The sequence below is a fragment of the Thalassovita mangrovi genome (assembly GCF_009857745.1).
Lineage (GTDB): Bacteria > Pseudomonadota > Alphaproteobacteria > Rhodobacterales > Rhodobacteraceae > Thalassobius > Thalassobius mangrovi.
Genome location: NZ_WWEN01000004.1, coordinates 56,721 through 287,406 on the forward strand (window position 1 = coordinate 56,721; position 230,686 = coordinate 287,406).

Genomic DNA, 230,686 nt, shown 5'->3' on the forward strand with positions numbered 1-230,686 from the left:
TCGTCGGCGTCCTGGTTGTGGTGGCCAATATCGACCGGGTCGAATCCGACTGGCGCGGTGCCCGCCCGACGGTGTTCTTCACCGATGACCGCGACGAGGTGTTCATTTCCAACCGCAGCGAATTGCTGTTCTGGCAGCAGCGCGCAGATGGCGGGCTGGCCCCGGCGGGCGGCCCCGACCCGGGGTTCGAGACCCAAAGCGTCGGCGGCTACGATTTGTGGCTGACCGACTGGTCGCCTTACGTGCCGGTGCGGGCGCTGCATTTGCAGAAGGAGCTGCCGATCATCGGCATGCGGGCAGAAGCGCTGATCGATGTCGATCCGGCGCGGCGGTTGGCGGCGTTGCAGGCGGCGGCGGTGGCGGGCGTGTTCCTGGCCTTCGGGGCCTTCCTGTTCCTGGCCACCGAACGCCGCCGCACCCTGGCCGAGGCCAATGCGCGGCTGGAAAGCCGGGTGCAGCACCGCACCCGCGAACTGTCCGAGGCCAATACCGCCCTGCGCCACGAGGTGGCCGAACGCATCGCCGCCGAAGCGGCGCTGAAGAAGGCGCAGGCCGATCTGGTGCAGGCCGGCAAGCTCAGCGCCCTGGGGCAGATGAGCGCGGGGATCAGCCACGAACTGAACCAGCCCTTGATGGCGATCCAGCAATATGCGGAAAACGGATCGGCCTTCATCGAACGCGGCAAGACGGACAAGGCGGCGGACAACCTGCGCCGGATTTCCGACATGGCGGTGCGGATGTCGCGCATCATCAAGAACCTGCGCGCCTTCGTGCGCAACGAAAGCGAACCGGTGGCGCGGGTCGACCTGGTGCAGGTGATCGATACGGCGGTGGAACTGACCGCGGCGCGGCTGAAATCCGATCAGGTGACGCTGGACTGGGACGCCGGGGGCAACGGCGGCCCGGTCTGGGCGCGCGGCGGCGAGGTGCGGCTGACGCAAGTGTTCGTCAACCTGATCAACAACGCCGCCGACGCGATGCTGGGCCAGGCCGACCGTCATATCCGCATCGCTATTGAGCGGGGCGCGAAACTGTCCGTCACGGTGCGCGATATCGGCCCCGGCATCGAAGACCCCGACAAGATGTTCGAACCCTTCTATACCACCAAGACCGTCGGGTCGTCCGAGGGCATGGGGCTGGGGCTTTCCATTTCCTACGGTCTGGTGCAGAGCTTCGGCGGCAATATCCGCGGCTCCAACACGCCCAGCGGGGCGGAGTTCACGGTGGAACTGGACCATTGGCAGGAGGACAAGGCCGCATGATCGGGAAGGTGTTGCTGGTCGATGACGACGCGGCGGTGCGCGAGGCATTGGCCCAGACGCTGGAACTGGCCGATCTGACCCCGATCCCGGTCGGGTCCTTCATCGAGGCCAAGGATCACATTTCCGACCGCTTTGGTGGGGTGATCTTGTCCGACATCCGGATGCCCGGGCGCGACGGGTTTCACCTGCTGGATTACACCCAGGGGGTCGATGCCGAATTGCCGGTGGTTCTGCTGACCGGCGAAGGCGACATCCCGATGGCGGTGGAGGCGATGCGCAAGGGGGCCTTCGGCTTCCTGGAAAAGCCCTGTGCGCCGGCCGACCTTCTGGCGGTGATCGAGAGGGCGATGAAGACCCGCGCGATGGTGCTGGAAAACCGCCGGCTCAAGGCGCAGCTGGAAACCGGCGATCCGGCGGCGCGGATGCTTTACGGCCAGTCGGCGCTGTCCGAAGGCTTGCGCGACCGGGTGCGGGCGGCGGCGCGGGCAGGGACCGACGTGTTGGTGACCGGCGCGCCTGGATCGGGGATCTACAAGGTGGCCGAGGTGGTGCATCTGTGTTCGCCCTCGGACAAGGGGCCCTTCGTCAAACGCGCCGCCCCCGGGCTGGGCCGGGCCGAGATGGAGGAAATGGTCGGTGCCGCGCAGGGCGGGTCGCTGTTTCTGGACGATATCGGCGGGCTGCAGCCCGATGCGCAGATGGCGCTGATCGACGCGCTGGAAGAGGGCGGGTTCCGCCTGATCGCGGGCAGCACCCAGGACCTGTCCAGCGCGGTGGAGGAGGGGCGGCTGCAGGCCGATCTCTATTACCGGCTGGAAGTCATGGTGGTGCGCATCCCGTCGCTGTCTGAGCGGCCCGAGGACATTCCGGTGATGTTCCGCCAATACGTGGCGCAGGCGGCGGAACAATCGGGGCTTCCCGCGCCCGAGGTGACGCCCGAAGTGGTGTCGCGGCTGATGGCGCGCGACTGGCCCGGCAACGCCCGCGCGCTGATGAGCGAGGCGATGCGCTTCGTTCTGGGTCATGGCGAGACGGAAAACGGCGGCGGCGAGCTGGGGCTGGCCGAACAGCTGGCGCAGGTCGAGCGCAGCCTGCTGATCACCGCCCTGCGCCGCGCCGAGGGCCGCGCCAGCGCCGCCGCGCAAAGCCTGAAACTGCCGCGCAAGACCTTCTACGACAAGCTGGCGCGCTACGGCATCAAGCCCGAGGAATTCCGCTGAGCTAGCGACCGGACCACTTTCGGGGATTCGCATCTGAACTTCGCCCGCGGCTGTGCGGAAATCCGCACAAATGCCTCTGTCCTCTGTGCGGGTTCCCGCACAAAGCTGCATCGCAGCATGTTTCGATGCATCAGGTTGTGTGGATAACGCGTTCATTTTGATCGATAATTTTATCTGTGATCAAAATATTCGGTTTTTCTTGAGACGCCTTCCCGGAATGGAAAGAGTTGCGCATGCAGCGCCGGAGGGGCGCAAGCACACGACAAATGATCTCTTGGGAGGAGACAGACATGAAAGTCCTGACCACCGCCGCCGCAGCGCTGGCGTTGAGCGTTTCCGCATCCGCCGTCATGGCCTCCGCCGGTTGCGACGATGGCGAAATCGTCATCAAGTTCAGCCATGTGACCAACACCGACAAGCACCCCAAGGGGATCGCCGCCACGATGCTGGAAAAGCGCGTGAACGAGGAAATGGACGGCAAGGCCTGCATGGAGGTCTTCCCGAACTCGACGCTGTATAATGACAACCAGGTGCTGGAAGCGATGCTGCAGGGCGACGTGCAGATGGCTGCCCCCTCGCTGTCCAAGTTCGAACAGTTCACCAAGCAGTTCCGCATCTTCGACCTGCCCTTCATGTTCAAGAACATCGACGCGGTCGATGAATTCCAGAACTCCGAAACCGGCCAGGCGATGAAGGAATCGATGACCCGCCGCGGTCTGCTGGGCCTGGCCTTCTGGCACAACGGCATGAAGCAGATGTCGGCCAACAAGGCGCTGAATTCGCCGAGCGACGCCAACGGTCTGAAATTCCGCGTCCAGAGCTCGGACGTGCTGAAGGCGCAGATGGCGGCCCTGGGCGGCAGCCCGCAGCCGATGGCGTTCTCGGAAGTCTACGGCGCGCTGCAGACCGGTGTTGTCGACGGTCAGGAAAACACCTGGTCGAACATCTATGGTCAGAAGTTCTTCGAAGTGCAGGACGGCGTGACCGAAACCAACCACGGCATTATCGATTACCTGGTGGTGACCTCGACCGATTTCTGGGACAGCCTGCCCGATGACGTGCGCGACCAGCTGTCCACCATCATCGACGAAGTGACCGCGGCGCGGAACTCGGAATCGACCAAGGTGAACGAAGACGCCAAGCAGGCGATCATCGCCGCCGGCGGCACCGTGCGCCAGCTGAGCCCGGAACAGCGTGAAGAATGGGTCGCCACGATGAAACCGGTCTGGGAAGAGTTCAAAGGGGACGTCGGCGAAGACAACATCGCCGCCGCACAGGCGATCAACGCCAAACACTGAGCCTGGGTAACAGGCCAACTTTCCCGGCCCCGATCATGGGGCCGGGTTTTTCACATCCACTCGGGGGACGGGGGCTTGGATGTCTCATCACACTGAACCGAAATCGGCCCTGGGCCGTCTGGTCAACGAGGTCGAGGAAACCGCAATCGCGATCATCCTCGGGCTGATGACCCTTATTACCTTCATCAATGTCGTGCTGCGCTATGGCTTCAACACCGGGCTGATCTGGGGGCTGGAAATGACCTCCTTCCTGTTCGCCTGGCTGGTGCTGTTCGGCATGAGCTATGCGGTCAAGGTCACCGCGCATCTGGGCGTGGACGCCGTCATCAACCTGTTTGATCTGCGCATCCGCCGGGTGCTGGGCGTGATCGCGGGGCTGCTGTGCATCGCCTATGCCTTCTTGCTGTTCAAGGGCGCCTGGGATTACTGGGCGAATTTCGCCAACCTGCCGCAGACCGACGGGCGCTGGTTCCCGCTGGGCTTCGAGGAAATGAAACGCTCCTCCTACCGGTCCTGGTACGAGGTGATCGACATCCCGATGCCCGACTGGCTGCGCTGGATCGAACCGATGATCAACGAGGGCGAAGCCTATGAAAAGATCCCGCGCTTCATCCCCTACGCGATGCTGCCCTTCGGGGCCGGGCTGCTGTTGTTTCGCTTCGTGCAGGCGACCTGGCGCGTCCTGACGGGCGAATCCGAAAGCCTGATCGTCAGCCACGAAGCCGAGGACGCCGTCGAAGACGTCCGCAGCCTGAACGCCGAGGAGTAAGCAAATGGAAGTCGCAATTCTCTTTGCCATGGTGATCGGGCTGATGCTGCTGGGCGTGCCGATCGCGGTGTCCCTCGGCCTGTCCTCGGTGGTGTTCCTGCTGGTGCTCAGCGACACCTCGCTGGCCTCGGTCGCGCAGAGCTTTTTCCAGGCGATGGCAGGGCATTACACGCTGCTGGCGATCCCGTTCTTCATCCTGGCCTCGTCGTTCATGTCGACCGGCGGGGTGGCGCGGCGGATCATCCGGTTTTCCATCGCGCTGGTGGGGCATTTCCCCGGCGGCCTGGCCATCGCGGGCGTGTTCGCCTGTATGCTGTTCGCCGCCCTGTCCGGGTCCAGCCCGGCCACCGTGGTCGCCATCGGGTCGATCGTGATCGCCGGGATGCGCCAGGTCGGCTATTCCAAGGATTTCGCGGCCGGTGTCATCGCCAACGCGGGCACCCTGGGCATCCTGATCCCGCCCTCCATCGTGATGGTGGTCTATGCCAGCGCCACCGACGTGTCGGTGGGGCGGATGTTCCTGGCGGGCGTGATCCCGGGGCTGATGGCGGGCACCATGCTGATGACCACGATCTACATCATCGCGCGGCTGCGCGACCTGCCCAAGGGCGACTGGCTGGGCTGGGGCGAGGTGTTCACGGCCGGGCGCGATGCGGGCTGGGGCCTGTTCCTGATCGTGATCATCCTGGGCGGCATCTATGGCGGCATCTTCACGCCGACCGAAGCGGCGGCGGTGGCGGCGGTCTATGCCTTCCTGATCGCCTGTTTCGTCTATCGCGACATGGGCCCGCTGGCGCGCCCCGAGGGCGAACGTAACCTGTCGCTGATCGAGAAGCCGATCGCGCTGGTGACGGCGTTTTTCCACCGCGACACCCGCGATACGCTGTTCGAGGCGGGCAAGCTGACCGTGACCTTGATGTTCATCATCGCCAACGCGCTGATCCTCAAACACGTTCTGACCGACGAACAGATCCCGCAGCAGATCGCGGGGGCGATGATCTCGGCCGGTTTCGGCGCGGTGATGTTCCTGGTGATCGTCAACGTGATCCTGCTGATCGGCGGTCAGTTCATGGAACCCTCTGGCCTGATCGTGATCGTGGCGCCGCTGGTGTTCCCGATCGCCATCGAGCTCGGGATCGACCCGATCCATCTGGGCATCATCATGGTGGTGAACATGGAAATCGGCATGATCACCCCGCCGGTCGGTCTGAACCTCTTCGTCACGAGCGGAGTGGCGGGGATGCCGATGATGCGGGTGGTGCGCGCCGCGCTGCCCTTCCTGGCGGTGCTGTTCGTGTTCCTGATCATGGTGACCTATATCCCGGCGCTCAGCACCTGGTTGCCGACCACCTTCATGGGGCCGGAAATCATCACTAAGTGATCGGTGGAAGAAACGGAAAACGGCGCCCTGCGGGGCGCCGTTTTTTCATGTCCGGGGGCAAAATTCTTGAAAAGAATTTTGGGCGGAAAATGGTCATTTTCCGCGCCTCCGGCGGAGGTATTTTTGCCAAGATGAAAAGGCGTCAGTTGGCCGCTTCGAGCGCCTTGATGATGGGGGAGAAATCTGCCGCCTTCAGGCTGGCGCCGCCGACCAGCGCGCCGTCGACATTGGAGACGGCGAAGATGTCGGACGCATTGTCGGGTTTCACCGAACCGCCATAGAGCAGCCGGATCGCGCTGGCCTGTTCTGTGCCGAAACGGTCCTCGAGCCGGGCGCGGATGAAATCGTGCACCTCGGCGATCTGTTCCAGCGTCGGCACCTTGCCGGTGCCGATGGCCCAGATCGGTTCATAGGCGATGACGAGGGTGTCGCTGGTGGCCGCGTCGGGCACCGAGGCCGCAAGCTGCGCGCCGATGATGTCGAGCGTCTGGCCTGCCTCGCGCTGGTCCAGGGATTCGCCGAGGCAGACCACCGCGATCAGCCCGGCGCGATGCGCGGCTTCGGCCTTGGCGCGGACCATCTCGTCGCTTTCCTCATGCGCGTCGCGGCGTTCGGAATGGCCCAGGATCACCGCGCCCGCCCCGGCATCGGCCAGCATCGGTGCCGAAACGTCACCGGTATAGGCGCCGCTGTCTTCCATGTGGCAATCCTGGCCGCCGATCATCATCGGGTGGGAACCGACCCGCGCCGCCGCAGCCGCCACCAGCGTAGCGGGCGGGCAAAGCAGCAGGTCGACGGACGGGGTGGCGTGGCTGGCTGTCAGGGCGTCGATCTGGTCGAGCTCCGCGCTCAGACCGTTCATTTTCCAATTTCCCGCTGCCAGCTTGCGACGCATACTTCGTTCCTCATCCTGTTATGATGTTATGATTATGGGTGATCCCGCATCATTGCCAGTTGCACCCGCAGGTCAAGGGGCGCAGGGCGCGCGAAGCGCCGCAGGGGCAATGAGGGGGAGGGTTATTTCAGCCGGGGGGCGCCGTTTGCCGCCTGTTCGGCGGTCAGCTCCTCGACATCCTTGAACTTGATCGATTCACCGCAGCCGCAGGCCTCGGTGACGTTGGGGTTGTTGAACTTGAACCCCGATTCCAGCAGCGACACCTCGTAGTCGATCTCGGTGCCGAACAGGAACATCTGCGCCATCGGCGCGATCATCACCCGGGCGCCATCCTGTTCGACCACCTCGTCGTTGGGGTCGATTTCGTCGGCGTAATCCATGGTGTATTCCATGCCCGCGCAACCGCCCTTCTTGACGCCGATCCGCAAGCCCTTGTGGCCCTTCTGGGCCATCAGCTTGGAAATCTGCGCCGACGCGCGGTCGGTCATGGTGACGGCTTGTTTGCCGGGTATGCCGAACATGGATGGATCCTGTGTGTTGTTCGTTATTAATCTAGGGCCGGGGGGCGGATATCTCAAGCGGGGGCAGCGCCGCAAGCAGAGATTGCGTGGCCAAGGCGATCAGCAGCGCCCAGCCGAAGCTGAACAAGGTGCCGATGATGACATATTCGGTGGCCTTTCGGTCGCCCGAAATGGTGCCGAAGCGCAGGATGGATTTCGCCGCCACCAGGAACCCGATGCCTGCGATCTGACCGGCCAGGACCAGCAGGAAGATCAGCGCCCGTTCCAGATAACCGATCGTGGCGCCGCCGCCGGGCAGGCCGTCGTCGCCGGGATTATCGGAAAGCGCATGACCCTGCATCAGAAGCTGAATCGCGAAGGCCCCGGCGCGGATCGCCAGGATCGCGCCGGCAGCGACGGCGAAGATGTGGGGCAGGGCGGTCGCTACCGGTTCGGGCAGCAGCGCGGGCCACAGCCCGGTGGCCCATAGATCCGGCGCCCAGAAGGCGATCGCGGCCAGGGCGGCCAGATGCGCCGCTTGATCGGCCAGGAAGGCGGCCAGCCCGGTGAAGCGGCCATAGGTTTTCACGCAATCGATCAGCAGGTGCAGCAGCGCGAGGATCAACAGCGGCAGGGCGGCGACCTGGCCGGTGGCGGCCTGCGCGGTCAGCAGCACCAGCGCGCCGTGCAGCAGCATCACGCCAAGGTGACGCTTGCGGGCGACCATCCAGCCGGTCTGCAATACGAAATCCGCCATCGCATGGGCGCAGAGAAGGGCGGCGAGGGTTTCAATCATCGGCGGCCTCCTCGATGCTGTGCAGGGCGCGTTGAAGCGCCGGATAGCCTGCCGCGTCGAGCGCCTTGGTCACGGCCTGCCGGGATTTTCCGAGGGCTTTCGCCACTTCTGTGTAGGAAGGTTCAGCGTCGGGGGCGAGAAAGGGCAGGATGGCGGCGGCCTGCGCCGGGGTCCATCCCTGCGAGATATGATCGGCCAATACGGTGGCGGCGTTGAGCGGGCCGCCGTCGCCATAAAACATGCGTTCCGACTTGCTTAGCAATTTCAGCATGTCCAGCCCGTCGCCCGAAGCGACGAAAACATCGGTGGTCTCGGCGTTGAGGTCCGAGCCGAGTTTGCCTGCCACCTCGCCTTCGGCAATGGATATATAGCTGTCGAATTCGCTGCCCTCGCTGCGCAGGGCGGCACGGAAAGCGAGCGCGGAGCGCAGCGCAAGGGCGGGACGGGCCAGTGCCACCTGCCAGCCATCGCCGCGCTGGCGGGTGAAATGCAGCAGCGCGCCGTGCCAATCTGCCTGCATCGCGGCGCAATCGGCCAGCGCATCGAAGGCTTGGGCAACCTGAGCCGGGCTCAAGCTGGTGGAGCCGACCAGATCTCCTGTCAGAACTGCGATATGTGAAACTATGGAAGTCATGCGCACCCATTATAGGGTGCGATATGAAAAATGCAACCGATATTGGTTGCGTTTCGAATTTCGCACCCAAAATAGGGTGCTTATATGAAAACGCACCCTCAAAGGGGTGCGTTGCCATCTCGCTTACATGAAGCCCAGTTCCAGCCGCGCTTCGTCGCTCATCATCTCCATGCCCCAGGGCGGATCCCAGGTCAGGTCGACCTCGACATGCTGCACACCGTCCAGCGGTTCGACCGCGTCGACCACCCAGCCGGGCATGTCACCCGCCACCGGGCAGCCCGGCGCGGTCAGGGTCATGATGATGCTGACCTTGTTATCGGGGCTGATCTTGATCGTGTAGATCAGGCCCAGGTCGTAGATATTCACCGGGATTTCAGGGTCATAGACCGTGCGGCAGGCTTCGACCACCTTTTCGTACAAGGGATGGTCGATGCTTGAGGGCGCGATCAGGGGTTCCCCTTCGAGCGGTTCAACATTTTCGTTCATGGGTCGGTCCGTCATTTCCTGACCGAAGATATAGGGTTTGGGATCGCAAAGGTCTAGGGGCCAAGCTCAACCCATTGCCGCGGCCGGGGCAGGGCGGCGGATCAGGGGGCTTTTTCCTGCGCGATCCGCACCGGATCCATGAAATGGCCGATCATCACCTCGGTCGCTTCCGCATAGGCCTGATCGAGTGGCAGGTCTAGCTGGCGGTAGAGCATCCGCTTGCCGTCGGCGATGGCCTTGGGATGGCGGGTGGCCAGGGTGCGGGCGAAGGCCATCGTTTCATCGAGCAGCTGTTCGGGCGGATAGACGCGGTTCACCAGTCCCGCGTTCAGCGCCCAGGCGGCATCGAAGGCTTCGCCCGACAGGGTCATTTCCATCACCTGCTTGCGCGACAGGTTGCGCGACACGGCGACGGCGGGGGTGGTGCAGAACCCGCCATTGCGGACCCCGGGCAGGCAGAACGTGGCCCGGTCGGAGGCGAAGATCAGATCGCAGGAGGCCGCCAGTTGCAGCCCCCCCGCGGTGGCGATGCCTTCGACCACGGCGATGGTGGGCTTGGGGCAAAGAGCGAGGTCGAGCATCATCGCACCGCATTCGGTGAAGAGCGCCCTGAGATAGTCCAGCCCCTGATCGGGATCGTCGCGGTGGCGGGCGATTTCCTTCAGGTCGTGCCCGGCGCAGAAGATATGGCCGGGGCCTTCCAACACGATCACGTTGGCCTGTGGGTCGGCCGCGGCCTGACGGATATGGGCGTGCAGATCGCGGATCATCGCCCGCGACAGCGGGTGCGCCGGGGCCTTGCCAAGGCGCAGGAACCGCACGTTGCTATCGTCGCGCGCCTCGATCAGCGGCAAATCTGGTTTGTTCATGTCTGTTTCCTCCCGCGCCGACTATGGCAGCGCGGGCGGAGAAATCAAAACCCTGCGCCGCCGGGGGTTGCGGTTTTGCGGCGCCGCGCCGGGCTGGGGCGGGCGCGGCGTTCGATTTCTTCATACAGCAGCGCGGCGATATTCTTGCCCGAAATCGTTTCGATCCCTTCCAGCCCGGGGGAGGAATTGACCTCCAAAACCTTGGGCCCGCTTTCCGAACGCAGCAGGTCGACGCCCGCCATGTTTAGCCCGAAGGCCTTCGCCGCGCGCTGCGCGGTTTCGCGTTCTTCCTTGCTGATCCGCACCTTGCTGGCCGATCCGCCCTGATGCAGGTTGGAGCGGAAATCGCCCTCGGCGCCGGAACGCTTCATCGCCGCCACCACCTTGGATCCGATCACCATGCAGCGGATGTCTTCGCCCGCCGCTTCCTTGACGAAATGCTGCACCAGGAAATTGGCCTTGAGCCCGCGGAAGGCGGAAATCACCGACTCGGCAGCCTTTTTCGTCTCCGCCAGCACCACGCCCTTGCCCTGCGTGCTTTCCAGCAGCTTCACGATCAGGGGCGCGCCGCCCACCAGCCCGATCAGGTTGCCGGTATCCTTGGGCGAGGCGGCGAAGGCGGTGGTCGGCATGCCGATCTTGTGCCGGGCGAGGATCTGGTGCGCATGCAGCTTGTCGCGGCTGGCGGTGATGCCTTCGCTGCCATTGACGCAGAAGGTGCCGATGGTTTCGAATTGGCGCACCACGGCGCTGCCGTAACTGGTGATCGAGGCCCCGACGCGCGGGATCACCGCGTCGTAGCGCGGCAGGCGCTTGCCGTCGTAATGGACCTCGGGCATCAGCGCGTTGATGGCGATGTAGCAGCGGGTGGTGTCGATCACCTCGACCGTGTGACCGCGCGCCTGGCCTTCCTCGACCAGGCGGCGGGTGGAATAGTTGTCTTCCCGGCTCAGCACCGCGATGCGCAGCGCCCGCTTGGGCGCGGCTTCGCGCATTTCCTTGCTGTGATAGACGTCATAATCGAGCTGCGGCTGGAAGAACCGTTCGGTCGCGATGATGGTGATGTGATCCAGCAAAGCCTGCCGCCCCAGCAGCATATGCGAGGCCATGCCGCGCCGGTCGGTCAGGGTCAGCTCGATCGGCCAGCTCTGGCCGCCGACCGACATGGTGGTGCCGATGACATAGCGCATTTCGGTTTCGCCGTTGGACGAGGTCACTTCGCGCCGGTCGACGATCGGGGCCGAGCAGGGGATCACCAGGTCTTCGCGCCCGGGGATCGGGTGCACCATGAAGCGCACCTGCGGCGAATCCGAGCGCCCGAAGCTTTCGATATCGGTGGCATGCAGCGCCGAGGTGCGCGCGCCGGTATCGACCTTGGCCTTCATCGCCGGCAGGCCGAGATCGGGCAGCGACACCCATTCTTCCCATCCGAATTGCAGTTGCGGGGCGGGCTTGGTCATCGGCGGGCTCCTTCTTCGGGGGGAATCACGCCTGTCAGTCTAGCGCGTTTGCGCCAATGAAAGCAGTTCGGCGGCCAAATCAACCGCTCTTTGTGCCGGGGCGGGAAATTGCCGCCCCGTGCAGGGTTTTGCGCCGGGCGTCAGTTGTCGTTGATATCCGTGTCGAATACCTTGCGTTTCTCATTCGGCAGTTTGAACAGCCGCCGCATGACCAGCCAGGCAACCAGCGACAGGATGGCGAAGATGGCGCAGAGAACCGGATAAGTGAGGGATGAGACCGCCACCACCAGCGCAGTCAGCGCCGCGCCGACGGCAAAGCCGAGAAAGATGAAGCCGGGGGCGAAAATTTCTGCCACCGCCAGAACCAATGCTGCGGCCAGCCAGACCCACCAGATTTCCAGTATGGCCGCCATCACTTGTTTCCTTTCAGCATCTTGAAAGCGTCGCCGAAGGCTTCCAGTGCGCTGGCGGGCACCACGATGGTCTGACTGCCACTGCCCGCGCCGAGGGCGTTCAGCGCCTCGACCTGCTTCAGCGCGACCTGGTATTGCGCCGCTTCGATGCCGTTTTCCTTGATCGCCTTTGCCACCACCTCGGTGGCATAGGCTTCGGCTTCGGCCTGAATGCGGCGCGCCTTGGCGATCTGTTCGGCGGAATAGAGCTGCGCATCGGCCTGCAACTCGACCGCGCGTTTCTGGCCCTCGGCCTCGGTCACTTGGGCGCGGCGGGCGCGTTCGGCGTTCAGCTGCTGCAGCATCGCGTTGCGGGTGGCCTGATCGAGGTTCACGTCGAGGATTTCGGCCCGCGTCACTTCGATCCCCCAATCGTCGACCGCATCTTCGACCGACGCCTTGATGGTCGAGATCAGCCGCGCCCGGTTGGCCTGAACATCGTCAAGGTCCATCTTGCCGATCTCGGCGCGCACGATACCCGCCACGGTGGTGGCGATGGCGGCGTCGACGTCGCGGATGCGGTAGACGGTCTTTTCCGGCTCGATGATACGGTAGAACACCGAGGTATCGACCTGCACCAAGACGTTATCCTTGGTGATGGCATCCTGGCTGGCGGTGGGCAATTGCCGTTCGAGGATCGAGATTTTGTGTTTCACCACGTCGAGGAAGGGCACGATGAAATTGATCCCCGGTCCCAGCACCGCGTGCAGCCGGCCGAACCGTTCCACCACGTGTTTGTCCGATTGCGGCACGATGCGGACGCCGCGATAGATGACGGCGATGATGAACAGCGCGATCAGCAGCCAGATCACGGTTCCGGGCTGAACGTCGGCAATGAGTTGGGCCATAAATCTTTCCTTCAATGCAATTTGTAGTTTCCAAATATGCCCAGCCCCCTTGGACTTCCAGAGGTTTCGGGATTAAAGGACCCCAAAAGCAGAAGGTGCAGCATGACACGCCGTTTCGAATTCGAAAAACTGGGACAGGATGGCAAGGCGCGGCTGGGCGTGATCCATACGCCGCGCGGCGATATCCGTACCCCGGCCTTCATGCCCGTGGGCACCGCGGCGACCGTCAAGGCGATGATGCCCGAAAGCGTGGCCGCCACAGGCGCCGACATCCTGCTGGGCAACACCTATCACCTGATGCTGCGCCCCACCGCCGAACGGATCGATCGGCTCGGGGGCTTGCACAAGTTCATGAACTGGCAAAAGCCGATCCTGACCGACAGCGGCGGGTTCCAGGTGATGAGCCTGGCGCAACTGCGCAAGCTGACCGAGGAAGGCGTCACCTTCAAATCCCATATCGACGGGTCGCGCCACACGCTGACGCCCGAACGCAGCATGGAAATCCAGCGGCTGCTGGGCAGCGACATCGTGATGTGTTTCGACGAATGCCCGGCGCTGCCGGCGGATCGCGACCGGATCGCGGACTCGATGCGGCTGTCGATGCGGTGGGCGCAGCGGTCGCGTGACGCCTTTGGCGATCGTCCGGGCCACGCGCTGTTCGGGATTCAGCAGGGCGGGTTGGAACGCGATTTCCGCGAAGAAAGCGCCGAGGCGCTGAAAGGGATCGGTTTCGACGGTTACGCGGTCGGCGGTCTGGCCGTGGGCGAGGGGCAGGAGGCGATGTTCGATTGCCTGGATTACGCCCCCGACATGCTGCCCGAGGACAAGCCGCGCTACCTGATGGGGGTGGGCAAGCCCGACGATATCGTCGGCGCCGTGGCGCGCGGCATCGACATGATGGATTGCGTGCTGCCGACCCGGTCGGGCCGCACCGGCCAGGTGTTCACCCGCAACGGCGTGGTCAATATCAAGAACGCCCGCCATGCCGACGATCCCCGGCCGCTGGACGAAAACTGTTCCTGCCCGGCCTGCCGCAATTACAGCCGCGCCTATCTGCATCACGTGTTCCGGGCCCAGGAAATGATCAGCGGCATGCTGCTGACCTGGCATAACCTGCAATATTACCAGGACCTCATGCAGGGGATGCGCGACGCGATCGCCGCCGGCACCTTCGACGACTTCCAGCGCGATTTCCACGCGCAGCGGGCGCAGGGCGATATCGAACCGCTCTAAGGGTTTGATCATATATTCCATTTTTTGATAAAACCGCAGGCTGCCTTGCCGTTAGGTAATTAGAAGTCAATAAAAAACTACACAAAGCAACTATTTCGCAACCGATCGACCGTCTGAGGGCGCCTTTCGGCCGCGTTTTAATAAGTGTCTTTCCGCCTGCACCGCATGCGGTGAGGTGTAATTTAACAAGTTATAGACCGCCAAGGAGACCCCCTGTGAATATGCAGCCTTTGGAGGTATTGAAACCCATGACCGGGACAATACCCGTTCCTTCGCCATCCTTTTCTTCCTCCGGGGCAGAAATGCCCTTCGGTATCGAGGAAATGTTCTTTTCCAAGACCGACAAACGCGGCGTGATCGACGATTTCAACGATGTCTTCGTGCGCGTGTCGGGCTTCAGCGGTGAGGACCTGTGCGGCGCGCCGCACAAGATCCTGCGCCACCCCGACATGCCCAAGGCGGTGTTCTGGCTGCTCTGGAACGGGCTGCAGAACGACAAGGCCGTCGGCGCCTATGTCAAGAACAAGACCAAGGACGGGAAGTATTACTGGGTCTTCGCCCTCGCCGCGCCGGTGTCTGACGGGTATTTTTCGGTCCGCATCAAGCCGTCGAGCGAGATGCACGAGCAGGTGATCGCGCTCTACAAGGAAATCCGCGCCGCCGAATTGGCGGAAAAGCTGACCGCCGAGCAAAGCGCGCAGCGCCTGCTGGCGCGGCTGCAGGATATGGGATTCCCCAATTACGGCTGGTTCCAATCCGCCGCCTTCGGCCTGGAATACGAGGCCCGGCAAACCGCGCTGAAGGCGCCGCCGATGCTGGACGTGGCCAATACCCAAACGGCCTCGAAACTGACCGAGGATTTGCAGCGCGAACTGGCCGATCTGGCCGGCGAATTCGACGGGGCGGAAATCCTGACCGCCAACATGAAGATCTTCGCCGCCAAGCTGAACCAGGGCCGCGCGGTGATCAACGAGGTCGCGAAGAATTACGACCTGATGCTGCGCGATATCCAAAGCCATCTGAAAACGCTGCTGGTGCCGCCGAAATCGGACGGCATCTGGAACATGCCCGAAGGCCAGCGGGCGGGGTTCATGCTGTGCGGCTATCACCTGCTGAACGAGGTGGTGCACGGCTATGAGGCCGAAAAGGCGGCGAGCGGTGAGGCGGTGACGCCCGAGGACATGCACCAGCTGCATATGCTGCGCAGTGCCTACAAGGGGCAGTCGGACAAGTCGGTGGACGATTGTGTGAAATCGGCGCTGACCGTCCAGCGGCGGATCGAATTCCTGCTGCGGATGGTGCTGGGCCTGTCGACGATCCGCATCGCCTGCCGGGTCGAAGCAGGCAGCCTGCGCCAGACCGCGCATGGGCTGGATACGATCGTCGGGCGGCTGGATGAATTCCAGGACCGGATCGAAACCCGGATGGTCAGGATTCAGCAGCTGGCGACGGACATCCTGATGTCCATCGGCACGCGGTAGGGCCGCGGGCAATAGCGCCGCCGCAACTGGCGGGCGCTTCACGAGGTTGGCCGCCACGCGCGGCCAGTTCCTTGAATCGCGGGGAAAAACGCAGCCGCCGATCCGCATCGCGCGAGAAACCTCGGACGCGGTGCTTTGCCTGCCTAAAATTCGATTTTTTCAGGACGTTTGATTGTCTGTAACGGGTGATCGTGGCGCGCCGGGGGTGGCATGGGAAAGACCCCATGCCCCGCGCGCGAACGGGCCGCGATCGCAAAGACAAGAGGACAGCCCCGAACGGTCCCGGGGCGGCACGGGTAAACGGTCAGGAAGGGTAGACCTCATGAATACCATGACAATGAAGGAATTCGACAGCGTCCAGCGCGAACCCAGAGCGCGCGCCGCCGCCGAAGTGAATGTTGAAGAACCCTTCAATGTCGAGGAGATGTTTTTTTCGCGCACCGATACCCGTGGGGTGATCGAAGCCTATAACAACATCTTCATCCGGGTCTCGGGGTTCAGTTCCGAGGAACTCAAAGGCGCCCCGCACAAGCTGATCCGCCACAGCGACATGCCCAAGGGCGTGTTCTGGCTGTTGTGGAACGGGCTGGAAAACGGCCACCCGGTCGGCGCCTATGTGAAGAACAAGAACAAGGAAGGCCACTATTACTGGGTGTTCGCGCTGGTGACCCCGGTCGAGGGCGGCTACCTGTCGATGCGGATCAAGCCGACCAGCCCGCAACTGGCGCTGGTCGAAGGGCTGTACAAGGAAATCCGCAAGCTCGAACTGGAACAGAAACTGTCGGCCGAGGAAAGCGCCAAGCTGATCCTGGAACGGCTGGCCGGGCTGGGAATTCACAGCTACGGCGCCTTCCAGGCCCACGCGCTGCACCAGGAATTCGAAGCGCGGCGCAAGGCGCTGCAGATGCCCGCCTTCAGCGATCTGAGCAACACCGAAACCATTGCGGTCACCTCGGAACTGCTGCGCCAGGAACTCGATCAGCTGGCCGACAAGTTCAAGAGCGCCGAGATCCTGACTGCCAACATGAAGATCTTCGCCGCCAAGCTGGCGGTGGGCCGCGCGACGATCAACGAGATCGCCAAGAATTACGACCTGATGCTGAACGACATCCGCAACCACCTCAATACGCTGGTGGTGCCGCCGGTGGGCACCGGCATCTGGGACGTGCCCGAGGAACTGGGCGCCTATTTCATGATCTGCGCTTCGCATCTGATGACCGAGATGTGCGACACTTTCGAGGCCCATAAATGCGATGTCGACGGGGTCGACAGCGATTATGAGAACCGCGTCCTGATCAAGCTGCAGAAGGAATACGACAAGAAGTCCGAAAGGGCGGTGGCCTATGGGGTGCAATCGGCGGCCTCGATCCAGCGGCGCGCCGAATTCCTGCGCCGCATGGTGTTGGGCCTGTCCACCATCCGCATCGCCTGCCGCGTCGAGGCGGGGATGCTGCGCGGCAAGGCCAAGGGGCTGGAAACCATCGTGTCGCGGCTGGACGTTTTCCACGACGAAATCGAGGCGCATCTGGAAAAGATCCAGCATCACGTCACCACGATCCTGCTGGCGGCGGACGAACACGCCTGAGCCGAAACGCGTGAATGTTGTCCGGATCTGGCGGGAATTCCCGGCCCGGGCCGATCGCGCCTTGCTCATTCCGGTTGGCCGGGGCATTCTGGGCCCCGGTTTTGCCGAATGTGGTTGAAATCGGCGGGGGCGACCCCAGATAAAACCACAGGAAACGGAAAGGGCCGGGGGTTGCCATATCGGGACCAGCGCCTTTTTGCCAAGAACAAGGAAAACGCATGCAAGAGCCATTGAACGCATCCTATCCAGTTCTGCCGCTGCGCGACATCGTGGTCTTCCCGCATATGATCGTGCCGCTGTTCGTCGGACGCGAAAAATCGGTCCGCGCGCTGGAAGAAGTGATGCAGGACGACAAGCAGATTCTGCTGTCCAGCCAGATCGACCCGGCCGAGGACGATCCGAGCGCCGAAGGGATTTACGATACCGGGGTGTTGGCCAATGTGCTGCAGCTGCTGAAGCTGCCCGATGGCACCGTCAAGGTGCTGGTCGAGGGCCAGGCCCGTGTGAAGATCACCGAATACCTGGAAAACGACGATTTCTTCGAAGCCCGCGCCGAATACCTGAACGAGATTCCGGGCGACGCCGCCACGATCGAGGCGCTGCTGCGCACCGTCGGCAGCGAATTCGAACGCTATGCCAAGGTGAAGAAGAACATCCCCGAGGAAGCTCTGGTCACCGTGTCGGAAGCCACCAACCCGGCCAAGCTGGCCGACCTGGTGTCGGGCCATCTGGGCATCGAGGTGGATCAGAAACAGGACCTGCTGGAAACGCTGTCCGTGTCCGAGCGGCTGGAAAAGGTCTATGGCCTGATGCAGGGCGAAATGTCCGTGCTGCAGGTCGAAAAGAAGATCAAGACCCGCGTCAAATCCCAGATGGAGCGCACGCAGCGCGAATATTACCTGAATGAGCAGATGAAGGCCATTCAGAAGGAGCTGGGCGACGGCGAGGAGGGCGGCAACGAGATTGCCGAACTGGAAGAAAAGATCGCCAACACCAAGCTGTCCAAGGAAGCCAAGGAAAAGGCTGAGGGCGAGCTGAAGAAGCTGAAGTCGATGAGCCCGATGAGCGCCGAGGCGACCGTCGTGCGCAATTACCTCGACTGGATGCTGTCGATCCCGTGGGGCGTTCGTTCCCGCGTGAAGAAGGACCTGAACCGCGCCCAGGAAGTCCTGGATACGGATCATTACGGTCTGGAGAAGGTCAAGGAACGCATCGTCGAATACCTGGCCGTGCAGCAGCGTTCGAAGAAGCTGAAGGGCCCGATCATGTGCCTCGTCGGCCCGCCGGGCGTGGGTAAGACCTCGCTTGGCAAATCGGTCGCCAAGGCGACGGGCCGCGAATTCATCCGCATCAGCCTCGGCGGCGTGCGCGACGAATCAGAAATCCGCGGTCACCGACGGACCTATATCGGCTCGATGCCCGGCAAGATCATCCAGGCGCTGAAGAAGGCCAAGACCACCAACCCGCTGATCTTGCTCGATGAAATCGACAAGATGGGCCAGGATTTCCGCGGCGACCCGGCCTCGGCGATGCTGGAGGTGCTGGACCCCGAACAGAATGCCACCTTCGTCGACCATTACATGGAGGTCGAATACGACCTGTCCGACGTGATGTTCCTGACCACGGCGAACTCCTACAACATGCCGGGGCCGCTGCTGGACCGGATGGAGATCATCCCGCTGGCCGGCTACACCGAGGAAGAAAAGGTCGAGATCGCCAAGCAGCACCTGCTGCCCAAGCAGACCAAGAACCACGGGTTGAAGAAGGGCGAATTCGAGGTTTCCGAGGACGCGCTGACCGAAATGGTGCGCCGTTACACCCGCGAAGCGGGGGTGCGGAACCTGGAGCGTGAAATCGGCAAGCTGGCGCGGAAAGCCGTGACCAAGATCGTCAAGGGCGAGGCTGAGCATATCACGGTCACCGCCGACAATATCGACGACTTCCTGGGCGTGAAGAAATACCGCTACGGCCTGGCCGAGAAGGAAGATCAGGTCGGTGTCGTCACCGGTCTGGCCTATACCAGCGTCGGCGGCGACCTGCTGTCGATCGAAGCGCTGCGCCTGCCCGGTAAGGGCCGGATGAAGACCACCGGCAAACTGGGCGACGTGATGAAGGAATCGATCGAGGCGGCGTCGAGCTATGTCCGCTCCATCGCGCCGCAGATCGGCATCAAGCCAACCAAGTTCGACAAGTGGGACATCCACGTCCACGTGCCCGAAGGCGCCACCCCCAAGGACGGCCCGTCGGCCGGCCTGGCGATGGTGACCTCGATCGTGTCGGTGCTGACCGGCATCCCGGTGCGCAAGGATATCGCCATGACCGGCGAGGTGACCCTGCGCGGCAACGCGCTGGCCATCGGCGGGCTGAAGGAAAAGCTGCTGGCGGCACTGCGGGGCGGGGTGAAAACCGTGCTGATCCCGGAAGAGAACGAAAAGGACCTGGCCGATATTCCGGACAACGTGAAGGAAGGGCTGGAAATCATCCCGGTCAGCCACGTCCGCGATGTCCTGAAACTGGCGCTGGTCCGCGAACCCGAAGCGATCGAATGGGACGAGGAGGCGGAAGAAGCCGCCGCCGCCGCTGCCCTGGCATCGAAATCGGAGCAGGGGGCCACCGCCCACTGATCGGTTCGGACCGGTTATAAAAAAAGGAATGGCGCTTCCCGCTTCGGGAGGCGCCATTTTTTATTGCACGGCGTTATGGAGTGTTAACTTTTTGACGCTCGGGCTAGATTTTTCGCGGATTCCCGCATAGTGTAGGTCGCAATATCGAGCAAATAAAAACACATAGAGGCATAGATATAGACATGGCACGCGCCACGACGAAAAGCACGGCTGCCAAGCCGCGCGCCCGCACGACCACCCCGAAAACCACCACTGCCAAGACGCCCGCGGTGCGCCGCGCCAGCGCCAACCCCGCGGCCGAGGCGCCGAAACATGTGGTGATCAGCGAAACCACCCCGGTGTCGGACGAATTGGAACTGCGCAAGGCGGAACTGATCGAAATGGTGGTGGAACGCAGCGACGTGAAGAAACGCTACGCCAAGCCGGTGGTCGAAGCGGCGCTGGAAATCCTGGCCGAAGCCCTGGCCGATGGCCGCGAACTGAACCTCAAGCCGCTGGGCAAGGTCAAGGTGAACCGCCTCAAGCAGCTGTCCAACGCGCGCATCCTGACCTGCCGGGTGCGGCAGACGCCGATGGGGGAAAATGATGCAAATGACCCTCTTGCAGAAGCGGCGGAGTGAGGTTAAAAGCCGCGCTACCGGGTGATTAGCTCAGTGGTAGAGCGCTTCGTTCACATCGAAGATGTCAGGGGTTCAAATCCCTTATCACCCACCATCATTTCGTAAGTCCGGTTGACTGCCGCTTACAGCAAAGGGCGCTCCCCGAACGGGTCGAGCGCCCTTTTACTTTGGGTGTTTGCCCAATGGGGGCAGGCAAGGGCAGGGGGCGAATTCCGCCTCTCTCCCCGCTCGCCGCAACCTGTTAACCTGTTCCCATGTGTGGAAGATTCGTAGCGGCAGAAGGGCTGACCTGGGCGCAGATTTATGCGATCCAGCGCGGGTTCCTGGATGCCGGCGGCGCGCTGAAGATCGATGATGCCCCCGCCGCGGCCCAAGGCTTCAACATCAAGCCGACGCAGCAGGTCGCCATCGCCTTTGCGCAGGGAAACGACCTGGTGGCCTCCTCGGCGCGCTGGTGGTTCGTGCCGCATTGGCACAAGGGCGATGTGGCCGACTGGAAGGCTACCACCTTCAACGCCAAGATCGAGACCGCTGCGGAAAAGCCGACCTTCCGCGACGCCTGGAAAACCGGCCGCTGCCTGATCCCGGCGCGGGGCTATTACGAATGGACCGGCAAGAAGGGCGACAAGCAGCCCTGGTTCATCGCGCCGCTGAGCAACGAACCGGCGTTTTTCTTCGCCGGGCTGGCCTCGACGCTGCAAAATGGCTTGCGGACCTGCACGCTGCTGACCCGCCCCGCAGCGCCGGAGATCGCGCATATCCACAGCCGGATGCCGGTGATGCTGCGCGACGATCAGGTCGTGCCCTGGCTGCGCCAAGAGATGGGCGAGGAGGAGGCGCGCGATACCCTCGGCATCGGCTGGAATTTTCGCGCCCATACGGTGCGGCGGTTCGGCCTGCAAGACGACGGGCCGGAGCTGATCGAACCGGACGGGCTGGCGCTGTGAGACCGGCGGCAAATGCGGTGTGCACATTTCTTCACCGCAAGATGAAATAAGCGCCTAACCGCCGTCGGGAAACCGACGCCGGGCTTGCGGCGCTCCTTGGACTGATGGACAAAGGGACGATCAAATCCCTCGAACGGCATGACCAAAGACAAAAATCCGACATTCAGCCTCAAGCTGGCCGAGCTGCTGGTGCAGATCTATCCCGATCTGGACAGCGATATCCTGGCATCCCAGGTGATCGATGCGTTTTTCCCCGAACACACCCACCGGCGCAAACGCGGCCGGGTGCCGGGCAACAGCCAGTGGAGCGAACACGACAGCCTGTTGATCACCTATGGCAACACCTTCGTCGATGGGCTGCACAAGCCTTTGGATTTGCTGCACGATTTTCTGCATCGTCACCTCAAGGGGGTGATCGGCGGCGTCCATATCCTGCCGTTTTTCCCCTACACCTCGGATGATGGGTTTTCGGTCACCGATTACCGCGCGGTCAATCCGCTGCTGGGCAGCTGGGCCGATATCAACCGGATCGGGGCGGAATTCAATCTGATGTCGGACCTGGTGCTGAACCATGTCAGCAGCCAGTCGAAATGGTTCAACGATTACCTGCAGGGGCATGAGCCCTATGACCGGTTCTTCTTCGAGGCCGAACCGACAGACGATCTGGGATCGGTGGTGCGCCCGCGCACCCAGCCCTTGCTGCGCGAAGTGGAAACCGCCAACGGCATCCGCCATGTCTGGTGCACCTTCAGCCACGATCAGGTCGATCTGAACTTCGCCAATCCCGAGGTGCTGCTGGAATTCCTGCGCATCATGCGGCTGCATGTCGATCATGGCGTGCGGATCATCCGGCTCGACGCGGTGGCGTTCCTGTGGAAGGAGGTCGGAACCTCCTGCATCCACCTTCCGCAGACCCACGCCATCGTGCGGCTGATGCGGCTCTTGGCGGATTACGCGGTGGAACCGGTGATCCTGCTGACCGAAACCAACGTGCCCAACGCGGAAAACCTGACCTATTTCGGCAACCGCAACGAGGCGCATTCGGTCTACAACTTCTCGCTGCCGCCCTTGGTGCTGCACGCGATGATGGCGGGCACGGCGCGGGTGCTGAACCGCTGGCAGGGAACCATGCCGCCGGCGCAGCTGGGCTGCGCCTATCTGAACTTCACCGCCAGCCATGACGGCATCGGCATGCGCCCGGCCGAAGGATTGCTGACCGCCGAGGAACAGGAGCAGGTGATCGAGAAGGTGCATGATTTCGGCGGGCTGGTGTCGATGCGGGCGCTGCCGGGCGGCGGCGAGGCGCCTTATGAGCTCAACATCACCTGGTACGAGGCGATGAAGGGCACCTTCGCGGGCGAGGACCAGTGGCAGTTCGACCGCTTCATGACCAGCCAGACCCTGATCATGGCGCTCGAAGGCATCCCGGCGATCTATGTCCATGCGCTGCTGGGCACCCCGAACGATCACGAGGCGGTGGAAAAACGCGGCAGCAAACGCGCGATCAACCGCCATCACTGGGATTACGCGCAGCTGAACCACCTGCTGGAAGATCCCGAAAGCACCCAGTCGCGGGTGATGAGCGAATTGCTGCGGCGGATGTTGGTGCGGCGCAAGCAGAAGGCGTTCCATCCCAACGCCACCCAGTTCACCCTGCAGATCGATGAGCGGCTGTTCGGGCTGTGGCGGCAAAGCCTGGACCGCGACCAGTCGATTTTCGCGCTGCACAATGTCAGCGCCGATGCGCTGACCATTTCGCCGATGTCGATCAACCTGATCGACGGCGAAAACTGGGTGGATTTGCTGAGCGGGCAGAAGATCGATCCCGGCAGCGCCGAAATCAGCTTCGCGCCCTATCAGTGCCGCTGGATCTCCAACCGGAGCTAGAAAGCGGCCGCGTGCTCCGCTGTCCTGGCGGGGCGGGGACTATTCCTCGAAATCCAGGTGAGCGGCCTTGCGCCGGTCTTCCATTAGGTCGGGATCGGCGGATTGCACCCGGCTCCAGGTCGGGATGAACGGGGTTTCGTGCGGGTTTTCCAGGAAACTGTGCCCGGCCTCGACGATGTTTTCGGCGAACAGTTCGGCGGCGCGTTCTTCCATGTGCCGGTCGATCGACAGCCCGTTCATCCGCGCGTCGTTGTAATAGCATTCCAGCAGGTCCAGCGCAGACCGGTAATAGGTCGCCTTCAGCGTGCGGAAGATTTCCTCGGTGAACACGGTGCCGTCGGCGGCGAGCTTGCGGAAGATCGATTTGCAGATATCGATCGACATGCGCGACAGGCCCTTGGTCTTGTCCTCGAGGCTCAGGTTCTGGTGCTTGTGGTCATAGGCATCGGCGATTTCGACCTGGCAGACCGATTTCGGGGCGAAGTTGCGCCAGGCTTCGGACAGCACGCCGATTTCCAGCCCCCAGTCCGACGGCATCCGCAGGTCGGGCAGTATATTGGTCCGCATGGCGAATTCGCCCGACAGCGGATAGCGGAACGAGCGCAGGAAATCGATGTAGTCGCGATCCCCGATCACCCGTTTCAGCGCGATCAGGATCGGCGCCACCAGCATCCGGCTGACCCGGCCGTTCAGCTTGCCGTCGCCGATCCGGGGATAGAACCCCTTGGCCATCTGATAGGGGAAGCTGGGATTGGCGACCGGATAGACCAGCCGGGCTAGCATTTCCTTGTCGTAAGTCAGGATATCGCAGTCATGGATCGCCATCACCGCGCTGTCCTGGCAGGCCATCATGTAGCCCATGCAGGACCACACGTTCTTGCCCTTGCCCGATTCCGAGGGGGCCAGATCCATCTGCGCCAGCCGGTCGTCGATCGCCTTCATCCGCGGGCTGTCGTTCCAGATCACGATATGCTGCTGCGGCAAGCGGGAAAAATACTGCTTGGCATAGCGGTATTGTTCCGCATTGGCCTGATCCAGCCCGATGATGATCCGGTGCAGATAGGGCACCTCGCTCAGCTCATCGAGGATATGGGGCAGCGCGTCGCCTTCGAGTTCGGAAAACAGCGATGGCAGTACCAGGGAAATCTTTCGCGTGTCTTTTATCGCCACCAATTCGCGGGTCAGGTAATTCGTATCGCTGCTGCGCAGGTTGTGCAGGGTTGCGATATTGCCGTTCTGGTGAAAATCAGCCACGCGTGTCAGGCTCCTATTTGTCTGCTCTGTGCTTTCGAGAGTAGAGAGTGGATCATCTCGTTCCAACCGGAGGGCCCGGTCTTTGTGCTTTTGAGAATGCGGCCTGCCTGTTTTTCGGGCAGCGGGGGCAGGGGCTTGGCATGGGGGTTGCGGATCAGCACCGGCATGTCCGCCGCCAGCAACATTTCCAGATCGTTCGGCGCGTCGCCCAGGGCGATCCGGGGCGGGTTGCCGTAGGCAGCGGCGATTTCATCCATCCGGTCGGCCTTGGTACCGCCGAGGCTGAGCGTCAGGTAACGCCCGCCATACCGCGCCGTGATCCCCTCATCGGCCAGGCATTTTTCGAACGCTGCGCGCTCCGTATCGCTGCCCGCCCATTCGCCCGGTTCGGAATAGCTGCGCTGCCGGGCAAGCCGCGCCTGATCCAGTGGCAGCCCGGTCGAGTGTGCCACCCCGGCATCGGTCATGTCGCCGAAGCCGGTGAAGTGGCGCCGCAGTTCCGGCGGCACCCGGTCCAGCGCCGCGCGGATGCGGGCATAGTCGGGGGCGGCCCCGGCTGAATCGGCATGCGCGGGCAGGATACCGGCGCCGTTTTCGACGATGGCAGGGTAGGCCGACAGCCCGATTTCCGCCCGCAGAGCCGCGATTTCGGCGGCGGTTTTGGAACTGGCCAGGATCACCGGAATGCCGCGGTCGCGCAGCCGCTGCAAAGCCGGGGCGGCGGCGGCATGGCTGTAGGTTTCGTGATCCAGAAGAGTCCCGTCCAGATCGGTGAAAACGATTAGTTCAGCTTTCCTCATCTGGCCCCTTGCACGTTTTGGCGCCATTCGCTATGACAGCCCGCACGGGTGATTAGCTCAGTTGGTAGAGCGCTTCGTTTACACCGAAGATGTCGGGAGTTCGAGCCTCTCATCACCCACCATTTTCCTTCCGTATCAAATACTTGCAGGCAAGTACTGAAGTTCAGAGCGAACGGTTCCTGCACAGGTTAGGCCGGTTTGGCCGTTTTGTAAAATGACCGTATTGTCACAACGCGATTGCAGCGGCTTCCCCCGGCTGTGCATTTGCGCTCCTTCCCGGAGTTGCGGCGGGGATCGCGACAGAATCGAAAACGCCGTTTCATCGCGCCTGTCCGCCCGTGACGCCGCGAACGCCTTCTTTCCCGCTGAAAATCCTCCTGAAAAAGCGCCCGGAAATCCATTCGACGCGCAGGTTTATCCGGTGATTTCTTACTGTCAGATTAAGCGTCACGATTTTGTCCGGAATATTTGTGATTTTTCCGACATGATCCGCTTGACGGCACACGGCGGGGCGCATAAACAGCCTCTCACGCTCGGGACGCCCTGAGCGGGCAGTGAGCGGTTGTAGCTCAGTTGGTTAGAGTACCGGCCTGTCACGCCGGGGGTCGCGGGTTCGAGCCCCGTCAACCGCGCCACCGCTGCCCGATCAGATGGACCGAGAGAAAAGCGCGGTTGTAGCTCAGTTGGTTAGAGTACCGGCCTGTCACGCCGGGGGTCGCGGGTTCGAGCCCCGTCAACCGCGCCATTTTCTCCCCCTCATCAGGAAAATGGCCCTTCCCATGCGCTTCCTCGATTCTCTGACCTGGCCGGTGCTGATCATGGCGTCGCTGACGCTGGGCCTGGCGCCGTTCACCCCTGAGCCGCATATCTGGGAAAAGCTGAAAATGCTGGCGGCGGGGGAACTTGCCCGCCCGATCGACATTTTCGACCTGTGCCTGCACGGGCTGCCTTGGCTGCTGCTGCTGGCCAAGGGCATCCGCACCCTGACCGCGCGCGATCAGGGCGATCAGGGGTAGGTGTAGCCGATCGCTTCTTCCAGCTTCAGGTCCAGCGCCTGACGCATGAAGCTGCGGTCTTCTGCGCTCATTTCCTTCGGCGTCTCGCCGCGCGCTGTGGCATCCACCGACAGTTTGAACCGATTGCCCAGCCGGCGCGTCACGCCGCGGAAGCTGTCGCCCTTCACCGGCCGCTCCAGCAGTTGAGATACCCGGCCGACGAAGGCCTCGGGATCGTCCTGAACCGTTTCGGCCTTCACCAGCATCAGGTTGCAGCCCCGGTTCAGCATCCCCAGATGCGCCGCCAGCTTGACGTTGCGCATCTGGAACAGGCTGTCGAAGGGCAGGCCGGTGATCGGGTGGCGGTCATATTGCAGGATCTGCCCCTTGGCAGTGTCGCGGACATCCGGGTGCAGGTCGCCGAAATCGCTGATCCGATCGACCACCCCGTGCCAGGGGCTGCGGATGAAGGTGGAAAAATCGTTCTGCTGCAGCGCAGGGGCCAGGTGCCAGGGGCGTTTATGCATCGACAGCGCCCAGCTTTCGGCGTTGCGCACCGCCACCACGACCAGGAAATCGGCCGAGATCACGCCCATGCGCGGCGCCGCGTGTTTCCACCCCATCGCGCCGGAATGGCGCAGCGCGAGGTTCTTCTCGATCAGCTTGCGCACAAGGTTGGTACCCGAGGCGCGTTCGCCCAGCACCTGGAATTGCGTCACCGGCGCATCGCTCACCCGCCGCAGCGCCAGCCCGGTGTCGCGGAACTCTTCCAGAATATTGGGGCGGCTTGGCTCGGTCACTGCTCTCATCCTCGCTTGGCCTTTACCATATTTTAATTCTCAAACCCCTTCAAACCCGTTAGGACGGATCAGTGCAATCTTGGGGCAATCCCGGCAAACCGGGCGGGATCGGAGCGAGCGAGGCAATGCAAACCACAGCGGCCGCCGTCACCATGGTGCGGGACGACCTGTTTTTCCTCGATATCTGGCTGCGCCATTACGGGGCCGAATTCGGCCGCGAAAACCTCTATGTGATCAATCACGGTCGTGGCGAAGCGGTGGCGGAACTGGCAAAGGGCTGCAACATCATCGGCTTGCCCGGCGATCCGCATCGCAATTTCGACATGAAGCGCTGGCGGCTGCTGAACAACGTCGTCGGCGGGCTGAAGAGCTATTATAAACATGTCATCGTGGGCGACGTCGACGAAATCCTGGCGATGGACCCCGAAAAGGGCCGCACGCTGCTGGAATTCCTCGAAGTGCGCCGTGCCGGGCGGGTGCTGACGCCGCTGGGGCTGGAGGTGCTGCACCGGATCGACCTGGAACCCGACCCGATAAAGGATCGCGTGCTGGGGCCGCGCCGCCATGTCCGCGTCGCGCCGCATTATTCGAAACCTTGCGTGATCTCCACCGGCACCAAGATCGCCCGGGGTGGCCATTTCGCCCAGTTCCCCGAACTGATCACGCCGGAAAGCCTGTACCTCTTCCACCTGAAATTCTGCGATTTCGGCGAATATTCGGCGGCGATGAACCGGCGCAACGCGGTCACCGCCGAAATCGGCGGCGGCATCGACGACACCGCGATCGGGCGGCACTGGTTTGCCTCGGAACGCGGCGAGGACCGGGCGATGTTCGACGGTTTCGCGGATATGAAGATGGTCGAGGGCTTCGACATGCGGCGCTATCGGCAGCACATGCACGACACGTTCAAACTGCGCGGCGAAACCGGGTTCTATGAATTCGACCGGCCCGATTACGACGCGCAATACCTGCTGCCGGATCGGTTCAGCGGGCTGTTCTAACGCAGGAAGTCCAGCAGCGCCTTTGCGGTTTCCCCCGGCGCGGTGTCGGGGAAGAAATGCCCGCCAGGAATTCCTTTCGCCCGCAGATCGCCGCAGCGCTCCGCCCAGGTCGCGGGCACGTCATAGGCCTGCGCCATCGCCCCGTCCGCGCCATAAAGCACCAGGGTGGGGCAGGCGACGCGCCGGTCCAGGTCTGACTCGTCCAGCGCGAAATCGACCTCGAGCGCAGCGCGGTAATCGTTGCACATGCCGCGGATCGTGTCCGCATCGCGCCAGGCCGCGCGATAGGCGGCCAGTTGCGCGGGGGCGAAATCCTCGATCTTCGACGCCCCCCATCCCAGCAGGCAGGATTCAAAATAGTAATCCGGATCGGCGCCGATCAGCCGCTCGGGGAACGGTTCCGGCTGGGCCAGGAAGAACCAGTGGTAATAGGCCCGTGCCACATCCTGGGTCAGCTCGTCCAGCAGCAGGTGGGTCGGCACGATATCCATCAGGGTGAGCGTCTTCACCCGCTCCGGCGCATCCAGCGCCATCCGGTGCGCCATGCGCGCGCCGCGGTCATGGCCGACAAGGTGGAACGTCTCAAATCCAAGCGCCGCCATCAGCCCCAGCTGATCGCGCCCCATCTCGCGAAAGGAATAGTCGGCCACCGCCGGCGGCTTCGTCGATCCGCCATAACCGCGCAGATCGGCGCAAACCACGGTGAAACGCTGCGCCAAAACCGGCGCAATCTCCGTCCACATCGCCCGCGTCTGCGGAAACCCGTGCAGCAGCAACACCGGCGGCCCCGATCCGCCGACCTCGTAAGCGATCTCGACCTTGCCGATCCGCAAGCATCCCTCCTCGAACCCTTGCACCGCCAATCCCCTTCTCCTGTTTCAAAATATCCCGGGGGAGTCGTTGAAAATCGGACAGATTTTCAACGGCGGGGGCAGCGCCCCCACCGGCGTCGCCGTTCAGGCGACGCCACCCTCACGGATCAGCCCCGTTTCGTCAGGGCGTCCAGGATACGCGCCCAGCTGCGCACACCGTGGTGGAAGCTCGACAGGTCGTATTTTTCGTTCGGCGAATGGATCTGGTCGTCATCCTTGCCGAACCCGATCAGCATCGCGTCAGTGCCCAAGATATCCTTGAAATAGCCCGCAATCGGGATCGACCCGCCGCAGCCCACGTAAGCCGCCGGGTTGGGCCATTCGTCGCTCAGCGCCAGGCGCGCCTGCTCGAACATCGGGTTGTCGATCGACATCTGCGATCCGGGCGATCCCTTGTCGCTGCGGTATTCGATGCTGAAACCTTCGGGCAGCCGGCTTTCGACGTATTCGCGGAACGCTTTGCGGATCGCGTTCGGGTCCTGCTTGCTGACCAGACGGAAACTGACCTTGGCGGAGGCCTGGCTCGGCAGCACGGTCTTGAACCCGGCGCCGGTATAGCCGCCCCAGATGCCGTTCACGTCGCAGGTCGGGCGCGACCAGATCATTTCGATCGGCATCCGGTCCTGTTCGCCGGCCGGGTCCTTCAGCCCAACCTCGCCGAGGAAGGATTCGTGGTCGAAATTCAGCCCCTGCCATTGCGCCAGCACGTCCTCGGGCAGTTCCTCGACCCCGTCGTAGAAGCCGGGCAGGGTGATCCGGCCGGTGTCGTCATGCAGGTCGGCCAGGATGCGGGTCAGCACCCGGATCGGGTTCATCGCTATGCCGCCATACATGCCCGAATGCAGGTCGCGGTCGGGGCCGGTGATGGTGAAATCCTCGCCCAGCAGGCCGCGCAGCATGGTCACGATGGTGGGCGTGCTGTCGCCGAACAACCCGGTGTCGCAGATCAGCGCGATGTCTGATTTCAGCTCCTCGGAGTTGTCCTGCATGAACGGGATGAGCGAGGGCGAACCTGATTCTTCCTCGCCCTCGAAGAAGAAGGTGATCTTGCACGGCAGCGACCCGTTTACCGCTTTCCAGGCGCGGCAGGCCTCGACGAAGGTCATCAGCTGGCCCTTGTCGTCCGACGACCCGCGGCCGCGGATCACCTTGTGGCCATCCACTTCTTCCAGCGCCGGGTCGAACGGGTCGCGGTCCCACAGCTCCAGTGGGTCCACCGGTTGCACGTCGTAATGGCCGTAGAACAGGATATGCGGCCCCGGCCCGTCGATATGCCCCACCACCATCGGGTGACCCGGTGTCTGGCGCTTTTGTGCATCGATTCCAATGCTTTGCAGGTCGGCGACCAACCAGTCCGCAGCGGTCTGGCAATCGTCCTTATAGGCCGGATCGGTCGAAATCGACGGGATGCGCAGCAGTTCCATCAGCCGGTCGATGGAGCTGGGCAAATCCTGATCGATGCGGGACAGAACGGTTTCTAGCGACATGGGGGCTCCTGTAGGTTATTGCGTGCCTTGACCCGGGATTTCGCGGCCCGGATTTTTCCAGCGGCATGGTTGATGCAAGTCAAGGAATTCACAAGCGTCAATTTGTTACCTGTTGCTGGAAGGACGCTCGGACTATAACTATTTCTTGAATATGTTCGAACAGGACAAGCCCGGCAGAATTGTGCGATAAAAACAGGCACAACGCCGAGCCAGGAAGGAAGGACCAATATCGTGGATTACACGGCCAAGCTGGATGAAGCCCTGAACAAGTTGCACGAAGAGGGGCGCTATCGGACCTTCATCGATATCGAACGCGAAAACGGCAACTACCCCCACGCGATCTGGACCCGCCCCGATGGCAGCAAGAAGCCGATCACCGTGTGGTGCGGCAACGATTATCTGGGCATGGGTCAGCACCCGGTCGTCCTGGCCGCGATGCACGAAGCGCTCGACGCGACCGGCGCAGGCTCGGGCGGCACCCGCAACATTTCCGGCACCACCGTTTATCACAAGCGGCTGGAGGCCGAACTGGCCGACCTGCACGGCAAGGAAGCGGCGCTGCTGTTCACCTCGGCCTATATCGCCAATGACGCGACGCTTTCGACCCTGCCGAAACTGTTCCCCGGCCTGATCATCTATTCGGACGAACTGAACCACGCCTCGATGATCGAGGGTGTGCGCCGCAACGGCGGCGCCAAGCGCGTGTTCCGTCACAACGACGTCGAACACCTGCGCGAACTGCTGGCCGCCGATGACCCGGACGCGCCGAAGCTGATTGCCTTCGAATCGGTCTATTCGATGGATGGCGATTTCGGCCCGATCGAGGCGATCTGCGACCTGGCCGACGAATTCAACGCGCTGACCTATATCGACGAGGTGCATGCGGTCGGCATGTACGGCCCGCGCGGCGGCGGCGTCACCGAACGCGACCGGCTGGCCCATCGCATCGACATCATCAACGGCACCCTGGCCAAGGCCTATGGCGTGATGGGCGGCTATATCGCCGCTTCGGCGAAAATGTGCGACGCGGTGCGCTCCTATGCGCCGGGCTTCATCTTCACCACCTCGCTGCCGCCGGCGGTGGCCGCGGGGGCGGCAGCCTCGGTCGCGCATCTGAAGAAAGACCAGGAACGGCGCGACCAGCACCAGACCCAGGCCAAGATCCTGAAAACCCGCCTGAAGGGGCTGGGCCTGCCGATCATCGATCACGGGTCGCATATCGTGCCGGTGATCGTCGGCGATCCGGTCCATACCAAGCAGCTGTCGGACATGTTGCTGGAACAGTTCGGCATCTACGTGCAGCCGATCAACTTCCCCACCGTGCCGCGCGGGACCGAGCGTCTGCGCTTCACCCCGTCGCCGGTGCACGGCCCCGACGAGATGGATACTTTAGTACGGGCCCTGGACGAACTTTGGTCGCAATGTGCGCTGAATCGTGCCGAAATGAGCGCCTAAGACTACATCTAGTTTAAAAATACTTGCCATATGCTACGCTGAGCGAAACAAAAGATCGTGTTCGAATCGTGTTGTTCGGTATGCGAATCAGCAAGTAGGGCAGTGGGGATGATCAGGCGAAAAGCACCGAAGGTGTCAGGCGAGGTGAATGTTGGGCCCAAGGGGTTTGACGATTTCGAAATGCGCCTGGGCGATGTCATGCGTGGCGAACGGGCCACGATGGGCAAATCCCTTCTCGATGTGCAGCGCGAGTTGCGCATCAAGGCCGCCTATATCGCCGCCATCGAAAATGCAGACCCTTCGGCCTTCGACACGCCCGGTTTCATCGCCGGGTATGTCCGTTCTTATGCCCGCTATCTGAACATGGACCCGGAAGAGGCGTTCGCGCGCTTCTGCGAGGAAAGCGGTTTCACCACCGCCCACGGTATGTCCGCCGAAGCTTCGGGCCAGAAGAAGGCAAAGGAAGTGCCGGTCGCCTCGCTGGGCGATCGCGATCCCTTCAGCGCGCCGACCACCCCCTTCGCGCCGGAAAAGGACGGGTTCTTCGCCAGCGTCGAACCCGGTGCAATCGGATCGGCCCTGGTGCTGATGGCGCTGATCGGCGGCATCGGTTTCGGCGGCTGGACCGTTCTGAACGAAATTCAGCGGGTGCAGTTCGCCCCGGTGGAAAACACCCCCGACGTGCTGGCCGATCTCGATCCGCTGGCGACCGGGGCAGGGGCATCGACCGCGCAAAGCGGCAGCTTCACCCCGCCGCAGGAAGCGCTGGACCGGCTGTACCGGCCGCAGGCGCTGGACGTGCCGGTGCTGGTGGCGCGCGACGCGCCGATTTCCACCCTCGATCCGTCCACCGTCGGCAGCTTCGTGCCCGAAAGCCCGGATCGCTTCGCCGCCGTCTTCTCCGATCCCGAACCGGCGCTGCAGCCGGAAGCGGAACCGGAACAGGCCTTGCCGCAGGTTGTCGAAACCCTGGGCGAAGGTGTCACCATCGTCGCCGCGCGGCCGTCTTGGGTACGGGTGCGCTCCGCCGACGGCACATCGGTGTTCGAAGGGATCATGGAACCCTGCCAGACCTACACCGTGGCGCAGACCGAACAGCCGCACACGATCCGCGTCGGCGACAGCGGCGCGGTCTATTTCGCGGTCGACGGCCAGACGCTGGGCCCGGCCGGTGCACGCGGCGAGGTGACGTCGAACCTGACGCTGTCGGCCGATCATCTGAGCGCGACCTACCAGGTGGCCGATTTCACCGCCGACGGCGATTTGGCCAAGATCGTTGCCGATCTGCGCGGCGAAGCGCCCGAACCGTTCTGTCAAAACCTCAACTGAGGCCATGTGACCCTGTTGAAGCGGGCAGGGCGATGGCCTATGTCCATTCTGCAATTGCAGAGGGTTTGCTTCCATGTCGCTGAACCACGTCCGCCCGTGGCGCAATATCTACCGCCGCGAAAGCCGCAAGATCCATGTCGGCAATGTGCCGGTCGGGGGCGATGCGCCGATTTCGGTGCAGACCATGACCAACACGATCACCTCGGACGTCAAGGCCACCGTGGAACAGGTGCAGCGCGCCGCCGAGGCGGGCGCGGATATCGTGCGGGTGTCGGTGCCCGATGAGGCCAGTTCCAAGGCGCTGAAGGAAATCGTGCGCGAAAGCCCGGTGCCGATCGTCGCCGACATCCATTTCCATTACAAACGCGGGATCGAGAGCGCCGAGGCGGGCGCGGCCTGCCTGCGGATCAACCCGGGCAATATCGGCGACGAGAAGCGCGTCAAGGAAGTCATCAACGCGGCGCGCGATCACGGCTGTTCGATCCGCATCGGCGTCAATGCGGGCAGCCTCGAAAAGCACCTGCTGGAAAAATACGGCGAACCCTGCCCCGACGCGATGGTCGAAAGCGGCATGGATCATATCCGCATCCTGCAGGATCATGATTTCCACGAATTCAAGATCAGCGTGAAGGCCTCGGACGTCTTCATGGCCGCCGCCGCCTATCAGCAGCTGGCCGAACAGACCGATGCGCCGATCCATTTGGGCATCACCGAAGCGGGTGGTCTGATGTCGGGCACGATCAAGTCGGCCATTGGTCTGGGCAACCTGCTGTGGATGGGGATCGGCGACACGATCCGGGTGTCGCTGTCGGCGGACCCGGTGGAAGAGGTCAAGGTCGGTTACGAGATCCTGAAATCGCTGGGCCTGCGCCATCGCGGCGTCAACATCATTTCCTGCCCCAGTTGCGCCCGGCAGGGCTTCGACGTGATCAAGACGGTCGAGACGCTGGAAAAGCGGCTGGAACACATCAAGACCCCGATGAGCCTGTCGATTATCGGCTGTGTGGTGAACGGCCCCGGAGAGGCGCTGATGACCGATGTCGGCTTCACCGGCGGCGGTGCGGGGTCGGGCATGGTGTATCTGGCGGGCAAGGCCAGCCACAAGATGTCCAACGACCAGATGATCGATCATATCGTCGAAGAGGTCGAAAAGCGCGCCGAGGCGATCGAGGCGGAACAGACCCCCGACGCGGCGGAGTAAGCCGGGCCCGGAACAAGGCCGCCGGGCCGCCGGGCCAGCGCCAGTCCGCCCGGACGGGCTGGCGCTTTGGTGAGGCTTGATCCGATCCTGAAAGAGCGCAAGGTTTTGGCGAGATAAACTGCCATGCCGAGATGCGTGTAGCGCCACCTCGCGGACTGGCGCCGGCCCGGCTTACCGCGACAGGTATTTCTCGATCACCGCCGCCGGTACATGATCGCGCACGATCATCCGGGGCAGGACATAGCTCGGTGCCATGTCGACCCCGATCCGCTCCGCCAGTTCCGCGTTCTGGTCCAGGTCGAACACCGTCACCCGCAAATCGAGCCGCTCTGCAAGCGCGGCGAGATCCTCGCGCGCCCGCTCGCAATTCGCGCAATCCGCCCGCACGAAAAGCGCCAGCACCTTCTCCGCCTCGGGCGATCCGATCTGGGTGGCGGCGGGGTCGAACAATTCCCCGGCGGCGGCGCTGAGCCGCGCCAGATCGCGGTCGATATCGTCCTGATAGGGCGAGGGCGGCGGCGCATGGAATGCCTGCCAGACCGGTTCGGGATCGGCGATCAGCGCGTCGCGCAATTCGCGCCCCAGGGCGGCACGTTCCCGGTCGTCGAAAAGCGCTCCGCCCTCAGCAAAAGACGGCCCCGCAAGCAGGGCCGCCCATGTCAGTATCAGCGCTGTTCGGATCACTTCTGCACGCGGGTGGCGGCGACCAGTTCCATCATGTTGGCCAGCGGCACGTAACCGCGCAGCATCTGGTCCTGCAGGATGAAGGTGGGGGTGCCGCTGATGCTCAGCTTCTGCGCCAGAACGTGGTTGTCGCCGATCAGCTGGTCGATTTCCGGGTCGCTCATCCGGGCCGCGATCGCGCCGCCGTCCAGCCCCATCGTGTCGGCCAGCTTCACCAGCGACTTCTCGCTGATCTTGCCGCGGAACTTGATCAGGGCGTCCTTCATCTTGCCGTAAGCGTCGTCGCCCGCGACCATCTTGGTGGCGATGGCGAAACGCGAGGTCAGCACCGAATCGTCGCCCAGGATCGGGAATTCCTTGACGATGAAGCGGATATTGCCGTCGGTTTCCAGCAGCTGCGCCACTTCGTCATGCGCCTTGCGGCAGTAGCCGCAGCGGTAATCCATGAATTCGACCAGGGTGATGTCGCCCTCGGGATTGCCGCCGACCCAGGCCCGGGGATCGTTGTAGATCGCGTCGGCGTTGTCCTTCAGGATCTGCTGATCGCGCTGCGCCTCGGCGACGGCCTGGCGCTGTTCATAGACCTGGTAGGCTTCGAGGATCACTTCCGGGTTGTCCATCAGATAGGCCCGTACCTCGGCGCGGAATTCCGCGCGTTCCTGGTCGGTCATGTCGCTGATGTCAAAGGCCTGCGCCGGAAGGGCGAGGGCCGAAAAAGCGACGGCGGCGAGGAATTTCTTCATGATTACTTCCTTTTACTGGCGTGGGCCTCGGCAGCAGAGAGCACATCCTGCGAACGAAGCCAAGGGGCCGACCCGCGCGGCAAAAGGTCCGCCGCGCGTTTGGCATGTATCTGTGAATCTTTCAGGCGCCCGGTCAGCGCATAGCGTTCGGCGGTGACCAGCGAGGCCATTCCGGTATTGCCGGTCTTGGCATAGGCGGTGGCCAGGTCGCGCAACACCCGCGCGTCCGAAAAATCGCGCGCCCGGGCCTGTTCCAGCACTTGCAGGGCACGTTTCGGCTGACCGGCGGCCAGCAGGGCGCGGCCCTGTCCCCCGAGGATCAGCGCGTTCCTGGGCGCCAGAGCGGCGGCGCGGCCATAGGCGGCGACGGCGGCCTCGGCCCGGCGGCTTTCCAGCAGAATCTGCCCGTGCAGGTCGTGCAGGTAGGGATCGTCGGGGCGCATCGCCAGCAGCTTGTCCATCGTGGCCAGCGCCTTGGCGGTGTCGGGCTGGCGGTGATAGGCGACGGCCTGGCGCAGCAGCGCGATGTCCTTGGTCGGGCTGGCATCGGCGCGGCGCAGCGTCCAGCTGGGCGCGCGCAGGAAGGCCGACAGCTTGCCCTGGGCGCGGGCGAACCAGTAATCGGCCTCGTCGGTCTTGCCCGGTTTGGCCTGCGCCGCCGTCACCTGCGCCTGCACCGCGCGCAGCCGGTCGCGGGTCAGGGGGTGGGTGCGGGCATACGGGTCCTGGCGGCTCTGGTTCAGCAATTCCTGGCCGCGGAAGATGTTGAGAAGATCGACCATCGCCTGCGGGTCGGCCCCGGCCGACAGCATGTAGCGGATCGCCGAATTGTCGGCCGAGCTTTCCTCGGCCCTGGTATGGGACATGAACACGCGGCTGGCGGAACTGCCGACGCCCAGGCTCAGCGCCCCGGCGGCGCGCGGATCGGCCCCCGAGGCCGCCGCCGCCGCCGCAAGAGCGACGCCCAAGCCGCTGATCGTATTGGAAAAGCGCGCATTGGCGTAGCGCTGTGCGATATGCCCGTTGGCCATATGCGCCGCCTCATGCGCCAGCACCGCCTGCAATTCATCCGCCGTCTGCATCTTCAGCAGCAGCCCGGAATGGATGAAGATATGTTGGTGATCGATCACGAAGGCGTTCAGGCTGCTGTCGCGGATCACCACCACCTTGACCGACCCCGACGGCAGCCCGGCGGCGTTCAGGATCGGCTGGGCGAGACGGCCAAGCGCATATTCGACATCCGCGTCGCGCAGCAGCGTCACCGCGCGCGCCGGCAGTGAATGCGACAGCATGACCGCACAAACGGCAAGAAGTCGAAGAAGGGGATGCATTGACGCCGCGCCTGTTTCCGGATGAATTGGCAATTCACTTTCGCCCCAGCATAGGAAGGAACCGATGCGGAACTCAAGACGATCACAGGTCGATCCCTTTATTGTGATGGACGTGATGGAAGCCGCCCGCGCCGCCGAGGAATCCGGCCGCGACATCATCCATATGGAGGTCGGCCAGCCCGGCACCGGCGCCCCCGAAGGCGCGCGCCAGGCGCTGGCGCGGGGAATGCAGGGCGATCCGATGGGGTACACCGTGGCGCTTGGCCTGCCCGCACTGCGCAAGCGCATCGCGCGGCTTTACGGCGACTGGTACGATGTCGATCTGGATTGGAACCGGGTGGTGGTCACGCCGGGATCGTCCGGCGGTTTCCTGCTGGCCTTTACGGCCCTGTTCGACGCGGGCGACCGGATCGGGATCGGCGAACCGGGCTACCCGTCCTATCGCCAGATCGCCAAGGCGCTGGACCTGGTGCCGGTGGGATTGCAGGCGGCGGCGGAAAATCGGCTGCAGCCGGTGGCGTCGGACCTGGCCGGGATGGACCTGCAGGGGCTGATGGTGGCCTCGCCCGCCAACCCGTCGGGGACCATGCTGGACAAATCGGCGATGCAGGCGCTGGTCGGGGCCTGCCGCGACAGCGATACAGCCTTCATCAGCGACGAGATTTACCACGGCATCGAATACGAGGCCAAGGCGGTGACGGCGCTGGAAGTCACCGACGATTGCTATGTGATCAATAGTTTTTCCAAGTATTTCAGCATGACCGGCTGGCGCGTCGGCTGGATGGTGGTGCCCGAAGATCATGTGCGGGTGATCGAACGCTTGGCGCAGAACATGTTCATCTGCCCCAGCCATGCCAGCCAGCTTGCCGCGTTGGCGGCGATGGATTGCGGCGAGGAGCTGGAGGCCAACATGGCCGTCTACCGCGAAAACCGCCGGCTGATGCTGGAAGGGCTGCCGAAAGCGGGCTTCGACAAGATCGCGCCGCCGGACGGGGCGTTTTACGTCTATGCCGATGTCAGCGAGCTGACCGATGACAGCCGCGCCTTTGCCGCCGAGATCCTGGAAAAGGCCGGGGTGGCGGTGACGCCGGGGCTGGATTTCGATCCCGTGCGCGGGGCGGGGACGCTGCGGTTTTCCTATGCGCGGGCGACGGCGGATATCGTCGAGGGGCTGAAACGGCTGGAACGGTTCATGGCCGAGCGGGGTTAGGACCACTGTGAGGCAGGGTTAGGCGCGACCGCGCGGTCGCGCCTCCGCCCGGCGAACGCCGGGCGGCGCGGATGTCAGGCACAATTCCCGGAACAAGGCCGAAGGCCGCCGGGTCAGCGCCAGTCCGCCCGGTCGCACCGGAGGTGCGCCCTTTGTTGTCGGCTCGCCTCTGGCGAGACGGGCTGACGCTTTCGAGGGGCATGTTCCGATGCCGACAGGGCGCAAGGGTTTGGCGGGGATAAACTGCCATGCCCAAAGGTCGCACAGCGCCACCCCGCGGACCGGCGCTGGCCCGGCTTGCGATAAAATCGGACCGCCCCAGAAAACCCAGCCACGGGGCTGTGCAAACCCGCCCGGTTCGGGGTAGGTTGGGGCAACGATAACCGGGAACCGGGCAGATGAGCGGTATTTTCAGACAGTTCTGGCTGGCCTTCGTGCTGGCCCTTTGGGCCCTGCCGTCGCAGGCGCAGGATCTTTCCGGCCTCGCGCGTGTCGAGATCGGCAATTCGCAGATCACCGACCACCGCAGCGGCCTCAAGCTCGACCTGGCGCTGAGCCAGGGCGTGCCTTACCGCGTCTACACCCTGGCCGACCCGGCGCGTCTGGTGCTGGATTTCCGCGAAGTGGACTGGCGCGGGGTGACCAAGCCGGTGCTGCTGAACGCCGACCGGGCCAGTGACCTGCGCTTCGGGTCCTTCCGCCCCGGCTGGTCGCGCATGGTGGTCGACCTCAAGGGGCCCTACGCGATCAGCGAGGCCGGGATGGACGTGTCGCCCGAGACCGGCAAGGCGCGGCTCAGCGTGACGCTGACGCACACCGATCCCGAAAGCTTCGCCGCGCGCTCGGGTGCGCCGCATGATCCGCGTTGGGACCTGCCGGACCCGGTGGCGCGGGCCGAAACCAAGGGGCTTCCGGGCGCGGGACCGCTGGTGGTGGTGATCGACCCCGGCCATGGCGGCATCGATCCGGGCGCCGAACGCGACGGCTACAGCGAAAAGGACCTGATGCTGGCCTTCGCCCGCGAGCTGAAGGAAACCCTGCTGCGCTCGGGCGGGTTCGAGGTGGTGCTGACCCGCGACGACGACAGTTTCGTGTCGCTGGAACGCCGCGTCGCCATCGCGCACGAGGTTGGCGCGCATGTGTTCCTGTCGCTGCATGCCGATGCGCTGGCCGAGGGCCAGGCGAAGGGCGCGACGTTGCATTTGCTGTCCGATAACGCCAGCGACGCGGCCTCGGCCAAGCTGGCCGAACGGCACGACCGCGACGATATCCTGTCGGGCGTCGACCTGACCGGGCAGGACGATGTGGTCGCCGGCATCCTGATGGACCTGGCGCGGCAGGAAACCCAGCCGCGGACCGAACGGCTGGCCCAGGCGATGATCGGTGGCATCCAAGGGGCAGGGGTGACGATGAACCGCCGCCCGCTGCGCCGCGCCGCCTTTTCGGTGCTCAAGGCCGCCGACATCCCCTCGCTCCTGCTCGAGGTGGGTTTCCTGTCCAATCCGCGCGACCGCGAGAACCTGACCAACAAGCAATGGCGCATCAACATGGCCTCGGGCATCCGCGACGCCCTGCGCGCCTGGGCCGACGAGGATGCGGCGCTGGCCAAGCTGGTGCGGCAGTAAAAAGGGCGGAAAACAGCGGAAATCGGCCCAACTCTCAAGCGGAGTTGTTTTGACGGCGCCGGATGCCGACATTATAGAGTGGCAACCATTCACAAGGGGCGGCACGCGTGCTCAGGTTCATTCTTTCTTTCTTCGGGGGTATTTTCACCCTGGTCACCCTCGGGCTGGCCGTTGTCGCGCTGAGCATCGGGTCGATCTTCTATATCTATGGCCGCGACCTGCCGAGCCACGAAAGCCTGGCGCAATACACCCCGCCGACGATCAGCCGGATCTATTCCGGCGAAGGCCAGATGATCGACGAATTCGCCCAGGAACGCCGGTTGTTCACCCCGGCCGAGGAAATCCCCGATCTGGTGAAACAGGCGTTCATCTCGGCAGAGGACAAGCATTTCTACACCCACAAGGGCTATGACGCGGGCGGCATCGTCAAGGCGGCGCTCGACGCGGTGAAATCGCGCGGCCGCAACGTGCGCGGCGCCTCGACCATCACCCAGCAGGTGATGAAGAACTTCCTCTTGGGCGGCGAACGCAAGATCGAACGCAAGATCAAGGAAATCATCCTCGCCACCCGGGTCGAGGAGACCCTGAGCAAGGACAAGATCCTCGAACTCTATCTCAACGAAATCTACCTGGGCGCCAATTCCTACGGCGTGACCGCGGCGGCGCAGACCTATTTCAACAAGACCCTGTCGGATCTGTCGGTGGCCGAGGTCGCCTATCTCGCCGCGCTGCCGAAGAAACCGGCGGAACTGCACCCGGTGCGCGACATGAAAGACGCCGTCGGACGGCGCAATTACGTGCTGAACCAGATGCAGCAGAACGGCTATATTACCGAAGCCGCTTACGAACAGGCGCGGCAGGAACCGCTGCGGTCGGTGCAGAACGGCGATTTCGACAGCTTCAAATCTGCCCTGCCGCCGCGCGATTACTTCACCGACGAAATCCGCCGCCAGCTGAGCCGCGATTTCGGCGAGGAACAGTTCTTCTCGGGCGGGATGAGCGTGCGCGCCACCGTCGATCCCGAAATGCAGGTCGAAGCGGCCCGCGCGCTGCGCCGGGGTCTGGAAAAATACGACCGCGACCGGGGCGTCTGGCACGGCACCGGGGTGACCATCCCGGCCGATCAGCTGGGGGACGAGGCCAAGTGGCGCGAAGCGCTGGCGGCGACCGAAATGCCGCGCGACATCGATCTGGACGGCGTGTGGCACCCGGCGGTGGTGCTGAAGCTTGGCAAGCAGGACGCGCGGATCGGCATCGAAGGCGTGGACGAGGACGAAGACGGCCACTGGATCGTCGCCAAGGACGTGCAATGGGCTCGCAAGAATCTGGAAGACGGCAAGCTGTCGTCCAAGGCCAAGGTGGCTGCTGACCTGCTGAACGTCGGCGACGTGGTGCTGGTGCGCGCCCAGACCAACAAGGATGGCAGTTTCGACCGCTGGACCCTGCGCCAGGTGCCGGAAATCCAGGGCGGCTTCATGGCGATGGACGTCAATACCGGCCGGGTGATCGCGATGCAGGGTGGTTTCAGCTACCAGGATTCGGTGTTCAACCGCACCACCCAGGCGATGCGCCAGCCGGGGTCGAGCTTCAAGCCCTTCGTTTATGCCGCGGCATTGGACAGCGGCTATTCCCCCGCCACCATCGTGATCGACGCCCCGATCGAGGTGAACACCCCGCAGGGCCTGTGGCGGCCGCGAAATTCGTCGAACAAGTATTACGGGCCGACGCCGCTGCGCACCGGGATCGAAATGTCGCGGAACCTGATGACCATCCGCCTGGCGCAGGAAATCGGCATGGACGTGGTCGCCGATTACGCCGAACGCTTCGGCGTCTATGACAATATGGGCCAGTTCCTGGCCAACTCGCTGGGCGCGGATGAAACCACGCTGTACCGCATGGTCGCGGCCTATGCGATGTTCGCCAATGGCGGCGAACGGGTGGAACCGACGCTGGTCGACCGGATTCAGGACCGCTATGGCAAGACGATCTATCGCCACGACCGGCGCGATTGCGTCGACTGCACCAACCCCGATGTCCCCGCCGACCGCAGCCCGGCCATCGTGTCGAACCGCGAACGGGTGATGGATGCGATCACCGCCTATCAGCTGACCTCGATGATGAAGGGCGTTGTCGATCGCGGCACCGCGGCGAGCACCGTCAACCTGGACGTACCTGTGGCGGGCAAGACCGGCACCACCAACGAAGCGCGCGACGTCTGGTTCGTGGGCTTCACCAGCAATATCGTGGCGGGCTGCTATATGGGCCATGACACGCCCCGGCCGCTGGGGCGCGGGTCCTATGGCGGTACGATGTGCGGCCCGGTCTTCACCGAGTTCATGAAGACGGCGACCAAGAAATACGGCGGCGGGCCGTTCCAGGTGCCCGAAGGCGGCCATTTCATCAAGATCGACCGCTATACCGGCGAACGGCTGCCCAACGACGCGTCGGGCCCCGAAGTGGTGGCGGAATATTTCCGCGACGGCGAGGAACCGTTGTTCGGCATCACCTTCGACGGCGGTTTCGCGATGGGGTCGAACCTGCCCCTGTTCGAGGAAATCGGCGATCCCGGCCGCGAGGTCACCACCTCCACCGGCGACACCGCGATCGTCGGGCCCAAGGCGACCTTCGGGTCGGTGTCCTCGGGCGGACTGTACTGACGCGCAGACGGCGCCCCTTGGCGGGGGCGCCCGCCACAGCGCTTGCCCCCGTTCCCACGCTGGTTTATCACGCAGCACTGACACGTTTTGACAAGGATGCCCGATGCGCGCCGAGGTACAGAATACCGTTTCCGAAATCGAAAAGTCGCTGGAGCTGCTGCGCCAGCGGATGGATTGGGAGTCTGCGCAATTCCGGCTGGAGGAATTCAACGCCCGGGTCGAGGACCCGACGCTGTGGGACGATCCCGAAAACGCCCAGAAGCTGATGCGCGAACGCCAGTCGCTGCTCGATGCGATCAACACCCATGACGGCATCAAGCAGGAACTGTCCGACAATATCGAGCTGATCGAACTGGGTGAGATGGAAGAGGACGACGAGGTCGTCAAGGACGCCGAAGCCGCGCTGAAGGCGCTGGCCAAGACCGCCGCCGAGAAGGAGCTCGAAGCGCTGCTGAACGGCGAGGCGGATTCCAACGACACCTTCCTCGAAATCAACTCGGGCGCGGGCGGCACCGAAAGCTGCGACTGGGCCTCGATGCTGGCGCGGATGTATGTCCGCTGGGCCGAGAAGAAGGGCTACAAGGTCGAGCTGCAATCGATGTCCGCGGGCGAAGAGGCTGGCATCAAGTCGGCCACCTACAAGATTTCCGGCCATAACGCCTATGGCTGGCTGAAATCGGAATCGGGCGTGCACCGGCTGGTGCGTATCTCGCCCTATGACAGCGCGGCGCGGCGGCATACCTCGTTCAGCTCGGTCTGGGTCTACCCGGTGGTGGATGACAATATCGAGATCGAGGTGAACCCCGCCGATATCCGCATCGATACTTACCGGTCCTCGGGCGCGGGCGGTCAGCACGTGAACACCACCGACTCGGCGGTGCGGATCACCCACATCCCGACCAATATCGTGGTGACCAGTTCGGAAAAATCGCAGCACCAGAACCGCGACATCGCCATGAAAGCGCTGAAATCGCGGCTCTACCAGATGGAGCTGGACCGCCGCCACGCGGCGATCAACGAAGCGCACGAAGCCAAGGGCGACGCCGGCTGGGGCAACCAGATCCGGTCCTACGTGCTGCAGCCCTACCAGATGGTGAAGGACCTGCGGACGGGCTACGAGACCTCCGACACCGCCGGGGTGCTGGATGGCGACCTGGACGGGCTGATGGCCGCGACCTTGGCGATGGACGTGGCGGGCAAGAGCCGCGCCGACGCGCAGGGCGCCGACTGACCGGGGCAGGGCGCTAAGCCCTTGCCTGCATCCCACTGTCCGGACTAAGACTTTCGGATAGGTCGCCCCTCCAATGCGCGGCCATTGGGGCTTGCGCCAAAGCTGGTCTTGACCCATGAGTTACAACGCGGGTGCGCCCGAAGTATTTGTTGTGGGAGTCGTTGGTTATGGATCTGCTGGATCGGGATGCGCTTGAAATTTCGGCCCTGCTGGAGGCGCGCGAACTGAGCGCCGAAGAGCTGATGAAGGCCACGCTTGAGCGCATCAAGGCGGTCAACGGCAAGGTTAACGCGATCATCTCGCTGCGCGATCCCGAAACGCTTCTGGCCGAAGCCCGCAAGGTCGACAACAGCCCGCGCCGCGGCTGGCTGCACGGCATCCCCCTGGCGGTCAAGGACCTGGCCAATGTGGCGGGGATCGAAACCTCGATGGGATCGCCGATCATGGCCGGGCATATCGCCAAAGAGGATTCCGTTTTCGTCAGCCGGATGCGCCGCGCCGGGGGCCTGTTCATCGGCAAGACCAACACGCCGGAATTCGGCCTGGGCAGCCACACGTTCAACCCGGTGCACGGTCATACCCAAAACCCCTATGACCTTTCGAAATCCGCCGGCGGGTCCTCGGGCGGCGCGGCCGCCGCGCTGGCGTCCCGGATGCTGTGCATTGCCGACGGGTCGGACATGATGGGCAGCCTGCGCAATCCCGCCGCCTGGTGCAACGTCTACGGCTTCCGGCCCAGCTGGGGCCGGGTGCCCTCCGATCCCGAAGGCGAGATGTTCCTGCATCAGCTGTCCACCAACGGGCCGATGGGACGTTCGCCGGCCGACATCGCGGCGCTGCTGGAGGTGCAGTCGGGCTGGGATCACAGCCAGCCGCACGGGCTGTTGCCGGAAATCTACCTCGACCGGCTGATGGCCGACCTGGCCTTCGCCCGGATCGGCTGGCTCGGCGATTGGGGCGGCGCCTATCCGATGGAGGCAGGCGTCATGGACACCTGCAAGCAGGCGCTGAAATCCTTCGAGCAGATGGGCAGCATCGTCGAAGACGTGCCCCCGCCGATGCCCGCCGAACAGCTGTGGGACGCCTGGATCACCCTGCGGTCTTGGGCGATCGCGGCCAAGCTCGGCCCGCTGCTGGAAACCCACCGCGACGAATTGAAACCCGAAGCGATCTGGGAAATCGAACGCGGGCTGAAGCTCAGCGCGATGGAGGTGCACCGCGCCAGCGTGGTGCGGTCGCAATGGTTCCGCAAGGCCGCCGACCTGTTCGAGGAATACGACCTGCTGGTGATGCCCACCGCGCAGGTCTGGCCGTTCCCGGTCGAACAGCGCTACCCGAAATCCATCGCGGGCCGCGCGATGGACACCTATCACCGCTGGATGGAAGTCGTGGTGCCGGTCAGCCTGATCGGGCTGCCCTGTCTCAGCGTCCCGGCGGGGTTCGGCGAGAACGGCCTGCCGATGGGGCTGCAGCTGATCGGGCCCGCGCGCGGCGATCTGCGGGTTCTGCAGCTGGGCCAGGCCTGGCACGAGGGCACCCAATGGGTGTCGAAACGTCCGCCCCAACTGCCGTAAAGCTTGATTTTATCCTGAAAACCCCGTCCCATAGCAAATATAGCGATATTTGTATGGGAGGATGCAAATGCCGTACCCCCTTTTGCCGGGCGCGCCCGAGCTGGGAAAGGTGACCTTCGGGACATTGGCCGAGGCGTTGCGCCTTGGCTGGGCGGACATGAAACGCGCGCCGGGCTTCGGCTGCGTCTTCGCCGCCTTCTACGTTGTGCTGGGGCTGGTGATGGCCTGGGTCACCTGGGCGACCGGGCAAACCTACTGGCTGATCTTCGCGGCGGTGGGGTTCCCGCTGATCGGGCCCTTCGCGGCGGTCGGCCTGTATGAGGTCAGCCGTCGGATCGAACAGGGCCGGGCGATGGACCTGTATCAGATCTTCGGTGTGGTGGCGAAGCAATCCAAGCGTCAGCTGCCTTCGATGAGCGCCATCATCATCTTCATGTTCCTGTTCTGGTTCTTCATCGCCCATATGATCTTCGCGCTGTTCATGGGGACGATGACGATGACCAACGTGTCGTCTTCCTTCGACGTCTTCCTGACCTCGAACGGGCTGATCATGCTGGGGCTGGGCACGGCGGTGGGGGCGGGGTTCGCGCTGCTGCTTTACATGATCACGGTGGTGTCGCTGCCGATGCTGCTGGACCGCGAGGTCGATTACGTCACCGCGATGATCGCCAGCTTCAAGATGGTGCAGGACAACCCGTTGCCGATGCTGGCCTGGGCGGTGTTCATCGCGGTGATCACCTTCGTCGCGATGCTGCCCGGTTTCCTGGGCCTGTTCTTCGCGCTGCCGCTGCTGGGGCACACGACCTGGCACCTTTACCGGCTGATCTGCCGCGAAGGCTAGGGCCGGGGCCCGCCCGCGTCATTGATGCAGGTCAACGAGAGGGGGCCAAATAATTTGTAACCGTTAAGGGGTAAGAATTTTTCATTTCGCGGCTGCGTGAAGGCGCAGTGAATTTCAGTATCAGAAGGAGAAGAGCAATGCATAAGAAGGCCCTTTTTGCAGTAGCCACGATCACTGCGCTCTGCACGGGACCGGTTCTGGCCGAAGACGTGAAAGATCCCGGCCGCGTGACCTATGAACAATACTGCTCCGCCTGCCACGGCGATTACGGCATGGGCAAGGGATCGGTCGCCGATGTCCTGACCACCGAAGTGCCCGACCTGACCACGCTGTCGGCGCGCAATGACGGGGTGTTCCCGATGCTCCAGGTGATCCATGTGATCGACGGCCGCACCGGGGTGCGGGCGCATGGCGGACCGATGCCGATCTTCGGCGCGCTGTTCTCGGATGATCAGGATTTCGGCCCCTATGGCGGCCCGGTCTATACCCGCGGCAAGATCCTGTCGCTGGCCTATTACCTGGAATCGATCCAGAAATAACCAACCCGGCGACAGTCTGAAATTCGCCCGCAACCGCGCCAGTCCCTGGCGCGGTTGTTTCGTTTGGGGCCGATTCCCGTCATGGGCGGCGCTTTGCCGATCCCTCCAACATGGCAAAACCGGCGCCGGGCCGCCCAATCGCGGACCCGCTGCCGGTGATGTTCCGCCGGGGCGGAATTCTGCGCCAAACCCTGCCCATGAGAATCGCGGAATGTCGCGGCGGACCGCCGGAAAGAGGGGAGGACCCGCCCGCCGCTTCCCGCTGCCGCGCGGGGATGATCGGATGGTCCCAGGACAGGCACAGTGCCGTCCGAGAAAACTGACAAGAGGATATGAAAATGCGTATCGCAACACGTCTGAGCACCGCCGCAATCGCCCTGACCCTGGCCAGCCCGGTTCTGGCCGAGGGGATCGACGCCAGCCTCGATACCGATGGCGACGGGGCCTACAGCTTCGCCGAGCTTTCCGCCGCCTTCCCCGACCTGGCCGAGGAAAGCTTCACCCAGTTCGACGCCTCCGCCGACGGGCTGCTGGATGCGCAGGAAGTGGCGGAAATGAAAAAGGCTGGCGCCTTCCCGATGAAGGACGGCTAAGAAAAAGCCCCCCGGTTTCGCACCGGGGGGCTTTATCCTTTGATGGGACTGGGAAAACGCGGGCTCAGGCGCCGCGCGACAGCGCCGCGACGCCGGTGCGCGCCACCTCGACCAGGCCCAGCGGGCGCATCAGATCGGCGAAGGCGTCGATCTTTTCCGGCGTGCCGGTGATCTCGAACACGAAGCTTTCCAGGGTGCTGTCCACCGCGTTGGCGCGGAAGATATCGGCCAGGCGCAGCGCCTCGACCCGCTTCTCGCCGTCGCCGCGCACCTTGACCAGCGCCAGTTCGCGTTCCACCGTCGCGCCCTCGACGGTCAGGTCGTGGACCTCGTGCACCGGCACGATCCGGCCCAGCTGCGCCTTGATCTGTTCGATCACCTGCGGCGTGCCCTCGGTGACGATGGTGATGCGGGAATGATGGCCCAGGTGATCGACCTCGGCCACGGTCAGGCTTTCGATATTGTAGCCGCGCCCGGAAAACAGCCCGATCACGCGCGCCAGAACACCCGGTTCGTTATCGACCTTCACCGCCAGCGTGTGGCGTTCCTTGGTGTCCGAAAAGGTCGGGCGCAGGTTGTAGGCGGAATGCTTGGTCGAGCCTTTTTTGATTTGTAGAGCAGCCATGATGTCTTCTTCTTTTCAAAAATATCCACGGGGGTCCGGGGGCCGTCAGCCCCCGGGGCTCGGACGTCAGACCAGGACCGCGCCGGAGGACCCGATCGCGTCCTTGGTGCTGGCTTCGCCCAGCAGCATCTTGTTATGCGGCTCGCCCGACGGGATCATCGGGAAGCAGTTTTCGTGCTTTTCCACCAGGCAGTCGAAGATCACCGGCCCGTCATAGTCGAGCATTTCCATGATCGCGTCGTCCAGGTCGGCCGGGTCGTCGCAGCGGATGCCCTTGCAGCCGAAGGCATCGGCGAGCTTGACGAAATCGGGCAGCGCCTCGGACCAGCTGTGCGAATAGCGTTCGCCATGCAGCAGTTCCTGCCACTGCCGCACCATGCCCAGACGTTCGTTGTTCAGGATGAACTGCTTGACCGGCAGGCGGAACTGCACCGCGGTACCCATTTCCTGCATGTTCATCAGCCAGGACGCTTCGCCGGCCACGTTGATCACCAGGGCATCGGGATGCGCCATCTGGATGCCGATCGAGGCGGGAACGCCATATCCCATGGTGCCCAGCCCGCCGGAGGTCATCCAGCGGTTGGGGTCCTCGAAGCCCAGGTACTGCGCCGCCCACATCTGGTGCTGGCCCACCTCGGTGCAGACATAGCGGTCGTGCCCCTTGGTCAGCTCCTCCAGACGCTTCAGCGCGTATTGCGGCCGGATCGTCTTGCCCTTCTGTTCGAATTTCAGGCAATCGATCGCCTTCCAGCCGTCGATCTGTTTCCACCAGCCTGCCAGCGCTTCCTTGTTGGTCTTGCGGCCGCGCGCCTTCCAGACCTTCAGGATGTCTTCCAGCACATGGGCGACGTCGCCGACGATCGGGATGTCGACGCGGATCACCTTGTTGATCGAGCTGGGATCGATGTCGATATGGGCCTTTTTCGATTTCGGGCTGAACGCGTCGATGCGGCCGGTGATCCGGTCGTCGAAGCGCGCGCCGATATTGATCATCAGATCGCAATCGTGCATCGCCATGTTGGCCTCATAGAGCCCGTGCATCCCCAGCATCCCCAGCCAGCCCTTGCCGCTGGCCGGATAGGCGCCCAGACCCATCAGGGTCGAGGTAACGGGGAAGCCGGTCGCATCGGCCAGTTCGCGCAGCAGCTGGCTTGCCGCCGGGCCGGAATTGATCACGCCGCCGCCGGTGTAGAAGATCGGCTTCTTGGCGTTCTCGATCGCATCGACCAGTTCCTCGATCTCGGCCATGTCGCCCTTCATCTGGGGCTGGTAATGGCTGACTTCGATCTTCTGCGGCTCGACATATTTTCCGGATGCGAATTGCACGTCCTTCGGGATGTCGATCAGCACCGGGCCGGGGCGGCCCGACTTGGCAACGTGGAACCCTTCGTGGATCGTGGCCGCCAGCTTGTCGGTGTCCTTCACCAGCCAGTTATGCTTGGTGCACGACCGGGTGATGCCGACGGTGTCGGCTTCCTGGAACGCGTCCGAGCCGATCATGAAGGTCGGCACCTGGCCGGTCAGCACCACGATCGGGATCGAGTCGAGCAGCGCATCGGTCAACCCGGTCACCGCGTTGGTGGCGCCGGGGCCCGAGGTCACCAGCACAACGCCGGGCTTGCCGGTGGAACGTGCATAGCCTTCGGCGGCATGCACCGCGCCCTGTTCGTGGCGCACCAGCACGTGGCGGATATCGTTTTGCAGGAAAATCTCGTCGTAAATCGGTAGTACGGCGCCGCCCGGGTATCCGAATACGACTTCCACGCCCTGATCCTTGAGGGCCTGGACCACCATTTTCGCTCCGGTCATCTGACGTGTCATCTTTTCGCTCCGTTTACGACGTCAATAAATCAGCCAATAAAAAGCCCCCGATTTTCAGTCGGGGGCGCATGGGGTTCCATTATGGTGTCCGTTACCGGCCCATGCGCCATTTTCCTACGATTACGACTAGCGTTTGCATCGTCTGAGGCTCCCTAAAGTACTGGGCGGAGTATTATGGCTGGGGGCAGGGGGCGTCAACCGCGAAAAAATCAAAAAGTGTCGCAGGAGGGCGGTTTTTCTTTGCGAAAATTGCGCGCGGGGGCGTGGATGCGATATCGGGGCCGGAAAAAGGCGATGCGCGCTATTCACGCGACGGGGCAAGCCTGTTCGAACGGGCTTGGGCAAGCGCCACCCCAGCCACTTCTTCCTGAACATTGAAAAGATAGCGCCGCAAGGCTGTAGAGGGTCAAAAATGCCCCTCGGAATGCCCCACGTATTTTGGTCATCTGGTTGGCGTCTACAGGGTTATCTGTTCGAAAATTAAGATTTCTGTTTTGGGCCGCGAACTGACGCGCACAGTGACTTCGGTTAGGCGCAAAGACCGGGCTGCACAAAGCACTTGTGCACTAGCATAAGGTTTCAACCTATCCGATTGACCGTTTTTATTTTTTTTCAATGCAAGGGAGGCAGCACGTGACTGATCATTGGATCGGAATTGAATGTGACTGGCAGTCAGAACCGAAACCATCACCCGAAGCCTTGGCTACAGCAACCGAGTTGGTAGGCGCAGCCCGGGCTGCCGGTTTTCCTCCCGAAGCTGCCACGACAGGGTACTGGCCCACTGTGCGTTTGATTTGGGATGGCGGTCGAACGGAAGTGGAGGTCTTCGATGGAAGCTATGAACTCTATTTCCTGCCAACCTCCCCGGAAGAGGGGCAGTTCGAAATTGTTGAATATGATGCGGGAGCACCAAATGTTTTGGCAACGCTTCTCTCAGAAATAGCTCAAATGCGATCGCGAGAGCCCAAGTTGCCGCCTGGGCCTACAACCGGTCGTTCGCTACGGGGACCATGGAGCCCCGAATAGTCCAATAACCGCCCTACCTTGCCCCAACCGTTGCCCCACTCGCCAACGAGCGGCAAATTTCCGGTATAGGTACATCCGCCTACACAAATTCCTGCCTTCGAAGGCACTTGTGGCAAAGCGCTATGAAGCGCCTTGTAACGTGTCGGATATCCCGGCGCGTCCGGCCCTAAAGCCCGACGCCGGTGCCCTGCAGCACCCCGTGTTCCAGCGCGTAACGGGTCAGCCCGGCGGTCGAGGAAATGCCCAGCTTGCGCTTGATGTTCTTGCGGTGGGTTTCCACCGTGCGCACCGAAATATCCAGCGTCGCGGCCACTTCCTTGTTCGACTTGCCCTGCGCCAGTTGCAGCAGGATCGTCTGTTCCCGTTCGGTCAGCTGTTCGCGGTTCTTGCCGTCCGGCGGGGTCAGCGACCCTTGTGCGCCGGTGCAAAGATAGCGTTCGCCGCGCATCACCGCGTCGATGGCCGCCTTGATTTCCTCGGTCGGCACGTCCTTGAGCACATAGCCCATCGCGCCGTGGCTCAGCGCCGAGGCGATATAGTCGCGGCTGTCATGCATCGACAGGATCAGCACCCTTGTTTCGGGGCAGCGTTCGAGGATGATCTCGGTCGCCGACAGCCCGCCGATATCGGGCATGTTGAGATCCATCAGCACCACGTCGGGGCGCAGGGTTTCCACCGCGTCGATGATGTCGCGGCCCCTGTGGAAGGCGGCGACGATTTCGATATCGTCATAGGCTTCCAGGATCGACTGGATGCCTTCGGCGACCATCGGGTGATCGTCCACGATCACGACTTTCACGGTGTTTGTCATCATGATGCTTTCTTCGGCGTCTCGGGGGCGGGGTCCGGCGGCAGCAGGTGGTTGAGAGGCACGATGGCCTCGATCGATGTCCCGTCGCGTCCCGACTGAATTTTCAAGGTTCCGTCCAGCTGTTCGATCCGTTCCTGCATGTTGCGCAGCCCCAGCCCGCCCGGGGTTTCGTCCTTGTTGGCCTTGCCGGGTGTCCCGGACAGGCCGCAGCCATTGTCGGTGATGCGCAGCGTCGCCCCCTGGCGGTGGCCGCGCAGATCGACGGAGACCTCGGTGGCGTCGGCATGGCGTTCGACATTGGTCAGCGCTTCCTGCGCGATGCGGTAAAGCGCGATCTTGCTCTCTTCGTCAAGCCGGTTGCGGAAAACCACGGTGGTAAAATCGACCTTGATCCCGGTGCGGGCGCTGAAATCCTCGCTCAGGGTCTGGATCGCCGGGCCGAGCCCCAGATCGTCCAGCGCGCCGGGGCGCAGGTCGCGGCTGATCCGGCGGACTTCCTGGATCGCGCCGGACAGGTGGTCGATCCCCTTGTCGAGCATCTCTCCGGCGCGGTCGTCGCCGCTCTGATACCGGCGCCGGGCGATTTCCAGCGCGTAACGGATGCCGACGAGGATCTGGCTGATGCCGTCATGCAATTCGCGCGCGACACGGCCGCGTTCTTCTTCCTGGGCGTCGAACACCCGCTGGGTCAGCTTCTTCAGCTTGGCATCGGCCAGCCGGCGTTCGCGGATATTGATCATCATCCCGGTCAGGAACACCAGCAGCAGCGCCGCCAGGGTGATGGCGCCGATATAGATAAAGGTGCGCTGCACCCGCTGTTCCACCTCGGCGCGGCTCGCCGCGACGTGCTGCAGGATGTCGTCGATATAGACGCCGGTGCCCACCGCCCACCGCCAGGACGGGAAGGAGGTCACATAGGTGATCATCCGCGCCTCTTCCCCGGTTGAGGGTTTCGGCCACAGATGTTCGACATAGCCCGCCCCCTGCCGCGCGGTGGCGATGAATTCGGCCACCACCGGTTTGCCCTCGCCATCGGTCAGATCCATCCAGTTGCGGTTGATCATATCGGTCTGGCGCGGGCTGACCAGGTTGTTGCCGTCGTAATCGTAGACGAAGAAGAAGCCTTCTTCGCCATAGATCATCGCCGACAGGATCTGCATCACCTGCTGCTTGGCGGCTTCGTCATCGGGCGCGGCGCGGCCATAGATGAAGTAGAACCCGTTGCGCGCCTGGGTCACGTAGTTGCGCAGTTCTTCCTTCTTGGCCTCGATCAGCTGGGTTTCGAGCTGATGGATTTCGCGTTCCGCCAATTGCCGCGACTGGTTCGCCACCAGCAGCGCGATCGCGGTCACCGCCAGGATCAGCGGCAGGGTGGCCAGCAGGAACAGTTTCTGACCGTAAGAGGGGCGCAAGGCAGCGAAAATCCGGGACATGCGTGATTCGATACGCGCGATTGCGGCCGAAGCAAAGTCTCTTTGCGTCCCAAATATTCGGGAAGCTCGATATATAATTTCATAATCGGTCAGTTTTTTTGTCCATTTATTACCTTTCTACGTACTACTTGGTATTCCCCCCCGGAGGCGCACTAGATAGTGTTGCCGCACTTTAAACGATCCGCACCCAGGCCGTGGAGGGCCTGACGTGCAGAAGACATCTGGGAGGATCAATTTATGGATCGTCGTTCTTTTCTGAAAACTTCGGCTCTGGGCGGTACGGCTGCTGCAGCTTCGTCGCTGGCGGCGCCGGTTTACGCACAGGGCAAGCGCACCCTGACCATGGTCACCTCGTGGCCGCGCGGCTTCGCCGTTCTGGACGATGCTGCCAGCTACCTGGAAAAAATGGTGTCCGAACTGTCCGATGGCAACCTGACCATCGACAAGAAAGCACCGGGCGAACTGGTGGGCGCGCTGGAAGTCTTCGACGCGGTGTCGTCGGGCCAGGCGGACATGTATCACTCGGCCGATTACTACTTCATCGGTCAGCACCCGGCCTATGGCTACTTCACCGCAGTGCCCTTCGGCGGCACCGCGCAGGAAATCATCAACTGGTACTACCACGACGGCGGCGAGCAGCTGCACGACGAGCTGGGCCAGATCTTCAACCTGAAAGGCATGCTGGCCGGTAACTCGGGTTCGCAGTCGGGCGGCTGGTTCCGCAAGGAAATCAAGTCGGCAGCCGACTTCAACGGCCTGAAATTCCGTATGCCCGGTCTGGGCGGCAAGGTTCTGGGCAAACTGGGCGCATCGGTTCAGAACATCCCCGGCGGCGAACTGTATCAGGCGCTGTCTTCGGGCGCTCTGGACGGCCTGGAATGGGTTGGCCCGATGGCCGACGAACGCGCCGGCTTCCAGGAAGTGGCGAAAGTCTACTACGCCGCGGGCTTCCACGAGCCGGGTTCGGCCCTGTCGGCCAACGTCAACCTGGACGTCTGGAACGACCTGACCGACCAGCACCGCGCGATCCTGCGTTACGCCTCGATGGCGACCACGCAGCTGCAGCTGTCGGAAACCCTGGCCAACAACGGTGCCGCTCTGGAGCGTCTGAAGGCGCAGGGCGTGAAGGTTCTGCAGTTCCCCGACGACGTTTGGGATGCCTTCGGTGCCGCTTCGAAAGAAGTCATGGACGAAAACATGGACGATCCGCTCTACGCGAAAATCCGCGAAAGCTTCGAGAAGTCGCTGTACTCCTCGTCGGAATGGATCAACCAGTCGGACGGTTTCTACGTTCAGCAGCGTAACCGCGTTCTGGGCAAAGGCTAATCTGTCCAGCTGAAAGTTTGAGGGCCCCTGTCTGACAGGGGCCCTTTCTGGCGTTCTTACGCCTATCGAAATCCCTGCAAGGGGAAACACGGGGGAAATCATGCAGGAAGAAAGCTCTGTCACTCTCGGACAGATCCTGGGTGCATTGGGCGATGGCGTGGTCTGGGTCTTCCAGAACATTGCCATGGCGTTTTACAATTTCGGTTACGCGGTTTCGCATCCGCAGCTCTGGCTGGACTGGACCAACAAAGAATCGGTGATGCGCTTCGTCTACTACGGCGGGTCGGTCGAATTCTTTTTCGTCGTCTTCGTGGCGGTCTTGATCGTCACGGCCATCGGCATGTGGCGCAACAGCTTCATGTGGGGCTGTGTGCGGGTGCTGGAAGGCTTCGCCAACACGGTCGGGCGGTTCTTCGCCTGGGCCGGTCTGCTGATGGTTCTGCAGCAGATCATCATCGTTTTCATGCAGCGGATCTTTACCCGGCCGGACATCGTCTTCGGCTTTGGCGTGCCGCTGCAGTTCGACATCAGCTGGTACGCCGAGGAGCTGAAATTCTACAACGCGCTGGTGGTGACGCTTTGCGCCACCTACACCTTCGTTCAGGGCGGTCACGTCCGGGTGGACCTGGTCTATGCCGGGGTGAAATTCCGCACCAAGAAGGTGATCGACATGTTCGGGGCGCTGTTCTTCATGATCCCCGCGGCGACGCTGATCTGGCTGTATGGCTGGTTCTTCATGTGGCGCCACCTGATCGTGCCGAAACCGTCGGCCAGCGACACTCTGGAACGGCTGCTGATGAAATCCCGCGCGATGCGCTGGAACGTGGAAACCATCGGTTTCTCGCCCAACGGCTTCACTGCTTACTTCCTGTTCAAGATCCTGCTCGTGACCTTCTGCGGCATGGTCTTCCTGCAGGCGATTGCCTTCTTCTACCGCTCCTACCTAGAATGGAAAGAAGGCGAGGAAAGCGAAAACAAATACCTCGACAAGGATACGCTTGGCGAAGGTGAAGAAGCCTACGAAGGCACGCATTAAAGGGGCAGTGGACAATGCTATTTGGACTTGATGGGGTCGAAATCGGCCTGATTATCGTCGCTCTATGCCTCTTCGGGGGCATTCTTTCGGGCTTCCCGGTGGCCTTCGCCATCGCCGGGGCAGGGGCGATTTCCTTCGGGATCATCGCCGCGCTGGACAGCGCCGGCTTGCTGATACACCAGGCGATCGATACCGGATCGGCGATGTATCAGGAACTGGTCAGTTCCGGGGTCAAACCCGATTCAATATCGATCTTCCGATATCCCGACCTGCCAAGGCTGGCCGAACCGGTCTTCGCCAAGGGCTGGGAAACCGCGATGGACCGCAACGTGTCCTTCATCGTGAACCGGATGAACGAACGGGTTCTTGCCGGCCAGTCGATCGAAACGCTGCTGGCGGTGCTGATGTTCGTGCTGATGGGCATCACGCTGGAACGCTCGAAGATCGCAAACGACCTGCTGACCACCATGGCGCGCGTCTTCGGGCCGCTGCCCGGCGGTCTGGCCGTGTCGGTTGTCGTCGTGGGTGCCTTCCTGGCGGCTTCGACCGGGATCGTGGGCGCCACCGTGGTGACCATGGGCCTGCTGTCGCTGCCGACCATGCTGCGCAACAACTATTCGCCCGAGATCGCCACCGGCGTGATAGCGGCGTCTGGCACGCTGGGGCAGATCATTCCGCCCTCGATCGTGATCGTTCTGCTGGGCACGCTGGCCGGTGACCTCTATTCGGCGGCACAGGAAGCCCGGGCGCAGGCGGCGGGTTGTACCGACGCGCTGACCTATCTGGGCGAACCGGCCGTGGTGTCGGTGGGTACGCTGTTCCAGGCGGCGCTGCTGCCGGGCATCCTGCTGGCGCTGCTCTATGCGCTTTACGCCTTCGGCTATGCGCTGCTGAACCCCTCGAAGGCCCCCGCGGTCGAGATCGGCCACACCAGTCACGAACCGATTTCGCGCCGTGAAGGGCTGACCTGGTTCCTGGCCATTCCGGCGGCGCTGATCGCCGGTACCTTCCTGCTCGCCGAAGTGGGCGTGGTCGGCAGCCAGAGCCTGCAGGTGGACACCTACACCGATGTCGGCACCGGCGCGTCGCTGCGCACCAATGTCGGCGACGAATGCAAGGCGTCGATGATCGAACTGCACGGTCAACAGGCCTGGGACGATGCCATCGCCCAGCAGCAGGCGATCGACGCGGCCGGCGGCGTGCAGGAAAGCCGCAAGCTGTCGCCCGAGGAAATCGCCGAACGCGTGGCCGCCAAGATCGAAGCCGCGGCGCCGATCGGCACCGGCGTGGCCGTTCTGCTGATCATGCTGGCGATCACCCTGGCCTGGAGCCGCGGCACCAGCCCGTCCTCGGACCCGCGTCCGCTGATCATCGGGGCCATCGGCATCATCCTGACCGCGCTTGTCGATATCCTGCTGGTCGGGCCGGAGACGAGTTCGGGCAAGATGGTCGTGCTGATGGCGATCCCAGCGGTGATTGCGCTCTATGGCTGCCGTCACGGTGTTGAACGGCTGGCCAAGAACGAACTGCTGCGGGTGGTGTTCCCGCCGCTGGTTCTGATCATCGCGGTGCTGGGGTCGATCCTGGGTGGCATCACCAACCCGACGCCGGCAGCGGCGCTCGGTGCCGGTGGCGCGATCATGCTGGCGGCCTACCGCAAGCTGCGCGACGAGGAGAAGTCGGGCAAGATCGTGATCTGGTCCACCTTCGCGGTGATCATCACCATCCTTGTCGGGATCAACTTCGATCTGCGGATCAACCAGCCCGAAGTCAGCTTCGAAAGCTGGGTGGCGTTCTTCGTCGCCTATGCGGCCTATCTCTACGCTGCCTTCGGCCTGCTCTACAGCTGCTATGTGCTGTTCCGCTCGGGCGTCCTGACCCCGGTGGTGCGCGAAACGGCCAAGGTGACCTCGATGGTGTTCACCATCCTGATCGGGTCGCAGCTGCTGAACCTGGTGGTGATCTCCTTCGGTGGGGAACACTACATTCAGCAGTTCCTGAAGAGCTTCGACAACGAATTCACGGTCTTCCTGATCGTGATGCTGGTGCTCTTCCTGCTGGGCTTCGTGCTGGACTTCCTCGAGATCATCTACATCGTGATCCCGATCGTCGGTCCCGTCATCTATGGCGGCACCTTCGATCCGAAATGGGTGACGATCATGATCGCGGTGAACCTGCAGACCTCGTTCCTGACGCCGCCGTTCGGCTTCGCGCTGTTCTACCTGCGCGGCGTGGCGCCATCGAGCGTGACGACGGCCCATATCTATCGTGGGGTCGTGCCCTTCGTGCTGATCCAGGTGGCGGGGCTTGCGCTGTTGTGGTTCTTCCCCTCGATCGTGACGATCGTGCCGGACCTGATCCCGCACTGATCCAAGGGATAGACAAGAAAAGGAAAGCCGCCCCCCGGGGCGGCTTTTCGTTTTTTAGGGGGCCTGAGCACCGGACATTTCCATCGGGCAAATTCCGTCCGGGGGAGGGCGCGACAATGACAACGCATACCGCTCGGAAGCGGAACACTAGTAGCGTCGTGATGTCTGGATGATCGTGAGATACCGCCGCGCGGCGGCGCTCAGAGCTTCACCGGGTGGCTGAGATCGGGCAGCGAGATATTGGCGACCTGTTCGGCGATCGGATCGGTCGACAGCGGGTGCAGTTCGGCGGAATAGGCGTCTTCGCCCTGGAACGCTTCCCAGCGGCCGCCCTTGAACACTTCCAGACCCGAAAAGCGGGATTTGTACCCCATCTTGCCGCTGCCCTGCACCCAATAGCCCAGATAGACGTAAGGCAGGCCGGTTTCGCGCGAAATCTCGATATGGTCCAGGATCACGTACGTGCCCAGGCTTTCGCGCGTCATCCTGGGATCGTAGAAGGAATAGACCATGCTGGTGCCGTCGGCCAGAAGGTCGGTCAGGCAGACCGCGATCAGCTTGTCGGTGTCGCGATCGGCATATTCGACCACCCGGCTGCGGACCGGGGTTTCCTCGATCATCGCGGCGAATTCGAACACGTCCATATCGGCCATGCCGCCATCGGCGTGGCGGCTGTCCAGGTAGCGGCGGAACAGGTCGTATTGTTCCTCGGTCGCCCAGGGCGAGGTGGCGCGGCGCACCAGGTTGTCGTTGCGCTTCAGCGTGCGGCGCTGGCTTTTGTTCGGCTTGAACGCGTCGACCCGGATCCGCGCCGACAGGCAGGCGGCGCAATCGGTGCAGGACGGCCGGTACAGCACGTTCTGCGACCGGCGGAATCCCTGTTGCGACAGGCTGTCATTCAGCGCACCGGCGGCATCCCCTTGCAGCGCGGTGAACAGCTTGCGCTCCATCCGGCCATCCAGATAGGGGCATGGCTGAGGCGCGGTCACATAAAACTGGGGAGCAAGGGGTAAAGTATGTCGCATATCTGTCACTAACCGGAATCCGGACGAAGATACCAGCCCCGTGCCGATGCGCCAAGAGTCGATGTTTTGACATAAAAAGCCGCCTGCGCGGCAAATTGCCGTTGTTTTCCCGCGATCAGCGGCGCGCCGCCCGGTTCAGCGCCACCGTGCCCAGCATCCGGTCGCTCAGCCCCTGGCCGTTGGCCGAGGTCGCCATCAGCACCACCGAGATCACCTGCAGCAGCGGAATGGCGAAGGAAATGGTCAGCCCCAGCGTATGCAGCGTGGCGGTGGACAGATCGAAGCGCCGCCCGTCGCCGGTGCGGAATTCGATCGCGGTCAGCCACATGCCCGGAGTGGCCGAACGGTTGGCCAAGCTGATCACCCGGTAGGCAAAGCCCACCGCGGTCAGCAGGAAGGGAAAGAAGAACACCCCGGCAAAGGCGGTGAAGGGCAGGATCGCCAAGCCGATCAGCACGATCAGCACGGTATCTATCACGAAGGCGATCAGCCGCTTGAGCGGCACATCGTCGTAGAATTCATGCTGGGTATCGGGGTCGGGCAGGTGCCAGTCCGTCGGCCGCATCGCTTGGTCCTTTCAGATCATGGCCGGCCCGGGGGCAAATCCGGGCCGGTCGAGTAGGGGCAGGGGATCAGGCGTCTTCGCGTTCCTGTTCGCGTTCCTGTGCCGCGGTCTTGGCGCGTTCGTCCATGAACTGGTCGAACTCGGCCTTGTCCTTGGCATCGCGCAGGCGCTGCAGGAAGGACTCGAACGCGTCCTGTTCCTGTTCCAGCCGGCGCAGCGTGTCGGCCTTGTAGGCGTCGAACGCGGTGTTGCCGCTGGATTTCATCGCGTGGAACCCGTGATGGGCGCGGCTGTGGCGTTTGCAGGATTTACCGAACATCTGTTTGCTCCAGATCATGTAGAAAAGAAGGGCCAGCCCGACGGGCCAGAAAAATACGAAGCCCAGGACCATCGCGGCGATCCAGGCGCCCTTGCCACGGCTGTCAAGCCAGGCTTCGGCTCTGGACAGCCATCCCATGGCCGTTCCGTTGGTCGAATATGAGGCGGCGGGTGTCATCAATTGTCTCCGTTTCTGTCGAAATGTGAATGTCTTTCACATTGGATAGATTGGCACCGCTGCCCGGTATTGCAAGACATGATGTGAATAGTTTTTACATTATTTTTGTTTATGCCGTGAAATCAGCGGCTTGCGCGCCTGTCAGCCGGGGCAATTCGGTGGGGTGGAGTTCGAAAATATGGTGCGGCGTGCCGGCAGCGGCCCAGATCACGTCGAATTCCAGCAGCCGCGGGTCGAGAAAGGCGCGGATCGGATTGAGGTGGCCGACCGGCGCCACGCCGCCGATGGCGAAGCCGGTCTGGGCGCGGATCAGCGCGGCGTCGGCCTTGCCCAGCTGTTCGCCCGCCACCGCGCTGGCCTTGTCGGTGTCGACCTGATTGCCGCCCGCGGTCAGGAACAGGATCGCCTCGCCGCTGTCTTCGCCCTTGAAGATCATCGACTTGGCGATCTGGTCCAGCTCGCAACCCGCCACGTCCGCCGCCTGCTGGGCGGTGCGCGCCAGGCCCAGTTCCTTGATCTCGGTTTCGATGCCGGCGTCTTCCAACGCCTTCTTCACGCGTTTGAGGCTCTTGCTCATCGGATAGTCCCTTTTCCCTGTGCGCTATCGTTAACGCAGCCGGGGAGGGCGGGCCAGCCCGTTGTCTGAACGCCCGCCCTCGGGGCCGGGCGCGACCCTGCCCTTGGCACAACCCCCGACGATATTCCCGCCGCAACTTGATCCCCGTCATTGACCGCCCCCGCGCCGCGCTCCATCTTGCCGCCATGACATTCGCATCCCGCATGACCCGCCAGCCCATTCCGTTCAAATCCGAGCGTGGGAAAGACGCGTTGGCGCTTTTCCCGGGCCTTACCCCCGAAGTTTCCGGGCTGATCGAAGGCGTTGCTGGCTGCAGCCCCTATCTGACGGTGCTGATGGAAAAGGAAACCGACTGGATCCTGCCCGCGCTGGACGGGCCGGCGGAGGCGGTGGACACCCTGTTCGCCGAGCTGCGCCGGACGCCCCCCGATCAGTTGCCGAACGCGCTGCGCCAGGCCAAGCGGCGGATCGCGCTGCTGGCGGGGCTGGCCGATTGCGCCGGGGTCTGGCCGCTGGAGCAGGTCACCGGCACCCTGACCAGGCTGGCCGATCTGGCCTGCCAACTGGCGCTGCAGGCGACGGTGGGGGCGGAAATCCGGCGCGGCAAGCTGCCCGGCGCCACCGAGGACGATATCGAGACCGCCGGTGGCATGGTCGCCTTTGCCATGGGCAAGATGGGTGCGTTCGAGCTGAACTATTCGTCGGACATCGACCTGATCTGCCTGTTCGACGAAACCCGTTACGATCGGGACGATTATCACGAGGCGCGGTCGTCGCTGGTGCGGGCGACGCGCAAGATGGCCAGCATGCTGTCGGACCTGACCGCCGAAGGCTACGTGTTCCGCACCGATCTGCGGCTGCGCCCGGACCCGGCTGTCACGCCTGTCTGCATGGCGATGGCGGCGGCGGAAACCTATTACGAAAGCCTTGGCCGAACCTGGGAACGCGCCGCCTATATCAAGGCGCGCCCGGCGGCGGGCGACCTGACCGCGGGGGCGGCGTTCCTGGACACCCTGCGCCCCTTCGTCTGGCGCAAGCATCTGGATTTCGCCGCGATCCAGGACGCCCATGACATGCGGCTGCGCATCCGCGAACACAAGGGGCTGGGCGGTGAACTGGACTTGCACGGCCACAACATGAAACTGGGCCGGGGCGGCATCCGTGAAATCGAATTCTTCACCCAGACCCGGCAATTGATCGCGGGTGGGCGCGACCCCGACCTGCGGGTACGCGGCACCGTCGACGGGCTGCGGGTGCTGGCCGAAAAGGGCTGGGTGCCTCAGGACGCCGCCGAGAAGCTGACCGATCACTACCGGTTCCACCGAGAGGTCGAACACCGCATCCAGATGGTCAACGACGCCCAGACCCACGACCTGCCCAACAACGAAGAGGGGTTGCAGCGTCTGGCCTGTTTCCTGGGCCGCGATCTGGACGAATTGAAAACCGATCTGCGCCAGCGGCTGGAAGAGGTGCACGCGCTGACCGAAGGGTTCTTCGCCCCCGACGCCAAGGCCCCGGCCGAGGAACCGATCGATGCCGAAATGGTGCAGCGCTGGCGATCCTACCCGGCGCTGCGCTCTGCCCGGGCGGTGGAAATCTTCGACCGCATCAAGCCACGCCTTTTCCAGCAACTGGCGCGCGCCGCCCGCCCCGAGGAGGCGATGCGCGCCTTCGACGGCTTCCTTGCCGGTCTGCCCGCAGGCGTGCAGCTGCTGTCGCTGTTCGAGGCCAATCCGCAGCTGATCGACCTTCTGATCGACATCGTCGGCACCGCGCCGCAGCTGTCGGCGCACCTGTCGCGCCATTCGGGCGTGTTCGACGCGGTGATCGGCGGCGATTTCTTCGCCCCCTGGCCGGGGCTGGCGGCGCTGCGGGATGAATTGGCGGGCAAGATGGCGGCGGAGGGCGATTACGAACGCAAGCTCGACCTCGCGCGCCGCTGGGCCAAGGAATGGCATTTCCGCGTCGGGGTGCATCACCTGCGCGGGCTGATCGACGCCGACGGCGCGGCGGAACAATATGCCGACCTGGCCGAGGCGGTTCTGACAGCGCTCTGGCCCGAAGTGGTGGCGCAATTCGCGGCGAAACACGGGGAATGCCCCGGTCGCGGCGCGATGGTGCTGGGGATGGGGTCGCTGGGCGCGCGGCGGCTCAACGCGACCTCGGATCTGGACCTGATCGTGGTCTATGACGCGGGTGGGGTGGAATATTCCGAGGGCCGACGCCCGCTGGCGTCGCGCGTTTATTACGCGCGGCTGACCCAGGCGATGGTGACCGCCGTGTCGGCGCTGCTGCCCGAGGGGCGTTTGTACGAGATCGACATGCGGCTGCGCCCGTCGGGCACCAAGGGCCCGGTGGCGACCAGCCTGACCAGTTTCCGCGATTACCAGCTGAACGAGGCCTGGACCTGGGAACACCTGGCGCTGACCCGCGCCCGTGCCGTTGCCGGCGACCGGAGTGTCGCGGATGACGTGGAACAGGTGCGGCGCGAAGTTCTAACCTCGCCGCATGACGCCGCCAAGGTGATCGCCGACGTGGCCGACATGCGCGCCAAGATCGCCGATGCCAAGGTGCCGTCGGGCCCGTGGGAGGCCAAGATCGGCCCGGGCCGGTTGCAGGATATCGAATTGCTGGCCCAGGCCAGCGCGGTGATGTTCGGCACCTGCACCCAATCGGTGCCCGAGGCGTTGGAAAGTGCGGTCGCGGGCGGCTGGCTGACCGAAGAGGAACGGCAGGCGTTGAACGCGTCTTATAACCTGTGTTGGAAATTGCAGATGGTGTCCAAATTGCTGACCGACAAACCGCTTGATCCCGACAGCATCGGGCAGGGCGGCTGTGACATGCTGCTGCGCGAAACCGGGGCGGCGGATGTGGCGGCGCTGCTGGCCGATCTGGGCCGGGGAAGCGAGGCAGCGGGCACCGCGATCGACGCGGCGCTGGCGCGCGACATAACGGTGCGGGCATGACGGGCGATCCGCTGGACCCCAAGGGGCTGATCCGGGAAAGCTTCCGGATCGACGGCATCACTGAGGCCGAATGCCGCTCGATCTTTCTCGACTGGGCGCTGAGCCTGCCGGACGGGGTGGACAGCCGGGCGATGCTGCCGAAGCTGATAGACCGCTATGCGGCGGAGCCCGCCGATCACCCGATGATGGCGGTACTGCGCGAAGGGCTGGGGCAGGTCGGCGGCGCGAAGCGGCGCGGCGGCTGGCGCGGACGGCGCGGGCGCTAGGGCAGGATCTGCAGCCAGCCCCAGACCGTCAGGATCGACACCGCTGTGGCAACCAGCACCGAGGACGCCGCGACCCTGCGGCCGACGCCGTAGATATTGGCGAAAAGATAGGTGTTCACGCCCGGCGCCATCGACGCGGTCAGCACCGCCGAGCGCAGGTCGCTGACCGGCAGGTCGAACGCCCGGCCCAGCCCGTAGACGATAGTGGGATGCAGGATCAGGCTGACCGCGATGATATAGGCGATCACCTTGCCATCGCCCTCGGGCCGATAACGCACCAGCAGACCGCCCAGGCCGAACAGGGCGGCGGGCAGGGCGGCGCGTTTCATCAGGTCCACCGCCGCCGTCACCGGTTCGGGCAGGGCGATGCCGCCCAGGTTGACGATGAAGCCAAGCGCGATGCCCACCACCAGCGCGTTGCGGAACATCGCGGTGGTCACGGTGCGCGCCACCCGCAGCGGAGACTGGCCGCGGGCGCGGACGATTTCCATCACCGTGATCCCAACCATGTAGCAAAACGGCGCATGCACCGACACGATGGCGAAATTGGCGGCCAGCGCATCGGCGCCATAGGCGCGTTCGGTGATCGCCAGCCCCAGCAGAACCGAATTGGAAAACAGCCCGATGAAACCGATGGAAACGCTGTCTTCCCACGGCCGCCCGAACAGGAAGCGCGCGCCCAGCATCCCGGCGGCGAAACCCGACGCGGCGCCGATATAGAAGGACAGCATCAGGGCGGGGTGATAGCTGCGGCTGAGGTCGAGCGTGGCGATGGCGGAAAACAGCAGGCAGGGGATTGCGAAATTCTGCGCGAATTTCATCAGCCCGTCGATCTGGCCCGCGTTCAGGTATCCCTTCCAGGTCGCGAAATAGCCGAACCCGATCACCAGGAAGACCGGCAGGACGACGTTGAGAAGGTCTTGCATCTATTCGGGGCCTTTGCGCGTGCGGAACGGGCGGGACGCCTCCGGCGGGGGGATGCCCGCCAAGATGAAGGCCGCTCAGACCTGGTAGGAAATCGTCATGCCGTCATAGGCGGGGGTGATGTGATCGGGGGTTTCGTCTTCCAGCGTCTGGTAGTCGAGATCGATATGCATGTTGGTCAGCACCGCCCGGCGCGGCGCCATCCGGTCGATCCATTCCAGCGATTGTTCCAGATGCGAATGGGTCGGGTGCGGCGTGCGGCGCAGCGTGTCCAGCACCCAGCAATCGAGATCCTGCAGCACGTCCCAGGCTTCGCCCTCGATCGTCGCCACATCGGGCAGATAGGCCAGATCGCCAATGCGGAAGCCGAGCGCGTCGATCGACCCGTGACCGACCTGGAACGGGGTCAGGGTGATGTCGCCGCCCTTGCCGGAAATGGTGACGTCGCCCTTGATCGTGTGCATGTCGAGGATCGGCGGGTAGGGGCTGTCGTCGGGCTGGATGAAGGCGTAGCCGAAGCGCGCATAAAGAGCGTTCTGGGTGTCGCCGTCGGCCCAGACCTGGAGACGCCTGCGCATGTTGAACACGACCATCCGCAGATCGTCGATCCCGTGCACGTGATCGGCATGGGAATGGGTCCACAGCACGGCGTCCAGTTCGCCCACGCCGGCATCCAGCAGTTGTTGGCGCATGTCGGGGGTGGTGTCGATCAATACGGTGGTCTTGTCCTCGCCCTCGATCCTCTCGACCAGCATCGAACAGCGGCGGCGGTGGTTCCTGGGGTTGGTGGGATCGCAATCGCCCCAATGCCCGCCCAGACGCGGCACGCCGCCGGACGATCCGCAACCCAGTATGGTGAAACGCAGCTCGGCCATTACGCGGGTGCCTTGTGTTTGGCGGCCTTCCAGAACAGCCGGTCGAAATTGGCCTGGGTCTGGCGGGCGAAGGTTTCGTAATCGAGGCCGAAGACCTCGGCGCCGACCTGCGCGGTGTGCACGGTGTAACCCGGTTCGTTGCGCTTGCCGCGGAAGGGCTTGGGGGCCAGATAGGGACTGTCGGTTTCCACCAGAACCCGGTCGACGGGGGCGGCGGCGAAGATATCGCGCACGTCCTGGCTTTTGGGGAAGGTGGCGATGCCCGACATCGACAGGTAGAAGCCCAGGTCCAGCGCCGTCTTCGCCAGCTCCGGCCCCGACGTGTAGCAGTGCATCACGCAGGAAAAGGCGCCGTTCTTGTGCTCGGAGCTCAGGATATCGGCCATGTCCTCATCGGCATCGCGCGAATGGATGATCAGCGGCAGCTTGGTCTGCCGCGCTGCCTCGATATGGATCGCCAGGCTTTGCTTCTGCACCTGCGCCGAGTCGGCGCTGTAGTGGTAATCCAGCCCGGTTTCGCCGATGCCCACGAATTTCGGGTGCTTGGCCAGCGTCGTCAGCTGCTCGACCGTTACCATCGGCTCCTCGGCGGCGCTCATCGGGTGGGTGCCGGCGGCGTAATAGACCTGTTCGTATTTTTCCGCGATGGCGCGCACCTGCGGTTCATTGCGCAGCCGGGTGCAGATCGTGACCATGCGGGTGACGCCGGCCTCCAGCGCGCGGGCCACAACGGCATCGCGTTCGTCGTCGAAATCGGGGAAATCGAGGTGGCAGTGGCTGTCGGTGATCTGGATGGGCTTGGTCATGCGTTTCTCGGGCTCTTGTCAGGCCGCGGCGGTTTTCTGGATCTTGAAAACCGTATCTAGGATGAGCGCGGCAGGGTCAAGGTTCACCGCCCGGCCGTGGCGGGTTCGCGCGCCGATCTCCTGCGCCAGGTCGGCCCATGCCCGGCCTTTGTGCGGATTGGGCGACAGGCGGCTCAGCAGCGCCGCTTCGCCCTTGGCGGCTTCGCGGGCAGGGGGCGCGCCGACGGCGCCGGTGCGCGCCAGCCGCGCCATCAGCAGCTCGTTGAGCCCGAACAGCAGGTCGAGCCGGGTTTCGGCACCGCGCGCGGTGGCCGCTTCGGCCAGCGCCAAAGCGCGGGAGCGGTCGAGCCGGGGCAGGGTGTCGTAAAGCCCGATCAGGTCCTGGTAGATGTCCAAGCCATTCAGGTTCAGCAGGCGCAAAGCCTCGCCCACCGATCCGGCGGACAGTTCGGCCAGCGCTTCGGGGTTGGGGATGTCGGTGACGCCCGCCTGTTGCAGCGCGGCGGCCATGTCTTCGGGGGCCAGCGGTGCCAGACGCAATTCGCGGCAGCGCGACCGGATCGTCGGCAGCAGCCGCGAGGGTTGATGGCAGACCAGCAGCAGCGTGGTGTTGGCGGGCGGTTCTTCCAGCACTTTCAGCAAAGCGTTGGCGGCCGAGACGTTCATTTCGTCGGCGGCGTCCACGATCACCACCCGGCGGCCGCCATCGGCAGCGGAGAGGCCGAAGAAGTTCTTCAGCTTGCGCACCTCGCCGACGAGGATTTCATTGGCGAGCTTGTCGCCCTTGTCGTTGGGGCCGCGACGCAGCAGGAACAGGCCCGGTTCCGACAGCGCCTGCAGCCGGTGTTCGACCGGGTGGTCGGCGGGGATCGCCAGGCTGTCGGGCTTTTGCGGTTCGCCGAACAGCCCGCCGCCTTGATCCATCGGCGTCGCCAGCAGGAAGCGCGCGATATGCCAGGCCAGCGTCGCCTTGCCGACACCCTTGGGCCCGGTGATCAGCCAGCCGTGATGCAACCGGCCGGAATTGAACGCGTCCAGGAATGCGGCCTCGGCCTTGTGTTGACCGTATAGCTGCTTGGTTTCGCGCGGGTGCGGCGCGCCTTCGACGCGATCGGGTTCGGGAAGCAGTTCATCGGCCATGTCAGAGCCGGTCCTCGACCTGTTGCAACACATCCGCCGCGACGGCGTCGATATCGCGGCCGCCGTCGATGGTCAGGAAACGATCGGGGAATTCGGCGGCCAAGGCAAGGAAACCGTCGCGCATTTTTTCCTGCAGCGAAAGGCCGAAAGATTCGAAACGGTCTTCGTTTTGGAAATTGCTTGAGAGCACGTTAGTGTTTGCCTCCAGAAGATTAGTCTTCTCTTTCGATCTGGGGACAGGCTGCGAATGTGAGAAACTCATTAATGTTTCCTCATTCACATCGGGGGGGGAAATAGGCTTCGGCTGAGCCAGCCGCTCCAAACTCCGACTGAGAGCGCATTTCGCTTCCATGTCGATCAGCACCGTCACGTCGGGTTCGCGCCCGATCATCAGCGCGTGCAGCTTGTCCACGTCTTCGCGCAGATCGCCGCGGCTCAGCCCCTGATACATCCGGGTGCTGTCGGCGAAACGGTCGCAGATGACGATCTTGCCCGCGTCCAGAGCGGGCTGGATGGTGCGTTCCAAATGATCGCGCCGCGCTGCGGTGAACAGCAGGATTTCGGTTTCCGCCGACCAACGGTCGGGATCGCCCTGCAGAACCAGCGCGCGGATTTCCTCGGCCCCCGGCGATCCGCCCGGTTCGCGGGTCAATACCACGTCATGGCCGCGCGCGCGCAGCGCCTCGGCAAGCAAGCGGGCCTGAGTGGATTTCCCAGACCCGTCGATGCCTTCGAAACTGATGAAAGTGCCGGTGGTGCTCAAGAGGCGCCCTCGGGGCCTTGCGCCAGCTGGTGCAGCAGCGTGATCGCCGCTGTTTTGATCCGGGTCACGAAACCACCCGCCGCGACGTCACGATCGGCGACCAGCGGGAAGGAGGTTTCGTCCAGCCCTTCGGGTTTCAGGATCAGTTGACCGATTTCCTGGCCCTTGGCGATCGGTGCCTCGATCGGGCCCATGAAAACCACCTCGGCCTCCACCGCGTCACCGCCCAGGGCGGGCATCAGCGCGGACAGGTCCTCGGCCGGGGTCAGCCCGACGCGCGGTGCGCTGCCCATCCAGACATCGGCCTCGGCGATCACGGTTCCGGCCTTGGCGATCGGGCGCAGCACGAATTGGCGAAAGGCCCAGTTGACGATGGCCTCGGATTCCTCGGCCCGGGCGCGGGCGCTGTCGAGGCCGGAAATCACGAAGACGATGCGACGGTCGCCCTGCTTGGCCGACCCGACCAGGCCGTATCCGGCCTCTTCGGTGTGGCCGGTCTTTAGCCCGTCGGCGCCGATATTCAGCCCCAGCAGCGGGTTGCGGTTATGCACGTTTTGCGGCGCGCGGCCGTCGAAGGCGAATTCGCGTTCGGAAAACAGCGGGTAATATTGCGGGAAATCCTGGATCAGGTGGGACGCCAGCAGCGCCAGGTCGCGGGTCGACATCCGGTGCCCGGCGGCGGGCCAGCCGTTGGCGTTGGCGAAGGTGGAATTGGTCATCCCCATCTTCTGCGCCCGCTGGGTCATGTAGCGGGCGAACCCGGCCTCGGTCCCGTCCGGCGACAGCGCCTCGGCGATTACCACGCAGGCGTCGTTGCCCGACAGCACGATGATGCCGCGCAACAGGTCCTCGACCCGCACCCGGTCGGTGGTGTCGAGGAACATGGTCGATCCGCCATAGCTCATCGCGTGTTCCGAAACCGGCAGCGTTTCATCCAGGTTCAGCCGCCCGTCGCGCAGCGCCTCGAAGGCGATGTAAAGCGTCATCAGCTTCGACATTGAGGCGGGCGGCAGCGGTGTGTCGGCATCCTTGTTCAACAGAACCGTGCCGGTGTTCAGATCGACGATATAGGCCGAACGGGCCTTGGTGTCGAAGGCCGAAACCGGCAGTGTCAGGATCAGGCTGGCCAGAACGGCGGCCAGCGCGGTTCGGATCATGCGAAACATGCGGGTCCTTTCGTCAGTTGCGCACGGCATAGGCGTCGGTGAAGCCGCTCGCCTTGATCTTGTCCAGCAATGCGCTGCGTTCGGATTTGCTCGTCGCCGGGCCGACCAGAACGCGCCAATAGGTCTTGCCCTTCAGGCTCGATGTCTTGACCGTCGGGATCATGCCCGCGCGTTCCATCATCGCCGCGGCGCTCTGGGCGTTGGCTTCGACCGAGAAGATGCCGATCTGCAGATAGGGCTTGTCGAGCTTCGATACCTTGGCGGCCGGCTTCGGTTCGGGTTTCGGTTCAGGCTTCAGCACCACGTCGGGGGCGGCTTCGGCCTCGGCCTTGTCGATCGCGGCGCTGGCGGCGCTGACCGGGTCAAGCGGCGTGGCTTCGATTTCGGTGGGTGCGGCCATCGCCTCGGCGCTGCTGTCGGGGGCGGGTTCGGGGTCCTCGGCCACCTCTTCGCGGCGCAGCGCGGTGACGTTCAGCTCCACCGGCTTGCCCGCCAGCATGCCAAGCGCGGTGGCCGCGTCGGACGACACCTGGAAGCGCGGCCCGGGAATTTCGCGTTCGCGGCGGAACAGCGCGCCGATGACGAATTTGCCGTTGGCCTCGTTGCGGATGATCACCCGCTCGGGATCGGTCACGTCGGGATGCGCCACCCAGACGCCGCCCAGCGACGGCCGCCCGTCCCACAGACCGGCCTCGGATTTCTGGAACACGTCGGGGGCTTCGATGTCGCGCTCGATCAGCTTGACCGAACGGGCAGGGGCGGTTTCGGTCCCGTCCTGCGCTTTTTTCTGGAACAGGCTGAAATCGCCGCCATCGACGCAGCCGCTCAGCCCGAAGGCCAGGCCGGCCACCACAAGCCCCTGTTTGATATACAAGAATTTCCCCTGTCGATCTGCCGTGAAGAACATATCTGTCTCTCGCCTTTGTTCTGCGCCCGGCGGACCTGATGCCGGTTGTCCGGTCTGTTATTCGCGGTCCGGGGCGAACACCTCGGGCGCAGCTTAACCCCATGTGGGCAACAAGGAAAGTAACAGGAGCCGGATCGGCGGATTTTCCCTCGCCGCGGCGTTTCGAGAGGGGCCTTTCAGAATCATTGCGACCCGTTTAAGCCGGTCGGACCGGAGGAGTGGCAGAGTGGTTGAATGCACCGGTCTTGAAAACCGACGTAGGTGAAAGTCTACCGTGGGTTCGAATCCCACCTCCTCCGCCACTGCCCTTTTTCAATTAAATTAGATACTTAATGGATGGTTGAAACGCCTTGTTGGGCCCGTTGTTGGGTCTAATGTTGGATAATTTGATGGCTGTTGCGAATCTTGTTCGGTCTGCGGTGTAGGTGACTGCTTACCAAACGATGATTGGGAACAGGTCCGTTGCCATCGACAACGTGCGCAAGCTTGCTACGATACGCAACAACTCAGAGGAGGCCGCCTGATGGGTCTGCGTTTCATTTTCATGCTCACCCGAAACGACAAGACCGTCACCGATGCCATGACGCACCTGGAAACGGCGCTGTCACTGGGCGTGCGCCACATCGGATTCAAGGATGTCGGTCTGCCGGTCGAGGAGTTGAGAGCGCTGAACAAGGCGATTCAGGCCAAGGGGGCTACGTCCTATCTCGAAGTCGTCTCGCTCGATCGGGATAGCGAAGTTGCATCGGCACGCGCGGCGGTCGAGATAGGTGTGGATATCCTTCTCGGCGGCACGCGTGTCGATGATGTTCTGCCGGTGCTGGCGGGCAGCGGGCTCGAATATTACCCCTTCCCTGGAAAAATCACCGGGCATCCGAGTGTGCTGGAAGGCACCATCGAGGAGATCGTAGCGAACGCACGGGATCTTGCCTCCCGGAATGGCGTGCATGGCCTTGATCTACTCGCCTATCGTTCACCGGATCAGAACGTGCCTGAGTTGATCGAGGCAGTCTGCGACGCCGCAGGCAAGCCTGTTATCGTCGCGGGTTCCATCGCGGATAAGGATCGCATCGCCGCCGTTCACGGGGCCGGAGCGGCCGGATTCACCATCGGCACGGCTGCGCTGGACGAGGAATACCCGGCCGACGGCAGAGGACTGGAAGCCCAACTCACCGCTATTCTTCGGGATGTTGCCAATCTCAACGGGCATCTGTCGCCCTTTGGAAAGAAAGGGCTCGATGCGGCCTTTACTACGCTTTCGGAAACCTGGTCGCCGCGTGTCGTCGGTCAGGTGAACAACATGCAAATCAAGCTCGCGAAACTTGAAGGAGCCTCCACCTGGCATTTCCACGAACATGACGATGAGCTTTTTCTTGTCCATGACGGGCGACTTCTGATGCGGTTCCGTGACCGTGAGGAGGTGATCGAAGCAGGCGAGTTTATCGTCGTCCCGCATGGCGTCGAGCATTGCCCCGTCGCGCTCACAGAAACCTGCGAGGTGGTTCTGCTGGCGCCTGCCACAGGCGTGAACACCGGCACCGCTATCGATAAGCATCGCGTGGGGGAACTGGCGATCATTTGAACTATTGAACGGAAGCACCGATAGGGACGGAAGCATTATGCGCCACGTATTCTTTGCCATAGGCATCCAATAGGCGGTCAAAGGTGACGCGGACATAGCAGCCGTTCAAACAACTTGCAGAATCTTCCACAAAGGGCTTGAAGCCGCCCTTCGCTGCAGCATGTGCCAGAGGCAGCAATGCGCTGGTTACCGCATTTGAAAAGGCGAGGTCACTGAGCGGGGCTGAATGGCGCTTCCGGCCCTCTGCGGACATTCAAACCTAGTGCGGGGCTTGACCGGCCCCAACCCTGAACTGCTATTAAACATGGCGCTGTGACATGATCTGCGCCTATGAGAAACGCCTTCGCTCCTCCGTATCTTCTCGACTTGTTACGCCACGGATTCTGGAGTTGAGGTTGATTGATCGCGGGAAGGTTCCAAAAACTTGAACTGATCTCGCTAAAAGAACGACGCCCGTATTTCAAGCATTCTTGAATGGGCGTCACTCCAATACGGCTCATTCTTATGAATTGACTTTACGTAGGACAGCATTCCTATCACTTCTTCAAGTCGAACTCTTGGGTTCGCAGCATTCACTTCCCTGGCGTGCCCATGAATTCCAAACTTCTGAATAAAATAACATTCCTGACGTAGCCTCCGGCGATAATCCTGCGGCACCGAAATCTTCTCGTTGACAACAAGACCAGTAACATCTTGGCGGACGTGTGGTAGCAGAACACGTGTCTTTCTTGCATTGACAGATAGACCAATTTTTGAAAGCTGCTTATCTACCAGCCTAATTTGAGCGTCGGTGTCGAAATCACTGCCGGAGAATGTAAGATCATCTGCGTACCTTGTGTATCTAACTTTGCTCTCTTTACATGCATTAAAGACAGCATCATCAAATGTTTTCATATAAATGTTGGCAAGCGCACCACTCGTCGGCGCGCCTTGGGGAAGGGAGCCGTGCAAACTTGCAGTCATCGAAAGAAGCTTAGAGAGTCGCTTCGAGTATCCAAGACCTTTAAAGATGAGGAATGCAGAGTGCTCTTCAATTGAGCCAAAGAAATTTTTCACATCAACCTTTAGGACAACTCTTTGCTTTCTGTGAAAGCGAGCATTGTCAAAGATCGAATTCCCCTTCCGATAGGCCTTTGCTGAAGCGTGGAGCGGCACCGAGTTTAGAATATTATCTAAAGTCCATCGCTGAAGAAAGGCAAGAGAGGGAAGCGGAGCATCGATTCTCCTGCGGCCACCAGACTTCTTTGGTATATCAAAGCTTCTGTAATAGCTCTCCTGACTATTAGACATCGCATAAAGCGCTTCAAGCCTAATATTTGTGATATGCGAAAGGTGTTCCGGTGAAAAAATGACAGGAAGCCCTTTATCAATGAGGCGCTGGGCGTATTTCTCCACCGCCTCCCTCTCGGCAATTCCAATTTTTCCACCAAACTCAAAATTGTCAGACAGTAAGCTCATAGTAGACCGCTCTCGTGGTTACCAAAATCACTGAAATTAATCTGGATTAATTTCAGATGGAGGACGTAAGGACGACATCGCCTTCGCGGTTCTTTGCTCCTGCGAAGCATCGCGAAGGCGATGGCTCGTACTAGGTCCGATCTAAGAGACGCGACTCGCGACTCCGACAGTCGACTAGCGTCAACCGTCAGTACTAACCTCACGAAAGAGCTCCTTCGCTAGAGAGCGATCAACTATGAACTTTCCCTTGTCTTTCCTCATTGTGAAAATCGATCTATCCATGCGTATCATGCTTGGTACGCGGCCACCAGCCAACTTCTTGAGCGCTGCGAAGCCTACATCTGTAAGCACGTATTCTTCATCCTCCACGACAATCAGCTTTGATTGGATCAGAGAAGTGAATTCTGCCTGCACCCAAGATGCACCGATTGCGAACACACTACGCGGCAGCTCTTGTCGATAGTAGACTGACCGCAACATGTCGAGCCTTGTCCTTTTCAACTTCGCGGGCGAGGGAACGGTGCGGGCCATTTTTTCTTTCCTTGAAACCAAAATATTGGAAGGGTGTTGTTCGGTGTCTTCTTTAAAGACACCGTTGCTTCCGACTGCCCATAACCACGCTTGTAATCGTCGTGGCAGCCGACCCTAAGCTCTATTCCATCGTAGATTTCGTATACTTCTTGAGCTGGGCGGCCGCTAAGAGCTATGAGCGCCTGAATGGATTTTGGCCTCTCATGCACAGAAAAGACACTGAAGCCATTTTTTTCTAAGTTTAATTTTCCTTCTTGCTGGATCGCAATAGTAGCAACGAGGTCAACTTCCTTTTTGAAACCGGATTCTTCAAGGTGTTTGCTCATATCTAGAAACTGATTGCCCGTACCAATGAAATCGTCAACTAGCACCTTGAAGCCGTCAAAATTCTGAAATCGATCGCTTTTGGGGTCTTCGCAAAAGGTAAATTTAGTTCCATCAAAGTAATGAATGCTACTATTCATGTCGAAGGTTAGCGCAGCGCCGCTTTTTACCTTTGTGGCCGTATAATCTTTAACGGCCGAAATAGCTATTGCGCGACCTTTTGACCGCTCTGTAATCTCCTTAAGCAGTTCAATTATGATATAACTGTAGTCCTTAATGACTAAGTAATTCTCCAGAAGATCTGAAGTTATTTTGCGCTCCGGTGAACTCATTGGGGAGACAAGCTCGATAATAATGTCCAGCATTGTCTTGCCATCAGGCCTCACGCCGTCATACGCATCCCAATTTTTGCTCGAGACAATGTTTCCAAGCCTATCGAATTCTTTTGCATCCATGGTGTATTTGATACTGCCCCAAAGTTTCGACGTTCCGAGCCGTAGATAAGCTATTTTTTCGCTTGCGCGAAAGAACCTTAGAAAGTTCGCTTTGGTTTCGCAAGTGTATTGCACTAACTCCTTGAAGCGGTGGATCGACAAAAGCTATGCGCTGACGGCTTCGGGCCTCAAGGACGAGGACATCAGTGATGTGGACACGCACGTATGATGATGCGGTTCTGTTCGTTGCCGTATTTGGACCCCAATAGCGCAGGCGACAGACCTCCCGTGTCCGCGCCATCCTGGTCATTCATGCGATGCGCGGCGAAGGTTGGCTCTCCGCCCTTCGTGCTCGTGACCATGTAACATCCCGGGGACGATATGAACGACAAGAACGGGCTGGGAATGACCGTTCGCTGCGGCCTGGATCAATGGCAGCTATGTGCAGGAACCTGAGGCAACCAAAGAAGGGGCGGCTCTGGCTGAATGATGGCTTATGTGTTCGGCTGACCGGGCGGTGATGAGTGGATATTTCTTCACCCAATAAACTGCTTAAAGATGCGTCGCCTTGCCGATAACATGACACGGGTGAACTCGCGATCTGCGGCGCCACACGCTTTCACTTGCCTGCTGCGCAAATTATGGCCATGCAATCCGTCATGGACTCGAAACTCACAATTGTCGTCATTGAGGAAGACCGCGACCGGGCGATCGCCATCGTCGAGGCGTTGAAGGAAAGCGGCAACCACGATGTGCATGTCGTGGGCCCCATTGCCGGCTTGGCGCGCAAGATCGCGGCCTATTCGCCGGACGTCGTGCTGATAGATATCGACAATCCCACGCGCGATATACTGGAGGAATTGACCCTGGCCTCTGGTCCTCTGGAGCGGCCGGTGGCGATGTTCGTGTCCGGTGCGGCAGGCGGGCTGGCGCAGGCCGCGGTCGAGGCAGGGGTGTCAGCTTATGTCGTCGACGGGTTGCAGCCGGAACGGCTGAAACCGGTGATGGATACCGCGATCGCTCGATTCCGCATGGTTCGCCAGATGCGCACGGAACTGGCCGAAACCCGCCGCGCGCTGGAAGAACGCAAAGTGATAGATCGTGCGAAGGGATTGCTGATGAAGGCCAAGGGCATCGACGAAGACGCCGCTTATGCCCTGCTGCGTAAAACCGCGATGGATCAGGGGCGCCGGGTGGCCGAGGTCGCCGAGGCGCTGGTTACCGCGTCGGGGTTGCTGCGATGAGAACGGTTTCGCTGCCCGTCGCTTATATGCCGCTTGTCGATGCGGCTCCCTTGATCATCGCGCAGGAAATGGGCTTCGCCGAAACCGAAGGTATTGCGCTGGACCTGATTGCCGCGCCGTCGTGGTCGTCGGTGCGCGACATGCTGGCTTTTGGCCGGGTCGACGCGGCGCATCTTCTGTCACCAATGCCGGTTGCGATGGCGATGGGGCTGGGTGGCGTTCAGACGCCGATCTCGGCCGTCTCGGTGCTGTCGGTGAATGGCGACATCATCGGCGTCAGCCGCGCGCTGGAGGACCGCTTGCGCGAGATCGCATTTGATTTCGATTTCGCCGATGCCGCCAAGGCGGCCGATGCGCTGGCAAAGGTCGCAGATGGTACGCTGGTCTTTGGTGTCCCGTTCCCGTTTTCCATGCATGTGGAACTGTTGCGCTACTGGTTCGAGGGGACCGATCTGAAGGATTGCCGAATCGAGGTGCGTACCGTGCCACCGCCGTTGATGGCACAGGCGCTGGCCGAGGGCGATATCGACGCTTTCTGCGTCGGCGAACCCTGGGGATCGGTTGCGGTGGATCGTGGGGCAGGGGCCCTGTTGCTGCCGGGCAAGGCGATCTGGGCTTTCGCGCCGGAAAAGGTGCTGGCGGTGCGCACCGAGTGGGCGGAAACCGAACCACACCTTTTAAGGCGACTGATGCGCGCGGTGTGGAAGGCCGGCCGCTGGTTGTCCCAGGAGGAAAGCCGTACCACGACCAGCGAAATCCTGTCGCGCCCAGCCTATCTGGATGTGCCTTCGGAACTGATCGACCGCGCGCTGAGCGGCAGATTCACGATCTCGGGCCAGGCCGAGCAGCGGGGCGTCACCGATTTTGTCGGCTTCCATCGCGGAGCGGCGACCTTCCCTTGGCGCAGCCAGGCGAAGTGGATCGCGCACCGGCTGAGTCTTGCCAATAACCTGAGTTCGGACACCGCGCAGCTGGCCGCCGAGCAGGTATTTCGCACTGATCTTTACCGCCGTCATCTTGGCGGCACCGAAGCCGATTTGCCGGGCGCATCCGAAAAACTTGAGGGCGCGATTCGTCATCCAACTGCTGTGGCGTCGGAGAAAGGCCGGATGAGTCTATTGCCCGACATGTTCTTTGACGGCTCTGTTTTTGAGCCAATGCAGTCTGATTGATTGTTATTTGTGCAATATCTTCCTGTGAAAGAGCCGTTTCATCAAAACTGCTCCTGAAAACCTGATTTTTTTACTGACGAGATTAGCTGCGCTGCGGCATAGATAAGTCATCGACCTGCAACGGGGTGGGTCGGACAGAATTCTCCCAATGACAGGGAAAACCTGAGCAAGGTCGCTCGCGCACCACCGGATGCCGGTGGGATGTGCAGCGGCCATTTTTGCGTTTGCCCGGACCTTTTCGAAGCAACCGGGCGCATCGGAAAGGAACGATAATGAAAAAGCTCCTCCTCGGCCTCGTCGCCTCGACAGCATTGGTAAGCCCCGCGCTTGCCGAATTGGAACTGGAAAAAGACGAACTGACCTTCGGCTTTATCAAACTGACCGACATGGCTCCCCTCGCCGTGGCCTATGAACAGGGGTACTTCCTTGACGAAGGGCTGTTCGTCACGTTGGAAGCGCAAGCGAACTGGAAAGTGCTGCTTGACGGTGTGATCGGCGGGCAATTGGACGGCGCGCATATGCTGGCCGGTCAACCGCTGGCCGCCACCATCGGTTTCGGCACCGAGGCGCATATCATCACGCCGTTTTCAATGGACCTGAACGGCAATGGCATCACCGTGTCGAACGATGTCTGGGAAAAGATGCTGCCGCATATCCCCAAGATGGAGGACGGTCGCCCACAACACCCGATTTCGGCTTCTGCGCTGGCCCCGGTGGTCGAGGAATATAAGGCTGAGGGCAAGCCCTTCAACATGGGTATGGTGTTCCCGGTTTCGACCCATAATTACGAACTGCGCTACTGGCTGGCCGCTGGCGGGCTGAACCCGGGCTATTACAGCCCCGAAAACGTGACCGGCCAGATCAATGCCGACGTGTTCCTGTCGGTGACGCCGCCGCCGCAGATGCCCGCGACGCTGGAGGCTGGCACGATCTATGGCTACTGCGTTGGGGAACCGTGGAACCAGCAGGCGGTGTTCAAGGGCATCGGCGTGCCGGTGATCACCGATTACCAGCTGTGGAAGAACAACCCCGAAAAGGTGTTCGGCATCTCCGCCGACTTCGCCGAGGCGAACCCCAACACCACGCTGGCCGTGACCAAGGCGCTGATCCGCGCCGCCATGTGGCTGGATGAAAATGATAACGCCAACCGCCCCGAGGCGGTCGAAATCCTCAGCCGCCCGGAATATGTAGGCGCCGATGCCGAGGTAATTGCCAACTCGATGACCGGGTTCTTCGAGTTCGAAAAAGGCGACAAACGTGACATCCCCGATTTCAACGTGTTCTTCCGTCACAACGCGACCTACCCCTATTATTCCGACGCGGTCTGGTACCTGACCCAGATGCGCCGCTGGGGGCAGATCGCCGAACCCAAGCCGGACAGCTGGTACGACGAGGTCGCCAAATCGGTCTACAAGCCCGAGATTTACCTCGAAGCGGCCCGCTTGCTGGTCGACGAGGGGCTGGCCAACGAAGCCGACTTCCCCTGGGACAGCGATGGCTACAAGGCGCCGACCCCGGCCGCCGATATCATCGACGCCATCCCCTATGACGGTCGTCAGCCCAACGCTTACCTCGAAAGCCTGCCGATTGGCCTGAAAGGCGACCAGGTCGTCGTCGGCACCGAGGTGCGCGGTTAATTCCCCGCGCGCGTTCCGGGCCCAGTCCGGGGCGCGCACCCTGAATGCAATTGCCCGTCCCGGGCGATCTTCCCGGGACCCGAGCCAACCATCCGGAGACGCCCATGACCACCGTCGATCCGAACTTCACCGAGAATGCCGCCCGCGAGGCCCGTCGCGCCCGGCTGTTCACCCGTATCAACGCCGCCGACAAATGGTTCCAGGTTCTGGGCCTTGCCTGGATCACCCCAGTGCTCAAGGCCGTGGCAGGGGACAACCCGAAAGCTCAGATCAAAGAGATCTGGCGCCTTCTGGCGGTGCCGCTGCTGGCCATTCTCGCATTTCTCGTTCTGTGGGGGGCGCTGGCGCCCAAGGTGCAGACATCGCTTGGTGCGGTGCCCGGTCCGGCGCAAGTCTGGGAGGAGGTGGTGAACCTGCATAAAGACGCGCAAGCCAAGGCCGTGAAGCGCGAAAAGTTCGAGGCTATGGTAGAAAAGCGCAACCAGAAACTGATCGACGCGGGCCGCGCCGATGAGGTCAAGCAGGTCGCCTATACCGGTGCGCCGAGCTACTACGAACAGATATGGACCTCGATCAAGACGGTTTTCTTCGGCTTCCTTCTGGCAACGCTGGTGGCGGTGCCGCTGGGCATCATGGCGGGCCTGTCGCCCTATGCCAACGCGGCGCTGAACCCGCTGATCCAGATCTTCAAGCCGGTGTCGCCGCTGGCCTGGCTGCCGATCGTGACCATGGTGGTGTCCGCTGTCTACGTCACCCAGGACGGGTTGTTTTCGAAGTCCTTCCTGATTTCGGCGATCACCGTGACTCTGTGTTCGCTGTGGCCGACGCTGATCAACACTGCGCTTGGTGTGGCGTCGATCGACAAGGATCTGGTGAACGTGTCCAAGGTGTTGAAAATGAACACCTATACCAAGATCGTCAAACTGGTGCTGCCGTCGGCCCTGCCGCTAATTTTCACCGGGCTGCGTCTTTCCCTGGGCGTTGGTTGGATGGTCCTGATCGCCGCCGAAATGCTGGCGCAGAACCCGGGGCTCGGAAAATTCGTCTGGGATGAATTCCAGAATGGATCGTCCAGTTCGCTGGCCAAGATCATGGTGGCGGTCTTCACCATCGGGATCATCGGCTTCCTGCTCGATCGGGTGATGTACGCGCTGCAATCGCTTTTCACTTTCTCGAATAACCGGTGATTGCCATGAGTATTCTTAAGTTCGAAAACGTTTCCAAATCCTTCGGCGAGGGCACCCATGCCACCCAGGTGCTGAAGGGCATCGATCTGGAAGTGGCCGAAGGCGAATTCCTGGTGCTGCTGGGATTTTCCGGCACCGGCAAGACGACGCTGATCAACCTGATGGCCGGGCTGGATCAGCCCAGCCGCGGCAAGGTCACCTTCAAGGGGCAGCCGATCACCGGTCCCGGCCCGGAACGCGGGGTGATTTTCCAGAATTATTCGCTGATGCCGTGGCTGACGGTGGCCGGCAATGTGGGTCTTGCCGTCGATGCGGTCTTCCCCGGGATGAGCAAGGCGGAAAAAGCGGAAAAGGTCGCCCATTACGTCGACATGGTGGGGCTGAGCCACGCCGCCGCCCGCCGCCCGGCGGAACTGTCGGGGGGAATGCGGCAACGGGTCAATGTCGCCCGCGCGCTGGCGATGAACCCCGAAATGCTTCTGCTCGATGAGCCGCTGTCGGCGCTCGACGCGCTGACACGCGCCAACCTGGCCGATGAGATTGAACATATCTGGGAAGCCGACAAGAAAACCTGCGTCCTGATCACCAACGACGTCGACGAGGCGATCATCCTCGCCGATCGGATCATCGCGCTGAACCCGGACGGGACCCTCGGGAAGGAATTCACCGTCTCCATCCCGCGCCCGCGCGATCGTACCGAGATGAACCATGACGAGGATTTCAAGCGCCTGCGCGGCGAGGTGACCAGCTACCTGATGGATGTGGGGATTGAGGCGAAGGTCGAAGGCACCCGCTTGCTGCCCGATGTGACCCCGATCCATGGCGTGCCTGCCGCGGTGCAGGACGCGCAAAAGGGCCTGATCGAAAACCGCTTCCTCGATTTTTCCCAGCTGCACAAGATCTACCCGACCCCGAAGGGGCCGCTGACAGTGGTGGAAGATTTCGACCTGAAAATCGATCGCGGCGAATTCATTTCGCTGATCGGCCATTCGGGTTGCGGCAAGTCCACGGTGCTGACCATGGCCGCGGGGCTGAACGATATTTCCAAGGGCGCGATCAAGCTTGACGGCCGCCATGTCGAAGGTGCCGATCCCGAACGCGCGGTGGTGTTCCAGTCGCCCAACCTGTTCCCGTGGCTGACCGCCAAGGAAAACGTCGCCATCGGCGTCGACAAGGTCTACCCGATGGCAAGCCAGGCCGAACGCCAGGACGTAGTGGAATATTACCTCGAACGGGTCGGGCTGGCCGATGCGATGGATAAATCCGCCACCGAACTGTCGAACGGCATGAAGCAGCGGGTCGGCATCGCGCGGGCCTTCGCGCTCAGCCCGAAACTTCTGCTGCTCGACGAACCGTTCGGGATGCTCGACAGCCTGACGCGCTGGGAATTGCAGGAAGTGCTGATGGAAGTGTGGTCGCGCACCAAGGTCACCGCGATTTGTGTCACCCATGACGTGGACGAGGCGATCCTGCTGGCCGACCGGGTGGTGATGATGACCAACGGGCCGCAAGCCACGATTGGCAAGATCACATCGGTCGATCTGCCGCGCCCGCGGACCCGCAAGGCGCTTCTCGAACATCCCGATTACTACGCCTACCGGCAGGAAGTGTTGGATTTCCTTGAGGAATACGAACACGGCGCCAAGCCCAAGCCGAAACCCCAGGCCATCGCTGCGGAGTGAAAGACATGAAACAGAAACTTGTCGTCATCGGGGCCGGAATGGCCTCCGGCCGGGTGCTGGAGCACCTGATAGAAACACAGCCCGACGCTTTTGATATCACCCTTTTCAACGCCGAAGACCGCGGCAATTACAACCGCATCATGCTGTCCCCGGTTCTGTCGGGCGAAAAGACCTATGAGGACATCGTCACCCATGATGATGACTGGTACGCGGAACGCGGCGTGACCTGCCGTTTCGGTGAACATGTCACCCGGATCGACCGCGAAAACAAGCTGGTCGAAGGCCGGAATGGCGCGGTCTCCTATGACAAGCTGCTGATCGCGACCGGCTCGGCGCCGTTCATTATTCCGGTTCCGGGCAAGGACCTGCCCGGGGTGATCAGCTATCGCGACCTCGATGATACTAACGCGATGATCGACGCCGCCGCGAAGGGCGGCAACGCGGTGGTGATCGGGGGTGGTTTGCTGGGGCTGGAAGCCGCAGCCGGTCTGGCTGAACGCGGAATGAACGTCACCGTGGTGCATTTGATGGGTCACTTGATGGAACGTCAGCTGGACGAAGCCGCCGGATACCTGCTGCGCAAGGATTTGGAAAAACGCGGCATCACTGTCAGGACGCAGGCCAGCACCAAGGCGATCCTCGGCGAGGGTCGGGCCGAGGCCGTGCTGCTGGAAGACGGCGGCACGTTGCCCGCCGATCTGGTGGTGATGGCGGTGGGCATCCGTCCCGAAACCCGTTTGGCCACAGATGCGGGCCTGACCGTTGCACGCGGGATCGAGGTCGATGCGCAGATGCGGACCTCCGATCCCGATATCGTCGCGGTGGGCGAATGCATCGAATATGACGGTCAGCTTTTCGGGCTTGTCGCGCCGCTCTATGATCAGGCCAAGATCGTGGCGAAGACCTTGCTGGACGAACCGGATGCCTTCGTCGTGAAGGACACGGCGACCAAGCTCAAGGTCACCGGATGCGATCTGTTCAGCGCCGGTGATTTCGCCGCGGGCGAGGGGCGTGAGGATATCGTGTTCCGCGACCCGGCGCGCGGCATCTACAAGCGGCTGGTGATCGAAGGCGACCGGTTGGTCGGCGCAGTGATGTACGGCGATACCGCCGACGGCAACTGGTTCTTCGGGCTGATCAAGGACGGCACCGATATCGAGGAAATGCGCGATACGCTGATCTTCGGCCCGGCCTATCAGGGAGGTGCCGCCGCGGACCCTCTGTCAGCCGTTGCAGCCTTGCCGCCTGAGGCGGAGATTTGTGGCTGTAACGGCATTTGCAAGGGCACCATTGTTCAGGCCATCGAAGGCGGGGCCACCGATCTGGGTGCCGTACGGGCGACGACCAAGGCCAGCGCGTCCTGCGGGACCTGTACCGGGCTGGTGGAACAGTTGCTGCAGGTCACGCTGGGCGACGATTTCCAGATGCCGACAGCACAGCCGGTTTGCGGCTGTACCGATCTTTCCCACGAAGACGTGCGGCGGCTGATCAAGACCAAGGAGTTGAAATCGCAAGCCGCGGTCTGGCAGGAACTGGGCTGGAACACGCCCAACGGCTGCCATGTCTGCCGCCCGGCGATCAATTTCTACCTGCTGGCCGATTGGCCGCTGGAATATCGCGACGATCCGCAAAGCCGCTTCGTCAACGAACGCAAGCACGCCAATATCCAGAAAGACGGCACCTTCAGCGTCGTGCCGCGCATGTGGGGCGGGATCACCACCGCCGACGAATTGCGCGCCATCGCGGACGCGGCGGACAAATACAGCGCCAAGACCGTCAAGGTTACCGGTGGTCAGCGCATCGACCTGCTGGGCATCCGGGGTGAAGACCTGCCCTATATCTGGGCCGATCTGAACCGCGCCGGGCTGGTTTCGGGACATGCCTATTCCAAGGGGCTGCGGACGGTGAAAACCTGCGTCGGCAGCGATCATTGCCGCTTCGGCACCCAGGATTCCACCGGGCTGGGCATCAAGCTGGAAAAGGCGCTTTGGGGGTCGTGGACCCCGCACAAGGTCAAACTGGCGGTGTCCGGCTGTCCCCGCAACTGCGCCGAGGCGACCTGCAAGGATGTTGGCATCGTCTGTGTCGACAGCGGCTACCAGGTCGGCGTCGGCGGCGCGGCTGGCATGGACCTGAAGGAAACTCAACGGCTGGTCGACGTTCCCACCGAGGAAGAGGCGATCGCGGTCACCATCGCCTTTGTCCAGCTCTATCGGGAAAACGCCAAGTATCTCGACCGGCCCTACAAGTGGCTGGCGAAGGTCGGGCTCGACTGGGTGCGCGAACGGGTCATGGACCCGGCCGAACGGCAGCGGCTGATCGATGCGTTCGAGTTGAGCCAATCCATCTTTCGCAAGGACCCGTGGGCCGAACATGCGCGCGACAAGGCGCAGGATTATGCCCCACTTGCCGATCTTACGCTGGAGGCTGCGGAATGAGTTGGATCGATATTGCGGACGTCAACGACATCCCCGAACGCGGTGCCCGCGTGGTGAAAACGCCGCTTGGCTGTATTGCGCTCTTTCGGACGGGCCCGGCCGAGGTTTTCGCAGCCTCCAATAGTTGCCCGCACAAGGGCGGGCCGCTGGCGGACGGTATCGTGCATGGACAGAAGGTGACCTGCCCACTGCACAACTGGGTGTTCGACCTCAATACCGGTGAAGCGCAGGGCGAAGACGCCCGCATCGCGACCTATCCGGTGCGCATTGAAGCCGGCCGTGTCCTGCTGGACGGGGCCGCCATCGGTAAACGGGATGCCGCGTGATGGACGGTAGCGGATTGCCGGTGACGCGGTCGACCTGTCCGTATTGCGGCGTCGGCTGCGGGGTGTTGATGCGCCCGGATGGACATGGCGGGATCGAAGTACGGGGCGATCCCGATCATCCGGCCAATTTCGGGCGTCTGTGTTCGAAAGGATCGGCGCTTGGCGAAACGGTGGGGAGGGAAGGGCGGCTGCTTGCCCCTCGCGTCGACGGTCGGGATACGGATTGGGACACGGCCTTGCAATTGGTCGCGGATCGTTTCCGTGACACGGTGCAGCGCCATGGCCCTGACAGCGTGGCCTTCTACGTTTCCGGGCAGTTGCTGACCGAGGATTACTACGTCGCCAACAAGCTGATGAAAGGTTTCATCGGGTCGGCGAATATCGATACCAATTCCCGCCTTTGCATGGCGTCTTCGGTGGCCGGGCACAAGCGCGCCTTCGGCACTGATACTGTACCGGGGACCTATGAGGACCTGGAACAGGCCGATCTGATCGTGCTGACCGGTTCGAACCTCGCCTGGTGTCACCCGGTGCTTTATCAGCGCATTCTGCAGGCACGTAAGGAACGCGGAACCAAGCTGATCGTGATCGACCCGCGCCGCACTGCCAGCTGCGATAGGGCGGATATGCATCTGGCGCTGAAACCCGGCACTGACGTTGCGCTGTTCAATCGGTTGCTGGCCGAGATTGAAAAATCTGGGGCGACAGACAAGGAATTCACAAGTAAAGTCATAGGATTGTCAGACGCTCTTGAGGAAGCTCATCAAGACGATGTCAACGTCACCGGATTGAGCGAGGTTGAGGTCACCGAGTTCTGCCGCATGTGGATCGGCACCGAAAAGGTCGTGACGATCTACAGTCAGGGCGTGAACCAATCCAGTTCCGGCGCCGACAAGGTGAACGCGATCCTCAACTGTCACCTCGCGACCGGGCGGATCGGCACACCGGGCTGTGGGCCGTTTTCCGTCACGGGCCAGCCCAACGCGATGGGCGGGCGCGAAGTGGGCGGGCTGGCCAATATGCTGGCCTGTCATCTCGATCTGGAAAATGCCGATCACCGCGCTGCGGTACGGGATTTCTGGTCCGCGCCAAAGGTGCCCGACGCGCCGGGTTTGAAGGCGGTGGATATGTTCCGCGCCGTGGGCGAGGGGCAGATCAAGGCGCTGTGGATCATCCACACCAATCCTGCCGTATCGATGCCGGATGCCGACGCGGTTCGCGCCGCGATCGCGGGCTGCGACTTCACCGTGGTGAGCGACATCACCGGCGCAACTGATACCGCGCGGCTGGCCGATGTTTTGCTGCCCGCCGCCGCCTGGGCCGAAAAGGACGGCACCGTCACCAATTCCGACCGCACCATCAGCCGCCAGCGTACCGTACTGACCGCCCCCGGTATGGCCCGGCCCGATTGGGATATCCTGGCCGAAGTCGGACGGCGCATGGGGTGGAATGATGCTTTCAGTTATGAAAATCCGGCGGAGATTTTTCGCGAATACGCGGCATTGTCTGGCATCGCCGGACGGTTCGGGCGGGATTTCGACATTTCCGGCCTGTCAGGGCTGCCGGATACGGGGTATCGCGACCTGCAACCTACTCGTTGGCCGGTGACGGCTGCGCGCAAAGGTGGCCGGTTCTTCGGAGACGGGCAGTTCTTTCACCCCGATGGCAAGGCGCGCATTCTTCCGGTGCGCTACCGCCCCCCCGCCGCGAAGCGCACGCCGCGCTATCCGTTCCGTCTCAATACCGGGCGGGTACGCGATCAGTGGCACACGATGACCCGTACCGGGCTAAGCCCGCGCTTGTCGGCGCATCTGGCCGAACCCTTTCTTGAAATTCACCCCGAGGATGCGCGGGACCTTTCTGTCAAAGCGGCTGATCTGATTTCTCTGGAAAGCCCTCAGGGCCGTGCCATCCTGCGCGCGCGGATCACCGATGCGGTTCAAAGGGGGCAGGTGTTCGCACCGATGCACTGGACGGGCGAAACCGCGCCCTCGGCGCGGATCGACGCGGTGGTGGCGCCGGTCACCGATCCTGTTTCGGGGCAGCCCGAAAGCAAGGCAAGCGTGGTCGCGGTCAAACGGTTCGCTGCCGCTTGGTACGGATTTGCGGTGTCGCGCAACCCGATGCGTCTCGACGCGTCCTATTGGGCGCTTGCGCCTACGCGGACGGGATTTCGTGCCGAACTGGCAGGAATGACCCAGGTCGGCGACTGGGAAGAGGAAGCGCGGCGCATTTTCGATGATGAAGGGGCGGAGGTTGCCTCGATCATCGATGCCGCCCGAGGAACCGCCCGGGTCGCTCTGACTCGTGATGGCGAGGTCCAAGCCGCGCTGTTCATCGCCCGAGAGCCGGTCGCCGTGATGCGCGATTACCTCGCCACCCTGCCGGGAACGAATACTCCCGATATCCTGGGGGCGCGCCCCCCGGCGGATCGGCCTGATCCAGGCCCGGTGCTGTGTTCGTGCTTTGGTGTTGGGGTGAATACCATTGTGCAGGCCATTGAAACACAGGGATTAATGAGCGTCGAAGCGGTCGGGGAAGCGCTGCAGGCTGGGACCAATTGCGGATCCTGCCGGCCGGAAATTGCGGCGCTTCTGGAGGCGGTTCGGCAGCGTGAAGCAGCCGAGTGATAATGAGCGAAGGGACCTTGTCATGAAAAGCTTTCCGATGTTCTTCCGGACCACCGGCCGCCGCGTTGTTATCGTCGGCGGTGGGGAACAGGCGGCGCAGAAAGCGCGACTGCTGTTAAAGACCGATGCCACGATCGTGCTGGTGGCTGACACTCTGGACGAGGAATTGACAGGTATCGTGGCGGCAGGCCGCGCGGTTCAGGTCCGCGACCTGTACAAGGCCCGGTTCGATGACGCGGCGATGGCCTTCATCGCTACCGGCGACGTGGAACGCGACACTGAGGCCCACGCCTTGGCCAAGGAGGCGCGCTGCCCGGTTAATGTGGTGGACCGGCCCGATCTTTGCGATATAACCACCCCGGCTATCGTGGATCGCGACCCCATCGTGGTCGCGATCGGTAGCGAAGGCACTGCCCCGGTGCTGACCCGGGACATCAAGACCAGGTTGGAGACCATGCTTCCGCCGACGCTTGGCGGGTTGGCCGCTCTGGCTGGTCGGTTGCGCCCGGCAGTGGCCCGCAACGTCGCCCCGGAAAAGCGACGCGCCTTCTGGGCCTGGGTCTTCAAGGGGGCGCCGCGCACGGAATGGATGCGGGGCGCCGAACACGCCGCCGCCGCCGCGATCAAGGCGGCCATCGCCGCAGGTGGCGCGCCCGAAGACGATGGGCGGGGGCAGGTGACGCTGGTCGGCGCGGGGCCGGGCGCGCGCGATCTGCTGACCCTACGGGCGGTCCAGCGCCTGCAGGAAGCCGATGTGATCTTCTACGACCGGTTGGTCGAAGCGGAGGTTCTGGAACTGGCGCGCCGCGATGCCGAGCGGGTTTTCGTCGGCAAAACCGTCGGAGCGCATGCTTGGCCGCAAGACCGGATCAACGCGTTGATCGTTGCCGAGGCGCTGAAGGGCAAGAAGGTCGTGCGACTGAAGTCGGGGGATCCCGGTGTGTTCGGCCGTGCAGGGGAGGAACTGCGGGCGGCGGGTGAGGTCGGTGTAAAGGTCGAGATTGTGCCCGGTGTGACCTCCGCTTGCGCGGCGGCTGCGAAGATGGGGCGGAGCCTGACCGAGCGCGGCGTTTCCGATACGCTGATTTTGACCACCGGGACGGGATGTGCCGACAATCCGATGCCCGATTGTGTGCGACACGCCGGGCCGGGAACCACGACGGCGTTTTACATGGCGGTGGGGCAGGCGCCACGGATCGTGGAGGCGCTTCTTGCTCGGGAGATGCCCGTAGGGACGCAATTGCAGGTGGGCGTGGATGTCGAAAAACCGGGGCAAAAGCTGTTGCGCTGCAGGCTCGATGCCCTTGTCGACACATTGCATGCCCATTCGGTGACTGGCGGCGCATTGATATTGGCGACTTGGCCCGCGCAAGATGTGGTCGCTACGCCGAAGTGGCACAGTGAACACTCAAGTCGCGTGATCAACTACTATTCATGACTGAAAATCTTCCTTTGATGGCCTCAATATCAGAAATGCTCTCAAGCACTTAAGGTGTCCATAGTGGCTCTCACGCCAGGAGAATAAAACAACATCGACTTAGGGCTTGGAGTTGTCGTTCGCAGCAACCAAGTCCGGCGGCTGCTATGGGAGTACCGAAAGTCGATTTATGTAGGCGTATGGTGAAGAAAGCCAGGATTTAACTGCATTGTGTGGTGTTATATGTGGTAGGAATTTTAAGATGTGAAAAATTAAATCTAATAAACAAATACTTATGCGAAATATGTGTCGGACACCTCCTCCGCCATAATCCAATTTTGTTCGATTTGAATGGGCCGCTTTGAGCGGCCTTTCCGGCAAACCGGCCGAACGCCCCGCCGACAAACGCGCAGCCGCCCGCGGCGGGGATGAGGTGCTGGAATAAAGGGCGGTATCGGTGAGCGCCTGTTCGACCTATCGGCTTTCTTATGCAAACGGTCATATCCCGCTGTTGGTGAAACCTGCTGGGTTTGGCCGCTTCCAGCCCTAAATCGGGCTGCCTACCTCTGGCCGGTCGCTTCGGCCGCAGATTCATTTCCGGGCGGGAAGCAGACGTTCGCTGCAATTTTTCTGAAGGTCTGCTGCGGAGCGGTACCTTTGAAGATGTGCATTATTTCAGCGGTTGACTCCTCCAACGCGCATTTCCATAGTCCCGACCAGTCAGGGGGGTCCCGCCAAGGGGACTGAGAGGCTGACGGGGCCTGTTTGAAACAGGCCCGGTGACGCGACCCTTAGAACCTGACCCAGTTGACGCTGGCGTAGGAAGACCGAAGGGCAATTCCGTATCCTTGACCAGAGGGGCGGTCCTTTCGGGCCGCTATGGCCCATTGCGCATGTCTGCGCGTACGGGGCCTGTGGCCCCTTTTCTGCACCCTGTTTCACTTGGGTCTCATCGTGTGAGGAGACCAAAATGAAAGACACCATTCCCACCATTTCCACGGGCGGCTTGCCCGCGTCGCGCAAGGTATATGCGGCCGGCGATCAGCACGAAATCCGTGTGCCGATGCGCGAGATTGCCGTTTCCGGGGAAGACCCGCTGACCGTCTATGACAGTTCCGGCCCCTATACCGATCCGGCCGTGGCGATCGATATCGCCAAGGGCCTGCCGGAGGTGCGCGGCGGCTGGCTGCAGTCGCGCGGCGAGGTCGAGGAATACGAGGGCCGCGAAGTGACCGGGGCGGATAACGGGTTTGCCACCGGCGACCGCCTGACGCCCGCTTTCCCGGAAAAACGCCTGCCGCTGCGCGCGACCGGCGACCGCGCGGTGACGCAGCTTGCCTATGCCAGGGCGGGCATCGTGACGCCGGAAATGGAATTCGTCGCGATCCGCGAAAACGAGGGCCGCAAAGCGGCATACAGCCGCGACGGCGAAGGCTTCGGCGCCGAATTGCCCGATCTGGTGACGCCGGAATTCGTGCGCGACGAAATCGCGGCGGGTCGTGCGATCATCCCGGCCAACATCAACCACCGCGAATTGGAACCGATGATCATCGGCCGCAATTTCAAGGTGAAGATCAACGCCAATATCGGCAATTCGGCGGTCACCTCCTCAATGGAGGAAGAGGTCGAGAAAATGGTCTGGGCGATCCGCTGGGGCGCCGACACGGTGATGGACCTGTCGACGGGCCGCAACATCCACAACATCCGCGACTGGATCATCCGCAACGCGCCGGTGCCGATCGGCACCGTGCCGCTGTACCAGGCGCTGGAAAAGGTCGGCGGCATCGCCGAGGACCTGAGCTGGGACATCTTCCGCGACACGCTGATCGAACAGGCCGAACAGGGGGTGGATTACTTCACCATCCACGCCGGCGTGCGGCTGCACATGATCCCGATGACCGCTAGGCGCGTCACCGGCATCGTGTCGCGCGGCGGGTCGATCATGGCCAAGTGGTGCCTGCATCATCATCGCGAAAGCTTCCTCTATGAACATTTCGACGAAATCTGCGACATCTGCCGCCGTTACGACGTGTCGTTTTCGCTGGGCGACGGGTTGCGCCCCGGGTCGATCGCCGATGCCAATGACGAAGCGCAATTCGCCGAGTTGGAAACGCTGGGCGAACTGACCAATATCGCATGGGCCAAGGATTGCCAGGTGATGATCGAAGGCCCGGGCCACGTGCCGATGCACAAGATCAAGGCCAACATGGACAAGCAGCTGGAACACTGCCACGAGGCGCCGTTCTACACGCTTGGACCGCTGACCACCGATATCGCGCCGGGCTACGACCATATCACCAGCGCCATCGGCGCGGCGATGATCGGTTGGTTTGGCACCGCGATGCTGTGCTACGTGACGCCCAAGGAACATCTTGGCCTGCCCGACCGCGACGACGTGAAGACGGGTGTGATCACCTACAAGCTCGCCGCCCATGCCGCCGATCTGGCCAAGGGTCATCCGGGGGCGCAGCGCCGCGACGACGCGCTGTCGCGCGCGCGGTTCGAGTTCCGCTGGGAAGACCAGTTCAACCTTGGCCTCGATCCCGACACGGCGCGCGAAATGCACGACGAAACGATGCCGAAAGAGGCCCACAAGGTGGCGCATTTCTGTTCCATGTGCGGGCCGAAATTCTGTTCCATGCGGATTTCCCACGACATCCGCGCCGAGGCGGCAAAGCAGCAGGGGATGGATGAAATGGCGGCGAAGTTCCGTGAAGGCGGGGAACTTTACCTGCCCGCAGGGGACGCGGCGGAATGATTTCCGTTCTGGGCGCGGGCGTGGCGGGGCTGTGCGCTGCCACCGCCCTGTCGGAGGTGGGGTTCGAAGTCGAGGTGATCGCGCCCGACGGTGCCCCGCCGCCCGCATCACTGCTGGCCGGCGGGATGTTGGCGCCGTTTTGCGAGGGCGAAAGCGCCCCGGACCTGATCGTGGAGCGGGGGCAGGCGGCAATCGCATGGTGGGCGGAACACGTGGCGAATGTCGAACTGCGTGGCACATTGGTCATCGCACCGCCGCGCGATGGGGCGGAGCTGGACCGGTTCGCCCGCGCGACCCGGTCGCATGCCTGGGTCCGGCCCGACGATCTGGAACCCGACCTGTCGGGGCGGTTCGCGCGCGGGCTGTTCTTTGCCTCCGAGGCGCATATGGACCCGGTGGCGGCCATGGCTAACCTGCGGCGGCGGCTGGAAGCGCGTGGCGTGCGGTTTCACGGTGGCGCGCCCAAGGGGCGGATCGTCGATTGCCGGGGGCTTGCCGCCCGGGACCGCTTGCAGGACCTGCGCGCGGTGCGCGGCGAGATGCTCGAGGTCAACGCGCCCGAGGTCACGCTTACCCGCCCGGTACGTCTGATCCATCCGCGCTTTCCCTGCTACATCGTTCCGCGCGGGCAGGGGCGTTACATGATCGGTGCGACCATGGTGGAAACCGCACGGTCCGGCCCGGTCACCGCCCGCGCGGTGATGGAGCTTTTGTCGGCGGCCTACACCGTGCATCCCGGCTTTGCCGAGGCCGAGCTTATCGCCACGGGCGCCGGTTTGCGCCCGTCCTTTCCCGACAACATTCCCGTCCTGCGCCGCGACGGCGAACGGATTCATGTGAACGGCATGTATCGACACGGTTTCCTGATGGCCCCGGTGATCGCCGGGGAGCTGGTGCGGATGATGACTAAGGAGACTGCCAATGCGCATTGAACTCAACGGGGCCACGGTGGAAACCGCCGCGGCGACCCTTGCGGCCCTGATCGAAGAGCAAGGTTTCGACGCGGCCTCGGTCGCGACCGCGATGGATGGCCAGTTCGTACCTCTTGCTACCCGCGGGACGGTCGAGTTGCACGACAGCGCGAAGGTCGAAGTCCTGTCGCCGATGCAGGGGGGCTGAGCGATGTTCTATGGCATCGATCTTCAAAGCCGCCTGATGCTGGGCACCGCGCAATATCCCTCGCCGCAGGTGCTTCGCGACGCGATCGCGGCCTCGGGGGCGGAGGTGATCACCGTCAGCCTGCGCCGCGAGGGCGCGGGGGGCGACGCCTTCCGCGACATCCTGAAGCAAAGCGGTTGCCGCATTCTGCCCAACACCGCCGGTTGCCATACGGTGCAAGAGGCGGTGACCACGGCGCAGATGGCGCGCGAACTCTTCGGCACCAGCTGGATCAAGCTTGAGGTGATCGGCCATGCCGACACGCTGCAACCCGATCCCTTCGCGCTGGTCGAAGCCGCGCGCATCCTCGCCGCCGACGGGTTCGAGGTGTTTCCCTACACCACCGAAGACCTGATCGTCGGTGAAAAGCTGATCGAGGCGGGCTGCCAGGTGTTGATGCCCTGGGGCGCGCCGATCGGGTCGGGGCAGGGGTTGCGCCATAGGGAGGCGCTGAAGACCATGCGGGCGCATTTCCCCGATATCCCGCTCGTCGTCGACGCCGGGATCGGCGCGCCAAGCCAGGCGATGGCGGCGATGGAAATGGGGTTCGACGCGGTGCTGCTCAACACCGCCGTCGCCAAGGCGCTCGATCCCGTCGCGATGGCGCGCGCCTTCGGCCAGGCGGTCGCGGCGGGGCGTGCGGCGCATGACGCGGGGTTGATGCCCCGGCGCGACATGGCGGTGGCATCGACCCCGATCTTCGGCATGGCGGACCTGGCATGAGAACGCTCGATCCCTTTTACCTGATCGTCGGTCATGTCAGCCGGATCGAGCTTCTGGTGCCGCATGGGGTCAGGCTGGTCCAGCTGCGGATCAAGGACCAGCCCGAAGACGAAATCCGCCGCCAGATCGCCCGGGCCCGCGATTTCTGCGCCGTGCATCGAACACAGCTGGTGGTGAACGATTATTGGCAAATCGCCCTCGATCTGCGTTGTGGCTTCGTGCATCTGGGGCAGGAAGACATGGAGACAGCCGACTTTGCCGCTTTGCGCCGCGCGGGCGTGCGGTTCGGGCTTTCGACCCATGACGAGGCGGAACTTGACCGCGCCCTGTCGCATGACCCGGCCTATGTCGCGCTCGGCCCGGTTTACCCGACGCTGCTGAAGCAGATGAAATGGGGGCCGCAGGGGCTCGACCGGGTGCGGGCGTGGAAGAAGGCGGCGGGTGACACGCCGCTGGTCGGCATCGGCGGGCTGACGGTCGATCGCCTGCCAGGTGTCTTTGCCGCTGGGGCCGACAGCGCCGCGGTGGTGACCGACATCCAGCAAGCCGAGGATCCCGAGGCGCGCTGCCGCGACTGGATCGCGGCCACGCGGGGATACCTGCGATGACCCGGTACGCGCGGCAGACATGCCTGCCGGAAGTGGGCGAGGTCGGGCAGGCACGGCTTGCCGCCGGCCGCGTTCTGGTCGCAGGCGCGGGCGGGCTGGGGGCCAGCCTGCTGCCGCTTCTCGCAGGCGCGGGGATCGGGCTGATCCGGCTCTACGATCCCGACCGGGTCGAGGAAAGCAATCTGCACCGCCAGACCCTGTTCCGGATGGACGATATCGGTCGTCCCAAGGCTCTGGTGACGGCCGAAACCCTGCGGGGGCTGAACCCCGATTGCCATGTTTCGACGGTCGTTTCCCGGCTCGACCCGCTGACGGCGCGCAGCGAAATCCCGCAAGTCGATATCGTGATCGACTCGGCCGACAATTTCGCGGTGAGCTATGCCTTGTCCGACCTCTGCCTTGCGACCGGAACGCCGCTGATCAGCGCGTCCGTTCTGGCGCGGCGCGGCTATGCGGGCGGCTTTTGTGGCGGCGCGCCAAGCCTGCGCGCGGTGTTTCCTGATTTGCCCGGGCAGATGCAAAACTGCGCCACGGGCGGGGTCATGGGGCCGGCGGTCGCGACGCTTGGCGCGCTGCAGGCGCAAATGGCGCTGTCGGTGCTGCTGGGCCACGATCCGTCGCCGCTGGGGCAGATCCTGAACCTCGATCTGGCGAGCTGGCACCTGTCGGGCTTTCGGTTCGACGGGGCGCCGGAGCCCGCGCGGGCGACCCCCGAGGTGATATCCGGCGCGGAACTTTCCGCGGCCGACCTCGTGGTCGATCTGCGCTCTGACAACGGTGCGGAAGTGTCGCCCGATCCGGATCAGCGGGTCGTGTTCGTCTGCAACACGGGATTGCGGGCCTGGCGCGCGGCCAAGTGGCTGAGCGCAAGCGGGCATGACCGCGTTGCAATCGTGGGGGACGGCCGGTGAGCGTCTCCGTCCTGCTCATCGGCGGCATCGATTCCAGCGGCGGCGCGGGAATCTTGCGCGATTGCGCCACGGCAACGGCGATGGCCGCCACGCCGCGCGTCGCGGTGACCGCCGTGACCGCCCAGACCGACCAGAGCGTGACCAGCGTGCATCCGGTGCCGCCCGCCGACGTGGCCGCGCAGATCAAGGCGGCCGGGCAGGTCGGCGCGGTCAAGATTGGGATGCTTTGCACCGCGCAGGTCGTCGATGCGGTTACCGAAAACCTGCCGGACGCGCCGCTTGTCCTCGATCCCGTGCTTGCCTCCAGTTCGGGCCACGCGCTTCTTGACGCAGCGGGGGTGAGACGCCTGTTGTCGCGGCTGCTCAAGCGCACCGCGCTGTTGACGCCCAATCATCCCGAACTGCGCATCTTGGCGAAAGGGCTCGGCCTGCCCGATGGCGCGGATGAACCTTCGTGTGTCGCGGCGCTGATGGGGCAAGGCTGCGAAGCGGTTCTGGTGAAAGGCGGCCATTCCGGAACGCGGCGGATATGCGAAGACCGCCTGTATACCCAAAGCGGCCAGATCACCCCCTTTACAGGACCGCGTTTCCCGATCGAGCTGCGCGGAACCGGATGCCATCTTGCGAGCGCCATAGCCGCAAGCCTGGCAACCGGAAGCGATTTGCGCGTAGCAATCGAAACGGCAAGGCGCCTGGGGCAGGCGCGTTTCCGGGAAGCCACCGAGGGCATATGAGGGACGGACTGCCGGCCATGCGTCGAACACGATGCGATGCACGGGCAAGGCGCAATGTCTCGAAACGGCTGTCATTCCGCGCGCGGCGTTGGACCGTCCCGACGGTCGCACCGGTCGCGGGAAGCTCCCCGGGCCGAATATGGGCGGCTGTCTGACGCCGGTATTCGATCCTAGACCGGCATCTGCGGGAAGCCGAAACCGGCCTCCAGCAATTCGGCGGCGTCGAGGCAGATGTCTTCGCGCCAGGGCGCGGCGACGATCTGCACACCGCTGGGGATGCCGTCCTGCACCCCGCTGCTGACCGAAATCGCGGGCAGGCCCAGCAGCGGGATGGCGATTTGCGGCAACTGCGATTCCCACAGCCGGGTCAGCGTTTCGGGGCCTTCCAGGTCTTCGTCCTTCCTGAACGGCAGTTCCGCCGACACCGGCATCAGCACCACCGGGTAGTCGATCAGGAAACGCCGCCAGGCCCGCACGAGGGCCGAGCGCCGGATGAACAGCTTGCCGAACATATCCGCATCCATCGCCGCCGCCCGGTCGGCATAATGGGTCAGCAGCGCCAGCGCCCCGGGATCATCCTCGGCCTTGGCGGTGGCCATCTTGTCGGCGTGGCCGTCCGACAGCCAGAGGTCGATCTGCAGCTCCACCGCTTCGCGGATTTCCGGCACCTCTGTTGGCGTTTCCACGCTCCAGCCCGCTTTGCGGAACATGTCCGCCGCGCGGTCCAGATCGGCCAAGATGCGCGGGTCGGTCTTGATCCCGCCGGGATTGGGGATCAGCGCGACGCGGCGCACATAGGACGGCCCGACCAGCGGCACCGGGGCGCTCCACGGGTCGTCGGGGTGATAGCCGGACATGCATTCCAGCGCCAGCCGCAGGTCGTCGACCCGGCGCGCCAGCGGGCCGGACACCGCCATGATCTGCGGGCCGATGCCGCGATCGCCGCTGGATTTGTTGAACATCGGAATCCGCCCCGAGGTGGGGCGCAGCCCCTGCACGCCGCAGGCATAGGCCGGGTAGCGCACCGACCCGGCGATATCGGTGCCGTGGCCGATATGGCCGAAGCCGCTGGCCACCGCCGCACCGGCCCCGCCCGAGGACCCGCCCGGCGTCAGCGCCGCATTATGCGGGTTCAAGGTGGTGCCGTGCATCTTGTTCGAGGTGAACCAGCGATAGGAAAAGGCGGGCGTGTTGGTGCGCCCGATCACGATCGCGCCTTCGCTGCGCATGTTGGCCAGGAACGGGGCGTCCTGCGTGGCGATCAGATCCTTGGCCAGCGTGGTGCCGTTGGTGCTTGGATGGCCGGCCTGATCCGAAATCACCTTGATCGTCACCGGCACCCCGGCCATCGCGCCGGTGCTTTCGCCCGCCGCGATCTTCTTGTCCAGCGCGGCGGCCTCTTCCATCGCGTCGTCGCCGCAATCCTGCACGATGGCGTTGATCGGGCCGTTATGGCGCGCCACCCGGTCCAGCACGTCGCGGGTGACTTGCTGGGCGCTCAACCGGCCTTCGCGGATTTGCTGGGCCAGTTCACGGGCGGACAGGGAATTGGGATCGGTGGGCATGGTTGCAGGCTCTTTCTTGGATCACGCGGCCCGAAGGCCTTGCACTTGCTGACGGATGGACCGCACCACGTCGGCCGGTTCGGGGACGCTGGCCACATGCGGGGTGATCAGCACTTTCGGATGGGACCACAGCGGGTGGCCCGACGGCAAGGGTTCTGTTTCGAATACATCGAGCGATGCGCCGGACAGATGGCCGCGATCCAGCGCGTTGATCAGCGCCGCCTCGTCGACCTGGGTGCCGCGCCCCAGATGGATCAGCGCCGCGCCTGCCGGCAGTTTCGCCAGGAAATCGGCCCCGATCAGCCCCTTGGTTTCGGTGGTCAGCGGTAGCACGTTGATCAGGATATCGCTTTGCGCCAGGAAATCGTCCAGCGCACCGGCGCCGAAATGCGTCACGCCTTCGTCGGGCACGGCGGGCAGCGACCGGGAATAGGCCGACACCGGATAATCCAGCGCCAGCAGCCCGCGCGCGATGCCGCGGCCCATATGGCCATAGCCCAGGATGCCGATGCGCCGCGCCCGCGGGGAAAATCCGCCCAGCCGCCGCTGCCAGAGCTGCGCCTGCTGATCCTGGACATATTCCGCCATGCGCCGGTGATGCCACAGCACGTGGAAGGCCGAGAACCCGGCCATCTGCGCCGCCTGATCCGGCAGCTGCACCCGGTGCACCGGCAACCCGGGCGGCAGCGACGGGCAGCGTTCGATCGCGTCGGTCCCGGCGCCCACGGAAAACACCGCCCTCAGGTTGGGGTAGGGGACAAAGGCCGCGTCTTCCGGTTCGAAGGTGATCATGAACTCCACCTCCTCGGGCCGGTCGATCCGCTCGGGTGGGCGCAGGTCCAGTTCCGGCGCCAGTTCGGCGAAATGGGGCCCGAAATGGCCCATCAAATCCAGCCGCGCGCAAGTGGCCACCCCGATCATGCGGTCGCGGCCTCCTCGCGCTGCCAATCCGCGCCGGGCACCGCCGCCAGAAGCTGCCGGGTATAGGCCTGTTTGGGCGACTGGAAAATCTCGTGCACGGTGCCGATTTCCACCAGCTTGCCCTTCTGCATCACCGCGATCCGGTCGCAAAGCTGCGCCGCGACCCGAAGGTCGTGGGTGATGAACAGGATCGACAGGTCCAGCCGGCTGCGCAGGTCGCGCAACAGGTCCAGCACCTGCGCCTGGATCGACACGTCGAGCGCCGACACCGCTTCGTCCGCCACGATCAGTTCGGGGTCCATCGCCAGAGCCCGGGCGATGCCGATCCGCTGCCGTTGCCCGCCGGAAAATTCATGCGGATAGCGGGTGGCGGCATCGGCACCCAAGCCCACCACCTCCAGCAACTCGCGCGCGCGTTCCTCGGCCTTGGCGCGGGGCACGCCGCGGGTGATCGGGCCGCCGGTGATGGCGCTGATGATCTTCTGCCGCGGATTGAGCGAGGCATAAGGGTCCTGGAACACCATCTGCACCTTGTGGCGTTCCTTGCGCAGTTCTTCCTCGGACAGGGCGGCGATATCCACCCCGCCGACCAGGACCTGGCCGCTGTCGGGGGTGACCAGCCGCACCGCCGTTCGGCCCAGCGTCGACTTGCCCGAACCGGATTCGCCCACCAGCCCCAGCACCTCGCCGCGCGCCACGCTGAGCGACACGTTGTCGATCGCGTGGACTTCGCGCACGGGTTTGAACAGCCCGCCGCCGGTGCGGTAGGTCTTGCGCAGGGATTTGATTTCCAGCGCGGGCACGGTGCCCAGGGGGCGGGCCTGCGGCAGTTTCCCGGTCGGGATCGCGTCCAGCAGCCGCTGCGTATAGGGGTGTTCGGGGGTGACCAGCACCTGTTGCGCCGGTCCGCGTTCGACCATCTTGCCTTCCTGCATGACGATGACCTGATCGGCGATTTCCGCCACCACGCCGAAATCGTGGGTGATGAACATCACCGCCATGCCGTGCTTTTCGCGCAGGTTGAGGATCAGTTTCAGGATCTGCGCCTGCGTCGTCACGTCCAGCGCCGTCGTCGGTTCATCCGCGATCAGCAGCTTCGGTTCCAGCGCCAGCGCCATCGCGATCATCGCCCGCTGCCGCTGCCCGCCGGACAGCTGGAACGGATAGGCGCGGATGATCTTTTCGGGATCGGGCAGGCCGACCTCGCGGATCAGTTCCAGCGCCCGGTTGCGCCGCTCGGGCGTGGTCAGGCGGTTGTGGGCGGCGAAGACCTCGGCGATCTGGTCGCCGATCCGCATCAAGGGGTTCAGCGCCGTCATCGGTTCCTGGAAGATCATCGCGATGCGTTCGCCGCGCATCGCCTGCTTGTCCGTCTCGGGTAAGGCCAGAACGTCTTGTCCCTCGAACCGCGCCTTGCCGCCGCGCACGTCCACGCCGGGGGGCAGCAGCCCCATCAGCGCATTGGCGGTCATCGACTTGCCCGACCCGGATTCACCCACCACGCAAAGGATTTCACCCTTCTCGATGGCGAAGCTCAGGTTTTCGACGGCGAAGTCCCGGTCGGCGCCTTGCGGCAGGCCGATCGACAGGTTTTCAATACTCAGAGCAGGCTTTTTCATGCGCGTCCCTTCCGGCTGAGATGCGGGTTCAGGGCGTCGTTCAACCCTTCGCCGATCAGGTTCAGCGCCAGTACGGTCAGCACGATGGCGATGCCCGGGAAGAAGCTGAGCCACCACGAGGTGCGGATCACCGTGCGCGCCGCGCCGATCATGTAGCCCCAGGACATCGCATTGGGATCGCCCAAGCCCAGGAAGGACAGCGAGCTTTCCAGCAGGATCGCGGTGGCCACCATCAGCGAGGCCATGACGATGATCGGCGACACCGTGTTGGGCAGCACCTGGGTGATCAGGATCTTCGGTCGCGACAGGCCGGCCAGCGTCGCTGCGTCGACGAATTCACGCTTGCGCACCGACATGACCTCGGCCCGGACCAGCCGCGCCACCGGCGGCCAGCTGACGATGGCGATCGCCAGGGTGATCGAGGCCAGGGTGGGTTCAAAGATCGCCACCAGCACGATTGCCAGCGCGAAATTGGGGATGGTCTGGAAGAACTCGGTAAAGCGCATCGCGCCTTCGTCCACCCAGTTGCCATAGAACCCCGCCACTGCGCCCAGCGGCACCCCGATCAGCAGCGCCACGATGGTCGATACCAGACCGACCAGAAGCGACACCTGCGCGCCGTAGGCCAGCTGCGCGGCCACGTTGCGGCCCAGCGTGTCGGTGCCCAGCGGCAGCCCGTCCACCGACATCGGCGGCAGGAAGGGGCGCTGCACCATTTGCCAGGGCCCGTGCGGATAGATCAGCGGCGCGCAGACCGCGATCAGGATCACCGCCAGGAGGATCGCCACGCCGACCATGGCGCCGATATTGCTTCTGAATCTTTTCCACATATCAGGCTGTCGCTCCGATGCGGGGGTCCACGATCCGGTAGACGATGTCGGTGACGATGTTGAACAGGATCACCATCGCGGCCGAGACCAGGAAGACCCCGAGAATTGTATTGTAGTCCCGCGCGGCGAGGCTTTCGAACATCAGCCGCCCGATGCCGGGCCATGCGAACACGGTTTCGGTCAGCACCGCACCGCCGACCAGTTGCCCGGCCTGCAGACCGGCCAGCGTCACCACCGGCAGGATCGCGTTGCGCAGGATATGGCGGCGCCGGATCGCCGGGCCGGACAGGCCCTTGGCCTTGGCGGTCTTGACGAAATCAAGCTGGCTGACCTCGAGCATCGAGGCCCGGGTCATCCGCATGTAGACGGCCATGAAGAACAGCCCCAGCGTCAGCGCCGGCAGGATCAGGTGTTGCAGGATGTCCAGCGCCCGGGTGATCCCGGTATAGCCCGCGCCGACGGTTTCGTAGCCGAACCCCGGCAACCAGCCCAGCCAGACCGAAAACACCAGCACTGCCATCAGCGCCAGCCAGTAAAGCGGCGTGGCGTAGAACAGCAGCGCCAGCGTGGTCAGCGCCGAATCCGACGCCTTGCCGACCCGCGCCGCCGAGGCCACGCCTAGCGCGATGCCGCAGACCAGCGAGATGCCGAAGGCGGTCAGCGTCAGCAGCAGGGTGGCGGGCAGCCGGTCGAGGATCAGCTGCGACACCGGCGCGTCCTGGCGGAAGGAATAGCCGAGGTCCAGCTGCACGATGCCCCCGACATATTTGCCAAGCTGCACGTAGAAGGGCTGATCCAGCCCGAACCGTTCGCGCAACTGTTCGATCATCTGCTCGTCCGCGGCCCCGGCTTCGCCGGCCAGCACCACCGCCGGATCGCCCGGCGCGGCATGGAGCAGGAAGAAATTCAGAACCGCAATGGCCAGCAGCGTCAGTGCGGCTTTGGCCAAGCGTCCCAATATGGCGGTAAGTATCGACATACGCCCCCAGCTTTCCAAGTCTTGAATGGCGAACCGGCCCGCGGATCAGGCGGGCCGGTTCCTGTGTGGTGTTACTTCTTGATCCAGGCGTTGCGCGGGCCGTCGTTGATGCCGATGCCGGTGGTCACGAGGTCCTGAACGTTGCAGCGATAGATGGTCGGGAATTCCAGTTCCTGCATCCAGGCCACCGGCACGTCGTCGACGATCTCTTTCTGGATCTCGGCATAGATCTTGGCGCGGTCCTCGGGTTTCACCATGGTTGCGGCCGCCGCCCACTTGGCGTCAAGCTCGGGGTTGTCGTAGCCTTCGACGTTGTTCCACGGGCTGCCCTTCTTGATGCGGTCGGCGGTATAGTTGCGCGACACGCCCAGGGCCGGGTCCCCGTATTGGTACAGGTAGGTGAAGGCCATGTCGTAATCCCAGTTGGCCGTCTTTTCGTTCCAGCCCGCCACGTCGGTGCTGTCGATCTGCACGTTGATGCCGACCTCGGACAGGTTCTGTCGCACAGCCTCGGCCCAACGCTGCCAGGTTTCGCCATAGGGCAGGGGCAGCAGGCGCACCTCGGTGCCGTCATAGCCCATTTCGGCCAGCAGCGCCTTGGCCTTTTCCGGGTCGTGATTGTACATGGTGGTGTCGTCGGAATAGAAATTCGTGCGCGACGACACCGGGCTGGTGGCGACCTTGCCATAGCCGTTCCACACCACGTCCTTCATGAATTCACGGTCCATCGCGTACATGACGGCCTGGCGGAAACGCTTGTCGGCGGTCGGGCCTTCGCGGTTGTTCAGCCACATCCAGGCGTGCGGCGCGAAGAATTCCCAGCCCTTGCCGGTGGTGCAGACATTGTCCATCGCCGCCAGCCGCGGGATATCCCAGTTTTCGACCGACCCGCCGGGCAGGACATCGACTTCGCCGGTCTCAAAAGCCACCGCGCGGGCGGCGGCATCGGGGATCACGCGATAGAAGACTTCATCCAGATGCGGCAGCCCGTCGATATAGTAGTCTTCGTTCTTGACCAGGTGGATATAGCTGCCCTTTTCCCACTTATCGAACTTGAACGGGCCGGTGCCGATCGGGGTGGCATTGGCCGGGTTGTTGGCGAAATCGGTGCCTTCATAGATATGCTTGGGCACGATCGGCATGGTGCCGGTCTCGAACGCGTTGATGAAGGGGCCGAAGGGTTCCTTCAGGGTGAACACCACCGTGTTGGCGTCGGGCGCTTCGATCTTGTCGACATAGGCCAGCGAGGCGCGCAGGCGGGCATGGGTTTCGCGCAGGAACACATCGGCCGAGAACACCACGTCATCGGCGCTGAACGGTTCGCCGTCATGCCATTTCACGCCTTCCTGCAGGTGGAAGGTGTAGACCAGCCCGTCATCCGAGATTTCCCAGCTTTTCGCCAGACTGGGGCCGGGCACCAGGTCGGTGTCGTAGCGCAGCAGGCTTTCGAAAATGTCGCCCGCGACCAGCTGGGTCGGGCCGTTCTGCACCAGGCCCAGCATCAGCCCCGGCGGTTCCGGCTGCACCACGATGTCGAGCCGGCCGCCATCGTCCTGTGCAAAGGCGGGCGCTGCCAGCGCGGCCGCTACTAGAAATGTTGTCGCTTTAAGAAGATGTTGCATGACTTCCCTGTCTTTTTGCTGAAGGTGGCAAATGTGCTCCGGTTGGTCCGGATGCTTTTGGTCTGTTATCCAAGATAATCGGGCGCCGCGGTTTCCAGCCGTCGCAGCAACGCCGCCCATTCCGGGTCCGGGTTGTTGTCGTTTTCCATGGCGTCATAGGCTGCTTCGTATTGGCGCGCGGTATGTTCGGCCACCGCGTCGGGCAGCACGACCGGGGTCAGGCCCATGCTCAATGCAGCGACCTGCGCCTTGCACGACCGTTCCAGGTTGATCGCCAGCTTGATCGCCTCGGCGACCGAACGGCCCAACAGCAGCGTGCCGTGATTGCGAAGCAGCATCACCGACCGGTCGCCCAGATCGGCCACGATCCGGGCGCGTTCGTCCAGGTTCAGCGCGATGCCCTCGTAATCGTGGAAAGCGATCCGGTCGAAGAATTGCGCCGACCACTGGTTCAGCGGCAGCACGCCCTCCTTGACCGAGGACACGGCGACCCCGGCGACCGTATGGGTATGCAGCACGCACACCGCGTCATGGCGCGCCATGTGCACCGCCGAATGGATGGTGAACCCCGCCGCGTTTACGCCGGCGCCATAGGGATCGTCGATCACCGCGCCGGTTTCGTCGACGGTGACCAGGTTGGCCGCCGTCACCTCGTCGAAGCGCAGCCCGTAGGGGTTCAGCAGGAACCGCTTTTCGCCATCCGGCCCATCGGGAAGGCGGGCGGAAATATGGGTGTAAATGCCATCATCCATTCCTTCGAGGGCGATCAGCCGGTAGGCGGCGGCCAGATCGCGTCGAAGCTCGGAGACCGAATGTGGTGCAGTGCCGTCCGGCATGTGACTCTCTCCTGTTCTCGCAGCTACAGGCTACGGTGAGTCGCCCCATGGCCGTCAAGTAAATTGTCGACAATCGGCAAAACAGCAATTACCGTGGTCAAAAGTTATTCATATGCGGATCTGCCTATGGAAAAGGAAAACATGAGTTCTGGTTTCGCGCCGCTTGACCGTGAAGGGCTGGTCGAACGCATTGCCGGGTTGCTCAGCAAGGCCATCGTCATGGGGCAGTTGGCCCCGGGCGCGCGGCTTCTCGAATCGGTGGTGGCGCGCGATCTGGGGGTCAGCCGCGCCCCCGTGCGCGAAGCGGCCCGCCTGCTGGAAAGCTCGGGCCTTGTCACCTATGCGCCCAATCGCGGCTTTTTCGTGCGCCAGATCACCGCGGACGAACTGGACGACCTTTATGAGCTGCGGCTGGTCATCGAAACCGCCGCCATCCGCCACCTGATCCGCAACAAGGACCCGCAGGTGATCGACCGGCTGGCCCGGCAGATCGACGAACTTCACCGCGTCGCCGGGGAAGGCTTCGACATGCTGACGCAGGTCAGTGCGGATATGGAATTCCACCGGCTGCTTTGCGAAGGGTCGGGCAATCCCAAGTTCCTCAAGGTGTTCGAACAGATCGCCATCGAGACCGAATTCTCGATCATGGTCGTCGGCCATCTTTACGACGATCCCCACCGCATCGCCGAAACCCATGTCCCCGTGCTCGACGCCATAAGGGCAGGGGACGAGGAGCGCGCGGTCGAAGCGCTGCGCTATCATATCGCGGATGCGCAGGTGGTGGTGACCCGCAGTTTCAGGCAGTTGCAGGAAGAGCAAGGCAAATGAAGTGTTTTTACGCCCCGGAAACCGAAGCCCATGATCCGGTCTTTCGTCTGACCCATGGGAAAATCCTGCGCAACGCCGAACAGGCGGAGCGCGCGTCTTTGCTGCTCGACGCGCTGGACCAGCTTTCGCTGCCGGTCGCCAGCCCGCCCGAAGCGCCCCGCGCGGCGCTGGAGGCGGTGCATACGCCGCAATTCCTGACCTTCCTGGAAACCGCGTGGGAGGAATGGCAGAAACTGCCCAATGCCGGGCCCGAAGTGGTGCCCAACGTTTTCCCGCAGCGCCAGACCGCCACTTATCCCGACGGCATCGTCGGGCGCGCGGGCTGGCATATGGGCGACACCACGGCGCCGATCGGGCGGGACAGCTGGATGGCGACCCGCCGCGCCGCCGATTGCGCGATCGCCGCCGCCGACGCGGTGCTGGCCGGGGATCGGGCCGCCTATGCGCTGTGCCGTCCCCCGGGGCATCACACCAGCGCCGACATCGCCGCCGGGCATTGCCTGATGAATGTCTCCGCCCTTGCCGCAGCAAAGCTGCGCGACGGGTTCGACCGGGTCGCGACGCTGGATATCGACGTTCATCACGGCAACGGCACCCAGGCGATTTTCTATGACCGCGACGATGTGCTGACGGTGTCGATCCATGCCGACCCGTCGACCTATTATCCCTTCTTCGTGGGCTATGCCCATGAAACCGGCAGCGGAGCGGGCGAGGGCCACAACCTCAACATCCCGCTGCCGCGCAGCACCACCGACGACGCCTGGATCGCTGCCATCGAAACCGCGCTGGACCGGATCGCCGCCTTCAATCCGGGCGCTCTGATGCTCAGCCTCGGGCTGGACGCGCATGAAAAGGACCCGCTGCAGGGGATGCAGGTCAGCTTCGACGGCTTCCGCCGCGCCGGGAAACTGATCGCGGATGCCGGCTATCCCACCGTCCTGGTGCAGGAGGGCGGCTATCTGTCCCCCGACCTGACCACCTCGCTCGCCTCTTTCCTCGGCGGCTTTCTGGGCCGGGACTGACGCAATGTCCCCACGCCCACCGCACTACTGAAACAAAGCAACGCAACCCTCAGCCTGATTTACGGAGCTTCTTATGAACGAACGTCCCAATTCCCTTCACGCCTCGGATATCGCCCATTCGATGCACCCCTATACCAACATGCGCGCGCATGAGGAAAAGGGGCCGATGATCATGACCCGCGGCGATGGAATCCGCGTCTATGACATCGACAATAAGGAATATATCGAAGCGCTGGCCGGTCTGTGGTCGGTCGCCGTGGGCTTTTCCGAAACCCGCCTGGCCGATGTCGCCTATGAGCAGATGAAGAAGCTGCCCTATTATCACAGCTTCGCCCACAAGGCGCATGAACCGTCGATCCGCCTGGCCGAGAAGCTGGTGGAAATGACCCCTGAGGGGCTGAACCGCGTGTTCTTCACCAATTCGGGGTCCGAGGCGAACGACACCGTGATCAAGATGGTCTGGTTCCTCAACAACGCGCTTGGCCGCCACGGCAAGAAGAAATTCCTGGCCCGCAACAAGGCCTATCACGGCATCACCATCGCGTCGGGATCGCTGACCGGTCTGCCTGCGAACCACAAAGATTTCGACCTTCCGGCGCTGCCCGTCACCCACCTGACCACCCCGCATTACTGGCGCTTCGCCAATGACGGCGAAACCGAGGCCGAGTTTACCGCCCGACTGCTGAAGGAACTGGAAGACACCATCGCGGCGGAAGGCGCCGACACCATCGCGGCCTTCATCGGCGAACCGGTGATGGGGGCAGGCGGCGTGATGGTGCCGCCCGAAGGCTACTGGCCCGGCGTCGCGGAAATCTGCCGCAAGAACGACATCCTGCTGGTCTCGGACGAGGTGATCAACGGGTTCGGCCGCCTGGGCACGCCGTTCGGCTGCGAAAAATTCGGCTTCACCCCGGATATCCTGGTGACCTCGAAACAGTTGACCTCGTCCTATATGCCGCTGGCCGCGATCATGGTGTCGGACGATGTTTACAACACGATCGCCGATCACACCGCCAAGCTGGGCACCTTCGGCCACGGCTTCACCGCCTCCGGCCATCCGGTGGCCTGCGCCGTGGGGCTTGAGAACCTCGCCATCATCGAGGAACGGGACCTGATGGGCAACGCCGCGCGGCTGGAAAAGCCGTTCCAGGAGGGCCTGCGTAAATTCGCCGATCACCCGCTGGTGGGCGAAGTCCGTGGGGTCGGTCTGATCGCCGGGCTGGAACTGGTCAAGGACAAGACCACCAAGGAAGCCTACGCACCTGCCGGGTCGATGGCGGCGCGGGTGGTCGCGCTGGCGGCCGAAGAGGGGCTGATCTGCCGCAACGTCTATGAAACCGTGGCGCTGTGCCCGCCGCTGATCCTGACCGAAGGCGACATCGAGCAAATCATCGCCCGTCTGGGCCGCGCGCTGGACCGGGCGCTGGCAGAGGTCTGATCGTCAGGGCAATACGCTGAAGTCAAGGGCCGGCGAGGGATCCCTCGCCGGCCTTATCGTTTGCGCCGTCAGAAGGGCCTGGTTTTGGAGGTAGGGTGGTCGGCAGATCGCCCGACGGTTCAAAGGTCGTTTTCCGGCGCGTCGATCCCGAGAATGTCCCAGTATCGCTGCGGCTCGAAGCCTTGGCTGTATCCGGCCGCTACGCCAAACCCGCCGTGTCCGACGATCAGGTCATCGCAAAGCGTGAGGCAGTTGAATTCGAGAACGACCATGCCGAATTCCCTGCTTGCGGGGCTTTCGGATCTTTCGAAATGGATCGGGACTTCATTGAATGAAAACACCCGGAAACTCTTTCCGATCTCGTCTCTGAAAATTTCTTTGGCCGCCGGGGCGTCCGATGTGAGGAATATGGCCGGTTTCCGCTTGAAGAACCCCGAATGCTTTTTCCGCAATGCGCGCGCTGCCTGCCGGATATTTTCAGGCTGGTCGAGGTTGGGGTCTTCCCAATTCCCGCTCCCTCCGGTGCGAAATTGGATGCCGACAACCTTCTTGTTCGCGGTCCTGAATTCCTGGAATTGTTGAAATTCGTTTTTTACGCTTTCAGGGCACGCAAATTTGAAAAGTCTTTTGAAGCAAACATGAAAAACGTCCTCGTTTGAGAAGTTTTCGATTTCCAGTTCCCGCTTCAATACCTTTTCAAAATGCGTGAAGTAACCGACGTCAAAGAAGTTTGCATAGAACTTCAATATTTCACTCTGGCCATAAACCCTTGAGAATTCGGTCTTGTCTTCAAGCGTTTTCAGGAGAAGGTCCAGCTTTTCTGCCTGGTCTGGCCGTAGGGCAGGGTCGATAAAGTCAAATACCTGCGTGTTGGCATCTGTCGGAACACGTTCCTTGCCATACTTCCAATTCACCGTATTTGGGGTGAAGAAGTCAGATATTTCCGCAGGGTGATCCCAGTCGATAAGGAAATCCCGGCCCGTAAGAATAGACAAAATATAACATGTCACAACGCCCTTGAGGCGATCAGCGAACCCGCCTACTTTCCCACGCTTTCCGCCGATAATTCGGTTGGCGGAAAACATAATGACTGCATTCATTGATCAGCTCCAATCGACAGCCACGCGGTTGTCCGCACGCTTTTTGCAGGCTCTGTTTATGACCGTATGATTTTTGGGCGCAAGCTCATTCGGCCTGTGAGCCCCGTTTGCGGCAGGCCGAGCCACGGCCATCGGGCCGACCCGGCTCAGACGTCCAAAGACTTCGTATTCAGCAGCATCAATCGCAGAGTTTCGGTATCGAGTTCCCGGAGCTTGGAGTTGAACGTTATATAGGCGAGCTTCATGAGCAGCATATGTCTTACATATTGGTTTTTATCGGCCTCATCCATGGCCGTTTCGGCTATCATCTTCGTGTGGTAATGAAGGCTTTGAGCAATTTTCTCAAAGAAATCGTCCTGGTATCGTTCCATCAAACCTTCAGATTCCAGGAAGTCCCAGAGCATATCGTAGGTGCGGAAATAATCGATGATATGTCGCGCACTATACGAGTTGGTCGCCGAGCCTCGCCGCACGACGTAGTAATACAGGGCGTCTTGGATGATCCGTATGTCTTTGGCGTAGCGCAGGGCCTTGGGCGTTGTCGCGAGGTCCTCATAATACACATTTGTCGGGAATAAGATCCCGTTATCCCTGAACAGACTGATGCGCCAAAGCTTGTTGCAGAATGAAGGTTGCAACAAAGACAGGATATTGGCCTGCAGAGCGTCGTTCTTGACCGTCTTGTTCGGCATGGCGCTCTTCGTGGTTTCAGTGCCATCTTCGTCGACGAGCGCCAATCCGCAGGACACGACATCTATCGTCTGCCCCTCGGTCGCGTCCCACAGGCGTTCGAGCATGAGCGAATCTATGTAGTCGTCGCTGTCGACACTGGCCAGATAGGGCGCGCGGGCCAGGTAGATTCCGGTATTCCGCGCCCCTCCGGGACCGAGGTTGCTTTCATGGCGGATCAGCCGAATCCGATCATCCTCCGCGGCGAGCAGTTGCACGATTTCGGCGCTGTTGTCGGGCGAGCAATCGTCGATGCAGAGAATCTCGATGTCTTTCAGCGTCTGGTTCATCACGGAGCGGACGCATCTCTCAATATAGCGTTCAGTGCCGTAAATCGGAATAATGACGGAAACCTTGGGCATGAATTCCCTTATTTTATTGATAAAACCGTGTCTTCAAACAGCAGCCGGAGTGACCTCTCTCTTTCGGCCGGTTTAAGTTACATTGCTCGTTCACTAACAGAGTGCTCTGCCAAATCTTTCTTGGCAAGGTAGGCCATTCGTCGCTGCAATGCGTATTTTGCATTGCAGCCATTCCTATTTTCTGCGGATCAAATTGATGCTCAAACACCTGTCGGTATCGGCGGGGAGCCGGTAAACAAATCAGCTTTGTTCGGGGTCTTGGTCATTGGAAGGCAAATCAGCAAAACGCGACGCGTTCAACAATAAGCCGCGCAGCGTTGGCAGGTCCAGACCACGAAGCTGTTCCGAATGCTCCAGATACGCAAGCTTCAGCAGCAGCATATGCCGGACGTATTGTGTCTTTTCCTCTTCCGGCAGGTCGGAGCTGGCGAGTGTCTCGGTGTGATAATGGAGCTCCTTTCCCATTTGTTCCTCGAATTTGTGGCGATAAAGGTCGCTCAGCCCCTCATCGTCCAAGAAATTCCACAGCACGTCGAAAACCCGGAAATAGTCGATGATATGCTTCGGGCCAAAGGAGTTGGTGATCGACTTGTCCCGTATCACATAGTGGTAGAGTGGGTGGGGAATGCTTTTGATACGCTTGGCGAAGCGCAGGGCGCGTGGCGTCGTCGCCAGGTCCTCGAAGTAAAGATGTTCGGGGAAGGTGATGCCATTGTCGGTGAACAGGGTTGTTCGCCAAAGCTTGTTCCAGAAAGCCGGAGCTTGCAGATTCAGGAGATTTACCTGAGACGGGTCGACATCGAAGGATTGATCCTGAATCCTCGCATTCGTTCTTAGGGACCCGTCTTCATTCATCATTGCGATGCCGCAGGACACGACATCTATCGTCTGCCCCTCGGTCGCGTCCCACAGGCGTTCGAGCATGAGCGGATCTATGTAGTCGTCGCTGTCGACACTGGCCAGATAGGGCGCGCGGGCCAGGTAAATTCCGGTATTCCGCGCTCCTCCGGGACCGAGGTTGCTTTCATGGCGGATTAACCTGATCCGGTCATCCTCCGCGGCGAGCCGTTGCACGATTTCGACGCTGTTGTCGGGAGAGCAATCGTCGATGCAGAGGATCTCGATGTCTTTCAGCGTCTGGTCCATCACGGAACGCACGCATCTCTCAATGTAGCGTTCAGCGCCGCAAAACGGAATGATGACGGAAATCTTGGGCATTGGGCTCCTCGTGAAATGAACGCAGCAGAGGCGCGGGCCGGGAGGTGTTGTCCTGGCAACAGAGCGATGGGCTTATTTTTGCATCCAGGGCGGCAGCCGCCCTTTCATCAAGTGCTCATAATGTTCGACCGCCTTGTCGACCTTGGCATAGTAGAAGAAGCGACCGTTCTGCAGGACAACGCCCGACTGGCAGATCCGTTTCATCTGTTCCAGCGAATGAGACACGAAGACCGCCCCGCTGTCTTGCAGTCTGTCCAGCAACATGGCTTCGCTCTTGGCTCTGAAGGACCCGTCGCCCACTGCAGTGATTTCATCGATCAGATAGGTGTCGAATTTGACCGCCATCGACATTCCGAAGGCCAGGCGCGATTTCATCCCCGATGAATAGGTACGGACCGGCAGGTCGAAATGCCGGCCGAGTTCAGAAAAATCGCGGGTGAATGCGACCATTTCGTCCGTATCGATCCCATAGATCCGCGCAACAAATTTGACGTTCTGCGCGCCGGTGAGGTTGGGGTGGAAACTGCCGGCGAAGCCGACCGGCCAGGACACGCTGCCGTGGCGGATGATTTCACCGCTATCGGGGCTCAGCGTGCCGGCGATCATCTTCAGCATGGTCGATTTGCCCGCACCGTTGGCGCCCATCAGCGCGACGCATTCACCCGTGGGAAAGGTGAAATTGATGTTGCGGGCGACCGGCTTGGCGATGCCTTTCAGCCGGTAGACCTTGGAAAGGTTGCGCAGTTCGATCATCTTGGTTCAGCGTCGGTCCCTGAGGCTGTAATAGATCAAAACCCCGATTGCCCAGAACAGCAGCAGGAAGGCGCCGCTTATCAGGGACAGAACCAGACGCTGCGGGTATTGTGCCGATTGCGGCAGGGTCGGCTTGGCATAGGTGGCCAGGTAACGGCTTTGCCGCTGGGCTTCGGCCTGGGCGGTATCCAATGCGGCCTGCGCCGCCAGATAGGATTTCTGGGCATATTCGACATCGACCATCAGCCGTTCGAATTCGCCCACCAGGGTGGAATAATCGGTGCCTTCCGTCGCGCTGGCAGCATCTCCGATGCCGAATTTCTGCCGTTCCTTTTCGATCAGCGACTGGATCACCGCGATGCGGCGACGGGCCTGTTCCACCCGCGGATCGTTGTCGCGGGCGGTGTCCAGCAGCAGGTTCATTTCGATGATGGTCGCGGCGAGCTGGCTTTCAAGCGAATTCAGCAGCCCCATCTGTCCCTGGATATCGGCGCTCGGATCGACGATCCGGGTCTCCGAACGGAACCGGGTCAGGGCCTCGCGGGTGGCTTTCAGGCGGGTGACGGCCTGTTCCAGATCGTCACGCGCATAGCCTGTGGCATCGGCGCGCGCGATGGCCGAGAGTTCGTTGATCATGATCGTCGATTCTTCGATGATCGCCTCGGCGATGCGATGCGCGTCTTCCGCGGTAAAGGCTTTCACCTGCACTTCGATCAACCCGCTGCCACTCGCATAGCTGAGCTGGACCACGCGCTGCCAGTACTTGACCAGGTCCTCGATCGAGTTTTGCGGATCGACGGTGAAGACCGGATCGAAAGCGGGGCGGGAATAGATTTCGCGCAGGTTCAGCCGCTTGTCGATCGCTTCGACCATGGTTTGGCTTTGGATGAATTCGTAGAGAATATCCGTATCGGAGGAACTGCTTCCCGACAGGCTGGCCAGGCCGCCCAGCAGGCTCTGCGCGCCGCTCATTTCCTCGGAACGCACGGTGAAGCCGAAGCTGGAGGCATATTGATCCTCGGCGATGGCGTAGAGGTAGAAAACGACCGCCGCCAACGGCAACATGACAACTGCAACGAAACTGGCCAGCATTGCGTAATGGCGTTTACGGGCCCGGGCGCGTCCGGCGGTCTTGGGCGCGGCAGGGCGCGGAGAGGCCGGTTTTGCTGCGGCCGCGGGTTGTTTCGTGGGGGAAGCGGTTTGCTGTAAAATGGGCCCGCCCTCTTTTGGTTTTGAAACGGTTGGGCCCAGACTTCGGATTTTCTCTCTCGCAATGCAAGGACAAATCTCATAAACCGTAGCGGAATACCGCGCCTTGATGCAGGCCTCCAAGACCAGATACAAAGAACAGGCCGTTGATGCCCAGTACGCCCCTCATCAATCAGAAATATGTCTTTCCGAGATCCGTGATGGCGCTGATGCTGCGCGAGATGAGTACCACCTATGGTCGTTCTCCCGGGGGGTACATCTGGGCGTTCCTTGAGCCCCTGGGCGGGATCGTCATGATGTCGGTGATCTTTTACTTCATCGCCCGCGCGCCGGCATTGGGGACGAATTTCCCGCTCTATTTCGCTACCGGTTTCCTGCCGTTCATGATGTATCAATCAACGGCCGCCAGGGTGGGCCAGGCGATCCGCTATTCCAAGCCGCTGCTATCCTATCCCAAGGTCACCTATATGGATGCCGTATTGGCGCGGCTGCTGCTGAATTTCCTGACCCAGACCGTGGTCACGCTGATCCTGATCACCTCTATCGTTCTGATTTTTGACGTGAAGCTCAGTATCGATTACGTGACCTGCGGGCATGCCTTGTTCATGGCCGCGTTTTTGGGGTTCGCTATCGGAACGGTGAATTGCTATCTGATGAGCATGTTCCCCATCTGGCAAACCGTTTGGTCGGTGGTGAACCGTCCGTTGTTCCTCTTGTCAGGGATCTTTTTCCTGATCGATCCGCTGCCCGCAAACTTCCGTTCGTTGCTTCTCTACAATCCGGTGGCGCATCCGATTATGATGATGCGGCGAGGTATCTATATTTCCTACGACGCGGTCTATGTCTCGGAACTTTATGTCTACTCGATCTCCTTCGTCCTGATGGCTTTCGGCCTGCTTCTTTTGCATCGCTACCACAAAATAATGATGGACGAAGGCGCCTGAGCCGCAAAAGCTTGCCCTTCACCGAGGCCATTGTTATGCGAGGCCGAATGCATACAGGAACGCACGATGACTGAGGTTTCCATGGGGCCGGTCGCCCGGCTTTCACGCCTGGCGCACATCTTCTTTATGAACCGGAAGGAAAAGGCCTATCTGAAGGAACTGGCCGCTTCGGGCATGTTCGACCCGGTCTATTACAAGGGTGCCTATCCCGGCATCAATCCGCTGTTTCGCCGTATGCCGATGCGCCACTATGTGATTTTCGGCGAAAAGCGCGGCTTCCGGCCCAACCCGGATTTTTCGCCCCATGCCTATCTGCGTTTCAACCCCGATGTGGCCAAGCTGAATGAGGCGCCGTTCCGCCACTACATCCGCGCCGGCCAGTTCGAGGACCGGATCACCAAGGACCTTCCGCCGAGTTTCAATTTGGAACAGATCGAAATGCCGGTGCTGCGTTTCGATCCCGACCGCAAAATCGCCCGTTTCGCGGTTGTGGCGCATGTCTATTACCACGATCTGTGGCCGGAATTCGCCGAACGGCTGGCACGGCTGGAAGACGCCGATCTTTACGTCACGCTGACCTATCGCGGCGAGGAAAGCGATGCGTTGGCCGATCAGATCCGGGCAGAATTTCCCGGCGCAGTGGTGGTGCCGACCCCCAACCGCGGCCGCGATATCCTGCCCTTCCTGATGCTGGTCAATGCCGGCGCGCTGGACGGATACGAAGCCGTTTGTAAGATTCACACCAAGAAATCACCCCATCGCGAGGATGGCGCGGAATGGCGCCGCCACCTGATCGGCGGTATCTTGCCCGATGAAGGGCTGGAACCACTGCTCGAACGGTTCGTCGCGGATGACAGGGCCGCCTTCTGGGTGGCCGACGGTCAGCATTACACCGGCACCGAATGGTGGGGGTCTAATTTCGAGGTGACCCGCGACCTGATGCGGCGGCTGGAGATCGAGATCGATCGCGACACCCTGTCTTTCCCGGCCGGGTCGATCTACTGGATCAAGCCGCTGATGGTGGGGCTGCTGAAGGGACTGTGCCTGAACGAACAGCATTTCGAACCCGAACAGGCGCAGGTCGACGGCACCCTGGCCCATGCGCTGGAACGCGGGATGGGGTTCCTGGCGATGGAGGCGGATCAGGCGGTGCTGCAGACCTCCGAGCTGAAAGCGGGCGGTGCCGGACCGAAAACGGGGCAGGGCGGCGCGCCGCTGCGGCCCGCTTTCACCAGCGCCTTTTACCTGCCGCAGTTCCACCCGATCGCGGAAAACGATGCGTGGTGGGGCAAGGGCTTCACCGAATGGCGCGGCGTGACCACCGCGCGGCCGGCCTTCGACGGCCATACTCAGCCGCTGCTGCCCTCGGACCTGGGCTATTACGACCTGCGGGTGACCGAGGTGATGGGCCAGCAGGCAGACCTGGCGCGCGATGCCGGGATCGACGCGTTCTGCGTCTACCACTACTGGTTCGACGGCCGCCGGGTGCTGGAACAGCCGCTCGACCGGTTGCTGACCCGGCCCGAGATCGATTTTCCGTTCTACCTGTGCTGGGCCAATGAAAGCTGGCGGCGCAACTGGGACGGGCTGTCAGGCGAGGTGCTGCTGAACCAGAGCTATGCCGAAGGGTTCGAGGCCAAGCTGGTCGAGGACAGCCTGCCCTATATGCGCGATCCGCGCTATGTGCGCCCCGACGGCACCCGTCCGCGTTTCGTGATCTACCGCCCCGAAGACATGCCCGACCCGGCCGCCAGCGTCGCGCGGATGCGCCAGCACTGGCGCGATGCGGGGATCGAGGTGGAACTGGGTGCGGTCTGTTTCCACGTGTCGGGCGAAAACCCGGTCGCGGAAGACCTGTTCGATTTCTGGATCGAAATGCCGCCGCATGGCATGGTCACGCAGGACGATTACCTGTTCGGCGGTCCCGAGGGCGACAAGATGGGTCGCGACATCCGCGGCGGGTTCCGCGGGCTGGTCTACGATTACAACCGGGTGATCGCGAATTCGCAAAGCGAGGATTATGTCTCGCAACTGCCGCAGAACACCATCTGCGGCGTCATGCCCAGCTGGGACAACAGTGCCCGGCGCGGGGTAAACGCCCACATGGCCTATGGCGCCAACCCGGCGCGTTTCGCGATCTGGCTGCGGCAGCTGGCCGATACCCGGCTGGCCGGGTCCTACCGGCAGGAACTGTTCCTCAACGCCTGGAACGAATGGGCCGAAAAGGCCGTGCTGGAACCAAGCCTCACCTATGGCGATCTCTATCTGCGGGTGCTGCGGGCGCAGATCGGCGCCGCGTCACCTCGAAACTAGAAAGCTCCGCCCGTGTCCAAAGTCGTTCTGCATATCGGCACCCATAAGACCGCCACCACCACGATCCAGGATACGTTCTGGGCCAATTCGGCGCTGTTGGAAGAGCACGGTATCGTCTATCCCCGGCTCAGCTATCTGCTGCGGCGCAACCCGATCACCGGGCATCACGGACTGGTGCTGGAATGGGGCGCCATGCCGAAGGCCTATCATCTGCGCAGCGGGACGATCGGCACGCTGGAAAAGCTGGCCAAGAAATACGCCGGCAGCGATAAGACCCTGCTGCTAAGCAGTGAAGAATTTTCCCGCGCGCCCTCGCTGGCGGCGATGGGCCGGATCCGTGACGCGCTGTCGGCCTTCGACGAGGTCGAGGTGGTCTGCGTGTTGCGCACCCAGTGGCAATTTCTGCAATCGATCTATCTGCAGGTGTCGCGCCGCCGCTCTGCGCCGCCGCCGCCGAAACTGGTCCAGCCGGTGATCAAAAGCGGCAAGCACGAAAACCTCTGGGTGGATTACAACGGGTTGCTGGATCAGCTGGAAGAAGTCTTCGCGCCCGGCGAAATCAGTTTTCTGGATTTCAACGACAGCGTGGCGCAGCAGGGCGGCATCCTTGGCACGATGCTGCGGCATCTCGGCTGCGATCTCGACGCCGGGGCCTTGGCGCCGGTGAAGGGCGGCGCGTCGAACGTGTCGCCGATGTCGCTGGCGCAATGGTCGGCGACGGCGTTGGCCGCACCGAAAACCGCGCCGGATTGGCTGGTGGCCAAGACCACCGAATTGCTGAAGGCCGAATTCAGCGAGAACGTGAAACCCTGCCTGTTCTCCCGCCACGAATTCAAGTTGTTGAAGGACCATTTCGACGCCCGGAATGCGGAACTGGCGACGCGCCGCGCCGCGGTGCAGCCCGGGTTCGCCATCAGCCCCGCCGATGATTCCGGGCTGACCTTGTTCCGCGATGATATCGACGCCAAATTCTGGCTGAAAATGGCCCGGCTGCTGGTCGCCGCGCAGCTGTAACGCAAGCATCGGGCGGCAATCCCACCCGACCGGATTTGGCGGCTTGCCGCCGGGGGAGCCGCGCGCGGCCCCCGGGTGCGGGGAAATTGCGGATGACATTCGGACGGGGGCTTGTTAAGCCAACGCCGTGAATTTGAAGCTTCGAGTTGAAGAGCGAGACAGGCCTTGCAGATTGAAAAGACCGCCCTGGAAGGCGTGCTGATCCTGACCCCCGCGCGCCATGGCGACCATCGCGGATTCTTTTCGGAAAGCTGGAACAAGAAACGGCTGGAAGAGGCCGGGCTGGACATGCCCGAATTCGTGCAGGACAACCATTCGCTGTCGCGCGACGTGGGCACGGTACGGGGCCTGCATTTCCAATCGCCGCCGCATGCCCAGGGCAAGCTTGTGCGCTGCGGCCGCGGCCGGCTGTTCGACGTCGCCGTCGATATCCGCAAGGGCAGCCCGTCCTATGGCAAGTGGGTGGGCGAGGAGCTGAGCTTCGAGAACGGCCGCCAGCTTTGGATTCCGGGCGGGTTCCTGCACGGGTTCATGACGCTCGAACCCGATACCGAGATCGTCTACAAATGCACCGATTATTACGCGCCCGACTGCGACGGCGCGGTCCGCTGGGACAGCTGCGGCATCGACTGGCCGCTGGAGGGCATCAGCCCGATCCTGTCGGGAAAGGACGAAAAGGCCCCGGCGCTGGCCGATTTCGACAGCCCCTTCAGCTTTGAAGGAGAAGCGGCATGAAACTGTTGGTGACCGGCGGTGCGGGGTTCATCGGATCGGCCGTGGTGCGCCAGGCCGTGGGGCAGGGGCACGAGGTGATCAACCTCGACGCGCTGACCTATGCCGCCTGCCTCGAGAACGTGGCGCCGGTGGCGGATAGCCCGCTTTACGCCTTCGAGAAGGTCGATATCCGCGATGCCGCCGCCGTCGAGGCATGTTTCGCGAAACACGAACCCCACGCGGTGCTGCACCTGGCCGCGGAATCCCATGTCGATCGCTCGATCGACGGGCCGGGCGTGTTTATCGAAACCAACGTGATGGGAACCTATAACCTGCTGCAATCGGCCCGCGCCCTGTGGGAACGCAAGGGTAAGTCGGGGGATTTCCGTTTCCACCACGTGTCCACCGACGAAGTGTTCGGGTCACTGCCCGCCGATCCGTCGGTCAAGTTCACCGAAGACACGCCTTACGACCCGCGCAGCCCCTATTCGGCGTCGAAAGCCTCCTCCGACCACCTGGTGCGCGCCTGGCACGAAACCTACGGGCTACCGGTGCTGCTGACCAATTGCTCCAACAATTACGGTCCCTATCACTTCCCCGAAAAGCTGATCCCGGTGATCATCCTCAACGCGCTGGCGGGTAAGGCGTTGCCGATCTATGGCGACGGGTCGAACGTGCGCGACTGGCTCTATGTCGAAGATCACGCAGACGCGCTGCTGACCGTGCTGGCCAAGGGGCAGGTGGGCCGCAGCTACAATATCGGAGGCGAGAACGAGCGCTCCAACCTCGAACTGGTGCAGACGCTTTGCGCCATACTCGACGATCTGCGCCCGCGCGGCGATGGCAAGGCTTACGCCGATCAGATCACCTTCGTCACCGACCGTCCGGGCCATGACGCGCGTTACGCGATCGACCCCAGCCGCATCCGTACCGAACTGGCCTGGCGGCCCTCCGTAACGGTGGAGCAGGGGCTGAAAAAGACTGTTCAGTGGTATCTCGACAACGAGGGCTGGTGGCGCGCGCTGCAAGACCGCGATGGCGTCGGCCAACGGCTGGGGACCGGATGATGAAGGTGCTCGTTTTCGGTAAGACCGGCCAGGTCGCCCTGGAATTGCAGCGGTTGGGCGATGTTATCGCGCTTGGCCGCGACGCCGCCGATCTGTCCGACCCCGAAGCCTGCGCCGCGATCATCCGTGACAGCGAGGCGCAGGCGGTGATCAACGCCGCCGCCTACACCGCGGTGGACAAGGCCGAGGAAGACGAGGCATTGGCAACCGTGGTCAATGGCGATGCCCCCACCGCGATGGCGCGGGCCTGCGCCGAAAAGGGTATCCCCTTCGTCCATATCTCCACCGATTACGTGTTCGACGGTTCGGGCGAGGCGCCGTGGCAACCGGGCGATCCGGTAGCGCCGCTCAATGCCTATGGCCGTTCCAAGCTGAAGGGCGAAGAAGGCGTGCGAGATGCGGGCGGGGCTCACGCGGTGCTGCGCACCTCCTGGGTGGTGTCGTCCCATGGCAATAACTTCGTGAAAACCATGCTGCGGCTCGGCGCCGAGCGCGACCGGCTGACCATCGTGGCCGATCAGGTGGGCGGGCCGACCTGCGCCGCCGATATCGCCCGCGCCTGCCTGGACATCGCGCACCAACTGGCGGCCGATGCGGGCAAGTCGGGCGTCTATCATTTCTCCGGCGGCCCCGATGTCAGCTGGGCGAATTTCGCGCGTGAAATCTTCGCCCAGGCCGGGCTGGCCCCCGAAGTGGTCGACATTCCCGGTTCCGATTACCCGACCCCGGCGCAAAGGCCCGGCAATTCGCGCATGGATAACACCGCCACCGAAGCCGCTTTCGGCATTGCCCGCCCCGATTGGCGGCAGGGCCTGCGCGACATCCTGGCCGAGTTGAACAAAAGCCCCGCCTGAGCGATAGAAAAGAGACGAAGGACAGTCCCATGACCCAACGCAAAGGCATCATTCTGGCAGGCGGTTCCGGCACCCGGCTCTACCCGATCACCATCGGCGTGTCGAAGCAGCTGTTGCCGGTCTATGACAAGCCGATGATTTATTACCCGATTTCGACGCTGATGCTGGCGGGCATCCGCGATATCGCGGTGATCACCACACCGCAGGATCAGGACCAGTTCAAGCGCACCCTGGGCGACGGCAGCCAATGGGGCCTGTCGCTGTCCTATATCGTGCAGGACAGCCCCGACGGGCTGGCCCAAGCCTATATCCTGGCCGAGGATTTCCTTGACGGCGCGCCCTCGGCGATGGTGCTGGGCGACAATATCTTCTTCGGTCACGGTCTGTCCGAACTTCTGCGCGAAGCGGATGCACAGGGTGAGGGCGGCACCGTCTTCGGCTATCACGTGCACGATCCCGAACGCTATGGCGTGGTCGATTTTGCCGATGACGGTACCGCGCGCGCGATCATCGAAAAGCCCGAAGTGGCGCCGTCGCCCTATGCCGTCACCGGGTTGTATTTCCTCGACGGCACCGCGCCGGAGCGGGCGAAACAGGTCAAGCCCTCGGCGCGCGGCGAGTTGGAAATCACCACCCTGCTGGAAATGTACCTGGAAGAGGGCGCGCTGACGGTGAAGCGGATGGGGCGGGGCTATGCCTGGCTTGATACCGGCACCCACGGGTCGCTGCTGGACGCGGGCAATTTCGTGCGTACGCTGGAAAAGCGGCAGGGGTTGCAGACCGGCAGCCCGGACGAAATCGCCTATGACCAGGGCTGGATCGATGACGCGCAACTGACCGAACGGGCGGCGAAATTCTGCAAGAACGGTTATGGTGATTATCTGCTCGGGCTGCTGAAGGAATAAGCCGCGCAGGGTGCTTCGCGGTTGAACGGCGACGGGTCTTGTGACATTGCAAAGCCATGAGCACTGATCTTACCTCCGAAGGCGCGGTCGTTGCGGCGGCGCGCAAGGTTCTGGCCACCGAAGCGCAGGCGCTGCAGCTTCTGTCCGACCATCTACCCGCCGATTTCGAAGCCGCGGTGCGGCTGATCCTGTCCGCGCGCGGCCGGGTCATCGTGTCGGGCATCGGCAAATCGGGTCATATCGGCAACAAGATCGCGGCGACCTTCGCCTCGACCGGCACACCCAGCTTCTTCGTGCATGCCTCCGAGGCCAGCCACGGCGATCTGGGCATGATCACCGAGGCCGATATCGTCCTGCTGATTTCCAATTCCGGCGAGACCCAGGAACTGGGCGACGTGCTGGCCCATTCCAAGCGCTTCTCGATCCCGCTGATCGCGATTTCCTCGCGCCTTGACAGCACGCTGATGAAGGCGGCCGATTGCAAGCTTCTGCTGCCGCCCGCGCCCGAAGCCTGCCCGATGGGGCTGGCGCCGACCACGTCGACCACGCTGACGCTGGCACTGGGCGACGCGCTGGCCGTGGCGCTGATGGAGGAACGCGAGTTCAAGGCGGAACATTTCCGCACCTTCCATCCCGGCGGCAAGCTGGGCGCGCAGCTGTCCACCGTGACGCAGCTGATGCATGGCAAGGACGCGCTGCCGCTGGTCGATATCAACACCCCGATGGACGAGGTGCTGATCGAAATGACCTCAAAAGGTTTCGGCACCGCGGGCGTGCTGCAGGACGGGCGCCTGGTCGGCATCGTGTCGGACGGTGATTTGCGCCGCAACATGGCCAAGCTGATGCAAAGCACCGCGGGCGAAGTCGCCACCATGAACCCGGTGACCGTACCGCCCGACATGCTGGCCGCCGAGGCGCTGGCGCTGATGAATACCCGCAAGATCACCACGCTGTTCGTGGTCGCAGAGGGCGCGCCGATCGGCATCCTGCACCTGCACGACCTGCTGCGCGCCGGCGTCGCCTGAGGAGAGAGCATGAAAACCGTCATCCTGATCCCGGCCCGCTATGCCTCGACCCGCTACCCGGGCAAGCCGCTGGCCGAATTGACCCTGCCGTCGGGCGAAAAGAAATCGCTGATCCGGCTGAGCTGGGAAGCGGCGAACCGGGTCAGGGGCGTGGACGAGGTGCATGTGGTCACCGATGACGACCGCATCCGCGACCATGCGCAGGCGTTCGGTGCGTCGGTCATCATGACCAGCCCCGAGGCCGAAAACGGCACCGCCCGCTGTGCCGAGGCGTTGGACAAGGGCCATGTGGAGGCCGACCTGGTCGTCAACCTGCAGGGCGACGCGCCGCTGACCCCGGAATGGTTCGTCGAGGACCTGATCGAGGCAATGAAACAGGACCCCGAGGCGCAGGTCGCCACCCCGGTGCTGCAATGCGATGCGCTGACCTATGGCCATTTCACCGAGGACCGCAAGGAAGGCCGCGTCGGCGGCACCACGGCGGTGTTCGACGCCAAAGGCCACGCGCTCTATTTCTCCAAGGAAGTGCTGCCCTATATCGACCCGGGCAAGCTGCCCGACCCGATCCCGGTCTATCATCATGTCGGCGTCTATGCCTATCGCCCCGCGGCCCTGCGCGCCTATACCTCCTGGCCGGTCAGCCAGTTGGAGGTGCTCGAAGGGCTGGAACAGCTGCGCTTCCTGGTCAACGACACCACCGTGCGCTGCGTTGTCGTCGAAGGCCGTGGCCGGGTGTTCTGGGAACTCAACAACCCCGAAGACGTCGACCGTATCAACTCCGTGCTGAAGGATCTCTGAGCTATGGACGTGACCCAGACCAAGACCGTGACCGTCGGCGATATCGCCATTGGCGGGGCCAACCCCTTTGCCCTGATCACCGGGCCGTGCCAGCTGGAAAGCCTCGATCATGCCCGCATGATGGCCGAAAAGATCGCCGAGGCCTGCGCGCCCACCGGCACCAAGTTCATCTTCAAGGCGAGCTACGACAAGGCCAACCGGTCTTCCATCAGCACCCAACGCGGGCTGGGGATGGAAAAGGGGCTGGAAATCCTCGGGCAGATCAAGGCGGAATTCGGCGTTCCGGTTCTGACCGACGTGCATGACGCGGGCCAATGCGCCCCTGCGGCCGAGGTCTGCGACGTGCTGCAAATCCCCGCATTCCTGTGCCGTCAGACCGACCTGTTGATCGCCGCCGGGGAAACCGGGGCCGCGATCAACGTCAAGAAGGGGCAGTTCCTGGCGCCCTGGGACATGGGCAACGTCGCCGAAAAGATCGCCTCGACCGGCAACGACCGGATCATGCTCTGCGATCGCGGCACGTCGTTCGGCTACAACACGCTGATCAGCGATTTCCGCGGGCTGCCGATCATGGCCGCGACCGGATATCCCACCGTGTTCGATGCCACCCATTCGGTGCAGCAGCCTGGCGGGCAGGGCACCACCTCGGGCGGGCAGCGCGAATTCGCGCCTGTCCTGGCGCGCGCGGCCTGCGCGGTGGGCGTGTCGGCGCTGTTCATCGAAACCCACCAGGACCCGGATAACGCCCCCAGCGACGGCCCCAACATGATCCCGGTCGATCAGATGGGCGCGCTGATCGCGAACCTGCGCGGTTTCGACGCGCTGGCGAAGGGGCTGTAAGGGGCGATGCATTGACGCGCAAACCTGTCCTTGGCGCTGGAATATCGGCCGGATAGCGGCTGTTTTTCTTGACAGGATGACCCAAGCCACGCCGTGTTGTGACCGGCGAAATTGTTTTGAGGGAACATGAAGAAGAACGCAGTATTCCATGATCTGGCAGGAAAATCCGTCTTCGTGACCGGCGGCGGCGCGGGTATCGGCGCAGCCCTGACCGAAGGGTTCCTGGCGCAGGGGGCCAAGGTGGCTTTCGTGCAGCGTTCGGACGCGTCCGATTTCGTCGCCCGGATGGCCGACACCTATGGCGCGGCGCCTCTGTTCCTGCTCTGCGACATCACCGATATCGAAGCCCTGCAGGCCTGCCTGTCTCAGGCGGCCGAGGCGCATGGCGATATCGCGGTTCTGGTCAATAACGCGGCCAACGATACCCGCCACACGCTGGCCGACACCACGGTCGAGGACTGGGATCGCGGCATGGCGGTCAACCTGCGGCCGCATTTCTTCACCGCGCAGGCCGCGGCAGACGGGATGCGCAGGCTGGGCGGCGGGTCGATCATCAATTTCTCCTCGATTTCCTACATGATGGGCAATAGCGGCTATCCCGGCTACATGGCGTCCAAGGCCGGGATCACCGGACTGACCCGGGCGCTGGCGCGGGAGCTGGGGCCGGACAATATCCGGGTCAACGCGCTGATGCCGGGCTGGGTGCTGACCGAGCGGCAAATGGAACTCTGGGCTACACCCGAGGACCTGCAGGCGCATCTGGGGCGGCAATGCCTGAAAAGCCACCTGGAACCCGAAGACATCGTTGACGCGACCCTGTTCCTGGCCTCGGAGTCCAGCAAGATGATGACCGGGCAGGCGATGGTCGTGGATGGCGGCGTGGTGGTGACCGGATGAGCGCCCCGCGCGTCTTCAGCCGCACCCGCTGCATCCTGGGCGAGGGGCCGCTTTGGCATCCCGAACGCGGGCAACTGTTCTGGTTCGACATCCTGAACCGGCAATTGCGGACCGTCGAGGACGGCGAAGAACGCCACTGGCAATTCGACCGCTACGTTTCTGCCGCCGGCTGGCTCGATCGCGACAGCCTGCTGGTGGCCAGCGAGGTCGACCTGTTCCGGTTCGACTTGATGACCGGGGCGCAGGACCGCGTGGTGGAACTGGAAGCCGACAACCCGGTCACCCGGTCGAATGACGGCCGCGCCGATCCCTGGGGCGGGTTCTGGATCGGCACCATGGGCAAGGCGCTGGAACTCGGGGCAGGGGCGATCTACCGCTACTGGAAGGGCGAATTGCGCCGGCTGGTGGGCGATATCACCATCCCCAACGCGATCTGTTTCGCGCCCGATGCGTCCTGCGCCTATTACACCGACACACCGACCCGGCAGATCCTGCGCCAGCCGCTCGACCCCGAAACCGGTTGGCCCGAGGGTGCGGCCGAACTGTTCATCGACCTGCGCGAGGTGGAACTGAATCCCGACGGTGCGGTGGTGGATGCGGCGGGCTGTTTGTGGAACGCGCAATGGGGCGCGTCGCGGGTGGCGCGCTACGACACCACGGGCGCGTTCCTGTCGGCGGTCGACTTCCCCGCCAGCCAGATGTCCTGCCCGGCCTTCGGAGGCACCGAGGCCAAGACGCTGTTCGCGACCTCCGCCAGCGAAGGGTTGGGCGACGCAGCGCCCGGCGATGGCTGTACCTTCGCGGTGGAAACAGATGTGCCCGGGCAGGCCGAATACCGGGTGTTGCTGTAAGGGGGGGGGCGTGATGCGATTTGACTGTTTCGATCAGACCTCGCCCCTGCTGCGGTTTCACGATCAGCATCGCGGCGAGCGCTGCGTGATCGTGTGCAACGGGCCGTCGCTGAACCGGATGGAGCTGGGCTTTCTGCGCAATGAAATCGTGTTCGGGCTGAACAAGATTTATCTCGGGCTGGAAAAATTCGGGTTCTACCCCCGCTTCATGGTGGCGGTGAACCGCAAGGTGATCGCGCAATCCGCCGAGGAATTGCGCAAGATGAATTGCTTGAAATTCATTTCCGACCGGGGCGCCGACCTGATGCCGCGCGACGCGCTGACCTATCACATTCGCACCAAGGGCGTGGAAAAGGAAAACCCGGACAAGCGGTTCTATCGCGACGTTACCGCGGGCATCCGCGAAGGCCACACCGTCACCCATGTCGCGCTGCAACTGGCTTATTTCATGGGGTTTTCGAAGGTCGTTATCATCGGGATGGATCACAATTTCCCGCAAACCGGCAAGCCCAATTCCGAGCTGGTGATGCAGGGGGACGACCCCAATCACTTCAGCCCGGCCTATTTCCGCGGCAACAAATGGGATGCGCCGAACTTGGCGGAATCCGAAGTGTCCTATCGCGCGGCGCTGGAGGCATTCCAGACAGACGGGCGCGATGTGGTGGATGCCACTCTGGGCGGGTTGTGCGATGTTTTCCCGAAGGCAGATTATCGCAGGGTTTTCAACCTTTGAGACAAATTGGGTGCCGGACAGGCGAACCACATCGGGAACAGAAATACAGGACGTAGGACGGGTTGTTCAGCTTGGCGCCGAGCCGCTATTACGTTAAACGAAGACCGAAATGTAAGGGAAGATTTCATGACTGATCGTAGCGTGGCTCCGGGAACATTGATCATGTTTGGACAGCCCGACCAAGAGACGCTCGCCGCCAGGCTGGAGTATCTCGGGACGCTGCCGGAGCGCGTAGTGATGATCGATCCGCAGGCCGATGCCGTCTTGCCGGACCAACCGGGAGTGGAGCGCATCCATGCATTCGTTTCGGACGCGGCAGGCGAAGCCGACCTGAACCTCTATTCGGTTGCCGGCTTGCGCAGTTTTACCGCGCCCACCCCGGCGCTTACGGCGCTTTTCCCAAGGTTGCGTGTCAATGAGACACTGCCGGTTCAGCTGATCACGGCGGATGAGCTGGCGAAGCGCCTGGGTCAGTTGTCCAGCCCGCTGCACCTTTGGATCGACATGTCCGGCCAAAAGCGCGATCTGTTGGCGAACCTGCAAAGCGCGGGTGTTTTGGACAATGCCGCAACGTTGACCATCCGCTGCGGTGTCGAAAGCTTTTTCGAAGGGGCGGATGACAGTGCCGCCGTACGAAGCTGGCTGGGACAGGCGGGGTTTGATCTGGCCGGTGTGGATGACAGAGATCCTGATTGGCCGGATATGAAATTCCGGCGGAATCCCTTGGCGCTTCAATTGAGAGAACTCAAGAAAATCAACGCTTCCCAGGAGGAAGAGCTGAACGAGATCCGCCGGGAGCTGAAAGAGCGAGAGCGCGACAAGGCCTTGCTGATCACGCAGCGAACAGAGCTGCAGGCCCAGGTTGCACGGCTCACGGGTGATTTGAAGGCCGCCCTGGCGTCGCTGAAAGCAATCGGAGAGAAGACGGAGAAGCCGCAGCAGGAAGCGCTCGATCAACTGACCGAAGTCCGCGCTGAACTGGCCGAGGTTCGCGCCGAGCTGAGCGCCCGAGAACGCGATAAAGCCCTGCTGGTCACCCAGCGGTCCGATTTGCGCGAAAGGGTTGCCAAACTTGAAGGGGGGCTCAAGGCCGCCGAAGCAAAGGCTGAGACCGCACGGTCGGATTTGACGTTCCAGATGCGGCTGAAGGAAATGCAGAAGCTCGATCTGGATAATCTGCGGCAGCGTTTCGAAGACAGCGAGCAGCGCCGGCGGCAGCAGGAGGAGCTGTTCCTGAAACTGACGCCGCGGCTGTCTCAGGCTTCCGAACAATTGCGCCAGTTGCAGCTTGCCGCCGATCCCACCTTTGCCCTTTCCGAGGAAGAAAGCGCCGCACCGGTCGCCCAGCATGAAGCGGCCCCGAAAAAAACATCGGTGAAAAAGACGCGCGGGAAAGCGTCTTCCAAAAGTTCGAAAAAGGGCTGACCGATGAGTATCAACACTATGGCGCAAGAGCTTGCGGCCGAGTTGGAAGACACTCTGAGGCAGTTGGAGGTCTACCGGCGCGAGGACACCCCGTCGTCGGTTCCCGCCGAAGCCCTGCCCAGCCTGCTGCAGCAGTGCCAGCAAATCTGCGACAGTATCGAGCAGACCCCGCCGTTGCGGACCCTGCATCATTTCGCCTGCACGGGCGGTACGCTGATTTCAAAGTGTATTTCCGCCTTGCCGAATTCGGTCGTGGTGAGTGAGATCGATCCGCTGAGCACGATGGGTGTGAACAAATCCGGCTGGGCGCCACGTTTCGCGCCGACCGATCTTATTCTGGGGTTGCGGCAAGCCGCCCGTGATGTGGATCAGGACGTGCTCGTCGAGGTTTTCAGGAGCAGCATCCTCACGGCGCATGAAACCTTGTCGGGGCAGGGGTATAGCCTGGTCTTGCGGGATCATGCGCATTCGCATTTCTGCACGGACGTAGATCCCGCTTCGCGCCCGTCGCTGCATGAAATTCTATCGCCCTGCATGCCGCTTCGTTCGGTCGTTACGGTGCGGCACCCGTTGGATGCTTTCCTGTCTCTTACGGCGAATGGCTGGCTGCATTTCGAGCCGGTGACGCTTGACGAATACAGCTCCCGCTACCTTGCTTTCCTGGATCGCCATGAGGGGCTTCCGGTGGTGCAGTACGAGGATTTCGTGACCGCGCCCGAAGAGGTTCTCGAGCAGCTTTGCAACCTTCTGGACCTGCCGTTCAGTCCGTTGGCGTTCGATTTCCTGCCGGTGATCAAGATGACCGGGGACAGTGGGCGTTCGGGGGGGCGGATATCGGCGCGGCGGCGCAGGGACGTTCCGCAGGAATTGTCCGATATCCGGCACGAGAGCCAGAATTACCGCGCCCTTTGCGAGCGTTTCGGATACGATCTTTGACCAGACCCCGGGGATTTCGAACCCCGGGTAAGTCAGGGTGAACTTATTGCGACCGCAGGCGCGAAACGATCTTTCTGAGCGGCCCAGTCAGTTTCCAGGACGTCGAGGCCAGGACTTGGTCCAGGGCTTCCGAAATGGCCTTTGCGTCGTGTGTGAGCCGCTGATGCAGATGCTCAAGATCGCGCAAGGATTTCTGCGAAAGGGCGGTGTTCTTTTCTGCCTGCACCAGAGCGTTCGAGGTCTGCGACAAGCGGGCTTCCAGTTCGGTCATGGCCGCGAGTTCGCGCGATAGGGTTTCCTGACGGGTGGTCAGCTTGCCGTTCTCGGTAACGAGCAGGCCCAGGTTTTCGCGCAGCAATGCGGCTTCGGTTGTCAGGCTTTCGCTGTCGGCGCGCTGAGCGCGCGCAGCGTCGAGAACCTCGGCCGCGGTTCGCAAAGGATTTTCCGAAGCGGGAAGCGGGCCGTGGATCATGGCGTCGATCTCGGCGGCCAGGGCCTGTGCCTCGGGGGCGGTTTGCAGCAGATAGGAGGCGACCATCCGGTGCAGCGTATCATAGCTGTCGCGGGGCGCAGCGGGCTGTTGCGGGAAGGCCGCGGGGGCGGTCAGGCCGATCTGTGCGGACAATGCTTTCCAGCTGTCCGGCGACCCTTCGAGCAAGGGGCCCAGGGCCAGCAATTTGATGTGGCGCCTTGCGCCGCGGTATTCGAAAAGGCGCTGGCGCGCTGCTTTCGTCCAGTTTTCCAATGCCGTCGCGGGGGGCTGACCATTGATGAGCAGTTGCGCCAGTTCTTCCGCCGGTGTGGCGACCGGCACGATGCGGGGTGCGGCGGGGGTGTTTCCCGGCGCACCGAGAAGGTCGCTTTGTGTGGTGATGTCGAGGTCGGGGAAGGCCGTTTTCGCCAGCTGAACCAGCTGCGGGGCGTGGTTGGTCAGATCATCCGAAATAACAAAGCAGAAACCGGTCACGGCTGTCCCGTTCATGGGTACGATATCCTTGCTTAGAGCGGCGTTCTGCATGCTGGTGTCCCGTAACAAATGAATTCCCCGTCGACTTAGGTTCCGCGCCAAACGAAGCTCTCGTGAAAAGATCATATCCGACTGCGATAATCCAGTGGTACCGGAAAACCTTGAAGAGGCAGTAAATCCCAACCGCGAGAGCAATGTTTTATCTTGGACACGCACTTATCAATACACCCTGCGATGATCCACCCCTTTCATATAGGTCATAAAAGGGCTTGTTTTGTTAATGTTTCTAATCTTCGGTATTTTATGCGGGGATCGTTCATATCGGTTTTCATGGGCGCGAAACCGCCAGTAGAGCCTTGCAGAGGCATTCGCCCGTCCAGACAGGCGTATAGTCGCCTATTAAATGCCCCAAACGGCATCTCCGGCGCTGCAATCCCGTTGTCTGGGGTGAAATGCTAGACAATCCTAAAGGGGTACCGTAAACGGGGGGGGCTCTTATACGGGTTGTAATCCTGGTGGTCGCCGGGGCTCATGAAATTACGCTGGTTGGGTCGGACTGGCAGTCAACGCCGTAGGTTGGAATGCTTGCAAGTATTGTCATTCGTACGTTGAATGAAGCGCGCCACTTGGACGATCTCCTGGTGATGATCGCGCGTCAGAAGACCGATTTCGATGTCGAAACCGTGCTGATAGATTCGGGATCGACGGACGGGACGGTTGAGATCGCGAAGAAACGCGGTGCGCGGGTGACTTACATCGACAAGGCGGAATTTTCCTTCGGCCGCTCGCTCAATCGCGGCTGCGAGTTCAGCGATGGCGATATGTTGGTCCTGATCTCGGGCCATTGCGTGCCCGCCGACGAAAACTGGCTGCAGAACCTGTGCCAGCCGCTGATCGACGGCAAGGCGTCCTACAGCTATGGCCGCCAGATCGGCGACGACAACAGCAACTACAGCGAACGCCGTATCTTCGCCAAATACTACCCGACGGATTCCCAGATCCCGCAGAAGGAATTCTTCTGTAACAACGCGAATTCGGCGATCTTGCGGTCGGTGTGGCAAGAGTATCCTTTCGATGAGGAGCTGACCGGCCTGGAAGACATGGAGCTGTCCAAGCGCATTTGGCTAAAGGGGCACAAGATCGCCTATGTGGCCGAAGCCCCGGTCTTTCACCATCACGAGGAAAGCTGGGCACAGGTGCGGCGCCGGTTCGAGCGCGAGGCCATGGCGCTGCGTGACATCATGCCAGAGGTTCATGTCACGCCGGTCGATGTCATGCGTTGGGTCGTTTCAAGCACCTGGAAGGATTGGCGCGCGGCGTCCCGCCATGGCATCAAATCGACCAGCAAATGGGAAATGCTGCGCTATCGCTGGAACCAGTATCTGGGCTCCTACAAGGGTAACCATGACCACCGGCGGATGTCGCAGGAACTGAAACAATATTACTTCTACCCGGAAGTCACGGAAAAGGCAGACAAAGATGAGTGGCTCAAGCCGTTGTATCGCACTTCTCCCCATGAAGGCCAACAGTCAGAGAGTTAAGGGGAAGAATTTCCGCCCGTTGCATGGCAAGCCGCTGTTTCGCTGGATTCTCGATACGCTTCTGGCTGTCGACGAGATCGACGAGGTGGTGATCAATACCGACGCCCGTCACATCCTGGCCGAAAACGGCCTGGTGGAAACCGACCGGGTCCGTATCCGCGATCGCAAACCGGAACTGTGCGGCGATACCGTGTCGATGAACCTGATCCTGGCCGATGATATCGCCGCGGTCGAGGCCGACACCTATCTGATGACCCACACCACCAACCCGCTGCTGACCCCGGAAACGATCCGCTCGGCGCTGGCGCAGTACCAGGAAGGCGTGGCCAAGGGCGAGGCCGACAGCCTGTTCACCGTGAACAAGATCCAGACCCGGTTCTATCGCGGCGATGCCAGCCCGGTGAACCACGATCCCGACAACCTGATCCAGACCCAGGACCTGGAGCCGTGGTACGAGGAAAATTCAAACCTCTACATCTTCTCGCGCGACAGTTTCGCCAAGACCAATGCCCGGATCGGCAAACATCCGCTGCTGCACGTGATGGACAAGATGGAAGCCTCGGATATCGACACGCCAGAGGATTGGGACCTGGCCGAGGCGCTGGCCGGGATGCGCATGGCGAAAGAGGCTGCTGAATAATGAAAGACGTTCTTGTTACCTGCCCGCCGATGCTGGGCCAGTTCGACCTGTTCGTGGACTACGCCGCCGAGCGCGGGCTGAAACTGCACCGCGCCGAGGTGACCCAGATCCTGAGCGAAGACGAGCTTTGCGATCTGCTGCCGCAATATGACGGCTGGATCATCGGCGACGATCCCGCCACCCGCCGGGTGTTCGCAACCGGTCAGTCGGGGCGGCTGACGGCGGCGGTGAAATGGGGCATCGGGGTCGACAATGTCGATTTCGCTGCCTGCAAGGATCTGGGCATCCCGATCATCAACACGCCGATGATGTTCGGCGCCGAGGTGGCCGACGTGGCCACCGGTTTCGTGATCGGGCTGGCCCGCGAACTGTTCCTGATCGATCGCGGCGTGCGCGCCGGCAACTGGCCGAAACCGGCCGGCATCAGCCTGACCGGCAAACGCGCCGGCGTGGTTGGGCTGGGCGATATCGGCCGCAACACGGTGTCCCGCCTGCGCGCCCTGGGGATGGAGGTCGTCGCCTACGATCCCGGCGTTGAGGGCGATGCGGGCTTCGCGGGTCTGGAACGCGCGGCCTGGCCGGAAGCGGTGGAGGGGCTGGATTTCCTGGTCTTCACCTGCGCCCTGAACAAGCACAATTTTCACATGCTGGACGCCGATGTGCTGGCCAAGTGCAAGCCGGGCATCCGGGTGGTCAACGTCGCCCGCGGTCCGCTGATCGACGAACAGGCGCTGATCGCGGCGCTGCAATCGGGGCAGGTGCATTCGGCCGCTCTCGATGTGTTCGAGGTCGAACCGCTGCCGATGGACAGCCCGTTGCGCGGCATGGACCGTTGCATTTTCGGGTCACACAACGGATCGAACACCGTCGACGCGGTGATCCGGGCCAGTCACGAGGCCATCAGCCGCCTTGCCGGTTTCTTCGAGCCGTCCGGGGGGTAAGCTATGCGTGTTCTGGTAACAGGCGGGGCGGGTTACATCGGATCACACACCCTGATCGAGTTGCATTCGAACGGCCACGAGATTTGCGTCGTCGATAATTTCGACAATTCTTCGCCCGAGGCTCTGAAACGGGTGACCGAACTCATCGGCGCGCCGATCGAGTTTCATGAGGCGGATATTCGCGACCGGGCCGCGCTGGACCGGATCATGGCGGCTTTCCGCCCCGAGGCGGTGATCCATTTCGCCGGTCTCAAGGCGGTGGGGGAGTCGGCCCGGATTCCGCTGCGCTATTACGACGTGAATATCTCGGGCACACTGAGCCTGCTGGAAAGCATGGGCACTGTCGGCTGCGACAGGATCGTGTTTTCGTCCTCGGCCACGGTCTATGGCGAACCGCAATACCTGCCGTTCGACGAAGACCACCCGTGCAGCCCGACCAATGTCTATGGCCACACCAAGCATATGGCCGAGCAGATCCTGAGCGATTGGCAATGCGCCAACCCGGGCGCTTCGGTCGTGCTGCTGCGCTATTTCAACCCGGTGGGTGCCCATCCCTCGGGCCGGATCGGCGAGGACCCGCGCGATGTGCCCAACAACCTGATGCCTTTCGTGGCGCAGGTGGCCGTGGGCCGGCGCGAGAAACTGTCGGTCTTCGGCGATGACTACGACACGCCGGACGGCACTGGTGTGCGGGACTACATCCATGTCACCGACCTGGCTCGGGCGCATGTCTGCGCGATCGATTACGCCGCGGACAATACCGGCACGGAAGTGTTCAATGTCGGCACCGGCAGCGGGTATTCCGTGCTGGAAATGGTCACCGCCTTCGCCAAGGCGTCGGGCAATGAAGTTGCCTATGAAATCGTCGCCCGCCGCCCGGGTGACATCGCCCGCTCCGAAGCGGACCCCTCCAAGGCCAACGACAAACTTGGGTGGAGGGCAGAGCAGGGTCTTGAAGAGATGTGCCTCAGCACCTGGACCTGGCAGAGCAAGAACCCGAAAGGATTTGCTGAATAGATTTCGGGTTCGGATCTGTTCGGCTATCCGTTTGGTCTAGGTATGCTATTTGGGAAGGCAAGATGAAAGACGTACGCAGTTTATATCAGAAGCATACCGGAAAGCGCTGCTTCATTCTCGGCAACGGTCCATCGCTGAACAAGATCGATATGTCCAAATTGGAGTCGGAGATCACCTTCGGTGTCAACTCCATTTTCCTGATGACACGCGATACCGGGTTTTACCCGACTTATTATGTCGTTGAGGACAATCTGGTTTTTCGCGACAACAAAGATGCCATCGACGCATATGAGGGCCCGACAATGATCATGCCCGATCGCTATGCGAAAGAGATGTCCACGGGCGACAGGTGCTTTGTTTTCCAGATGGACACGTCATTCTATAATAAGAACAAGCCAGAATTTTATTCTATTCCGCATTTCAATTTGAGCAGTGAGCCTAATTTTTTCTGCGGGCAATCGGTGACTTACATCAATATGCAGCTGGCTTATTACATGGGATTTTCCGAAGTCTATCTTCTGGGCATGGATTTCTCGTACTCGAAGCCGGATACGCACAAGCAAGACGGTAACCACATCCACTCGCACAGTGATGACCCCAATCACTTCCACAAGGATTACTTTGGAAAAGGAAAAACTTGGAAGGACCCGCGGCTAGGGCGGGTTTTGCGCAGCTATGCGCGGGCGCGTCACGAATTCGAAACAGACGGCCGCGTTATGGCTAACGCGACCCCAGGCGGAGAGCTAGAGTTGTTCCCGCGCGTACCCTTCGACAAGCTTTTCGGTTGATATCATGAAATCTGCAATCTACGTCCTGTATCAGCGCCACGAGTTCGACAAGCTCCGCTGTCTGCTCGCCCAAGTCAGCTCAATTCTCGGCGATGCATTTTCGCTTCATATCCTGATCAATGACGATGACTGCCCACGTCTGCGTGAGCTCACCGTGCAGATGCCCAGCATCTATGTGTATTGCGAAAACGCCAATTTGGGCGTTGCCGGTGGGCGCAATTACCTGATCGAAAAAGCCAGGGCCGTGGGTGCAGAGTTCCTGATATCCTGTGACACCGATATCATTTTCCCGGCTGACTATTTCGAAGATCTTCGCGACAGCTATATGCAGCTGGCCAAGACAGATCCGGATCTTGGCTATGTGCAGCCTGTTTTGTTGAACGGGCCCAGTGTCGCGGGCTGTTTCCCCGAACTCCAGGTCAGCAACTGGGCTGAGTTGGCTACCGCTATCGAGCGGGACGATAGCTGGCGCAAGGACATGTGGGCGACGGTCAAGCGGGAACTGGGGGAAGAAGAGGCTATCGCCGCGATCTTCCATACCGGGGTCAGCAATATCTGGCGTGCGCATTTCGAGACACCGCGCGACCCCAAGGCATTCACACCTTGGAAATCCGACGAATTTACCTCCACCTTTAAAACGACCTATCCTTCCCTGCGCAGCGAGGCTGACGTGCTTTCCGGGATAGTCAGGGCGGGTAAGCCGGTGCGGATCATGTCGACTGCCGGTGGGGTCACGGCATTCCACGTGTCGGCAATGGATCGAAGCGGCAGCTACAATGAACTGTTCAATCCTTTTGCATTCGAAGACTCCGAACTGGGCTTTCGAAGCACTTTGGGTGGGCTGAACAATTATCTCCTGCCCGACATCGTAGCCATCCATGATGTCTTCTTGGGAGACAACAACCGGTCCCCCATGTATCAGGCGCGGATCGGTGTGCTGCGGGGGGCTGAAATAGCGGGGTTCAACCTGTCTGATGAAGAGACAGACTTTGCCCTGTCGCAAAGCATGGTCGTCGCGCTTCGCCCGATCATGACACGGTTCCTGAACGCATCGGTCAATCAGTTGGGCGAAACAAACGAAGTGGCTTCGGCTCATTTGCCGTCACTGTTTCTGTCCTATTTCTTCGAACTGGCCAGAGGGATGCTGGATGCCGTGTCAAAGCACGAGATCGATTCACTTCCTAATCGTGCCGATCTGTTCAAAGTCATGGCCGGTTTCTGTGGAACCGCTTCCACGGTCGCAGATTTCACGCTCCCGCTCGTAGGCGCCAAATTGCGTGCCGACAAGGTTGAGGCCAAGACGGGTGCCGTTACCAATGGGCTGCCTATCTATTCGCTGTCGGCCGTCAACTGCCGGATCGAGGAGACGACATCGGAAGGCATACTCAACTCGCGCTATTTCGACCTGTATTGCCGCATTTCCCACATCGGAAATGGTCGGTTTTTGGTCAAGGTTGATGTTCAATCCGATGACATCCTTCACAAGCTTGAACTGACGTTGAGCTACAAACCGGAAATCGCTGCAAAGGAAGGAATCCTGGAACTGGAAGATTTCAAAATCTTCAGCAAGACGCACGACTACGGCAAGTTCTCGGTTGAAGATATCTATCCCGAACCGACGCTGCATGCCTCCAAAGTCTGGTGTCCTTTCGTATTCCGGGAAATTGCGGCGGCGCGCAAGACGACAAGTCATGCCGGAGTACAGGGCTTTCTGGAACTGTTGACAAGATATCTGCAGCTTGGTCAGGACAAACAAACCAAAACTGAAGAAGTGAAGGCTCCCGTCGCGCTTTCAACGTCTTCCAAGGTGAAAACAGACATGCCTGTTTCCAAATCCGGGAAAAGAAAAGTTCTCATTTTCACTGACAGCCGTGGTCAGCACAAACCGGCAGGTACCAATCACGACATTTTCGCCGAGCGTCTGGCAAAGGATGATCGGCTTGAAGTGGATATGTATCTGTGTCCGATGAAATGGACCATGACCACCGATTTCCTGGACCAGTTCCCGAAAGAGAAACTTGCCCAGTATGATCAGGTGATCCTCTATACCGGGATCGTGGAATGGTCTCCACGGCCCGCCAAGAGCGCTCTCGAGGATCTCTACGACAACCCCAATTCGATCAACGAAAACAATCTTGGGCTGAATACGCGCGACTATTCCAAGAAGATCGTCAACAACAAGAAGGCGTTCATGGACAGCGTCTTCGGTGCAGATGCAATGGCACGGCATCTGGCGTCCCCCTACGAGACTGAGTACGAGGGACAGAAGACGAACAACATGTATAGCCTGGACATGGCAAAGGCGCATTTGCTTCCGCGCCTCAAGGAAATTCCCAACCTGATCTTCATTTCGGCAAACCGCTTCGTGAAGGGGTGGGAAGGAGATTTCAAGCGTGGTCGGCCAGCCAATATCGATCTGACACACCGTTATTCGGACCTTTTTGCAACCGAGTTGAAGGCCGCCGGTGTGCCTGTTGTCGATCTGCGAGCGTGGGACGACACGGAAGTTCAGGAATACACATGTGACAACATTCATCTCACCCAAAAGGGGAGTGACTATATCTACGGGAAGCTGATGGAAAATATGGGCATGGATCGCGATGAAGCTCAGGAAACGCATCGCATTGATTTCCAAATCCCGGATTACAAGTTTGAAGGCTTCCGGCCGATAGAGCGGATCACCCCCAACAAACGCCCGAGCATCATGAAGCTGGCGAACTGCACGGATCCGTATCTGGCGACGCTGATCATCGGTGTCCGGCATAATCCAAGCAGCCCGGAACGGCTTGAAAATCTTCGGTTTCTGCTGAAATGGATCGACCACTACTACGGCGATCTCTTCGATGTTCTGCTCATTGAACAGGATTCGGAGCAGCGGTTGAATCTGAAGGACCTGAACGCCAAAGACTACGTTCGGCATGAATTCATCTATAATCCTGCAGAATATAACCGTGGTTGGGGATACAATGCAGCGGTGAAGCATTACTGCCCCGACGCCAAAGTCGTTGCATTGATGGATACCGATGTTCTGACCGGGCCAAACTTCCTGCGCGATGTCCTCGATTGTCACGACAAGATCGACGTCGCATCACCGTATATGAACATCTACTACACCGATGCCGCAGAGGCTGAGCAGGTCAAGCAGACCATGAATCTCACGCATCTCAGCGATATCAAACGTATCAAGAATCCGGTGACGGTTGCCGGTGGTATCGTTGTCTGGAACCGTTCTCGATACATGTCGATCAAGGGGTTCGAGCAATATGTAGGATACTCCTGCGAAGATCGCGCCATGGATGTGACGATCTTCAATCATATCGACAAATCGCGCGTTCGAATTTCGCCGTATACCTATGTGCATCTTTATCATGCTTCGGATCAGGCGGGGCGGGTGCGTTTTGAGGAGATCCTCGCCCATCTCAACAAAGAGTATAAATGCTACTACGATAAGACGCTTTCGCCTTTCGAATTCATCCACAAGAATTGCGAGCACGTTACGAGCGGCAAGACGATCGAGATGATGCTGAAACGCACGCGCGATTTCGGGGATCTGGATCTTTATCGCCGTGGCGACCCCCTGACGATCAATGGTTTGCGCCAGATCGCTCCCACAGGAATTCGCAAGGAGGACACGGTATTCCCTCCGGATTTCAAGGGACTTGAGGATTACCCCGAGCGCGAAATCTATCCGAACATGCCTGCCCCCGACACCGAGGAGCTGCGGGCGCTATATAATCAGTTCGAGGGTGAGAGATGTTTCATCATCGGCAACGGGCCGTCTCTCAACAAGCACGACCTGTCGCTGCTGAATGGCGAATACAGTTTTGGCGTGAACTCTTTCTACTACAAGACCAGAGAATCCGGGTTCCGACCCACTTTTTACGTGGTCGAAGACAGTTCCGTTATGAAGGAGAACATCGAGGAGATTCGCGAATACGAAGCGCCCTTCAAGTTCTTCCCGACGCTGTACAAGAAGCTGCACCCCAAGACGCCAAATACGTTCTTCTTCGAGATGAACCGGGGGTTCTACGAACGGTCTTCGCCCAATTATGCGGTGCCGCGGTTCTCGACGGATGCTTCGCGTGTGCTCTATTGCGGTCAGTCGGTAACTTATATCAACCTCCAGCTGGCCTTTTTCATGGGGTTCACCGAGGTGTATCTGATCGGGATGGATTTCGACTATGTTATCCCGAAGTCGCACAAGCGTACCGGTGATGTTTTACTGTCGGATACCGATGATCCCAACCACTTCCACAAGGATTACTTCGGCAAAGGGAAAACCTGGAAGGATCCCAAGCTGGAGCGGGTTCTGATGAACTACCGGCAAGCTGACATCGCTTACAGCGCGGTGAACCGGAAAATCTACAACGCGACGGTCGGCGGCAAGCTCGAAGTCTTCGATCGCGTCGACTACGACCTACTGTTGGCTGATCCCGCGACCGGCAAGAAGCGTGATGTTCGAATTGCCCCCCCGGTCACGCAACCTGGCTCGTTGCGGCGTCAGATGGGACTGGAAGACGTCGCGACTGCGCCTGCGGGGTCCGGGGATAATTCCTTGTCCAATCTGGCGGCCCAGTTGATGCTCGACCCGGCGGGGATGAAGCCGAGGATCATGCCGGGAGGGGATTTGGCCGCGAAAGTCGATTCGTTGCTGAACGACAAAGGGCCGGCAGCGGATCATTTTGTGAAAGTCAGGGAGTGGGCGCTGAGCCAAAGCTGAAAGTTCAGGCTTTGAGGTATATAGAGGCGGTGCCCTATTCGGGGCGCCGCCTCATGAGCCGTCCGTTTGATTTTCCGTTGATCGCCGTCTAGTGTCGATCAGGCATTGTGAAAATAAAAGAGACAGTAATATGGGACCCGTAAACACTTGCCAGGGAAGCCCTAGGTCGTTTTGCAGGTAAGCAATATGGACAATGGAGTTCGAGCTCCGGAGGAACGTGACCATCATCCCGTTCGTAAAGACGGTCCAAGTGTCCTGCTTCTGTCGATCAATCCGGATCTTCAAGGTGACTTTGGGCATTTCCTGAACTACGAAAAGCGTATCGGTCAGGTGTGCCGGAGTATTGGGGTCGCCCATCATTGCCTCTGCAATGTCGCATTCGAAACCAGTCTCCCCCATTTTTCTCCAGTTTTCGAAAGAAATTCAGCTTATTACAGCGTTTCTGTTCCGGTCGGCAAAGCTAAGAAACTGGCTGTCTGCCGTGAACTCCACGAATTGATCACGAACTGGTTCGAGACCGAGAAGCCCTTCGACCGCTTCGATGTCGTGATCGTGTTCATCTATCAGAGCAGCAGTATCACTGCGGGCTATCTCGCGGACATGGAGTGGCCGGACAATTTTCACATCATATGCAATGCGTTCTGGGACTTTCGGATCGACCTGACGAGTTCTGAAGGGACGGACTTCGCGCGTTTGAAACATTCAGGTTCTGTGTCTCTAACGGCCATGTCGGTGCCTCACGGTGAACAGATTTACAACGCGACCGGATGTTGCTTCGCCGCGATTCCGCATCCTCCGCCATTGGTGTCTGATGCGCGTTTTTTTGAACTCCTGCGCGCCTCCGCCGTGGAAAAAGCCGATAGGTACAGGCACCTTCCGCCGACGGTGCTTCTGCCGGGGCTGCTGTCCATAGGGAAGGGCAAGGAGATCACCGAAGAATTTGTGGCTTCGGCAGCCCGCGAGAACTTGCCGGCTCAGGTGATGGTGCGAGACCGGAACAGGCTATTGAGCCAAGAAGTCCCGGAAACAGAACTGGGGAACCTCCGTTATATGCTTGATGATTTCAGTGATTCCGAAATCATCAATTTCTATCGGCAGGCCGATGTGGCGGCCCTACCTTATACGTCGGACGTTTTTGGCGTGCGCACCAGCGGTGCTTTGGTGGATTGCATCATGGCCGGCGTTGTCCCGGTCGTGTTTCCGGATACTTGGCTGTCGCATATCTGCGAGAAGTTCGGTTTCGGTATCGTCTGTAGCGCGAGTACAGCAGCGGCCATGTCGGACGGCATCTCCGAAGCCCTGGCGGATTTGCCCGCGCAACGGCAGCGCATGTTCATTGCAGCGATCCGCTACATGAGCGACAACAGCTGGGGGCAGTTCCTGGCGGTTTTGCTGGAACAGGGCGGGCAGGGGGCCGCTCTCGAAACGGTGCGCGAGTCGAGCTGGTCGTTTCTGCAGGCGGCCCGCAAGGCCATGATCGTGTTGCTTGAGGGGCAGACGGACCTGCGTACCCTTTCGGCAGATACGGAGCGGTGGCGGCTGGTGAGGGAACTCTTTGACGAACAGCCCGACAATATGATGGAAGAACGAGCTTGAACGCGATAGAGCGGAGCGGGCCTCACAACACGGATGATCAGCGTGGAAAAGAAAGCTCTTATTACCGGTATTACGGGCCAGGACGGGTCCTATCTTGCGGAATTCCTGTTGGACAAGGGCTATGAGGTGCATGGCATCAAGCGCCGCGCCTCCATGTTCAACACGCAGCGGATCGACCACATCTATCAGGACCCGCATGAACCGCACCCGAAACTGAAGCTCCATTACGGGGACCTGAGCGATACGTCCAACCTGACCCGCATCCTGCGCGAGGTGGAACCGGACGAGGTCTATAACCTCGGTGCGCAATCCCACGTGGCGGTCAGTTTCGAAGCCCCCGAATACACCGCCGATGTAGATGCGATCGGCACCCTGCGCCTGCTGGAGGCGATCCGGTTTCTCGGGCTGGAGGACAAGACGCGGTTTTACCAGGCCTCGACCTCGGAACTCTACGGGCTGGTGCAGGAAGTGCCGCAGAAGGAAACCACGCCCTTCCATCCGCGCAGCCCCTATGCGGTGGCCAAGCTTTACGCCTATTGGATCACGGTGAATTACCGTGAAGCCTATGGGATCTTTGCCTGCAACGGCATCCTGTTTAATCACGAAAGCCCGCGCCGGGGCGAAACCTTCGTGACCCGCAAGATCACCCGGGGGCTGGCCAATATCGCCCTGGGGCTGGAAGACTGCCTCTATATGGGCAACATCAACGCCCTGCGCGACTGGGGACATGCAAAGGACTACGTGCGCATGCAGTGGATGATGCTGCAACAGGATGCGCCGGAGGATTTCGTGATCGCCAGCGGCAAGCAGTATTCGGTTCGCGATTTCATCGTCTGGTCGGCCCGGGAGCTTGGTCTCACTCTCGAATTCACCGGCGAAGGCGTCGACGAAATTGCCACCGTGGCCGCGATCGAAGGGGACAAGGCACCGGCCTTGAACGTCGGCGATGTGATCATGCGGATCGACCCGCGCTATTTCCGCCCCGCCGAGGTGAACATGCTGCTGGGCGATCCGACCAAGGCCAAGGAAAAACTGGGCTGGGAACCGGAGGTCACCGCCCAGGAAATGTGCGCTGAAATGGTGGCAGCGGACCTGAAGGCCGCGCAGCGCCATGCGCTGCTGAAGGCGCATGGGCATGATGTCCCGGTGAGCCTCGAGGGATAAGGCGGAGGCGTTGTTGTTCAGGCGAGGATCCCGTGGCACCGTTTCCCTGACGCCGGTCGTCTATACGATGGGCAAAGTGGCTACGACCTCTGTCGCCGGTGCTATACGCGACGCGGGTCTGCCCTGTTACGGTATCCACTCGCTGGCGCCGGAGTATCTTCGGAAGACCGCACAGGCCCGGTTGGCGCGTGATGCCTTTCCGCCGCGCCACATCTGCGAGGCGATGGCGTATCGCGATCGCCTGTTCGTACACGGGGAAAAATGCCTCTATATCTCCCTGGTGCGTGATCCGATCGCCCGCAACATTAGCGCGTTCTTCCAGAACCTGCATCTGCGGTCCGATCAAATACGGGACGAGAAAGATCCGCAGAGCATGTTTGAAATATTCAAACAGTCCTACAACCATTCCTTGCCGATCACCTGGTTCGATCGCGAATTCAAGGAACAGCTCGGCATCGATGTCTTCGAATACCCCTTCGACCATGCGAAGAGGTATGTTCACATCGAAAGCAAAAATGTCATCTTGTTCCGGGTGGATTGCCCGGATGCGGTCAAAGCCCGTGTTCTGTCCCGCGCCCTGGGGCGCAAGATCAAGATCAGGCGCAAGAACGACAGTGACAACAAGGGCTACGCAAAGCTCTATAAGCGGGTGAAGGAAGAAGCCTGTTTTTCCCCCGATTTCGTGGATGAAATCTATTCAACCAAATTCGCCCGGCATTTCTGGAGCGAGGAAGAGCTGCAGGACATGGCTTCAGAATGGAAAAACGGTCGAGTGCGGCCTTCTGTGCCCTGAAACCGGAAAGGGAAGGGGCAGAGCGGCCATTGGGGGCAAATCCGGCCGCGCCGGGGCGTTTTGTAAAGGTACTCGGCGCGGAAATGATTTATTTCTTTCAAGGTAATGTATGAAGTCATCGGTGACGTCATCATGTTCGGCAACGGGGCAAGGCTGTATGAGAATTTACATCGCAGGACATCGTGGCATGGTGGGGGGCGCGATCCTGCGCCGGTTGCAGGCCCGCAAGGTGGCCGGCGCGGCGATCGACCTGATCACCCGGACCCATGCCGAACTCGACCTGACCGACCAGCGTCAGGTCGCGGATTTCATGGCCGCGGAAAAACCCGATGCGGTGATCCTGGCGGCGGCCAAGGTGGGCGGCATCCATGCCAACAACACCTATCCGGCCGATTTCATCTATGAAAACCTGATGATCGAATGCAACGTGATCCATCAGGCCTTTGCCAATGGCGTCACCCGGCTGCTGCAACTGGGGTCGAGCTGCATCTATCCCAAGGCTGTGCCGCAGCCGATGAAGGAAGATGCGCTGCTGACCGGCACGTTGGAACCCACCAACGAACCCTATGCCATCGCCAAGATCGCCGGTATCAAGCTGTGCGAAAGCTACAACCGGCAGCACGGCACCGATTACCGTTCGGTGATGCCCACCAACCTTTACGGGCCGGGTGACAATTTCCACCCCGAGAACAGCCACGTTCTGCCCGCCCTGATCCGTCGTTTTCACGAGGCCGCGCAGCAGGGGCTGGAGGAAGTGGTGATCTGGGGGTCGGGCAAGCCGCGCCGCGAATTCCTGCACGTTGACGACATGGCCGAGGCCAGCCTCTTTGTGCTCGATCTCGACAAGGCGACCTACGCGGCCAATACCGACCCGATGCTGAGCCATATCAACGTCGGCACCGGCAGCGATGTATCGATCATGGAACTGGCGCAGATGGTGGCGAAGGTCACTGGGTTTCAGGGCAGGATTTCCAACGACCCGTCCAAACCCGACGGCACGATGCGCAAGCTGATGGATGTCTCGCGTCTGGCTGAAATGGGGTGGACCGCCTCGATCGGACTGGAACAGGGGATCAAAGAGACCTATGACTGGTTCTTGATCAATCAAGATAATTTCCGTGGCTAACCGTTTCATTCCGGGACAGATTTCATGACCTCCACGATTACCCCAATATTACTCTGCGGCGGTTCCGGGACCCGGCTGTGGCCGCTGTCGCGCAAATCCTACCCCAAGCAGTTTGCCCGGCTGATGGGCGAGGAAAGTCTGTTCCAGGCCTCTGCCCGGCGGCTGTCGGGCGAAGGTTTCGCGGCGCCGGTGATCCTGACCGGGGAACCGTTCCGCTTCATCGTCACCGAACAGCTGGCGCAGGTCGAACAGGCGCCCGCCGGCATCCTGATCGAACCCGAGGGCCGCAACACCGCGCCCGCCGTCCTGGCCGCCGCCCTGTGGCTGGCGCAGCACGAGGGCGAAAAGGCGCTGATGCTGGTGGCGCCGTCCGACCACGTGATCCCCGATACCGAGGCCTTCCGCGCCGCGGTGCAGGCCGCGTCGAAGCGGGCCGAGGCGGGCGATCTGGTCACCTTCGGCATCGCGCCGACCCGGGCCGAGACAGGTTACGGCTACCTGGAGCTGGCGGCGGGGGCGGATGCCGGAGCGGATGCACCGCAGGCGCTGGCGCGTTTCGTGGAAAAACCCGACGCGGCCCGCGCCGCCGAGATGCTGGCGGCGGGCAATTACCTGTGGAACGCGGGGATTTTCCTGTTCACCGCCGAAACCATCATCGCCGCCTATCGCCAGCACGCCCCGGCGCTGATCGAGGCCGTCGGCAAGGCGCTGTCGGGGGCGCAGCGCGATCTGGGCTTCACCCGGCTGGAAGCCGAGGATTGGATGCGGGCCGAAGATATCTCGATCGATTACGCGATCATGGAAAAGGCCGACAACCTGGCCGTCATGCCCTTCGGCGCCGGCTGGTCGGATCTGGGCGGCTGGGATGCGGTCTGGCTCGAAAGCGGGCCGGACGAGGCGGGCAATGTTTGTTCCGAGCAGGCCACCGCCATCGATTGCCGCGACACGCTGCTGCGCTCGGAATCCGATGGGCTGGAACTGGTCGGCATCGGGCTCAGCGACGTGATCGCCGTGGCGATGCCCGACGCGGTGCTGGTGGCGCACAAATCCGAAGCCCAGCGGGTCAAGGAAGCGGTCGCGGCGCTAAAGACAAAATCGGCCCGCCAGGCGGTGGAATTTCCCAAGGATCACCGGCCCTGGGGCTGGTTCGAAAGCCTGGTCCTGGCCGACCGGTTCCAGGTCAAGCGCATCCATGTCCTTCCCGGCGCTTCGCTGTCGCTGCAAAGCCACCATCACCGGTCCGAACACTGGATCGTGGTGGAGGGCACCGCCAAGATCACCATCGACGACGAGGTCAAGCTGGTGACCGAAAATGAGTCGGTCTACATTCCGGTCGGCGCGATTCACCGAATGGAAAACCCCGGCAAGGTACCTATGGTCCTGATCGAGGTGCAGACCGGCGCTTACCTGGGCGAAGACGATATCATCCGCTATGAAGACCTCTATGCGCGCAGCTGACACCGCCCAACGAACACAGATGATAATTTCACGGAGAACGGCACCATGTCGGGTATGAAAATCGCGATCGCCGGTATCGGCTATGTCGGCCTGTCCAACGCGGTGTTGCTGGCCCAGCATAACGAGGTCCGGGCGCTCGATATCGATCCGGACCGGGTGGCGCTTCTCAATGCCCGTAAAAGCCCGATCATCGACGCGGAGCTGGAACGCTACCTGGCCGAAAAGCCGCTCGACCTGACCGCCACGACCGACCCGGCCACGGCTTTCGACGGTGCCGATTTCGTCATCGTGGCGACGCCCACCAATTACAACCCGGAGACCCATTTCTTCGACACCTCCAGCGTCGAGACGGTGATCGAAAAGGTGATCGCCCAGAACAAGACCGCCACCATCGTGATCAAATCCACCATCCCGGTGGGCTATACCCAATCGCTGTCGGAAAAGCTGGGCACGGATCAGGTGATCTTCAGCCCCGAATTCCTGCGCGAGGGCAAGGCGCTCTACGACAACCTGCATCCCAGCCGGATCATCGTCGGCGAACGGTCCGAGCGGGCCGAATGCTTTGCCGGGCTGCTGCGCGAGGGCGCGATCGATACCGATATCCCGGTGCTGTTCACCGATCCGTCCGAGGCCGAGGCGATCAAGCTGTTTGCCAATACCTATCTTGCGCTGCGGGTAGCCTATTTCAACGAACTGGACAGCTACGCGATGAGCCGCGGGCTGGACAGCCGCCAGATCATCGAGGGTGTCGGGCTCGATCCGCGGATCGGCAGCCATTACAACAACCCCTCTTTCGGCTATGGCGGTTACTGCCTGCCCAAGGACACCAAGCAATTGCTGGCGAATTATTCCGAGGTACCGCAGAACCTGATCGCGGCCGTGGTCGAGGCCAACAGCACCCGCAAGGATTTCATCGCCGAACAGGTCCTGGCCCGCAAACCGAAAAAGGTCGGCATCTACCGGCTGGTGATGAAGCAGGGGTCGGACAATTTCCGCGAAAGCTCGATTCAGGGTGTAATGAAGCGGATCAACGCCAAGGGGGTCGAAATCGTGGTCTATGAACCGACGATGGATCAGGATCGGTTCTTCGGCTCGAAGGTGACCCACGACCTGGAGGCATTGAAGAACGATTGCGATGTGATCATCGCCAATCGCCGCGCGCCGGAACTGGCCGACGTGGCCGACAAGGTCTTTACCCGCGACCTGTTCGGATCGGACTGACGGGGCGACAGGGTGATCAAGTTCTGCGCCATCGGGGATTACAGCCACCGCCAGCCGCTGGCCTATGTGCCGATCCGTGACCATTGCCGCGGCGCGATCCGGGTGACGGATGACCCGGAACGGGCCGATATCGTGGCGGTGGCGCATAGCAAGGACCTCGATACTTATGCCGACACGCTGCGGGCGCTGTCGCCGGACCAGAAGCTGGTGCTGCTGTCGGAAGAACCGTTCTGGGATACCTGCTGGGGCCATGATCCGCTGACCCGCGACCTGACCCATCCCGCGGCCTCGGGGCCGCTGCGGTTGACGCAACTCAACCACAAGACCTCGGCGATCTATGATTTCGCCGCGATCCCCTATTTCCTGCTGACCGACAGCCATTTCGCCACCCGCTACGGGCTTTGGTTCGCGCGCAATGCGCAGATCGATCCGGCGGGGTGGCGGCGCCATTTCGCCCGTGTGTCCGGGCAGGGGGCCTTCATGTTGGCGCGGCGCACCTCGCCCCGCTACGAGGTGGATTTCCCCGGCCACGAGGTATTTTCGCTGTGCAACCAGCGCACCGCCATCGCCGAGGCCTGCCTGCGCCCGGGCTTTGCCCATATCGGCAAGGGCTGGCAGGACGGCCCGCCGCGGCAGGACCTGCTGGACTGGCACCTGGACAAGTACCTGACGCTGAAGGGGCGGTTCCACTTCATCTGCGCGATCGAGAACACCCATCAGGCCAATTACGTGACCGAGAAGATTTTCGATGCCTGGGCGGCGGGCGCGGTGCCGCTTTACATGGCCGGGCCGGGGCACCGGGTGCACGACCTGGCGCTGCCCGGCAGCTGGGTCAATCTGATCGATTGCCCGCCCGAAGAGGTGCCCGCGACGCTGGCGGCGTTCCCCCAGGGGGCGGAATTTTCCGAAACCTATTTCGCGCAGCAGCGATGGATGGCCGAAATGTTCGGCGACCGGGATGTGTGGCGGCGCGAATTCGACCGGCTGCGCGCTGCGCTGGTGGCGGAATTCGAAACGGTGCTGGCGGGCTGAGGCGGCCGTGCCACTGCCGTGCAGAAGTCAAGAAAGGGGGTGGCCGTAGGCCGCCGCCATGGATACAAAAAACAGGTGCGCTAGTCCAAATATGGGGGGATTCTCGTGCGGAGATCTGCAACGGCGGCGATGATGCTGCTTTCCACGGTGCTTATGACGGGCTGTACGATACCGCGGGGTGCTGCGCTGTCGACCGAAATCCTGCGCGAACAGCACAAGGAAGATGCCAGTTATCAGGTCGTGATGGTGTCGCGCGACAACGTGCAGGACCTGCACGGCTGGCCCGTCACCGGCTGGAGCGGATCCTACAACTGGCTCAGCAATCCGCGCGGACCGCAAAGCCAGATTATCCGCAATGGCGACCATCTGCGCCTGGCGATCTGGGACAGCCAGGAAAATTCGCTGCTGACGCCGGCGACCAGCAAACGCGCCGACCTGCCGCCGATGATGGTGTCCTCCAAGGGCACCGTCTTCATCCCCTATCTGGGCGAGGTCAAGGTCAGCCAGATGACCCCGGACGAAGCCCGCAGCAAGGTCCAGACGGCGCTGGAACCGATCGTACCGTCGGCGCAGGTGATGCTTATGCTCGACGCCGGGCAGCAAAGCTCGGCCGACCTGGTGGGCGGGGTTGCTACCCCGGGCACCTATCCGCTGCCCGACCGCAATTATTCCATCCTCAGCCTGCTGGCCCAGGGCGGCGGCGTCCGGCAGGGGCTGAAGAACCCTGTGGTGCGGCTGATCCGGGGCAACCAGCGCTATGAAATCCGCGCCGAACAGCTGATGTCCGATCCGGCGCTGAACACCACGCTGCGGGGCGGCGACAAGGTGGTCGTCGAATCCGACAAACGCTATTTCACCGCTCTTGGCGCCACCGGGCGCGAAGAGCTGGTCAATTTCGACCGCGAAGCCATCACCGCGATGGAAGCGCTGTCGATGATCGGCGGTCTGTCCGACAACCGTGCCAATCTGAAAGCGGTCCTGGTGCTGCGCGATTACCCGGCCGAGGCAGTACGGACCGAAGGCAAGGGGCCGGAAAAGCAGCAGGTGATCTTCGCCCTTGACCTGACCTCGGCGGACGGGCTGTTCGCGGCGCGCAAGTTCGGCATCAACCCGCAGGATACGGTGCTGGCCACCGAAGCCTCCGTGACTTCCGCGCGCACCGTGCTGGGTCTGGTCGGGTCGGTCGTCGGCGTATCGAACGCCATCAACAACCTGTGAGCAATCGGGCGGTGCTGATTGCACAGTCGGGTCTGTTCGATCCGGACTGGTATCGCGCCGCCTATCCCGATGTCGGACTGACCGGCATCGATCCGCTGCGCCATTTCGTGAAATACGGAGCCGATCTGGGCCGCCGTCCGGGGCCGGGTTTCGACCCGGCCTTCTACGCCGCCCGCTACCCCGATGTCGAACCCGACGCGGGTGCGCCGCTGTGGCACTACCTGCAACATGGCCGGACCGAGGGGCGGCTGCCGACGCCCGAGGCGGCGCGCACCCACGACGGCATGGTCCGGGTCCGGCGGGCGCAGGCGGAACTCTGGGGCGGGCTGGAGGAGACCTCCGAAGCCGCGCTTGGCGCTTTGCTCGACGATCCCGATCAGCCTGAACAGGTCCGGTTCGAAGCTGGTTGTCAATCTGTATTTTGGTTGGATTTCAATGGGAAAGATGGTGAAGCGCAAGCGCTGCTTGAGCGTCTGGGTGGGATGTCTGCGCCTTTCGCGGGGGCGTCCGCGCGGCTGATCCCGCTGAGCCTGATCCTGTCCCGACGCGGCGCGGAACGGGCCGCCACCGACGCGCTGGCGGCAATCCGCCCCGCGGATCGCGGCGCCGACCGGGTGCTGGCTCTGGCCAACCTTGCCACCGATGACGGTGCACGGCTGGAGCTGCTCAATACTCTGTATGCCGCCCACGACCTGGCGCCGCTGCGCCGTATCGATCCGGTGCGGCCGCTGGGGTTGGACAATATCGAAACGGCCCCCTGCGCCGCCGCGAAAACGATCGGAAAAGTGTCGGTGATCGTGCCGGCCTATGAGGCAGTGGACACGATCGATACCGCGCTGCGCGGGCTGTGCCGCCAAAGCTACCGGGACCTGGAAATCATCGTCGTCGACGACGCCAGCACCGACGGCACTTTCGACAGGGTGAAGGCACTGGCCACAAACGACCCCCGTATCGTGCCGTTGCGGCAGCCGCGCAACGGCGGCGCCTATGCCGCGCGCAACGCCGGGCTGGAACGGGCGACGGGGGATTTCATCACCACTCATGACGCCGACGACTGGTCGCATCCCGAAAAGATCGCCCGCCAGGTCGCCGCGCTGACCGGGGACCCCGCGCGCATCGGCGTGATCGCCCACTGGGCCCGGATCAGGCCGCCGCTGAAAATCACCTCGAACTGGCGGCTGAGCCCGAAGCTTCTGCAGTGGAGCCATTCCTCCTTCCTGTTCCGACGCGCTGCAGCCGACCGGCTGGGCGGCTGGGACGCGGTGAAAGTGTCGGGGGACATGGAATATATCTGGCGGGTCGAAGCCGCCTATGGGCCGGGATCGGTGCAACGCATCCTGCCCGATGTGCCGCTGGCCTTCGCGCTGGACGACGCCGGGTCGCTGACTCGCAACCCGTTGACCCATGTGCGCACGACCTATCGCGGCTTGCGGCATTACTACCGGGAAATCTGCCGCTATTGGCACCGGCAGGCGCCCGGCGGGTTGGCCCCGCAGCAGCAGGCGCTGAAACGCGCGATGCTGCCTGCGGCGATCTGGCCGGGGCAGGATGGCAGTCTGCGCGCCGATCTTCTGATCCGGGCCGATTGCTGTGATCCCCGGGCCGTGGCGGAAATGGCAGCGCTGGCCGAACAGGCCCCAGCCCGTCAAATCGCGGTCAGCCACCGCCCCGATCCCGGTTTCGTCGGACGCAGGACGGGCTATGCGATGGAATTCGACGAAACCTTTTTCGACCTGCTGCGCCGGGAGAATGTGGTTATCGCCTGCCCCGAGGAGAAGGTCGAAGCGACCGAAACACTCAGCCTGTAGCCGCGCCGGAAACCGTGGCTTCGCGGCTAGTCGAGGGCAGCGCGATGGGGCCGTCGTCCAGCACGATGAGCGGGGCAGGGTAGAGGATCTCTTCCGACGCATCGGCCCCGTGCGGCAGGATCAGCGACAGGCGCAGATCGCCATCCTGCCGCACGACATCGGAGGCGAGCCATTCACAGGCCACCGCATCGCGCGCCAGATCGATACCTTCCGCAACACCGGAAAAATCGAAATCTTCGCCGTTGACGGTCAGTATATCGCCGAATTTGGATAACGTGAGCGTATCGTCGCGGCGCTGCGGAACCAGGGTGATTTTCATGCGCTTTCTCCTCAGAACCAGTGGCCGATGGCAATAAGCTGTGCCGTCACCGACAGGTCGCTAACATTGTCGGTAAGCCGGAACGCGTTGATGTTTCCCGAGGCGAATACAGACGATCCCAAGGCCACCAATACGATTGCCCGTTCATAGGCTGATCCGCCGCTTGCCTGGGCCATGCCGGACAGTTTGGGGGCGACCGCGAAAACCGCGGGATAGGTCCAGACAGAGGTGCTGGTCAGATAAGGCGCGGAACGCGTGCCGCTACCAACCGCCAGAATGCTGCCCAGGGAAATGCTATGGGTGCAGATCTGGGTGCCGTCGGCGAACCGGACATAATCGCCATTGGCGTTGCTGCCCCGTTCGATCACTCCGCCGGTGGGCACGCCGCCCGATTGGCCGACGACGCCCAGCAGATTCCCCGGGCCATAGCCGTAATCGGCCCGCATCAGGCGGCCCGGCGTAACGTCCTCGGCGCTGGCCTGCACCGCCGCGCCGGTCATGGTGCCGTCGGCAGGGTTCAGCGTCAGCGCCTCGGTCCAGCTGCTGCCGTCGGGGGAAACCTTGACGTGCAGGCCGATATCGCCCGCCAGCCCGATTTCGGCATGGCCGGTCCAGCCCGATTGAAACAGCACGGATGCGGCATCGCCCGCCGTCGCCTTGTTCAGCACCATCCGGTGATCGGTCCCAGCATGGCTGAACAGGCTGGCGTCCGAGGCCACCGACAGCCGGTTGGTGGCATCCGCCGTGGTTCCGATGCCCAGCCGGTTCACCCCGTCCAGCAGCGGCTGCCAGACGCCGCCGCGATACACCCGCAATTCCTGCTCGGCCTGTCCCCAGGCGCGCCAGCCCTCGGCCGGAGTCAGGAACAGCCAGGCGGTGCCGTCCCAATAGGCCAGCGCATCGCCATGCCCGGCCCAGGCGCTGGTCGGCGCCGCGCCCAGCCCATAGATGGCGCCGGCCACCGGCGATACGGGCGGGTCGGTTTGCGCAAATCCCTGCAGGCAAAGCTGCGTTGCCGCATCCAGCTGCTGCAGCGCTTCGTTATGGGTGACGTGTTTCTGGGCCTGGGCGGGCTGCAGATAGGGCAGCCCCAGCCGGGGAGAAAGTGATGACATGAGACATTCCCGATGCGGCGGGCGCGTGGCCCGGTTCGGCAAAGGGTTCTAGCGCCGACGCCTTAACGCTTTCGGACCGGACCGTTCGGGAAAGGCCGGGGGGATCAGATCCGCCGCAGCAGCGCCGCCAGGTAAAGCGACAGGCTACCCTGCATGCCCTGGCGGTAAAGCCCGGTCCGCCGCACCATCAGAAGCCGCCGCCAGACCGAGCGGTTGCGTTCTTCCGAGAAGGTGCGCAGGATGTGCCGGTTTTCCGCGGTCAGCCGGTGCGCCGAGGCATTGAGCGCCGCGATATTGACCGTGTTCCAGCGCCGGAACCGGCCCGACACCAGCATCCTGAGCCGCGTCGTCTTGGCCTGCAATCCGCGGTTGGCACCGATGAGGTTGCCACCGTGCTGGCGGTACAAAAGCAGTGGCGCATCGTCGAAGATCACTTTCCCGCCTACACCGGTGATGATCTGGTAGATCCACCAGTCGTGTACCACCAGCTTGCGCGCCTCGGCCGCGGCATCGCGCAGCAGGTCCAGCGCGGCACGATCCAGCATCATCGTGTTGCCGCCCGCCACGTTCTGCACCAGCGCATGGCGGAAGGTGGCCGGGCGTTTCAGCCCGCGCGACAGCCGCCGGTTGCCCAGGTCTTCGTCGCATTCCCAGCTGCGGCCGCAGTAAAGCAGCGGCCCGGGCGTGGTTTCTTCTGCCAGCGCGCGCGCGCCGCGCTTCAACTTATCGGGCAGCCAGACATCGTCCTGATCCGACAGCGCGGCGATATCGATCCAATCGGGGCAGGCCCGCAGCAGGCCGAGGAAATTCTGCGCCGCACCCCGGCAGGGGCCGTCGATCAGCTGCACGTTCAGGTCCAGATGGGCGGCGGCGAAATCCTCAACGATTGCGCGGGTGTCGTCGCGCGATCCATCGTCGCTGACCAGGATCAGCGAAGGCGGAAGGCTTTGCGCCGCGAAGCTGTCCAGCTGTGCCAGCAGCCGTTCGGCGCCGTTATAGGTCGCCAGCAGGATCGCAATTTTAGGAACCGCGTTATTGTTCACAAAAGGCCCTTTCCGCCAATCAATTTGAGGCTATAGCCCTATTCCCCCCGCCGGTCCATATGCACCGGCGGGGTCCCGCTCAAACCGCTTATCTTACCCCTGCATCGCCTGTTCCTGCAGCAGCCGTGCCCGGCCGCGCGCCGCCCGGCTGAGCGCGGGCAGCTGGAACCGGGCCGCTTCCAGCGCCAGCACCGCATTGGCGGCGGCCTGGGTGTCGTCGGCGGGGACCACGAAACCGCTGACGCCGCTTTCCACCAGCGACGGCGGCGCGCCGCGCCTATAGCAGATCACCGGCCGCCCGGCCGCCATCGCCTCCATCACCGTGCGGCCGAAGCTTTCGGCGAATTTCGACAGGCTCATCACCACGTCGGCCTGTTCCAGCGCCGCCACCGGGCTGGCGGCATAGTCGCGGAATTCCACGTTTTCGGGCAGCGGCTGCATCAGGTGCAGGTCCTGTGTCGCTGGGCCGATCAGGCGGAACCGGATTGGCCGTTCGGCCTTCGCCACGATCCGCGCTACGGCCAGGAAATCGGCCAGCCCCTTCTTGGCGATATTGCTGCTGATCAGCGCCACGTTCAGCACCTCGTCCGGCGCGAAGGGCAGCTCGAACAGCGCTTCGTCGACCGAATTGGGCCGGATCGCGATCCTTTCGGGACAACCCAGCCAATCGGCCGCCACCTGCGAGGTGACGATGAATCGGTCGGCCCGCTCAAGCAGGATTTGCCGCAGCGTGTCGGCATCGGCGCCCAGCGTCCAGCACAGCGCGCTGTCCTCGGCCGGCAATTCGCGCAGGTGCAGCACGCTTTTGACCCCTTCGGCCCGCGCCGCCAGCAGCGGCGCGTCCATCACCATCGTGTTGAGGTGGATTTCCGCCGGGCGGTACTTGCCGATCAGCGCCCGGATCGCCTCGACGGTCTGCTGCGGCGGTTGGCGCAGGGCGTGCATCCACATCTGCGGCAGCATTTCCACCGCCGCGCTGACCTGCAGCAGCCGATCCAGATAGTCGGTGTTGCGCAGGGCGGGCAGCACCACCACCGGGCACAACCCGCGCTGCACCATCCGTTCCAGTACGCCAAACAGGCTGCGTTCGGCGCCGAACAGCGTTTCGCCGGTCATATGGGCAAAGACCATCACCCGAGGCGCTTCTTCCGGTGTCGTATCGGCCAGCGCGCCGGCAAAGCAGGGCAGGGGATCAAGCCCCTGGTCCCGCCCCACGGTTTCGTAATGCACAAGCGGGTTTTCGTCCGGGCTCAGCCCCTGCGCGCGTCGGTATCCGCCGGTGCTGAAACCGGGGCCGGGATCGCGGTTTTCCCGCGCGCCTGCCATCAGGTAATGCCGCACCGCACCGATTTCGGAATGCATCACGTCGGCGTTTTGCAGCCGGTACCAGTCTTCGTCGAGAAGCGGCGAGTCATGCAGCAGGTCATAATCGGTCTGCGGCCCCTGCGGGTCGCCCAGCCCGATGTCTTCCGGCACCCGGAACGGGCGGGTTTCGGGGACCTGCGGCAGATAGAGATCGGCGGGGCTTTCGGCCCGCGAATGCCACTGGTGCACCGCCTCCATGTAATCGCGCCGCAGGCCGCGGAACTGGGTGCGCAGATGGGTGGCGCTGCGATTGGTCAGCGACTCCGGCGCGCTGCGGCCGAAGGCCAGCGGCAGGCCGGGACAGACCTCTTCGATCGCCCTGGGGCCATAGGCCTGGATGACACGGTAATAATATTCGGTATCGGCATTGACCCGCACCCGGTCCCAATACCCCAGCTCGTCGCGCAACCCGGCCCGGATCATCATCGAGGACACGTTGCGGTAAACCCAGCCTTCCTCCATCCGCCAGCGGCTCATATCCAGATCGTTGCTGACCCGCACCCAATGCGACAGGCAGGCTTTCAGCTCCGGCTTGGCGATCAGCGCCTGCGCCTGCATTTCGATCTTCTGCGGATGCGACCAGTCGTCGGCGTCATGCACGGTGATGAAATCGCCCTTGGCGGCGGCGAAACCGGTGTTGCGGGCGGGATAGGCGCCCTGGTTCCGCTCATGCGCGATCACCCGGATGCGCGGGTCCTTGGCGGCAGCGGCGCGGGCGATGTCGAGGCTGTTGTCGCTGGACCCGTCATCGACCACCAGGATTTCCAGCCGCGGCCAGCTTTGCGCCTGCAGTCCGCGCAGCGCGGTGGGCAGGCCGCCGGCGCCGTTGAACACCGGCAGGATAACGCTGACCAGCGGCAGGCTGGCTGGATCGGCACCGGACCAGGGGGCGGGATCGGCCTGCAGCCGGTCGAACAGGGCGCCGTCGCCCTCGGCGATCTGCACCGGGGCCAGGTCGCGCGGTTGGTAAATCCGCAGCAGGCGGGCGGCAAGACCGGCCTCCGGCACGCCTTGCGCCTTGTCGATCAGCAGCCCGGCCAGGTCGAAATCCGGCCGTGGCCCGAACCGTTCGATCCCGGCGGCCAGGATCGTTTCGGCACCGGCCCGGTCGTCACAGCCCAGGCACAGCTGCACGCCCAGAAGATAGGGCCCGGGATGGCTGATCACCCGGGTGCCGACGGGATCGGCGTAGAAGGTCAGGATCGCCTTGCGCGCCTGCTCGGGTGACTGGTGTTCGTGATCCCACCGCGCCAGCACCCAACCGGCGGCCGCCCGTTCCAGTACCGGGCCGGTTTCCAGCAGAGCCCGCAGCGCGGGCAGTGCTTCTGCCTCGTGGCCGCGCCACAACAGCAGGTCCAGCTCCAGCGCCTGCACCGGGCGGCCCTGCCGCCCTTCGGCCCGGCCGAACCGGTCGTAATGGGTCCAGGGATCGGTCCCGGATTGGCGCACATCGGGATAGGCCTGCAGATACCAGACGGGATCGAAATCCTCCGGCCTGTCCGGCCGTGGATCAGAGGGGGCGAACTTGCTCATTTGCTTGCCGTCAGGCCCTGGGGCGGCCTTCGGCCTGACCGAAGGCCAGGTAATGCACCAGCGCGGGCCATCCGGCCTCGGCGACATCGGGATTGGCCAGGTAATAGGCCATGGAATTGAAATCCGGCCCCGGGTTGCGCCCCTCGAAGGCGCCGGCGCGGATATAATGGTCCTTCGCCGATATCCGCGCATGGGCGACATCGGGATAGGTCTGCAGATACCATCCGGCATCGAAAAGCGGGCTTTCCGCCAGCAGCGCGGCCTGTTTGCGGAACGGCGGAACGCCCTTGCACGGACGCCTTTTGGTGGTGCCGGATTTGGCATGCTGTAGTGCTAATTCGACCTTGTGGCGGCGTTCGACATCGGCGCTGCCCGGGGCGGCTTGTGCCACCGGCAGACTCGCATTTGCGATCGCCGGGGGGCTGTCGAACTCGCCGCCCAGCTCTTCCAGTTTCGCGGTCAGCATCGCGATCTCGCGGAAGCGATCCTCCAGCATGTCCCGCAACGCATCGATTTCAGCCCGCAACAACTGCTGGATTTCGGCATGGCTTTGGGCCGGGGTCATTTCAGTGGTGGTGGCTGTGGGCTGCGCTTGGGATTCCGGCATGGGAAAAGCGTCTCCGTCTCTTGTATTTCAAATATCGTATCGATTCATCTGCACGGAGATGTAGCATTAAATACCCTGCGGGACACCTGCAATTGCGTCTCTTTCCGTCACCGCCCGTCGGGCCGGAGAGCATCCGCCGTTCAGCCCAGCAGGTCATGGACCGTGTCGCCCAGCAGCAACGGCAGGTGATCCAGGTCGCCGCCATCGACCAAGGCCCAAAGGATTTGCCCGGTCGGGCGGTAGATCACGAAGGCTTCCTCGACCGAGGCCGACCCGGCATTGGGGGTGCGGGCGATATTGACCTGGAAATCCGCCGCCCTTGCAGAGCCGCCGAATTGCAGCCTGTCGCCCTCGGTCAGGGTGAAGTCCTGGATCCAGTCCGACCCGTGCCCGGCCACGCCGAGATGGAAGAACACATCGGCCCCCGCACCGCCGTTCACCCGGTCATAGCCATAGCCGCCATTGATGAAATCGTTGCCGTCGCCGCCGAACAGCAGATCGCCCCAGGCCTGCGCGGTCAGGTTGTCGTTGCCCTCGCCGCCCAGCACCGTATCGGCGCCGAAACCGCCGATCAGCGTGTCGTTGCCCCCATCGCCGCGTAATTCGTCATTGCCGTAACCGCCCTCGATGGAATCGTCGCCCAGCCCGCCATAGATATTGTCGCGCAGGTCGTTCACGCCGCCGCCGCCGCGCAGCCAATCATCCCCGCCCAGCCCGATCAGCTCATCCGACCCGTCGCCGCCGGTGATCGTGTCGGGCCCTTCGCCGCCCTGCAGGCGATCGTCGCCATTGCCGCCGTTCAGCACCAGCCCGGCCGGTCCGGGATCTGGGTCCGGATCCGGGTCTGGGTCGGGATCCGGGTCCGGATCGGGCGGCGGGTCGGGTTCCGGGTCGGTCAGGACCAGCCCCTCGACGGTCCCGTCGCGCATCTCATAGACCCACAGTCCGGAAACGCCGCTATTGCCCAGGCTGTCGGGCAGGGCCCTCAGCCCGGGATCGTTGGCGTCATCGAACAGCCAGGCTGCGCCCTCCTGCAGGTCCGACACCAGTCCCGCCCGCGCCCCCACGTCCAGCACCCCGGTGCCGATGGTCCAGTCGATCCGTTCATAGCGGAACACGATATCGAAATCGCCGCCGCCCCGGTCGATCAGCTGCAGCTGGAACAGGTTGGTACGATCGGCAATGCGCCGGTAGACCCCGACATCGGCCCAGGTCACCGTCAAAGTGTCGGACCGGGCATCCAGATCGACCCAGACCGCGCCGCTTTCGGCGCCTTCGCCGTCCAGCCTGGTATCGACATCGCCCCAGAACGGCGCGATCAGGTCCAGCGCGGGCAGGGCGTTGTCGGCGGTGGGATAGGCTGCCACCGAGGCGCCGAAGGACAGCGTGCCATTGGTGTTCACATAGATGTCCGAGACGTCGTAATGGGTGCCGAAATAATCCAGCCCGCCGGCGAACAGCCCGTCCGGGTCCAGCGCCAGCGATCCGTCGTCGCTACGCGGCAGCATGATTTCGCCATAGCCTTCGGCCCCGCCCAAACCCGTTCGGGCGGTGCCGTTCCCGGTCACCGGCATCGAAAATCTCCTTTGCCGCAGCCTGCCACGGCGGCGATTGACAGGGGGTAAAGATCGACCGGGCCGGGCGGCCTGCCGGGCGATTTCTTGTCTCGGATTTTAACCAAGAACCACAAACCGGTCACAAAACCGGTCCCGCCGCGCCGTCGCCGCCTGCCAGGCTGAAGGCACCGAATGCGGAGAACCGGGATGGAGCATCTGAGATTGCGCACCGTGCTGAGCGCCGGCAGCCTGCCGCGCTTCGACGGGCTGTGGCCGGGGGGCGAGGCCGCCACTTTCTGGGCGGGCAGCAATTCCAGCGGCGGGATGTACCGGCTGGTGCTGGAAACCGGCCGCGCGCCGCGCGCCGATCTGGCCGCGCCGGTGGTGGACGGGACGGCCTTCACCTTCGCCGATCTGGAACAGGTCGGGGACAGGCTGTTGATTACCGACGGGGTCAGCGGCCTGATCCGTCTTTATGACTGGTCCGACGCGGGCGGGCTGAGCAGCGAGGGCCTGTTGCGCGACGGGCAAAACAACGTCCTGCGGCTGGATCAGACGATGGTGATTTCCGGCACGACCCCCTATCTGGTCGCGGCCAATGCCGGTCAGGATACGCTGTCGCTGTACCGGTTGGACGCGGATCGCGGCCGGGCGAGTTTGGTGGATGTTGTCGCGGACACGCCCAAGGCGCGGCTGGACGGCGTGACGGACCTGCTCAGCCTGCAACTGGGGACGCATGAATTCATCCTCTCGGCCTCTTCGGCCGAGGACGGGCTGACCTGCTATGAGGTGACCGATGCGGGGCTGGTGTTCGTCGATACGCTGGGGCCCAAGGACGGGCTGTGGAACGACGGGTTGGAGGATATCGCGCTGATGGAGGTCGGCGGCACAACCTACGTGCTGGGCGTCTCGGCGGGCAGTGGCACGCTGGCCTCGGTGCGGGTCAATCCGATGGGGGTATTCTTCGTTGCCGATGTCGCGCTCGACGATCAGACCACCCGTTTCGGCGGCGCCCAAGCTCTCGATACGTTCGAGGCGAACGGGCGCAGCTTCGTCGTCGCCGGCGGCAGCGACGATGGCGTGGCGCTGTTCGAATTGCTGCCCGGCGGATTGCTGTATCATCATCAGAGCCTGGCCGAGGACGGCACTTGGGACATCGGTCATATCCTGGCGCTCGAGGCCGAGGTCGTGGGCGATGAGCTGCAGATATTGCTGGCCGGGTCGGACGCAGCGGGGCTGGCGCAGCTGGTGCTGCCGCTGGGCGATCTGGGGCAGCGCATCGCGGGCAATGGCGGCGCCAACCGGTTGAACGGCACCGATCGCGACGACCTGATCCTGGGCTATGGCGGCAGTGACCAGATTTTGGGCGGGGCGGGGGACGACACGCTGTTCGCCGGGGCGGGCAGCGACAGCCTGACCGGCGGTGCGGGCGAAGATGTTTTCGTCTTCACCGCCGATGGCATGCCCGACCGGATCACCGATTTCGAACCGGGGACCGACCGGATCGATCTGGATGGCTGGGGCCGCGTTTACGATGTTTCGGCGCTCGACTTCACCTCGACCAGCTGGGGCGGGCGCATCCTGTGGCAGGACCAGCGGATCGACATCTATCTCGACAGCGGCGCACGGATCGACACCGATATGTGGGGACCGGACGATTTCCTGTTCTGACATGTAAAAGGCCCGCCGGGGGCGGGCCTTGTCATGTTTGTTTGGTGCCGACTTATTCGTCGCCGGGGATGATCCGTACGCCGCCCTTGGCCGCCGACGACGCCAGCATCGCGTAAGCTTTCAGCGCGGTCGATACCGCGCGCGGGCGGTCTTCGGCCGGTTTCCACGGCAGCGGCCCCTTGGCGGCGCGGCGGGTTTCCAGCACGTCGTCGCCAACGGCCAAGTTGATGGTCCGGTTCGGGATGTCGATTTCGATCATGTCGCCGGTTTCCACCAGCCCGATCAGCCCGCCTTCTTCGGCTTCAGGGGACACGTGCCCGATCGACAGGCCCGAGGTGCCGCCCGAGAAACGACCGTCGGTCAAGAGCGCGCATTTCTTGCCCAGGCCTTTGGATTTCAGGTAGCTGGTCGGGTACAGCATTTCCTGCATCCCCGGACCGCCGCGCGGGCCTTCATAGCGGATCACCACCACTTCGCCCGCATCGACCTTGCCGGTCAGGATGCCGTTGACCGCATCATCCTGGGATTCGAACACCTTGGCCGGGCCGGAGAATTTAAGGATCGATTCATCCACCCCGGCGGTTTTCACGATGCAGCCGTCCAGCGCGATATTGCCGTAGAGCACCGCGAGCCCGCCATCCTTGGAAAAGGCGTGTTCGACATTGCGGATCACGCCGCCCTCGCGGTCGCGGTCCAGTTCCTTGTAGCGGTTCTGGGTGCTGAACGCCTGGGTGGTGCGCACGCCGCCGGGGGCAGCGCGGAAGAATTCGTCGACCGCCGGATCGTTGGCGGTCATGATGTCCCACTTGGTGATCGCTTCGGCCATGGTTTCGGAATGCACCGTGCGGGTGTCGCCATGCAGCAGCCCGCCGCGGTTCAGCTCGCCCAGGATCGCCATGATGCCGCCCGCGCGGTGGACGTCTTCCATATGCACGTCCTGTTTCGCCGGTGCGACCTTGGACAGGCAGGGCACCTTGCGCGACAGCCGGTCCATGTCGGCCATGGTGAAATCGACCTTGCCCTCATGCGCGATGGCCAGCAGGTGCAGCACGGTGTTGGTCGAGCCACCCATCGCGATGTCGAGCGACATGGCGTTCTCGAACGCCTCGAACGTCGCGATCTCGCGCGGCAGCAGGCCCTTTTCCTCGCCCTCGTAATGGCGCTTGGTGATATCGACGATCCTGCGCCCGGCTTCGAGGAAGATTTCCTTGCGATCGGCATGCGTAGCCAGCATCGACCCGTTGCCGGGCAGCGCCAGGCCCAGGGCCTCGGCCAGGCAGTTCATCGAGTTTGCGGTGAACATGCCCGAACACGATCCGCAGGTCGGGCAGGCGTTCTGTTCGAATTCGGCCACCTGTTCGTCGGTGTAATGATCGTCCGCCGCGACCACCATCGCGTCGACCAGATCGACCGCCTGTTCCAGGTCGTTGATGGTGACCTTGCCGGCCTCCATCGGGCCGCCGGACACGAAGATCACCGGGATGTTCAGCCGCATCGCGGCCATCAGCATGCCGGGGGTGATCTTGTCGCAGTTGGAAATGCAGACCATCGCGTCGGCGCAATGGGCGTTGACCATGTATTCGACGCTGTCGGCGATGATTTCGCGCGACGGCAGCGAATAGAGCATCCCGTCATGGCCCATGGCGATGCCGTCATCCACCGCGATGGTGTTGAATTCCTTGGCGACGCCGCCCGCCGCTTCGATTTCGCGCGCGACCATCTGGCCCAGGTCCTTGAGGTGCACGTGGCCGGGCACGAACTGGGTGAAGGAGTTGACCACCGCGATGATCGGTTTGCCGAAATCGCCGTCGGTCATGCCTGTGGCGCGCCACAGCCCGCGTGCGCCGGCCATGTTGCGGCCATGGGTGGAACGTCTGGATCGGTAATGCGGCATCTGCGTGTCCTTCGTCTGCGGCCTCGTCTCAGGGCGCAGGGATAGCGCAGAATGTCGGCCAAGGGCAATCGGCAAGTGTTGCCCCTGGCCAGTGATGCTTGTGGGCGGCGGTTACGCCAGCAGGTCGTGGACGGTATCGTCCAGCATGATGTTGATGGAGCTTTGTCCGCCGCCATCGACCAGCGCCCAGAGGATCTGCCCGGTCGGGCGGTAGATCACGAAGGCTTCCTCGACCCCGGCTACGCCGGCATTGGCGGTCTCGGTGAAATTGACCTGGAACTGATCGAGCGTGGCGCTGCCACCGTAGACCAGAACATCGCCCTCGGCTGCGTTGTAATCCTGGATCCAGTCCGACCCGTGGCCCGCCACGCCCAGGTGATAGAACTGGTCGGCACCGCTGCCGCCATTCGCCCGGTCGTATCCGAAACCGCCATTGATAAAGTCGTCGCCATTGCCGCCGAACAGTACATCACCCCAGGCCTGGCCAGTCAGAACGTCGTCGTCGTCGCCTCCGATCACGGTGTCTGCGCCGAAGCCGCCGATAATCGTGTCGTTGCCGGCATCGCCCCTGAGCATGTCGTTGCCATAACCGCCGTCGATGGAATCGTGGCCCGTGCCGCCATAGATATCGTCGCGCAGATCGGAGCTGTCGCCGCCGCCGAACAGGAAGTCGTCGCCATCGTTGCCGATCAGCGTGTCCGACCCGTTGCCGCCGGTCAGGCTGTCATTGCCGCCGGCGCCGTCGAGCTGGTCATTGCCGGAATCGCCGGTCAGCGTGTCATTGCCGTTGCCGCCGGTGCGTTCGATCGGAGTGGCGGTCGTGGCGTCGGCGTAATAGCCGTAAAGCTGGGTGTTTTGCGTGCCCATCGCCACCTGGTAGGTGGCGGTTCCGACAATGGTGCCGCCGCTGAAGGTGACGGTATAGGTGCCCGGGTCCAGCGCCAGCTGATACCCGCCGCTGTCCCAGCTGGTGGTCGTGGTGGTTTCACCGCCGGTGGAGGTGGCGGAAATGGTCACCCCGGACAGCCCTTCGCCGGCATCGTAGAAACGGTCGCCGTCCTGGTCGCGGATCACCACGCCGCGCAGCACCGGCACGTAATCGGACCGGTTGCCGAAATCCTGGGTCACCACCAGCGGGCCGACCTGGGTGCTGGAATCGGTTTCGGTCTGTGCGTCGATCCCCACTTCGGTGAAGGCCGAGCTCAGGATCGTGTTGCGGTGGCCTGCCGGGTCCTGCATGCCGCCGGGGCCGTTGCCCCAGTCGATATAGAAACCGGCATGGGCATAGATCGGGTCATAGGAATAGGCGTAGATGTTTTCGCCCACCGTCCGCGCATTGTCATAGCCGGCGGCCACGACGCGGTCCCAGATCTCTGCTTCGCCGGTCAGCACGTGGGCCTGAGCGTCCTGTGCGATCATCAGATCGGTATGGCCGGTCGCGGCGCTTGCCAGGTCGGAATTCCAGGCCACCGGCGCCAGCGGATCAATCCCCTGCAGCTGGCGCAGGAACATGTCCAGGTCGACCCCGAAATAGTCCAGCGCGTTGGTGATCTCGTCGGTCACCCCGGTGCCGCTGGCGGCGTCGGAAATCAGCCGGTCGAATTCGCCTACGGGATCAAGCCGGGCCCGGTTGATCAGTTCGAGAATTTCCTGTTCGACGGCAGTGGGTGTCGTCATTACTTGGTACTCCTACGTTTACGTTGTGGAGCACCGCTCATGCCCCGAACACCTAGCGTTGGTGAGTTTGCTTTAAGAACGTCTCAATTGCTGTCATTTTAGTTCTTTTCACGCCCAGATTGCGGCCATAATGGCAAAAATCGGTTTGCTTGAGAAGTCCGGGGGGAAATCGGCGGATCATTGCCGGTTTTCGGGGTGCTCGGACCGCGGCATCGCATCGAGAAGCGCTGCGCTGCGGGTGATCAATTCCCCGAACCGCGCGCGTTGGGCCGCTGTGCCGTCGATCGTTCCGTCGGGTCGCAGCCGGATCGTGTCTTCGACGGTCGGCGCCGCCTTGCCATTGAGCAGGCGGCGGACTTTGCGACGGGCGCGCTGCAGCAGTCCCGGCGCGCCTTGCGCCTCCTTGGCGGCGGCACTGGCACGCTCATCGGTCGCGGAGGGGTAAACGCCGCTTTCGCGCTGCGTCCGCGGCGTCTGTTCCGGCGGCAGGTCTTGCAGGTGCAACTGGATGAAATGCGCCGATTCGCCCGGATCGAACAGCGATTTCTCGAACTCGGTGTTGTGGCATTTAACCCCAGGGCCGACCCCTGCGCCGCTGCGGATCACCGGTTTGCCCCGCTCCAGCCGGGACGTCAGCCCCTTTTTACCCCGGGGAATAACGAAGCGGCCCGCGTCGCTGCCGAAACTGTCGATCAGGACGGCGGGAATGGCGGAAAGGCCGCCGCGCTCGGCCAGCTTGTCGAGAATGCGCTGGTCGGCGATCCAGCTGCCATCCGCCTCGACCCAGATCAGCCGCTCGTCGGCGGCGATCATCGTCATCCAGCCGCTGCTTGCCTCGATGGCGGCGAACAGGTCCGGATATTGCGCCCGGTCATGCAGGGCGTCGCGATCCCCCTCGAAGCGGAACACGCAGCTGCGCCCGGCCAGATCCTGCAATTGTTCCAGCACCTCGGGGGCGTCGGACATGTTGTCGGCGATGATCAGCCCCTCATAGCCCACGATGGCGGCATGATGGGCGACCCAGTCGGACAAAGCGGGGTCGTTGCGGGTGTGCAGGACGATCTTGAACGGGGCGGGCCGGGCGCGGATGGCCGCGGTGATGGCCGCACTGTCCTGCCGCCAGAGGGGCAAATCGGTGGCGGGCTTTGGCGCATCTTCGGATTCCGGCTGCGCTGCCATGAGATCGGTGGTCAGGCTGCGCCCCGCGGTCAGCCAGAACTTCCCCTTGATGTCGTCGCGGAACATCGTCACCCCCTCGGCGCTGGCCGGGGTGATGGCGAAACCGGGTTGCACCGGCGCGCGGCGCTTGGCCAGTTCAGCGTTGCGGAGGTCGAAATGGGTCTTCAGCCGGTCGAATTCTGCCCGGGTGAACAGGCATGGATTGACGTCCTCGCCGTATTGCTGGCGCAGCACCCGCCCCATCCGGTCGACCAGTTCGGTCGGCGCGGGGTCGGGATCGGACAGCATGTTGGCCGCCCAGCTGGCCAGCGACAGCGGCGAGATATTGGACGAGGCGGCGGTCATCTCGGCCAGGGTTTCCGGAGACACCGAGACGCCCAGATGGGTCAGCAGACGGCCCAGGATGCCGCCCTCGGCGCTGCGGCAGTCGTTGAAATCGAAAAGGGTGATTTCCTCCGGCGCGAAAACGGCTTCCAGCCGGTCCAGCAACAGGTTGTAATCGGCCCAGAGCCCGGCGAACAAGCCGCGCTTGAACGTGGGCGGCAACAGTTTGTCCGGTTCCGGCGGTACCCGGTTCTTCGACAGTTCCAGATAGACCGACTGCATGAATTCCCACTGGGTGCGCAACACCGCGATAACCTCGATTTCATCGAAGCCGGACAGGGCGCTGCGCAGCGCGGCGTAATCGACGCCGCCCTTGGGTTCGCCGCGGGAAAATTCCTCGCTGCTCAGGAACACGGTCACGTCGCGGTTGCCGTATTGCTTGCCCAGGTCACGCAGGGTCTCGGTGCTGCCCTTGGGCAGGTGATAGACCTCGGGCAGCGGTACCCAGTCGCAGACCAGCCCGTGATGTCCGGTGATCTGATTCAGCCGCGGATAGATCAGCCCGTGTTCTTCCAACTGCGGCGCGAAGGCCCAGAACCGGTTCTGGATCGTGGTGGTCGCGGTTTTATGGGTGCCTATATGCAGGACGACCTTGGACACGGGGCTGCCTTTTGAAAAAATTCCCTCATGGCGATAACGGCCCGTTTGCTGGGTGTAAATACCCGCCCGATCCCGGTCCGGCGAAGCGCTGCCGATCCGTGGCGATAGTCATGGACAGGTCTGGCCGCGGTGATCATAGTCGAGGCAGTCGACCGCAAAGGAGCGCAGCATGAAAACATCTGTACGAACCGGACCGGGATTTTTTCTTTTCCCGGCGCTGATCGTCCTGGCCTTCTGCGCCCTGATCGCAGGAGCAAGACAAGGAAACGCCATGGGCAGCCCGAACAGCAGTACAATCATCGATGTCGCACTTCCGGGCGGCTGGGCCGGGGTCGAGGGCGCGGTGGCGCGCGACGACGGCAGCGCCTTGACCCCGGGGCAGATGCGGCTTTACCGGGTCGTGGGCGACGGCGCCGGTCTGCCCGGGTCGATCCAGCAGCAGGCGGCGCTGATCCGGCGCCTGGCCGAAGACCTGCCGCCGCTGGACCCACTGACCGACATAAGCGCCCGTGCCGAAGAGCGGGGTGCCGGCATTACGGCGCTGTCCCTGGCTGCCTACGGCAGCGGCAAATACACCCGGCCGAACCGGATTCTGGCGATCGGCGCGGGCAGTGACCGGCCCGGTTTCGTTCTTGTCCGCATCGCCGAGGACGCCCCCGACGCGCCCGTAGCGGCCAGTTTCTATTGCCTCGGTTCCGGCGGAACGATCGCGCTTTCCCATCTCGCAGGGGTTCGTCCCGAAAAAATGATCGAGATCAAGGACGTGATCTGCCGGGAAGGTTTTAAGTAAAAATTACGCTGCGATTGCAGGAGTTGCCCTTAGACTGCCCGCAGGCGTGGGCCTTCCGGTCATTGGCCTCTTGCATCGCAAAGCCCAAGCTTCACCTTCGATCCGTTCCCATCGGGTAGGGTGGCGCCTGGGCAAGAACAAACCGCGTGGCGGCTATGCTGGCACGCCGCTGGCTCGTCCTGCGCCAAGGCGGGCCGGTTGAGTTAACGATAAAGCGCACCGCGTATCGTTCCGTCTGACGCTGGTGTGCGGAACTTTTTCCATCGGGGGAGTTTTAAATATGTCTAACACTACTAGCGAAACAGCGATTTCCACATCCATTCCCGCCACCGGCCGGACATTATTGGCCGATATCACCCATTCCGAACATTGGTCCGACGGCACGCTGCAATATTATCTTGGCGGCGGTGCGGATGTCGATTTCGACACCGAATTCCGTGCGGCCTATGACGCCTATTACACCGATGGCACCAATGCCGACGCCACCTTCGCCTATATCACCCAGATGGTGCGCGGCTTCGACATGATCGATTCGGTGATCGCCACCGATTTCACCCGCGTCACCGACGGTACCGTCGCCCAGGCGACCGCCGATATCGTGCTGGTCACCTCGGACGATAACGACGCCGCCCATCCCACGCTGGAAGGCTTCTGCCAGTTCCCCGGCAGTTCGACCCGCGCTGTCAACGATTACTGGAGCTTCGGGACCTTCACCAGCGACCATGATTACATGAACACCGCTCCCGAGCGTGGCGGCGGCGAATACCTGAACTGGACCCTGATCCACGAGGTCGGTCACGGGCTGGGGCTGCTGCACCCGTTCGACGGCAGCGGGACATTGCCCAGCGTCGGCGCGGCGATGGACAATGAACGCTATACGGTGATGTCCTATACCGGTTCGTCATCGGCGAACGCCTATGGCCACGCGGTGACCATGATGGCGCTCGATATCGCGGCGCTGCAACAGCAATACGGCGCCGAAACCTATGCTGTCGGCAACTCGACCTACACGCTTTACGATGCCGCGGGGGGCGACCTGTCGCTGGCCGAGGGCGCGATGTCGATCGGCCGCGCCTATGCCACGATCTGGGATACGGGCGGCACCGATACGATGACCTATGGCAACACCGACAGCTCGGTGCTGATCAACCTCAACGACGCCACGCTGGACCGTTCCGGCGTCGCCAGTGACGCGGCGCCCTCGATCACCGCGATGCAGCACACCGATATGTACAGCCATTTCGCGACCGCGCTGCAGACCGAGAACGTCAACCAGGATTACCACGCCGGCGGCTTCTTCTCGCGGGTGCTGACGGAAAGCAGCGGCACCTATAGCGGCATCGACGGCGGCTTCGCCATCGCCTATGGGGTCGAGATCGAAAACGCCACCGGCGGCGGCGGCGACGACATGCTGGTGGGCAACGAACAGGCCAACACGCTGACCGGCAATGACGGCAACGACGTGCTGATCGGCGGGGCGGGCAATGACAGCCTGCTGGGCGGCGACGGCTGCGACATCGCCGGTTTCTCCGGCGCGCGGGCGGAATACACCATCACCAATAACGAAGACGGCACCGTGACCATCACCCACAGCGCTGGGACGATGGTGGACGGTACCGACCTGCTGACCGACGTGGAACAGGCGCAGTTCAGCGACGAACTGACCAGCCTGGGCGATGCCGGGGCGCTGGAATTCACCGAGGTGACCAGCAACTCCTTCATCGGGTTCGGCGACAACGTGCTGTACCGCAACGATGATGGTTACGAATCCGGGATCGACATCACCTCGATCTTCGAAAGCGGCATCACCATCGACGGCGTCACCTATACCGAATTCTCGGTCAACACCAACGGCAACGTCACCTTCGGCGGTGGCCTGTCCACTTACACGCCGTACGAGATCAGCGGCTCCGGGCTCGAGATCATTGCCCCCTTCTGGGCCGATGTGGATACCCGCAATCCCGTTGTCGACGGCGTGACGGTGGAAAATCCCGGCAATGTTTACTGGGATTTCAACGAGGATCGCGATTCGATTATCGTGACCTGGGAAGATGTCGGGTACTATTCCACCCATATCGACAAGCTCAGCTCGTTCCAGCTGGAACTGATCGACCGCGGCTGCGGCAACGTGGAAATCATCTTCCGCTACGAAGACATCACCTGGACCGCGGGCGACGCCTCGGGCGGTGAAGACGGCCTCGGCGGCACCACCGCGCGCGCCGGTTTCTCGCTGGGCGAAACCTATTACGAACTGCCCGCCTCGGGCAACGAGGCGGCGATGCTGAGCCTCGAAAGCGTCGCCGGCAACCTGGGCGTCACCGGCGTCTGGCAGTTCATCGTCTCGGGCGGCTATGTGCAGGGCGTCGGCAGCGACGAACCCGACAACTATGAAGGCACCGACGGCAACGACAACTATCTCGGCGACCTCGGCGACGACACGCTGAGCGGCGGTCTGGGCGACGACACGCTGCTGGGCGGTCTGGGCGACGACTTCCTCGACGGCGGTCCCGGCTCCGACAGCCTGAACGGCGGCGACGGCACCGATACGGTTGTCGGCGGCGATGACGACGACTTCCTGTTCGGCGGCGATACCAGCGACGACCTGCGCGACAACATCTATGGCGGCGAAGGCGACGATTACATCGACGGCGGTTATGGCAATGACGAACTGCGTGGCGATAACGGCAACGACACGCTGATCGGCGGTTTCGGCGCAGACACTGTGCTTGGCGGCGAAGGCAACGACAACCTGACCAGCCAGGCGTGGGGTGATCTGCTGTTCGGCGGCGATGGGGATGACTTCATCAATGGCGGCTATGGCTACGACCGGGTGAACGGCGGCGACGGTGCCGATGTGTTCTTCCATCTCGGCGTTGCCGGGCACGGGTCGGACTGGATCCAGGATTACGACGCTGCCGAAGGCGACATCCTGCAATACGGCGGTTCCGGCGCCACGCTGAGCCAGTTCCAGGTCAACTACGCCACGACGCCCAATGCCGGCATTGCGGATGTGCAGGAGGCCTTCATCATCTATCGCCCCACCGGTCAGATCCTCTGGGCGCTGGTCGATGGCGGCGCGCAGGACCATTTCAACCTGATGCTGGGCGCGACGGTCTACGAACTGACCTGATCCCGCCTGCGGATGCAAACAGAAGGCCTCCGGCGCTGTCGCCGGGGGCCTTTTTCATTTGGATGCTTTCGGCATCTCGCGCGGGGTGGGACGGTTTCCCGGATCAGCCGTTCAGCGCCATTCCGTTCAGCCGCGGCTCCATGTTGGCGCGCCAGTCGCGCGCCCCGGCCAGCGTCGCGCGGTAGACCGCCGCGCCCACGGCTTCGCCCGGATCGGTATGCAGCCCGGCGTAATCCTGCACCCCCGGCGGGGCGGCGATAGCGATGCAATCGGTGCCGGTGCCGGTGGCGATGCCGCAGGGTAGGGCCAGGCCGACCTCGATCACCGCCGTGGTGCGGGCTTGGGTGGCGATGCTCATCGCCTCGATCAGCCCGGTCTGGCTCAGCCCGCAATCGAGATGTACCGCGATGTTGATGGTGCCATAGGCATCCGGCGCGCGTTCCACCCGGTGGCCGACCCGTTCGGCATTGGACAGGCCCACCGTGGCGACGCAATGGGCGGTGCAATGTCCGGCCGTCGCGGTGGCCTCGGTATAGCTGCCGACATCGCGCGAGGTCAGCATGGTGACGGCATCGCGGGCCTGTGTCGCGTCCAGTTCCCGCTCCAGCCAGTGGCGCACGTCCAGTTCCGGCGTCAGGTCGGCATTACGCACCTCGCGCCACAGGATGCGGCGGGCGGTGGTGAAGCCGGGGCGGTTCAGGCTCCAGCTCAGCACCTGGTGGTCGCTGCCCAGATCGAATTCGAGCCAGGGGCGGGTCAGCGTCACACGGGTCATTCCAGCACCTCCAGCGGTTGGAACACCGGTCCCTGGTCGGTGTTTTCGTACCAGGCGGTGATCCCGAACGTGTCGCGGATCAGGTCGGGGGTCAGCACGTCGCCGGGTGCGCCGTCGGCGGTGATCCGGCCCTTGTCCAGCACGATCAGCCTTGTGCAATGGCGCGCCGCCAGCCCCAGATCGTGCAGCGACACGATGACCGACCGGCCGGCCTGCGCCAATCGGGCAAAGCTTTGCATGGTGGAAATCTGGTGCGCCGGGTCGAGCCCGGCAATCGGTTCGTCCGCCATCAGAAGCGGCGTGTCCTGCGCCATCGCGCGGGCCAGCAGCGCGCGGGCCTGTTCGCCACCCGACAGCCGGGTGGCGGTGCGCTGGCGGAATTCCTCCAGCCCCATCGCTTTCAGCACCTGGTCCACCGCGTCGCAATCCGCCTGCGAGGGGCGCTGCCTTGCGTCCAGATGCGGGATGCGGCCCAGCATGACCAGCGTTTCCACCGTCACCGGCCAGGCGATTTCGCGCGCCTGCGGCATCCAGGCGGCCATCTTGCTGCGTTGTTGCGGCGGCAGGTCGGCGAGGCTGGAATGGCCCCGATGATCGATCAGCCCCAGGCAGGCGCGCATCAAGGTGGTCTTGCCCGCACCATTGGCGCCGATCAGCCCGATCACTTCGTGCGGGCCCACGTCGAAGGACACATCAGATAGCACCGGGCGTCCGCGCAGGGTCACGCTCAGGCCGGAAACGCTCAGGAGGGGTTCGTTGCTCATAAGCCTTCCCTCCGGGTGCGGTAGATCATGTGCAGGAACAGCGGCGCGCCGACCAGTGCGGTCAGCACGCCGAGCTTCAGGTCCTTCGACGGCACCACCACCCGCACCGCGATATCGGCGGCCAGCACCATCGCCGCGCCGCCCAGGGCCGACGCGCCCAGCAAGCGCCCGGGCCGGGCACCGACCCACCGGCGCAAGATATGCGGCACCACCAGCCCGACAAAACCGATGCTGCCCGCCACGGCGGTCGAGGCGCCGATGACGCAGGCGGTGCCGATCACCAGCACCAGCCGCAGCCGGGGCAGGCGGATACCCATGGCCGAGGCCGCGTCTTCGCCCAGCGTCAGCGCGTCCAGCCCACGCGCCAGGCTCGCCAGCAGCACCGCACCAAGGGCGATGAAGGGCAGGGCGATCCAGACATGGGTCATCGACCGGTCGGCCAGCGATCCCATCATCCAGAACACGATCTCATTGGCGGCGAACGGGTTGGGCGACAGGTTCAGCACCAGCGAAATCAGCGCCGCGGTGAGCGACGAAATCGCGATCCCTGCCAGGATCAGCGTCAGCGAGGTGCCGCGCGGCCCCGCCAGCGCCAGCACGACGAAGACGCCCGCCAGCGCGCCCGCCAGCGCCGCCAGCGGCAGGCCAAGCGCGAACCCGGCGGCGAACCCGGTCTGGATCGCCAGAACCGCGCCAAGTGCGGCCGACCCCGACACGCCGATCAGCCCCGGATCGGCCAGCGGGTTGCGCAGATAGCCCTGCATCGCCGCCCCGGCCAAGCCAAGGCTGCCGCCGACCATGACGGCCAGAACCGCGCGCGGCAGGCGGATTTCGCGCATCACCAGCGTCAGCGGCCCGCCATCGCCCGCCAGCAGCGCCCGCAGGCTTTCCAGCGGGCCGATCTGGGCGGGGCCGATCAGCAGCGACGCGGTGAAAAGCGCCAGCAGGGTCAGGATCAGCCCGGTGAAAAGAGGCCCGGCGCGCATCAATTTTCCCCCTGTTCGGTCTGGCGGCGCAGCTCCGCCATGTTTTCGATCGCGCGCAGCACGTAGGGCGTGCCGCAAATCCAGTCGCGATCGGTGAACCCGGCGCCGGGCAGGGTGCGGCGCAGGGTTTCGACGACGGGATGTTCCAGGATGTCCTCGGACCGCGATTCCCCGGGATAGGGCGTGCTGGTGACCAGAAGCTCGGGCGCGATCATCGCCAGCACCTCCAGCGGCATTGTCCCGCCCGCGCCGATCCCGGCCTCGGCGGCGACATTGGACAGCCCCGCCGCCAGCAGGATCTGCCCGGCCAGGGTACGGTCGCCGGTGGTGTAACCGTTGGCGTAATAGAGCGCGGTGCGGGGGCGGCGGCTGACCTCGGCCTGCAATTGCGCCAACTGGGCGTCGAAATCGCGCAACATCCCGGCGGCGCGGTCCTGCTGTTGCAGCGCCTCGCCCATCTCGGCGATCCGGGCGCGCACATCGTCCAGCGAATAGGCCGGGTCGAGCGTGATGACGGCAATGCCCAGCCGCTGCAGCATCGACACCGTGGCGCGGGTGGTGAAGCGCCCGGCAAGCACCAGATCGGGGTCGAGCAGGTAAATTTCCTCGGCCAACCCATGGTTCTTGCGATAACCCTTCGCCTCTTCAACCATTGCCGAACTACGCGGATCGTAAGCCAGGTCCGAGACCGACAGCAGCTGACCCTCATCGGCCAGCATCATGGCAAGCTGATCGGTGCACAGGTTCAGCGACACGACGCGGGAAGGCCGGGCCGGGCTTTCGCCCGCCACGGCCATGGTCCCCGCCAGCAACAGGGCGGGGACAAGGGATATCAGATCAGAACTCCGCACGAAGCCCGAATGCTACGCTACGGCCGGGCGTGTTGTAACCACCCGCGGTTTCGTAATCTTCGTCCAGCGCGTTTTCGACCCGCAGATAAGCCTGCGCCCGGTCGGTCACGTCATAGCTGACCGACAGGTTGACTAGGGTGTAATCGCCCACCTTGTGATCCACCGGCGCATAGGGGCTGGGCACGATACCGGCGGCGTGCTGTACTTCCAGCGTGCCCGAAGCGCGCGCGCTCAGTGCCGCTTCGAGACCCAGCACCAGGTCGTGGCGCGGCACCCGGGTCAGCCGCGCGCCGTCGGTGCGCGCGTCGGTGTAGGTGTAGTTGCCGTAAACCGAAACGCGGTCGTTCACGTCGTATTGCGCCGCCAGTTCCACGCCCTTGCTGACCGTGGTGCCCGGCACCTGCGCGTAACAGCCCCAGCCGCTGGCGCAGGCGGTCGAGGCGCCGTCGAAGGCGATCAGGTCGTCCACCTCGGTATAGAAGGCGGTGGCCTTGACCACGCCGGTGCCGCCGAATTCGTGTTCGATGCCCAGCTCGGCGCTGCGGCTTTGTTCCGGCTGCAGGCCGGAATTGCCGTAGGGGCTGTAGAGCTCATACAGCGACGGCGCGCGGAACCCGGTGCCGATGACGGCGCGCAGGGTGGTGGTGTCGGTCATCCGCCAGACCCCGGCGATCCGGCCGCCGAGGTTGTCGCCGAAGATGGAATGATCGTCGTAACGCGCGGTCAGCGACAGGTCGATATTCCCCGCCGGGGCCAGTTGCAGTTCGGCGAAGGCCGAATTGGTGTCATAGGCGCCGGTGTCGAAATCGCTGGCGAAGCTTTCCTCGGTCCGGTCGAGCCCGAAATTCAGCACCGCGCCGTTGCTCAGCCCGGCATTGGCGAGATAGGAAAACTGCTTGCGGTCGCCGTCGAACATGGTGGTGTAGCCGCCCGGGTCGCGCCGTTCCGAGGTGAACTTGGAAAAGCTCAGCGTGTGGTTGACCGCGCCGGTCGCCAGTTCGGCAAACACCCGCGCGCCGCGCTGATCGGTGAAGTTCTTGCCGCTGTTGTCGGTGGTGGAACGGTCAATCTCGATTTCGGCATCGCGCCACAGGGCCGAGGCGCCGAGGGTCAGCACATCGCTGACATCATAACGCGCCGACAGGGTCAGCATCTGCTGGTCGTACCCGTCCTTTTCGGTATCGCCCGCCCGCGCCGAAATGCCTTCGCTGGTGACGGCGGAGTAGGTCAGGGCGATCTCGCCTCGATCGGATTTCTGCGCCAGGCTCAGGCTGCCGGAATAGGTGCCGAAGCTGCCCGCCTCCAGCGTGGTCTTGCCGGAAAAGCCCAGCTCCTGCGGGCGCGGGGTGGTGATGTCGATCACACCGGCGATCGCCTCGGAACCATAGAGCGCCGATTGCGATCCTTTCAGCACCTCGACCCGGCCCAGGGCCCCGGTGGTGAAGCCGCCGAAGTTGAAGCTGGTCTGGGTGCTGGACGGGTCGGTGACGTCGATCCCGTCGATGCGCACGCCGACATAGCTGTTGTCCAGGCCGCGGATGCGCAGGTTGGTGTTGCTGCCCAACCCGCCATTGGCCGACAGGCTGACGCCGGGCACCCGGGCCAGCGCCCCGGCCAGCGAACCGGATTGTTCAAGCTCTTCGGTTTCGATCACGTCGACGCTGGCGCCGGTGCGCGACTGCGGCAGCGGCGTCAGGTTGCCCGACACGATGATCGTGCCGAGGTCATAGGGTTCTTCCGCATGGGCGGCGCCGGACAGGGCGGCGATGGAGGCGGCCGAGGCCAAAAGGATGGAACGGGTCATTTTCAGGTCCCTCATGGACGGCCCCGGGGGGCCGGTCGTTCTTGTCGTGTCGAACGAGGGAAACGTGTCCCCCGCAGACGGTGAGACACCACGACGGAAGGAGCTCCGCAGCCCATGACGCCCCTCGCGCACGGACAGGGTGTTGGCCTCGGCAGGTCTCCTGACTCGCGGGTCGCGGTTTAGCCGGGCCTTCCCGCCATGCGTTGCACAGCAGTGGCATAGTCCGGCTTCACTCGCCGCTCACAGTTGCGGGGGCAGTCGCGGAATTGGCGCCTGATGGCTACACCTCACCGCGTTCCCTATTATCCGGGCGACTCATTGCCCGGACCGAAGCGAATCCGGCATAGTCGCGGCGGGAAATCTTGTAAAGAAACTTGAGCTGCGGCACTTTCCCGGGGCGGGGACGGGGGGCTGCGGTTTTCCCCGGGATTATCCCCAGAAAACGGCTTTCTTCCCGCTGTGGGCCTCAGTAAATGGCGGCGCGCCCGGGGGCTTGGGGGGCAGCCGCATCTCGTTGACGCAGCGAGGGGAAAATCAATATGTTGACTTCTTTCGCCTCACGCCCTCAATATGGTGTTGCTTCGGTTCCTTCGATTCACGTCGAGGGCTAAGAGGGAAGCCGGTTCAATGCCGGCGCTGCCCCCGCAACTGTAAGCGGTGAGCAAGGCTGACGACGCCACTGGGGAAACGCGCCCCGGGAAGGCCAGCCAAGCATCGATCCGCGAGCCAGGAGACCTGCCAGAAGCACGACAATGACCACGAACGGAGGGTTCGGGGGCGTGCGACAGGCAGGTGGGCCCGTGCCCCACGCTCTGCGCGTCCTCAGCTTCGACAGGCAAAGAGGACAGAAGATGAGCGTTACCGTCTATTCCAAACCGGCATGCGTGCAATGCACCGCCACCACCCGCGCGCTGGACGCCAAGGGCATCAGTTACGAGGTGATCGACCTGACCCAGGACGACGATGCCATGTCGCATGTGACCGGTCTGGGCTACCGCCAGGCGCCGGTGGTGATGGCGGGCGAAGATCACTGGTCGGGCTTCCGCCCCGACAAGATCGCGCGGCTGGCCTGATCCGATGGGCGTCCCTGAAACGGGGCTGCCGGATATCCTGTTCTACTCCTCGCGCTCGGGCAACACGGCGCGGTTCGTGGGTCGGCTGGGGCTGGCTGCATACCGCATCCCGGTCGAACCCGACGCCCCGATGCCCGCGCCCGGCCGCGGCTTCGTACTGATCTGCCCGACCTATGCGGACGGGCAGGGGCGCGGGGCGGTGCCGAAACAGGTGATCCGTTTCCTGAACGCCCCGGAAAACCGCGCGCGTCTGGTCGGCGTGATCGCCTCCGGCAACAGAAATTTCGGTGCGACCTACGCGCTTGCAGGCCGCATCATTTCCAAAAAATGCAACGTGCCGCTGCTCTATCGCTTTGAGCTCGCCGGCACCGAAACCGACATCACCCGCGTCCGTGCGGGGCTGGACAGATTGGGGACTGAACGATGCTCGATGACAGCCTGAGCGATATCACCGACTACCACGCGCTCAACGCGATGCTGAACCTCTACGATGCCGACGGCAATATCCGGTTCGAAGCCGACCGGATGGCGGCGCGGCAGTATTTCCTGCAACATGTGAACCAGAATACGGTTTTCTTTCACTCGCTCGATGAAAAGCTCGGCTACCTCGTCGATGAAGGCTATTACGAGGCGGAGGTGCTGGATCAGTATTCCAAGGATTTCCTGACCCGCATCTGGGACGCGGCCTATGCCAAGAAATTCCGCTTCCCAACCTTCCTCGGCGCGTTCAAATATTACACCTCCTACACGCTGAAGACCCGCGACGGGCAGCGCTACCTGGAACGCTACGAAGACCGCGTGGTGATGGTCGCGCTGGCGCTGGCGCGCGGCGACGAGGCGCAGGCGATGGCCTTCATGGAAGAAATCCTTGCCGGGCGGTTCCAGCCCGCGACGCCGACCTTCCTCAACGCCGGCAAGAAATCCCGCGGCGAGCTGATTTCCTGTTTCCTGCTGCGGATCGAAGACAATATGGAAAGCATCGGTCGCAGCATCAATTCGGCGCTGCAACTCAGCAAGCGCGGCGGCGGGGTGGCCCTGCTGCTGACCAATATCCGCGAACACGGCGCGCCGATCAAAGGCATCGAAAACCAATCCTCGGGCGTCATCCCGGTGATGAAACTGCTGGAAGACAGCTTCAGCTACGCCAACCAGCTGGGCGCGCGGCAGGGGGCGGGGGCGGTGTACCTCAACGCGCATCACCCCGATATCCTGCGGTTCCTCGACACCAAGCGCGAAAACGCGGATGAGAAAATCCGCATCAAGACGCTGTCCTTGGGCGTGGTGATCCCCGACATCACCTTCGAGCTGGCCAAGAAAAACGCCGACATGTACCTGTTTTCGCCGCATGACGTGGAAAAGGTCTATGGCGTGCCGTTTTCGGAAATCTCGGTCACCGAGAAATACGACGAAATGGTCGATGACAAGCGCATCCGCAAATCCAAGATCAACGCGCGGGCGTTTTTCCAGACCCTGGCGGAAATCCAGTTCGAAAGCGGCTATCCCTACATCATGTTCGAAGACACGGTGAACCGCGCCAACCCGGTGGCGGGGCGGATCAACATGTCGAACCTGTGTTCGGAAATCCTGCAGGTGAACGAAGCCTCCGAATTCAACGACGACCTGAGCTATGCCCATCTGGGCACCGACATTTCCTGCAACCTCGGGTCGCTGAACATCGCCAAGACGATGGACGGCAAGGACCTGGGCCGGACGGTGGAAACGGCGGTACGCGCGCTGACCGCGGTGTCGGAAATGTCGGCGATCGAGTCCGTGCCGTCGGTGCGGCGCGGCAATGACGAAAGCCATGCCATCGGGCTGGGGCAGATGAACCTGCACGGCTTCCTGGCGCGCGAACATATCCATTACGGCAGCGCTGATGGGGTCGAATTCACCTCGGTCTATTTCGCCGCCGTGGCCTATCACGCGCTGCACGCCTCGAACGCGATCGCGCAGGAAAAGGGAGAGGTTTTCAAAGGCTTCGAAGACAGTGCTTATGCGGATGGCAGCTTCTTCTACAAATATACAGACCGCGATTGGCTGCCGCAAAGCGACGCCGTGAAGGCGCTGTTCGACGGGGTCGAATTGCCGACGCGCGCCGATTGGGTGGCGCTGAAGGACGCGGTGATGCAGGGCGGGCTGTATAACCGCAACCTGCAGGCGGTGCCGCCCACCGGGTCGATCAGCTATATCAACAATTCGACCTCCTCGATCCATCCGATCGTGTCGAAGATCGAGATCAGGAAAGAAGGCAAGATCGGCCGGGTCTACTACCCCGCCGCCTTCATGAATAACGACAATCTCGACTATTACCGCGATGCCTATGAAATCGGGCCCGAGGCTTTGATCGATACCTATGCGGCGGCGACGGAACATGTCGACCAGGGCCTGTCGCTGACCCTGTTCTTCCCGGCCGAGGCCACCACCCGCGACATCAACCGGGCCCAGATCTATGCCTGGAAGAAGGGCATCAAGACCATCTACTACGTCCGCCTGCGCCAGACCGCGCTGGAAGGCACCGAGGTGCAGGGCTGCGTGTCCTGCTCATTGTGAGGTAAGCGAAATGAAAGACATGACGGAAATCCGCATCCCGCGCGCGATCAACTGGAACCGGTTGCAGGACGACAAGGACCTTGAGGTCTGGAACCGCCTGACGGTGAATTTCTGGCTGCCCGAAAAAGTGCCGCTGTCGAACGACATTCCCAGCTGGGCGACGCTGACGGATCATGAAAAACAACTGACGATCCGGGTGTTCACCGGGCTTACCTTGCTCGACACGATCCAGAACTCGGTCGGCGCGCCGTCGCTGATGCCCGACGCGGTCACCCCACATGAAGAAGCGCTGCTGACCAATATCGCCTTCATGGAGGCGGTGCATGCGCGGTCCTATTCCTCGATCTTCTCGACGCTGTGTTCGACCAAGGAGGTCGACGAGGCCTTCCGCTGGTCCGAGGAAAACCCGCATCTGCAGGCCAAGGCGCGGGCGATCCTGCAAACCTACGCCCCGGGCAACGACCCGCTGAAGCGCAAGATCGCGTCGGTGTTCCTGGAATCCTTCCTGTTCTATTCGGGCTTCTACCTGCCGATGTACTGGTCGAGCCGCGCCAAGCTGACCAACACGGCCGACCTGATCCGGCTGATCATCCGCGACGAGGCGGTGCATGGTTACTTCATCGGCTACAAGTTCCAGCAGGGCATGGCGAAACTGCCCGAGGACAAGCAGCAGGAGCTGAAGGATTACGCCTTTTCGCTGCTGTTCGAGCTCTATGACATCGAAAACCAGTATACCGAGGAACTGTACGACGACATCGGCCTGACCGAGGACGTGAAGGTCTTCCTGCATTACAACGCCAACAAGGCGCTGCAGAACCTGGGCTTCGAGGCGCTGTTCCCGCCGGAAGTGTCCGAGGTCAATCCCGCCATCCTGGCCGCGCTGAGCCCCGACAGCGAAAACCACGACTTCTTCTCGGGCTCGGGATCGTCCTATGTGATCGGCAAGGCGGTCGCGACCGAGGACGAAGACTGGGATTTCTGAACCCTGGGCGAAACGATCCAGGGAAGCGTTGCGGGCCGCGGCGCTTCCTTTTTCTTTACCCTAGGGCGTGGGATCAGTGCTGAACCTGGTCGGTCGCGCAGACCGCGGGCATTTGCGGCTGCATCGACAACAGTTCGGTCAATCCGCAATTGCCGCGCACCAGATCTTCCAGCGTGACCATGTCGAGTTCGTGATAGAAGGCTTCGAGCGCGCGCTTCACATAGCCGCGCAGCCGGCAGGATCCGGTCAGCGGACAGGTGTTGGTTTCCGGGTCGAAACATTCGGCGAAGGGGATTTCGGCCTCGAACAACCGGAACACCGCACCGATGGAAATCTGGTCAGCCGGCCGCGCCAGCCGCAACCCGCCTGCGCGCCCCCGCAGCGTGCTGATATAGCCCTCGGCCTGCAGCCGCTGAACCACCACGGCCACGTGATGCGCCGAACAGTTGCAGATCGCGGCGATTTCCGATGTCCGGATCAACCGGTCGGGGTTCACCGCGCAGGCCATCAGGACCCGTGCCGCCAGGTTTGTGCGTGTCGTAAGTCGCATCGAGACTCCTTTTCAGTATCTTTCTTATACCGAAAATACGAAATTTCTTTGAGGCAGATCAAATCTTATATTGATATGAGCGGATAAACACGCATTCGGAATACGGGATATCGACGGAAAATGCCAATATCTACAGACCCTTGCGGCGATTCTGAACCACGCCGGGAAAAAATCGGTATCTGGTTGTCGCTGTGTGCCGCGCTGATCTGGCCGCTGCAGGCCGCGATCATCGCCTGGGTTCTGGCCAACCTGCTGACCGGCGAAGCGGCGATTTCCGCGCCGCTGGCCGCCGGGGGATTCATGGCGCTTGCCGTCCTGCGCGCCGGGATCGAAGCGGCCTCGCAACGGTTCCTGTCCGACAGCGCCGAGGCGCGCGTCGCCGCCTTGCGCGCCGAAATCCTGACCGTCGAAACCCGCGCTGCCACCGCGTCGCAGATCGGCGGCGCCGGGGCGTTGGCAGCATTGGCGAGCGAGAAGCTCGAAGCGCTGCGTCCCTACATGCTGCGCTATCGCCCGGCACGGCTGCGCTCGACCGTGATGCCGCTGCTGCTGCTGGCGATCGCGGCCTGGTACAGCTGGGCGGTGGCGTTGGTGTTCCTGCTGGCCGGGCCGCTGATCCCCGTCTTCATGGCGCTGGTCGGCTGGGCCGCGAAATCGGCAAGCGAGAAACAGATGGTCGAGATCGGCCAGCTGAGCGATCTTCTGGTCGACCGGCTGGCGGCGCTGTCGGACCTGCGTCTGATCGGGGCAGGGGCCCCGGTGATCGACGGGTTTGCTGACGCGTCGGAATCGCTGCGGGTGCGCACCATGGCGGTGCTGCGCATCGCCTTTTTGTCCTCCACCGTGCTGGAGCTGTTTTCGGCGCTCGGTGTGGCGATGGTGGCGATCTGGGTCGGTTTCACCCTGCTGGGCGAATTGTCCTGGGGCGCCTGGGGCGCGCAACTGACGCCGTTTGCGGGCATCTACATGCTGCTGCTGGCGCCGGAATTCTTCCAGCCGTTGCGCGATCTGGCCGCCGCCTGGCACGACAAGGCCGCCGCCGATGCGGTGCTGGACGAGATGGACCAGTGGCGCGACGACGAGCGTGCGGCGCGGCTGGGGCAGGGCGACCGGGTCGCGGCGCTGGCAACCTTACCCACGGTGCGGCTGCGCGATGTCTGCCTGCATCGCGGCACGCGGCAAATCTGCTATCCCGATATCGACATCGCGCCGGGCGACAGCCTGGCCATCACCGGGCCGAGCGGCTGCGGCAAGACCACGCTGTTGCGCCTGCTGGCCGGGCTGGAGGTGCCGGAAAACGGCGCGGTCCTGCTGGGCGACGCGCCGCTGTCGGATGACAATGCCGATGCCTGGCGCGCCGGGATTGGCTGGATGCCGCAGGCGCCGCATTTCCTCAGCCGGTCCTTGCGCCACAACATTGGCTTTGGCGCGCCGTTGCGGCCCGATCTGTTGCAAAAGGCGCAATTGCCCGGGGTGATCGACGCGCTGCCCAAGGGCGACCTGACCATCCTGGGCGAACGCGGCGCCGGGCTGTCGGGGGGCGAGGCGCGGCGCGTGACGCTGGCGCGCGCGCTGCATCGCGGCCCGGGCATATTGCTGGCCGACGAACCCACCGCCGATCTGGATGCACAAACCGCCGATGCGATCATCGACGGGCTGCTGGAATATGCCGCCGCCGGCGGGACGCTGGTGGTCGCCACCCACGATCCCCGGCTGATGGAAAAGGCGGGCAAGGTGCTGAAGCTCGCAGCAGAGGAGGGCGCGGCATGAAACCGCTTCTGAATATCGTGCTGCTGCTGTTGCGCGGCGAACGGCGCGCTCTCCTGCGCGGGCTGGCGCTGTCGATCACCGTTTTGATCATGGGCGTGTCGCTGCTGGGCCTATCGGGCTGGTTCATCACCGCCGCCGCCGCTGCCGGTCTGGCCGGGATCGGCGTGCTGTTCAACGTCTTCGCCCCGTCGGCGATGGTGCGCTTTCTGGCGCTTGGCCGCACCGCCGCGCGCTATGGCGAACGGCTGCTGACCCATGACGCCACCCTGCGGGTGCTGTCGCGGCTGCGCATTCGGATGCTGCAGGGCTACCTGGTCAGCCCCTACCGGCAGCTGGAGCGGCTGCGCGCCAATTCCTTCCTGAACCGGGTCACCGCCGATATCGATGCGCTGGACGGTGTGCTGCTGCGGCTGGTGCTGCCGGGGCTGGCGGGGGTGATGGTGATTTTCGTCACCGCGATTGCCCTGTGGTTCCTGGTCGATCCCACGATCGCCCTGCTGGTCGGGCTTGGCTATCTCGTCGGTCCGACGCTGATTTTCCTGATCGGGCAGCATATCGCCCGGCCGCCGTCGCGGCAGGCCGAGGCGGCGATGCAGGCGTCGCGGTCGCGGCTGATCGACCTGATCGCCGGGCGCGAAGACCTGGCAGTCTACGGCCAGCTGCAGGCGACCCGCGATCATGTGCAATCGGCGCAGGCGCGCCACGGCGCGGCGCGTCAGCAGCTTGATCGGATCGAACGGCGCACCGGCGTCGGGCTGGACCTGATCGGCGCGGGCGTGACGGCGCTGGCCCTGGGGCAGGGGATCGCCCTGGTGCAGGCCGGCACGATCAGCGCGGCGCAATCCGCCATCGGGGTTTTCGCGGCGCTGGCCCTGGCCGAGGCGGTCGCGCCGGTGCGCCGTGCGCTGTCGGAAATTGGCCGGATGATCCAGGCCGCACGCCACGTCCTGCCGGCACTGAGCGGGGCCGAGGCCGAACCCGATGCCGAACAAACGGCAACGGCGCGGGTGTCTACCCTGTTGCTTTTCGATCTGACCTATCGGCCGGGGCAGGGGGATCGGGCGTTGTTCGAACCGGTGACGCTGAGCGTCGGCCCGGGCGAAACAGTGGCGCTGACCGGCCCCAGCGGCATCGGCAAAAGCACGGTTCTGCTGTTGGCGGCGGGGGCGCTGAGCCCCAGCAGCGGCGGCGTGAACTGGGGTGGGCGCGACCTGCAGGGATATACGCCCGAGGCCCTGCAGCAAAGCGTCGCCATGGTGCCGCAGCGCCACGCGCTGATCGCGGGAACCGTGGCGGAAAACCTGCGCCTGGCCGCGCCGGAAGCCAGCGACGACGATCTGTGGCAGGCGCTGGAAACCACCTGCCTGGCCGCCACCATCCGCGCCAAGGGCGGGCTGGAGGCCAAGCTGGGTTTCCGCGGCGCCGGATTGTCGGGCGGCGAGGCGCGCAGGCTGGTTCTGGCCCGCGCAGTGCTGCGCCGTCCGGGGCTTTTGCTGCTCGATGAACCGACCGAGGGACTGGATGACGCCACCGCCAAGCAGGTGATGACGGGGATTCGCGCGGCGCTGCCCGAAGCATCGATTCTGATGGCGGCGCACCGGCCGGTGGAAATCGAAGGTGCCGACAGGTCAATTGCCTTGCGCGGCATTAATAGCTGACCTTGTTAAGAAAAAAATGTATCATCGCACTGTATTTTTTTGACTCAGATCAATTCCGTATTCTGGATACATAATATATTCGCGCCTAATGCGTATCTCGGATGCGTAATTAACACACCAAGGAGTCCACCTATGGAGATCGGACTGGTCGAGCTGTCACGACTGCAATTCGCCATGACAGCCATGTATCACTTTCTCTTCGTGCCGCTGACGCTGGGTCTTTCGATCCTGGTCGCGATTATGGAGACCGTCTATGTCATGACGAACCGCCCCATCTGGCGGCAGATGACGAAATTCTGGGGCTCGCTGTTCGGGATCAACTTCGTTCTCGGCGTCGCCACCGGTATCACCATGGAATTCCAGTTCGGCATGAACTGGTCCTACTATTCGCACTATGTCGGCGACATCTTCGGCGCGCCGCTTGCCATCGAGGGGCTGATGGCCTTCTTCATGGAAGCGACCTTCGTCGGGCTGTTCTTCTTCGGCTGGGACAAGCTGAGCAAGGTGTCGCACATGGTCGTCACCTGGCTGGTCGCCATCGGGTCGAACTTCTCGGCGCTGTGGATCCTGATCGCCAACGGCTGGATGCAAAATCCGGTCGGCGCACAGTTCAATCCCGACACGATGCGGATGGAAATGACCTCGTTCTTCGACGTGGTTTTCAACGAAGTGGCGCAGGCCAAGTTCGTGCACACGGTTTCGGCCGGTTACGTCACCGCCGCGGTCTTCGTGCTGGGCGTTTCGGCGCTGTATCTGATCCAGAACCGGCACAAGGATCTGGCCCGCCGCTCCATCGCGGTCGCGTCCTCCTTCGGGCTTGCCGCCGCGCTGTCCGTCGTGGTTCTGGGCGACGAATCCGGCTATTCGGCCAGCCACACGCAGAAAATGAAGCTCGCCGCGATCGAGGGCATGTGGGAAACCCACGAAGCGCCCGCGCCGTTCAACCTGATCGGGTTCCCCGACAAGGAAGCGCGCGAAACCCATTACGCCATCCAAATCCCGTGGGTGATGGGCCTGATCGGCACCCGCAGCCTGACCCAGGAAATCCCGGGCATCAACGAACTTGAAGCGGAATCCGAAGAACGTATCCGCGACGGCCTGATCGCCTATGACGCGCTGATGACCATCCGGGCAGATCGTGAAAACGTGTCGCCGGAAGTGCGCGAAACCTTCGAGGCGCATTCCGAGAACCTGGGCTTCTCGCTGCTGCTCAAGCGCTATGTCGACGATCCGCGCGATGCGACCGACGAACAGATCGCACAGGCCGCCGCGGACACCATCCCGGGCGTCGGGCCGCTGTTCTGGGCCTTCCGCCTGATGGTGGGGCTGGGCTTCAGCTTCATCGCGGTGATGATCTTCTTCTTCGTGCGGGCGTCGTTCTACCAGATGCAGTTCCCGCGCTGGTCGCTCTATGCCGCCGTGGCGATCATCCCGACGCCGTGGATCGCGGCCGAGCTGGGCTGGTTCGTGGCGGAATTCGGCCGCCAGCCCTGGACGGTGGACGGCGTGCTGCCGACCGCGCTGAGCGCGTCGCACCTGTCGATTGCCGATCTGCTGATCACGCTGGCGGGCTTCATCACCTTCTATTCGGTCCTCTTCGTGATCGAGGTGAGCCTGATGGTGAAATACATCCGCAAAGGTCCCTACATGGACGTCGCCGAAACCGAAGCTTGGCAGGCCAAGCACGAACACCGGCTGCGCACCCATGACGGCCAGGGTCCCTTTGCCAATCCCGCGGAGTAACTGACATGATCCTTTATGAATTGATCGATTTCGACCTTCTTCGCGTGGTCTGGTGGGTGCTCCTCGGGGTTCTGCTGATCGGCTTCTCGCTGACCGACGGGTTCGACATGGGGGTCGGCGCCCTGCTGCCCTTCGTCGCCAAGACGGATGTGGAACGGCGCGTCGTCATCAACACCGTCGGCCCGGTCTGGGAAGGCAACCAGGTGTGGTTCATCCTGGGCGGCGGCGCGATCTTCGCCGCCTGGCCGCCGCTCTACGCGGTCAGCTTCTCGGGCTTCTACCTGGCGATGTTCCTGGTGCTGGCTGCCTTCATCGTCCGCCCGGTGGCGTTCAAATACCGGTCCAAGCGGGACAGCGCCGCGTGGCGCAGCCGCTGGGACTGGGCGCTGTTTGCCGGCGGTGCGGTTCCCGCGCTTCTGTTCGGCGTGGCGGTGGGCAATGTCCTGCTGGGCGTGCCCTTCCATCTGACCGATGACCTGATGCCGATCTATGACGGCAGCGCCATCGGCAAGCTGATCCGCCTGCTGCATCCCTTCGCCCTGCTGGGTGGTGTGGTGTCCTTCTCGATGCTGCTGATGCACGGCGCCGCCTGGCTGAGCCTGAAAACCGAAGGCCAGATCGCCGAACGCGCCCGCAGCATCGGCACCAAGGCCGGTCTGGTCGCGGTGGCGGGCTATGCGCTGGCCGGTCTGTGGCTGGCGATCGGGATCGACGGTTTCGCGCTGGTCAACGACGTGGTGTCGAACGGGCCTTCCAACCCGCTCTACTCCGAAGTCACCCGCGGCGGCAGCTGGCTGTCGGCCTATTCGACACGTCCCTGGATCGTCATTGCCCCGCTGATGGGCTTTGCCGGGGCGCTGATGGCGATGCGCGGTCTGCGCGCGGGCCGCGAGGTGTCGACGCTGCTGTGGTCGAAACTGGGCATCACCGGGATCATTTCGTCGGTTGGTCTGACCATGTTCCCGTTCATCCTGCCCTCGACCGTGGACCCGAACAGTTCGCTGACTGTGTGGGACGCGTCCAGTTCGCACCAGACGCTGTTCATCATGCTGGTGGTGACGCTGATCTTCATGCCGCTGATCCTGATGTACACCGCATGGGTCTACAAGGTTCTGTGGGGCAAGGTCACCGAAGCGGACGTCACCGAAAACTCCGATAGCGTTTACTGAGAAGGAGACTGAACATGTGGTATTTCGCCTGGCTTCTGGGCCTGCCTCTCGCCGCTGCTGCCGCCGTTCTCAACGCCATGTGGCTGGAACTGCGCACCGATGCCTGCTTCGCCGAGGAAGGCGACTGCCCGGTGGGTGAACACGAACACTGACACCGGTTAGGAATTCGGGGGGCGTCGTCCCTTCTTCCCCCCCGATAGCCGGGCCCCGGGCGTCTTGCGCGCCGGGGCCCGGTTCAAGGACAAGATGAAGCCGACCCTGATCGGCACGAACGAGAGAGAACCCAAATCATGAAGAAATTTTTGCTCGGCGCTGTTGCAGCCGCCGGAGTCGCTTTTTCTGCCGCAGCCGAAGAAGCCCCCAAAACCCTGGTGACGATCCTGACCGCGCCGGAACCGCAAACCCAGCTGATGGCGATGGTTCTGAGCATGCAGGCGGCCCAGCAGGGCGCCACCCCGCATATCCTGCTGTGCGGCCCGGCCGCCGATATCGCGCTGAAGGATGCGCCCGAATCCGCCACCGCCGGTCAGCCGCCCAAGAACATGAGCCCGCAGGGCCTGATGACCAAGATCATGACGCTGCCCGGCGCCAAGGTCGAGGTCTGCGCGATCTACCTGCCCGGCAAGGGCGCTGACGCTTCGATCCTGCTGGACGGTGTCGGCGTCGCCAATCCGCAGGCGATGGCCGGCGCGATGATTGCACCCAACGCACGGATTGCCAGCTACTGATCGCCCGCGATCCATGACTGCCCGCCCGCCTGCGATCGCGCAGGTGGGCTTCTCCCCCTGACAGGACGCTTGGAGGAAACGCACAAGATGACCAAGAACCCCAAACCGACCGCCACCAGGCGGCAATTCCTCACCCTCTCCGCCGCGGGCGCTGCCGCCGCCGCGGCCGTCACCGCATCGCAACCGGCGCAGGCACAGGTCGCCACCAAGGCGAAGATCGTGATCATCGGCGCCGGTGCCGGTGGCACCGCGCTGGCCAACCGGCTGGTCCGCCGCCTGGATGGCGCCGAGATCACGTTGATCGACCCGCGCAAGGAACACCTGTATCAGCCCGGCCTGTCGCTGGTCGCGGCCGGTCTTAAACCCTCCGATTACGTTCTGTCGCAAACCACCGACTGGCTGCCCAAGGGCGTGACCCTGATCCAGGAAGCCGCCGCGGCCATCGATGCCGAGGCCAAGACCGTCGCGACCGAAAGCGGCAAGGTGCTGACCTATGACTTCCTCGTCGTTGCGCCCGGCCTGATCCTGGATCACGACGCGATCGAAGGCTTCTCGCTCGACCTGGTGGGCGAAAACGGCATCGGCGCGCTTTATGCCGGGCCGCAATATGCCGCCGCCACCTGGAAGGCCGCGCAGAATTTCACCGAAACCGGCGGCGTGGGGCTGTTCACCCGTCCGGCGACCGAAATGAAATGCGCCGGTGCGCCGCTCAAGCACACCTTCCTGATCGAAGACATCGCCCGCTCCAACGGGACGCGCGGCAAGATGGACATTTCCTACATGGCGAACAACGACAGCCTGTTCGGTGTGCCCATCGTGTCGGAAAAGGTCCGCATGATCTTCGGCAATCGCGGCATCACGCCGGAATATTCCCACGTGCTGAAGGCGATCGAACCGGGCGCCAAGCGCGCCACCTTCACCACGCCCGAGGGCGAGGTAGAGCGCGATTACGATTACATCCACGTGATCCCGCCGCAGCGTGCCCCCGAGGTGATCCGCCAGTCTGGCCTGAGCTGGGCCGACAAGTGGACCGATCAGGGCTGGGTCGAATGCGACAAGGCCAGCCTGCGTCACCTGCGTTACGACAATATCTGGGCGCTTGGCGACGTCGCGGGCGTGCCCAAGGGCAAGACCGCCGCATCGGTCAAATGGCAGGTGCCGGTGGTCGAGGACGGCATCATTGCCGCCATCGAGGGCAAGGACCCGACCGAGACCTATAACGGTTACACTTCTTGCCCGATGATCACCCGGGTCGGCCGGGCGATGCTGGTCGAATTCGATTACAACAACAACCTGACGCCGTCCTTCCCCGGCATCATCGCGCCGCTCGAAGAGCTGTGGATCAGCTGGCTGATGAAGGAAGTCGCGCTGAAGGCAACCTATAACGCCATGCTGCGCGGCCGCGCCTGAGGAGACCTGACATGAAAGACCTTACCTTTGGCACCCTGATCGCCGTTTTCGAGGAAATCTTCGGACGTGGCCTGTTCTGGGCGATGGTGGCAGTGGCCGTCATCGTGACGCTTGGCTATTTCTACGTGCTGATCCGCGACCGCGAAATCAGCTGGCGCAAGTTCCTGCTGGCGCAGCTGTCGATGCCGGTGGGCGCGATCGCGGCGGTTTGGTTCGTGCTGATCATGACCCATTCGCACCTGCGCAATATCGGCGGGCCGATCGACCTGATCGTGCTGCTGGCGGTCGCCGTCGCGGGCGCCATCGGCTTCGCGGTGCTGGTCTATACCGTGCAATCGCTGATTTCGCCGCCCTCTGCGGAAAAATCGGGCGACTGAGCCGAAAAACAGGGCAGGGGGCCTGGATGGCCGGGCCCCGAGCATACAGGCAAGCAACAGGCGCGTCCCCGCAAGGGGCGCGCCTTATCCTTTTCGGAACAGCCGGGTGAGGTTGAACAGTTCGTCCAGACGTTCGTATCTTTCGCGGGTTTCCGGCCAGCGCTGTTCCTGCGCCGCCGCGATCAGCGCCTCCAACAGCATCATCGTCGATACGTTCGAATCCCAGGCCGAGGGGATTTCCACCCAGCAGTTGAAGCTGTGGGTGGCGACCTCGGCGATCGGGCTGGACCACTGATCGGTGATCAGCACCACGTTGATGCCGCGTTCGGCGGCCAGTTCGGCCAGCCGTTGCAGGTTGGTTTCATAGCGCCGCACGTCGAAGATCAGCAGCGTGTCGCCCTTTTCCATGTCCAGCAGGTAATGCGGCCAGGTCGCCGAGGACGAGGTCAGGTGGGTGACCCCGGGGCGCACCGCCTGGAAATGGGTGAAGGCGTAATCGGCCAGCGACCGGGTGATGCGGCCGCCGACGACGTAAAGTGGGTGGCTGCTGTCGGCCAGCAGCTTGGCCGCTGCGTCGAATCCTTCGCTGTCGATGTTCGAAAAGGTGGTTTCGATATTGCGCGTCACCGCCTTGGCGAAACGGTTCAGAAGATGCGATTCCGGCGCTTCCGACGCCCAGTTCGCCCGCCGTTCGGTCGGGCCGGACACCTTGGCCTGCAATTCTTTCAGCAGCGCCTGGTGGAACTGCGGATAGCCCTTGAAGCCCAGTTTCTGCACCATCCGGGCGATGGTCGGGGTCGAAACGCCCGATTGTTCCGCCACGATGGTGATCGAGGCCAGACCCGCCGCCGGATAGTTTTCCAGCAGGGCATTGGCGAACTTGCGCTCGGACTGGGTGAGCGCGCTGTACTGTTCGCGGATCAGCTCTCGGACGGTGGCGGTGGGGTGCTGCAAAATCTCTTCCTGTTCAGGGCGCCTATTTCTTAGTCGCGAAATACGGGGATGCAAGGGCGTTCCGGTTTCGGCACCGATCATTTGTGAAGAGATATTGACACAAATGGGTCGGGCATGAAAAGAATTTTCCAAAACAGGGAGAGACTGATGCTGAACAATCAGCATTGCGAGGATGAAAACGCGGTGGAGGTGATCAATCGCGACGGTGCCGGCGGCGTGTTGCTGATCTGCGAACACGCCTCGAGCCATATTCCCGCACGCTATGGCGATCTGGGGCTGCGGCCGGAATGGCGGCACAGCCACGCCGCCTGGGACCCGGGCGCTTTGGCCCTGTCCAGGGCGCTGAGCGCCGCGTTGGACGCGCCGGTCGTCGCCAGCCGGGTGTCGCGACTCGTTTACGACTGCAACCGTCCGCCCGAGGCCGAAAGCGCCATGCCGGAACGGTCCGAACTGGTCGAGGTGCCGGGCAATACCGGGCTGACCCAGGCGCAGCGCGACGAGCGCACCGAAACCATCTATCGCCCGTTCTGCGCTGCCGTGACCGACATGATCGCGACCGGCCCGCGCGCGCTGATCACCGTGCACAGCTTCACGCCGGTCTTCTTCGGCGTGCAGCGGCAGACGGAAATCGGCATCCTGCATGACAGCGACAGCCGCCTGGCCGACGGGATGCTGCAACACGCCGCCGATCTGCCGCACCGGGTGATCGAGCGCAATCAGCCCTACGGGCCCGAAGACGGGGTGACCCATTCCCTGAAACTGCACGGGATCGCGCATGGCCTGCCCAACGTGATGCTGGAAATCCGCAACGACCTGTTGCGCGACCAGGAGGACGTCGAGCGAATGTCACAAGAATTGCTGACAATGATCCGGCCCGCGTTGGAAGCTTTGTCCAACGCCGGGGAAGGAGGGCACGATGCCTAAGGTCATAACTGGATACGTGCACACGATCGATGCGATGAACCATTTCATCGGGCGGTTCGCGATGTACCTGATTTTCGCGCTGGTGGGGGTGCTGCTGTGGTCCTCGGTCTCGAAGACCTTTTTCTCGCCGTCGATCTGGACGCTGGAAACGGCGCAGTTCGTGATGGTCGCCTACTACATCCTCGGCGGGCCCTATTCGATCCAGCTGGGCTCGAACGTGCGGATGGACCTGTTCTATGGCAACTGGTCGCACAAGACCAAGGCTTGGGTCGATGCTTTCACCGTGCTGTTCCTGATGGCCTATCTCGTCATCCTGTTCAAGGGCGCGGTCGGCTCCACCGCCTATTCGCTGGGCTATTTCGGGACCGAACCCTTCGCCTTTTTCTGGGACCTGCTGAAGACGCTGGTGACCGGCGGTTTCGACGCTGCGGGCGAGAAGCTGGGCTATCTCGAACGTAGCCCCACCGCTTGGCGGCCCTTCCTCTGGCCGGTGAAGACCCTTTTGTGCTTCGGCGTGTTTCTCATGCTGTTGCAGACGCTTGCTGAACTGTTCCGGGATCTCGGACGCATTCGCGGAGAAGAAATCTGATGTCCTATGAAATGATCGGCCTGTTGATGTTCAGTTCGATGATGCTGATGCTGTTTACCGGACAGCGCGTGTTCGGTGCGATCGGCTTCGTCGGCGCGGCGGCTGCGGTGATGTTGTGGGGTACGGGTGGTGCGGATTTGCCGTTCTCGGCGGCGATGAAGCTGATGAAATGGTATCCGCTGCTGACGCTGCCGATGTTCATCTTCATGGGCTACGTGCTGTCGGAATCCAAGATCGCCGACGACCTGTACAAGATGTTCCATGTCTGGATGGGACCAGTGAAGGGCGGGCTGGCCATCGGCACGATCGGGCTGATGGTGCTGATCTCGGCGATGAACGGTCTGAGCGTGGCGGGCATGGCCATCGGGGCCACCATCGCATTGCCGGAGCTGTTGAAGCGCAACTATGACAAGATCATGGTGACCGGCGTGATCCAGGCCGGATCGTCGCTTGGCATCCTGGTGCCGCCCTCGGTCGTGCTGGTGCTTTATGCGATGATCGCGCGGCAACCGGTGGGGCAGCTTTGGCTTGCCGGTGTGATCCCCGGCCTGATGATGGCCGGCATGTTCATCATCTACATCTACGTACGCTGCCGGATTCAACCCGAATTGGGACCGGCCCTTCCCGTGGAAGAGCGCAACGTGCCGATGTCGGAGAAGCTGCGCCTGTTGCAGGCGGGGCTGCTGCCGCTGGGGATCTTCGTCGTGATGATGGTGCCGTTCGTGAAGGGCTGGACCTCGCTGGTGGAAAGTTCGGCCATCGGGGCGATGGCGGCCTTCATGGCGGCGGTCCTCAAGGGGCGGATGACCAAGGAGGTGTTCGAGGTCTCGGTGCGCCAGACCCTGGCGGTGTCGTGCATGTTCATGTGGATCATCCTGGCTGCACTGGGCTTCGGCGCGGTGTTCGACGGGCTTGGCGCGGTCAAGGCGATCAAGGACCTGTTCACCGAGCAGATGGGCCTGAGCCCCTGGATGATCCTGATCCTGATGCAGCTGAGCTTCATCGTCATGGGCACCTTCCTGGACGACACCGCGATGCTGGTGATCGTGGCGCCGCTCTATGTGCCGCTGGTAGGGGAACTGGGGTTCAACCTGGTATGGTACGGTGTTCTCTACACGATCACCTGCCAGATCGCCTATATGACGCCGCCGTTCGGGTACAATCTGTTCCTGATGCGCGCCATGGCGCCACCGCACATTACGATCACGGACATCTACCGCTCGATCGTTCCCTTCGTCGCGGTGATGGCCTTTGCCTTGGCAATCGTCATGATCTTCCCTGAGCTCGCCCTGTGGCTGCCCAACCTCGTTTACGCGAAATAACCCAAAGAACTCCGTCAACGGAGCACAATCAGAAACCTCAACAGGAGAAAATGAAATGACTTCAAGACGTTCTTTTCTAAGCGTTGCGGCCCTCGGTGGCGCAGCGACACTGGCGTCGCCAGCCATCGTCAAGGCCCAGGCGCCGATCAAGTGGCGTTTCCAGACCTATGCCGGCGCGGCACTGGGTGAGTTTGTGACCAAGCCCGTGGTCGATTACATCAACTCCGCTGCCAACGGTGAGATGGAAATCGAACTGTATTACGCCGACCAGATCGTCCCCACCGGCGAACTGTTCCAGGCGCTTCAGCGCGGCACCATCGACGCGGTGCATTCGGACGATGACTCGATGGCATCGCCCACGCCGCTGCAGGTGTTCGGCGGCTATTTCCCGCTGGCCACCAAGCATTCGCTCGACGTGCCGGTGCTGTTCGAACAGTACGGCCTGGCGGACATTTGGCGCTCGGAATACGAAAAGGTCGGCGTGACTTGGCTGTCCGCTGCCGGGCAGGACCCGTGCAACTTCAACACCAAGAAAGAGGTCACCTCGTTGGCCGATCTCGACGGTCTGAAACTGTACACCTTCCCGACCGCCGGGCGGTTCCTGTCGCAGTTCGGCGTGGTGCCGGTGACCATCCCCTATGAGGATGCCGAAGTGGCCGTCCAGACCGGCGAACTGGATGGCATGGCGTGGTCGGGGATCACCGAGGACTACACCGTTGGCTGGGCCAACGTGACCGACTACTTCCTGACCAACAACATCTCGGGTGCATGGATCGGGTCGTTCTTCGTCAACCAGAAGAAATGGGCCGACCTGCCCGAACACCTCAAGTCGATTGTCATGGCAGGCATCGAAGCCGGGCACACCTATCGCAACCAGTGGTACTGGGGCGGTGAAGCGCGGCTGCGCGCACAGGGTGACAAGCTGCAACTGCGCTCGATCCCGCAGGAAGAGTGGAAAACCGTCGAAGACGCCGCTGTGAAGTTCTGGGATGAAATCGCCGAAGAAGGCGAAATTCACGCCAAGATCGTCCAGATCTTCCGCGACTATAACGAAGTGATCAGCAAGGCTGGTCCTCCGTACACTTTCGGCTAATTCTACAGCCCCGGCGCTTTTCGCGCCGGGGCACCATTTAAGAAAGGAAACGCCCCATGGCTGGCACTCTCAGTTTCGACGATCTCAAGGCGCAGGTGGCCTCGGGCGAGGTGGATACCGTTCTCGCCTGTCTGGTGGACATGCAGGGCCGCCTGATGGGCAAGCGGTTCCATGCCGGTCATTTCATCGCCAGCGCGTGGGAAGAAACCCATTGCTGCAATTACCTTCTGGCCACCGACCTGGTGATGTCGACGCCCGAGGGCTTCGCTTCGACCTCCTGGGAACAGGGGTACGGCGATTACGTGATGAAACCCGACCTGAGCACGCTGCGCCCGGTGCCGTGGCTCGAAGGCACGGTGATGGTGCTGTGCGACGTGCTGGACCATCACACCCATGAAGAAGTGCCGCATTCGCCCCGCGCCATGCTGAAGAAGCAGATCGCGCGCGCCGAGGCGATGGGGTTCACCCCGATGATGGCAAGCGAACTGGAATTCTTCCTGTTCGCCAAGAGCATCGATGAAATCCGCAAGGGCGGGTTCCGCGACATGGAGCCGATTTCGGCCTTCAACGAAGATTACAACATCCTGCAGACCAGCCGCGAAGAACACGTGATGCGCCCGCTGCGCAACCACCTGTGGAACGCCGGCCTGCCGATCGAGAATTCCAAGGGCGAGGCCGAGACCGGCCAGGAAGAGCTGAACATCAAATACGATGCCGCTCTGAACACCGCCGATTACCACACTATCGCCAAGCACGCGACCAAGGAAATCGCCTGGCAGCAGGGCCACGCGGTGACCTTCCTGTCGAAATGGCATCACGACAAGGTCGGATCGTCCAGCCACGTGCACCAGTCGCTGTGGAAGGATGGCGATCCCGTGTTCTTCGACCCCAACGATCCGCTGGGCATGTCGGACACGATGAAAAGCTATGTCGCGGGGCTGCTGAAATACGCCCCTGACTACACCTATTTCCTGGCGCCCTATATCAACAGCTACAAGCGGTTCCAGAAGGGCACCTTCGCGCCGACCCGCATCATCTGGTCGATCGACAACCGCACCGCCGGGTTCCGCCTGTGCGGCGACGGCAGCAAGGCGATCCGGATCGAATGCCGCGTCGGCGGGTCCGACATCAATCCCTACCTCGCCATGGCCGCGATGCTGGCCGCCGGGCTGAAGGGGATCGAGGACGGGCTGGAACTGGGACCGGCCTTCAGCGGCGACGCCTATGAAGGTGACAGCGGGCATATCCCGCACACCCTGCGTGACGCGCGCGAAACGCTGCTGGCCTCCGACATGCTGCGCGAGGCTTTGGGCGATGACGTGATCACCCACTATGCGCGCGCCGCCGAGTGGGAGATCGAAGACTTCAACCGTGTCGTCACCGATTACGAGGTGGCGCGCGGGTTCGAACTGGCCTGATTTCGAGGATGAAATGACCAAGACTTTGAAATGTATCTCGCCGATCGACGGATCGGTATTCGCCGAACGCCCGGTGCTGTCGCCGGACGAAGCGCGCGCCGCTGCCGCGCGCGGCAAGGCGGCGCAGGCCGCATGGGCCGCGCGTCCCTTGCAGGAACGCATCGACCTTGTGATGGCCGGGGTCGCCGCGGTGGGCTCGATGAACGACGTGATCGTGCCCGAACTGGCGGGCATGATGGGCCGACCCGTCCGCTATGGCGGTGAATTCGGCGGCTTCAACGAACGCGCCAGCTACATGGCTGAAATCGCCGAACGGGCGCTGGCCGATATCGAAGTGGGCGAGGACGCCACCTTCAAGCGCTATATCAAGCGGGTGCCGCTGGGCCTGGTCTTCGTGGTGGCGCCGTGGAACTACCCGTACATGACGGCGGTCAACACTGTCGCGCCGGCGCTGATCGCGGGCAACACGGTGATGCTGAAACACGCGACCCAGACGTTGCTGGTCGGCGAAACCATGGCCAAGGCGTTCCATTCCGCCGGCATCCCCGAGGATGTGTTCCAGAACGTTTACCTGGACCATGACACCGCCAGCGCGCTGATTTCCGAAAACGCTTTCGACTTCGTCAACTTCACCGGTTCGGTGGGCGGCGGTCAGGCGATGGAACGCGCCGCCGCAGGCACCTTCACCGGTGTCGGGCTGGAACTGGGCGGCAAGGACCCGGGCTATGTGATGGAAGACGCCGACCTGGATGCGGCGGTGGCGACGCTGATCGACGCGGCGATGTTCAATTCCGGCCAGTGCTGCTGCGGCATCGAACGCATCTACGTGCATGAAAGCCTGTTCGACGCCTTCATCGAAAAGGCGGTCGCGGTGGTGAACGGCTACAAGCTGGGCAATCCGCTGGACCCCGAAACCACCATTGGCCCGATGGCCAATGCCCGTTTCGCCACCGAGGTCCGGGCGCAGATCGACGAGGCGCTGGCGATGGGCGCCAAGGCGCATATCGAACCTTTCGCCGAAGACGACGGCGCGGCCTACCTGACGCCGCAGATCCTGACCGACGTGACCCACGACATGCGGGTGATGCGGGATGAGAGCTTCGGCCCCGTGGTGGGGATCATGCCGGTGAAGGACGACGAGGAAGCGATCGCGCTGATGAATGACAGCGTGTTCGGGCTGACCGCCTCGCTCTGGACGGCGGATGTGGACCGCGCCGAACGGGTGGGCGACCGGATCGAAACCGGCACCGTCTTCCTCAACCGCGCCGATTACCTCGATCCCGGCCTGTGCTGGACCGGCTGCAAGCAGACCGGGCGCGGTGGCGGGCTGTCCGTCATCGGCTATCACAACCTGACCCGTCCCAAATCCTACCATCTCAAGAAGGTGACAAAATGAACCTGACCGGTAACTGGTCCTATCCGACCGCGATCAAATTCGGCGCTGGCCGGATTGCCGAACTGCCCGCGGCCTGCGCTGCCGCCGGGATCAAGCGCCCTCTGCTGGTCACCGACCGCGGCCTGGCCGGTCTGCCGATCACCGCGCAGACCCTCGATATTCTCGACGCCGCCGGTCTGGGCCGGGCGCTGTTCGCCGATGTCGACCCGAACCCGAACGAGAAGAACCTCGACGCCGGTGTCGCCGCCTACAAGGCGGGCGGCCATGACGGGGTGATCGCTTTCGGCGGCGGGTCCGGGCTCGACCTGGGCAAGATGGTGGCCTTCATGGCGGGGCAGACCCGTCCGGTGTGGGATTTCGAGGATATCGGCGACTGGTGGACCCGCGCCGATGCCGATGCCATCGCGCCGATCATCGCGGTGCCCACCACCGCCGGCACCGGGTCGGAAGTGGGGCGCGCCAGCGTCATCACCAATTCCGAAACCCATGTGAAGAAGATCATCTTCCACCCCAAGGTTCTGCCCAGCGTCGTGATCTGCGACCCGGAACTGACCGTGGGGATGCCGAAATTCATCACCGCCGGCACCGGGCTCGATGCCTTCGCCCATTGTGTCGAGGCCTACAGCTCGCCCTTCTACCACCCGATGAGCCAGGGCATCGCGCTGGAAGGGATGCGGCTGGTCAAGGATTACCTGCCGCGCGCCTATGCCGACGGCACCGACCTTGAGGCCCGCGCCCAGATGATGAGCGCGGCGATGATGGGGGCGACGGCGTTCCAGAAGGGGCTTGGCGCGATCCACGCGATGAGCCACCCGATCGGTGCGCATTTCAACACCCACCACGGCACCACCAACGCCGTCTGCATGCCCGCCGTTCTGGAATTCAACGCGTCCGCGATTGCGGACCGGTTCGAACAGGCGGCGGCCTATCTGGGGATCGAGGGCGGTTTCGAAGGCTTCAAGGCCTTCGTGCAGGAACTCAACGACAGCCTGGGCATCCCCAAACGGCTGTCCGAGCTGGGCGTGACGGCGGAAAGCATCCCCGAGCTGGTCAAGGGCGCGATCATCGACCCGTCCTGCGGCGGCAACCCGATCGAACTGACCGAAGAAAACCTGACCGAGCTGTTCAACGCGGCTCTCTGAGGTCTGGCACAGACAAGTCGGGCGGCCCTATCAGGGCCGTCCGTTGGCGTTTCCGGGGGCAGGGCGGTCAGGAATAGGTGCGGTCGTCCAGCGGCACGTTGAAGATCAATTCGTCGACCAGCGCCAGGAAGGCCGCTTCGGGCGGCGACAGGCTGCGCCTGGGATTGGTCAGCAGGTAAATTTCCACCATCGGCAACTGCGAATAGGGCGGCAATTGCCACAGCTGGCCCAGTTGCACGTCGCGCTTGGCGACATGGACGGGCAGGGCGCCGATGCCGATATTGGCCATGGTCAGGCGGCGCACCTCGGACAGGTTCGACGACACCCCGCGCAGGTTGGCGGCCAGTCCGGCCCGGTCGCGCAGCTGCGCCACCGATCCCAGCGGGCCGCCTTCGATTTCGGTCTGGAACGACACCGAGGCTTCGCCTTTCAGGTCCGGCAGGGCGATGTCGTTGCGGCCGAACAGGCGATGGCGCGGGCCGCAATAGAGCCCGAAAAATTCCCGGCACATCACCCGGGCGTCGATGTTCTTCGGCTGCTCGCTGAGCAGGCAGATGCCGAAACTTGCCTGGTTCTGCCGGATGCGCACCGCGACCTCGGTGCTTTCCTCGACGACCATGGAATAGGTCACTTTCGGGTGCTTTTGTGCGAATGTTTCCAACGCCTTGTCGAAATGCGGCGACACCACGTGGCTGGTCATCACGATGCTGATATGGCCGCTGAGTTCTGCTTCTTCCGCGGCCAGAAGCTGCGGCAGTTGCGACACCGCGCCGAAGATGTTGGCGCATTCGTCATAGAGGATTTTCCCGGCATCGGTGACCGCGAAACGGTTGGGTTTGCGGTCGATCAACTGCCGCCCGGTGGCGTCCTCGAGCCGCTTCAGCGCGCTGCTGATCGTGGGTTGTTTCAGCCCCAGGAAATCCGCCGCCTTCGATATGCCGCGCTGTTCGACCACGACCATGAAAGTGCGCAGCAGGTTCCAGTCCAGATTCCACGGGAAACGTTGTTCATAGGGTTTCAGCATAGATTTCATCAATCATTACAATTTTGATTATCTATTTGCATGATGATTTGGCTCCATGCAAGCCTCCCCGCCAAGCGTCCGGCCTGATCGCCGGCGTGGTCTGAACACAGAGTTTCAAAAAAGTGTAAGACAGGGAGCTTCACATGAATACGCGCAGGAAAATCCTGACCACTGCAGTCATGGCCGGTGTGGCCGCAATGACCACCTTCGGCGCCGCCGGCATCGCCGCAGCCGAGGAACTGGACACCATCAAGGAAAAGGGCGTGATCCGCATCGCGATGAGCGGCGCTTACCCTCCGTTCAACTTCGTCAATGAATCCAACGAAGTGGTCGGCTTCGACCCGGCCATCGGCACCGAGATCGCCAAGCGCATGGGGCTGGAGACGGAAATCGTCACCACCGCATGGGACGGCATCATCGGCGGTCTGCTGGCCAACAAATACGACGCCATCGTCGGTTCGATGACCATCACCGCAGAACGCGACGAAGTGGTCGATTTCGTCGGCCCCTACTACACCACCAAGCGCGCCATCTTCACCAAGCCCGACAGCGGCATCACCAGCGTTTCGCAGCTGGGCGACGTCAAAATGGGTGTGACCCTGGGCGAAACCCACGAAGCCTGGGCCCGCGAACAGGGATACAACGTGCGCACCTACAAGGGCCTGCCGGAACTTCTGCTGGAACTGCAGAACGGCCGCGTCGACGTCATCGCCAACGATTCCATCGCCGCGATCCTGGCGATGAAGGAAAACGGCTATGACTTCGTGATGCTGCCCGATCTGGAAACCGAAAGCTTCGGCGCCGGCATCGCGATCCGCGAAGGCAATCCGGAGCTGAAAGCGGCGATGCAGGCCGCGCTGGATTCGATGATGGAAGACGGCACCTACGTCGAGATCGCGGAAAAATGGGTCGGCGGCGACATCCGCTGATCCTTCCGAACCTCAATCGAAAACCTGTGGCACGCCGGTTCTCCGGCGCGCCATCTAGACGGGTGTAGGTGAAATGCAGACCGAATATGGCAAACTGACCTGGGAAGACGTGCGTGACGCCGACAAGGATCGCGTCGTCATCCTCAACGTTTCCGCGACCGAAGACCACGGGCCGCATATGCCGCTGGATACCGATACGGTTCTGGGCATGGCGGTGGCCAACGGCGTGGCGGAACTGGCCCCCGAAGAGGTGCTGGTCATGCCGCCCATCGCCTATGGGTTCAACGAACACCACAAGGATTTTCCCGGCGTCATCTGGATTCAGCCCGAAACCCTGATCGCCTTCGTCACCGACGTGACCAAATCGCTGGCCCATCACGGGTTCCGCCGCATCTTGCTGCTGAATTCGCACGGGTCCAACCACCCGGTGCTGGACCTGGCGGCACGCAAGACGGTGATCGAGAACGAAATCATCTGCGTCTCGGCCTCCTACTGGAACCTGTGCAGCGACCGGGTCAACGAGATCCGCAAATCCGAGGTGGGCGGCATCGCCCATGCCGGCGAATTCGAGGCGGCGATGTACATGCATCTGCACCCCGAATATGTCGATCTCAGCAAGGCGACCAATCAGAACCTGCACGATCCGGATACGAAATTCTTCAACCTCGACCTGGCCAAGGGCGGTGGCAAGGCGATGCTGATGCGCTGGTGGTCCGAAGCTTCGCCCGAGGGCACGATGGGCGACCCCACCGTCGCCACGCCCGAAACCGGGCAGGCATTCCTGCAAGCGGCGGTCGAGGAAACCCTGGCACTGGTGCGCGAAATCCGCGCCCTGCCGATCCTTGAACGCAAAGATCACCACTGAAGGAGGGAACAGGCCGATGGATGTCGAACTGATGCTGAAGGTCTATCCCTTCTTCCTGAAGGCGGCCTGGGTGACGATCCAGCTTTCGGTGCTGACCACGATCCTGGGGCTGATCTGCGGATCGCTGGGCGCGGCGGCACGGCTGTCGCGGCTGCGCATCCTGCGCATCGTCGGCGCGGCCTATGTCAGCTTCATCCGCGGCACCCCGGCGCTGATCCAGCTGTTCATCCTCTATTTCGGCGGCCCGCAGGTGGGCATTCAGCTCGATGCGTTCGAGGCCGGGGTGATCGGGCTGGGCGTCAATATCGGCGCTTACATGACCGAAACCATCCGCGGCGCGATCATCGCCATCGACAAGGGTCAGGCCGAAGCGGCGCGGACCCTGGGCATGAGCCGCTATCAAAGCATGCGCTACGTGATCCTGCCGCAGGCGGCGCGTCTGATGATCCGGCCGCTGGGCGTCAATATCAACGCGCTGATCAAGGGCACCGCGCTGGTCGCCGCGATCTCGGTGATCGAACTGACCTATACCGCGCAGCGCTATATCGGATCGACCTACAAACCCTTCGAGATGTTTTTCATCTCGGGCGTTCTCTACATGATCATCATCTACGTCACCGGCCGCGGCATCGCCTGGCTTGACCGCAGGGCGCGCATCGTCTGAGCGCAGCGAGGGAGAGGATAAAACACCATGGGCCTGGATTTTTCGGTCATCCCCAAATACCTCGACGTCGTGATGATGGGCGCGGTGTGGACCGTTGCGATCACCGTCGCCGCCGCCTTGCTGAGCTTCTTCGGCGGCATCGTCTTCGCGGTGATCGCGCTTTACGCGCCGAAATTCGTCCGGCTGCCGTTCCGTGCGTTTGAATGGCTGTTCATGGGCACACCGCTGCTGCTGCAACTGTTCCTGATCTATTTCGGGCTGGTGCAGATCGGCATCGACCTGCCGGCCTTCGTGGCGGGGGTGATCGGGCTGGGGCTGCATTTCGCGGTCTATAATTCCGAATTGATCCAGACCGCCATCCTGGCCGTCGACAAGGGGCAGATGGAAGCCGCCCGCACCCTGGGGCTGAGCCGGGGGCAGGCGCTGAAGAAGGTCGTGGTGCCGCAGGCGGTGCGCGACGTGATCCCGCCCATCGGCAACAACATGATCGCACTTTTGAAGGACTCGGCGCTGGTGTCGGTGATCGGGGTGTCGGAACTGACCCTGTCGGCGCAGCTTGCCATCGGGCGGACTTATCGGCCGTTCGAATTCTACGTCCTCGCCGCCGTGTTCTACTACATCATCAACCTCGGGATGGAGGCCGTGCTGCGGCGCATCGAACGCAAGGTTCAGGCCGCCCGCTGACGCCGAAGGAGATTATACAGAGATGACTGACCAGAAACCCTTCGTCGATATCCGCCACGCCAAGAAAAGCTATGGCACGCTTGAGGTTCTGAAGGATATCAGCCTGCAGGTCCATCGCGGCGAAATCGTCGCCATCATCGGGCCGTCGGGATCGGGCAAGAGCACGCTTCTGCGCGCGATCAACGATCTGGACCCGCTGTCGGGCGGCGAGATCTGGCTGGAAGACACCCAGGTCAACATGGACCTGCCGCACCGCCAGTATGAAAAGCACATCAACGAGGTGCGCCAGAACATCGGCATGGTGTTCCAGCACTTCAACCTCTTTCCCCATCTGACCGTGCGCGAAAACATCACCTTGGCGCCGAAGCTGCTGAAGGGGATCAACGACGCCGAGGCCAACAAGCTGGCCGAGGAACAGCTTGCCAAGGTCGGCATGCTGGAACGCATCGATTACTACCCCTCGCAGCTGTCGGGCGGCCAGAAACAGCGCGTCGCCATCGCGCGGGCGCTGGCGATGAAACCCAAGGTCATGCTGTTCGACGAAGCCACCTCGGCGCTCGACCCGGAACTGGTCGAGGAAGTGAATCAGGTGATGAAGGCGCTGGCCGAGGAACACATGACCATGATCATCGTCACCCACGAAATGGGCTTTGCCGAAAGCGTCTGCGACCGGGTTCTGTTCATGGATCAGGGCGTCGTCGTCGAAGAAGGCCCGCCCAGCGTGATCTTCCGCAACCCGCAGAACGAACGCACCCGCAATTTCCTTCGTAAACACCTGGCCGACGCCAATAAATGAGCCACAAAATGTCCCATCTCTTCTATCAGTCCAAATCGCCGCGCCCGTTCCTGGAACGGGGCGAAGGCATCTACATGTATGACGTGAACGGCCGCCGTTACCTGGACGGTTCGTCCGGCGCTATGGTGTCCAATATCGGCCATTCCAACCCGGCCGTCCTGGCCGCGATGCGGGCGCAGATGGACAAGTCGACCTTCGGCTACCGGCTGCATTTCCAGACCGAGGCGTCGGAAGCGCTGGCTACCAAGACGGCAGAGCTGAGCCCGCGCGGGCTGGACCGGGTGTTCTTCGTCTCCGGCGGGTCGGAGGCGGTGGAAAGCGCGCTGAAAATGGCGCGCCAGTACAAGCTGGCGATCGGGCAGGGCAGCCGGTTCAAGGTGATTTCGCGGATGCCGTCCTATCACGGCTCGACCCTGGGCGCGCTGGCGGTCACCGGTTACGATCCTTTGACGGTGCCCTTCGCGCCGATGATGCACGAGATGCCGAAGATCCCGGCGCCGCGCGCCTATCTCGACGGGCTGGATATCAACGATCCGGCGACCGGGCTGCATTACGCCAACATGCTGGAACAGAAGATCATCGAGGAAGGGCCCGAAACCGTTCTGGCCTTCATCCTCGAACCGGTCGGCGGGGCCTCCACCGGGGCGCTGGTGCCGCCTGCGGGTTACATGCAGCGCATCCGCGAGATTTGCGACGCCTACGACATCCTGCTGATCCATGACGAGGTGATGTCGGGCGGCGGCCGCACCGGCAAGTTCTGGGGTGCCGATCACTGGGGCACCGTCCCCGATATCATTTCGATTTCCAAGGGCTTCGGCGGCGGCTACGTGCCGCTGGGCGCGATGATCGCGCGCGGCGACATGGTCGAGGCGGTGCTGGAAACCGGCGGTTTCCAGCACGGTCACACCTATGCCGGCAACCCGCTGGCCTGCGCCGCGGGCCTGGCGCTGATCGGCGAGATTGAAAGCAACAACCTGATCGCCAACGCCGCCTGCATGGGCGACCTGCTGAAAGCGCGGCTCAAGGGGCTGATGAACCGTTATCCCTTCATCGGCGACGTGCGCGGCAAGGGATTGCTGCTGGCGTTCGAACTGGTGTCGGACCGGGTGACGATGGAACCGCTAGCCGCGGGCCTGTCGGCCTATCAGCGGCTGGTCGATATCGCCTATGACGAGGGGCTGATCATCTATTCGCGGCGCACCCGTGGCGGTCTGAACGGCGATCACTTCCTGGTCTGCCCGCCGATGATCATCGGCGAAGACGGGATCGAGGAAATCATGCAGGGCCTGACCCGCGCGCTGGACAAGTTCGCGGCCGAGGCCGGGCTGGACGTGGACAGCGCCGCATGAAACTGCCCGACAAGACAGTCCCGATGGCGGAAGCGGTGGCGCGGGTCCAGGACGGCGCCACGGTGATGTTGGGGGGCTTCGGCGTGCCCGGCACGCCCTTCCTGCTGATCCAGGAATTGCTGCGCCAGGGCGCGCGCGACCTGACCATCGTCAAGAACGACGCCAATGAAACCGGGATGGGCGTCGACCACCTGCTGGCCGAAGGCCGGGTGGCGAAGCTGATCACCACCCATATCGGGCTGAACGCCCGCGCCATCGAGATGATGAACGACGGCCGGATCGAGGTCGAATTCTGTGCCCAGGGCATCCTGGCCGAACGCATCCGCGCCGGCGGGGCAGGGCTGCAAGCCATCGTCACAGATATCGGGCTCGATACCGAGCTGGCCAACGGCAAGGCAAAGGTCGAGGTCGATGGTAAACCGGCGATGATCGAAACCGCTTTACGGGCCGACGCGGCCTTTATCCATGCGGCGAAGGCCGATCCGTTCGGCAATCTCGGCTATGCCGCCACGGCGCGCAACTTCAACCCGCTGATGGCGATGGCCGCCGATCTGGTGATCGCCGAGGCCGAAACGGTTCTGCCGCTGGGCGGTCTGACCCCGGACGAGGTGCACACCCCCGGTCCCTTCGTCGATCACGTGGTGGAACTGGCCGAACTGAGCGAGGAGTACGACATTGTCCGGCGCTAAGGAAAGAATGGTCGCCCGCGCCGCGCGGGAAATCCGCCCCGGCATGGTTGTCAATCTCGGCATCGGGTTGCCGACGCGGGTGGTGAACCACCTGGCCGCCGATATGCCGGTGTGCCTGCATACCGAAAACGGCCTGTCTGGCATCGGCCCGACCCTGCCGATCGATCAGGCCGACCGCAACCTGATCGACGCCGGCGGCGCCTATGTGTCCACCGTGCCGGGCAGCGCCTTTTTCGACAGCGCCGCCTCCTTCGCGCTGGTGCGCAGCGGCCGGTTGGACATGACCATGCTGGGCGCCTTCGAGGTGGCTCAGAACGGCGATCTGGCGAACTGGAAAATCCCCGGCCGGTTTTCCCCCGGTGCGGGCGGCGCGATCGAACTGGCGCAGAAGGCGCGCCGGGTTCTGGTGCTGTCCACCCATACCGACCGCAAGGGCAATCCCAAGCTGATCGAAAACTGCACCCTGCCGCTGACCGCCAGGGGCTGCGTCGACCGGATCTTCACCGACATGGCCGTGATCGACGTCACGCCCGAAGGGTTTGCCCTGCGCGAAATCGCCGAGGGCCTGACGCTGGACGACGTGATCAAGGCCACCGGCGCGCCGCTGACCCTGCCCGAGGGCGAAATTCCCGTTTTCTGAACCGAGTGATCCCATGGATAAAGACCTGCAGACCCGCATCCTGAACGCCGTCGACGCCCGTTTCGACGCGCAGACCCAATTCCTTGCCGAACTGACCGCGCATCCCTCGACGCGCGGCAACGAACAAAGCGCGCAGGATTTCATGGCGTCCGAGCTGGGCGAACGCGGCTACAAGGTCGACCGCTGGGAAATCGACGTTGACGACATCCGCCACATGCCGGGCTTTTCCCCGGTGATCGGCAATTACGAAGAGGCGGTGAATGTCGTCGGCGCGCATGAAAGCGCCAGCAAGAAGGGCCGCTCGCTGATCCTGAACGGCCATATCGACGTGGTGCCCGAGGGCCCGCACGACATGTGGGACACGCCGCCCTATGACCCGCGGGTCGATGACGGCTGGATGTACGGGCGTGGCGCGGGCGACATGAAGGCGGGGCTGGCGTCGAACCTGTTTGCGCTGGATGCGATCCGCGAATGCGGTTTTGCGCCTGCGGCCGACGTTTACTTCCAGTCGGTGGTCGAAGAGGAATGCACCGGCAACGGCGCGCTGGCCTGCCTGCAGCGCGGCTATCGCGCCGACGCGGCGCTGATCCCCGAACCCTTCGCCGAAACCCTGGTGACCGCGCAGGTCGGCGTGTTGTGGTTCCAGGTGCATCTGCAAGGTTTGCCGACCCACGTGGCCTATGCCGGCAGTGGCGCCAACGCGATCGAGGCCGCCGTGCCGCTGATCGCCGCCCTGCACGAGATGGAGGCGCGCTGGAACACCGATCAGGCCAAGCATCCACAATTCGGCCATGTGCATCACCCGCTGAACCTGAATATCGGCAAGATCGAGGGTGGCGACTGGACCAGTTCCGTCCCCGCCTGGTGCGTGTTCGACGTGCGCATGGGGCTGTTCCCGGGGCAGGATATCGACGCCGCCAAGGCCGAGATCGAAACCGTGCTGACCGACGCCGCGCAGAAGAACGACTTCCTGCGCAACAACATGCCCCGGGTGATCTACAACGGATTCGAGGCCGAAGGATACGCGCTGGCCGAGGATGACAGCGACACCGCCAAACAGGCGATTTCGGCGCTGGAACTGGCCCATGGCGCGGTGACCGGCGGGCAGCTCGACAAGGTGTCGATCACGGCGACCACCGATGCGCGGTTCTTCGGGCTTTATGCCGATACGCCCGCGCTGGTTTACGGCCCCAAGGCCGAGGCGATCCACGGCTTCAACGAACGGGTCGATCTGGAAAGCGTGCGCCGCGTCACCCAGGCCACGGCGCTGTTCATCGCGCAGTGGTGCCAACTCGAATCCCTCTGAAGGACCCCGACATGAGACAAGCCGTCATCGTTTCCACCGCCCGCACCCCGATCGGCAAGGCCTATCGCGGCGCGTTCAACAACCTCGAAGGGCCCAGCATGGCCGCCCACGCGGTCCGCGCGGCGATCACACGCGCCGGGATCGACGGGGGCGAGATCGAGGATGTCACCTTCGGATCGGCCCTGACGCAGGGCAGCACCGGGGTGAATGTCGCCCGCCATATCGCCCAGGCCGCCGGTCTGCCCGACAGCGTGGCCGGGTCCACCATCGACCGGCAATGCGCCTCGGGCCTGAACGCCATCGCGGTGGCGGCCCACGCGATCACCGCCGAGGGTGCCAAGGTGACGCTGGCGGGTGGGCTGGACAGCATTTCGCTGGTCCAGAACGACCACTGGAACGCGTATCGCTACCGCGATCCGGCGGTGGGCGACAATTACTACATGTCGATGCTGGAAACGGCCGAGGTCGTGGCGGAACGCTATGGCGTGTCGCGCGCCGATCAGGATGCCTATGCGCTGCAAAGCCAGCAACGCACCGCCGCCGCGCAGGAAGCCGGGCGGTTCGACGATGAAATCGTGCCGGTCGAGGCGGTCAAGTTGGTCACCGACCGCGAAACCGGCGAGGTCAGCGAACAGGCGGTGCGTCTCGAGGGCGATGAATGCAACCGCCCCGGCACCACTCTGGAAGGGCTGGCGGGGCTGAAACCGGTGCTGGGGGCGGATAAATGCGTCACCGCCGGCAATGCCAGCCAGTTGTCCGACGGCGCTTCGGCCTGCGTTCTAATGGAAGCGGGTGAGGCGGAGAGGCGCGGGCTGGAACCGCTGGGCATCTTCCGCGGTTTCGCCGCCGCAGGCTGCGCGCCCGAGGAAATGGGCATCGGCCCGGTCTTCGCCATCCCGCGCCTGCTGGAACGCCACGGGCTGGGGATCGACGATATCGGGCTGTGGGAAATCAATGAAGCCTTCGCGTCGCAGCTGCTCTATTGCCGCGACAAGCTGGGCATTCCCGACGACAAGCTGAACGTCAACGGCGGGGCGATTTCCATCGGTCATCCCTATGGCATGTCGGGCGCCCGCATGGCCGGTCACGTTCTGATCGAAGGCCGCCGTCGCGGCGTCCGCTACGGCGTGGTCAGCATGTGCATCGGCGGCGGCCAGGGCGCGGCGGGGCTGTTCGAAATCCTCTGACAGGGCGCTTGTCCGTCTTTCTCCCTTCGCTTTCGCCCAGATTTTGGGCGGAAGCCTGTGCGCATTTTGTCTCTCCCCGGCATCTTCTGCCTGATGGTCCATGGACAATCTGGCGCCGGTCGCGCCACTGTGCCAGGGACACAAGACCACCAAGGAGAGCCCGATGATCGTCATCCTCAAGACCCTGCATTTCCTGTCGCTCTGGGCCGCGGGTGGCGCCGGGGCAGGCGGCTGGATCATCCAGATCGTGCATGCCCGAAAAGGGGTGAAGCCCAGCCCGGAAGTGGGGCAGGCGATGCGTTCCATGGCCTTGGTGGCGCTGATCGCGGTGATCGTGCTGTGGATCACCGGTTCCGCGCTGTCCTTCGCGATCTATGGCGGTTTCCCCAATATCGTCGCCTTCCATGTGAAGCTCGCCGCGGCGGCACTGGTGCTGCTGGGGCTGTTCGGCAGCAACCTTGAAATGCTGCGCGCGATGCGGGCCAAAACCCCGCCGCGCCCGCAGGTCATGTCGAAACTGGCCTGGCTGGTGCGCGGCAGCCTGCTGATCGTGTTGGTTTCCGCCACGCTGGCCTTTTCCGGCAAGATGTAGGCGGTGCGCCCGCCGTCGCGCCCCGGTTTTGCCTGAAAATTGCCTGCTGCCGGAGATCGGCGTGAAATTCCCCAATGGGAAATAAAATTTCATTCTGTTGCAGGTTGCGCCATGACAAATACTATATGACAAAAGCAATGACGGCTGAACAAGTGCGGCAAGAGGGCATCCATGGCGCAGAACAAGAAGGCGGATAAAGAGGCGGTCCTGTCGCAGGACCCGCACAAGCTCAGCGGCGGCGGTGAAAAGAACCTTGAGGTTGCCATCGGGCGTGAAATCAAGGCCCTGCGCCTTCAGCAGGGGATCACCTTCGCGGAGCTTTCGGCCTCGACGGGCCTGTCGATCAGCATGTTGTCGAAGATCGAGAACGGCAACACCTCGCCCTCGCTGACCACGCTGCAGGCGCTGGCCCATGCGCTGAGCACGCCGATCACCTCCTTCTTTCGCCGGTTCGAGGAAAACCGCAGCGCGGTGCACACCAAGGCGGGCGAAGGGGTCGAGATGCAGCGCGCGGGCACACGCGCGGGGCATCAGTATAACTTGCTGGGTCACCTGGGCCCCAACGCCAGCGGCGTGGTGGTGGAACCCTACCTGATCACACTAAGCGAACAGTCGGATACTTTCCCCACCTTCCAGCACGACGGGATCGAGATGCTCTATATGCTGGAAGGGGCGGTCGATTATCGCCACGGCGACCGGATCTATCCTCTGAAACCGGGCGATACGCTGTTCTTCGACGCGGACGCGCCGCACGGGCCCGAGGTCCTGGTCGAACTGCCCGCCAAATACCTGTCGATCATTTCCTATCCGCAAAGCAACTGAGCCGTGACAGCAGGCGGTTTGCGCAGGCCCGGCGGTGTTCCGCCGGGCCTGTTTGCGTGTTGGTGCCTAAAATTTCAGCGCTGGTCTGCGACGGGGCAATCCCTCACAGGAAAAAATGTTTCCCTAGGTTGATGTTCTGGAAACCCGCTGCTAGCGTCGATTTCGAACTGGATCAGGAGTCAAAGACAGATGTGTGGAATTGTCGGTCTGTTTCTCAAGGACAAGGCATTGGAACCCCGGCTGGGGGAAATGCTGACAGAGATGCTGATTACGATGACCGATCGCGGCCCCGACAGCGCGGGCATCGCGATCTATGGCAGCGGGGAGGATGGCAAGGCCAAGCTCACCGTGCAATCGGATGCGGCGGAGGCGGATTTCGCCACCTTGGCCGATGATCTGGGCGCCGCGATCGGCGCCCCGGTCACCCTGCGCCGCAACGACACCCACGCGGTGTTGGTGCTGGATGCCGATAAGGTGGCGGCGGCACGCGACGCGCTTACCGACCTTCGCCCGGGGCTGCGGGTGATGTCGGATGGCGAGGTCATCGAGATTTACAAGGAAACCGGTCTGCCCAAGGACGTGGCCGAGCGGTTCCACCTGGCGGAGATGGGCGGCACCCACGGCATCGGCCATACCCGCATGGCGACGGAATCGGCGGTGACCACCGAAGGCGCGCACCCGTTTTCGACCGGTGCCGACCAGTGCCTGGTGCATAACGGATCGCTGTCGAACCACAATTCGCTGCGCCGCAAGCTGAAGCGCGAAGGCGTGCGGATCGAATCCGAAAACGATACCGAGGTCGGCGCGGCTTACCTGACCTGGAAGATGCGAGAGGGCGCGACCCTGGGCGAGGCGCTGGAAAGCAGCCTGGAAGACCTCGACGGGTTCTTCACCTTCGTGGTGGGCACCAAGGACGGGTTCGGCGTGGTGCGCGATCCGATCGCCTGCAAACCCGCGGTGATGGCCGAAACCGACCAATACGTCGCCTTCGGCAGCGAATACCGCGCGCTGGTCAACCTGCCGGGGATCGAGGACGCCAGGGTCTGGGAACCCGAACCCGCAACCGTCTATTTCTGGAGCCACTGAGATGCAAACTTACAACCTTGCACAAAACGGTCTGCGCGGGCTGAATTCGGCGTTGCAGGCGCAAAGCGCGGACACCAATCAAACCGAATGGGAAATCGTCGATCCCAAGGGCAGCCATGCCATCGCGGTCGGTCTGGACGCCCCCATTGAGGTCACCGTCAAGGGATCGACCGGGTATTACTGCGCGGGCATGAACAAGCAGGCGACGATCCACGTCGAAGGATCGGTCGGGCCGGGCGTGGCCGAAAACATGATGTCGGGCACGGTGATCGTCGACGGCGACGCCAGCCAATACGCCGGGGCCACCGGTCATGGCGGGCTGCTGGTGATCAAGGGCAATGCCTCGTCCCGCTGCGGGATTTCGATGAAGGGCATCGATATCGTGGTGCACGGCAATATCGGCCACATGTCGGCCTTCATGGCGCAGGCGGGCAACCTTGTCGTCTGCGGCGATGCGGGCGATGCTTTGGGCGATTCCCTTTACGAGGCGCGGCTTTTCGTGCGCGGCTCGGTCAAGAGCCTTGGCGCCGATTGCGTCGAGAAGGAAATGCGGCCCGAACATATCGAGATCCTGAAGGATCTGCTGGACCGCGCCGGGGCGGACGCCAAGCCGGAAGAATTCAAGCGCTACGGGTCGGCCCGCAAGCTGTACAATTTCGATGTCGATAACGCGGCAGATTATTGAGGAAAAGGGTGTGAAAGACATGGACAACAAAATCCCCCGCACCAACCCGATCCAGTCGGCGACCTTCAGCAACGACGTGAACGCGGAAATCCGCCGCGCCGCCGCGACCGGCATCTATGACATCCGCGGCGGTGGCGCCAAGCGCCGGGTGCCGCATTTCGACGACCTGCTGTTCCTGGGCGCATCGGTGTCGCGCTACCCGCTGGAAGGCTACCGCGAACGCTGCGACACCTCGGTGACGCTGGGCACTCGCTTCGCCAAGAAACCGATCGAACTGGATATCCCGATCACCATCGCGGGCATGAGCTTCGGCGCGCTGTCGGGCCCGGCGAAGGAAGCATTGGGGCGCGGCGCGTCGATGGCGGGCACGTCGACCACCACCGGCGACGGCGGCATGACCCCCGAGGAACGCGGTCATTCCAAGAAACTGGTCTATCAGTACCTGCCGTCGCGCTATGGCATGAACCCCGACGACCTGCGCAAGGCCGACGCGATCGAAATCGTGGTGGGGCAGGGCGCCAAGCCGGGCGGCGGCGGTATGCTGCTGGGGCAGAAGATTTCCGACCGGGTGGCCGAAATGCGCACCCTGCCCAAGGGGATCGACCAGCGTTCTGCCTGCCGTCACCCCGACTGGACCGGGCCGGACGATCTGGAAATCAAGATCCTGGAACTGCGCGAAATCACCGACTGGCAGGTGCCGATCTACGTCAAGGTCGGCGCGACCCGGCCCTATTACGACACCGCGCTGGCGGTAAAGGCCGGGGCCGACGTGGTGGTGATGGACGGGATGCAGGGCGGCACCGCCGCCACCCAGGACGTGTTCATCGAACATGTCGGGCTGCCGACCCTGGCCTGTATCCGCCCCGCCGTGCAGGCGCTGCAGGATCTGGGCGTGCATCGCGAAGTGCAGCTGGTGATTTCGGGAGGCATCCGCAGCGGCGCCGACGTGGCCAAGGCGCTGGCGCTTGGCGCCGACGCGGTGTCCATCGGGACCGCGGCGCTGATCGCGCTTGGCGATAACGACCCGAAATGGGAAGCCGAATACCAGAAGCTGGGCACCACCACCGGCGCTTATGACGACTGGCACGAAGGCCGCGATCCTGCGGGCATCACCACGCAGGACCCGGAACTGGCGGCACGGCTCGACCCGGTCGAGGCGGGGCGGCGGCTGCGCAATTACCTCAAGGTGATGACGCTGGAGGCGCAGACCATCGCGCGCGCCTGCGGTCACAACAACCTGCACAACCTGGAACCCGAAGACCTGTGCGCCCTGACGATGGAGGCGGCGGCGATGGCCAAGGTGCCGCTGGCGGGGACCGATTGGTATCCGGGCAAGGCCGGGTTCTGAGACAGCTATAACAGAGGCGCCCCTCAAAAAGGGGCGCCTTTCACGTTTGAAACACACAACAGGGCAAGGAAAGCGAAGCATGACGACAGATTTGGCAGCTTTCGCCAAGGAAAAAGGCGTTAAATACTTCATGATCTCGTTCACCGATCTGTTCGGTGGGCAGCGGGCGAAACTGGTGCCCGCGCAGGCAATCGCGGACATGCAGGAGGATGGCGCGGGCTTTGCCGGCTTCGCCACCTGGCTCGACATGACCCCGGCGCATCCCGACATGCTGGCGGTGCCGGACCCGTCCTCGGTGATCCAGCTGCCGTGGAAGCCCGAGGTCGCCTGGGTCGCGGCCAATTGCGTGATGGAAGGCCAGGACGTGGCGCAGGCCCCGCGCAACGTGCTGCGCCGCCTGATCGACGAAGCGGCGGCCGAAGGGCTGCACATGAAGACCGGGATCGAGGCGGAATTTTTCCTGCTGACCCCGGAGGGCGACCAGATTTCCGACCCCTTCGATACGGCGGCGAAACCCTGCTATGACCAGCAGGCGGTGATGCGCCGCTACGACGTAGTGCGCGAGATTTGCGATTACATGCTCGACCTGGGCTGGGGCCCGTATCAGAACGACCACGAGGATGCCAACGGCCAGTTCGAAATGAACTGGGAATTCGACGACGCGCTGAAGACCGCCGACAAGCATTCCTTCTTCAAGTTCATGGTCAAATCGGTCGCCGAACAGCATGGCTTCCGCGCCACCTTCATGCCCAAACCCATCGAGGGGCTGACCGGCAACGGCTGCCACGCCCATATCTCGGTCTGGGACGCGCCGGGGGCGGATGCGAAAACCAACGTCTTCGCCACCGACAAGGGCGAAGGCCCGACCGGCGAACTGGGCCTGGGCGAACAGGGCAAGTATTTCCTCGGCGGCATCATGAAACACGCCAGCGCGCTGGCGGCCATCACCAATCCCACGGTGAATTCCTACAAGCGCATCAACGCGCCGCGCACCATGTCGGGCGCCACCTGGGCGCCCAACACGGTGACCTGGACCGGCAACAACCGCACCCACATGGTGCGGGTGCCGGGGCCGGGCCGGTTCGAACTGCGGCTGCCCGACGGGGCGGTGAATCCCTATCTGCTGCAGGCGGTGATCCTGGCGGCGGGGCTGTCGGGCATCCGGTCCAAGGCCGATCCCGGCCCGCGCTACGACATCGACATGTATGCCGAGGGCCACACGGTCACCGACGCGCCGAAACTGCCGCTCAACATGCTGGATGCTTTGCGCGATTACGACAAGGATGCGGGGCTGAAGGCGATGATGGGCGAAGAATTCTCCACCGCCTACCTGAAGATGAAGCGGCAGGAATGGGATTCCTTCGTGTCGCATTTCTCGCACTGGGAAAAGGAACACACGCTGGATATCTGACCGCGTGGTCGCCCCGGAACAAACCCGGGGCGACAACTCATCCCTTGCTTTCGGGCCCGATTGCGGCCAATCGGGACCCATGCGCAGGCTTTCCTATATCGTGCCGGTCATTGCCATGCTGGTCATCGCGATCAGCGTGTTTCGCGGCTCTTACGGCTATTTCCGATCCGGCGAACTGGCGCGGGCCGAGGGGCGCTTGTCGCTCTACCAAAGCTCGGTCCGGGCCGAGTTCGAGCGGTTTTCGCACCTCTCCTATGTGCTGTCGCGCGATCCCTTCGTGATCGCCGCCGCCGCCGGCGGCGGCACCGGGACCCTGAATCCGCGGCTGAAGGATTTCGCTACCCGCGCCGGGCTGGACGCGATTTACCAGATGGACACCAAGGGCCTGACCATCGCCGCCTCGAATTACGATGAACCGAACGGTTTCATCGGGCAGAACTACGCCTTCCGCCCCTATTTCGCCGCCGCCATGTCCGGGGAACAGGCCCGGTTCTATGCCATCGGGGCGACCACCGGCTTGCCGGGCTATTTCATCGCCGACCCGGTGCGCGGGGCAGGGGGCGCGGTAATCGGGGTGATCGCGATCAAGATCGACCTGTCGGGGCTGGAACAAAGCTGGCGCGGGTCGGGCGAACAGGTGTTCCTGGCCAATGAGGACGGCGTCGTGCTGCTGTCCTCGGACCCCGATTGGCTTTACCGGGCGCTGACCCCGCTGTCGCAGGATCAGCGCGACAGGATCGTCGCGGCGCGGCAGTTTCCCGACCAGGCGCTCGATCCGCTGGACTGGCAGGACTTGCCGGGGCCGCGGGTTCGGATCGCCGGGGCGGAACGGTTGCACCTGACCGCCGCCGACCTGCCGCATGGATGGGCGCTGCATTACTTTTCCTCCGACGATCGCGCGGTGGCGCGGGCCTGGCTGGTCACCACGCTGGTGGCGATGGCCGCGGGTCTGGCGCTGATCTTCTACCAGATCGCGCGCGCCCGCCGGGTCGTCGCGGCGCTGGCCCGCTCGGAACGCGAAGAGGCCGAGCTGCGCGAGGCCAACAAGCGGCTGGCGCGCGAGATCGAGGACCGCCGCAGCGCCGAACGACGGCTGAAACGGACCCAGGATGATTTGGAGCGCGCCAGCCGCCTTGCCGCTTTGGGGCAACTGGCGGCCTCGGTCACCCATGAGCTGGGCCAACCGATCGCGGCCATGCGCAACCACCTGACGGCGGCCGAGATCGGCGGCCGTGACGCGGGCGGGCTGACGGGAAAGATCGGCGGGCTGGTCGACCGGATGGAGGGCATCACCCGGCAGCTGAAATTCTTCGCCCGCTCGGAAAGCGATGCGTTCGATGCGGTCGATCTGCGCGATGCGATGCGGGCCTCGCTGGCGCTGGTCGAACCGAACCTGGCCGAGATCAACGCCGATCTGAAGGTGGAGCTGCCCGAGAATCCGGTGATGGTGCGCGGCAACCGGTTGCGGATCGAACAGGTGATGACCAACCTGCTGCGCAACGCGGTGGATTCCGTCGACGACAGCACCGATCCGCAGATCTGGGCGCAGGTCGGACAGACCGGCGGCGAAAGCTGGTTCGAGGTCCGCGATAACGGTCACGGGCTGGGGCAAGCGACGCTGGCCGAATTGCAGGAACCCTTCGTCACGACGCGCGAAAGCGGCCGGGGCATGGGGCTGGGCCTGGCCATTTCCGCCGGGATCGTCAAGGATCACGGCGCGGTCATGGAGGCCCGCAACGGCGCGGGCGGCGGCGCCGTGTTCCGTGTGACCTTCCCCGAAGACAGCCCCGAAGACGCGCCAGAGGACGACACCGCATGATCGCCAATTCCCCCTTCAGCATCCTGATCGTGGATGACGACAAATCGATGCGCCAATCGCTGGTCGACCTTATGGAGGCCGCGGGCTGGCGCGCCGAGGCGGTGGCGCGCGCCACCCAGGTCGCCGAAATCCTGAAAGGGGCCTTGCCCGACGTGATCCTGTCCGATGTGCGGATGCCGGGGATGTCGGGGCTGGACCTGCTGGACAGCCTCGATGCGAATAGCGCGCCGCCTTTGGTGCTGATTTCGGCCCATGGCGATATCCCGATGGCGGTGCAGGCGATCCAGCGCGGCGCCTATAGTTTCGTCGAAAAACCCTATGAACCGCGCCGCTTGCTGACCATCCTCACCCATGCCGCTGAACGGCACCGGATGCAGCAAAGCAATGAGCGGCTGAAGGAGCGGCTTTACAAGCTGTCCGGGCTCGACCGTATCCTGCTGGGCCAAACCGACGCCGTGGCGGATTTGCGCCGCGATATCCTTGACCTGGCCGAAACCGACGCGACGATCCTGATCGAGGGCGAAACCGGCACCGGCAAGGAACTCGTGGCGCGCGCGCTGCACGATCTGGGTGCCGACCCCGACGCGCCGTTCCTGGCGCTGAACTGCGCCGCCCTGTCGCCCGACACGTTCGAGGTGGAAATGTTCGGCGTCGCGGGACAGGCGGACGGGCGGCTGGTGGCGGCATCGGGCGGGACGCTGTTCCTGGATGAAATCTGTTCCTGCCCGCTGCCGGTGCAGGCCAAGCTTCTGCGGGTGATCGAGGACCGGCAGGTGCTGCCGGTCGGCGGGGCGCAGCCGCGGCCGGTGGATTTCCGGGTGATTTCCGCCACCAACGAAGACATGCAGCAGGCGGTGGCGGAAAACCGGCTGCGCCAGGACCTGCTGTTCCGGCTGAATTCCGTGGTACTGTCGCTGCCGCCGCTGCGGGCGCGGCGCGACGACCTGACCCTGCTGGCGGCGCATTTCCTGCAGGATTACGCCCGCATCTACGAAACCGACGCGCCCGCGATCACCCAGGACGATCTGGCGGCATTGCTGGCGCATGACTGGCCGGGCAATGTGCGCGAGCTGCGCAATGCCTGCCAGCGGCGGGTTCTGGCGGCGCGGCGCGGGGGCGGATCGATGGCGCAGGCGATGCGCGCCGATCAGCAGATCGAAGACGTGCCCGGCACCCTGCGCGAAGCGGTGGCGGCGTTCGAACGCGAAGTCATCGGCAAGGCGATCAAGGCCCATGAGGGCCGGATGGACGACGCCGCCGAGGCCCTGGGCATCGGGCGTCGCACGCTGAACGAAAAGATCGTGAAACTTGGGCTCGACAAGGACGCCCTGCTGTAACCGGGCAGCCCTGCGGAAATCCGCAGGGCTGCCGCCTTTCGCCATGCATTTTCCTTCATAGGCAAGCCGCACAGGTTTGCGGATGCTGCGCGCATCTGAAAAAGACCAAAGTCTCTGGGAGGAGAAAGATGCGCAAGTTTATGAACCGGACGGCAATCGCCGCCCTGTCGCTGGCCTTTGCAACCGAAGCAATGGCGACCGAATGGAACGTATCGCTGTGGGGCAAGCGTCGCGCCTTTACCGAACATGTCGAAAAGCTGGCCGAACTGGTCGCCGAAAAGACCAACGGCGAATTCACCATGAATATCAGCTATGGCGGGTTGTCGAACAACAAGGAAAACCTCGACGGGATTTCCATCGGCGCGTTCGAGATGGCGCAGTTCTGCGCCGGTTATCACGCCGACAAGAACCCCTCGATCACCGTTCTGGAACTGCCCTTCCTGGGCGTATCGACGCTGGAGCAGGAAACCGAGATTTCCATGGCCGTCTACCAGCACCCCGCCGTGGTCAAGGACCTGGCGCGCTGGAACGCGACCCTGCTGATGCCGTCGCCGCTGCCGCAGTATAACCTGGTGGGCACCGGCGACGCGCCGAAGACCCTGGCCGATTTCGACGGTCTGACCGTGCGCGCCACCGGCGGTATCGGCGCTGCGATGGAAACCATCGGCGCGGTGCCGACCTCGATGTCGGCGTCGGAAGTGCGCCAGGCAATGGACAGCGGCATCGTCAAGGCGGTCAGCTTCGCGCCCCACGCCCACATGTCCTTCGGCACCATCGAGAACGCCACCTGGTGGACCACCAACCTCAACCCTGGCACGGTCAACTGCCCGGTGGTGGTGAACACCGAGGCGCTGGACGATCTGCCCGCGGATCAGCGCGAGGCGCTGCTGGGATCGGTTCAGGAAGCTCTCGATTACTACGTCGAGTATTACAACAACCAGACCATGGCAGCCTGGGGCCCGGCGCTGGACGAGCGCGGCATCGAGCGCATCACCTTCGGTGACGCAGAAATCGCCGCCTTCAAAGAGGCCGCGGCGGCCCCGGCCGCGAAGGCCTGGATCGAAAGCAATACTGCGCGGGGCCTGCCCGCTCAGGAACTCTATGATCTTGTCACCGGCATGATTGCTGCCGAAGGCAAGTGACCCTGTCGCCCTGCGCCTCCTCCCCTTGCGGCGCAGGGCTGACAGTTTTCTGACATTCTGCGGAGAATCCCAACATGGCCGGATCATCCCTCGTGCTGTCCGACGACAGCCGGTTGAGTGCGCTTGACCAGACCCTTTACAAATTCGAACGCGTGCTGGCGCTGATCAGCGGGTTGGCGGTGTTTTCGCTGATGGTGCTGGCGGTGATTTCGGTGGGCGGGCGCAACCTGTTCAACGCGCCGCTGCCGGGCTATGTCGACTGGATCGAACAGGCGATGCCGCTGATCGCCTTCATGGGCATTTCCTTCACGCAGCGCGACGGCGGGCATATCCGCATGGACATGCTGGTCGGCGCGCTGAAGGGGCGGGCGCTGTGGGCGGTGGAATTCATCACCACGGCGGTGATCCTGCTGCTGGTGGCGCTGCTGCTCTGGGGCAGCTGGGCGCATTTCCAGCGCAGCTTCGATTTCGCCGCGCCGCTGTGGAGCCGTGACAGTTCCATCGATATCGGCCTGCCGCTCTGGCCCGGTAAGATCCTGGCGCCGGTCGCCTTTTCGGTGCTGTGCCTGCGGCTGCTGCTGCAGCTTTACGCCTACGCCCAGGCCTTCGTGAAAAACAACGACCACCCGGTCGGCGTGCCGATGGTGGCTGACGCCGCCACCCAGGCGGTGATGGAAGCCGAGCACGTCTCGGGCCACGACGATTAAGGAATACAGATATGGAACCGATTGATATTGGCCTCGCCGTTTCCGGTGGCCTTCTCGTTCTCGTCGTGCTGGGGATGCGGGTGGCCTTTGCCGCCGGGTTCGCCGGGCTGATCGGGCTGGTTTGGATCTTCTGGGCCAAGTTCGACTATGACAGCGCGCGTTTCGCCAAGGCGCTGACCATCGCGGTGAAAACCGCCGGTCAGGTGCCCCATTCCAAGGTATCGAGCCAGGCTTTGTCGCTGATCCCGACCTTCATCCTGATCGGCTACCTGGCTTATTACGCCGGCCTGACCAAGGCACTGTTCGAGGCCGCCAAGCGCTGGCTGGCCTGGGTGCCGGGCGGTTTGGCGGTGTCGACCGTCTTCGCCACCGCCGGTTTCGCCGCGGTGTCGGGCGCTTCGGTCGCCACCTCGGCCGTGTTCGCCCGCATCGCGATCCCCGAGATGCTGGCAATCGGCTATGACAAGCGTTTTGCCGCCGGTGTGGTTGCGGCGGGCGGCACGCTGGCCTCGCTGATCCCGCCCTCGGCGATCCTGGTGATCTATGCGATCATCGTGGAACAGGATGTGGGCAAGCTGCTGCTGGCGGGCTTCGTGCCCGGCGCGTTTTCGGCGGTCATTTACGGCCTGCTGATCATCGGCATGGCGATGACGATCAAGGGCTTCGGCCCGGCGGTGAAGGGCTTCACCTGGAAGGAACGCTTCGTATCGCTGCCCCCCGCGCTGCCCATCCTGTTCGTCGTCGTGACGATCATCTTCTTCGTCTACAACCCGTTCGGCGGCGACGCCTGGGGCACGCCGACCGAGGGCGGCGCGATCGGGGCCTTCGTGGTTTTCCTGATGGCGCTGTTCAAGGGCATGCGCTGGTCGGAGCTGAAGGACGCTCTGCTGGAAAGCGCCAAGCTGAGCGTGATGATCTTCACCATCATCTGGGGCGTGCTGATCTATGTCCGCTTCCTGGGTTTCGCGCAGCTTCCGGCGGCGTTTTCGGACTGGATCACCTCGCTGCACATGGCGCCGATGCTGATCCTGATCTGCATCCTGCTGGCCTATGCGGTGCTGGGGATGTTTATGGATGCGATCGGGATGCTGCTGCTGACCCTGCCGGTGGTTTACCCGGCCGTCATGGCGCTCAATGGCGGCGAAATGGTCAGCGCGGCCGACAGCACCTTCGGCATGTCGGGCCCGATGTGCGCGATCTGGTTTGGTATCCTGGTGGTGAAGATGGCCGAATTCTGCCTGATCACGCCCCCCATCGGGCTGAACTGCTTCGTGGTTGCGGGCGTGCGTGACGATCTGAGCGTGCAGGACGTGTTCCGCGGCGTGACGCCGTTCTTCATCGCCGATGCCGTGACCATCGCGCTGCTGGTCGCCTTCCCCTCCATCGTGCTGTGGCTGCCGTCGCTGGCGTAAAGGTGCCGTCCGGGGCGGAATGCGCGCCCCGGGCTTTTGAGTGAAAAAACCGCCTGTCCCCCCGGGGGTGGGCGGTTTGTTTTTGAGGGGGCCTGTCCGGACGGATAGGGGATATTGCGGGGCTGGAATAATTACGGTATACATAAGTATACAATTATAAAGGGTAAGAAACAGATGAGCATAGAGGCGCTTTTCGGCGGGTTCGAACCGCTTGTGTTGCTGGCGCTTCTCGCCACCTCCTTCCTGGGGTCCTTCATCACGGTGGCGCTTGGCATCGGTGGCGGGGCGCTGTTGCTGACGGTGATGGCCAGCCTGATGCCGCCCGCCGCGCTGATCCCGGTACATGGCGTGATCCAGTTCGGATCGAACGTGTTCCGCGCGGCGCTGCTGTTCAAGCACAGCTATTGGCCGCCCTTCGCCGCTTTCGCGCTTGGCACCTTGTTCGGCGCGGTGCTGGGCGGGTCGGTGGTGGTCAACCTGCCGCCCGCCGCGGTGCAGATCGGGGTCGGCGCTTTCGTGATCTACAGCATCCTGTCCAAGCCACCCGCCTGGCTGTCGCGGCTGCCCTTCGTGACCGGGACGATTTCCAGCTTCTTGACCATGTTCTTCGGCGCCACCGGCGTTTTCGTCGCCAATTTCACCAAGTCGCTGCAGTTGCAGCGCGAACGCCATGTCGCCACCCATGCCGGATTCATGACGATCCAGCATGTGCTAAAAGTGGTGGTGTTCGGCTTCCTGGGTTTCCAGTTCGGGCCGTGGATCGGCTTCATCGCGGCGATGGTGTTCGCCGGGCTGCTGGGCACGATCCTGGGGCGGCGGGTGCTGGTGCGGATCGGCGACAAAGGGTTCAAGCGCGCGCTCGACATCGTCCTGGTGTTGGTGTCGCTGCGGCTGATCTGGCAGGGCGCGGGCAGCTTCCTCTGACCCGGGCGGCGGATTTTACCTTGCCTCGGCGCGCGGGCTCTGGCTTGCTCGGGCCGAAAGGATGGGTCTTTGATGCCCGATTTGACCGGTTATTCAACGCCTTCGGTGCTGGCGCTGTTCGCGGTGGCGGCGATCCTGGTCTGGGTCGCGGGCACAAGGCTGGCGCAATATGGCGATGCGATCGCCGAGCGGCTGAACCTGACGCGCGAATTCATCGGGCTGATCTTTCTCGCCACGGTGACCGAACTGCCCGAGATCGTCACCACCTTCACCGCCGCGCAGGTTGACAATGCGGGCCTGGTGCTGGGCAACATGTTCGGCGGCATCACCATGCAGACGGCGATCCTGGCGCTGGCCGATTTCTTTGCGGTGCGCCACGCGCTGACGTCCTGGCCGCGCAAACCCACCCATGCGCTGGTGGCGGTCATGCTGATCGTGTTGCTGAGCGCGCTGCTGGCGGTGACCTTCATCGGCGACCGGGCCATCGTGTCCCATGTCGGTATCGGGGCGATCTGCCTGTCGCTGGGGTTTCCGCTGGTGATCGCGCTGCAGCGCGGGTTCGATCAGAAATCGAGCTGGGCGCCGGTCGACCTGCCCGACGAGGACAGATCGGAAAAGGCGCTGGTGACCAGCCAGGTGGATTTTTCCGCTCAAGGCACAGCGATGCTGATCGGGAGGGCGGCGCTTTACAGCCTGCTGATCCTGGGGGCGGGCATGGTCCTGGCGCTGTCGGCCGATGCGCTGGCGGGGCAGACATCGCTGGGGTCCTCCTTCATCGGCGTAAGCCTTCTGGCCGCCGCGACCTCGCTGCCCGAACTCAGCACCACCCTGGCGGCGGCGCGGATCGGGGCCTATACGATGGCGATCGCCAATATCTTCGGCAGCAACCTGATCATGCTGGCGCTGATCCTGCCCGCCGACATGGCCTATGAAAACGGGCCGATCCTGTCGCAGGCCGATGCCAGCGCGCAGTTTTCCATCGCCACCGGCATCATGGTCACCGCGATCTATGTCGCGGGCATCCTGATCCGGCGCACGCCCAGCCTGATGGGCGCGGGGTTGGATTCCTGGCTGGTGATGGCGGTCTACCTGGTCTCGCTGGCCGGGCTTTATGTCATGGGATGAGCGACACGGTGCCGTCCTGCGCCAGCGTGACCGCGCCGCCGAAGCGGGCGCATTCGCGGTGCATCCGCTCCGCCAGCCATTGCGCGTCCTCCCCCCCGGCGCGCTGCAGCCGGAAGGCGCGGATGCGGTAAGGGATCATCGACAAGGCGATGAGCGTGCCGTCAGCGGGATCGAGATCGGTGATATAGGCCAGCGCCAGGCCGGGGCGGAAATCCTCATGCCCGCCAATGCCTTCGTAATCGTTGATCAGGTCGCCGCAGCCATAGAGGATCAGCTTGCCCTCATGCAGCTCAACTGCCTTGGGGTGGTGCGAGGAATGGCCGAAAACGATATCCGCCCCAGCCTCGCCGATCAGCGCATGGGCCAGCGACCGGTCCTCCGCGGCGATGTCATAACCCCAGTTGCCGCCCCAATGCAGCGACGCCACCAGGATGTCGCCCGGCCGTCGCAGCGGATCGATGCGGGCACGGATTTCGGCAATGACCGCGTCCCGTCTGTCCGGCAAAATCGCGATCCCCGGCAGCAGCGGCCCGGCGGCCCAGCCCGGCGCCACGCCGCTGTCGCGCCGCGCATAGGCCAGCAGCAGAAGCCGCCGCCCATCGGGCAACGGCACGATCAGCGGCGCTTGCGCCTGTTCAGCGGTCTCGCCCGCGCCGGCCTGCGCCAGCCCGACCTTTGACAGGGTTTGCAGCGTTTCGATCAATCCCTCGCGACCCCAGTCCAGCACATGGTTGTTGGCCAGGATGCAGCCATCGGGTCGCAGCGCCTGCAGGGCCGCGATATTGCCCGGGTGCATCCGGTAATTGATCCCTTTCGGGGCCGGGTGGCTGGCGGTGGTGATCGCGGTTTCCAGGTTGATCAGCCGTGCATCGCAGCCGCGATCGGCCAGATCGGCCAGCAGATCGCCCCAGACATACTCGGCCGCCACCGGCGCCGGGATCTTGCCGCAGTGCCGTTCTGCTAGATCGACATAGCCCTGGGCCGAGCGCATGTAGCCCTCGAACAGCACCGGGTCGGAGGGGCAGGGCAGGATCTGGTCGATCCCGCGCCCAAGCATAACGTCACCGGCAAGGAACAGACGGATACGGTTGGCAGAAGGAGGCGTTGCTATCATGGTAAAAGCATAGCGGACCCGGCGCGGGACCGATTTGACGGGTATCAAGCGCCGCGCAATCCGGTCCCGAGAGGGGCGCAGCGCCGGGAAAGGGCGGATTTGACAAGTGCGAGGTTGAGCTATGTCAAAGATAAAGAAGGAAGATTGTGCGTTCCTGTGCGCGCGAACAGACATATTGACACCTGACAGATCAGGCTGCCGGAAAGGGGGCCCATGCGTGCATTCAATACCTCACGGGGGAAAACCGTGATCGGGAAACCGGGTTATTTTCTTACTCTGACGCCGATGATCGCCGCTGCGGTGCTGGGCGTCTGGACGGTTTCGGTCACGGCGCAAACCGCTGCGACGACCGGATCCGGGACGGCGCAGACCGAAACGGCCCCGGCTGCCGCAACCCCGGCCGATCTGAAACAGGCCGATACGGTGCTTTGGGATCAGCCGGATCCGGCCGCCCGGCAGCAGGCGCGCGGCGTTCTGGAAAAGGCAGTGGGCGAGGGCAATGCCGAGGCGCAGCTGATCCTGGGCCGACACTTGCTACATGGCTGGGTGCTGGAGCCGGATGCGGCCAAGGGGATCGCCCTGCTGGAACAGGCGGCGGGCGCCGGTCTGGACGCGGCGCAGCTGGAACTCGGGCAGGCCTATCTGGCGGGGACCGGCGTTGCGGCCGATCCCGCGAAGGCGCAAAGCCTGCTGGAACAGGCCGTGGAACAGGGCAATACCGATGCGATGCGGATGCTGGGCGAGCAGCTGGCCGGTGGCTGGAAAATGCCGCGCGACGCGGAACGCGGCCGCGCCCTGCTGGAACAGGCGATCGCGGCGGGCGATGTCGCGTCGAACGTGACGCTGGGCGAACTGATGCTCTACGGGATCGGCGTACCGAAGGACCGGGAGGGCGCGCTGGCGCTGTTTGAAACCGCGGCGGAAGCGGGCAACGGCCACGGGCTGGCGATCTATGGCGAAGACCTGATGTGGAGCCTGCGCGACTGGGCCCGGGCCGAGACGATCCTGACCCGCGCGGCGGAACTGGGCGCGACCGAAGCCTGGGTGACGCTGGCGCATGGGGCGATGTACGGCTATCTCGGCGGTGGGCGGAAATCGCGCGCCAAGTTCGACGGTTTCGCCGAAAAGGCCCGCGCGGCGGGCGAGGAAGAAATCGCCGTCTACGAGGCCACCCGCAACATGTGGGGCATCAACATGCGCGCCAGCGGTCCCGAAACCATCGCCCGCCTGCGCGCGGATGCCGATGAAGGCAACGCCGCCGCGGCGCGCTTCCTGATCGAGCTTCTACGCGACGGCAACAGGCTGAACCTGCACCGCCGCCCGGTCGAGGCGCAGGAGGCGCTGGATACCTATGCCGGTCTGCTGGGCGAAAAGGCGGTGGCGCAATATGACATCACCCTGGCGGCGGCCAAGGCCTGGGTGCCTGCCGAATGGGCCAAGGTGGCCGCGGCCTATGAAGCGCGGCCCGATCTGAAATCCGTCTCGTTCGGCATCGATATGTACAAGGCCAACGAAAACGTCGCCTTCTACATCCTGCAGCAGCGCTATCACGACGCGGGGCTGTATAAAGGGCCGATCAACGGCTATGCCAACTGGCCGATCCTGCGGGTGATCAACGTCACCTGCCGGGATCTCGACCGGCCGGAACGCTGCCAAGACAGCGTGATGCGGCCCGACGTGATCGGGGCGTTGCTGGCGCAATAGGCATGACAGGCGGAATGGACGGCGAAGACGCGATGGACAACATGACCGGGGCCGATGGCCGCAAGCTGCGTTTCGTGCTTTGGGGCGGGGCGATCCTGGGCTTGATCCTGGCGGTGGCGCGGGCCATCGCTTTGCGCGACGGGATAGCCGAGGCGCGGCTGGGCGATGCAATTTCACTGATGGTGCGCGGGCTGGGGCAGGACTGGCTGATCGTGCTGGTGCTGACCCTGGTCTTTGCCGCCCTGGTGCGGGCGTTTGAGGCCGGTTTCTGGGGCAGGCTGTTTGCCGGACTGTTCGCCGTTCTGGCGGTGCTGGTGATGGCGGCGGGGCTGGCCAATCTGGTGGCGCTGCACATGCTGGGCGCGCCGCTGACGATGGAATGGCTGGCCTATTCCGATCTGGACAATTCAGATGTGGCGCTGGATTACCTGCGCGGTCTGGTGACCCCGCAGGTCGTTGTCGTCGGCGTGATCGCCATCGGCGCGCTGCTGGGCGGGGCCCAATACCTGTCGCGGCGTCCGCAATTGGGGGCGCCGGTAATGTTGCTGGGGCTGATGGCCTTTGCCGTGATCACCGGTTTCGCGCAGCAGGGCAGGCCGATGACTGTCGCTGCTGCCCGGCTGGAAAACCCGATCGTCGCCTTTACCGCCTCGCTCAAGGGAGAAGGCGGGCTGGACGGGTTGATGGCGGGCGATTGGGGGCGTCAGGAAATGCCCTTCGGTCCGGCCGATCCGCTGCCGCACCCGGATGCGCCCGCGAAACCGATCCGCAACGCCATCATCTTTGCCTATGAATCGACCCCGGCCAAGCAGGTGCAGGGCTGGGGCGGCACGCAGCCGGTGACGCCGCATCTGGCCGCGTCGCTGAAACATGCGCTGGCCTTCGACCGCGCCTATGCCCATGTGCCGGCGTCCAACTATTTCCTGGTCTCGATCTTCACCGCCATCGCGCCGGAACTGTCGCCGGTGTCGATGCTGTCCAGCTGGCCCGATCTCGACGCGACCTTCCTGCCCGAGGTGATGGGGCTGAACGGGTTGCGCACCGCCTTCTTCAATTCCTCCGACAACCGGTTCCAGAACACCGAAGGGCTGGTGCGGGCCACCGGTTTCGATCAGGTCGGCGATTACCGCGACTGGGACTGCGAAACCGGCGTCTACGAATTCGAAAGCGTGACCGACAAGTACCTCAATACCTCCAGCGACCTGTGCACCATCGACGAGATCGTCAAGTGGATCGAACAGCGCCCCGATGATCCGTTCTTCGTGGCGTTCCGCACCGGGATGACCCATTACCCCTATTTCCCCGGCGAAAACCCGCAGGACTATGTCGAGGACGAAAGCCGGAACAATTACCTGAACGCGCTGCGAGTCGGCGACGAAGCCTTCGGCAAGCTGATGGCCTATCTCGACGAAACCGGGCTGGCCGAGGAAACGCTGGTCGTGGTGCTGGGCGATCATGGCGAGGCCTTCGGCGAACACGGCACCTATGTCCACGCCGCCGGCATCAACGAGGAAAACGTTCACATCCCGCTGGCGCTGGTCAATCCGCAGCTGTTCGACGGCAGCCGCAGCGACCTGATCGTGGGGATTTCCGATATCGCGCCAACGATTGCGGACCTGCTGGGATTCCCGATCCCGTCCTCCTGGCAGGGCAAATCGGTCTTCGCCGAGAACCGCAAGAACGGCGTACTGTTCTTTTCGCCCTGGAACGGGTTCCTCGTCGGCTATCGTGAGGAGGACGAGAAATTCATCTATAACGGCCATACCGGCGAGGCGGCGCTTTACGACCTTGCCAGCGATCCGGAAGAACGGACCAACCTCGCCAAGGCAGATCCGAAGGCGGCGCAGGCGGCCCGCGACAAGCTGGGGGCGGTGGTTGCCGCACACAGCAAATATATCGACTGGCTGCTGAGCCAGGCGGGGGCCCGCAAGCTGGCGAAGGCCGATGCCTCGGTGATCGAAATCACCGCGACCGGCACCAGCTACAAATCCCCGCCCGAAGGCTGGGTGATGCTGGACGGCGAAAATGTCGGCGGCTTCAAGGTGACCTCGGCGCCCTCGAACGCGGACCACGCGATCAGCCGGGATGAAATCGACGCGGCGGTCACCACCTTCAAGATGCCGGTCAGCGCCGGGTCCTGCCCGCGCCGGATCGAGGTCTATTTCCTCAACGACGAATGGGAAGGCGAGGGGCAGACCGGCGATACCGACCTCTATATCCGCTCGGTCAGTTTTGCCGGGACGACCTATTATTTCAACCGTTTCTCATCGACAGAGGAGGGAACAGGAAAAGTGTCGGGCGATTATTTTCACCTGTGGCGCAAGGGCGGGCTCAAGATCGATCTGGACCTCGACCAGGACTGCCTGAGCGCCGAGTTGGCCGACAATTGAGCGAGGGAACGGGCAGCCGGCGACACATCCCGGGGAGCCTGAGGGAAAAAGTCATATTTGTTTTACGGCCCGAAAATGATAAGTTTTATTTTAGACGCATTGTGCGTTGTGTCGTGTAAGGGGTTACTCTCCTTAGAGTTTTATTAATGTGTGCATATTCAAAAGGCGTTAATACTTGCGAGCAGAATAGTGTCACGCTGTCGGGGCAACGGGGTGCGGTAAAGGGGAAATATGGCTGAGTTACAAATCTACAGCCCACGGTTCATTGCTGACCAACCCGGCCGGAACGGACGCACGGTGCTTGTCGCAGGCGGGGCCGGGTTCATCGGGTCGAACCTGGTCGCCCGGTTGTTGTCCGACGGCGACCGGGTGATCTGTGTCGACAACCTGGAAACCGGGCGGCAGGAAAACATCGCCGAGTTTTTGGACAACCCGCGCTTCGCCTTCTTCCTGCATGATGTCATTGAACCTTTCGACATCGAATGCCCCGTCGACCGGATCTATAACCTGGCCTGCCCTGGATCGCCGCCCAAGTATCAGCGCGATCCGGTGCACACGTTCAAGACCTCGGTGATCGGCGGGCTCAACCTGCTGGAACTGGCGCAGAAAAAAGACGCCCGCATCCTGCAAAGCTCGACCTCCGAAGTCTATGGCGACCCGGATATTTCGCCGCAGAACGAAGCCTATTGGGGGTTTGTGAACACGGTCGGCCCGCGCGCCTGCTACGACGAGGGCAAGCGCGGCGCCGAAACGCTGTTTCACGAAATGCACGAACGCGAAGGGGTCGACACAAGGATCGCCCGGATCTTCAACACCTACGGCCCCAATATGGACCCCGAGGACGGCCGGGTCATTTCCAACTTCATCGTGCAGGCGCTGACCGGCAACGACCTGACCGTTTACGGCGACGGCAGCCAGACCCGGTCGTTTTGCTATATCACCGACATGCTGGACGGGCTGATCGCGCTGATGGAAACCGAAGACTGCCACGGCTCGATCGACGATCCGGTCAACCTGGGCAATCCGGGCGAATTCACCGTGTGCGACCTGGCCGAAATCGTTCTGGAAATGACCGGGTCGGAATGCGACATCAGCTATCGCGACCTGCCGCAGGACGATCCCAGGCAGCGCCGCCCGGATATCACCCGTGCCGGCAGGCTGCTGGGCTGGGCGCCCAAGGTTCCGCTGCGCGAAGGGCTGGTCGCCACGATCGAGTATTTCCGCGACGAACTCGGCAGGCAGCAGCGCCTGAGCGGTCAGGTCGCCTGATGACGGCCGGGGCGCGCAACATCCTCGTCACCGGGGGCGCCGGCTATATCGGCAGCCACGCCTGTAAGGCGCTGGCGCGGGCCGGGCATCATCCGGTGGTAATCGACAACCTGTCGCGCGGTCATGCGGATGCGGTGAAATGGGGCCCCCTGGTGCAGGCGGACCTGCGCGACACCGACAAGGTGCGCGAAGCGCTGCGCCTGCACGGGATCGAGGCGGTGATCCATTTCGCCGCCTTCGCCTATGTCGGGGAAAGCACGCAGAAGCCGGGGCTGTATTACGACAACAACCTGGGCGGCATGATGTCCCTGCTCAACGCGATGCGGGCCGAAGGGATCGGCGAGATCGTGTTCTCGTCAAGCTGCGCCACCTATGGCATTCCCGAAACGCAGCCGATTACCGAAACCGCGCCGCAGGACCCGATCAACCCCTATGGCCGGACCAAACTGATCTGCGAATGGATGCTGCGGGACGCGGCGGCGGCCTGGGGGCTGCGCTTTGCCGCGCTGCGCTATTTCAACGCCGCCGGGGCCGATCCCGAGGGCGAGATCGGCGAACGCCACGATCCCGAAACCCATATCCTGCCGCTGACCCTGCTGGCGGCGGCGGGGCAGGGCGCGCTGAAGCTCTTCGGCGAAGATTACCCGACCCCCGACGGCACCTGCATCCGCGATTACATCCACGTGACCGACCTGGCCCGGGCGCATGTGCTGGCGCTGGATCACCTGGGCGGCGGCGGCGACAGCCTGGCGGTCAACCTGGGCACCGGCACCGGCCATTCGGTGCGCGAGGTGATCGATGCGGTGGAGCGGGTGACCGGGCGCGAGGTGCCGGTCGTGACATCGCCGCGCCGCGCCGGCGATCCGCCGGTGCTGACCGCCGATCCGTCGCGCGCGGCCGATCTGCTGGGCTTTAGGGCCGAATACACCGATCTGGACAGGATCGTCGCCCATGCCGCGCCCTGGTTCGGCCATCCGGGGACTGAATGAGGACCAAACGCCATCCCGCGCTGGACCCGCGCCCCAACCTTGCGCCGATGCTCACCGGGTGGCGGGCGCTGAAATATTACGTCATCGCGGGGCTGTGGTTCCTGGCGGCGGGGTGGTTCTGGGCCTGGTGGCTGCAGCCGCAACACGTGATCGGGGCGGCGCGCTACTGGATCGTGACCGCCGGGATGCTGTGGATCTGGGGGATGCAGTTCTATTTCGTGCTGGTCTTCCTGCGCGCCCACAAACCCGCCGCGCCGGACCCCGTGCCGGGGCAATGGCGGGCGGCGATGGTCACCACCAAGACGCCGTCCGAACCGTTCGAGCTGGTGCGCGAAACGCTTGAGGCGATGCTGGCGCAGGATTACCCGCACGATACCTGGCTGGCCGACGAGGACCCGAGCGAGGAAACCAAGCACTGGTGCATCGCCCACGGGGTGAAGCTGTCGACCCGCAAGGGGGTGGCGGAATATCACCGCACCGAATGGCCGCGCCGCACCCGCTGCAAGGAAGGCAACCTGGCCTATTTCTACGATCACTGGGGCTATCGCGATTACGACATCGTCAGCCAACTGGACGCCGATCACGTGCCGCAGCCGGGATACCTGCGCGAAATGCTGCGCCCCTTCGCGGACGAGGCGGTGGGCTATGTCTCGGCCCCCTCGATCTGCGCCGCCAATGCCGACCACAGCTGGGCCGCGCGCACGAGGCTGTATTCCGAAGCGGCGTTTCACGGCGTGTTCCAGGCCGGGTATTCCGCCGTACTGACCCCGATGTGCATCGGGTCGCATTACACCGTGCGCACCAAGGCGCTGAAACAGGCGGGCGGGCTGGGCCCGGAACTGGCCGAGGATCATTCGACCACGATGCTGATTTCCTCGGCCGGGTGGCGCGGGGTGCATGCGCCCGACGCCATCGCCATCGGGCAGGGGCCGGAAACGCTGGCCGATCTGGTGACGCAGGAATTCCAGTGGTCGCGGTCGCTGTTGTCGCTGCTGCTGCGCTATACGCCGCATTACCTGAAGACCATGCCGCTGCGGCTGAAGCTTTTGTTCCTGCTGTGTCAGACCTGGTACGTGTTCTTCGCCCTGTCGATGTCGATGATGTACCTGGTGCCGATCATCGCGGTGACCTTTGATACCCGTTTCGCCGATGTCACCTATCCGGCCTTCCTGGGCCATTCGCTGCCGGCGGTGGGGATGATGATCCTGTTTGCCTATGCGATGAAATGGGACGGGTTTTTCCGGCCCCGCTGGGCCAAGGTGCTGGCCTGGGAAAAGGCGCTGTTCGTGATGCTGCAATGGCCCTGGGTGTTCTGGGGCTGCGCCATGGCGGTGCGTGACCGGATCACCGGCAAGTTCGTCGATTTCCGTATCACCCCCAAGGGCGGCGATGTCGGCCAGCCGCTGCCGGGCAAGATCATCGCGCTCTACGCGGCCTTGGCGATGGGGGCGATGTTCCCGGTCCTGACCGTGTCGGGGATCGTGGAGGCGCGGGGTTTTTATCTTCTGTCGCTGATAAATGCCGTGCTTTATTGTATACTGCTCAGTGTTGCGCTTGTCGCCCAGCTGAAACGGGCGAGAAAACAAAAGAAATTAAAAGGAAAAATTTTAGCACGTGATCTCTCGATATTGAGCTTGATCATGTTTTTACTCGGAACGTCGGTTATGCTGAAGGGCAGAGAAAGCCTCTACGCGCTGGCGTTCGGGCTGCAACCGATGAGGTTGGTTGAAGTGCAATATGTGGTGTCCGGTGCGGGCAGAGGCGGGGCGGGCGACGTCCGTATCAAGCTGCTGCCCGATCTGAGTGAAAGATTTATGAGTTTCCGAAAATAAAGAGGAAATTGAGATGACAAAAAGAACCCCAAAAATACTCGCAGCGTTTGCCGCCGGGATTACGGCGGCCGTAATGTCCATTGGTTCCGTTCAGGCGGCACCTCCGGGTGAGCTTCCGTTTGGGGTCTACGATCCCGACGGGGATTTCGCCAGCGACGGCGAAGTCGTGATCGAGGAGCTTTTCCTGCCGTGGGAAGACGTTTACCTGCAGGCGCTCTACGATGCCGACGA

Annotated in this window: 198 protein-coding genes, 5 tRNA genes and 3 riboswitches (2 of these 206 only partly in view); of the genes, 137 read left to right on the plus strand and 66 right to left on the minus strand. The window is 62.9% G+C overall.

Annotated elements, in window-relative coordinates; all coding sequences use genetic code 11:
* From GR167_RS10535 to GR167_RS10555, 5 genes are all read left to right on the plus strand, one after another.
* Positions 1–1,262, plus strand: partial view of a sensor histidine kinase gene (locus GR167_RS10535; protein ID WP_160973457.1) — the 3' portion only. Its footprint begins 490 nt before the window's first position; 1,262 of the gene's 1,752 nt are visible here — the last part of the coding sequence; its start codon lies beyond the left edge, outside the window; it ends in the stop codon at positions 1,260–1,262.
* Positions 1,259–2,482 carry a sigma-54-dependent transcriptional regulator gene (locus GR167_RS10540; RefSeq protein ID WP_160973458.1) on the plus strand — a complete coding sequence of 408 codons (1,224 nt, stop codon included), beginning with the start codon at positions 1,259–1,261 and terminating at the stop codon, positions 2,480–2,482. Before GR167_RS10535 ends, GR167_RS10540 begins: the two co-directional genes overlap by 4 nt.
* A 290-nt stretch (positions 2,483–2,772) precedes the next feature.
* A complete protein-coding gene (locus GR167_RS10545; protein WP_160973459.1) occupies positions 2,773–3,780 on the plus strand; it encodes a DctP family TRAP transporter solute-binding subunit in 1,008 nt (335 codons plus the stop codon).
* A 79-nt stretch (positions 3,781–3,859) separates the two neighbouring features.
* Positions 3,860–4,549: a TRAP transporter small permease gene (locus tag GR167_RS10550; RefSeq protein ID WP_160973460.1), complete on the plus strand. Its 690-nt coding sequence runs from the start codon at positions 3,860–3,862 to the stop codon at positions 4,547–4,549.
* A gap of 4 nt (positions 4,550–4,553) precedes the next feature.
* Entirely contained in the window at positions 4,554–5,930 is a 1,377-nt protein-coding gene (locus tag GR167_RS10555; protein ID WP_160973461.1) for a TRAP transporter large permease, read from the plus strand.
* Positions 5,931–6,072: 142 nt separating this feature from the next.
* Here the strand turns inward: GR167_RS10555 and tpiA are convergent, their stop codons facing one another.
* From tpiA to GR167_RS10600, 9 genes are all read right to left on the minus strand, one after another.
* On the minus strand, positions 6,073–6,825 hold the full coding sequence (tpiA, locus tag GR167_RS10560; RefSeq protein ID WP_160973462.1) for a triose-phosphate isomerase: 753 nt from the start codon (positions 6,823–6,825) through the stop codon (positions 6,073–6,075).
* A gap of 122 nt (positions 6,826–6,947) precedes the next feature.
* Positions 6,948–7,346: a HesB/IscA family protein gene (locus GR167_RS10565; protein WP_160973463.1), complete on the minus strand. Its 399-nt coding sequence runs from the start codon at positions 7,344–7,346 to the stop codon at positions 6,948–6,950.
* A gap of 31 nt (positions 7,347–7,377) precedes the next feature.
* Positions 7,378–8,121, minus strand: coding sequence for a DUF3307 domain-containing protein (locus tag GR167_RS10570; protein ID WP_160973464.1), 744 nt, complete (start codon positions 8,119–8,121; stop codon positions 7,378–7,380).
* Positions 8,114–8,761 (minus strand): MarR family transcriptional regulator, encoded by a 648-nt coding sequence (locus tag GR167_RS10575; protein ID WP_160973465.1) that lies wholly within the window; start codon positions 8,759–8,761, stop codon positions 8,114–8,116. The genes GR167_RS10570 and GR167_RS10575 overlap by 8 nt, the downstream gene beginning before the upstream one ends.
* Positions 8,762–8,878: 117 nt before the next feature.
* The gene (locus GR167_RS10580) at positions 8,879–9,241 is read right to left on the minus strand and encodes an SUF system Fe-S cluster assembly protein (RefSeq protein ID WP_160973466.1); all 363 of its coding nucleotides are present in this window, start codon (positions 9,239–9,241) and stop codon (positions 8,879–8,881) included.
* Positions 9,242–9,342: 101 nt separating this feature from the next.
* Positions 9,343–10,110 carry an enoyl-CoA hydratase-related protein gene (locus tag GR167_RS10585; protein WP_160973467.1) on the minus strand — a complete coding sequence of 256 codons (768 nt, stop codon included), beginning with the start codon at positions 10,108–10,110 and terminating at the stop codon, positions 9,343–9,345.
* Between the two features lie 44 nt (positions 10,111–10,154).
* Positions 10,155–11,570, minus strand: a complete 1,416-nt coding sequence (rimK, locus tag GR167_RS10590) for a 30S ribosomal protein S6--L-glutamate ligase (protein WP_160973468.1) — start codon at positions 11,568–11,570, stop codon at positions 10,155–10,157.
* A gap of 140 nt (positions 11,571–11,710) precedes the next feature.
* Positions 11,711–11,983, minus strand: a complete 273-nt coding sequence (locus GR167_RS10595; protein ID WP_160973469.1) for an NfeD family protein — start codon at positions 11,981–11,983, stop codon at positions 11,711–11,713.
* Complete coding sequence (locus GR167_RS10600) at positions 11,983–12,870, minus strand: SPFH domain-containing protein (protein ID WP_160973470.1); 888 nt, start codon at positions 12,868–12,870, stop codon at positions 11,983–11,985. The genes GR167_RS10595 and GR167_RS10600 overlap by 1 nt, the downstream gene beginning before the upstream one ends.
* Positions 12,871–12,972: 102 nt before the next feature.
* On the opposite strand from GR167_RS10600, the gene tgt reads away from it, so the two are divergent.
* From tgt to GR167_RS10640, 8 genes are all read left to right on the plus strand, one after another.
* Positions 12,973–14,103, plus strand: a complete 1,131-nt coding sequence (tgt, locus tag GR167_RS10605; RefSeq protein ID WP_160973471.1) for a tRNA guanosine(34) transglycosylase Tgt — start codon at positions 12,973–12,975, stop codon at positions 14,101–14,103.
* 302 nt (positions 14,104–14,405) lie between these two features.
* A complete protein-coding gene (locus tag GR167_RS10610; protein WP_160973472.1) occupies positions 14,406–15,584 on the plus strand; it encodes a PAS domain-containing protein in 1,179 nt (392 codons plus the stop codon).
* 322 nt (positions 15,585–15,906) lie between these two features.
* On the plus strand, positions 15,907–17,169 hold the full coding sequence (locus tag GR167_RS10615; protein WP_160973473.1) for a PAS domain-containing protein: 1,263 nt from the start codon (positions 15,907–15,909) through the stop codon (positions 17,167–17,169).
* A gap of 218 nt (positions 17,170–17,387) precedes the next feature.
* Complete coding sequence (lon, locus tag GR167_RS10620) at positions 17,388–19,793, plus strand: endopeptidase La (protein WP_160973474.1); 2,406 nt, start codon at positions 17,388–17,390, stop codon at positions 19,791–19,793.
* A gap of 182 nt (positions 19,794–19,975) precedes the next feature.
* Complete coding sequence (locus tag GR167_RS10625; protein ID WP_160973475.1) at positions 19,976–20,413, plus strand: HU family DNA-binding protein; 438 nt, start codon at positions 19,976–19,978, stop codon at positions 20,411–20,413.
* Between the two features lie 19 nt (positions 20,414–20,432).
* Positions 20,433–20,507 (plus strand) — tRNA-Val (locus GR167_RS10630).
* A gap of 160 nt (positions 20,508–20,667) precedes the next feature.
* Entirely contained in the window at positions 20,668–21,360 is a 693-nt protein-coding gene (locus GR167_RS10635) for an SOS response-associated peptidase (protein ID WP_160973476.1), read from the plus strand.
* Between the two features lie 138 nt (positions 21,361–21,498).
* Positions 21,499–23,247 carry a sugar phosphorylase gene (locus GR167_RS10640; protein WP_160973477.1) on the plus strand — a complete coding sequence of 583 codons (1,749 nt, stop codon included), beginning with the start codon at positions 21,499–21,501 and terminating at the stop codon, positions 23,245–23,247.
* 39 nt (positions 23,248–23,286) lie between these two features.
* On the opposite strand, the gene GR167_RS10645 is transcribed toward GR167_RS10640, so the two are convergent.
* Both GR167_RS10645 and GR167_RS10650 read right to left on the minus strand, forming a co-directional pair.
* Positions 23,287–24,501: a glycosyltransferase family protein gene (locus GR167_RS10645; RefSeq protein WP_160973478.1), complete on the minus strand. Its 1,215-nt coding sequence runs from the start codon at positions 24,499–24,501 to the stop codon at positions 23,287–23,289.
* A 5-nt stretch (positions 24,502–24,506) separates the two neighbouring features.
* Entirely contained in the window at positions 24,507–25,301 is a 795-nt protein-coding gene (locus GR167_RS10650) for an HAD-IIB family hydrolase (protein WP_160973479.1), read from the minus strand.
* Between the two features lie 46 nt (positions 25,302–25,347).
* Between GR167_RS10650 and GR167_RS10655 the strand changes: the two genes are divergently transcribed.
* The 5 genes from GR167_RS10655 to GR167_RS10675 all read left to right on the plus strand — a co-directional run bounded on the left by GR167_RS10655 (position 25,348) and on the right by GR167_RS10675 (position 26,317).
* Positions 25,348–25,423, plus strand: a tRNA-Val gene (locus GR167_RS10655).
* Between the two features lie 92 nt (positions 25,424–25,515).
* Positions 25,516–25,848, plus strand: a complete 333-nt coding sequence (locus tag GR167_RS10660; protein WP_160973480.1) for a hypothetical protein — start codon at positions 25,516–25,518, stop codon at positions 25,846–25,848.
* A gap of 11 nt (positions 25,849–25,859) precedes the next feature.
* Positions 25,860–25,936, plus strand: a tRNA-Asp gene (locus GR167_RS10665).
* Positions 25,937–25,969: 33 nt separating this feature from the next.
* A tRNA-Asp gene (locus GR167_RS10670) sits at positions 25,970–26,046 on the plus strand.
* A 34-nt stretch (positions 26,047–26,080) separates the two neighbouring features.
* On the plus strand, positions 26,081–26,317 hold the full coding sequence (locus GR167_RS10675; protein ID WP_160973481.1) for an RND transporter: 237 nt from the start codon (positions 26,081–26,083) through the stop codon (positions 26,315–26,317).
* Here the strand turns inward: GR167_RS10675 and GR167_RS10680 are convergent.
* A complete protein-coding gene (locus GR167_RS10680) occupies positions 26,308–27,096 on the minus strand; it encodes a hypothetical protein (protein ID WP_370741292.1) in 789 nt (262 codons plus the stop codon). The two genes, GR167_RS10675 and GR167_RS10680, sit on opposite strands and share 10 nt — an antisense overlap.
* A 125-nt stretch (positions 27,097–27,221) precedes the next feature.
* Here GR167_RS10680 and GR167_RS10685 point away from each other — a divergent pair, with 125 nt between their 5' ends.
* Positions 27,222–28,097 carry a glycosyltransferase family protein gene (locus tag GR167_RS10685; protein ID WP_160973482.1) on the plus strand — a complete coding sequence of 292 codons (876 nt, stop codon included), beginning with the start codon at positions 27,222–27,224 and terminating at the stop codon, positions 28,095–28,097.
* On the opposite strand, the gene GR167_RS10690 is transcribed toward GR167_RS10685, so the two are convergent.
* Complete coding sequence (locus tag GR167_RS10690; protein ID WP_212769929.1) at positions 28,094–28,960, minus strand: alpha/beta fold hydrolase; 867 nt, start codon at positions 28,958–28,960, stop codon at positions 28,094–28,096. The genes GR167_RS10685 and GR167_RS10690 overlap by 4 nt on opposite strands.
* 116 nt (positions 28,961–29,076) lie before the next feature.
* Positions 29,077–30,456, minus strand: coding sequence for a M20/M25/M40 family metallo-hydrolase (locus GR167_RS10695; RefSeq protein ID WP_160973484.1), 1,380 nt, complete (start codon positions 30,454–30,456; stop codon positions 29,077–29,079).
* A 231-nt stretch (positions 30,457–30,687) separates the two neighbouring features.
* On the opposite strand from GR167_RS10695, the gene hemA reads away from it, so the two are divergent.
* The 3 genes from hemA to ispG all read left to right on the plus strand — a co-directional run bounded on the left by hemA (position 30,688) and on the right by ispG (position 34,441).
* Entirely contained in the window at positions 30,688–31,911 is a 1,224-nt protein-coding gene (gene hemA / locus GR167_RS10700) for a 5-aminolevulinate synthase (protein WP_160973485.1), read from the plus strand.
* A 108-nt stretch (positions 31,912–32,019) separates the two neighbouring features.
* Positions 32,020–33,240: a helix-turn-helix domain-containing protein gene (locus tag GR167_RS10705; protein ID WP_160973486.1), complete on the plus strand. Its 1,221-nt coding sequence runs from the start codon at positions 32,020–32,022 to the stop codon at positions 33,238–33,240.
* Between the two features lie 73 nt (positions 33,241–33,313).
* Complete coding sequence (gene ispG, locus GR167_RS10710; RefSeq protein ID WP_160973487.1) at positions 33,314–34,441, plus strand: flavodoxin-dependent (E)-4-hydroxy-3-methylbut-2-enyl-diphosphate synthase; 1,128 nt, start codon at positions 33,314–33,316, stop codon at positions 34,439–34,441.
* A gap of 171 nt (positions 34,442–34,612) precedes the next feature.
* On the opposite strand, the gene GR167_RS20375 is transcribed toward ispG, so the two are convergent.
* Genes GR167_RS20375 through GR167_RS10725 form a run of 3 tightly spaced genes read right to left on the minus strand, consistent with a single transcriptional unit; the run spans position 34,613 to position 37,160 of the window.
* Positions 34,613–35,125 carry a glutaredoxin family protein gene (locus GR167_RS20375; protein ID WP_160973488.1) on the minus strand — a complete coding sequence of 171 codons (513 nt, stop codon included), beginning with the start codon at positions 35,123–35,125 and terminating at the stop codon, positions 34,613–34,615.
* On the minus strand, positions 35,122–35,868 hold the full coding sequence (locus GR167_RS10720; protein ID WP_160973489.1) for a DsbA family protein: 747 nt from the start codon (positions 35,866–35,868) through the stop codon (positions 35,122–35,124). The genes GR167_RS20375 and GR167_RS10720 overlap by 4 nt, the downstream gene beginning before the upstream one ends.
* Before the next feature lie 2 nt (positions 35,869–35,870).
* A complete protein-coding gene (locus tag GR167_RS10725; protein WP_235915920.1) occupies positions 35,871–37,160 on the minus strand; it encodes a M48 family metalloprotease in 1,290 nt (429 codons plus the stop codon).
* A 103-nt stretch (positions 37,161–37,263) separates the two neighbouring features.
* Between GR167_RS10725 and GR167_RS10730 the strand changes: the two genes are divergently transcribed.
* The 8 genes from GR167_RS10730 to GR167_RS10765 all read left to right on the plus strand — a co-directional run bounded on the left by GR167_RS10730 (position 37,264) and on the right by GR167_RS10765 (position 47,469).
* On the plus strand, positions 37,264–38,409 hold the full coding sequence (locus GR167_RS10730; RefSeq protein ID WP_160973491.1) for a pyridoxal phosphate-dependent aminotransferase: 1,146 nt from the start codon (positions 37,264–37,266) through the stop codon (positions 38,407–38,409).
* A gap of 398 nt (positions 38,410–38,807) precedes the next feature.
* Positions 38,808–40,034 (plus strand): N-acetylmuramoyl-L-alanine amidase, encoded by a 1,227-nt coding sequence (locus GR167_RS10735; RefSeq protein ID WP_160973492.1) that lies wholly within the window; start codon positions 38,808–38,810, stop codon positions 40,032–40,034.
* Between the two features lie 107 nt (positions 40,035–40,141).
* Positions 40,142–42,691: a penicillin-binding protein 1A gene (locus GR167_RS10740; RefSeq protein WP_160973493.1), complete on the plus strand. Its 2,550-nt coding sequence runs from the start codon at positions 40,142–40,144 to the stop codon at positions 42,689–42,691.
* Between the two features lie 103 nt (positions 42,692–42,794).
* Complete coding sequence (prfB, locus tag GR167_RS10745) at positions 42,795–43,922, plus strand: peptide chain release factor 2 (RefSeq protein WP_160973494.1); 1,128 nt, start codon at positions 42,795–42,797, stop codon at positions 43,920–43,922.
* Between the two features lie 167 nt (positions 43,923–44,089).
* Positions 44,090–45,496: an amidase gene (locus GR167_RS10750; RefSeq protein ID WP_160973495.1), complete on the plus strand. Its 1,407-nt coding sequence runs from the start codon at positions 44,090–44,092 to the stop codon at positions 45,494–45,496.
* A gap of 67 nt (positions 45,497–45,563) precedes the next feature.
* Positions 45,564–46,337 carry a DUF2189 domain-containing protein gene (locus tag GR167_RS10755; RefSeq protein ID WP_235915921.1) on the plus strand — a complete coding sequence of 258 codons (774 nt, stop codon included), beginning with the start codon at positions 45,564–45,566 and terminating at the stop codon, positions 46,335–46,337.
* A gap of 137 nt (positions 46,338–46,474) precedes the next feature.
* Positions 46,475–46,876: a c-type cytochrome gene (locus GR167_RS10760; RefSeq protein WP_160973497.1), complete on the plus strand. Its 402-nt coding sequence runs from the start codon at positions 46,475–46,477 to the stop codon at positions 46,874–46,876.
* A gap of 338 nt (positions 46,877–47,214) precedes the next feature.
* Positions 47,215–47,469: a penta-EF hand family protein gene (locus tag GR167_RS10765; protein ID WP_160973498.1), complete on the plus strand. Its 255-nt coding sequence runs from the start codon at positions 47,215–47,217 to the stop codon at positions 47,467–47,469.
* A gap of 64 nt (positions 47,470–47,533) precedes the next feature.
* On the opposite strand, the gene ilvN is transcribed toward GR167_RS10765, so the two are convergent.
* From ilvN to GR167_RS10785, 4 genes are all read right to left on the minus strand, one after another.
* On the minus strand, positions 47,534–48,094 hold the full coding sequence (gene ilvN / locus GR167_RS10770; protein WP_160973499.1) for an acetolactate synthase small subunit: 561 nt from the start codon (positions 48,092–48,094) through the stop codon (positions 47,534–47,536).
* Positions 48,095–48,160: 66 nt separating this feature from the next.
* Complete coding sequence (locus tag GR167_RS10775; protein ID WP_160973500.1) at positions 48,161–49,915, minus strand: acetolactate synthase 3 large subunit; 1,755 nt, start codon at positions 49,913–49,915, stop codon at positions 48,161–48,163.
* A gap of 1,192 nt (positions 49,916–51,107) precedes the next feature.
* Positions 51,108–51,752 (minus strand): response regulator transcription factor, encoded by a 645-nt coding sequence (locus tag GR167_RS10780; protein ID WP_160973824.1) that lies wholly within the window; start codon positions 51,750–51,752, stop codon positions 51,108–51,110.
* Entirely contained in the window at positions 51,752–53,185 is a 1,434-nt protein-coding gene (locus tag GR167_RS10785; RefSeq protein WP_160973501.1) for a cache domain-containing protein, read from the minus strand. The genes GR167_RS10780 and GR167_RS10785 overlap by 1 nt, the downstream gene beginning before the upstream one ends.
* 237 nt (positions 53,186–53,422) lie before the next feature.
* Here GR167_RS10785 and GR167_RS10790 point away from each other — a divergent pair, with 237 nt between their 5' ends.
* The 3 genes from GR167_RS10790 (at position 53,423) to GR167_RS10800 (ending at position 57,916) form a co-directional block, all read left to right on the plus strand.
* Positions 53,423–54,511, plus strand: a complete 1,089-nt coding sequence (locus GR167_RS10790; protein WP_160973502.1) for a TRAP transporter substrate-binding protein — start codon at positions 53,423–53,425, stop codon at positions 54,509–54,511.
* A 100-nt stretch (positions 54,512–54,611) separates the two neighbouring features.
* Positions 54,612–55,547 carry a TRAP transporter small permease subunit gene (locus tag GR167_RS10795; RefSeq protein WP_160973503.1) on the plus strand — a complete coding sequence of 312 codons (936 nt, stop codon included), beginning with the start codon at positions 54,612–54,614 and terminating at the stop codon, positions 55,545–55,547.
* Positions 55,548–55,561: 14 nt separating this feature from the next.
* On the plus strand, positions 55,562–57,916 hold the full coding sequence (locus GR167_RS10800; RefSeq protein ID WP_160973504.1) for a TRAP transporter large permease subunit: 2,355 nt from the start codon (positions 55,562–55,564) through the stop codon (positions 57,914–57,916).
* A 200-nt stretch (positions 57,917–58,116) separates the two neighbouring features.
* On the opposite strand, the gene GR167_RS10805 is transcribed toward GR167_RS10800, so the two are convergent.
* The 4 genes from GR167_RS10805 to GR167_RS10820 form a co-directional block, all read right to left on the minus strand.
* Entirely contained in the window at positions 58,117–58,941 is an 825-nt protein-coding gene (locus tag GR167_RS10805) for an arginyltransferase (protein ID WP_160973505.1), read from the minus strand.
* A gap of 115 nt (positions 58,942–59,056) precedes the next feature.
* Positions 59,057–59,506 (minus strand): RDD family protein, encoded by a 450-nt coding sequence (locus GR167_RS10810; RefSeq protein ID WP_160973506.1) that lies wholly within the window; start codon positions 59,504–59,506, stop codon positions 59,057–59,059.
* Positions 59,507–59,573: 67 nt separating this feature from the next.
* Entirely contained in the window at positions 59,574–60,002 is a 429-nt protein-coding gene (locus GR167_RS10815; RefSeq protein ID WP_160973507.1) for a DUF2852 domain-containing protein, read from the minus strand.
* Positions 60,003–60,111: 109 nt separating this feature from the next.
* Complete coding sequence (locus GR167_RS10820; RefSeq protein ID WP_160973508.1) at positions 60,112–60,579, minus strand: YbaK/EbsC family protein; 468 nt, start codon at positions 60,577–60,579, stop codon at positions 60,112–60,114.
* A 185-nt stretch (positions 60,580–60,764) separates the two neighbouring features.
* Between GR167_RS10820 and glnE the strand changes: the two genes are divergently transcribed.
* Together glnE and GR167_RS10830 are read left to right on the plus strand one after the other, a co-directional pair.
* The gene (gene glnE / locus GR167_RS10825) at positions 60,765–63,545 is read left to right on the plus strand and encodes a bifunctional [glutamate--ammonia ligase]-adenylyl-L-tyrosine phosphorylase/[glutamate--ammonia-ligase] adenylyltransferase (protein WP_160973509.1); all 2,781 of its coding nucleotides are present in this window, start codon (positions 60,765–60,767) and stop codon (positions 63,543–63,545) included.
* Positions 63,542–63,811: a hypothetical protein gene (locus tag GR167_RS10830; RefSeq protein WP_160973510.1), complete on the plus strand. Its 270-nt coding sequence runs from the start codon at positions 63,542–63,544 to the stop codon at positions 63,809–63,811. Before glnE ends, GR167_RS10830 begins: the two co-directional genes overlap by 4 nt.
* Here the strand turns inward: GR167_RS10830 and GR167_RS10835 are convergent.
* From GR167_RS10835 to GR167_RS10870, 7 genes are all read right to left on the minus strand, one after another.
* Positions 63,808–64,737, minus strand: a complete 930-nt coding sequence (locus GR167_RS10835; RefSeq protein WP_160973511.1) for an AEC family transporter — start codon at positions 64,735–64,737, stop codon at positions 63,808–63,810. The two genes, GR167_RS10830 and GR167_RS10835, sit on opposite strands and share 4 nt — an antisense overlap.
* 75 nt (positions 64,738–64,812) lie before the next feature.
* Positions 64,813–65,610 carry an MBL fold metallo-hydrolase gene (locus GR167_RS10840; protein ID WP_160973512.1) on the minus strand — a complete coding sequence of 266 codons (798 nt, stop codon included), beginning with the start codon at positions 65,608–65,610 and terminating at the stop codon, positions 64,813–64,815.
* Positions 65,610–66,416, minus strand: coding sequence for a TatD family hydrolase (locus GR167_RS10845; RefSeq protein ID WP_160973513.1), 807 nt, complete (start codon positions 66,414–66,416; stop codon positions 65,610–65,612). The genes GR167_RS10840 and GR167_RS10845 overlap by 1 nt, the downstream gene beginning before the upstream one ends.
* An 18-nt stretch (positions 66,417–66,434) precedes the next feature.
* The gene (locus tag GR167_RS10850; protein WP_160973514.1) at positions 66,435–67,556 is read right to left on the minus strand and encodes a DNA polymerase III subunit delta'; all 1,122 of its coding nucleotides are present in this window, start codon (positions 67,554–67,556) and stop codon (positions 66,435–66,437) included.
* Position 67,557: 1 nt separating this feature from the next.
* Positions 67,558–68,319: a dTMP kinase gene (gene tmk, locus GR167_RS20265; protein ID WP_235915922.1), complete on the minus strand. Its 762-nt coding sequence runs from the start codon at positions 68,317–68,319 to the stop codon at positions 67,558–67,560.
* A complete protein-coding gene (locus GR167_RS10865; RefSeq protein WP_235915923.1) occupies positions 68,316–69,476 on the minus strand; it encodes a D-alanyl-D-alanine carboxypeptidase family protein in 1,161 nt (386 codons plus the stop codon). The genes tmk and GR167_RS10865 overlap by 4 nt, the downstream gene beginning before the upstream one ends.
* Positions 69,477–69,498: 22 nt before the next feature.
* Positions 69,499–70,392, minus strand: coding sequence for an SPOR domain-containing protein (locus tag GR167_RS10870; RefSeq protein ID WP_160973516.1), 894 nt, complete (start codon positions 70,390–70,392; stop codon positions 69,499–69,501).
* A gap of 212 nt (positions 70,393–70,604) precedes the next feature.
* Here GR167_RS10870 and GR167_RS10875 point away from each other — a divergent pair.
* Positions 70,605–70,694, plus strand: a tRNA-Ser gene (locus GR167_RS10875).
* A 221-nt stretch (positions 70,695–70,915) separates the two neighbouring features.
* Positions 70,916–71,974, plus strand: coding sequence for a cupin domain-containing protein (locus GR167_RS10880; RefSeq protein ID WP_160973517.1), 1,059 nt, complete (start codon positions 70,916–70,918; stop codon positions 71,972–71,974).
* A gap of 438 nt (positions 71,975–72,412) precedes the next feature.
* Here GR167_RS10880 and GR167_RS10885 read toward each other — a convergent pair whose 3' ends face one another.
* The 3 genes from GR167_RS10885 to GR167_RS10895 form a co-directional block, all read right to left on the minus strand.
* Entirely contained in the window at positions 72,413–73,432 is a 1,020-nt protein-coding gene (locus tag GR167_RS10885) for a reverse transcriptase domain-containing protein (RefSeq protein WP_160973518.1), read from the minus strand.
* A 180-nt stretch (positions 73,433–73,612) separates the two neighbouring features.
* Entirely contained in the window at positions 73,613–73,963 is a 351-nt protein-coding gene (locus tag GR167_RS10890) for a hypothetical protein (protein ID WP_160973519.1), read from the minus strand.
* Positions 73,930–74,742, minus strand: a complete 813-nt coding sequence (locus GR167_RS10895; protein ID WP_160973520.1) for a phosphoribosyltransferase — start codon at positions 74,740–74,742, stop codon at positions 73,930–73,932. Before GR167_RS10895 ends, GR167_RS10890 begins: the two co-directional genes overlap by 34 nt.
* Positions 74,743–75,380: 638 nt before the next feature.
* Between GR167_RS10895 and GR167_RS10900 the strand changes: the two genes are divergently transcribed.
* From GR167_RS10900 to thiD, 16 genes are all read left to right on the plus strand, one after another.
* Positions 75,381–75,965, plus strand: coding sequence for an ANTAR domain-containing response regulator (locus GR167_RS10900; RefSeq protein ID WP_160973521.1), 585 nt, complete (start codon positions 75,381–75,383; stop codon positions 75,963–75,965).
* Complete coding sequence (locus tag GR167_RS10905; RefSeq protein ID WP_160973522.1) at positions 75,962–77,137, plus strand: ABC transporter substrate-binding protein; 1,176 nt, start codon at positions 75,962–75,964, stop codon at positions 77,135–77,137. The genes GR167_RS10900 and GR167_RS10905 overlap by 4 nt, the downstream gene beginning before the upstream one ends.
* Before the next feature lie 272 nt (positions 77,138–77,409).
* The gene (locus tag GR167_RS10910) at positions 77,410–78,774 is read left to right on the plus strand and encodes a CmpA/NrtA family ABC transporter substrate-binding protein (RefSeq protein WP_160973523.1); all 1,365 of its coding nucleotides are present in this window, start codon (positions 77,410–77,412) and stop codon (positions 78,772–78,774) included.
* A 104-nt stretch (positions 78,775–78,878) separates the two neighbouring features.
* On the plus strand, positions 78,879–79,961 hold the full coding sequence (locus GR167_RS10915) for an ABC transporter permease (protein WP_160973524.1): 1,083 nt from the start codon (positions 78,879–78,881) through the stop codon (positions 79,959–79,961).
* A gap of 5 nt (positions 79,962–79,966) precedes the next feature.
* Positions 79,967–81,643 carry an ABC transporter ATP-binding protein gene (locus GR167_RS10920; protein ID WP_160973525.1) on the plus strand — a complete coding sequence of 559 codons (1,677 nt, stop codon included), beginning with the start codon at positions 79,967–79,969 and terminating at the stop codon, positions 81,641–81,643.
* A 5-nt stretch (positions 81,644–81,648) separates the two neighbouring features.
* Complete coding sequence (gene nirB / locus GR167_RS10925; RefSeq protein WP_160973526.1) at positions 81,649–84,081, plus strand: nitrite reductase large subunit NirB; 2,433 nt, start codon at positions 81,649–81,651, stop codon at positions 84,079–84,081.
* Entirely contained in the window at positions 84,078–84,407 is a 330-nt protein-coding gene (gene nirD, locus GR167_RS10930) for a nitrite reductase small subunit NirD (RefSeq protein ID WP_160973527.1), read from the plus strand. Before nirB ends, nirD begins: the two co-directional genes overlap by 4 nt.
* A complete protein-coding gene (locus tag GR167_RS10935) occupies positions 84,407–87,037 on the plus strand; it encodes a nitrate reductase (protein ID WP_160973825.1) in 2,631 nt (876 codons plus the stop codon). The genes nirD and GR167_RS10935 overlap by 1 nt, the downstream gene beginning before the upstream one ends.
* A 22-nt stretch (positions 87,038–87,059) precedes the next feature.
* On the plus strand, positions 87,060–88,475 hold the full coding sequence (gene cysG / locus GR167_RS10940) for a siroheme synthase CysG (protein WP_160973528.1): 1,416 nt from the start codon (positions 87,060–87,062) through the stop codon (positions 88,473–88,475).
* A 691-nt stretch (positions 88,476–89,166) separates the two neighbouring features.
* Positions 89,167–89,296, plus strand: a riboswitch (TPP riboswitch).
* 128 nt (positions 89,297–89,424) lie between these two features.
* Positions 89,425–91,212 (plus strand): phosphomethylpyrimidine synthase ThiC, encoded by a 1,788-nt coding sequence (gene thiC, locus GR167_RS10945; protein ID WP_160973529.1) that lies wholly within the window; start codon positions 89,425–89,427, stop codon positions 91,210–91,212.
* Positions 91,209–92,144, plus strand: coding sequence for an FAD-dependent oxidoreductase (locus GR167_RS10950; protein ID WP_160973530.1), 936 nt, complete (start codon positions 91,209–91,211; stop codon positions 92,142–92,144). The genes thiC and GR167_RS10950 overlap by 4 nt, the downstream gene beginning before the upstream one ends.
* Positions 92,134–92,331, plus strand: coding sequence for a sulfur carrier protein ThiS (gene thiS, locus GR167_RS10955; RefSeq protein ID WP_160973531.1), 198 nt, complete (start codon positions 92,134–92,136; stop codon positions 92,329–92,331). The genes GR167_RS10950 and thiS overlap by 11 nt, the downstream gene beginning before the upstream one ends.
* Positions 92,332–92,334: 3 nt before the next feature.
* Positions 92,335–93,093 (plus strand): thiazole synthase, encoded by a 759-nt coding sequence (locus tag GR167_RS10960; protein WP_160973532.1) that lies wholly within the window; start codon positions 92,335–92,337, stop codon positions 93,091–93,093.
* A complete protein-coding gene (locus tag GR167_RS10965; RefSeq protein WP_160973533.1) occupies positions 93,090–93,701 on the plus strand; it encodes a thiamine phosphate synthase in 612 nt (203 codons plus the stop codon). The genes GR167_RS10960 and GR167_RS10965 overlap by 4 nt, the downstream gene beginning before the upstream one ends.
* A complete protein-coding gene (locus GR167_RS10970) occupies positions 93,698–94,612 on the plus strand; it encodes a HesA/MoeB/ThiF family protein (RefSeq protein ID WP_160973534.1) in 915 nt (304 codons plus the stop codon). Before GR167_RS10965 ends, GR167_RS10970 begins: the two co-directional genes overlap by 4 nt.
* Complete coding sequence (gene thiD / locus GR167_RS10975; protein WP_160973535.1) at positions 94,609–95,346, plus strand: bifunctional hydroxymethylpyrimidine kinase/phosphomethylpyrimidine kinase; 738 nt, start codon at positions 94,609–94,611, stop codon at positions 95,344–95,346. The genes GR167_RS10970 and thiD overlap by 4 nt, the downstream gene beginning before the upstream one ends.
* A 170-nt stretch (positions 95,347–95,516) precedes the next feature.
* Here the strand turns inward: thiD and GR167_RS10980 are convergent, their stop codons facing one another.
* From GR167_RS10980 to GR167_RS11010, 7 genes are all read right to left on the minus strand, one after another.
* Positions 95,517–96,911 carry an amidase family protein gene (locus GR167_RS10980; protein WP_160973536.1) on the minus strand — a complete coding sequence of 465 codons (1,395 nt, stop codon included), beginning with the start codon at positions 96,909–96,911 and terminating at the stop codon, positions 95,517–95,519.
* Positions 96,912–96,932: 21 nt separating this feature from the next.
* A complete protein-coding gene (locus tag GR167_RS10985; protein ID WP_160973537.1) occupies positions 96,933–97,832 on the minus strand; it encodes a 2-hydroxyacid dehydrogenase in 900 nt (299 codons plus the stop codon).
* Positions 97,829–99,451, minus strand: a complete 1,623-nt coding sequence (locus GR167_RS10990) for an ABC transporter ATP-binding protein (RefSeq protein ID WP_160973538.1) — start codon at positions 99,449–99,451, stop codon at positions 97,829–97,831. The genes GR167_RS10985 and GR167_RS10990 overlap by 4 nt, the downstream gene beginning before the upstream one ends.
* Positions 99,448–100,281, minus strand: a complete 834-nt coding sequence (locus GR167_RS10995) for an ABC transporter permease (RefSeq protein WP_160973539.1) — start codon at positions 100,279–100,281, stop codon at positions 99,448–99,450. Before GR167_RS10995 ends, GR167_RS10990 begins: the two co-directional genes overlap by 4 nt.
* Before the next feature lies 1 nt (position 100,282).
* Positions 100,283–101,260: an ABC transporter permease gene (locus GR167_RS11000; RefSeq protein WP_160973540.1), complete on the minus strand. Its 978-nt coding sequence runs from the start codon at positions 101,258–101,260 to the stop codon at positions 100,283–100,285.
* A 71-nt stretch (positions 101,261–101,331) separates the two neighbouring features.
* Entirely contained in the window at positions 101,332–102,882 is a 1,551-nt protein-coding gene (locus tag GR167_RS11005) for an ABC transporter substrate-binding protein (RefSeq protein WP_160973541.1), read from the minus strand.
* Positions 102,883–102,947: 65 nt separating this feature from the next.
* Positions 102,948–103,718 carry a class II aldolase/adducin family protein gene (locus tag GR167_RS11010; RefSeq protein ID WP_160973542.1) on the minus strand — a complete coding sequence of 257 codons (771 nt, stop codon included), beginning with the start codon at positions 103,716–103,718 and terminating at the stop codon, positions 102,948–102,950.
* Positions 103,719–103,859: 141 nt separating this feature from the next.
* Between GR167_RS11010 and GR167_RS11015 the strand changes: the two genes are divergently transcribed.
* From GR167_RS11015 to GR167_RS11025, 3 genes are all read left to right on the plus strand, one after another.
* Positions 103,860–104,546, plus strand: coding sequence for a GntR family transcriptional regulator (locus GR167_RS11015; protein WP_235915924.1), 687 nt, complete (start codon positions 103,860–103,862; stop codon positions 104,544–104,546).
* Entirely contained in the window at positions 104,543–105,568 is a 1,026-nt protein-coding gene (locus tag GR167_RS11020) for a histone deacetylase family protein (RefSeq protein ID WP_160973544.1), read from the plus strand. Before GR167_RS11015 ends, GR167_RS11020 begins: the two co-directional genes overlap by 4 nt.
* Positions 105,569–105,641: 73 nt before the next feature.
* Positions 105,642–107,006: an aspartate aminotransferase family protein gene (locus tag GR167_RS11025; protein WP_160973545.1), complete on the plus strand. Its 1,365-nt coding sequence runs from the start codon at positions 105,642–105,644 to the stop codon at positions 107,004–107,006.
* Between the two features lie 119 nt (positions 107,007–107,125).
* Here GR167_RS11025 and GR167_RS11030 read toward each other — a convergent pair whose 3' ends face one another.
* The 5 genes from GR167_RS11030 to GR167_RS11050 all read right to left on the minus strand — a co-directional run bounded on the left by GR167_RS11030 (position 107,126) and on the right by GR167_RS11050 (position 112,260).
* Positions 107,126–108,106 (minus strand): O-fucosyltransferase family protein, encoded by a 981-nt coding sequence (locus GR167_RS11030; protein ID WP_160973546.1) that lies wholly within the window; start codon positions 108,104–108,106, stop codon positions 107,126–107,128.
* Positions 108,107–108,252: 146 nt separating this feature from the next.
* Positions 108,253–109,197, minus strand: a complete 945-nt coding sequence (locus GR167_RS11035) for a glycosyltransferase family 2 protein (RefSeq protein ID WP_160973547.1) — start codon at positions 109,195–109,197, stop codon at positions 108,253–108,255.
* A 240-nt stretch (positions 109,198–109,437) separates the two neighbouring features.
* Positions 109,438–110,415 (minus strand): glycosyltransferase family 2 protein, encoded by a 978-nt coding sequence (locus GR167_RS11040; RefSeq protein WP_160973548.1) that lies wholly within the window; start codon positions 110,413–110,415, stop codon positions 109,438–109,440.
* Positions 110,416–110,487: 72 nt separating this feature from the next.
* Positions 110,488–111,168 carry an ABC transporter ATP-binding protein gene (locus GR167_RS11045; protein ID WP_160973549.1) on the minus strand — a complete coding sequence of 227 codons (681 nt, stop codon included), beginning with the start codon at positions 111,166–111,168 and terminating at the stop codon, positions 110,488–110,490.
* A 6-nt stretch (positions 111,169–111,174) separates the two neighbouring features.
* On the minus strand, positions 111,175–112,260 hold the full coding sequence (locus tag GR167_RS11050) for a KpsE/RkpR family capsule polysaccharide export protein (protein ID WP_160973550.1): 1,086 nt from the start codon (positions 112,258–112,260) through the stop codon (positions 111,175–111,177).
* A gap of 266 nt (positions 112,261–112,526) precedes the next feature.
* Between GR167_RS11050 and GR167_RS11055 the strand changes: the two genes are divergently transcribed.
* The 15 genes from GR167_RS11055 to GR167_RS11125 all read left to right on the plus strand — a co-directional run bounded on the left by GR167_RS11055 (position 112,527) and on the right by GR167_RS11125 (position 127,693).
* Complete coding sequence (locus tag GR167_RS11055; protein WP_160973551.1) at positions 112,527–113,321, plus strand: ABC transporter permease; 795 nt, start codon at positions 112,527–112,529, stop codon at positions 113,319–113,321.
* A gap of 66 nt (positions 113,322–113,387) precedes the next feature.
* A complete protein-coding gene (locus tag GR167_RS11060; protein ID WP_370741294.1) occupies positions 113,388–115,634 on the plus strand; it encodes a glycoside hydrolase family 99-like domain-containing protein in 2,247 nt (748 codons plus the stop codon).
* Between the two features lie 12 nt (positions 115,635–115,646).
* Positions 115,647–116,648, plus strand: a complete 1,002-nt coding sequence (locus GR167_RS11065; RefSeq protein WP_160973552.1) for a hypothetical protein — start codon at positions 115,647–115,649, stop codon at positions 116,646–116,648.
* Positions 116,649–116,813: 165 nt separating this feature from the next.
* Positions 116,814–117,383 (plus strand): dTDP-4-dehydrorhamnose 3,5-epimerase, encoded by a 570-nt coding sequence (gene rfbC, locus GR167_RS11070; protein WP_160973553.1) that lies wholly within the window; start codon positions 116,814–116,816, stop codon positions 117,381–117,383.
* Positions 117,380–118,429, plus strand: coding sequence for a dTDP-glucose 4,6-dehydratase (gene rfbB / locus GR167_RS11075; protein WP_160973554.1), 1,050 nt, complete (start codon positions 117,380–117,382; stop codon positions 118,427–118,429). Before rfbC ends, rfbB begins: the two co-directional genes overlap by 4 nt.
* Positions 118,429–119,283: a dTDP-4-dehydrorhamnose reductase gene (rfbD, locus tag GR167_RS11080; protein WP_160973555.1), complete on the plus strand. Its 855-nt coding sequence runs from the start codon at positions 118,429–118,431 to the stop codon at positions 119,281–119,283. Before rfbB ends, rfbD begins: the two co-directional genes overlap by 1 nt.
* 29 nt (positions 119,284–119,312) lie before the next feature.
* Positions 119,313–120,188, plus strand: a complete 876-nt coding sequence (gene rfbA, locus GR167_RS11085) for a glucose-1-phosphate thymidylyltransferase RfbA (protein ID WP_160973556.1) — start codon at positions 119,313–119,315, stop codon at positions 120,186–120,188.
* A 56-nt stretch (positions 120,189–120,244) separates the two neighbouring features.
* Positions 120,245–121,213, plus strand: coding sequence for a KpsF/GutQ family sugar-phosphate isomerase (locus GR167_RS11090; RefSeq protein ID WP_160973557.1), 969 nt, complete (start codon positions 120,245–120,247; stop codon positions 121,211–121,213).
* Positions 121,214–121,222: 9 nt separating this feature from the next.
* Positions 121,223–122,011, plus strand: a complete 789-nt coding sequence (locus GR167_RS11095) for a 3-deoxy-manno-octulosonate cytidylyltransferase (RefSeq protein WP_160973558.1) — start codon at positions 121,223–121,225, stop codon at positions 122,009–122,011.
* A gap of 3 nt (positions 122,012–122,014) precedes the next feature.
* Positions 122,015–122,851: a 3-deoxy-8-phosphooctulonate synthase gene (gene kdsA, locus GR167_RS11100; RefSeq protein WP_212769930.1), complete on the plus strand. Its 837-nt coding sequence runs from the start codon at positions 122,015–122,017 to the stop codon at positions 122,849–122,851.
* A 126-nt stretch (positions 122,852–122,977) separates the two neighbouring features.
* Positions 122,978–123,748, plus strand: coding sequence for an SDR family NAD(P)-dependent oxidoreductase (locus tag GR167_RS11105; RefSeq protein ID WP_160973559.1), 771 nt, complete (start codon positions 122,978–122,980; stop codon positions 123,746–123,748).
* Positions 123,745–124,599 carry an SMP-30/gluconolactonase/LRE family protein gene (locus GR167_RS11110; RefSeq protein ID WP_160973560.1) on the plus strand — a complete coding sequence of 285 codons (855 nt, stop codon included), beginning with the start codon at positions 123,745–123,747 and terminating at the stop codon, positions 124,597–124,599. Before GR167_RS11105 ends, GR167_RS11110 begins: the two co-directional genes overlap by 4 nt.
* A 13-nt stretch (positions 124,600–124,612) precedes the next feature.
* Positions 124,613–125,332, plus strand: a complete 720-nt coding sequence (locus GR167_RS11115) for a 6-hydroxymethylpterin diphosphokinase MptE-like protein (protein WP_160973828.1) — start codon at positions 124,613–124,615, stop codon at positions 125,330–125,332.
* Positions 125,333–125,458: 126 nt separating this feature from the next.
* A complete protein-coding gene (locus tag GR167_RS11120; RefSeq protein ID WP_160973561.1) occupies positions 125,459–126,757 on the plus strand; it encodes a hypothetical protein in 1,299 nt (432 codons plus the stop codon).
* Positions 126,758–126,760: 3 nt separating this feature from the next.
* Positions 126,761–127,693 (plus strand): sulfotransferase, encoded by a 933-nt coding sequence (locus tag GR167_RS11125; protein WP_160973562.1) that lies wholly within the window; start codon positions 126,761–126,763, stop codon positions 127,691–127,693.
* 43 nt (positions 127,694–127,736) lie between these two features.
* Here the strand turns inward: GR167_RS11125 and GR167_RS11130 are convergent, their stop codons facing one another.
* Positions 127,737–128,675, minus strand: coding sequence for a hypothetical protein (locus GR167_RS11130; protein WP_160973563.1), 939 nt, complete (start codon positions 128,673–128,675; stop codon positions 127,737–127,739).
* Between the two features lie 566 nt (positions 128,676–129,241).
* Between GR167_RS11130 and GR167_RS11135 the strand changes: the two genes are divergently transcribed.
* From GR167_RS11135 to GR167_RS11205, 15 genes are all read left to right on the plus strand, one after another.
* A complete protein-coding gene (locus tag GR167_RS11135) occupies positions 129,242–130,201 on the plus strand; it encodes a glycosyltransferase family 2 protein (protein WP_160973564.1) in 960 nt (319 codons plus the stop codon).
* The gene (locus tag GR167_RS11140; protein ID WP_160973565.1) at positions 130,176–130,841 is read left to right on the plus strand and encodes an acylneuraminate cytidylyltransferase family protein; all 666 of its coding nucleotides are present in this window, start codon (positions 130,176–130,178) and stop codon (positions 130,839–130,841) included. The genes GR167_RS11135 and GR167_RS11140 overlap by 26 nt, the downstream gene beginning before the upstream one ends.
* On the plus strand, positions 130,841–131,782 hold the full coding sequence (locus GR167_RS11145; RefSeq protein ID WP_160973566.1) for a phosphoglycerate dehydrogenase: 942 nt from the start codon (positions 130,841–130,843) through the stop codon (positions 131,780–131,782). Before GR167_RS11140 ends, GR167_RS11145 begins: the two co-directional genes overlap by 1 nt.
* Before the next feature lie 3 nt (positions 131,783–131,785).
* Positions 131,786–132,799, plus strand: a complete 1,014-nt coding sequence (gene galE, locus GR167_RS11150; protein ID WP_160973567.1) for a UDP-glucose 4-epimerase GalE — start codon at positions 131,786–131,788, stop codon at positions 132,797–132,799.
* A gap of 62 nt (positions 132,800–132,861) precedes the next feature.
* Positions 132,862–133,587, plus strand: coding sequence for a 6-hydroxymethylpterin diphosphokinase MptE-like protein (locus GR167_RS11155; protein WP_160973568.1), 726 nt, complete (start codon positions 132,862–132,864; stop codon positions 133,585–133,587).
* Positions 133,588–133,591: 4 nt separating this feature from the next.
* The gene (locus tag GR167_RS20140) at positions 133,592–138,307 is read left to right on the plus strand and encodes a 6-hydroxymethylpterin diphosphokinase MptE-like protein (RefSeq protein ID WP_212769931.1); all 4,716 of its coding nucleotides are present in this window, start codon (positions 133,592–133,594) and stop codon (positions 138,305–138,307) included.
* A gap of 186 nt (positions 138,308–138,493) precedes the next feature.
* Positions 138,494–139,903, plus strand: coding sequence for a glycosyltransferase (locus GR167_RS11165; protein WP_160973569.1), 1,410 nt, complete (start codon positions 138,494–138,496; stop codon positions 139,901–139,903).
* Between the two features lie 42 nt (positions 139,904–139,945).
* Complete coding sequence (gene gmd, locus GR167_RS11170; protein ID WP_370741295.1) at positions 139,946–141,067, plus strand: GDP-mannose 4,6-dehydratase; 1,122 nt, start codon at positions 139,946–139,948, stop codon at positions 141,065–141,067.
* Positions 141,068–141,134: 67 nt separating this feature from the next.
* Entirely contained in the window at positions 141,135–141,860 is a 726-nt protein-coding gene (locus GR167_RS11175; protein WP_160973571.1) for a putative capsular polysaccharide synthesis family protein, read from the plus strand.
* Between the two features lie 157 nt (positions 141,861–142,017).
* Positions 142,018–142,986 carry a GDP-L-fucose synthase gene (fcl, locus tag GR167_RS11180; protein ID WP_160973572.1) on the plus strand — a complete coding sequence of 323 codons (969 nt, stop codon included), beginning with the start codon at positions 142,018–142,020 and terminating at the stop codon, positions 142,984–142,986.
* A gap of 24 nt (positions 142,987–143,010) precedes the next feature.
* Positions 143,011–144,444, plus strand: a complete 1,434-nt coding sequence (locus GR167_RS11185; RefSeq protein WP_160973573.1) for a mannose-1-phosphate guanylyltransferase/mannose-6-phosphate isomerase — start codon at positions 143,011–143,013, stop codon at positions 144,442–144,444.
* Between the two features lie 54 nt (positions 144,445–144,498).
* Positions 144,499–145,665, plus strand: coding sequence for a nucleotide sugar dehydrogenase (locus GR167_RS11190; protein ID WP_160973831.1), 1,167 nt, complete (start codon positions 144,499–144,501; stop codon positions 145,663–145,665).
* Positions 145,666–145,677: 12 nt separating this feature from the next.
* Positions 145,678–146,697 carry a glycosyltransferase family 10 domain-containing protein gene (locus GR167_RS20415; protein WP_160973574.1) on the plus strand — a complete coding sequence of 340 codons (1,020 nt, stop codon included), beginning with the start codon at positions 145,678–145,680 and terminating at the stop codon, positions 146,695–146,697.
* Positions 146,698–146,826: 129 nt separating this feature from the next.
* Positions 146,827–147,915 carry a polysaccharide biosynthesis/export family protein gene (locus GR167_RS11200; RefSeq protein WP_160973575.1) on the plus strand — a complete coding sequence of 363 codons (1,089 nt, stop codon included), beginning with the start codon at positions 146,827–146,829 and terminating at the stop codon, positions 147,913–147,915.
* Between the two features lie 11 nt (positions 147,916–147,926).
* Entirely contained in the window at positions 147,927–149,723 is a 1,797-nt protein-coding gene (locus tag GR167_RS11205) for a glycosyltransferase family 2 protein (RefSeq protein WP_160973576.1), read from the plus strand.
* Here GR167_RS11205 and GR167_RS11210 read toward each other — a convergent pair.
* The 6 genes from GR167_RS11210 to GR167_RS20355 form a co-directional block, all read right to left on the minus strand.
* Positions 149,713–150,042 carry a hypothetical protein gene (locus GR167_RS11210; RefSeq protein WP_160973577.1) on the minus strand — a complete coding sequence of 110 codons (330 nt, stop codon included), beginning with the start codon at positions 150,040–150,042 and terminating at the stop codon, positions 149,713–149,715. The two genes, GR167_RS11205 and GR167_RS11210, sit on opposite strands and share 11 nt — an antisense overlap.
* 11 nt (positions 150,043–150,053) lie before the next feature.
* A complete protein-coding gene (locus GR167_RS11215; RefSeq protein WP_160973578.1) occupies positions 150,054–151,157 on the minus strand; it encodes a DUF2793 domain-containing protein in 1,104 nt (367 codons plus the stop codon).
* Positions 151,158–151,261: 104 nt separating this feature from the next.
* Positions 151,262–152,200, minus strand: a complete 939-nt coding sequence (locus GR167_RS11220) for a glycosyltransferase family 2 protein (RefSeq protein WP_160973579.1) — start codon at positions 152,198–152,200, stop codon at positions 151,262–151,264.
* A 93-nt stretch (positions 152,201–152,293) separates the two neighbouring features.
* Complete coding sequence (locus tag GR167_RS11225; protein ID WP_160973580.1) at positions 152,294–155,098, minus strand: glycosyltransferase; 2,805 nt, start codon at positions 155,096–155,098, stop codon at positions 152,294–152,296.
* 10 nt (positions 155,099–155,108) lie between these two features.
* Complete coding sequence (locus tag GR167_RS11230; RefSeq protein ID WP_160973581.1) at positions 155,109–155,705, minus strand: hypothetical protein; 597 nt, start codon at positions 155,703–155,705, stop codon at positions 155,109–155,111.
* A 140-nt stretch (positions 155,706–155,845) separates the two neighbouring features.
* Positions 155,846–157,279, minus strand: a complete 1,434-nt coding sequence (locus GR167_RS20355; protein ID WP_160973582.1) for a nidogen-like domain-containing protein — start codon at positions 157,277–157,279, stop codon at positions 155,846–155,848.
* A 189-nt stretch (positions 157,280–157,468) separates the two neighbouring features.
* Between GR167_RS20355 and GR167_RS20145 the strand changes: the two genes are divergently transcribed.
* Positions 157,469–158,932: a calcium-binding protein gene (locus GR167_RS20145; RefSeq protein ID WP_212769932.1), complete on the plus strand. Its 1,464-nt coding sequence runs from the start codon at positions 157,469–157,471 to the stop codon at positions 158,930–158,932.
* A 52-nt stretch (positions 158,933–158,984) separates the two neighbouring features.
* Here GR167_RS20145 and ilvD read toward each other — a convergent pair whose 3' ends face one another.
* The 3 genes from ilvD to GR167_RS20150 all read right to left on the minus strand — a co-directional run bounded on the left by ilvD (position 158,985) and on the right by GR167_RS20150 (position 164,666).
* Entirely contained in the window at positions 158,985–160,826 is a 1,842-nt protein-coding gene (gene ilvD, locus GR167_RS11245) for a dihydroxy-acid dehydratase (protein ID WP_160973583.1), read from the minus strand.
* 111 nt (positions 160,827–160,937) lie between these two features.
* Positions 160,938–162,503 carry a CAP domain-containing protein gene (locus GR167_RS11250; RefSeq protein WP_235915926.1) on the minus strand — a complete coding sequence of 522 codons (1,566 nt, stop codon included), beginning with the start codon at positions 162,501–162,503 and terminating at the stop codon, positions 160,938–160,940.
* Between the two features lie 177 nt (positions 162,504–162,680).
* Positions 162,681–164,666 carry a hypothetical protein gene (locus GR167_RS20150; protein WP_212769933.1) on the minus strand — a complete coding sequence of 662 codons (1,986 nt, stop codon included), beginning with the start codon at positions 164,664–164,666 and terminating at the stop codon, positions 162,681–162,683.
* Positions 164,667–164,835: 169 nt separating this feature from the next.
* Here GR167_RS20150 and GR167_RS11260 point away from each other — a divergent pair, with 169 nt between their 5' ends.
* Entirely contained in the window at positions 164,836–165,456 is a 621-nt protein-coding gene (locus tag GR167_RS11260) for a hypothetical protein (protein ID WP_160973584.1), read from the plus strand.
* Positions 165,457–165,736: 280 nt separating this feature from the next.
* Positions 165,737–168,586, plus strand: coding sequence for a nidogen-like domain-containing protein (locus GR167_RS20285; RefSeq protein ID WP_235915927.1), 2,850 nt, complete (start codon positions 165,737–165,739; stop codon positions 168,584–168,586).
* A gap of 103 nt (positions 168,587–168,689) precedes the next feature.
* Here GR167_RS20285 and GR167_RS11275 read toward each other — a convergent pair whose 3' ends face one another.
* Genes GR167_RS11275 through GR167_RS11295 form a run of 5 tightly spaced genes read right to left on the minus strand, consistent with a single transcriptional unit; the run spans position 168,690 to position 173,766 of the window.
* Positions 168,690–169,361 (minus strand): adenosylcobinamide amidohydrolase, encoded by a 672-nt coding sequence (locus GR167_RS11275; protein WP_160973585.1) that lies wholly within the window; start codon positions 169,359–169,361, stop codon positions 168,690–168,692.
* Positions 169,358–170,125 (minus strand): ABC transporter ATP-binding protein, encoded by a 768-nt coding sequence (locus tag GR167_RS11280; protein WP_160973586.1) that lies wholly within the window; start codon positions 170,123–170,125, stop codon positions 169,358–169,360. Before GR167_RS11280 ends, GR167_RS11275 begins: the two co-directional genes overlap by 4 nt.
* Positions 170,122–171,111, minus strand: coding sequence for a FecCD family ABC transporter permease (locus GR167_RS11285; protein ID WP_160973587.1), 990 nt, complete (start codon positions 171,109–171,111; stop codon positions 170,122–170,124). Before GR167_RS11285 ends, GR167_RS11280 begins: the two co-directional genes overlap by 4 nt.
* Complete coding sequence (locus GR167_RS11290; RefSeq protein ID WP_370741296.1) at positions 171,111–171,962, minus strand: ABC transporter substrate-binding protein; 852 nt, start codon at positions 171,960–171,962, stop codon at positions 171,111–171,113. Before GR167_RS11290 ends, GR167_RS11285 begins: the two co-directional genes overlap by 1 nt.
* A complete protein-coding gene (locus GR167_RS11295) occupies positions 171,949–173,766 on the minus strand; it encodes a TonB-dependent receptor plug domain-containing protein (RefSeq protein WP_160973588.1) in 1,818 nt (605 codons plus the stop codon). Before GR167_RS11295 ends, GR167_RS11290 begins: the two co-directional genes overlap by 14 nt.
* A 133-nt stretch (positions 173,767–173,899) precedes the next feature.
* Positions 173,900–174,113: riboswitch (cobalamin riboswitch) on the minus strand.
* Between the two features lie 218 nt (positions 174,114–174,331).
* Positions 174,332–174,523, plus strand: a riboswitch (cobalamin riboswitch).
* A 94-nt stretch (positions 174,524–174,617) separates the two neighbouring features.
* Here GR167_RS11295 and nrdH point away from each other — a divergent pair.
* From nrdH to nrdF, 4 genes are read left to right on the plus strand one after another with little or no spacing between them, the layout of a single operon-like run.
* On the plus strand, positions 174,618–174,839 hold the full coding sequence (gene nrdH, locus GR167_RS11300; protein ID WP_160973589.1) for a glutaredoxin-like protein NrdH: 222 nt from the start codon (positions 174,618–174,620) through the stop codon (positions 174,837–174,839).
* Positions 174,840–174,843: 4 nt separating this feature from the next.
* Positions 174,844–175,281 (plus strand): class Ib ribonucleoside-diphosphate reductase assembly flavoprotein NrdI, encoded by a 438-nt coding sequence (nrdI, locus tag GR167_RS11305; RefSeq protein ID WP_370741297.1) that lies wholly within the window; start codon positions 174,844–174,846, stop codon positions 175,279–175,281.
* Positions 175,263–177,389, plus strand: coding sequence for a class 1b ribonucleoside-diphosphate reductase subunit alpha (nrdE, locus tag GR167_RS11310; RefSeq protein ID WP_160973590.1), 2,127 nt, complete (start codon positions 175,263–175,265; stop codon positions 177,387–177,389). Before nrdI ends, nrdE begins: the two co-directional genes overlap by 19 nt.
* Before the next feature lie 10 nt (positions 177,390–177,399).
* On the plus strand, positions 177,400–178,371 hold the full coding sequence (nrdF, locus tag GR167_RS11315) for a class 1b ribonucleoside-diphosphate reductase subunit beta (RefSeq protein WP_160973591.1): 972 nt from the start codon (positions 177,400–177,402) through the stop codon (positions 178,369–178,371).
* Between the two features lie 73 nt (positions 178,372–178,444).
* Here nrdF and GR167_RS11320 read toward each other — a convergent pair whose 3' ends face one another.
* Positions 178,445–178,921 (minus strand): RrF2 family transcriptional regulator, encoded by a 477-nt coding sequence (locus GR167_RS11320; protein WP_160973592.1) that lies wholly within the window; start codon positions 178,919–178,921, stop codon positions 178,445–178,447.
* Between the two features lie 183 nt (positions 178,922–179,104).
* Between GR167_RS11320 and GR167_RS11325 the strand changes: the two genes are divergently transcribed.
* From GR167_RS11325 to GR167_RS11360, 8 genes are all read left to right on the plus strand, one after another.
* Positions 179,105–180,691, plus strand: a complete 1,587-nt coding sequence (locus GR167_RS11325) for an ABC transporter ATP-binding protein/permease (protein ID WP_235915928.1) — start codon at positions 179,105–179,107, stop codon at positions 180,689–180,691.
* Complete coding sequence (locus GR167_RS11330; protein WP_212769934.1) at positions 180,688–182,349, plus strand: amino acid ABC transporter ATP-binding/permease protein; 1,662 nt, start codon at positions 180,688–180,690, stop codon at positions 182,347–182,349. Before GR167_RS11325 ends, GR167_RS11330 begins: the two co-directional genes overlap by 4 nt.
* 132 nt (positions 182,350–182,481) lie before the next feature.
* On the plus strand, positions 182,482–184,092 hold the full coding sequence (locus GR167_RS11335; RefSeq protein WP_160973594.1) for a cytochrome ubiquinol oxidase subunit I: 1,611 nt from the start codon (positions 182,482–182,484) through the stop codon (positions 184,090–184,092).
* 5 nt (positions 184,093–184,097) lie between these two features.
* Positions 184,098–185,261 carry a cytochrome d ubiquinol oxidase subunit II gene (gene cydB / locus GR167_RS11340; RefSeq protein ID WP_160973595.1) on the plus strand — a complete coding sequence of 388 codons (1,164 nt, stop codon included), beginning with the start codon at positions 184,098–184,100 and terminating at the stop codon, positions 185,259–185,261.
* A gap of 14 nt (positions 185,262–185,275) precedes the next feature.
* Entirely contained in the window at positions 185,276–185,413 is a 138-nt protein-coding gene (gene cydX / locus GR167_RS11345; RefSeq protein WP_160973596.1) for a cytochrome bd-I oxidase subunit CydX, read from the plus strand.
* Positions 185,414–185,551: 138 nt separating this feature from the next.
* Positions 185,552–185,989, plus strand: coding sequence for a DsrE family protein (locus GR167_RS11350; protein ID WP_160973597.1), 438 nt, complete (start codon positions 185,552–185,554; stop codon positions 185,987–185,989).
* An 87-nt stretch (positions 185,990–186,076) separates the two neighbouring features.
* Positions 186,077–187,399, plus strand: a complete 1,323-nt coding sequence (locus GR167_RS11355; RefSeq protein ID WP_160973598.1) for an NAD(P)/FAD-dependent oxidoreductase — start codon at positions 186,077–186,079, stop codon at positions 187,397–187,399.
* An 11-nt stretch (positions 187,400–187,410) separates the two neighbouring features.
* On the plus strand, positions 187,411–187,776 hold the full coding sequence (locus GR167_RS11360; RefSeq protein ID WP_160973599.1) for a DUF5368 domain-containing protein: 366 nt from the start codon (positions 187,411–187,413) through the stop codon (positions 187,774–187,776).
* Between the two features lie 84 nt (positions 187,777–187,860).
* Here the strand turns inward: GR167_RS11360 and GR167_RS11365 are convergent, their stop codons facing one another.
* Complete coding sequence (locus GR167_RS11365; RefSeq protein WP_160973600.1) at positions 187,861–188,730, minus strand: MurR/RpiR family transcriptional regulator; 870 nt, start codon at positions 188,728–188,730, stop codon at positions 187,861–187,863.
* 147 nt (positions 188,731–188,877) lie between these two features.
* Between GR167_RS11365 and GR167_RS11370 the strand changes: the two genes are divergently transcribed.
* From GR167_RS11370 to GR167_RS11400, 7 genes are read left to right on the plus strand one after another with little or no spacing between them, the layout of a single operon-like run.
* The gene (locus GR167_RS11370; protein WP_160973601.1) at positions 188,878–189,654 is read left to right on the plus strand and encodes an N-formylglutamate amidohydrolase; all 777 of its coding nucleotides are present in this window, start codon (positions 188,878–188,880) and stop codon (positions 189,652–189,654) included.
* On the plus strand, positions 189,647–190,243 hold the full coding sequence (locus GR167_RS11375; RefSeq protein WP_160973602.1) for a TRAP transporter small permease subunit: 597 nt from the start codon (positions 189,647–189,649) through the stop codon (positions 190,241–190,243). Before GR167_RS11370 ends, GR167_RS11375 begins: the two co-directional genes overlap by 8 nt.
* On the plus strand, positions 190,243–191,565 hold the full coding sequence (locus tag GR167_RS11380; RefSeq protein ID WP_160973603.1) for a TRAP transporter large permease: 1,323 nt from the start codon (positions 190,243–190,245) through the stop codon (positions 191,563–191,565). The genes GR167_RS11375 and GR167_RS11380 overlap by 1 nt, the downstream gene beginning before the upstream one ends.
* A gap of 55 nt (positions 191,566–191,620) precedes the next feature.
* The gene (locus GR167_RS11385; protein WP_160973605.1) at positions 191,621–192,658 is read left to right on the plus strand and encodes a TRAP transporter substrate-binding protein; all 1,038 of its coding nucleotides are present in this window, start codon (positions 191,621–191,623) and stop codon (positions 192,656–192,658) included.
* 56 nt (positions 192,659–192,714) lie between these two features.
* Positions 192,715–194,076 (plus strand): glutamine synthetase family protein, encoded by a 1,362-nt coding sequence (locus tag GR167_RS11390; RefSeq protein ID WP_160973607.1) that lies wholly within the window; start codon positions 192,715–192,717, stop codon positions 194,074–194,076.
* A gap of 13 nt (positions 194,077–194,089) precedes the next feature.
* Entirely contained in the window at positions 194,090–195,472 is a 1,383-nt protein-coding gene (locus GR167_RS11395; RefSeq protein WP_160973609.1) for an aldehyde dehydrogenase family protein, read from the plus strand.
* The gene (locus GR167_RS11400) at positions 195,469–196,614 is read left to right on the plus strand and encodes an iron-containing alcohol dehydrogenase (RefSeq protein ID WP_160973611.1); all 1,146 of its coding nucleotides are present in this window, start codon (positions 195,469–195,471) and stop codon (positions 196,612–196,614) included. Before GR167_RS11395 ends, GR167_RS11400 begins: the two co-directional genes overlap by 4 nt.
* 67 nt (positions 196,615–196,681) lie before the next feature.
* Here GR167_RS11400 and GR167_RS11405 read toward each other — a convergent pair whose 3' ends face one another.
* Positions 196,682–197,638, minus strand: coding sequence for a LysR family transcriptional regulator (locus GR167_RS11405; protein ID WP_212769935.1), 957 nt, complete (start codon positions 197,636–197,638; stop codon positions 196,682–196,684).
* Positions 197,639–197,781: 143 nt separating this feature from the next.
* On the opposite strand from GR167_RS11405, the gene GR167_RS11410 reads away from it, so the two are divergent.
* The 23 genes from GR167_RS11410 to GR167_RS11520 all read left to right on the plus strand — a co-directional run bounded on the left by GR167_RS11410 (position 197,782) and on the right by GR167_RS11520 (position 221,157).
* Positions 197,782–198,567, plus strand: coding sequence for a transporter substrate-binding domain-containing protein (locus GR167_RS11410; protein ID WP_160973613.1), 786 nt, complete (start codon positions 197,782–197,784; stop codon positions 198,565–198,567).
* A 73-nt stretch (positions 198,568–198,640) separates the two neighbouring features.
* Positions 198,641–199,432: a creatininase family protein gene (locus GR167_RS11415; RefSeq protein WP_160973615.1), complete on the plus strand. Its 792-nt coding sequence runs from the start codon at positions 198,641–198,643 to the stop codon at positions 199,430–199,432.
* Between the two features lie 16 nt (positions 199,433–199,448).
* Complete coding sequence (locus tag GR167_RS11420) at positions 199,449–200,096, plus strand: amino acid ABC transporter permease (RefSeq protein WP_160973616.1); 648 nt, start codon at positions 199,449–199,451, stop codon at positions 200,094–200,096.
* Between the two features lie 27 nt (positions 200,097–200,123).
* Complete coding sequence (locus GR167_RS11425; protein ID WP_160973617.1) at positions 200,124–200,780, plus strand: amino acid ABC transporter permease; 657 nt, start codon at positions 200,124–200,126, stop codon at positions 200,778–200,780.
* Between the two features lie 22 nt (positions 200,781–200,802).
* A complete protein-coding gene (locus GR167_RS11430; RefSeq protein WP_160973618.1) occupies positions 200,803–201,576 on the plus strand; it encodes an amino acid ABC transporter ATP-binding protein in 774 nt (257 codons plus the stop codon).
* Positions 201,577–201,584: 8 nt separating this feature from the next.
* Positions 201,585–202,925: an aminotransferase family protein gene (locus tag GR167_RS11435; protein ID WP_160973619.1), complete on the plus strand. Its 1,341-nt coding sequence runs from the start codon at positions 201,585–201,587 to the stop codon at positions 202,923–202,925.
* On the plus strand, positions 202,922–203,614 hold the full coding sequence (locus GR167_RS11440; RefSeq protein WP_160973621.1) for a CoA transferase subunit A: 693 nt from the start codon (positions 202,922–202,924) through the stop codon (positions 203,612–203,614). The genes GR167_RS11435 and GR167_RS11440 overlap by 4 nt, the downstream gene beginning before the upstream one ends.
* A 7-nt stretch (positions 203,615–203,621) precedes the next feature.
* The gene (locus GR167_RS11445; RefSeq protein ID WP_160973623.1) at positions 203,622–204,254 is read left to right on the plus strand and encodes a 3-oxoacid CoA-transferase subunit B; all 633 of its coding nucleotides are present in this window, start codon (positions 203,622–203,624) and stop codon (positions 204,252–204,254) included.
* Between the two features lie 13 nt (positions 204,255–204,267).
* Positions 204,268–205,560 (plus strand): ArgE/DapE family deacylase, encoded by a 1,293-nt coding sequence (locus GR167_RS11450; RefSeq protein ID WP_160973625.1) that lies wholly within the window; start codon positions 204,268–204,270, stop codon positions 205,558–205,560.
* Between the two features lie 11 nt (positions 205,561–205,571).
* Positions 205,572–206,747 (plus strand): acetyl-CoA C-acyltransferase, encoded by a 1,176-nt coding sequence (locus tag GR167_RS11455; protein ID WP_160973627.1) that lies wholly within the window; start codon positions 205,572–205,574, stop codon positions 206,745–206,747.
* A 163-nt stretch (positions 206,748–206,910) separates the two neighbouring features.
* Positions 206,911–207,339, plus strand: coding sequence for a hypothetical protein (locus GR167_RS11460; protein ID WP_160973629.1), 429 nt, complete (start codon positions 206,911–206,913; stop codon positions 207,337–207,339).
* Between the two features lie 171 nt (positions 207,340–207,510).
* Entirely contained in the window at positions 207,511–208,161 is a 651-nt protein-coding gene (locus GR167_RS11465) for a helix-turn-helix domain-containing protein (RefSeq protein WP_160973631.1), read from the plus strand.
* Between the two features lie 189 nt (positions 208,162–208,350).
* Entirely contained in the window at positions 208,351–209,247 is an 897-nt protein-coding gene (locus tag GR167_RS11470) for a class II glutamine amidotransferase (RefSeq protein WP_160973632.1), read from the plus strand.
* A gap of 1 nt (position 209,248) precedes the next feature.
* Positions 209,249–209,932: a GltB/FmdC/FwdC-like GXGXG domain-containing protein gene (locus GR167_RS11475; protein WP_160973634.1), complete on the plus strand. Its 684-nt coding sequence runs from the start codon at positions 209,249–209,251 to the stop codon at positions 209,930–209,932.
* Positions 209,933–209,951: 19 nt separating this feature from the next.
* The gene (locus GR167_RS11480; RefSeq protein ID WP_160973636.1) at positions 209,952–211,280 is read left to right on the plus strand and encodes an FMN-binding glutamate synthase family protein; all 1,329 of its coding nucleotides are present in this window, start codon (positions 209,952–209,954) and stop codon (positions 211,278–211,280) included.
* Positions 211,281–211,359: 79 nt separating this feature from the next.
* Positions 211,360–212,691 carry a type III glutamate--ammonia ligase gene (gene glnT, locus GR167_RS11485; RefSeq protein WP_160973638.1) on the plus strand — a complete coding sequence of 444 codons (1,332 nt, stop codon included), beginning with the start codon at positions 211,360–211,362 and terminating at the stop codon, positions 212,689–212,691.
* A gap of 79 nt (positions 212,692–212,770) precedes the next feature.
* Positions 212,771–214,510 carry a sensor histidine kinase gene (locus GR167_RS11490; protein ID WP_160973640.1) on the plus strand — a complete coding sequence of 580 codons (1,740 nt, stop codon included), beginning with the start codon at positions 212,771–212,773 and terminating at the stop codon, positions 214,508–214,510.
* A complete protein-coding gene (locus GR167_RS11495; protein WP_160973641.1) occupies positions 214,507–215,847 on the plus strand; it encodes a sigma-54-dependent transcriptional regulator in 1,341 nt (446 codons plus the stop codon). The genes GR167_RS11490 and GR167_RS11495 overlap by 4 nt, the downstream gene beginning before the upstream one ends.
* 128 nt (positions 215,848–215,975) lie before the next feature.
* Entirely contained in the window at positions 215,976–216,989 is a 1,014-nt protein-coding gene (gene dctP, locus GR167_RS11500; RefSeq protein ID WP_160973642.1) for a TRAP transporter substrate-binding protein DctP, read from the plus strand.
* Positions 216,990–217,063: 74 nt separating this feature from the next.
* Complete coding sequence (locus GR167_RS11505; protein WP_160973643.1) at positions 217,064–217,696, plus strand: TRAP transporter small permease subunit; 633 nt, start codon at positions 217,064–217,066, stop codon at positions 217,694–217,696.
* Between the two features lie 11 nt (positions 217,697–217,707).
* On the plus strand, positions 217,708–219,108 hold the full coding sequence (locus GR167_RS11510; RefSeq protein ID WP_160973644.1) for a TRAP transporter large permease: 1,401 nt from the start codon (positions 217,708–217,710) through the stop codon (positions 219,106–219,108).
* A 174-nt stretch (positions 219,109–219,282) separates the two neighbouring features.
* Positions 219,283–220,032 carry a sulfite exporter TauE/SafE family protein gene (locus tag GR167_RS11515; protein ID WP_160973645.1) on the plus strand — a complete coding sequence of 250 codons (750 nt, stop codon included), beginning with the start codon at positions 219,283–219,285 and terminating at the stop codon, positions 220,030–220,032.
* Positions 220,033–220,104: 72 nt separating this feature from the next.
* Positions 220,105–221,157, plus strand: coding sequence for a sodium:calcium antiporter (locus tag GR167_RS11520; protein ID WP_160973646.1), 1,053 nt, complete (start codon positions 220,105–220,107; stop codon positions 221,155–221,157).
* On the opposite strand, the gene GR167_RS11525 is transcribed toward GR167_RS11520, so the two are convergent.
* Entirely contained in the window at positions 221,147–222,271 is a 1,125-nt protein-coding gene (locus GR167_RS11525) for a CapA family protein (RefSeq protein WP_160973647.1), read from the minus strand. The genes GR167_RS11520 and GR167_RS11525 overlap by 11 nt on opposite strands.
* Before the next feature lie 246 nt (positions 222,272–222,517).
* Here GR167_RS11525 and GR167_RS11530 point away from each other — a divergent pair, with 246 nt between their 5' ends.
* The 6 genes from GR167_RS11530 to GR167_RS11555 form a co-directional block, all read left to right on the plus strand.
* Entirely contained in the window at positions 222,518–223,975 is a 1,458-nt protein-coding gene (locus GR167_RS11530; RefSeq protein ID WP_160973648.1) for a tetratricopeptide repeat protein, read from the plus strand.
* Between the two features lie 14 nt (positions 223,976–223,989).
* The gene (locus tag GR167_RS11535; RefSeq protein ID WP_160973649.1) at positions 223,990–226,365 is read left to right on the plus strand and encodes a sulfatase-like hydrolase/transferase; all 2,376 of its coding nucleotides are present in this window, start codon (positions 223,990–223,992) and stop codon (positions 226,363–226,365) included.
* Positions 226,366–226,596: 231 nt separating this feature from the next.
* Positions 226,597–227,634, plus strand: coding sequence for a UDP-glucuronic acid decarboxylase family protein (locus GR167_RS11540; RefSeq protein ID WP_160973650.1), 1,038 nt, complete (start codon positions 226,597–226,599; stop codon positions 227,632–227,634).
* Positions 227,634–228,623 carry a UDP-glucose 4-epimerase GalE gene (galE, locus tag GR167_RS11545; RefSeq protein ID WP_160973651.1) on the plus strand — a complete coding sequence of 330 codons (990 nt, stop codon included), beginning with the start codon at positions 227,634–227,636 and terminating at the stop codon, positions 228,621–228,623. Before GR167_RS11540 ends, galE (GR167_RS11545) begins: the two co-directional genes overlap by 1 nt.
* Positions 228,620–230,455, plus strand: coding sequence for a glycosyltransferase family 2 protein (locus GR167_RS11550; protein WP_160973652.1), 1,836 nt, complete (start codon positions 228,620–228,622; stop codon positions 230,453–230,455). Before galE (GR167_RS11545) ends, GR167_RS11550 begins: the two co-directional genes overlap by 4 nt.
* 73 nt (positions 230,456–230,528) lie before the next feature.
* Positions 230,529–230,686 carry the start of a glycoside hydrolase family 26 protein gene (locus GR167_RS11555; RefSeq protein WP_235915929.1) on the plus strand. Its footprint extends 679 nt past the window's final position, so the window shows 158 of its 837 coding nt (coding positions 1–158); its start codon is at positions 230,529–230,531; the stop codon falls past the right edge of the window.

What these genes read in the sequence shown, in the direction of transcription:
- GR167_RS10540 (WP_160973458.1), top strand. Translation starts at nt 1,259, where the DNA reads ATGATCGGGAAGGTGTTGCTGGTCGATGACGACGCGGCGGTGCGCGAG.
- GR167_RS10545 (WP_160973459.1), top strand. Translation starts at nt 2,773, where the DNA reads ATGAAAGTCCTGACCACCGCCGCCGCAGCGCTGGCGTTGAGCGTTTCC.
- GR167_RS10550 (WP_160973460.1), top strand. Translation starts at nt 3,860, where the DNA reads ATGTCTCATCACACTGAACCGAAATCGGCCCTGGGCCGTCTGGTCAAC.
- GR167_RS10555 (WP_160973461.1), top strand. Translation starts at nt 4,554, where the DNA reads ATGGAAGTCGCAATTCTCTTTGCCATGGTGATCGGGCTGATGCTGCTG.
- tpiA (WP_160973462.1), bottom strand. Translation starts at nt 6,825, where the DNA reads ATGCGTCGCAAGCTGGCAGCGGGAAATTGGAAAATGAACGGTCTGAGC.
- GR167_RS10565 (WP_160973463.1), bottom strand. Translation starts at nt 7,346, where the DNA reads ATGTTCGGCATACCCGGCAAACAAGCCGTCACCATGACCGACCGCGCG.
- GR167_RS10570 (WP_160973464.1), bottom strand. Translation starts at nt 8,121, where the DNA reads ATGATTGAAACCCTCGCCGCCCTTCTCTGCGCCCATGCGATGGCGGAT.
- GR167_RS10580 (WP_160973466.1), bottom strand. Translation starts at nt 9,241, where the DNA reads ATGAACGAAAATGTTGAACCGCTCGAAGGGGAACCCCTGATCGCGCCC.
- GR167_RS10585 (WP_160973467.1), bottom strand. Translation starts at nt 10,110, where the DNA reads ATGAACAAACCAGATTTGCCGCTGATCGAGGCGCGCGACGATAGCAAC.
- rimK (WP_160973468.1), bottom strand. Translation starts at nt 11,570, where the DNA reads ATGACCAAGCCCGCCCCGCAACTGCAATTCGGATGGGAAGAATGGGTG.
- GR167_RS10595 (WP_160973469.1), bottom strand. Translation starts at nt 11,983, where the DNA reads ATGGCGGCCATACTGGAAATCTGGTGGGTCTGGCTGGCCGCAGCATTG.
- GR167_RS10600 (WP_160973470.1), bottom strand. Translation starts at nt 12,870, where the DNA reads ATGGCCCAACTCATTGCCGACGTTCAGCCCGGAACCGTGATCTGGCTG.
- tgt (WP_160973471.1), top strand. Translation starts at nt 12,973, where the DNA reads ATGACACGCCGTTTCGAATTCGAAAAACTGGGACAGGATGGCAAGGCG.
- GR167_RS10610 (WP_160973472.1), top strand. Translation starts at nt 14,406, where the DNA reads ATGCCCTTCGGTATCGAGGAAATGTTCTTTTCCAAGACCGACAAACGC.
- GR167_RS10615 (WP_160973473.1), top strand. Translation starts at nt 15,907, where the DNA reads ATGAATACCATGACAATGAAGGAATTCGACAGCGTCCAGCGCGAACCC.
- lon (WP_160973474.1), top strand. Translation starts at nt 17,388, where the DNA reads ATGCAAGAGCCATTGAACGCATCCTATCCAGTTCTGCCGCTGCGCGAC.
- GR167_RS10625 (WP_160973475.1), top strand. Translation starts at nt 19,976, where the DNA reads ATGGCACGCGCCACGACGAAAAGCACGGCTGCCAAGCCGCGCGCCCGC.
- GR167_RS10635 (WP_160973476.1), top strand. Translation starts at nt 20,668, where the DNA reads ATGTGTGGAAGATTCGTAGCGGCAGAAGGGCTGACCTGGGCGCAGATT.
- GR167_RS10640 (WP_160973477.1), top strand. Translation starts at nt 21,499, where the DNA reads ATGACCAAAGACAAAAATCCGACATTCAGCCTCAAGCTGGCCGAGCTG.
- GR167_RS10650 (WP_160973479.1), bottom strand. Translation starts at nt 25,301, where the DNA reads ATGAGGAAAGCTGAACTAATCGTTTTCACCGATCTGGACGGGACTCTT.
- GR167_RS10660 (WP_160973480.1), top strand. Translation starts at nt 25,516, where the DNA reads ATGACCGTATTGTCACAACGCGATTGCAGCGGCTTCCCCCGGCTGTGC.
- GR167_RS10675 (WP_160973481.1), top strand. Translation starts at nt 26,081, where the DNA reads ATGCGCTTCCTCGATTCTCTGACCTGGCCGGTGCTGATCATGGCGTCG.
- GR167_RS10685 (WP_160973482.1), top strand. Translation starts at nt 27,222, where the DNA reads ATGCAAACCACAGCGGCCGCCGTCACCATGGTGCGGGACGACCTGTTT.
- GR167_RS10695 (WP_160973484.1), bottom strand. Translation starts at nt 30,456, where the DNA reads ATGTCGCTAGAAACCGTTCTGTCCCGCATCGATCAGGATTTGCCCAGC.
- GR167_RS10705 (WP_160973486.1), top strand. Translation starts at nt 32,020, where the DNA reads ATGATCAGGCGAAAAGCACCGAAGGTGTCAGGCGAGGTGAATGTTGGG.
- ispG (WP_160973487.1), top strand. Translation starts at nt 33,314, where the DNA reads ATGTCGCTGAACCACGTCCGCCCGTGGCGCAATATCTACCGCCGCGAA.
- GR167_RS10720 (WP_160973489.1), bottom strand. Translation starts at nt 35,868, where the DNA reads ATGAAGAAATTCCTCGCCGCCGTCGCTTTTTCGGCCCTCGCCCTTCCG.
- GR167_RS10725 (WP_235915920.1), bottom strand. Translation starts at nt 37,160, where the DNA reads ATGCTGTCGCATTCACTGCCGGCGCGCGCGGTGACGCTGCTGCGCGAC.
- GR167_RS10730 (WP_160973491.1), top strand. Translation starts at nt 37,264, where the DNA reads ATGCGGAACTCAAGACGATCACAGGTCGATCCCTTTATTGTGATGGAC.
- GR167_RS10735 (WP_160973492.1), top strand. Translation starts at nt 38,808, where the DNA reads ATGAGCGGTATTTTCAGACAGTTCTGGCTGGCCTTCGTGCTGGCCCTT.
- prfB (WP_160973494.1), top strand. Translation starts at nt 42,795, where the DNA reads ATGCGCGCCGAGGTACAGAATACCGTTTCCGAAATCGAAAAGTCGCTG.
- GR167_RS10750 (WP_160973495.1), top strand. Translation starts at nt 44,090, where the DNA reads ATGGATCTGCTGGATCGGGATGCGCTTGAAATTTCGGCCCTGCTGGAG.
- GR167_RS10755 (WP_235915921.1), top strand. Translation starts at nt 45,564, where the DNA reads ATGCCGTACCCCCTTTTGCCGGGCGCGCCCGAGCTGGGAAAGGTGACC.
- GR167_RS10760 (WP_160973497.1), top strand. Translation starts at nt 46,475, where the DNA reads ATGCATAAGAAGGCCCTTTTTGCAGTAGCCACGATCACTGCGCTCTGC.
- GR167_RS10765 (WP_160973498.1), top strand. Translation starts at nt 47,215, where the DNA reads ATGCGTATCGCAACACGTCTGAGCACCGCCGCAATCGCCCTGACCCTG.
- ilvN (WP_160973499.1), bottom strand. Translation starts at nt 48,094, where the DNA reads ATGGCTGCTCTACAAATCAAAAAAGGCTCGACCAAGCATTCCGCCTAC.
- GR167_RS10775 (WP_160973500.1), bottom strand. Translation starts at nt 49,915, where the DNA reads ATGACACGTCAGATGACCGGAGCGAAAATGGTGGTCCAGGCCCTCAAG.
- GR167_RS10780 (WP_160973824.1), bottom strand. Translation starts at nt 51,752, where the DNA reads ATGACAAACACCGTGAAAGTCGTGATCGTGGACGATCACCCGATGGTC.
- GR167_RS10785 (WP_160973501.1), bottom strand. Translation starts at nt 53,185, where the DNA reads ATGTCCCGGATTTTCGCTGCCTTGCGCCCCTCTTACGGTCAGAAACTG.
- GR167_RS10790 (WP_160973502.1), top strand. Translation starts at nt 53,423, where the DNA reads ATGGATCGTCGTTCTTTTCTGAAAACTTCGGCTCTGGGCGGTACGGCT.
- GR167_RS10795 (WP_160973503.1), top strand. Translation starts at nt 54,612, where the DNA reads ATGCAGGAAGAAAGCTCTGTCACTCTCGGACAGATCCTGGGTGCATTG.
- GR167_RS10800 (WP_160973504.1), top strand. Translation starts at nt 55,562, where the DNA reads ATGCTATTTGGACTTGATGGGGTCGAAATCGGCCTGATTATCGTCGCT.
- GR167_RS10805 (WP_160973505.1), bottom strand. Translation starts at nt 58,941, where the DNA reads ATGCGACATACTTTACCCCTTGCTCCCCAGTTTTATGTGACCGCGCCT.
- GR167_RS10810 (WP_160973506.1), bottom strand. Translation starts at nt 59,506, where the DNA reads ATGCGGCCGACGGACTGGCACCTGCCCGACCCCGATACCCAGCATGAA.
- GR167_RS10815 (WP_160973507.1), bottom strand. Translation starts at nt 60,002, where the DNA reads ATGACACCCGCCGCCTCATATTCGACCAACGGAACGGCCATGGGATGG.
- GR167_RS10820 (WP_160973508.1), bottom strand. Translation starts at nt 60,579, where the DNA reads ATGAGCAAGAGCCTCAAACGCGTGAAGAAGGCGTTGGAAGACGCCGGC.
- glnE (WP_160973509.1), top strand. Translation starts at nt 60,765, where the DNA reads ATGACATTCGCATCCCGCATGACCCGCCAGCCCATTCCGTTCAAATCC.
- GR167_RS10830 (WP_160973510.1), top strand. Translation starts at nt 63,542, where the DNA reads ATGACGGGCGATCCGCTGGACCCCAAGGGGCTGATCCGGGAAAGCTTC.
- GR167_RS10835 (WP_160973511.1), bottom strand. Translation starts at nt 64,737, where the DNA reads ATGCAAGACCTTCTCAACGTCGTCCTGCCGGTCTTCCTGGTGATCGGG.
- GR167_RS10840 (WP_160973512.1), bottom strand. Translation starts at nt 65,610, where the DNA reads ATGGCCGAGCTGCGTTTCACCATACTGGGTTGCGGATCGTCCGGCGGC.
- GR167_RS10845 (WP_160973513.1), bottom strand. Translation starts at nt 66,416, where the DNA reads ATGACCAAGCCCATCCAGATCACCGACAGCCACTGCCACCTCGATTTC.
- GR167_RS10850 (WP_160973514.1), bottom strand. Translation starts at nt 67,556, where the DNA reads ATGGCCGATGAACTGCTTCCCGAACCCGATCGCGTCGAAGGCGCGCCG.
- GR167_RS10865 (WP_235915923.1), bottom strand. Translation starts at nt 69,476, where the DNA reads ATGATCCGAACCGCGCTGGCCGCCGTTCTGGCCAGCCTGATCCTGACA.
- GR167_RS10870 (WP_160973516.1), bottom strand. Translation starts at nt 70,392, where the DNA reads ATGTTCTTCACGGCAGATCGACAGGGGAAATTCTTGTATATCAAACAG.
- GR167_RS10880 (WP_160973517.1), top strand. Translation starts at nt 70,916, where the DNA reads ATGGGTCTGCGTTTCATTTTCATGCTCACCCGAAACGACAAGACCGTC.
- GR167_RS10885 (WP_160973518.1), bottom strand. Translation starts at nt 73,432, where the DNA reads ATGAGCTTACTGTCTGACAATTTTGAGTTTGGTGGAAAAATTGGAATT.
- GR167_RS10890 (WP_160973519.1), bottom strand. Translation starts at nt 73,963, where the DNA reads ATGGCCCGCACCGTTCCCTCGCCCGCGAAGTTGAAAAGGACAAGGCTC.
- GR167_RS10895 (WP_160973520.1), bottom strand. Translation starts at nt 74,742, where the DNA reads ATGGATGCAAAAGAATTCGATAGGCTTGGAAACATTGTCTCGAGCAAA.
- GR167_RS10900 (WP_160973521.1), top strand. Translation starts at nt 75,381, where the DNA reads ATGGACTCGAAACTCACAATTGTCGTCATTGAGGAAGACCGCGACCGG.
- GR167_RS10905 (WP_160973522.1), top strand. Translation starts at nt 75,962, where the DNA reads ATGAGAACGGTTTCGCTGCCCGTCGCTTATATGCCGCTTGTCGATGCG.
- GR167_RS10910 (WP_160973523.1), top strand. Translation starts at nt 77,410, where the DNA reads ATGAAAAAGCTCCTCCTCGGCCTCGTCGCCTCGACAGCATTGGTAAGC.
- GR167_RS10915 (WP_160973524.1), top strand. Translation starts at nt 78,879, where the DNA reads ATGACCACCGTCGATCCGAACTTCACCGAGAATGCCGCCCGCGAGGCC.
- GR167_RS10920 (WP_160973525.1), top strand. Translation starts at nt 79,967, where the DNA reads ATGAGTATTCTTAAGTTCGAAAACGTTTCCAAATCCTTCGGCGAGGGC.
- nirB (WP_160973526.1), top strand. Translation starts at nt 81,649, where the DNA reads ATGAAACAGAAACTTGTCGTCATCGGGGCCGGAATGGCCTCCGGCCGG.
- nirD (WP_160973527.1), top strand. Translation starts at nt 84,078, where the DNA reads ATGAGTTGGATCGATATTGCGGACGTCAACGACATCCCCGAACGCGGT.
- GR167_RS10935 (WP_160973825.1), top strand. Translation starts at nt 84,407, where the DNA reads ATGGACGGTAGCGGATTGCCGGTGACGCGGTCGACCTGTCCGTATTGC.
- cysG (WP_160973528.1), top strand. Translation starts at nt 87,060, where the DNA reads ATGAAAAGCTTTCCGATGTTCTTCCGGACCACCGGCCGCCGCGTTGTT.
- thiC (WP_160973529.1), top strand. Translation starts at nt 89,425, where the DNA reads ATGAAAGACACCATTCCCACCATTTCCACGGGCGGCTTGCCCGCGTCG.
- GR167_RS10950 (WP_160973530.1), top strand. Translation starts at nt 91,209, where the DNA reads ATGATTTCCGTTCTGGGCGCGGGCGTGGCGGGGCTGTGCGCTGCCACC.
- thiS (WP_160973531.1), top strand. Translation starts at nt 92,134, where the DNA reads ATGCGCATTGAACTCAACGGGGCCACGGTGGAAACCGCCGCGGCGACC.
- GR167_RS10960 (WP_160973532.1), top strand. Translation starts at nt 92,335, where the DNA reads ATGTTCTATGGCATCGATCTTCAAAGCCGCCTGATGCTGGGCACCGCG.
- GR167_RS10965 (WP_160973533.1), top strand. Translation starts at nt 93,090, where the DNA reads ATGAGAACGCTCGATCCCTTTTACCTGATCGTCGGTCATGTCAGCCGG.
- GR167_RS10970 (WP_160973534.1), top strand. Translation starts at nt 93,698, where the DNA reads ATGACCCGGTACGCGCGGCAGACATGCCTGCCGGAAGTGGGCGAGGTC.
- GR167_RS10980 (WP_160973536.1), bottom strand. Translation starts at nt 96,911, where the DNA reads ATGCCCACCGATCCCAATTCCCTGTCCGCCCGTGAACTGGCCCAGCAA.
- GR167_RS10985 (WP_160973537.1), bottom strand. Translation starts at nt 97,832, where the DNA reads ATGATCGGGGTGGCCACTTGCGCGCGGCTGGATTTGATGGGCCATTTC.
- GR167_RS10990 (WP_160973538.1), bottom strand. Translation starts at nt 99,451, where the DNA reads ATGAAAAAGCCTGCTCTGAGTATTGAAAACCTGTCGATCGGCCTGCCG.
- GR167_RS10995 (WP_160973539.1), bottom strand. Translation starts at nt 100,281, where the DNA reads ATGTGGAAAAGATTCAGAAGCAATATCGGCGCCATGGTCGGCGTGGCG.
- GR167_RS11000 (WP_160973540.1), bottom strand. Translation starts at nt 101,260, where the DNA reads ATGTCGATACTTACCGCCATATTGGGACGCTTGGCCAAAGCCGCACTG.
- GR167_RS11005 (WP_160973541.1), bottom strand. Translation starts at nt 102,882, where the DNA reads ATGCAACATCTTCTTAAAGCGACAACATTTCTAGTAGCGGCCGCGCTG.
- GR167_RS11010 (WP_160973542.1), bottom strand. Translation starts at nt 103,718, where the DNA reads ATGCCGGACGGCACTGCACCACATTCGGTCTCCGAGCTTCGACGCGAT.
- GR167_RS11015 (WP_235915924.1), top strand. Translation starts at nt 103,860, where the DNA reads ATGAGTTCTGGTTTCGCGCCGCTTGACCGTGAAGGGCTGGTCGAACGC.
- GR167_RS11020 (WP_160973544.1), top strand. Translation starts at nt 104,543, where the DNA reads ATGAAGTGTTTTTACGCCCCGGAAACCGAAGCCCATGATCCGGTCTTT.
- GR167_RS11025 (WP_160973545.1), top strand. Translation starts at nt 105,642, where the DNA reads ATGAACGAACGTCCCAATTCCCTTCACGCCTCGGATATCGCCCATTCG.
- GR167_RS11030 (WP_160973546.1), bottom strand. Translation starts at nt 108,106, where the DNA reads ATGAATGCAGTCATTATGTTTTCCGCCAACCGAATTATCGGCGGAAAG.
- GR167_RS11035 (WP_160973547.1), bottom strand. Translation starts at nt 109,197, where the DNA reads ATGCCCAAGGTTTCCGTCATTATTCCGATTTACGGCACTGAACGCTAT.
- GR167_RS11040 (WP_160973548.1), bottom strand. Translation starts at nt 110,415, where the DNA reads ATGCCCAAGATTTCCGTCATCATTCCGTTTTGCGGCGCTGAACGCTAC.
- GR167_RS11045 (WP_160973549.1), bottom strand. Translation starts at nt 111,168, where the DNA reads ATGATCGAACTGCGCAACCTTTCCAAGGTCTACCGGCTGAAAGGCATC.
- GR167_RS11050 (WP_160973550.1), bottom strand. Translation starts at nt 112,260, where the DNA reads ATGCTGGCCAGTTTCGTTGCAGTTGTCATGTTGCCGTTGGCGGCGGTC.
- GR167_RS11055 (WP_160973551.1), top strand. Translation starts at nt 112,527, where the DNA reads ATGCCCAGTACGCCCCTCATCAATCAGAAATATGTCTTTCCGAGATCC.
- GR167_RS11060 (WP_370741294.1), top strand. Translation starts at nt 113,388, where the DNA reads ATGACTGAGGTTTCCATGGGGCCGGTCGCCCGGCTTTCACGCCTGGCG.
- rfbB (WP_160973554.1), top strand. Translation starts at nt 117,380, where the DNA reads ATGAAACTGTTGGTGACCGGCGGTGCGGGGTTCATCGGATCGGCCGTG.
- rfbD (WP_160973555.1), top strand. Translation starts at nt 118,429, where the DNA reads ATGAAGGTGCTCGTTTTCGGTAAGACCGGCCAGGTCGCCCTGGAATTG.
- rfbA (WP_160973556.1), top strand. Translation starts at nt 119,313, where the DNA reads ATGACCCAACGCAAAGGCATCATTCTGGCAGGCGGTTCCGGCACCCGG.
- GR167_RS11090 (WP_160973557.1), top strand. Translation starts at nt 120,245, where the DNA reads ATGAGCACTGATCTTACCTCCGAAGGCGCGGTCGTTGCGGCGGCGCGC.
- GR167_RS11095 (WP_160973558.1), top strand. Translation starts at nt 121,223, where the DNA reads ATGAAAACCGTCATCCTGATCCCGGCCCGCTATGCCTCGACCCGCTAC.
- kdsA (WP_212769930.1), top strand. Translation starts at nt 122,015, where the DNA reads ATGGACGTGACCCAGACCAAGACCGTGACCGTCGGCGATATCGCCATT.
- GR167_RS11105 (WP_160973559.1), top strand. Translation starts at nt 122,978, where the DNA reads ATGAAGAAGAACGCAGTATTCCATGATCTGGCAGGAAAATCCGTCTTC.
- GR167_RS11110 (WP_160973560.1), top strand. Translation starts at nt 123,745, where the DNA reads ATGAGCGCCCCGCGCGTCTTCAGCCGCACCCGCTGCATCCTGGGCGAG.
- GR167_RS11115 (WP_160973828.1), top strand. Translation starts at nt 124,613, where the DNA reads ATGCGATTTGACTGTTTCGATCAGACCTCGCCCCTGCTGCGGTTTCAC.
- GR167_RS11120 (WP_160973561.1), top strand. Translation starts at nt 125,459, where the DNA reads ATGACTGATCGTAGCGTGGCTCCGGGAACATTGATCATGTTTGGACAG.
- GR167_RS11125 (WP_160973562.1), top strand. Translation starts at nt 126,761, where the DNA reads ATGAGTATCAACACTATGGCGCAAGAGCTTGCGGCCGAGTTGGAAGAC.
- GR167_RS11130 (WP_160973563.1), bottom strand. Translation starts at nt 128,675, where the DNA reads ATGAACGGGACAGCCGTGACCGGTTTCTGCTTTGTTATTTCGGATGAT.
- GR167_RS11135 (WP_160973564.1), top strand. Translation starts at nt 129,242, where the DNA reads ATGCTTGCAAGTATTGTCATTCGTACGTTGAATGAAGCGCGCCACTTG.
- GR167_RS11140 (WP_160973565.1), top strand. Translation starts at nt 130,176, where the DNA reads ATGAAGGCCAACAGTCAGAGAGTTAAGGGGAAGAATTTCCGCCCGTTG.
- GR167_RS11145 (WP_160973566.1), top strand. Translation starts at nt 130,841, where the DNA reads ATGAAAGACGTTCTTGTTACCTGCCCGCCGATGCTGGGCCAGTTCGAC.
- galE (WP_160973567.1), top strand. Translation starts at nt 131,786, where the DNA reads ATGCGTGTTCTGGTAACAGGCGGGGCGGGTTACATCGGATCACACACC.
- GR167_RS11155 (WP_160973568.1), top strand. Translation starts at nt 132,862, where the DNA reads ATGAAAGACGTACGCAGTTTATATCAGAAGCATACCGGAAAGCGCTGC.
- GR167_RS20140 (WP_212769931.1), top strand. Translation starts at nt 133,592, where the DNA reads ATGAAATCTGCAATCTACGTCCTGTATCAGCGCCACGAGTTCGACAAG.
- GR167_RS11165 (WP_160973569.1), top strand. Translation starts at nt 138,494, where the DNA reads ATGGACAATGGAGTTCGAGCTCCGGAGGAACGTGACCATCATCCCGTT.
- GR167_RS11175 (WP_160973571.1), top strand. Translation starts at nt 141,135, where the DNA reads ATGGGCAAAGTGGCTACGACCTCTGTCGCCGGTGCTATACGCGACGCG.
- fcl (WP_160973572.1), top strand. Translation starts at nt 142,018, where the DNA reads ATGAGAATTTACATCGCAGGACATCGTGGCATGGTGGGGGGCGCGATC.
- GR167_RS11185 (WP_160973573.1), top strand. Translation starts at nt 143,011, where the DNA reads ATGACCTCCACGATTACCCCAATATTACTCTGCGGCGGTTCCGGGACC.
- GR167_RS11190 (WP_160973831.1), top strand. Translation starts at nt 144,499, where the DNA reads ATGAAAATCGCGATCGCCGGTATCGGCTATGTCGGCCTGTCCAACGCG.
- GR167_RS11200 (WP_160973575.1), top strand. Translation starts at nt 146,827, where the DNA reads ATGATGCTGCTTTCCACGGTGCTTATGACGGGCTGTACGATACCGCGG.
- GR167_RS11210 (WP_160973577.1), bottom strand. Translation starts at nt 150,042, where the DNA reads ATGAAAATCACCCTGGTTCCGCAGCGCCGCGACGATACGCTCACGTTA.
- GR167_RS11215 (WP_160973578.1), bottom strand. Translation starts at nt 151,157, where the DNA reads ATGTCATCACTTTCTCCCCGGCTGGGGCTGCCCTATCTGCAGCCCGCC.
- GR167_RS11225 (WP_160973580.1), bottom strand. Translation starts at nt 155,098, where the DNA reads ATGAGCAAGTTCGCCCCCTCTGATCCACGGCCGGACAGGCCGGAGGAT.
- GR167_RS11230 (WP_160973581.1), bottom strand. Translation starts at nt 155,705, where the DNA reads ATGCCGGAATCCCAAGCGCAGCCCACAGCCACCACCACTGAAATGACC.
- GR167_RS20355 (WP_160973582.1), bottom strand. Translation starts at nt 157,279, where the DNA reads ATGCCGGTGACCGGGAACGGCACCGCCCGAACGGGTTTGGGCGGGGCC.
- GR167_RS20145 (WP_212769932.1), top strand. Translation starts at nt 157,469, where the DNA reads ATGGAGCATCTGAGATTGCGCACCGTGCTGAGCGCCGGCAGCCTGCCG.
- ilvD (WP_160973583.1), bottom strand. Translation starts at nt 160,826, where the DNA reads ATGCCGCATTACCGATCCAGACGTTCCACCCATGGCCGCAACATGGCC.
- GR167_RS11250 (WP_235915926.1), bottom strand. Translation starts at nt 162,503, where the DNA reads ATGACGACACCCACTGCCGTCGAACAGGAAATTCTCGAACTGATCAAC.
- GR167_RS11260 (WP_160973584.1), top strand. Translation starts at nt 164,836, where the DNA reads ATGAAAACATCTGTACGAACCGGACCGGGATTTTTTCTTTTCCCGGCG.
- GR167_RS20285 (WP_235915927.1), top strand. Translation starts at nt 165,737, where the DNA reads ATGTCTAACACTACTAGCGAAACAGCGATTTCCACATCCATTCCCGCC.
- GR167_RS11275 (WP_160973585.1), bottom strand. Translation starts at nt 169,361, where the DNA reads ATGACCCGTGTGACGCTGACCCGCCCCTGGCTCGAATTCGATCTGGGC.
- GR167_RS11280 (WP_160973586.1), bottom strand. Translation starts at nt 170,125, where the DNA reads ATGAGCAACGAACCCCTCCTGAGCGTTTCCGGCCTGAGCGTGACCCTG.
- GR167_RS11285 (WP_160973587.1), bottom strand. Translation starts at nt 171,111, where the DNA reads ATGCGCGCCGGGCCTCTTTTCACCGGGCTGATCCTGACCCTGCTGGCG.
- GR167_RS11295 (WP_160973588.1), bottom strand. Translation starts at nt 173,766, where the DNA reads ATGACCCGTTCCATCCTTTTGGCCTCGGCCGCCTCCATCGCCGCCCTG.
- nrdH (WP_160973589.1), top strand. Translation starts at nt 174,618, where the DNA reads ATGAGCGTTACCGTCTATTCCAAACCGGCATGCGTGCAATGCACCGCC.
- nrdI (WP_370741297.1), top strand. Translation starts at nt 174,844, where the DNA reads ATGGGCGTCCCTGAAACGGGGCTGCCGGATATCCTGTTCTACTCCTCG.
- nrdE (WP_160973590.1), top strand. Translation starts at nt 175,263, where the DNA reads ATGCTCGATGACAGCCTGAGCGATATCACCGACTACCACGCGCTCAAC.
- nrdF (WP_160973591.1), top strand. Translation starts at nt 177,400, where the DNA reads ATGAAAGACATGACGGAAATCCGCATCCCGCGCGCGATCAACTGGAAC.
- GR167_RS11320 (WP_160973592.1), bottom strand. Translation starts at nt 178,921, where the DNA reads ATGCGACTTACGACACGCACAAACCTGGCGGCACGGGTCCTGATGGCC.
- GR167_RS11330 (WP_212769934.1), top strand. Translation starts at nt 180,688, where the DNA reads ATGAAACCGCTTCTGAATATCGTGCTGCTGCTGTTGCGCGGCGAACGG.
- GR167_RS11335 (WP_160973594.1), top strand. Translation starts at nt 182,482, where the DNA reads ATGGAGATCGGACTGGTCGAGCTGTCACGACTGCAATTCGCCATGACA.
- cydB (WP_160973595.1), top strand. Translation starts at nt 184,098, where the DNA reads ATGATCCTTTATGAATTGATCGATTTCGACCTTCTTCGCGTGGTCTGG.
- cydX (WP_160973596.1), top strand. Translation starts at nt 185,276, where the DNA reads ATGTGGTATTTCGCCTGGCTTCTGGGCCTGCCTCTCGCCGCTGCTGCC.
- GR167_RS11350 (WP_160973597.1), top strand. Translation starts at nt 185,552, where the DNA reads ATGAAGAAATTTTTGCTCGGCGCTGTTGCAGCCGCCGGAGTCGCTTTT.
- GR167_RS11355 (WP_160973598.1), top strand. Translation starts at nt 186,077, where the DNA reads ATGACCAAGAACCCCAAACCGACCGCCACCAGGCGGCAATTCCTCACC.
- GR167_RS11360 (WP_160973599.1), top strand. Translation starts at nt 187,411, where the DNA reads ATGAAAGACCTTACCTTTGGCACCCTGATCGCCGTTTTCGAGGAAATC.
- GR167_RS11370 (WP_160973601.1), top strand. Translation starts at nt 188,878, where the DNA reads ATGCTGAACAATCAGCATTGCGAGGATGAAAACGCGGTGGAGGTGATC.
- GR167_RS11375 (WP_160973602.1), top strand. Translation starts at nt 189,647, where the DNA reads ATGCCTAAGGTCATAACTGGATACGTGCACACGATCGATGCGATGAAC.
- GR167_RS11380 (WP_160973603.1), top strand. Translation starts at nt 190,243, where the DNA reads ATGTCCTATGAAATGATCGGCCTGTTGATGTTCAGTTCGATGATGCTG.
- GR167_RS11385 (WP_160973605.1), top strand. Translation starts at nt 191,621, where the DNA reads ATGACTTCAAGACGTTCTTTTCTAAGCGTTGCGGCCCTCGGTGGCGCA.
- GR167_RS11390 (WP_160973607.1), top strand. Translation starts at nt 192,715, where the DNA reads ATGGCTGGCACTCTCAGTTTCGACGATCTCAAGGCGCAGGTGGCCTCG.
- GR167_RS11395 (WP_160973609.1), top strand. Translation starts at nt 194,090, where the DNA reads ATGACCAAGACTTTGAAATGTATCTCGCCGATCGACGGATCGGTATTC.
- GR167_RS11400 (WP_160973611.1), top strand. Translation starts at nt 195,469, where the DNA reads ATGAACCTGACCGGTAACTGGTCCTATCCGACCGCGATCAAATTCGGC.
- GR167_RS11405 (WP_212769935.1), bottom strand. Translation starts at nt 197,638, where the DNA reads ATGCTGAAACCCTATGAACAACGTTTCCCGTGGAATCTGGACTGGAAC.
- GR167_RS11410 (WP_160973613.1), top strand. Translation starts at nt 197,782, where the DNA reads ATGAATACGCGCAGGAAAATCCTGACCACTGCAGTCATGGCCGGTGTG.
- GR167_RS11415 (WP_160973615.1), top strand. Translation starts at nt 198,641, where the DNA reads ATGCAGACCGAATATGGCAAACTGACCTGGGAAGACGTGCGTGACGCC.
- GR167_RS11420 (WP_160973616.1), top strand. Translation starts at nt 199,449, where the DNA reads ATGGATGTCGAACTGATGCTGAAGGTCTATCCCTTCTTCCTGAAGGCG.
- GR167_RS11425 (WP_160973617.1), top strand. Translation starts at nt 200,124, where the DNA reads ATGGGCCTGGATTTTTCGGTCATCCCCAAATACCTCGACGTCGTGATG.
- GR167_RS11430 (WP_160973618.1), top strand. Translation starts at nt 200,803, where the DNA reads ATGACTGACCAGAAACCCTTCGTCGATATCCGCCACGCCAAGAAAAGC.
- GR167_RS11435 (WP_160973619.1), top strand. Translation starts at nt 201,585, where the DNA reads ATGTCCCATCTCTTCTATCAGTCCAAATCGCCGCGCCCGTTCCTGGAA.
- GR167_RS11440 (WP_160973621.1), top strand. Translation starts at nt 202,922, where the DNA reads ATGAAACTGCCCGACAAGACAGTCCCGATGGCGGAAGCGGTGGCGCGG.
- GR167_RS11445 (WP_160973623.1), top strand. Translation starts at nt 203,622, where the DNA reads ATGGTCGCCCGCGCCGCGCGGGAAATCCGCCCCGGCATGGTTGTCAAT.
- GR167_RS11450 (WP_160973625.1), top strand. Translation starts at nt 204,268, where the DNA reads ATGGATAAAGACCTGCAGACCCGCATCCTGAACGCCGTCGACGCCCGT.
- GR167_RS11455 (WP_160973627.1), top strand. Translation starts at nt 205,572, where the DNA reads ATGAGACAAGCCGTCATCGTTTCCACCGCCCGCACCCCGATCGGCAAG.
- GR167_RS11460 (WP_160973629.1), top strand. Translation starts at nt 206,911, where the DNA reads ATGATCGTCATCCTCAAGACCCTGCATTTCCTGTCGCTCTGGGCCGCG.
- GR167_RS11465 (WP_160973631.1), top strand. Translation starts at nt 207,511, where the DNA reads ATGGCGCAGAACAAGAAGGCGGATAAAGAGGCGGTCCTGTCGCAGGAC.
- GR167_RS11470 (WP_160973632.1), top strand. Translation starts at nt 208,351, where the DNA reads ATGTGTGGAATTGTCGGTCTGTTTCTCAAGGACAAGGCATTGGAACCC.
- GR167_RS11475 (WP_160973634.1), top strand. Translation starts at nt 209,249, where the DNA reads ATGCAAACTTACAACCTTGCACAAAACGGTCTGCGCGGGCTGAATTCG.
- GR167_RS11480 (WP_160973636.1), top strand. Translation starts at nt 209,952, where the DNA reads ATGGACAACAAAATCCCCCGCACCAACCCGATCCAGTCGGCGACCTTC.
- glnT (WP_160973638.1), top strand. Translation starts at nt 211,360, where the DNA reads ATGACGACAGATTTGGCAGCTTTCGCCAAGGAAAAAGGCGTTAAATAC.
- GR167_RS11490 (WP_160973640.1), top strand. Translation starts at nt 212,771, where the DNA reads ATGCGCAGGCTTTCCTATATCGTGCCGGTCATTGCCATGCTGGTCATC.
- GR167_RS11495 (WP_160973641.1), top strand. Translation starts at nt 214,507, where the DNA reads ATGATCGCCAATTCCCCCTTCAGCATCCTGATCGTGGATGACGACAAA.
- dctP (WP_160973642.1), top strand. Translation starts at nt 215,976, where the DNA reads ATGCGCAAGTTTATGAACCGGACGGCAATCGCCGCCCTGTCGCTGGCC.
- GR167_RS11505 (WP_160973643.1), top strand. Translation starts at nt 217,064, where the DNA reads ATGGCCGGATCATCCCTCGTGCTGTCCGACGACAGCCGGTTGAGTGCG.
- GR167_RS11510 (WP_160973644.1), top strand. Translation starts at nt 217,708, where the DNA reads ATGGAACCGATTGATATTGGCCTCGCCGTTTCCGGTGGCCTTCTCGTT.
- GR167_RS11515 (WP_160973645.1), top strand. Translation starts at nt 219,283, where the DNA reads ATGAGCATAGAGGCGCTTTTCGGCGGGTTCGAACCGCTTGTGTTGCTG.
- GR167_RS11520 (WP_160973646.1), top strand. Translation starts at nt 220,105, where the DNA reads ATGCCCGATTTGACCGGTTATTCAACGCCTTCGGTGCTGGCGCTGTTC.
- GR167_RS11525 (WP_160973647.1), bottom strand. Translation starts at nt 222,271, where the DNA reads ATGATAGCAACGCCTCCTTCTGCCAACCGTATCCGTCTGTTCCTTGCC.
- GR167_RS11535 (WP_160973649.1), top strand. Translation starts at nt 223,990, where the DNA reads ATGGACGGCGAAGACGCGATGGACAACATGACCGGGGCCGATGGCCGC.
- GR167_RS11540 (WP_160973650.1), top strand. Translation starts at nt 226,597, where the DNA reads ATGGCTGAGTTACAAATCTACAGCCCACGGTTCATTGCTGACCAACCC.
- galE (WP_160973651.1), top strand. Translation starts at nt 227,634, where the DNA reads ATGACGGCCGGGGCGCGCAACATCCTCGTCACCGGGGGCGCCGGCTAT.
- GR167_RS11550 (WP_160973652.1), top strand. Translation starts at nt 228,620, where the DNA reads ATGAGGACCAAACGCCATCCCGCGCTGGACCCGCGCCCCAACCTTGCG.